Source organism: Leclercia adecarboxylata, assembly GCF_006171285.1.
Taxonomy (GTDB): domain Bacteria; phylum Pseudomonadota; class Gammaproteobacteria; order Enterobacterales; family Enterobacteriaceae; genus Enterobacter; species Enterobacter barmai.
On record NZ_CP040889.1, the window covers coordinates 169,722 to 400,407 of the forward strand.

At 56.2% G+C, this 230,686-nt stretch carries 204 protein-coding genes, 4 tRNA genes, 5 pseudogenes, 1 riboswitch and 1 other annotated feature (2 of these 215 only partly in view); of the genes and pseudogenes, 83 read left to right on the top strand and 130 right to left on the bottom strand.

Going from position 1 to position 230,686, the window contains the following annotated elements:
* Together uvrC and uvrY are read right to left on the bottom strand one after the other, a co-directional pair.
* Window positions 1-152, bottom strand: partial view of an excinuclease ABC subunit UvrC gene (gene uvrC / locus FHN83_RS02685; RefSeq protein ID WP_039030888.1) — the beginning only. The gene continues 1,681 nt to the left of window position 1, outside the view; 152 of the gene's 1,833 nt are visible here — the first part of the coding sequence; its start codon is at window positions 150-152; the stop codon falls past the left edge of the window.
* A complete protein-coding gene (gene uvrY, locus FHN83_RS02690; RefSeq protein WP_039030889.1) occupies window positions 149-805 on the bottom strand; it encodes a UvrY/SirA/GacA family response regulator transcription factor in 657 nt (218 codons plus the stop codon). Before uvrY ends, uvrC begins: the two co-directional genes overlap by 4 nt.
* A 472-nt stretch (window positions 806-1,277) precedes the next feature.
* On the opposite strand from uvrY, the gene FHN83_RS02695 reads away from it, so the two are divergent.
* Window positions 1,278-1,502, top strand: coding sequence for a DUF2594 family protein (locus FHN83_RS02695; protein WP_039030890.1), 225 nt, complete (start codon window positions 1,278-1,280; stop codon window positions 1,500-1,502).
* Between the two features lie 66 nt (window positions 1,503-1,568).
* Here FHN83_RS02695 and sdiA read toward each other — a convergent pair whose 3' ends face one another.
* The 15 genes and pseudogenes from sdiA to FHN83_RS02770 all read right to left on the bottom strand — a co-directional run bounded on the left by sdiA (window position 1,569) and on the right by FHN83_RS02770 (window position 20,280).
* A complete protein-coding gene (sdiA, locus tag FHN83_RS02700; protein ID WP_039030891.1) occupies window positions 1,569-2,291 on the bottom strand; it encodes a transcriptional regulator SdiA in 723 nt (240 codons plus the stop codon).
* A gap of 221 nt (window positions 2,292-2,512) precedes the next feature.
* A complete protein-coding gene (gene tcyN, locus FHN83_RS02705; RefSeq protein ID WP_139563177.1) occupies window positions 2,513-3,265 on the bottom strand; it encodes an L-cystine ABC transporter ATP-binding protein TcyN in 753 nt (250 codons plus the stop codon).
* Window positions 3,262-3,930, bottom strand: coding sequence for a cystine ABC transporter permease (gene tcyL, locus FHN83_RS02710; RefSeq protein WP_139563178.1), 669 nt, complete (start codon window positions 3,928-3,930; stop codon window positions 3,262-3,264). The genes tcyN and tcyL overlap by 4 nt, the downstream gene beginning before the upstream one ends.
* Window positions 3,931-3,951: 21 nt before the next feature.
* Entirely contained in the window at window positions 3,952-4,938 is a 987-nt protein-coding gene (dcyD, locus tag FHN83_RS02715) for a D-cysteine desulfhydrase (protein ID WP_039030894.1), read from the bottom strand.
* 106 nt (window positions 4,939-5,044) lie between these two features.
* Window positions 5,045-5,845: a cystine ABC transporter substrate-binding protein gene (tcyJ, locus tag FHN83_RS02720; protein WP_138369390.1), complete on the bottom strand. Its 801-nt coding sequence runs from the start codon at window positions 5,843-5,845 to the stop codon at window positions 5,045-5,047.
* A gap of 88 nt (window positions 5,846-5,933) precedes the next feature.
* Entirely contained in the window at window positions 5,934-6,485 is a 552-nt protein-coding gene (gene fliZ, locus FHN83_RS02725) for a flagella biosynthesis regulatory protein FliZ (protein WP_138369391.1), read from the bottom strand.
* Between the two features lie 55 nt (window positions 6,486-6,540).
* Entirely contained in the window at window positions 6,541-7,260 is a 720-nt protein-coding gene (gene fliA, locus FHN83_RS02730) for an RNA polymerase sigma factor FliA (protein ID WP_039030897.1), read from the bottom strand.
* 190 nt (window positions 7,261-7,450) lie between these two features.
* Window positions 7,451-7,885, bottom strand: a complete 435-nt coding sequence (locus tag FHN83_RS02735; RefSeq protein WP_139563179.1) for a GNAT family N-acetyltransferase — start codon at window positions 7,883-7,885, stop codon at window positions 7,451-7,453.
* Between the two features lie 15 nt (window positions 7,886-7,900).
* The gene (locus FHN83_RS02740; protein WP_255296497.1) at window positions 7,901-8,599 is read right to left on the bottom strand and encodes a WbqC family protein; all 699 of its coding nucleotides are present in this window, start codon (window positions 8,597-8,599) and stop codon (window positions 7,901-7,903) included.
* A 12-nt stretch (window positions 8,600-8,611) separates the two neighbouring features.
* Window positions 8,612-9,772, bottom strand: coding sequence for a DegT/DnrJ/EryC1/StrS family aminotransferase (locus tag FHN83_RS02745; RefSeq protein WP_139563180.1), 1,161 nt, complete (start codon window positions 9,770-9,772; stop codon window positions 8,612-8,614).
* A gap of 143 nt (window positions 9,773-9,915) precedes the next feature.
* The gene (locus tag FHN83_RS02750; RefSeq protein ID WP_139563181.1) at window positions 9,916-13,308 is read right to left on the bottom strand and encodes a glycosyltransferase; all 3,393 of its coding nucleotides are present in this window, start codon (window positions 13,306-13,308) and stop codon (window positions 9,916-9,918) included.
* Window positions 13,309-13,326: 18 nt separating this feature from the next.
* Entirely contained in the window at window positions 13,327-16,965 is a 3,639-nt protein-coding gene (locus FHN83_RS02755) for a glycosyltransferase (protein WP_139563182.1), read from the bottom strand.
* 174 nt (window positions 16,966-17,139) lie between these two features.
* Window positions 17,140-18,044: pseudogene (locus FHN83_RS28810) on the bottom strand (flagellin).
* A gap of 182 nt (window positions 18,045-18,226) precedes the next feature.
* Window positions 18,227-19,129: a flagellin gene (locus FHN83_RS02765; protein ID WP_139563183.1), complete on the bottom strand. Its 903-nt coding sequence runs from the start codon at window positions 19,127-19,129 to the stop codon at window positions 18,227-18,229.
* A 218-nt stretch (window positions 19,130-19,347) separates the two neighbouring features.
* Window positions 19,348-20,280 (bottom strand): flagellin, encoded by a 933-nt coding sequence (locus FHN83_RS02770; RefSeq protein ID WP_139563184.1) that lies wholly within the window; start codon window positions 20,278-20,280, stop codon window positions 19,348-19,350.
* A 235-nt stretch (window positions 20,281-20,515) separates the two neighbouring features.
* Between FHN83_RS02770 and fliD the strand changes: the two genes are divergently transcribed.
* The 4 genes from fliD (at window position 20,516) to amyA (ending at window position 24,303) form a co-directional block, all read left to right on the top strand.
* On the top strand, window positions 20,516-21,919 hold the full coding sequence (fliD, locus tag FHN83_RS02775; RefSeq protein WP_039032567.1) for a flagellar filament capping protein FliD: 1,404 nt from the start codon (window positions 20,516-20,518) through the stop codon (window positions 21,917-21,919).
* A gap of 24 nt (window positions 21,920-21,943) precedes the next feature.
* Window positions 21,944-22,354, top strand: a complete 411-nt coding sequence (gene fliS / locus FHN83_RS02780) for a flagellar export chaperone FliS (RefSeq protein ID WP_039032566.1) — start codon at window positions 21,944-21,946, stop codon at window positions 22,352-22,354.
* Window positions 22,354-22,713 (top strand): flagella biosynthesis regulatory protein FliT, encoded by a 360-nt coding sequence (gene fliT / locus FHN83_RS02785; RefSeq protein ID WP_039032565.1) that lies wholly within the window; start codon window positions 22,354-22,356, stop codon window positions 22,711-22,713. Before fliS ends, fliT begins: the two co-directional genes overlap by 1 nt.
* Before the next feature lie 102 nt (window positions 22,714-22,815).
* Window positions 22,816-24,303, top strand: coding sequence for an alpha-amylase (gene amyA / locus FHN83_RS02790; RefSeq protein WP_139563185.1), 1,488 nt, complete (start codon window positions 22,816-22,818; stop codon window positions 24,301-24,303).
* A gap of 44 nt (window positions 24,304-24,347) precedes the next feature.
* On the opposite strand, the gene yedD is transcribed toward amyA, so the two are convergent.
* Both yedD and fliE read right to left on the bottom strand, forming a co-directional pair.
* A complete protein-coding gene (yedD, locus tag FHN83_RS02795) occupies window positions 24,348-24,761 on the bottom strand; it encodes a lipoprotein YedD (RefSeq protein ID WP_039032563.1) in 414 nt (137 codons plus the stop codon).
* Window positions 24,762-24,829: 68 nt separating this feature from the next.
* Window positions 24,830-25,144, bottom strand: coding sequence for a flagellar hook-basal body complex protein FliE (gene fliE / locus FHN83_RS02800; protein ID WP_039032562.1), 315 nt, complete (start codon window positions 25,142-25,144; stop codon window positions 24,830-24,832).
* 227 nt (window positions 25,145-25,371) lie between these two features.
* Here fliE and fliF point away from each other — a divergent pair, with 227 nt between their 5' ends.
* The 14 genes and pseudogenes from fliF (at window position 25,372) to rcsA (ending at window position 36,870) form a co-directional block, all read left to right on the top strand.
* Window positions 25,372-27,057, top strand: a complete 1,686-nt coding sequence (gene fliF, locus FHN83_RS02805) for a flagellar basal-body MS-ring/collar protein FliF (RefSeq protein ID WP_039032561.1) — start codon at window positions 25,372-25,374, stop codon at window positions 27,055-27,057.
* Window positions 27,050-28,045 (top strand): flagellar motor switch protein FliG, encoded by a 996-nt coding sequence (gene fliG, locus FHN83_RS02810; RefSeq protein WP_039032560.1) that lies wholly within the window; start codon window positions 27,050-27,052, stop codon window positions 28,043-28,045. Before fliF ends, fliG begins: the two co-directional genes overlap by 8 nt.
* Window positions 28,038-28,745: a flagellar assembly protein FliH gene (fliH, locus tag FHN83_RS02815; RefSeq protein ID WP_139563186.1), complete on the top strand. Its 708-nt coding sequence runs from the start codon at window positions 28,038-28,040 to the stop codon at window positions 28,743-28,745. The genes fliG and fliH overlap by 8 nt, the downstream gene beginning before the upstream one ends.
* On the top strand, window positions 28,745-30,115 hold the full coding sequence (fliI, locus tag FHN83_RS02820; RefSeq protein ID WP_139563187.1) for a flagellar protein export ATPase FliI: 1,371 nt from the start codon (window positions 28,745-28,747) through the stop codon (window positions 30,113-30,115). The genes fliH and fliI overlap by 1 nt, the downstream gene beginning before the upstream one ends.
* Window positions 30,116-30,135: 20 nt before the next feature.
* Window positions 30,136-30,579: a flagellar export protein FliJ gene (gene fliJ, locus FHN83_RS02825; protein WP_039032557.1), complete on the top strand. Its 444-nt coding sequence runs from the start codon at window positions 30,136-30,138 to the stop codon at window positions 30,577-30,579.
* Complete coding sequence (gene fliK, locus FHN83_RS02830) at window positions 30,576-31,772, top strand: flagellar hook length control protein FliK (RefSeq protein ID WP_139563188.1); 1,197 nt, start codon at window positions 30,576-30,578, stop codon at window positions 31,770-31,772. Before fliJ ends, fliK begins: the two co-directional genes overlap by 4 nt.
* A gap of 111 nt (window positions 31,773-31,883) precedes the next feature.
* Window positions 31,884-32,351: a flagellar basal body-associated protein FliL gene (gene fliL / locus FHN83_RS02835; RefSeq protein ID WP_039032555.1), complete on the top strand. Its 468-nt coding sequence runs from the start codon at window positions 31,884-31,886 to the stop codon at window positions 32,349-32,351.
* Window positions 32,352-32,355: 4 nt separating this feature from the next.
* Window positions 32,356-33,360, top strand: coding sequence for a flagellar motor switch protein FliM (gene fliM / locus FHN83_RS02840; RefSeq protein ID WP_039032554.1), 1,005 nt, complete (start codon window positions 32,356-32,358; stop codon window positions 33,358-33,360).
* Entirely contained in the window at window positions 33,357-33,770 is a 414-nt protein-coding gene (fliN, locus tag FHN83_RS02845) for a flagellar motor switch protein FliN (protein ID WP_039032553.1), read from the top strand. Before fliM ends, fliN begins: the two co-directional genes overlap by 4 nt.
* Window positions 33,771-33,772: 2 nt before the next feature.
* Window positions 33,773-34,147, top strand: a complete 375-nt coding sequence (gene fliO / locus FHN83_RS02850) for a flagellar biosynthetic protein FliO (protein ID WP_039032552.1) — start codon at window positions 33,773-33,775, stop codon at window positions 34,145-34,147.
* On the top strand, window positions 34,147-34,884 hold the full coding sequence (fliP, locus tag FHN83_RS02855; protein ID WP_039032551.1) for a flagellar type III secretion system pore protein FliP: 738 nt from the start codon (window positions 34,147-34,149) through the stop codon (window positions 34,882-34,884). The genes fliO and fliP overlap by 1 nt, the downstream gene beginning before the upstream one ends.
* A gap of 10 nt (window positions 34,885-34,894) precedes the next feature.
* The gene (gene fliQ / locus FHN83_RS02860) at window positions 34,895-35,164 is read left to right on the top strand and encodes a flagellar biosynthesis protein FliQ (protein WP_039032550.1); all 270 of its coding nucleotides are present in this window, start codon (window positions 34,895-34,897) and stop codon (window positions 35,162-35,164) included.
* A gap of 2 nt (window positions 35,165-35,166) precedes the next feature.
* Window positions 35,167-35,943, top strand: a pseudogene (gene fliR / locus FHN83_RS02865) (flagellar biosynthetic protein FliR); the annotation flags it as partial.
* A 303-nt stretch (window positions 35,944-36,246) separates the two neighbouring features.
* Window positions 36,247-36,870, top strand: a complete 624-nt coding sequence (gene rcsA, locus FHN83_RS02870; RefSeq protein WP_039032548.1) for a transcriptional regulator RcsA — start codon at window positions 36,247-36,249, stop codon at window positions 36,868-36,870.
* Window positions 36,871-36,962: 92 nt separating this feature from the next.
* Here the strand turns inward: rcsA and dsrB are convergent, their stop codons facing one another.
* Window positions 36,963-37,151 carry a protein DsrB gene (gene dsrB, locus FHN83_RS02875; protein ID WP_039032547.1) on the bottom strand — a complete coding sequence of 63 codons (189 nt, stop codon included), beginning with the start codon at window positions 37,149-37,151 and terminating at the stop codon, window positions 36,963-36,965.
* Between the two features lie 128 nt (window positions 37,152-37,279).
* Here dsrB and yodD point away from each other — a divergent pair, with 128 nt between their 5' ends.
* Window positions 37,280-37,507, top strand: coding sequence for a YodD family peroxide/acid resistance protein (gene yodD, locus FHN83_RS02880; protein WP_039032546.1), 228 nt, complete (start codon window positions 37,280-37,282; stop codon window positions 37,505-37,507).
* Window positions 37,508-37,806: 299 nt separating this feature from the next.
* A complete protein-coding gene (locus FHN83_RS02885; protein WP_139563189.1) occupies window positions 37,807-38,619 on the top strand; it encodes a mannosyl-3-phosphoglycerate phosphatase-related protein in 813 nt (270 codons plus the stop codon).
* Here FHN83_RS02885 and dgcQ read toward each other — a convergent pair.
* From dgcQ to FHN83_RS02900, 3 genes are all read right to left on the bottom strand, one after another.
* A complete protein-coding gene (dgcQ, locus tag FHN83_RS02890) occupies window positions 38,601-40,274 on the bottom strand; it encodes a cellulose biosynthesis regulator diguanylate cyclase DgcQ (protein WP_139563190.1) in 1,674 nt (557 codons plus the stop codon). The two genes, FHN83_RS02885 and dgcQ, sit on opposite strands and share 19 nt — an antisense overlap.
* A 123-nt stretch (window positions 40,275-40,397) precedes the next feature.
* A complete protein-coding gene (locus FHN83_RS02895; protein WP_039032543.1) occupies window positions 40,398-40,580 on the bottom strand; it encodes a YodC family protein in 183 nt (60 codons plus the stop codon).
* A 78-nt stretch (window positions 40,581-40,658) separates the two neighbouring features.
* Complete coding sequence (locus tag FHN83_RS02900; RefSeq protein WP_139563191.1) at window positions 40,659-41,576, bottom strand: DUF808 domain-containing protein; 918 nt, start codon at window positions 41,574-41,576, stop codon at window positions 40,659-40,661.
* A gap of 177 nt (window positions 41,577-41,753) precedes the next feature.
* On the opposite strand from FHN83_RS02900, the gene yedA reads away from it, so the two are divergent.
* Window positions 41,754-42,668, top strand: a complete 915-nt coding sequence (yedA, locus tag FHN83_RS02905) for a drug/metabolite exporter YedA (RefSeq protein WP_039032541.1) — start codon at window positions 41,754-41,756, stop codon at window positions 42,666-42,668.
* On the opposite strand, the gene FHN83_RS02910 is transcribed toward yedA, so the two are convergent.
* Genes FHN83_RS02910 through drpB form a run of 4 tightly spaced genes read right to left on the bottom strand, consistent with a single transcriptional unit; the run spans window position 42,640 to window position 45,604 of the window.
* Window positions 42,640-43,131: a very short patch repair endonuclease gene (locus FHN83_RS02910; protein WP_139563192.1), complete on the bottom strand. Its 492-nt coding sequence runs from the start codon at window positions 43,129-43,131 to the stop codon at window positions 42,640-42,642. The two genes, yedA and FHN83_RS02910, sit on opposite strands and share 29 nt — an antisense overlap.
* The gene (locus FHN83_RS02915; protein WP_171029957.1) at window positions 43,112-44,545 is read right to left on the bottom strand and encodes a DNA cytosine methyltransferase; all 1,434 of its coding nucleotides are present in this window, start codon (window positions 44,543-44,545) and stop codon (window positions 43,112-43,114) included. Before FHN83_RS02915 ends, FHN83_RS02910 begins: the two co-directional genes overlap by 20 nt.
* Before the next feature lie 49 nt (window positions 44,546-44,594).
* On the bottom strand, window positions 44,595-45,290 hold the full coding sequence (locus FHN83_RS02920; protein ID WP_139563193.1) for a phosphohydrolase: 696 nt from the start codon (window positions 45,288-45,290) through the stop codon (window positions 44,595-44,597).
* 41 nt (window positions 45,291-45,331) lie between these two features.
* Window positions 45,332-45,604 carry a cell division protein DrpB gene (gene drpB / locus FHN83_RS02925; RefSeq protein WP_039032537.1) on the bottom strand — a complete coding sequence of 91 codons (273 nt, stop codon included), beginning with the start codon at window positions 45,602-45,604 and terminating at the stop codon, window positions 45,332-45,334.
* Between the two features lie 646 nt (window positions 45,605-46,250).
* On the opposite strand from drpB, the gene FHN83_RS02930 reads away from it, so the two are divergent.
* From FHN83_RS02930 to FHN83_RS02950, 5 genes are all read left to right on the top strand, one after another.
* Complete coding sequence (locus FHN83_RS02930) at window positions 46,251-47,312, top strand: porin (RefSeq protein ID WP_139563194.1); 1,062 nt, start codon at window positions 46,251-46,253, stop codon at window positions 47,310-47,312.
* A gap of 133 nt (window positions 47,313-47,445) precedes the next feature.
* On the top strand, window positions 47,446-49,059 hold the full coding sequence (locus tag FHN83_RS02935; RefSeq protein ID WP_139563195.1) for a sensor histidine kinase: 1,614 nt from the start codon (window positions 47,446-47,448) through the stop codon (window positions 49,057-49,059).
* Window positions 49,056-49,781, top strand: a complete 726-nt coding sequence (gene dcuR / locus FHN83_RS02940; protein WP_139563196.1) for a two-component system response regulator DcuR — start codon at window positions 49,056-49,058, stop codon at window positions 49,779-49,781. The genes FHN83_RS02935 and dcuR overlap by 4 nt, the downstream gene beginning before the upstream one ends.
* A gap of 219 nt (window positions 49,782-50,000) precedes the next feature.
* Window positions 50,001-50,798, top strand: coding sequence for a DgsA anti-repressor MtfA (gene mtfA / locus FHN83_RS02945; protein WP_139563197.1), 798 nt, complete (start codon window positions 50,001-50,003; stop codon window positions 50,796-50,798).
* Between the two features lie 100 nt (window positions 50,799-50,898).
* A tRNA-Asn gene (locus tag FHN83_RS02950) sits at window positions 50,899-50,974 on the top strand.
* A 73-nt stretch (window positions 50,975-51,047) separates the two neighbouring features.
* Here the strand turns inward: FHN83_RS02950 and FHN83_RS02955 are convergent.
* The 3 genes from FHN83_RS02955 to nac form a co-directional block, all read right to left on the bottom strand.
* On the bottom strand, window positions 51,048-51,350 hold the full coding sequence (locus FHN83_RS02955; RefSeq protein WP_039030217.1) for a helix-turn-helix domain-containing protein: 303 nt from the start codon (window positions 51,348-51,350) through the stop codon (window positions 51,048-51,050).
* Between the two features lie 282 nt (window positions 51,351-51,632).
* The gene (gene cbl / locus FHN83_RS02960) at window positions 51,633-52,583 is read right to left on the bottom strand and encodes an HTH-type transcriptional regulator Cbl (protein WP_139563198.1); all 951 of its coding nucleotides are present in this window, start codon (window positions 52,581-52,583) and stop codon (window positions 51,633-51,635) included.
* 96 nt (window positions 52,584-52,679) lie between these two features.
* Entirely contained in the window at window positions 52,680-53,597 is a 918-nt protein-coding gene (gene nac, locus FHN83_RS02965) for a nitrogen assimilation transcriptional regulator NAC (RefSeq protein WP_039030219.1), read from the bottom strand.
* 319 nt (window positions 53,598-53,916) lie between these two features.
* Between nac and FHN83_RS02970 the strand changes: the two genes are divergently transcribed.
* Window positions 53,917-53,992 (top strand) — tRNA-Asn (locus FHN83_RS02970).
* A 74-nt stretch (window positions 53,993-54,066) separates the two neighbouring features.
* Here the strand turns inward: FHN83_RS02970 and FHN83_RS02975 are convergent.
* From FHN83_RS02975 to ldtA, 5 genes are all read right to left on the bottom strand, one after another.
* On the bottom strand, window positions 54,067-54,594 hold the full coding sequence (locus FHN83_RS02975) for a fimbrial protein (RefSeq protein ID WP_039030220.1): 528 nt from the start codon (window positions 54,592-54,594) through the stop codon (window positions 54,067-54,069).
* A gap of 39 nt (window positions 54,595-54,633) precedes the next feature.
* Window positions 54,634-55,590 (bottom strand): fimbrial protein, encoded by a 957-nt coding sequence (locus FHN83_RS02980; RefSeq protein ID WP_139563199.1) that lies wholly within the window; start codon window positions 55,588-55,590, stop codon window positions 54,634-54,636.
* Window positions 55,574-58,108 carry a fimbria/pilus outer membrane usher protein gene (locus FHN83_RS02985; RefSeq protein ID WP_139563200.1) on the bottom strand — a complete coding sequence of 845 codons (2,535 nt, stop codon included), beginning with the start codon at window positions 58,106-58,108 and terminating at the stop codon, window positions 55,574-55,576. The genes FHN83_RS02980 and FHN83_RS02985 overlap by 17 nt, the downstream gene beginning before the upstream one ends.
* A gap of 39 nt (window positions 58,109-58,147) precedes the next feature.
* The gene (locus FHN83_RS02990) at window positions 58,148-58,825 is read right to left on the bottom strand and encodes a molecular chaperone (RefSeq protein ID WP_139563201.1); all 678 of its coding nucleotides are present in this window, start codon (window positions 58,823-58,825) and stop codon (window positions 58,148-58,150) included.
* Between the two features lie 201 nt (window positions 58,826-59,026).
* Complete coding sequence (gene ldtA, locus FHN83_RS02995; protein WP_139565410.1) at window positions 59,027-59,980, bottom strand: L,D-transpeptidase; 954 nt, start codon at window positions 59,978-59,980, stop codon at window positions 59,027-59,029.
* 237 nt (window positions 59,981-60,217) lie between these two features.
* Between ldtA and shiA the strand changes: the two genes are divergently transcribed.
* The 3 genes from shiA to FHN83_RS03010 all read left to right on the top strand — a co-directional run bounded on the left by shiA (window position 60,218) and on the right by FHN83_RS03010 (window position 64,841).
* Window positions 60,218-61,528, top strand: coding sequence for a shikimate transporter (gene shiA / locus FHN83_RS03000; protein ID WP_139563202.1), 1,311 nt, complete (start codon window positions 60,218-60,220; stop codon window positions 61,526-61,528).
* A 73-nt stretch (window positions 61,529-61,601) separates the two neighbouring features.
* Complete coding sequence (locus tag FHN83_RS03005) at window positions 61,602-63,056, top strand: AMP nucleosidase (RefSeq protein WP_039030225.1); 1,455 nt, start codon at window positions 61,602-61,604, stop codon at window positions 63,054-63,056.
* An 18-nt stretch (window positions 63,057-63,074) separates the two neighbouring features.
* Window positions 63,075-64,841 (top strand): aminopeptidase P family protein, encoded by a 1,767-nt coding sequence (locus FHN83_RS03010; protein ID WP_139563203.1) that lies wholly within the window; start codon window positions 63,075-63,077, stop codon window positions 64,839-64,841.
* Window positions 64,842-64,926: 85 nt separating this feature from the next.
* Here FHN83_RS03010 and FHN83_RS03015 read toward each other — a convergent pair.
* Window positions 64,927-65,002: transfer RNA gene (locus FHN83_RS03015), tRNA-Asn, on the bottom strand.
* An 80-nt stretch (window positions 65,003-65,082) separates the two neighbouring features.
* Window positions 65,083-66,558 (bottom strand): EmmdR/YeeO family multidrug/toxin efflux MATE transporter, encoded by a 1,476-nt coding sequence (locus FHN83_RS03020; RefSeq protein ID WP_039030227.1) that lies wholly within the window; start codon window positions 66,556-66,558, stop codon window positions 65,083-65,085.
* Window positions 66,559-66,751: 193 nt separating this feature from the next.
* Here FHN83_RS03020 and FHN83_RS03025 point away from each other — a divergent pair.
* Window positions 66,752-66,827: transfer RNA gene (locus FHN83_RS03025), tRNA-Asn, on the top strand.
* A 110-nt stretch (window positions 66,828-66,937) separates the two neighbouring features.
* Here FHN83_RS03025 and FHN83_RS03030 read toward each other — a convergent pair.
* From FHN83_RS03030 to dacD, 4 genes are all read right to left on the bottom strand, one after another.
* A complete protein-coding gene (locus FHN83_RS03030) occupies window positions 66,938-67,273 on the bottom strand; it encodes a DUF496 family protein (protein ID WP_039030228.1) in 336 nt (111 codons plus the stop codon).
* Between the two features lie 166 nt (window positions 67,274-67,439).
* Complete coding sequence (locus FHN83_RS03035) at window positions 67,440-68,498, bottom strand: FUSC family protein (protein ID WP_139563204.1); 1,059 nt, start codon at window positions 68,496-68,498, stop codon at window positions 67,440-67,442.
* Window positions 68,499-68,600: 102 nt separating this feature from the next.
* Complete coding sequence (gene sbmC, locus FHN83_RS03040; RefSeq protein WP_139563205.1) at window positions 68,601-69,074, bottom strand: DNA gyrase inhibitor SbmC; 474 nt, start codon at window positions 69,072-69,074, stop codon at window positions 68,601-68,603.
* A gap of 121 nt (window positions 69,075-69,195) precedes the next feature.
* Window positions 69,196-70,362: a serine-type D-Ala-D-Ala carboxypeptidase DacD gene (dacD, locus tag FHN83_RS03045; protein ID WP_039030231.1), complete on the bottom strand. Its 1,167-nt coding sequence runs from the start codon at window positions 70,360-70,362 to the stop codon at window positions 69,196-69,198.
* 210 nt (window positions 70,363-70,572) lie between these two features.
* Between dacD and sbcB the strand changes: the two genes are divergently transcribed.
* Window positions 70,573-71,997, top strand: a complete 1,425-nt coding sequence (gene sbcB / locus FHN83_RS03050) for an exodeoxyribonuclease I (RefSeq protein ID WP_139563206.1) — start codon at window positions 70,573-70,575, stop codon at window positions 71,995-71,997.
* A gap of 87 nt (window positions 71,998-72,084) precedes the next feature.
* Here the strand turns inward: sbcB and FHN83_RS03055 are convergent, their stop codons facing one another.
* The 4 genes from FHN83_RS03055 to FHN83_RS03070 form a co-directional block, all read right to left on the bottom strand.
* Window positions 72,085-73,443, bottom strand: a complete 1,359-nt coding sequence (locus FHN83_RS03055) for an APC family permease (protein WP_039030232.1) — start codon at window positions 73,441-73,443, stop codon at window positions 72,085-72,087.
* Entirely contained in the window at window positions 73,433-73,495 is a 63-nt protein-coding gene (yoeI, locus tag FHN83_RS28925; RefSeq protein WP_138370007.1) for a membrane protein YoeI, read from the bottom strand. Before yoeI ends, FHN83_RS03055 begins: the two co-directional genes overlap by 11 nt.
* Window positions 73,496-73,713: 218 nt before the next feature.
* The gene (locus FHN83_RS03065) at window positions 73,714-74,634 is read right to left on the bottom strand and encodes a LysR family transcriptional regulator (protein ID WP_039030233.1); all 921 of its coding nucleotides are present in this window, start codon (window positions 74,632-74,634) and stop codon (window positions 73,714-73,716) included.
* A gap of 40 nt (window positions 74,635-74,674) precedes the next feature.
* Window positions 74,675-75,499: an SDR family oxidoreductase gene (locus FHN83_RS03070; RefSeq protein WP_138369976.1), complete on the bottom strand. Its 825-nt coding sequence runs from the start codon at window positions 75,497-75,499 to the stop codon at window positions 74,675-74,677.
* 174 nt (window positions 75,500-75,673) lie between these two features.
* Between FHN83_RS03070 and hisL the strand changes: the two genes are divergently transcribed.
* From hisL to hisIE, 9 genes are all read left to right on the top strand, one after another.
* Entirely contained in the window at window positions 75,674-75,724 is a 51-nt protein-coding gene (hisL, locus tag FHN83_RS03075) for a his operon leader peptide (RefSeq protein ID WP_001364200.1), read from the top strand.
* Window positions 75,700-75,823 (top strand) — a sequence feature (His leader region). It overlaps the preceding gene by 25 nt.
* Before the next feature lie 45 nt (window positions 75,824-75,868).
* Window positions 75,869-76,768 carry an ATP phosphoribosyltransferase gene (gene hisG / locus FHN83_RS03080; protein ID WP_039030235.1) on the top strand — a complete coding sequence of 300 codons (900 nt, stop codon included), beginning with the start codon at window positions 75,869-75,871 and terminating at the stop codon, window positions 76,766-76,768.
* Between the two features lie 94 nt (window positions 76,769-76,862).
* Window positions 76,863-78,167: a histidinol dehydrogenase gene (gene hisD, locus FHN83_RS03085; RefSeq protein WP_139563207.1), complete on the top strand. Its 1,305-nt coding sequence runs from the start codon at window positions 76,863-76,865 to the stop codon at window positions 78,165-78,167.
* Window positions 78,164-79,225 carry a histidinol-phosphate transaminase gene (gene hisC / locus FHN83_RS03090; protein WP_139563208.1) on the top strand — a complete coding sequence of 354 codons (1,062 nt, stop codon included), beginning with the start codon at window positions 78,164-78,166 and terminating at the stop codon, window positions 79,223-79,225. The genes hisD and hisC overlap by 4 nt, the downstream gene beginning before the upstream one ends.
* On the top strand, window positions 79,222-80,289 hold the full coding sequence (gene hisB, locus FHN83_RS03095) for a bifunctional histidinol-phosphatase/imidazoleglycerol-phosphate dehydratase HisB (protein ID WP_039030238.1): 1,068 nt from the start codon (window positions 79,222-79,224) through the stop codon (window positions 80,287-80,289). Before hisC ends, hisB begins: the two co-directional genes overlap by 4 nt.
* Entirely contained in the window at window positions 80,289-80,879 is a 591-nt protein-coding gene (gene hisH, locus FHN83_RS03100; RefSeq protein ID WP_138369973.1) for an imidazole glycerol phosphate synthase subunit HisH, read from the top strand. Before hisB ends, hisH begins: the two co-directional genes overlap by 1 nt.
* Entirely contained in the window at window positions 80,879-81,616 is a 738-nt protein-coding gene (gene hisA / locus FHN83_RS03105) for a 1-(5-phosphoribosyl)-5-[(5-phosphoribosylamino)methylideneamino]imidazole-4-carboxamide isomerase (protein WP_139563209.1), read from the top strand. The genes hisH and hisA overlap by 1 nt, the downstream gene beginning before the upstream one ends.
* Window positions 81,598-82,374 (top strand): imidazole glycerol phosphate synthase subunit HisF, encoded by a 777-nt coding sequence (gene hisF / locus FHN83_RS03110; RefSeq protein ID WP_139563210.1) that lies wholly within the window; start codon window positions 81,598-81,600, stop codon window positions 82,372-82,374. Before hisA ends, hisF begins: the two co-directional genes overlap by 19 nt.
* A complete protein-coding gene (hisIE, locus tag FHN83_RS03115) occupies window positions 82,368-82,979 on the top strand; it encodes a bifunctional phosphoribosyl-AMP cyclohydrolase/phosphoribosyl-ATP diphosphatase HisIE (RefSeq protein ID WP_139563211.1) in 612 nt (203 codons plus the stop codon). Before hisF ends, hisIE begins: the two co-directional genes overlap by 7 nt.
* A 45-nt stretch (window positions 82,980-83,024) precedes the next feature.
* Here hisIE and wzzB read toward each other — a convergent pair whose 3' ends face one another.
* Window positions 83,025-84,005 (bottom strand): LPS O-antigen chain length determinant protein WzzB, encoded by a 981-nt coding sequence (gene wzzB, locus FHN83_RS03120; RefSeq protein WP_138369971.1) that lies wholly within the window; start codon window positions 84,003-84,005, stop codon window positions 83,025-83,027.
* Window positions 84,006-84,199: 194 nt separating this feature from the next.
* On the opposite strand from wzzB, the gene FHN83_RS03125 reads away from it, so the two are divergent.
* On the top strand, window positions 84,200-85,204 hold the full coding sequence (locus FHN83_RS03125) for an NAD-dependent epimerase (protein ID WP_138369970.1): 1,005 nt from the start codon (window positions 84,200-84,202) through the stop codon (window positions 85,202-85,204).
* Window positions 85,205-85,250: 46 nt separating this feature from the next.
* On the opposite strand, the gene ugd is transcribed toward FHN83_RS03125, so the two are convergent.
* From ugd to FHN83_RS03280, 31 genes are all read right to left on the bottom strand, one after another.
* Window positions 85,251-86,417: a UDP-glucose 6-dehydrogenase gene (gene ugd / locus FHN83_RS03130; RefSeq protein ID WP_039030245.1), complete on the bottom strand. Its 1,167-nt coding sequence runs from the start codon at window positions 86,415-86,417 to the stop codon at window positions 85,251-85,253.
* Between the two features lie 252 nt (window positions 86,418-86,669).
* The gene (gene gndA, locus FHN83_RS03135; protein WP_039030246.1) at window positions 86,670-88,076 is read right to left on the bottom strand and encodes an NADP-dependent phosphogluconate dehydrogenase; all 1,407 of its coding nucleotides are present in this window, start codon (window positions 88,074-88,076) and stop codon (window positions 86,670-86,672) included.
* A 149-nt stretch (window positions 88,077-88,225) separates the two neighbouring features.
* The gene (locus tag FHN83_RS03140) at window positions 88,226-89,338 is read right to left on the bottom strand and encodes a hypothetical protein (RefSeq protein ID WP_052246191.1); all 1,113 of its coding nucleotides are present in this window, start codon (window positions 89,336-89,338) and stop codon (window positions 88,226-88,228) included.
* Window positions 89,339-89,380: 42 nt separating this feature from the next.
* A complete protein-coding gene (locus FHN83_RS03145; protein WP_138369969.1) occupies window positions 89,381-90,271 on the bottom strand; it encodes a glycosyltransferase in 891 nt (296 codons plus the stop codon).
* A gap of 15 nt (window positions 90,272-90,286) precedes the next feature.
* Window positions 90,287-91,189, bottom strand: coding sequence for a rhamnosyltransferase (locus FHN83_RS03150; RefSeq protein ID WP_138369968.1), 903 nt, complete (start codon window positions 91,187-91,189; stop codon window positions 90,287-90,289).
* A 39-nt stretch (window positions 91,190-91,228) separates the two neighbouring features.
* The gene (locus FHN83_RS03155) at window positions 91,229-92,200 is read right to left on the bottom strand and encodes a glycosyltransferase family 2 protein (RefSeq protein WP_138369967.1); all 972 of its coding nucleotides are present in this window, start codon (window positions 92,198-92,200) and stop codon (window positions 91,229-91,231) included.
* Window positions 92,197-93,459 (bottom strand): flippase, encoded by a 1,263-nt coding sequence (locus tag FHN83_RS03160; protein WP_039030249.1) that lies wholly within the window; start codon window positions 93,457-93,459, stop codon window positions 92,197-92,199. Before FHN83_RS03160 ends, FHN83_RS03155 begins: the two co-directional genes overlap by 4 nt.
* 138 nt (window positions 93,460-93,597) lie before the next feature.
* Window positions 93,598-94,476, bottom strand: coding sequence for a glucose-1-phosphate thymidylyltransferase RfbA (gene rfbA, locus FHN83_RS03165; RefSeq protein ID WP_139563212.1), 879 nt, complete (start codon window positions 94,474-94,476; stop codon window positions 93,598-93,600).
* Window positions 94,477-94,529: 53 nt separating this feature from the next.
* Window positions 94,530-95,429, bottom strand: coding sequence for a dTDP-4-dehydrorhamnose reductase (gene rfbD, locus FHN83_RS03170; protein WP_139563213.1), 900 nt, complete (start codon window positions 95,427-95,429; stop codon window positions 94,530-94,532).
* Window positions 95,429-96,514, bottom strand: coding sequence for a dTDP-glucose 4,6-dehydratase (gene rfbB, locus FHN83_RS03175; RefSeq protein ID WP_039030252.1), 1,086 nt, complete (start codon window positions 96,512-96,514; stop codon window positions 95,429-95,431). The genes rfbD and rfbB overlap by 1 nt, the downstream gene beginning before the upstream one ends.
* Before the next feature lie 370 nt (window positions 96,515-96,884).
* Entirely contained in the window at window positions 96,885-97,781 is an 897-nt protein-coding gene (galF, locus tag FHN83_RS03180; protein WP_039030253.1) for a UTP--glucose-1-phosphate uridylyltransferase GalF, read from the bottom strand.
* Window positions 97,782-97,959: 178 nt separating this feature from the next.
* Window positions 97,960-99,345, bottom strand: coding sequence for a colanic acid biosynthesis protein WcaM (gene wcaM / locus FHN83_RS03185; protein ID WP_139563214.1), 1,386 nt, complete (start codon window positions 99,343-99,345; stop codon window positions 97,960-97,962).
* An 11-nt stretch (window positions 99,346-99,356) separates the two neighbouring features.
* Window positions 99,357-100,577, bottom strand: coding sequence for a colanic acid biosynthesis glycosyltransferase WcaL (wcaL, locus tag FHN83_RS03190; protein WP_039030255.1), 1,221 nt, complete (start codon window positions 100,575-100,577; stop codon window positions 99,357-99,359).
* Window positions 100,574-101,854, bottom strand: a complete 1,281-nt coding sequence (gene wcaK, locus FHN83_RS03195) for a colanic acid biosynthesis pyruvyl transferase WcaK (protein WP_039030256.1) — start codon at window positions 101,852-101,854, stop codon at window positions 100,574-100,576. The genes wcaL and wcaK overlap by 4 nt, the downstream gene beginning before the upstream one ends.
* A gap of 51 nt (window positions 101,855-101,905) precedes the next feature.
* Window positions 101,906-103,384, bottom strand: coding sequence for a colanic acid undecaprenyl disphosphate flippase WzxC (gene wzxC / locus FHN83_RS03200; RefSeq protein ID WP_139563215.1), 1,479 nt, complete (start codon window positions 103,382-103,384; stop codon window positions 101,906-101,908).
* A 1-nt stretch (window position 103,385) separates the two neighbouring features.
* Window positions 103,386-104,780, bottom strand: a complete 1,395-nt coding sequence (gene wcaJ / locus FHN83_RS03205; protein WP_039030258.1) for an undecaprenyl-phosphate glucose phosphotransferase — start codon at window positions 104,778-104,780, stop codon at window positions 103,386-103,388.
* An 81-nt stretch (window positions 104,781-104,861) separates the two neighbouring features.
* Window positions 104,862-106,232, bottom strand: coding sequence for a colanic acid biosynthesis phosphomannomutase CpsG (gene cpsG / locus FHN83_RS03210; protein ID WP_139563216.1), 1,371 nt, complete (start codon window positions 106,230-106,232; stop codon window positions 104,862-104,864).
* A gap of 109 nt (window positions 106,233-106,341) precedes the next feature.
* The gene (cpsB, locus tag FHN83_RS03215; protein ID WP_039030259.1) at window positions 106,342-107,778 is read right to left on the bottom strand and encodes a mannose-1-phosphate guanyltransferase; all 1,437 of its coding nucleotides are present in this window, start codon (window positions 107,776-107,778) and stop codon (window positions 106,342-106,344) included.
* Window positions 107,779-107,781: 3 nt separating this feature from the next.
* A complete protein-coding gene (wcaI, locus tag FHN83_RS03220; RefSeq protein ID WP_139563217.1) occupies window positions 107,782-109,005 on the bottom strand; it encodes a colanic acid biosynthesis fucosyltransferase WcaI in 1,224 nt (407 codons plus the stop codon).
* Window positions 109,002-109,475: a GDP-mannose mannosyl hydrolase gene (locus FHN83_RS03225; protein WP_138369962.1), complete on the bottom strand. Its 474-nt coding sequence runs from the start codon at window positions 109,473-109,475 to the stop codon at window positions 109,002-109,004. Before FHN83_RS03225 ends, wcaI begins: the two co-directional genes overlap by 4 nt.
* A gap of 2 nt (window positions 109,476-109,477) precedes the next feature.
* Window positions 109,478-110,443: a GDP-L-fucose synthase gene (gene fcl / locus FHN83_RS03230; protein ID WP_039030262.1), complete on the bottom strand. Its 966-nt coding sequence runs from the start codon at window positions 110,441-110,443 to the stop codon at window positions 109,478-109,480.
* A gap of 2 nt (window positions 110,444-110,445) precedes the next feature.
* Window positions 110,446-111,567 (bottom strand): GDP-mannose 4,6-dehydratase, encoded by a 1,122-nt coding sequence (gmd, locus tag FHN83_RS03235; RefSeq protein ID WP_139563218.1) that lies wholly within the window; start codon window positions 111,565-111,567, stop codon window positions 110,446-110,448.
* Between the two features lie 27 nt (window positions 111,568-111,594).
* Window positions 111,595-112,143: a colanic acid biosynthesis acetyltransferase WcaF gene (gene wcaF, locus FHN83_RS03240; protein WP_138369959.1), complete on the bottom strand. Its 549-nt coding sequence runs from the start codon at window positions 112,141-112,143 to the stop codon at window positions 111,595-111,597.
* 15 nt (window positions 112,144-112,158) lie between these two features.
* Window positions 112,159-112,905, bottom strand: coding sequence for a colanic acid biosynthesis glycosyltransferase WcaE (gene wcaE, locus FHN83_RS03245; protein ID WP_138369958.1), 747 nt, complete (start codon window positions 112,903-112,905; stop codon window positions 112,159-112,161).
* An 11-nt stretch (window positions 112,906-112,916) separates the two neighbouring features.
* On the bottom strand, window positions 112,917-114,137 hold the full coding sequence (wcaD, locus tag FHN83_RS03250) for a colanic acid polymerase WcaD (RefSeq protein WP_139563219.1): 1,221 nt from the start codon (window positions 114,135-114,137) through the stop codon (window positions 112,917-112,919).
* The gene (wcaC, locus tag FHN83_RS03255; protein WP_139563220.1) at window positions 114,112-115,329 is read right to left on the bottom strand and encodes a colanic acid biosynthesis glycosyltransferase WcaC; all 1,218 of its coding nucleotides are present in this window, start codon (window positions 115,327-115,329) and stop codon (window positions 114,112-114,114) included. Before wcaC ends, wcaD begins: the two co-directional genes overlap by 26 nt.
* Window positions 115,326-115,814, bottom strand: a complete 489-nt coding sequence (gene wcaB / locus FHN83_RS03260) for a colanic acid biosynthesis acetyltransferase WcaB (protein ID WP_103792230.1) — start codon at window positions 115,812-115,814, stop codon at window positions 115,326-115,328. The genes wcaC and wcaB overlap by 4 nt, the downstream gene beginning before the upstream one ends.
* A gap of 2 nt (window positions 115,815-115,816) precedes the next feature.
* On the bottom strand, window positions 115,817-116,656 hold the full coding sequence (gene wcaA / locus FHN83_RS03265) for a colanic acid biosynthesis glycosyltransferase WcaA (RefSeq protein WP_039030281.1): 840 nt from the start codon (window positions 116,654-116,656) through the stop codon (window positions 115,817-115,819).
* Between the two features lie 20 nt (window positions 116,657-116,676).
* Window positions 116,677-118,839 (bottom strand): tyrosine-protein kinase Wzc, encoded by a 2,163-nt coding sequence (wzc, locus tag FHN83_RS03270; RefSeq protein WP_039030269.1) that lies wholly within the window; start codon window positions 118,837-118,839, stop codon window positions 116,677-116,679.
* Between the two features lie 2 nt (window positions 118,840-118,841).
* Window positions 118,842-119,285, bottom strand: coding sequence for a low molecular weight protein-tyrosine-phosphatase Wzb (wzb, locus tag FHN83_RS03275; RefSeq protein ID WP_039030270.1), 444 nt, complete (start codon window positions 119,283-119,285; stop codon window positions 118,842-118,844).
* Between the two features lie 5 nt (window positions 119,286-119,290).
* Window positions 119,291-120,427 carry a polysaccharide export protein gene (locus FHN83_RS03280; protein ID WP_039030271.1) on the bottom strand — a complete coding sequence of 379 codons (1,137 nt, stop codon included), beginning with the start codon at window positions 120,425-120,427 and terminating at the stop codon, window positions 119,291-119,293.
* 689 nt (window positions 120,428-121,116) lie between these two features.
* Here FHN83_RS03280 and FHN83_RS03285 point away from each other — a divergent pair.
* On the top strand, window positions 121,117-122,700 hold the full coding sequence (locus FHN83_RS03285; protein ID WP_039030272.1) for a TerC family protein: 1,584 nt from the start codon (window positions 121,117-121,119) through the stop codon (window positions 122,698-122,700).
* 146 nt (window positions 122,701-122,846) lie between these two features.
* Here the strand turns inward: FHN83_RS03285 and asmA are convergent, their stop codons facing one another.
* The 3 genes from asmA to udk form a co-directional block, all read right to left on the bottom strand.
* Window positions 122,847-124,700: an outer membrane assembly protein AsmA gene (gene asmA / locus FHN83_RS03290; RefSeq protein WP_138369954.1), complete on the bottom strand. Its 1,854-nt coding sequence runs from the start codon at window positions 124,698-124,700 to the stop codon at window positions 122,847-122,849.
* A 26-nt stretch (window positions 124,701-124,726) separates the two neighbouring features.
* Window positions 124,727-125,308, bottom strand: coding sequence for a dCTP deaminase (gene dcd, locus FHN83_RS03295; protein ID WP_039030274.1), 582 nt, complete (start codon window positions 125,306-125,308; stop codon window positions 124,727-124,729).
* Window positions 125,309-125,397: 89 nt separating this feature from the next.
* Window positions 125,398-126,039: a uridine kinase gene (gene udk, locus FHN83_RS03300; protein ID WP_032612454.1), complete on the bottom strand. Its 642-nt coding sequence runs from the start codon at window positions 126,037-126,039 to the stop codon at window positions 125,398-125,400.
* Window positions 126,040-126,383: 344 nt separating this feature from the next.
* Here udk and FHN83_RS03305 point away from each other — a divergent pair.
* A pseudogene (locus tag FHN83_RS03305) lies at window positions 126,384-129,713 on the top strand (diguanylate cyclase).
* On the opposite strand, the gene alkA reads toward FHN83_RS03305, so the two are convergent.
* Window positions 129,681-130,547 carry a DNA-3-methyladenine glycosylase 2 gene (gene alkA, locus FHN83_RS03310; protein WP_139563221.1) on the bottom strand — a complete coding sequence of 289 codons (867 nt, stop codon included), beginning with the start codon at window positions 130,545-130,547 and terminating at the stop codon, window positions 129,681-129,683. The pseudogene FHN83_RS03305 and the gene alkA sit on opposite strands and share 33 nt — an antisense overlap.
* Before the next feature lie 133 nt (window positions 130,548-130,680).
* Between alkA and yegD the strand changes: the two genes are divergently transcribed.
* The 7 genes from yegD (at window position 130,681) to baeR (ending at window position 143,250) form a co-directional block, all read left to right on the top strand.
* The gene (gene yegD, locus FHN83_RS03315) at window positions 130,681-132,033 is read left to right on the top strand and encodes a molecular chaperone (protein ID WP_139563222.1); all 1,353 of its coding nucleotides are present in this window, start codon (window positions 130,681-130,683) and stop codon (window positions 132,031-132,033) included.
* Window positions 132,034-132,277: 244 nt separating this feature from the next.
* A complete protein-coding gene (locus tag FHN83_RS03320; RefSeq protein ID WP_139563223.1) occupies window positions 132,278-133,510 on the top strand; it encodes an MdtA/MuxA family multidrug efflux RND transporter periplasmic adaptor subunit in 1,233 nt (410 codons plus the stop codon).
* A complete protein-coding gene (locus FHN83_RS03325) occupies window positions 133,510-136,635 on the top strand; it encodes an MdtB/MuxB family multidrug efflux RND transporter permease subunit (protein ID WP_139563224.1) in 3,126 nt (1,041 codons plus the stop codon). Before FHN83_RS03320 ends, FHN83_RS03325 begins: the two co-directional genes overlap by 1 nt.
* Window positions 136,636-139,716 (top strand): multidrug efflux RND transporter permease subunit MdtC, encoded by a 3,081-nt coding sequence (gene mdtC, locus FHN83_RS03330; protein WP_139563225.1) that lies wholly within the window; start codon window positions 136,636-136,638, stop codon window positions 139,714-139,716.
* On the top strand, window positions 139,713-141,128 hold the full coding sequence (locus tag FHN83_RS03335) for an MFS transporter (protein WP_139563226.1): 1,416 nt from the start codon (window positions 139,713-139,715) through the stop codon (window positions 141,126-141,128). Before mdtC ends, FHN83_RS03335 begins: the two co-directional genes overlap by 4 nt.
* Window positions 141,125-142,528 carry a two-component system sensor histidine kinase BaeS gene (baeS, locus tag FHN83_RS03340; RefSeq protein WP_039031111.1) on the top strand — a complete coding sequence of 468 codons (1,404 nt, stop codon included), beginning with the start codon at window positions 141,125-141,127 and terminating at the stop codon, window positions 142,526-142,528. Before FHN83_RS03335 ends, baeS begins: the two co-directional genes overlap by 4 nt.
* On the top strand, window positions 142,525-143,250 hold the full coding sequence (gene baeR, locus FHN83_RS03345; RefSeq protein ID WP_039031110.1) for a two-component system response regulator BaeR: 726 nt from the start codon (window positions 142,525-142,527) through the stop codon (window positions 143,248-143,250). The genes baeS and baeR overlap by 4 nt, the downstream gene beginning before the upstream one ends.
* A gap of 36 nt (window positions 143,251-143,286) precedes the next feature.
* On the opposite strand, the gene FHN83_RS03350 is transcribed toward baeR, so the two are convergent.
* On the bottom strand, window positions 143,287-144,030 hold the full coding sequence (locus tag FHN83_RS03350) for a MerR family transcriptional regulator (protein ID WP_138369945.1): 744 nt from the start codon (window positions 144,028-144,030) through the stop codon (window positions 143,287-143,289).
* A 108-nt stretch (window positions 144,031-144,138) separates the two neighbouring features.
* Window positions 144,139-145,365 carry a diguanylate phosphodiesterase gene (locus FHN83_RS03355; protein WP_139563227.1) on the bottom strand — a complete coding sequence of 409 codons (1,227 nt, stop codon included), beginning with the start codon at window positions 145,363-145,365 and terminating at the stop codon, window positions 144,139-144,141.
* 303 nt (window positions 145,366-145,668) lie between these two features.
* Here FHN83_RS03355 and ycgZ point away from each other — a divergent pair, with 303 nt between their 5' ends.
* From ycgZ to yegS, 6 genes are all read left to right on the top strand, one after another.
* A complete protein-coding gene (ycgZ, locus tag FHN83_RS03360; RefSeq protein ID WP_039031107.1) occupies window positions 145,669-145,908 on the top strand; it encodes a regulatory protein YcgZ in 240 nt (79 codons plus the stop codon).
* A gap of 137 nt (window positions 145,909-146,045) precedes the next feature.
* Complete coding sequence (locus FHN83_RS03365; protein ID WP_039031106.1) at window positions 146,046-146,363, top strand: hypothetical protein; 318 nt, start codon at window positions 146,046-146,048, stop codon at window positions 146,361-146,363.
* Window positions 146,364-146,401: 38 nt separating this feature from the next.
* Complete coding sequence (locus FHN83_RS03370) at window positions 146,402-146,680, top strand: biofilm development regulator YmgB/AriR family protein (protein WP_072036700.1); 279 nt, start codon at window positions 146,402-146,404, stop codon at window positions 146,678-146,680.
* A gap of 173 nt (window positions 146,681-146,853) precedes the next feature.
* A complete protein-coding gene (gene yegQ / locus FHN83_RS03375) occupies window positions 146,854-148,215 on the top strand; it encodes a tRNA 5-hydroxyuridine modification protein YegQ (protein WP_139563228.1) in 1,362 nt (453 codons plus the stop codon).
* Window positions 148,216-148,577: 362 nt separating this feature from the next.
* Complete coding sequence (locus tag FHN83_RS28130) at window positions 148,578-148,916, top strand: hypothetical protein (protein ID WP_072036699.1); 339 nt, start codon at window positions 148,578-148,580, stop codon at window positions 148,914-148,916.
* A gap of 128 nt (window positions 148,917-149,044) precedes the next feature.
* Window positions 149,045-149,944 (top strand): lipid kinase YegS, encoded by a 900-nt coding sequence (gene yegS / locus FHN83_RS03380; RefSeq protein ID WP_138369942.1) that lies wholly within the window; start codon window positions 149,045-149,047, stop codon window positions 149,942-149,944.
* A gap of 114 nt (window positions 149,945-150,058) precedes the next feature.
* On the opposite strand, the gene FHN83_RS03385 is transcribed toward yegS, so the two are convergent.
* The 9 genes from FHN83_RS03385 to thiM form a co-directional block, all read right to left on the bottom strand.
* Window positions 150,059-150,832: an ABC transporter ATP-binding protein gene (locus tag FHN83_RS03385; protein ID WP_039031103.1), complete on the bottom strand. Its 774-nt coding sequence runs from the start codon at window positions 150,830-150,832 to the stop codon at window positions 150,059-150,061.
* A 9-nt stretch (window positions 150,833-150,841) separates the two neighbouring features.
* On the bottom strand, window positions 150,842-151,705 hold the full coding sequence (locus FHN83_RS03390; RefSeq protein ID WP_139565411.1) for an ABC transporter ATP-binding protein: 864 nt from the start codon (window positions 151,703-151,705) through the stop codon (window positions 150,842-150,844).
* Window positions 151,677-152,582 (bottom strand): ABC transporter permease, encoded by a 906-nt coding sequence (locus FHN83_RS03395; RefSeq protein ID WP_039031102.1) that lies wholly within the window; start codon window positions 152,580-152,582, stop codon window positions 151,677-151,679. The genes FHN83_RS03390 and FHN83_RS03395 overlap by 29 nt, the downstream gene beginning before the upstream one ends.
* Window positions 152,579-153,616 (bottom strand): ABC transporter permease, encoded by a 1,038-nt coding sequence (locus tag FHN83_RS03400; RefSeq protein ID WP_139563229.1) that lies wholly within the window; start codon window positions 153,614-153,616, stop codon window positions 152,579-152,581. Before FHN83_RS03400 ends, FHN83_RS03395 begins: the two co-directional genes overlap by 4 nt.
* Entirely contained in the window at window positions 153,613-155,229 is a 1,617-nt protein-coding gene (locus FHN83_RS03405; RefSeq protein ID WP_139563230.1) for an ABC transporter substrate-binding protein, read from the bottom strand. The genes FHN83_RS03400 and FHN83_RS03405 overlap by 4 nt, the downstream gene beginning before the upstream one ends.
* A gap of 36 nt (window positions 155,230-155,265) precedes the next feature.
* Window positions 155,266-156,420 carry a mandelate racemase family protein gene (locus tag FHN83_RS03410; protein WP_138369938.1) on the bottom strand — a complete coding sequence of 385 codons (1,155 nt, stop codon included), beginning with the start codon at window positions 156,418-156,420 and terminating at the stop codon, window positions 155,266-155,268.
* 403 nt (window positions 156,421-156,823) lie between these two features.
* The gene (fbaB, locus tag FHN83_RS03415) at window positions 156,824-157,876 is read right to left on the bottom strand and encodes a class I fructose-bisphosphate aldolase (protein WP_039031098.1); all 1,053 of its coding nucleotides are present in this window, start codon (window positions 157,874-157,876) and stop codon (window positions 156,824-156,826) included.
* 118 nt (window positions 157,877-157,994) lie between these two features.
* Complete coding sequence (thiD, locus tag FHN83_RS03420; RefSeq protein WP_039031097.1) at window positions 157,995-158,795, bottom strand: bifunctional hydroxymethylpyrimidine kinase/phosphomethylpyrimidine kinase; 801 nt, start codon at window positions 158,793-158,795, stop codon at window positions 157,995-157,997.
* Window positions 158,792-159,562, bottom strand: a complete 771-nt coding sequence (gene thiM / locus FHN83_RS03425) for a hydroxyethylthiazole kinase (protein WP_139563231.1) — start codon at window positions 159,560-159,562, stop codon at window positions 158,792-158,794. Before thiM ends, thiD begins: the two co-directional genes overlap by 4 nt.
* A gap of 35 nt (window positions 159,563-159,597) precedes the next feature.
* A riboswitch (TPP riboswitch) is annotated at window positions 159,598-159,694 on the bottom strand.
* Between the two features lie 322 nt (window positions 159,695-160,016).
* On the opposite strand from thiM, the gene FHN83_RS03430 reads away from it, so the two are divergent.
* The 3 genes from FHN83_RS03430 to FHN83_RS03440 all read left to right on the top strand — a co-directional run bounded on the left by FHN83_RS03430 (window position 160,017) and on the right by FHN83_RS03440 (window position 163,588).
* Window positions 160,017-160,478, top strand: coding sequence for a membrane lipoprotein lipid attachment site-containing protein (locus tag FHN83_RS03430; protein WP_139563232.1), 462 nt, complete (start codon window positions 160,017-160,019; stop codon window positions 160,476-160,478).
* A 242-nt stretch (window positions 160,479-160,720) separates the two neighbouring features.
* Window positions 160,721-162,103: a diaminobutyrate--2-oxoglutarate transaminase gene (locus FHN83_RS03435; protein ID WP_138369935.1), complete on the top strand. Its 1,383-nt coding sequence runs from the start codon at window positions 160,721-160,723 to the stop codon at window positions 162,101-162,103.
* An 18-nt stretch (window positions 162,104-162,121) separates the two neighbouring features.
* Entirely contained in the window at window positions 162,122-163,588 is a 1,467-nt protein-coding gene (locus FHN83_RS03440; protein WP_039031093.1) for a pyridoxal phosphate-dependent decarboxylase family protein, read from the top strand.
* 61 nt (window positions 163,589-163,649) lie between these two features.
* Here the strand turns inward: FHN83_RS03440 and FHN83_RS03445 are convergent, their stop codons facing one another.
* The 3 genes from FHN83_RS03445 to FHN83_RS03455 are packed head-to-tail and all read right to left on the bottom strand — an operon-like array spanning window position 163,650 to window position 167,424.
* On the bottom strand, window positions 163,650-165,839 hold the full coding sequence (locus tag FHN83_RS03445; protein ID WP_139563233.1) for a polysaccharide biosynthesis tyrosine autokinase: 2,190 nt from the start codon (window positions 165,837-165,839) through the stop codon (window positions 163,650-163,652).
* Window positions 165,821-166,285, bottom strand: coding sequence for a protein-tyrosine-phosphatase (locus FHN83_RS03450; protein ID WP_039031091.1), 465 nt, complete (start codon window positions 166,283-166,285; stop codon window positions 165,821-165,823). Before FHN83_RS03450 ends, FHN83_RS03445 begins: the two co-directional genes overlap by 19 nt.
* Complete coding sequence (locus FHN83_RS03455; protein WP_139563234.1) at window positions 166,285-167,424, bottom strand: polysaccharide export protein; 1,140 nt, start codon at window positions 167,422-167,424, stop codon at window positions 166,285-166,287. Before FHN83_RS03455 ends, FHN83_RS03450 begins: the two co-directional genes overlap by 1 nt.
* Before the next feature lie 497 nt (window positions 167,425-167,921).
* On the opposite strand from FHN83_RS03455, the gene FHN83_RS03460 reads away from it, so the two are divergent.
* Complete coding sequence (locus tag FHN83_RS03460) at window positions 167,922-168,254, top strand: RcnB family protein (protein ID WP_039031090.1); 333 nt, start codon at window positions 167,922-167,924, stop codon at window positions 168,252-168,254.
* Window positions 168,255-168,337: 83 nt separating this feature from the next.
* On the opposite strand, the gene apbC is transcribed toward FHN83_RS03460, so the two are convergent.
* Complete coding sequence (gene apbC / locus FHN83_RS03465; protein WP_139563235.1) at window positions 168,338-169,447, bottom strand: iron-sulfur cluster carrier protein ApbC; 1,110 nt, start codon at window positions 169,445-169,447, stop codon at window positions 168,338-168,340.
* A 136-nt stretch (window positions 169,448-169,583) separates the two neighbouring features.
* On the opposite strand from apbC, the gene metG reads away from it, so the two are divergent.
* A complete protein-coding gene (gene metG / locus FHN83_RS03470; protein WP_039031088.1) occupies window positions 169,584-171,617 on the top strand; it encodes a methionine--tRNA ligase in 2,034 nt (677 codons plus the stop codon).
* 119 nt (window positions 171,618-171,736) lie between these two features.
* Here the strand turns inward: metG and FHN83_RS03475 are convergent, their stop codons facing one another.
* Genes FHN83_RS03475 through FHN83_RS03485 form a run of 3 tightly spaced genes read right to left on the bottom strand, consistent with a single transcriptional unit; the run spans window position 171,737 to window position 174,655 of the window.
* Entirely contained in the window at window positions 171,737-172,207 is a 471-nt protein-coding gene (locus FHN83_RS03475; protein WP_139563236.1) for a DUF1456 family protein, read from the bottom strand.
* Window positions 172,208-172,253: 46 nt separating this feature from the next.
* Window positions 172,254-172,973, bottom strand: coding sequence for a two-component system response regulator BtsR (gene btsR / locus FHN83_RS03480; RefSeq protein ID WP_039031086.1), 720 nt, complete (start codon window positions 172,971-172,973; stop codon window positions 172,254-172,256).
* Window positions 172,967-174,655, bottom strand: a complete 1,689-nt coding sequence (locus FHN83_RS03485; RefSeq protein WP_039031120.1) for a sensor histidine kinase — start codon at window positions 174,653-174,655, stop codon at window positions 172,967-172,969. The genes btsR and FHN83_RS03485 overlap by 7 nt, the downstream gene beginning before the upstream one ends.
* Window positions 174,656-174,873: 218 nt before the next feature.
* Between FHN83_RS03485 and mlrA the strand changes: the two genes are divergently transcribed.
* Together mlrA and FHN83_RS03495 are read left to right on the top strand one after the other, a co-directional pair.
* Window positions 174,874-175,608 (top strand): HTH-type transcriptional regulator MlrA, encoded by a 735-nt coding sequence (mlrA, locus tag FHN83_RS03490; RefSeq protein ID WP_138369931.1) that lies wholly within the window; start codon window positions 174,874-174,876, stop codon window positions 175,606-175,608.
* Between the two features lie 59 nt (window positions 175,609-175,667).
* Complete coding sequence (locus FHN83_RS03495) at window positions 175,668-175,781, top strand: protein YohO (RefSeq protein ID WP_072036698.1); 114 nt, start codon at window positions 175,668-175,670, stop codon at window positions 175,779-175,781.
* Here FHN83_RS03495 and FHN83_RS03500 read toward each other — a convergent pair.
* From FHN83_RS03500 to bglX, 5 genes are all read right to left on the bottom strand, one after another.
* Window positions 175,756-176,493 carry an ABC transporter permease gene (locus FHN83_RS03500; protein ID WP_039031084.1) on the bottom strand — a complete coding sequence of 246 codons (738 nt, stop codon included), beginning with the start codon at window positions 176,491-176,493 and terminating at the stop codon, window positions 175,756-175,758. The two genes, FHN83_RS03495 and FHN83_RS03500, sit on opposite strands and share 26 nt — an antisense overlap.
* Window positions 176,490-177,422, bottom strand: a complete 933-nt coding sequence (locus FHN83_RS03505; protein WP_139563237.1) for an ABC transporter ATP-binding protein — start codon at window positions 177,420-177,422, stop codon at window positions 176,490-176,492. The genes FHN83_RS03500 and FHN83_RS03505 overlap by 4 nt, the downstream gene beginning before the upstream one ends.
* Window positions 177,415-178,572 (bottom strand): ABC transporter permease, encoded by a 1,158-nt coding sequence (locus FHN83_RS03510; RefSeq protein ID WP_309241903.1) that lies wholly within the window; start codon window positions 178,570-178,572, stop codon window positions 177,415-177,417. The genes FHN83_RS03505 and FHN83_RS03510 overlap by 8 nt, the downstream gene beginning before the upstream one ends.
* A gap of 19 nt (window positions 178,573-178,591) precedes the next feature.
* Window positions 178,592-179,509 (bottom strand): ABC transporter substrate-binding protein, encoded by a 918-nt coding sequence (locus FHN83_RS03515; protein ID WP_039031081.1) that lies wholly within the window; start codon window positions 179,507-179,509, stop codon window positions 178,592-178,594.
* A gap of 128 nt (window positions 179,510-179,637) precedes the next feature.
* The gene (bglX, locus tag FHN83_RS03520) at window positions 179,638-181,935 is read right to left on the bottom strand and encodes a beta-glucosidase BglX (RefSeq protein ID WP_139563238.1); all 2,298 of its coding nucleotides are present in this window, start codon (window positions 181,933-181,935) and stop codon (window positions 179,638-179,640) included.
* Between the two features lie 189 nt (window positions 181,936-182,124).
* On the opposite strand from bglX, the gene dld reads away from it, so the two are divergent.
* Together dld and FHN83_RS03530 are read left to right on the top strand one after the other, a co-directional pair.
* Entirely contained in the window at window positions 182,125-183,882 is a 1,758-nt protein-coding gene (dld, locus tag FHN83_RS03525; protein ID WP_139563239.1) for a D-lactate dehydrogenase, read from the top strand.
* Window positions 183,883-183,985: 103 nt separating this feature from the next.
* Window positions 183,986-184,540, top strand: coding sequence for a GNAT family N-acetyltransferase (locus FHN83_RS03530; protein ID WP_039031078.1), 555 nt, complete (start codon window positions 183,986-183,988; stop codon window positions 184,538-184,540).
* Window positions 184,541-184,626: 86 nt separating this feature from the next.
* Here FHN83_RS03530 and pbpG read toward each other — a convergent pair whose 3' ends face one another.
* Complete coding sequence (pbpG, locus tag FHN83_RS03535; protein ID WP_139563240.1) at window positions 184,627-185,547, bottom strand: D-alanyl-D-alanine endopeptidase; 921 nt, start codon at window positions 185,545-185,547, stop codon at window positions 184,627-184,629.
* A gap of 167 nt (window positions 185,548-185,714) precedes the next feature.
* A complete protein-coding gene (locus FHN83_RS03540) occupies window positions 185,715-186,302 on the bottom strand; it encodes a Yip1 family protein (RefSeq protein WP_039031076.1) in 588 nt (195 codons plus the stop codon).
* Between the two features lie 150 nt (window positions 186,303-186,452).
* Between FHN83_RS03540 and FHN83_RS03545 the strand changes: the two genes are divergently transcribed.
* Window positions 186,453-186,719 carry a hypothetical protein gene (locus FHN83_RS03545; protein WP_139563241.1) on the top strand — a complete coding sequence of 89 codons (267 nt, stop codon included), beginning with the start codon at window positions 186,453-186,455 and terminating at the stop codon, window positions 186,717-186,719.
* Between the two features lie 24 nt (window positions 186,720-186,743).
* A complete protein-coding gene (locus FHN83_RS03550; RefSeq protein WP_039031074.1) occupies window positions 186,744-187,304 on the top strand; it encodes a DedA family protein in 561 nt (186 codons plus the stop codon).
* A 3-nt stretch (window positions 187,305-187,307) separates the two neighbouring features.
* On the opposite strand, the gene FHN83_RS03555 is transcribed toward FHN83_RS03550, so the two are convergent.
* From FHN83_RS03555 to dusC, 6 genes and pseudogenes are all read right to left on the bottom strand, one after another.
* Window positions 187,308-188,081 (bottom strand): SDR family oxidoreductase, encoded by a 774-nt coding sequence (locus FHN83_RS03555; protein WP_138369924.1) that lies wholly within the window; start codon window positions 188,079-188,081, stop codon window positions 187,308-187,310.
* Between the two features lie 55 nt (window positions 188,082-188,136).
* Window positions 188,137-189,555 (bottom strand): annotated as a pseudogene (gene mdtQ, locus FHN83_RS03560) (multidrug resistance outer membrane protein MdtQ).
* A gap of 140 nt (window positions 189,556-189,695) precedes the next feature.
* Window positions 189,696-191,090, bottom strand: a complete 1,395-nt coding sequence (locus FHN83_RS03565; protein WP_139563242.1) for a glycoside hydrolase family 1 protein — start codon at window positions 191,088-191,090, stop codon at window positions 189,696-189,698.
* 12 nt (window positions 191,091-191,102) lie between these two features.
* Window positions 191,103-193,073 (bottom strand): annotated as a pseudogene (bglF, locus tag FHN83_RS03570) (PTS beta-glucoside transporter subunit IIABC).
* Window positions 193,074-193,098: 25 nt separating this feature from the next.
* Window positions 193,099-193,932 (bottom strand): BglG family transcription antiterminator LicT, encoded by an 834-nt coding sequence (gene licT / locus FHN83_RS03575; RefSeq protein WP_139563244.1) that lies wholly within the window; start codon window positions 193,930-193,932, stop codon window positions 193,099-193,101.
* A 154-nt stretch (window positions 193,933-194,086) separates the two neighbouring features.
* Window positions 194,087-195,019 (bottom strand): tRNA dihydrouridine(16) synthase DusC, encoded by a 933-nt coding sequence (gene dusC / locus FHN83_RS03580; RefSeq protein WP_139563245.1) that lies wholly within the window; start codon window positions 195,017-195,019, stop codon window positions 194,087-194,089.
* A 233-nt stretch (window positions 195,020-195,252) separates the two neighbouring features.
* Between dusC and FHN83_RS03585 the strand changes: the two genes are divergently transcribed.
* The 6 genes from FHN83_RS03585 (at window position 195,253) to FHN83_RS03610 (ending at window position 200,141) form a co-directional block, all read left to right on the top strand.
* Complete coding sequence (locus tag FHN83_RS03585) at window positions 195,253-195,651, top strand: CidA/LrgA family protein (RefSeq protein WP_139563246.1); 399 nt, start codon at window positions 195,253-195,255, stop codon at window positions 195,649-195,651.
* Entirely contained in the window at window positions 195,648-196,343 is a 696-nt protein-coding gene (locus tag FHN83_RS03590) for a CidB/LrgB family autolysis modulator (RefSeq protein ID WP_138369920.1), read from the top strand. Before FHN83_RS03585 ends, FHN83_RS03590 begins: the two co-directional genes overlap by 4 nt.
* Before the next feature lie 128 nt (window positions 196,344-196,471).
* Window positions 196,472-197,356, top strand: coding sequence for a cytidine deaminase (gene cdd / locus FHN83_RS03595; RefSeq protein ID WP_139563247.1), 885 nt, complete (start codon window positions 196,472-196,474; stop codon window positions 197,354-197,356).
* Between the two features lie 128 nt (window positions 197,357-197,484).
* Window positions 197,485-198,198 (top strand): outer membrane permeability protein SanA, encoded by a 714-nt coding sequence (sanA, locus tag FHN83_RS03600; protein WP_039031064.1) that lies wholly within the window; start codon window positions 197,485-197,487, stop codon window positions 198,196-198,198.
* Between the two features lie 135 nt (window positions 198,199-198,333).
* The gene (locus tag FHN83_RS03605) at window positions 198,334-199,683 is read left to right on the top strand and encodes a type II toxin-antitoxin system HipA family toxin (RefSeq protein WP_139563248.1); all 1,350 of its coding nucleotides are present in this window, start codon (window positions 198,334-198,336) and stop codon (window positions 199,681-199,683) included.
* Entirely contained in the window at window positions 199,680-200,141 is a 462-nt protein-coding gene (locus FHN83_RS03610) for a helix-turn-helix domain-containing protein (RefSeq protein ID WP_139563249.1), read from the top strand. The genes FHN83_RS03605 and FHN83_RS03610 overlap by 4 nt, the downstream gene beginning before the upstream one ends.
* Window positions 200,142-200,181: 40 nt before the next feature.
* Here FHN83_RS03610 and mglC read toward each other — a convergent pair whose 3' ends face one another.
* From mglC to FHN83_RS03645, 7 genes are all read right to left on the bottom strand, one after another.
* A complete protein-coding gene (gene mglC / locus FHN83_RS03615) occupies window positions 200,182-201,192 on the bottom strand; it encodes a galactose/methyl galactoside ABC transporter permease MglC (RefSeq protein ID WP_039031063.1) in 1,011 nt (336 codons plus the stop codon).
* Window positions 201,193-201,207: 15 nt separating this feature from the next.
* Window positions 201,208-202,728 carry a galactose/methyl galactoside ABC transporter ATP-binding protein MglA gene (mglA, locus tag FHN83_RS03620; protein WP_139563250.1) on the bottom strand — a complete coding sequence of 507 codons (1,521 nt, stop codon included), beginning with the start codon at window positions 202,726-202,728 and terminating at the stop codon, window positions 201,208-201,210.
* A 71-nt stretch (window positions 202,729-202,799) separates the two neighbouring features.
* Window positions 202,800-203,798: a galactose/glucose ABC transporter substrate-binding protein MglB gene (mglB, locus tag FHN83_RS03625; protein WP_139563251.1), complete on the bottom strand. Its 999-nt coding sequence runs from the start codon at window positions 203,796-203,798 to the stop codon at window positions 202,800-202,802.
* Window positions 203,799-204,089: 291 nt separating this feature from the next.
* On the bottom strand, window positions 204,090-205,112 hold the full coding sequence (gene galS / locus FHN83_RS03630; protein ID WP_039031060.1) for an HTH-type transcriptional regulator GalS: 1,023 nt from the start codon (window positions 205,110-205,112) through the stop codon (window positions 204,090-204,092).
* 155 nt (window positions 205,113-205,267) lie between these two features.
* Window positions 205,268-206,425: a DUF418 domain-containing protein YeiB gene (yeiB, locus tag FHN83_RS03635; protein WP_139563252.1), complete on the bottom strand. Its 1,158-nt coding sequence runs from the start codon at window positions 206,423-206,425 to the stop codon at window positions 205,268-205,270.
* Between the two features lie 17 nt (window positions 206,426-206,442).
* A complete protein-coding gene (folE, locus tag FHN83_RS03640; protein WP_039031058.1) occupies window positions 206,443-207,111 on the bottom strand; it encodes a GTP cyclohydrolase I FolE in 669 nt (222 codons plus the stop codon).
* Window positions 207,112-207,228: 117 nt separating this feature from the next.
* Window positions 207,229-208,362, bottom strand: coding sequence for a YbfB/YjiJ family MFS transporter (locus FHN83_RS03645; protein WP_139563253.1), 1,134 nt, complete (start codon window positions 208,360-208,362; stop codon window positions 207,229-207,231).
* 140 nt (window positions 208,363-208,502) lie between these two features.
* Here FHN83_RS03645 and fghA point away from each other — a divergent pair, with 140 nt between their 5' ends.
* The gene (gene fghA / locus FHN83_RS03650) at window positions 208,503-209,339 is read left to right on the top strand and encodes an S-formylglutathione hydrolase (protein ID WP_139563254.1); all 837 of its coding nucleotides are present in this window, start codon (window positions 208,503-208,505) and stop codon (window positions 209,337-209,339) included.
* A gap of 101 nt (window positions 209,340-209,440) precedes the next feature.
* On the opposite strand, the gene cirA is transcribed toward fghA, so the two are convergent.
* The 3 genes from cirA to yieE form a co-directional block, all read right to left on the bottom strand.
* The gene (gene cirA / locus FHN83_RS03655; RefSeq protein WP_139563255.1) at window positions 209,441-211,411 is read right to left on the bottom strand and encodes a catecholate siderophore receptor CirA; all 1,971 of its coding nucleotides are present in this window, start codon (window positions 211,409-211,411) and stop codon (window positions 209,441-209,443) included.
* Window positions 211,412-211,624: 213 nt separating this feature from the next.
* Complete coding sequence (locus FHN83_RS03660; protein ID WP_039031054.1) at window positions 211,625-213,094, bottom strand: amino acid permease; 1,470 nt, start codon at window positions 213,092-213,094, stop codon at window positions 211,625-211,627.
* Between the two features lie 177 nt (window positions 213,095-213,271).
* Window positions 213,272-214,141 (bottom strand): DNA-binding transcriptional regulator YeiE, encoded by an 870-nt coding sequence (gene yieE / locus FHN83_RS03665; RefSeq protein WP_139563256.1) that lies wholly within the window; start codon window positions 214,139-214,141, stop codon window positions 213,272-213,274.
* Window positions 214,142-214,264: 123 nt separating this feature from the next.
* On the opposite strand from yieE, the gene FHN83_RS03670 reads away from it, so the two are divergent.
* The 3 genes from FHN83_RS03670 (at window position 214,265) to FHN83_RS03680 (ending at window position 217,313) form a co-directional block, all read left to right on the top strand.
* Window positions 214,265-215,311, top strand: a complete 1,047-nt coding sequence (locus tag FHN83_RS03670) for a YeiH family protein (RefSeq protein WP_039031052.1) — start codon at window positions 214,265-214,267, stop codon at window positions 215,309-215,311.
* Between the two features lie 65 nt (window positions 215,312-215,376).
* Complete coding sequence (gene nfo / locus FHN83_RS03675) at window positions 215,377-216,234, top strand: deoxyribonuclease IV (protein ID WP_139563257.1); 858 nt, start codon at window positions 215,377-215,379, stop codon at window positions 216,232-216,234.
* Between the two features lie 2 nt (window positions 216,235-216,236).
* A complete protein-coding gene (locus tag FHN83_RS03680; protein ID WP_139565413.1) occupies window positions 216,237-217,313 on the top strand; it encodes a sugar kinase in 1,077 nt (358 codons plus the stop codon).
* Between the two features lie 33 nt (window positions 217,314-217,346).
* On the opposite strand, the gene FHN83_RS03685 is transcribed toward FHN83_RS03680, so the two are convergent.
* The 6 genes from FHN83_RS03685 to fruB form a co-directional block, all read right to left on the bottom strand.
* Window positions 217,347-218,600: a NupC/NupG family nucleoside CNT transporter gene (locus FHN83_RS03685; protein WP_139563258.1), complete on the bottom strand. Its 1,254-nt coding sequence runs from the start codon at window positions 218,598-218,600 to the stop codon at window positions 217,347-217,349.
* A gap of 89 nt (window positions 218,601-218,689) precedes the next feature.
* The gene (locus FHN83_RS03690; protein WP_139563259.1) at window positions 218,690-219,625 is read right to left on the bottom strand and encodes a pseudouridine-5'-phosphate glycosidase; all 936 of its coding nucleotides are present in this window, start codon (window positions 219,623-219,625) and stop codon (window positions 218,690-218,692) included.
* Entirely contained in the window at window positions 219,618-220,553 is a 936-nt protein-coding gene (locus tag FHN83_RS03695; RefSeq protein ID WP_139563260.1) for a pseudouridine kinase, read from the bottom strand. Before FHN83_RS03695 ends, FHN83_RS03690 begins: the two co-directional genes overlap by 8 nt.
* Before the next feature lie 278 nt (window positions 220,554-220,831).
* The gene (fruA, locus tag FHN83_RS03700; protein WP_138369906.1) at window positions 220,832-222,526 is read right to left on the bottom strand and encodes a PTS fructose transporter subunit IIBC; all 1,695 of its coding nucleotides are present in this window, start codon (window positions 222,524-222,526) and stop codon (window positions 220,832-220,834) included.
* A gap of 16 nt (window positions 222,527-222,542) precedes the next feature.
* Window positions 222,543-223,481 (bottom strand): 1-phosphofructokinase, encoded by a 939-nt coding sequence (fruK, locus tag FHN83_RS03705; RefSeq protein ID WP_039031046.1) that lies wholly within the window; start codon window positions 223,479-223,481, stop codon window positions 222,543-222,545.
* Window positions 223,481-224,611, bottom strand: coding sequence for a fused PTS fructose transporter subunit IIA/HPr protein (gene fruB, locus FHN83_RS03710; RefSeq protein ID WP_138369905.1), 1,131 nt, complete (start codon window positions 224,609-224,611; stop codon window positions 223,481-223,483). The genes fruK and fruB overlap by 1 nt, the downstream gene beginning before the upstream one ends.
* Before the next feature lie 347 nt (window positions 224,612-224,958).
* On the opposite strand from fruB, the gene setB reads away from it, so the two are divergent.
* Complete coding sequence (gene setB / locus FHN83_RS03715; RefSeq protein WP_039031044.1) at window positions 224,959-226,140, top strand: sugar efflux transporter SetB; 1,182 nt, start codon at window positions 224,959-224,961, stop codon at window positions 226,138-226,140.
* Here setB and FHN83_RS03720 read toward each other — a convergent pair.
* A complete protein-coding gene (locus FHN83_RS03720) occupies window positions 226,137-226,391 on the bottom strand; it encodes a YkgJ family cysteine cluster protein (protein ID WP_139565414.1) in 255 nt (84 codons plus the stop codon). The two genes, setB and FHN83_RS03720, sit on opposite strands and share 4 nt — an antisense overlap.
* Before the next feature lie 162 nt (window positions 226,392-226,553).
* Between FHN83_RS03720 and yeiP the strand changes: the two genes are divergently transcribed.
* Complete coding sequence (yeiP, locus tag FHN83_RS03725; protein WP_008500940.1) at window positions 226,554-227,126, top strand: elongation factor P-like protein YeiP; 573 nt, start codon at window positions 226,554-226,556, stop codon at window positions 227,124-227,126.
* Window positions 227,127-227,250: 124 nt separating this feature from the next.
* Here yeiP and uxuA read toward each other — a convergent pair whose 3' ends face one another.
* Window positions 227,251-228,441, bottom strand: coding sequence for a mannonate dehydratase (gene uxuA / locus FHN83_RS03730; RefSeq protein ID WP_039031042.1), 1,191 nt, complete (start codon window positions 228,439-228,441; stop codon window positions 227,251-227,253).
* Between the two features lie 205 nt (window positions 228,442-228,646).
* On the opposite strand from uxuA, the gene FHN83_RS03735 reads away from it, so the two are divergent.
* Both FHN83_RS03735 and FHN83_RS03740 read left to right on the top strand, forming a co-directional pair.
* On the top strand, window positions 228,647-230,113 hold the full coding sequence (locus FHN83_RS03735) for a mannitol dehydrogenase family protein (protein WP_139563261.1): 1,467 nt from the start codon (window positions 228,647-228,649) through the stop codon (window positions 230,111-230,113).
* A gap of 123 nt (window positions 230,114-230,236) precedes the next feature.
* Window positions 230,237-230,686: the 5' end (the start) of a CobW family GTP-binding protein gene (locus FHN83_RS03740; RefSeq protein ID WP_138369900.1), read on the top strand. It continues 537 nt past the right edge of the window; only the first 450 of its 987 coding nucleotides appear in the window; its start codon is at window positions 230,237-230,239; its stop codon lies off the right edge, out of view.

A 230,686-nucleotide genomic window follows, 5' to 3' on the forward strand; every position in this document is an offset into this window, starting at 1 on the left:
AGATTGCTGCGGAAGTAGCTGGAAAGACGCTTTTTAAGATCTTTCGCTTTTCCGACATAGATAACCGTCCCGCCTGCGTCGTACATCCGGTAGACGCCTGGCTGGCTGGTGACGGTTTTCAGGAAAGCACTGGATTCAAACACTTCACTCACTGACTAATTAGGGTCTCGGCATTGCACAGACCATGACGGATGGCCAGGTGAGTGAGTTCGACATCGCCATGGATGTTCAGTTTACTGAACATTCGGTAGCGGTAGCTGTTCACCGTTTTCGGGCTGAGATTAAGCTGCTCAGAGATCTCATTCACCTTCTGGCCTTTGGTAATCATCAGCATAATCTGCAATTCGCGCTCAGACAAACTGGCAAACGGTGATTCGGTCTTTTCTGGCTCAATCTGGCTGAGTGCCATTTGCTGCGCGATATCGGAAGCAATATAGCGCTGTCCGGAATAGACAGACCGGATAGCGTTGACAACTTCCTGCGGAGCGGCACCTTTGCTCAGATAGCCCGCGGCGCCCGCCTGCATGACTTTTGCAGGAAGGGGGTTTTCAGTGTGAACCGTCAGCATGATCACTTTGGTATCAACCCAGGCGCGCGCAATTTTACGCGTTGCTTCCAGGCCACCGATACCGGGCATGTTCATGTCCATCAGGACGACATCAGCAGTATTCGTCCGGCACCATTTTACGGCATCTTCACCGCAGCAGGCCTCGCCAGCAACTTTTATACCTTTAATATCTTCAAGAATGCGTCGTATCCCTGCGCGCACCAGTTCGTGGTCATCAACAAGAAGGACGTTGATCAAAGGAAATTCTCCAGAATAGGGATAACGCTACAGACAGTTAATTCGGCTCATATTAACGTTTTTTATCGCAAACTGAAAACGTTAAAAAATGCATGCCTTCGATAAGGCTCTCTTTTTTGGAAATTAACTTGTACATCAACTGGAAACAGAAGCCTTGCTCAGTATGGCTCAACCCTCTTTCTTAAGTCAGATGTTTTCAAAAATTGACGAAATTTAAAGGCTATTTTTCCGCTGTAAAAATACCCCATATAATTTTGTAACAATAATTAACGTTTGCATTACCTTAGCCAAACAATAATCACGGTCGACACTCTCAAAAAGTTTAGTCGGGGCTAAGGTTTAATTAAATAAACAAGACGGGTAAAAGTACAAAAAACAACCACTGCATTTTTTTTTACGGCTTGTGGTATACTCCGCCGCCTTGAACTTTGATCTCTGCGCTTAAGCGCCGTTTTTATGATGAGGAAAATAAATGAGCACACCTGATTTTGCCACTGCTGAGAATAATCAAGAACTGGCACAGGAAGTCTCCTGCCTAAAATCTCTGCTGACCCTGATGCTCCAGGCAATGGGCCAGGCCGACGCGGGTCGTGTGATCCTTAAGATGGAACGCCAGATTGCACAGATGGAAGATTCATCTCAAGCTGAAGTATTTTCCAGCACCGTTAAGCAAATCAAGCAAGCTTACCGTCAATAAAACAAAAACGGCTGAAAGCAATGCATTCAGCCGTTTACTCGTCTGCCACGCAGAACAGAATTGTAGTCAGATAATCCCCGTCGCCGCCGCATAGCAGGCAATCTGTGTCTTGTTTGGCGCATTGAATTTCTTCTGCATATTCTTCTGATGGAAGTTCACCGTATTTTCAGAAATAGAAAGAATGATGGCTATTTCTGCTGAGGTCTTCCCTTCCGCCGTCCATTTCAGAATTTCTTTCTCGCGCTTGCTGAATTTCATTTCAGGTGGCATCACCATTTCATGCTCCAGCCGCAGCAGCGTCGTCAATGCCATTTGCACCAGCATTTGCAGACGCATTTCAACCACTTCCCCCATCATCACGTTTATTGACAGGCTGGTACTGGAAACCGACAGGAATCCCATCGCATGATTTGGCAGCATCAGACACTGGGTGATCCCTTTACGCAGGCCATGATCGCGCGCACCGTCCCATAAGGATTGCGCATCCGCGAACAGAGCATCGTTCCAGGGTAAGTGTCCGTGAACGAAATTTTCGGGTTTCAGTACCGGATCGATAGCGAAATAATTTTCCGCCTGATACTGCGCCATCCACTGTTGCGGATAGGTGGAATGCACCGAAACTTTGGGTCGGGTGAACGGTACCGGATGACGAACGCAGAGGGCAAAGAAATCGTAGCCCAGGCTCTGAGTTTGTCGCTGAAGTTCGGGATATACCTCGTCGGCTGATGTCATCTCCTGAAAACGGAGATAGCATTCCCGTCGCCATGTGAAAAAGTCTAAATCCTTCATACCAGCTGAATGAAGCCCCTGTAAAAGATAATCATTATTATGATTTCTTAAATTAACACATAAATCTTATTTATATGTATAAAATATCGACCCCGGAGTATTTATCTACACATTTTATGCACTTAGGGTGGTTATGACGGGATAAAATCACGGCAGCATACATTTCGGGGGTGAATATTTTGCTCCGGAGATTAATTCCGGAGCAATTAAAAACAAATATGCTATTGCATCAGGAATTTTTCCAGAAATTGCCGGGTGCGAGGCTGCTGGGGATTAGCGAACAGCGCTTTCGCCGGTCCCTGCTCAACGATACGCCCCTGATCCATAAATATCGCCCTGTCCGCGACATCACGGGCAAAACTCATCTCATGGGTCACGATCACCAGGGTGCGCTTCTCCTGCGCCAGCTGGCGAATGGCATTCAGTACCTCCCCCACCAGCTCCGGATCCAGCGCGGAGGTAGGTTCATCAAACAGGATCACGTCAGGACGCATCGCCAGCGCGCGGGCAATTGCCACACGCTGCTGCTGCCCACCGGAGAGACGACGCGGGTAGCTGGTCTCTTTACCGGAAAGCCCGACTTTTGCCAGCAGCTCGCGGGCGCGGGCGGTGGCTTCCTCTTTGGGTTCGCCTTTGACAATCACCGGCCCTTCAATGATGTTTTCCAGCACCGTACGATGGGGAAACAGATTAAAACTCTGGAAAACGAAGCCGATGTGCTGACGCAGACGACGAATCAGCCCCTTTTGCTGACTCAGCGATTTGCCTGTATCAATGGTGATATCACCCACCCGAATAGTGCCGCCTTCCGGGTGTTCCAGCAGGTTGATGCTGCGCAGCAGCGTGGTTTTACCGGAACCGCTGGGCCCGATAATCGCCACCACTTCGCCCTCCTGCACTTCCAGATCGATGCCGTGCAGCACCGTCTGGCCGTGAAACTTCTTCACCAGGTTTTTAACGTCGATAGCACTCATTTCGGATCACGCTCCTGGGGGTTAAGCTGGTTTTCAAAATAGTTTTGCAGCGCCGACAGCACCGTCGCCATGATCCAGTAGATCAGCGAGGCGGCCAGATACATGGTGAAGACCTCCAGGGTGCGCGAGGTGATCAGCTGCGCCTGGCGGAACAGCTCCGGCACCTGAATGGTGGCCGCCAGCGAGGTGTCCTTCACCAGGCTGATAAAGCTGTTGCTGAGCGGCGGCAGCGCCACGCGCGCGGCCTGCGGCAGAATGGCCCGGCGCAGGGTTTGCCACGGCGTCATACCGATACTGTCCGCGGCTTCCCACTGGCCTTTATCAATTGAGGAGATCGCCGCACGCAGGGTTTCTGCGGCATAGGCGGCGGTGTTGAGCGACAGACCAATCATCGCCGCCGGGATCGGATCAAGCTCGATACCAAACTGCGGCAGGCCGTAGTAGATCATAAAAAGCTGGGCAATCAGCGGCGTGCCGCGGAATATTGAAATATAAAAACGCGCCAGCCAGCGTATGGGCAGCAGAGGCGACAGGCGCATCAAGGCCAGCAAAAAGCCCAGCACCAGGCCAAAAAACATCCCGCCAATACTCAGCTGCAGCGTAAACACTGCGCCTTTCAGCAGGAACGGCAATGAATCAATCACCAGTTGAATACTTTCTTGCATTATGATTTTTCTGCCTGTGATTTAGACATGAGGATGGTAGGCAAAGAGAGCGGGCGCCCCGCCGGTATGAATAAACAGAATCGGGCCTTCATCTTTGAAGCGCTTCTGCTCGATCCCGTCGATAAGCCCGGCCATGGCTTTGCCGGTATAGACCGGATCGAGCAGGATCCCTTCCAGGCGCGCCAGCAGTTTGACCGCTTCCGTGCCTTCATCGTTTGGCGTGCCATAGCCCGGTGCGAAGTAGTCATCCCACAGGATGATATCCGCCTTCGCGCTCACCTCCAGCTGCTGCGCCACCGCCTGCTGAAGCGTCACCACCTTCGGTTTTTGATCGGCAATACTGCGTGATACGGTGACGCCAATCAGTTCAACCTCGGGCATGAGCTGCTCCAGCCCTACCGCCAGACCGGCATGGGTGCCTGCGCTGCCGGAGGCCACCACTACCGAGGAGATGCCAACCGCGCCTTCACACTGCTGGGCGATCTCCAGTGCGCTTTCAACATAGCCCAGCGCACCCAGCGCGTTCGAGCCGCCGACCGGGATCACATACGGACGAAAACCCTGAGCTTCAACGCGGGTCGCCAGCTCGTTCAGCTGTGCCACAGGATCGGTCAGCGCGTCGCACATCTCCACCTGCACGTTGAACAGATCCAGCAGCAGACGGTTGCCGTTGCCGAGGTAGTTTTCTGCTTTGGTGCCGATCGGGTTTTCCAGCAGGGCGATACAGTGCAGCCCCAGTTTTGCCGCCACGGCCGCGGTCTGGCGCACGTGGTTGGACTGGATAGCCCCTGCGGTGATCAGCGTGTCGGCGCCTTCACGCAGCGCATCCGCCGCCAGGAACTCCAGCTTGCGCAGCTTGTTGCCACCCATGGCCATGGGCGTCACGTCATCACGTTTAATAAGGATGTCGCGCCCGAGATAGTCCGATAAGCGCGGTAAGTACTCCAGCGGCGTCGGCGCGCCGATAAATTCGAGGCGCGGAAAACGCGTCAGATTCTGTAATGACATGAAAACCTCCATAACCCTGTCTAAGTCTGATTTTTTTATTATGCACGCTGACGGCGAGGAAATAAAAAAGGCGCTTATCAAAGCGCCTTTTTTTTCAGTCAACTGCTTACTTTGTGACGTCTGCCCCGAACCATTTTTCGGACAGCGCCTTCAGGCTGCCGTCTTTCTGCATTTCTGCAATGGCGCCGTCAACGGCTTTCACCAGATCTTCGTTATCCTTGCGGATCGCCACGCCAGCTTCCTGACGGGAGAAGGCATCACCGGCTACGGCCAGGGTATCTTTGGTTTTCTTCACCAGATCCAGCGCCGCCAGACGGTCAACCAGAATGGCATCGATACGGCCTACGCGCAGATCCTGGTATTTAGTCGGGTCATCATCATAGGTACGAATATCCACGCCCTGCACGTTCTGGCGCAGCCACTCTTCGTAGTTGGTACCCAGACCGACACCGACTTTTTTGCCCTTCAGATCGGCGGCAGATTTAATCGAGTCTTCGTTGCCTTTTTTCACCAGCGCCTGGATACCGGAGACGGTATATGGGGTGGAGAAGTCATATTTTTTCTTACGTTCATCAGAGATGGTGACCTGGTTAATCACCACATCGATACGTTTTGAGTCCAGCGACGCCAGCATGCCGTCCCACTTGGTCGGCTTCAGAGACGCTTTAACGCCGAGGTGTTTTGCCAGCTCTTCGGCGAACTCTACTTCAAAACCGGTCAGTTTACCGTCGTCACCCTGGAAGCTGAACGGAGGATAGGTCCCTTCCAGCCCAACCAGCAGCGTGCCGCGCTCTTTAACTTTATTTAAAAGACCTTCTGCTGCGAAGGTCTTGACGCTCATACCCGCAACCAGCGCAACGGCCATTACACCCATCAGCGCCTGACGACCCAGAAGTGCAAATTTCATACGTACCCCGATATCATTGGAATTTTGAGTGTAGTGTAAGGTGTTCGGCCGTAAGGTCAAACACGACTGCGCTACATGTTATTCATTTTTAATATATATCAGAAGTTGTTTCGCGGTGGACTTTCTGCTTCACCGCCACCGGCATTTGCGATTTGTATTGCGCATATTTGCGCAGCGCAATCCGGTAGTTATTGGTGCTGGTCGCAGGCAGCCACGGCTCCAGATTTTCGTCCAGATAACCGTTGGTCAAAAGCTCGCGTGAGATATTTTGCGAGGTCAGATGCTGGCCAAGGCGACGCAGACGGACAACATATTCCCGCACCGTTCCATGGCTCATCTCTGTCTGTTCAAACAGGAACTGCTTGAAGCCGATAATGTCGAAAAAGTCGCTCTGCTCTTTACAGTGCAGATCGCCACAAAAACGACATAACGCCACCCACTCTTTTTGCTCCTCCAGCCATCCGGCTTCATCCAGCAGGGTATCGAGACGGGAGATCGCAATTTTATTGACGATCTCTCCACGACGGACCAGCGTGATGCGGTCGAGCAATTTATGGCAATGGGCGCAATGCGTCTGGCTGTGTTTAAAGTCTTTCAGGTAGCGGCTTAGTGGCCGTCTTTTAGATTGCTGCACCGTCATGATAACTCCTGGTTGTCAATACGTTGTGCGGCACTTAACGGGTGACAGGGATCACCTATAACTTACCCAGCTTGGTACGTAAGCGTTTAATGGCCTGACTATGCAGCTGGCTAACCCGCGACTCCCCGACTTCCAGCACGGCACCAATCTCCTTGAGATTGAGTTCTTCCTGGTAATAAAGGGTCAGCACCAGTTGTTCGCGTTCCGGTAAAGCCTCAATGGCTTCCATCACGCGCTGGCGAACGTTGCCTTCCATTAGCTGGTGCAACGGGTTTTCCTGCTGATGATCGTCCGTCACCAGTTCGATGCTATCGCCATGCTCTTCGCGCCACTCGTCGTAAGAGAAGAGTTGGCTATTATTGGTATCGAGCAACATCTGACGGTAGTCGGCAGTGGTGATCCCCAGACGATCCGCAACTTCGGTTTCCGTCGCGTTACGTCCGAGCTCTTGCTCCAGCTGCCCCATCGCCTGCGCCACTTCGCGTGCATTGCGGCGAACACTGCGCGGCACCCAATCCCGGCTGCGCAGTTCATCCAGCATCGCACCACGAATACGCTGTACTGCGTAAGTCGTAAATGCCGTTCCTTGCAGAGCGTCGTATCGGTCAACTGCATTCAATAACCCGATACCGCCCGCTTGTAGCAGATCGTCCAGTTCCACACTCGCCGGCAGACGTACCTGAAGCCGCAATGCTTCATGGCGCACCAGCGGAACATAACGCTGCCACAGCGAGTGTTTATCCATTACACCTTCAGCGGTATAGAGTGAATTCACGATAAACAGCCCTGCGTTAGTTGAGTTATCGGCATGATTATCCGATTCTGGAGGGGTTTTAATCGTGTGAATAGGGGGGGGAATGGGGGGTTATTTACGCCTTACTACACTTACCTCGAAATTTCATACCCTTACAAAATGTCTAAATAGATTTTTGACAGAGTCTGTACTGGTACTGAAACTTTGACGGCTACGGACAATAACGCACCATCTCAAATGTTCCGTCTCGTTCGTCATAAATTTCAAACCCATGTTTTAAATACAATTTTTGAGCACGCGTACTGTTTATAGCAACTTCAAGCCTTATTTCTTTGACGTCAGCCTTTTCTAATTGATTGATGCACTCCCGCAGCAGCTGGCTGGCAATACCGCAGGATTGCCAGCTAGGTAAGACAGTAACGTTAGTAATATATCCACGTTTAGCTTCTGTGTTCAGATAGGCAGCAACCAAGCCAATCAAACGAGTCATTTCCCATGCTTCAAAACAGTACGCGAATCTATGAATTTTTAGTGCATATGTATCCAAATCAACACGAGTGAGAAGGTGATCGAGATAAGCATATTCAACGCCACGCAAATGCAAAGCAATATTTTGGCTAGTTGCCGTATTAAATTTTATCTGCAATCTATTATTCCTTATTTAACTTATTACCCAGCTTTCTCGACAAAAACGTGAAACATTTTCTAAATTATTAAACATCATTACGTCAATAATCGAAAGCCAAGGAACAAACTCAGCACCGAATTGTGGATAATGCACATCACCAGGTTGTATAAATTGCAAACTTACTCGTTGTTGTTGAAACCGCTCCCTTTCATAAAGTTCTCGCCCACCAGGCGCATTGATATAAGTATTTGCGTTCTGCTCCTTACAAATAGCTAAAATTTTTTCCTGCGACCGCAAGCTATGGTCAATATTCAATTCCGAACATACAACAATCTCGCATTCCAGCGAAAATGTGTTACGAAGTATGATTAAGGAGTGTAAAAGATAGTCAAATAAATTATTGCCATCGCAGGAAATTATCTTTTCCAGCAACGGAAAAACGCTATCATAATAGGGTGCATATCGATATGCATCTTGCAGTTGATTAAGTATTTTTGTTTTCGAGAAAACTTCAGAAACATATCTCTCATTGATATTAAGGAAACGAGAATCCTTTTTCAGCGGCAATGTTATAATGCTTGACTGACCATTTCTCAAAATCCGATTACGATTGATCCACCCTTGCCTCACATACTGAACATTGTCAAATAAAACAAAGCGGTCAACTGAAGCCATTAATTGAAAATAACCAATATAAGGTAAAAAATAAGGTTGCATCACTGCAATTTTCACTGTTTATATTCCTTAATTGTAACTTAAGGCCTGCAACGCAGGAGATAGCATTTTACGGGAAAAAATTTCATTGCGTATAATTTTTATAATGCGTTCCTGCGTTTCTAGCGCAAGTCCAGGATATATTGGGAGACAGAGAATAGCCCTGGAAGTTTGCCACGCCATAGGCAGTTTATCCATATCAGATGAAGGAAGTTTTTTATACATTGTAAATTCACTGATAAGAGGATAAAAATAGCGACGCGCAAAAATCCCTTTATCACGCAAGGCATGATATAGATCATCTCGTATTGTTGACATATCACCACGAAAGAGCACGGGAAAATAGGAATAATTCCATTCAATAGACTCATCGGGTTTTATGTATTCTAAAACAGGCAAAAGCTCATTCAGCAATTGAGTATATTGTAAATAAAGAGTTTTACGCTCTTTAATAGCCTTATCAATATGCTGAAGTTGAAGTAACCCCATAGCTGCCTGGAGTTCATTCATCTTACCATTAATACCCGATGCCATGATCGTCGTTTCATTAGCAAAACCAAAATTTTTCAGATAATCAATGCGCTGCTTGGTCGCGGCATCATGGCAAACAATGGCGCCGCCTTCGAAAGTATTAAACACTTTTGTTGCATGGAAACTCAGAACAGAGAGATCCCCTTGATTGAGAATGCTGACGCCGTCCTGGCGCACGCCAAACGCATGGGCCGCGTCATAGATCACCTTCAGACCGTAGGCGTCAGCAATCTGCTGAATTTTGTCCATTTCACTCGGGATACCGTAACAGTGGACCGGCATAATGGCCGTAGTATTGGGGGTGATGAGCTCTTCTATACAACGGGGATCGATATTAAAGGTATCGGGATCGATGTCCGCAAAGACCGGCGTCAGGCCATTCCATAACAACGTGTGCGAGGTGGCAACGAAGGAGTACGGCGTGGTAATCACCTCACCCGTCACGCGCAGCGCCTGCAGGGCGGTTAAAAGAGCAAGCGTACCGTTGGCAAACAGGCAAATGTGTTTCACTCCAAGGTAGTCCGCCAGCGCCGCTTCCAGCTGCTGATGAAATTCCCCACCGTTGGTCAGCACTTTGTTTTGCCAGATTTGCTCCAGGTAAGGGATAAACTCCTCCAGAGGGGGGAGCAACGGACTGGTGACATACACGTTATCACTCATAAGAGAACCTGTGGAATGAGGGGATTATCACCAATCATAACGAGATCATCTGCTGAGCTATCGGTAAAACAAGGCGTCTTTCGAGGTGTAATTATACGGAACGACGCAAAAAGAATGACAGGCGCTCCGAAGAGCGCCTTTTTTTACATGAACAACGTACGAATTGCAGTCGGTATGTTTTGCGGATCCCAGATGTAAGGGCGAAGTTCGTCGGCGCTAACAGGGTTTCGTTCAGTATTGATCAGTGCCTGCTGCCACTGTTGCGGATCGGCTTTCAGACGCAGGATCGGCAGAGCATTGCGTAGCGAAGGCACGTCACTGACGATCACCCGGCAGCCCCCTGCAGCAAGCTGAACGGCGAGATAGTCATCCTTAAAACGATTATGGTCGCTGTTCTGCCTGAACAGAACGGCTGAGTGAATGCGGAGTCGTTGCAGTTGTTCACCAGAGAGCCTTTCCCCCTGCCAGCGAACCGTTTCCGCCACCAGCGGGATCCAGGCTTTTGGCCAGTTTCCCAGCAGCACCCAGTCCAGGTGTTCTCGTGTTGCCGCAATTATCCGCCCCACAAACTCCCGCTCTTTGTCTGATAACGAGCCAGGAATACACAAGACGCGTCGACGGGCTGAGGGTTCGCGGTCAGGCATTGCAATATCTTCACGCGACAGCAGTACCGGCAGACGTACCGCGGCCATTTTACGTTTAGCGAGCAGAATTTCACGTTCACCCGACCAGGTAAGCCACTGGTTGACCGCAGCATCAGGTGCCGGAACATTATTTACCGGGCCTCCGCTGTCGGCCAGGGCGAGAACGCGCAGCGGAGCGACTGCGTTCGCTGCCACGAGCCGCGCGGATAATGCCGCGTTCGGGGCATCTGTCAGCACCACGGTGCCAGGAGCCGCGCGCAGGATATCGGGAACGGTCAGAGACGGGCTGCCCTGTTTCAGAACGATCTCTCCCTCTGCCGCCATCATTTGAAACAGATGAGTGATACGTTGCACGTACTCAGCCGTTCCGCCATTGTTTATCAGCAGCACGCAGGAGTGCGCCGGAGATAAACTTGTCAGCCAGTTCGCGGGGGCGATGTCAGTAACAAAGAGCGGATCCTGGAGCGCACAATTGCGGTTATAGGCCGGATCGTCGGTGAAATAACGCGGAGCTGACGCCATCAGGAGCTGACGCTGCGGATTTTCGCTCACGCAGACCGCTTCACAAAGGAGGGCATTATCGGAGGCCACCACGCTATATGGCGTCCAGACCGCGATATAGCCTGACGCACTCAGAGTCAGTGAAGCCACAATATCGATGGCATGTTCATCGTCATAACCGGTGGGCAGGCCCTCAATACGTTGCCAGGCATCGCGTCGGATAAGCAGGCAGTTGCCGCTTAACGCCGAATAGTTTTGATCGCACTGGTAGCGGGACATATACCCTTCTGACTGCCACGGCTCGCCCTGCCCTGCGTGCCCTGCCCATCCCCTGGCCCCCACAATCACCCCAGCGCTTAACAGACGCTGATCGGTGGTGATGATTTTAGGCCCGACGCAGCCCACTTCGGCTCGTACCGCATGGCTCAGCAGCGTCTTAAGCCAGTTTTTAAGGACAAACAGCGTATGAAGATCCAGCAATAACAGATAGTCACCGGTCGCATTTTTTTCGAGATGATTTATCCGGCTGGGGTAATTTTGCTGCGCCTCGCACACCAGAACCTTAAGCGGCATTACGGCCTGTATCTGACGGATGACGTCACGCATCGGCTCGCTGGCGTTTTCACTCACCGCCAGCAGAACCTCTTTGTGCGGCCAGTCGGTGTTATTCATCAGGCTTTCAATACAGCGCACCAGCAGCGCGGGATCGTCTCCGGCATCCAGTAAAATACTGACAGTTTCGTTCTGTGGCGGATGATAAATCAGACGCCAGGCGGCGTTGTTTTGCCTTTCCAGCTGCGCCTCAGGATAGCCACGCCGTTGCAGGTAAGCGCTGAGGATCTGCTGTTCTTCTTCCTGACTGTGCCGGGAGAAGATCGCTTCTGGCGTAAGCGTCACCACATCGGCGATATGGCCGATAGTCCCGGTGCCCCACTCCAGCAGATAGTGGATGACCAGCTCTGATTCGAACGCATGACGAAGGTCAGGATTAAACCCGCCCGCCGCCAGCCAGCCCTCGCGCCGGAACCAGACCCGACGCAGATAGCGGTGCGGCGAAGCGAGGAACAGATCCAGATTGAAATCGGGCTTACGTAGCGGGGTGACTTCACCGTTCACATGACGAATGGCTTCGTCGGAAAATATCGCCTGACACGCCCCCGCCTCTGCCAGCATCTGGCGCATCAGCCCGATGCTCGCGGGCGTATATTCAGCCCCGGCGTCAATGCAGTGCAGCCAGTCAAACGCCTGAGCTTCGGCAAGCCGGGTGATGCACGTTATCCACTCACTCACCCCAACAGAGCAGGCGTTAAAGCGGCTGACGTCGATATGTGACGCGGGGGCAACCAGCAACACGGACTGCGTATCAACACCCTGCTGCGCGAGAGAGGCGAGCGAAGCGGCAATCTCATTCTCCTGCGCATCCTGGCAGAGGATCACGTGCAGTAGCACCGTCTGCGCCGTCAACGCCTGCGGGAGCGTGCGATGCGCTAGCCAGCCCCCGAAAGAGGCCCGGTGCTGCTCCTCATGTTGCTGCTGCGCTTTCGCCTGGGTCAGCGCGAGGAAGTTATCGAGTTGTGTCTCCATTGCTCGCCGTTTTTTCAGCAGAAATTCACGTGCGATATGCAGGCTGGCACGTATGTTCTCCAGGGACTCCGGTGAATCCGAGTATCCAAATCCAGCCCCGCCGATATCCTTTAGCGTCTGCTCATTCAGTGCATACTGCTCATAACCAGGGGCGCTAAACGCCACCACTGGGCAGCCACAGAGGTTTGCCAGTAAACAGGTGCCTGACGATTCATACGTATAAAGCACCCTTCCCCGCTTCAATAGCGAGGCCAGGTCACGTAGCGACAAGGGGTTTTGCATTGAAAGGATGGTGATGTTTTCAGGTAACAATGAAAAATCTATTACTGATTGCGGAATACGGTTCAGATAAAGAAAATCTTTATCTTTTACCGGATTGTCATCTTCGAAAAGCGACAGGTCATAACTCTCAATCCCCAGGATAATGGGATCAGGCTCTTTATCCGCAAATTCGGCCCGGTACCAGAAAAAGAGATCCTCCGGTCCCGCCTCGATCCCATTCCCCATGATCACCCCTTCCCTGTTCAACATATAGCGAACAACAACGGGAGCAGAAAATGGGTTACCGGTTGTCACCTCCGGATAGACGGCAATCCAGGGAGTCCCGCCGGACATCACCTGGCTATAGGCCTCTTCCGTCAGCGCCGGAGCATTCCATTCATCATTAACTTTACAACCCACCATCCAGGCATTACCGCCCCGTTCGTTAATGAGATGACAAAGGCGATGTAGTACCTGAATACCCAGTGATGATTCCCGGTAATCCGGGGCTGCAATCAGGTAGGGATAATGTGCCGTAAACATCATGAGTAATCCTGTTTCATATCAAAAATCCAGCCAGCCGTGGCGCCAGTCATCAAGCCCGCCGTCGCGCAAATACCAGTCGCGTTGAACCGCTTCACGCAGCGCATCACCCTGTTGGGTGCGGTATTCAGCATCATTTAAATGAAGCTGAACGGCGTTCATCCAGTCTTTGTATCGGTTCTCTACCAGCGTCACCGGCAGGCCACAGCGGTAAGGTGCAATATCCGTCGCGATGATCGGCACGCCGCAGGTGCCAATCTCCAGCAGACGCAAATTACTTTTGCACTCGTTAAACTGATTAATATCTAACGGTACCAGCGCCAGATCGAGGTTCAGGCTCGCCAGCTTCTCGGGATACATTTCAAAAGGCACGCCAGGGTGGAATTCGCACTGGACGTTGCGCGGCTTCATCCCCATGAACACCCACTCAACCTGGTGTTCCAGCGCTTTGATGAGCGGCTCGATGATCTGCAAATCACCGGTGTGCGTACTCCCCCCCGCCCAGCCCACGCGCAGCTTTTTACCGCTGCCGCGTTGGCTTTGCAGATGCCCCCATAGATCGGGCGCCAGGCGGTTCTGCGCGATACGGATGTCCTGATGAAAACGACTGTAAGCCTCAGCAAGCGGCGCGGTGGAGACCACGACCCGATCGACGCTCTCAAGAATTTTGCGGAAGCTTTTCACGATGTGTTGCGGATAATGACTGCGGTTGCCGTTTTTCAACGGCACGTTAAGCAGGAAATCATCGTATTCAACAATAATTTTGGCGTCACAAACATTGCGCAGTTGAGTAATAATGTCAGGGAAGCGGCTCCCGGTGAGCGACTCCAGCACGATGACATCTGGCTGCTGCAATGCGGCTTCCATTACACCGGGTATAGAATTGATCAGCCCGCCTTCCATCATCAGATGGCTTTCCATCGCCCTGAATGGCTGCATGACGCGGTAGTTGCCACACCCGTTCCAGTCTACGTGATGCGCCAGCACCACCGGCAGAGGACGACCGGGCAACGGGGCATGAAGTCGCGCGCTGTTTTCGCTCAGTGTGAACGGGGACCCCGTTTTTTGCATTAATGGATGGTACGACGGATCGTTCAGCAGACCGCTTTTCCACTCATTGCGAAGTTGCACGTAATGTTCCAGCATCGGACGTTCTGGCACCTGGTATTTCCCCGCCAGCAGGCGCGTTGCGCCGCCCATATGCTTTACGCGGGCGAATGGCGTCCAGACGTTGATATAGCCCTGCTGCTGCAGTCGTAACCCCAGATCCACATCGGCGAAATAGATCGGGTAACGCTCCTGGGTAAAGCCGTTAATCGCGAAGAAGGTCTCTTTACGGATCGTCAGACAGGATCCGCTGACAGCAGCCACGTTGTGCGGCGTTTTCAAATAGTACTGGAAACCATTGCTCAGGGGATCCGCGCCATCAAAAGCCACTTCCACGCCATTCTGTACGCCCAGCAGATAGCCGCCATGCTGGATCCGGCCATCCTGGTACTCCAGTCGTGCCCCAACCACCCCGACTTCCGGACGCAGTGCCTGCTCCAGCAAAGCCTCAAGCCAGTCGCCGTCAATAATTTCGCAGTCATTGTCTAAAAAGACCAGCACATCGCCGCGGGCCTGTTGTGCCGCCGCATTCCCCATTTCAGCAAAGTTAAAGGGGGCATCGTAATGCAGGACACGAATCTGCTCGAGCCCCAGTCCGGCAAGATCGTTCAGAAAGCGACAGGCATCGTCGTCAACTGACTGGTTATCGACAATCAACAGCTCATAACGCGTGTAGCGCGTTTTTTCCATCAGGCTTTCAATACAGCGCTGGATCAGCGCAAAGCGATCGCGGGTCGGGATCACGATCGAAACCAGTGGCGTAGCGTTCAATGGGTAGCGCAAACGAGGAAGATGCTCTGCCAGCCCCGCTTCTAAGGAGGCCGAGATACCCAGTCGCGCCAGATGCCCAAGCACGCTCGCCTGACACTGCGCTACAACCTCAGGTGCCTCACTCCAGGCCGTCGCGGGTTGCGGATTTTCCACCAGCACTTCAGGAACATGCGCCAGCGCCGGCACGCCCTGTCTCTCAATCAACCGCCAGATCAGATCGATTGTTGCGGCATCGGGATAGCGCATGTCAATGCCACCCGCTTCTTTCGCATGTTCCCGGTTAAATAGTATCACCTGGCCGATGTAAGGCTGGCCTCGCAGCAGGTCAATATTGACTCCCGGACGCAGCACCACCAGCGGCTCGCTGCTCTCCTGGTGTGTCATTTCATCACAATAAAATGCACTGGCATCAGGCTTATTGATGGCCTGCTCCATAAAGCGCAGCAGCGCATCATCCAACAGGGTGAATCCCTCAGGGATAAGCAGCAACATACGAGCATCACGATGCTCAAGCAGTAAATTGACGTCGGCGTATGACGGAACCACATCAAGCGACTGCACCGCAAGTGTCTGAGCAGCAAGGGACGCCAGCGTGCGCTGGCACGCTTCGCTCTGCTCGTCTCGAGCAATCACCACCGCACCTATGCTGGCCTGCCCGGGCAGAGCCTGAGCAAAGGATTGCAGCGCTTCGCGGCGCGCAGAGGTGATTTTACGATCGGCAAGCCAGCGAGGAATGGAGTACTGCCTGTCCTGCTGAGCCAGCAACGCCTTACTCTGGAAAGAAAAGGCGTAGCGCTCCTTTTCCGTCAGCCTGTGCTCTGTCGCCTCGGGCAGATCGGTGAGCAGTCGTGAGAGGTGTAGATCGAGAGCCCAACGATTTAAAAATGTCTGACGGTGGCTTTGCGCCCACTCCGCTGCCCGCTCATAACCCGTGGTTAATAGCTCAATCCACTCTTCCGCACCCGGGCAAAAACGCAGCGAAGCCCCGGAAAATGCATTGCGTTCGTAGCGAGGCAGATTGTCATCATTCAGATAGCCTTCAACGTAACCATTCAGTGCCAGAAACACCGGTATGCCGAGCGTCAGCGCCCTGGCCGCATGTTGGTCCGTGGCGATAACCACGTCATACCCCGCGAGCCAATCAGGTTCAATACGCCGCGACTGCTGAGACATATCAAGCCATTCAAACTGAATATTTGCCCGGGCTGCGTGCTGCTGGACTTCATACATCTCCGCAGACATCGTTTCGGCAATATAGAGCATTTTTTGCAGGGGACGTGCAGGCGTGGCTCGCGCAACCTCCGCAAAATGAGACGGGATCATCCAGGGTACGATCCGCAGCTTACTCTCCTCAATGCCGGTTTGCACAAGCACAGGATGGCTCAGTTCGCACAGTCCCAGTACCTCGCTCGCCAGCCTGTTTTCAAGCTCTGCACCCCAGGGGATATAAACGTCGTTGTAATCGGTGTAGTGACGGAAAATAAACGCCCCGGTCGTGCGTTGCGTCGTGAGCGCGGTCAGTAATTTTTCACTGAAAAAGCCTTTCACGATCCAGATCAGATCGTAACGGGATCCTGGTTCGCCGCTGGCGTCCGTGATCGCCTGAAAATGCGGATCGCCCGCTAACCGATCCAGTTCGGGCTGCAGCAGTTTGCCGGCTGAGGAGGTGCATAACGTAACGTGCCACTCTTTTGCAAGCAGCGCGTCGGTAATGTCGATGATTTCCGTGGTAGCGGGGGACCAGGCGTCAAACTTGTCAACGCTAATCAAAATTCCAGGCATTTTTTGTCCTCAACGTCAGGGGAGAGACGCTTCCAGGCCTATTTTCGGTAATACGATATTTTGCGCTGAAACGAAAAAATTGAGAGGAAAAGGAGGGGAACGAAACGGGGTTAAATCTGACGATTGGGCATAAAAAAAGGCATCCGAAGATGCCTTTTGTGCGCGTTTTGAAAATTAACGCAGCAGGGACAGCATGGTCTGCGGAACCTGGTTGGCCTGGGCCAGAACAGAAGAGCCAGCCTGCTGCAGGATCTGCGCGCGGGACATGTTCGACACTTCGGTTGCGTAGTCAGAGTCCTGAATACGGCTGCGGGCAGCAGACAGGTTATTCACGGTGTTGTTCAGGTTGGTGATGGTGGACTCGAAACGGTTCTGAGACGCACCCAGCAGGCTACGCTGAGTATCTACTGCTTTAATTGCTGCATCGATATCGGCCAGAGGAGAACCATCAGTGGTACCGCCGGAAGTCACAGTCCCGCTCAGAACGTCAAAACCTTCTGCGGAGGTGGCACGCGCAGTACCGTTTACCAGACCGCCAGTTGCACCGGTTGCTGACGTTGCGTTAAACAGGTTGTAATCGTTAGATTTACTCAGAGTAATAGAGATAGTTTCAGTATCTTTAGAACCGACGACTGGAATTTGTAGCTGCTGGAACCAGTACCAGTGTCGAGCACCTTGATGCCGTTGAAGTCGGTCTGCTTGGTCACACGGTTAATCTCTTCCATACGCTGGTTTACTTCAGCCTGGATGGAGTCGATGTCGGACGCAGAGTTGGAGCTGTTCTGCGCCTGAACGGTCAGGTCACGTACACGCTGCAGGTTGTTGTTGATTTCGCTCAGCGCGCCTTCAGCGGTCTGGGCCATGGAAATACCGTCGTTAGCATTACGTGCAGCAACGTTCAGACCGTTGATGTTGGAGGTGAAGCGGTTAGCAATCGCCTGGCCCGCAGCGTCATCTTTGGCGCTGTTGATACGCAGACCGGAAGACAGACGCTCAATCGCAGTACCCAGAGTTGACTGAGATTTGCTCAGGTTGTTCTGAGTCATCAGAGACAGGGTGTTGGTATTAATTACTGCCATGATAAGTATCCTTCAAATTAGTCATGAGTTTCGGCATGCGCCAGTGGCTTCATCGCCTTCTCCTGGATTATCGACAGGACACTTTCAAACTTTAGTAATTTTAGTGTTAATTTTTTATTTGGCTTTGATTTGAAAAGAAAAAAAGCGCTGACCGGCAGCGCTTTTTAATGACGAACTGACGATTAACGCAGCAGGGACAGCATGGTCTGCGGAACCTGGTTGGCCTGGGCCAGAACAGAAGAGCCAGCCTGCTGCAGGATCTGCGCGCGGGACATGTTGGATACTTCGGTTGCGTAGTCAGAGTCCTGAATACGGCTGCGGGCAGCAGACAGGTTATTCACGGTGTTGTTCAGGTTGGTGATGGTGGACTCGAAACGGTTCTGAGACGCACCCAGCAGGCTACGCTGAGTATCTACTGCTTTAATTGCTGCATCGATATCGGCCAGAGGAGAACCATCAGTGGTACCGCCGGAAGTCACAGTCCCGCTCAGAACGTCAAAACCTTCTGCGGAGGTGGCACGCGCAGTACCGTTTACCAGACCGCCAGTTGCACCGGTTGCTGACGTTGCGTTAAACAGGTTGTAATCGTTAGATTTACTCAGAGTAATAGAGATAGTTTCAGTATCTTTAGAACCGACCTGGAATTTGTAGCTGCTGGAACCAGTACCAGTGTCGAGCACCTTGATGCCGTTGAAGTCGGTCTGCTTGGTCACACGGTTAATCTCTTCCATACGCTGGTTTACTTCAGCCTGGATGGAGTCGATGTCGGACGCAGAGTTGGAGCTGTTCTGCGCCTGAACGGTCAGGTCACGTACACGCTGCAGGTTGTTGTTGATTTCGCTCAGCGCGCCTTCAGCGGTCTGGGCCATGGAAATACCGTCGTTAGCATTACGTGCAGCAACGTTCAGACCGTTGATGTTGGAGGTGAAGCGGTTAGCAATCGCCTGGCCCGCAGCGTCATCTTTGGCGCTGTTGATACGCAGGCCGGAAGACAGACGCTCGATCGCGGTACCCAGCGTGGACTGAGATTTGCTCAGGTTGTTCTGAGTCATCAGAGACAGGGTGTTGGTATTAATTACTGCCATGATAAGTATCCTTCAAATAAATTATGAATCACGCTGTGCAAATTCATACAAGTTATCGTCCAGATATTGCCAAACTTTAGCGAACCCTTAAAAAATTCTCCTGAACAAACTGAGCCATCTTAAATCATTAGAATCTGTAATAATTGTTCCCGATTTCATTCAGTTCTACAAATGAAAAAGCGCCGACAAGCGGCGCTTTTGATGGCGTTAAAACGTAATTAACGCAGCAGGGACAGCATGGTCTGTGGAACCTGGTTGGCCTGAGCCAGAACAGAAGAGCCAGCCTGCTGCAGGATCTGCGCGCGGGACATGTTGGATACTTCGGTTGCGTAGTCAGAGTCCTGAATACGGCTGCGGGCAGCAGACAGGTTGTTCACGGTGTTGTTCAGGTTGGTGATGGTGGACTCAAAACGGTTCTGAGACGCACCCAGCAGGCTACGCTGGTCATCAACCGCTTTGATTGCCGCATCAATATCTTTCAGCGGAGTAGTTCCTGCAGCAGTACCACCAGTACCACCAGTTACTTTACCTTTCAGAACGTCAAAACCTTCTGCAGCAGTAGTACGCTGCACGTTATTAACAAGATCCGTAGCAGTCATTGCTTTGGTGTTCAACGTAGAACCGGACTGGCCTGCTGCCGCCAGGTTGAAGCTGTCGCTGGAGCTGAGTTTGATAGCAATGGTTTCGGTATCTTTAGAACCAACCTGGAAACTGTAGCTGGTGCTACCGGAACCGGTGTTCAGTACCTTGATACCGTTGAAGTCGGTCTGCTTGGTCACACGGTCGATCTCTTCCATACGCTGGTTAACTTCAGCCTGGATGGAGTCGATGTCGGACGCGGAGTTGGAGCTGTTCTGCGCCTGAACGGTCAGGTCACGAACGCGCTGCAGGTTGTTGTTGATTTCGCTCAGCGCGCCTTCAGCGGTCTGTGCCAGGGAGATACCGTCGTTGGCGTTACGTGCAGCAACGTTCAGACCGTTGATATTGGAGGTGAAGCGGTTAGCAATCGCCTGGCCCGCTGCGTCATCTTTTGCGCTGTTGATACGAAGGCCGGAGGACAGACGCTCGATTGCGGTACCCAGAGTTGACTGAGATTTGCTCAGGTTGTTCTGAGTCATCAGAGACAAGGTGTTAGTATTAATAACAGCCATGATGTATTCCTTTAAAAGTTTTAGATTCAGGCATCTGCCTACGGCTTTCTCGCCGCTAAACTGATTATCGACCTCCCTTTCCTAACCTTTAGAAAAAAGATCATTTTTTTAAAAGGACAAACTGCCCGCTATTTTTCCGCTTAATTTCCGCATTGAAAACGATAAAAAAACGCTAATCTTTTTGCAATTTCTGCCGATAGAGCATCCAGCGATTGTCTCAATAAAGGATGAAAAAATGGCAAGTATTAGCTCACTCGGCGCAGGTACCAGTCTGGATCTCAATACGTTGTATGACAATTTACAGACAGCCGAGCAGACCAAACTCACGCCGATTACGCAGCAGCAGACCTCTTATAAAGCGAAGTTGACCGCATGGGGCGTAGTTCAGACTGCACTGACCAAGTTACAAACTGCTTCAGACGCGCTGAAAAATACCTCTGCTATCGCGCAGTCCAAAGTGACCAGCACCAATACCGCATTCAGTGCGACGCTGGCGAGTAGTGCCTCAGCCGGTTCTTACTCGGTAGAAGTGACGCAGCTGGCAGCCGCGCAGACGCTGCTGAGCCCGAAAGTGGCCAGCAAAGATACCGATCTGGGCGACAGCAGCATGAGCTCGCGCACCATCACCATCACGCAGCCGGGTCAGAAAGATCCGCTGACGGTAACGCTGGCCAGCGACAAGACCAGCCTTGCGGATGTGCGTGACGCGATTAACGCCAAGCAGGGAAGCGTCACCGCCAGCATCATTAAAGCGGATGACAACAGTTACTATCTGTCACTGACCTCACGTGACAGCGGTGTCGCCAATGAAATGACGATCACCACCGATGACAGTGAACTGGCGAAATATATCAGCCACGATCCGCTCGATTCATCAACGGGAATGAAGGTTCAGGTCGCGGCCGCCGATGCCATCGTCAATATCAATGGCATCAAGATCACCCGTAGCAGCAACGCCATTACCGATGCCCCAGAAGGCGTGACGCTCAACCTGACCAAAACTAACGTCGGCAGCCCGGAAACCTTGTCGATAGTGAAAGACAACCAGCCGATGACCGATGCGATCCAGGCATTTGTCGATGCGTATAACTCGTTGCAGACCACCATCGGCAACCAGACCAAATATACCGCGGTTAAACAGGGCGATGGTTCTCAGGACACGAGCAACGGCGATCTGCTGGGCGATGGCACACTGCGTAATATTCAGACGCGCCTGCGTTCTGCGGTCTCGGCTACACAAGGTTCCGGTTCTCTGTCTTCGCTGTCGCAGTTGGGTATTACCCAGGATGTAAACGGCAAGCTGACCGTGGACAGCACCAAGTTAGGGAAAGCCCTGACGGAAAAATCTACCGACGTGCTTGCATTGCTGTCCGGTGACGGTAAAACCACCGGCTTAGCGACCCAGACCAGCAACCTGCTGAAAGACATGTTAGGGACAGAGGGTTCGGTCAAGAGTGCCACCGATGGTATCAATAAGACGCTGAAAAACCTGTCCGATCAGTACGACCGTGTTAACGCACAGATTACCGCCACCATGGCGCGCTACAAAACGCAGTTCACCAGTTTGAGTCAGCTGGTCTCTTCCATGGATCAAACCGGGAGCTATCTGACCCAACAGTTCAACGCCATGAACAGTTAATGAATGATGAGTTGAGGTTTTACGATGTATACAAAATCGGGAATTCAGGCCTATGCGCAGGTTAGCGTAGAGAGTGCCGTCCTGAGTGCCAGCCCGCATCAACTGGTGGTATTACTTTTTGATGGCGCGTTAAGCGCCATGAAAAAAGCCATTATTTTGATTGAGCAAGGTGATATTCCCGGTAAAGGGCAGGCGCTGGGCAAAGCCATCAATATTATCAGTAATGGTCTGCAGTCAGGGCTGAATCACGAGGTTGGTGGTGAGTTAACCACCAATCTGGACAGCCTCTACGACTACATGACCCGACGTCTTTTACAGGCCAATATTCATAATGACATTGATGCCATTAATGAAGTGGCGGGGTTACTCAATAACATCGCTGATGCCTGGAAAGAGATAGGCCCCAATTCTCAACATATCCGGGACAATTACTAATGGAAGCCAATCTGGGATTGCTCCAACACTATCAGCAACTGCTAACCACCAGCGCCTCGATGCTGGCCCTGTCAAAATCAGGGCGCTGGGATGAGCTGATTACTTTTGAAGTGAAATATCTGACCGCCGTTGAAAAGCTAACACAGTTTCAGGATGCGAATGAAATTGCGCCGCACATACAGGCGCAAATACGCCCGATGCTGCGTCAGATCCTCGACAATGAAATTGAGCTTAAAGCCTTGCTGCAACAGCGTATGGACGAGCTGAGAACTTTGGTTGGGCACTCTTCCCGACAACATAATCTGAATGCAACTTATGGACGTCTCTCTGGCAATATTCTTTTCCCCGCGGATATCTGAACGGGGGTTGATTACAGGCGGGTGAATATATTTCACTATTTCACCCGCTAACTTCTTCCGTCTCGCTCATACTCTCTGTGTTCTTAAACTGGAGCACGGAAGATGAAAAACCCCACCCTTTTGCAGTTCTTCCATTGGTATTACCCTGAAGGCAGTAAACTCTGGCCGGAAGTGGCCGAGCGTGCCGACGGCTTAAACGAGATCGGTATCAACATGGTCTGGCTGCCCCCGGCCTATAAAGGCGCTACCGGCGGCTACTCTGTGGGTTACGACTGTTACGATCTTTTCGATCTCGGCGAGTTCGATCAAAAAGGATCTATCCCCACCAAATACGGTGACAAAAACCAGCTGCTGGCCGCTATCGACGCGCTGAAACGCAACGACATCGCAGTGCTGTTGGACGTGGTGGTGAACCACAAAATGGGCGCCGATGAGAAAGAGTCCATCCGCGTTCAGCGCGTCAACGCCGACGATCGCAATCAGATCGATGACGAGATTATTGAATGCGAAGCCTGGACCCGCTACACCTTCCCCGTTCGCGCCGGAAAGTACTCAGAGTTTATCTCGGATTACAAATGCTTCAGCGGCATCGACCACATCGAAAATCCTGAGGAAAATGGCGTCTTTAAGATCGTCAATGATTACACCGGCGACGGCTGGAACGATCAGGTCGATAACGAGATGGGGAATTTTGACTACCTGATGGGCGAAAACATCGATTTTCGTAACCGTGCGGTAACCGAGGAGATCAAATACTGGGCGCGCTGGGCGATGGAACAGACCCAGTGCGACGGCTTCCGTCTGGATGCGGTGAAACATATTCCGGCCTGGTTCTATAAAGAGTGGATCGAACATGTGCAGGAGGTCGCGCCGAAGCCGCTGTTTATCGTGGCGGAATACTGGTCGCATGATGTCGATAAACTGCAGCAGTATATCGATCAGGTTGAAGGCAAAACCATGCTCTTCGACGCCCCGCTGCACATGAAGTTTCACGAAGCCTCGCGACAGGGTCGGGATTACGACATGAGCCAGATCTTCACCGGCACGCTGGTGGAGGCCGATCCGTTCCATGCGGTGACGCTGGTTGCAAACCACGACACCCAGCCGCTACAGGCGCTGGAAGCCCCGGTCGAAGCCTGGTTTAAGCCGCTGGCTTATGCTCTGATTTTGCTGCGTGAAAACGGCGTTCCCAGCGTCTTTTACCCCGACCTGTATGGTGCGAGCTATGACGACACCGGCGGTGACGGCGAGACGTACCACATCGACATGCCGGTGATCGAGCAGCTCGACCAGCTGATCCTCGCCCGCCAGCGCTTTGCACACGGCATCCAGACCCTGTGGTTCGATCACCCCAACTGTATCGCCTTTAGCCGCAGCGGCACCGACGACGATCCCGGCTGCGTGGTGGTGCTCTCTAACGGTGACGAGGGCGAAAAAACGATCGCGCTTGGGGAGAACTACGGCAACAAGAGCTGGAAAGATTTTCTCGGCAACCGGGAGGAGATCGTGACCACTGACGAAACCGGCACCGGCGTCTTTACCTGCAACGGTGGCAGCGTCAGCGTGTGGGTGATGGAAGAGGTGTTATAAGCTGTAAAACCGGGCGGCGCTGCGCCTGCCCGGTCTGCAGATCGTTACGGCAACTTGCTTTCGAGCGGATTTTTACTGAGGTAAGCGGCGCACTCGACGGTAGGACGATCGACGCGCTGCAGGATCATCCCGTCATACTCGATGGCCGAGCCTTCACGCTCCAGCGGATAAATATCCAGCTTGCGGGTGACGTTATAAAAATCGTCAGAACGCAGCATGATTTTCCCCGGTACGGCCACTACCCGCTGCCACTGACGGCAATCCAGGGTATCCCCTTCTTGCGTCACCACCAGCGTCGCCATCGCTTCCGGGCTGACCAGGCTGCTTTGCGGCCCTTTCGACTGCCAGTACCCCGCCAGTTCCGCCGGGACAGGATGCTTGATCACGTCCTGATATTTATCGACCTGCACACAGCCGGTTAACGCCAGCAGCCCCGCCATAATTGCTATTTTTTTCATCATGATTCCATGTACGGAGAAAAAAATAGTGTGGCATTAAAGCCGTCGCGTCGCCAGCACCAGAAGGACTAAACCTGCATACTCATCACGTCCTGGTACGCCTGCATCAGCTTGTTACGCACCTGGATGCCCATCTGCATCGACACCGACGCTTTTTGTAAATCGGTCATCACATCGTTCAGCCCGATGCCCGGCGCGCCCATAGTGAATTTTTCGCCCTGCACGCGCGCCGCGGTTTGCGTGTCGCTGATCCGGTCCAGCGCCGCATGCAGCTGGCCCGCGAAGCTGACGGTTGACTGCACGTCAGCCACGTTCTGATTCCGGGCGGTCATTGCCGTTGCCTGAAGCTGGCTGATGACGCCTTCAATCCCCTGTATTGCCATGACTTTCCCCTGATGGATTTTTACGCGCTCAAGAGTAGCAGTCTGTCAATGAGATAAAGGCGCTAAATAGCGATAAAAAACCAGGTTATTTGACGCATAGAAATTCCCGATTCATCAAATAATGGCACGGCCATGATTATGGAATTTTTGTTGTGTTTGCCGACCCGGGAGTCTGTTTTGTTTCTCCACACCAATAATGAAATCCACGATGAGTCACGAGGTGCGCTATGACTGCGTCAGCAACATCAGGCCCTCAAACTAAATCTCTCGAATGGATGAGCCGCCTGCGCGCGAACCCTAAAGTGCCATTGATCGTGGCAGGTGCTGCCGCCATCGCTATTGTGGTCGCTATGGTCTTATGGGCCAAACAACCTGACTACCGCACCCTGTTCAGCAACCTCTCTGACCAGGATGGCGGCGCTATCGTCACCCAGTTAACCCAGATGAACGTCCCTTACCGCTTCGCGGATAATGGCGGCGCGCTGGAAGTCCCTGCCGATAAAGTTCATGAACTCCGCTTACGTCTTGCCCAGCAAGGGCTGCCGAAAGGCGGCGCGGTAGGCTTTGAGCTGCTGGATCAGGAAAAATTCGGTATCAGCCAGTTCAGCGAGCAGGTTAACTACCAGCGCGCGCTGGAAGGCGAACTGGCCCGCACCATCGAAACGCTGGGCCCGCTGAAGAGCGCCCGTGTTCACCTGGCCATGCCAAAACCGACGCTGTTTGTGCGTGAACAAAAAGCCCCGTCGGCTTCCGTCACCGTTAATCTGCAGCCTGGCCGCGCGCTTGATGAAGGGCAGATTAGCGCGGTGGTGCATCTGGTCTCCAGCGCCGTGGCGGGTTTACCGCCGGGTAACGTGACCCTGGTGGATCAGATGGGCCGCCTGTTAACCAAATCCAATAACGGCGATCGCGATCTGAATGACGCGCAGCTGAAATATGCCACTGACGTGGAAAATCGCGTTCAGAGCCGCATCGAAGCGATTCTGGGCCCGATTGTCGGGACAGCTAACGTGCATGCCCAGGTCACCGCGCAGATCGATTTCTCCGATAAAGAGCAGACCGAAGAGCAATATCGTCCGAACGGCGATGCCGCCCAGGCGGTCATGCGCTCGCGTCAGGTGAATGAAAACCTGCAGGTCGGCGGGCCAAATCCTGGCGGCGTGCCGGGCGCGCTCTCTAACCAGCCTGCCCCGGCCAACACCGCGCCCATTAACGCCCCGGCACAGAACCAGCAGAACGGCCAACAGGCGAACCAACAGCAGCAGCAAACGGCGTCGGCCGCGAACTCCGGTCCGCGCACCAGCAGCCGCAACGAAACCACTAACTACGAAGTCGATCGCACCATTCGCCACACCAAAATGAACACCGGTGATGTGCAGCGTCTCTCCGTGGCGGTGGTCGTTAACTACAAAACCCTGCCGGACGGTAAGCCGCTGCCGCTGACCGCCGAGCAGATGAAACAGATCGAAAACCTGACCCGTGAAGCCATGGGTTACTCCGAGAAGCGTGGCGATACCTTAAACGTCGTGAACTCGCCGTTCAGCGCGGTTGACGATACCAGCGGCGAGCTGCCGTTCTGGAAAACCCAGTCGTTTATCGAGCAGATGCTGGAAGCCGGTCGCTGGCTGCTGGTGGTGATTGTCGCCTGGCTGCTGTGGCGTAAAGCGGTACGTCCGCAGATCGTCCGTCGCGCAGAGGAAGCGAAAGCGCTGAAAGAGCAGACCATGCTGCGTCAGGAAACAGAAGAAGCGGTGGAAGTCCGCCTCAGCAAAGACGAACAGATGCAGCAGCGCCGTGCTAACCAGCGCATGGGCGCTGAAGTGATGAGCCAGCGTATTCGCGAAATGTCAGATAACGATCCGCGCGTCGTGGCGCTGGTCATTCGCCAGTGGATGAGTACAGAAAATGAGTAACCTTACCGGAACGGATAAAAGCGTCATCCTGCTGATGACCATTGGCGAGGACCGGGCGGCAGAGGTGTTCAAACACCTCTCCCAGCGCGAAGTACAGGTTCTCAGCGCGGCGATGGCCAACGTGCGCCAGATCTCCAACAAACAGCTGACCGAGGTGCTGGCAGAGTTTGAGCAGGAAGCGGAACAGTTCGCGGCGCTCAACGTCAACGCCAACGAATACCTGCGTTCGGTACTGGTCAAAGCGCTCGGCGAAGAGCGCGCGGCCAGCCTGCTGGAAGATATTCTCGAGACCCGCGACACCGCCAGCGGCATCGAAACGCTCAACTTTATGGAGCCGCAAACCGCTGCCGATCTTATTCGCGACGAGCATCCGCAGATCATCGCCACCATCCTGGTTCACCTCAAGCGGGGTCAGGCGGCCGATATTCTGGCGCTGTTCGACGAACGCCTGCGTCACGATGTGATGCTGCGTATCGCCACCTTCGGCGGCGTCCAGCCGGCGGCGCTGGCGGAGCTGACCGAGGTGCTGAACGGCCTGCTCGACGGCCAGAACCTCAAGCGCAGCAAAATGGGCGGCGTGAGAACGGCGGCCGAAATTATCAACCTGATGAAAACGCAGCAGGAAGAGGCGGTTATTACTGCAGTCCGCGAATTCGACGGCGAACTGGCGCAGAAAATTATCGACGAGATGTTCCTGTTCGAAAACCTGGTCGACGTGGACGATCGCAGTATCCAGCGCCTGCTGCAGGAAGTGGACTCCGAATCGCTGCTAATCGCCCTCAAAGGTGCCGAACAGCCGCTGCGCGAGAAGTTCCTGCGCAACATGTCCCAGCGTGCGGCGGATATCCTGCGCGACGACCTTGCCAACCGTGGTCCGGTGCGTCTGTCTCAGGTGGAAAACGAACAGAAAGCAATCCTGCTTATTGTGCGTCGTCTGGCCGAAACCGGCGAGATGGTGGTAGGCAGCGGCGAGGATACCTATGTCTGATGAACTGCCGTGGAAGGTCTGGACGCCGGATGACCTCTCCCCTCCCCGCGCGGAATTTGTGCCCGCGAGCGTCGCCCCTGCCGAACCCGGCGAGGACGCCGACGCGCCCGAATTAAGCGAAGAGGAGCAGCGCGCGCAGCAGCTGGCACAGATCCAGATGCAGGCGCACGATCAGGGCTATACCGCCGGCCTGAACGAAGGCCGGCAGAAAGGTCAGGATCAGGGCTATCAGGAAGGTCTGGCTCAGGGCCTGGCGCAGGGGTTAGAGCAGGCGCGCTCGCAGCAGGCGCCGATCCATGCCCGCATGCAGCAGCTGGTGAGCGAGTTCCAGAACACGCTTGATGCGCTGGACAGCGTTATCGCCTCGCGTCTGATGCAGATGGCGCTGGAGGCGGCACGCCAGGTGATCGGCCACACGCCGCCGGTAGATAATTCGTCGCTCATCAAACAGATTCAGGGGCTGTTGCAACAGGAGCCGCTGTTCAGCGGCAAACCGCAGCTGCGCGTTCACCCGGACGATCTTCAGCGCGTGGAAGAGATGCTCGGCGCGACCCTGAACCTGCACGGCTGGCGTCTGCGCGGCGATCCGACCCTGCATCACGGCGGATGTAAAGTCTCCGCCGATGAAGGGGATCTGGATGCCAGCGTAGCCACCCGCTGGCAGGAACTGTGCCGCCTGGCGGCACCGGGAGTCATCTGATGACCGCACGCCTCACCCGCTGGCTCAACACCCTCGACAACTTTGAAACGAAGATGGCGCAGCTGCCCGCCGTGCGTCGCTATGGCCGCTTAACCCGCGCCACCGGCCTGGTGCTGGAAGCCACGGGCCTTCAGCTGCCGTTGGGGGCCACCTGCATTATTGAGCGGCCAGACGGGAACGAGATCCGCGAAGTCGAGAGTGAAGTGGTCGGCTTTAACGGCCAGCGCCTGTTCCTGATGCCGCTGGAAGAGGTCGAAGGGGTTCTGCCCGGCGCGCGGGTGTATGCCAAAAATTTATCCGGCGACGGACTGCACAGCGGCAAACAACTGCCGCTCGGCCCGGCGCTGCTCGGACGCGTGCTGGACGGCGGCGGTAAGCCGCTGGACGGCCTGCCCGCGCCCGATACCACCGAAACCGGCGCGCTGGTAACCCAGCCCTTCAACCCGTTACAACGAACGCCGATCGAGCATGTGCTGGATACCGGCGTGCGCCCGATCAACGCCCTGCTGACCGTCGGTCGCGGCCAGCGTATGGGCCTGTTTGCCGGTTCCGGCGTCGGTAAATCGGTGCTGCTCGGGATGATGGCTCGCTATACCCAGGCCGACGTTATCGTGGTGGGGCTGATTGGCGAGCGTGGCCGTGAAGTGAAAGATTTTATCGAGAACATCCTCGGCCCCGAAGGGCGTGCCCGCTCGGTAGTGATTGCCGCCCCGGCGGACGTCTCTCCCCTGCTGCGTATGCAGGGTGCCGCCTATGCCACCCGCATCGCCGAAGATTTCCGCGACCGGGGTCAGCACGTGCTGCTGATCATGGACTCCCTGACCCGTTATGCGATGGCCCAGCGTGAGATCGCCCTGGCGATCGGCGAACCGCCGGCCACCAAAGGTTATCCGCCGTCGGTGTTTGCCAAATTACCGGCGCTGGTCGAGCGCGCGGGTAACGGCATCAGCGGCGGGGGCTCGATTACCGCGTTTTACACGGTTCTGACCGAAGGCGATGACCAGCAGGATCCGATTGCCGACTCGGCGCGTGCGATCCTCGACGGCCATATCGTTCTGTCGCGCCGCCTGGCCGAAGCGGGCCACTACCCGGCGATTGATATTGAAGCCTCGATCAGCCGTGCGATGACGGCTCTGATCTCCGAGAAGCATTACGCCCGGGTGCGTAACTTCAAGCAGCTGCTCTCCAGCTTCCAGCGCAACCGCGATCTGGTCAGCGTCGGGGCCTATGCCAAAGGCAGCGACCCGATGCTCGACAAGGCGATTGCCCTGTGGCCGCACCTGGAGGCGTATCTGCAGCAGGGTATTTTTGAAAAAGCCGACTGGGAAAGCTCAATCCAGGCTCTGGAGATGATCTTCCCGCAGGCGTAACCAGGTAGAGGGCGAATGTCATGGCACAACACGGCGCATTAACCACGCTGAAAGATCTGGCCGAAAAAGACGTTGATACTGCCGCACAGCAGCTGGGCGCGATGCGCCGCGGTTACCAGCAGGCGGAAGAGCAGCTGAAGATGTTGATCGACTACCAGCATGAGTATCGCAATAACCTCAATACCGATATGACGCAGGGCATCGGCAGCCAGCGCTGGATCAACTACCAACAGTTCATTCAGACGCTGGAAAAAGCGATCGAACAGCATCGCCAGCAGGTACTTCAGTGGACCGAAAAGGTTGACCGGGCGTTGAACGTCTGGCGCGAAAAGAAACAGCGTCTACAGGCCTGGCAGACGCTGCAGGATCGCCAGCTTGCCGCCGCTATGCTGGCGGAAAACCGTCTCGATCAGAAAAAAATGGATGAATTTGCCCAGCGGGCAACAATGAGGACCCCGGAATGATCACCCTTCAACAACTGCTTTCGAGCGACAGCGAACTTACTGCTGGCGTCCGGGGCGGAAAAGCGGCCGATGGCGCGCAGGATTTTCTTGCCCTGCTGGCGGGCGCGTTAAGCGATGCAAAAGGCCAGGGCAAAGAAGCTGGCCTGACGCTGAGCGATCTGCAGGCATCGGGCGGCAAGCTCGCGAAAGCGGCACTGCAGGCCGGTGCGGCTGACGCCGACGTTGACGCCGATGCCGGTAAGCTGGCCGAACTGCTGGCGCGTCAGGACCTGACGTTCACCGACGAAAAAGCCACCCAGCCGGGGCTGACGCAGGGCCTGCTGCCCGCAGCCAAAAGCGACGTGCTGAAGAGCCTGACCCAGGCGGCGAAAGAGGCGGACAGTAAAACCGAGCTCAGCGAAGAGGAGCTGGCGGGCTTAAGCGCCTTAATGGCAATGCTGCCCCACCAGCAGACCGCAACCGCTGCGGCCCCTCAGCCGGTCAGCGCCACCAGTCTTGACGTGAAGGCGGCAGCCACCAGCGAGCGCGGACGCCAGCCAGCCCTGGATACCAATGCCCTGGGCAGCACGAAAACCGTCGCTCAGGATAAAGATGCGTTGGTTGCCGACAACCAACTGACGCCAGCCGTCGCCGCGACCATCAACAAACAGGCGGCAGAGAGCACTCCGTCCCCGACCGGGCCAACCGCCACGATGGGGCCGATTGTCAGTACTCATACCTCCGTCCAGGGGACCTTTGCCGCCGCACAGGTGGTCAGCGCCCAGCTGGGCAGCAACGAGTGGCAGCAGACCATCAGCCAGCACATCACGCTGTTTACCCGTCAGGGCCAGCAGAGCGCCGAACTGCGTCTGCATCCGGAAGATCTTGGCCAGGTGCAGATCACCCTCAAGCTGGATGATAATCAGGCGCAGCTGCAGATGGTGTCAGGCCATAGCCACGTTCGCGCGGCGCTGGAAGCGGCGCTGCCGGTTCTGCGCACCCAGCTGGCGGAGAACGGCATTCAGCTGACCCAAAGCAGCATCAGCAGTGAAAACTTTAACGGTCAACAGCAGGCCTCTTCTCAGCATCATCAGCAGGCATCCCGCTCCGGCAATGCCGGCGGATTTGATGAAGAGAACGATGAGCTGCTGGCGGTACCTGCCTCCCTGCAGTCTGCCGCGCGTGGAAACAGCGCTGTCGATATCTTCGCCTAAACCTAAACGCCAGAGGTAGCGTGATTATCCCCGTCTTTTCGACCCTTTGACGGCGACGGGACACGGGATAATCACCACATTAGCAGTTCCGAAACAGGAAGCACGCAACAGATGACTGACTCCGCCATCACCAAAAAAAGTAAGCGTTCCATCTGGATCCCGCTGCTGGTGTTAATTACGCTCGCCGCCTGCGCCACCGCAGGTTACAGCTACTGGCGTATGAATAAAGCCCCTTCAGCCGAAGCCAAGGTAGAGCCACCACCACCGGCTGCACCGGTCTTTTTCGCGCTGGATACGTTCACCGTTAACCTGGGCGACGCCGATCACGTATTTTACGTGGGCGTTACGCTGCGCCTGAAAGACGAAGCCACCCGCGCGCGTCTGAGTGAGTACCTGCCGGAAGTGCGCAGCCGTCTGCTGCTGCTGTTTTCCCGTCAGGATCCTGCCCAGCTCTCTACCGATGAAGGTAAACAGAAGCTGGTAGAAGCCATCAAGCAAACGCTGGCCGCGCCTCTGATCAGCGGTCAACCTAAGCAGGAAGTCACCGACGTTCTGTATACAGCTTTCATTCTGCGGTAACGACATGGGCGACAGTATTCTTTCTCAGGCGGAAATCGATGCGCTGCTCAACGGCGACAGCGATAAGGCCGACGAACCAAAAGCGGGCCAGGCGGGCGAAAGCGACATTCGCCCCTACGATCCTAATACCCAGCGTCGCGTGGTGCGCGAGCGTCTGCAGGCGCTGGAGATCATTAACGAACGTTTCGCGCGTCAGTTCCGTATGGGGCTGTTTAACCTGCTGCGCCGTAGCCCGGATATCACCGTCGGCGCGATCCGCATTCAGCCGTATCATGAGTTCGCGCGTAACCTGCCGGTGCCGACGAACCTCAACCTGATCCACCTGAAGCCGCTGCGCGGCACGGGCCTGTTCGTCTTCTCGCCAAGCCTGGTGTTTATCGCCGTGGATAACCTGTTTGGCGGCGACGGACGTTTCCCGACCAAAGTGGAAGGGCGCGAGTTCACCCACACCGAACAGCGCGTCATCAACCGCATGCTGAAGCTGGCCCTTGAGGGCTATAGCGACGCATGGAAGGCGATCCACCCGCTGGACGTGGAGTATGTGCGTTCCGAGATGCAGGTGAAGTTCACCAACATCACCACCTCGCCAAACGACATCGTGGTCAACACCCCGTTCCACGTGGAGATCGGCAACCTGACCGGTGAGTTCAACATCTGCCTGCCGTTCAGCATGATTGAGCCGCTGCGCGAAGTGCTGGTGAACCCGCCGCTGGAAAACTCCCGCCATGAAGATCAGAACTGGCGTGAGAACCTGGTCCGCCAGGTTCAGCACTCCCAGCTGGAGCTGGTGGCGAACTTTGCCGACGTGCCGCTGCGTTTGTCGCAAATTTTAAAATTAAAACCCGGCGATGTTCTGCCGATAGAAAAACCCGACCGCATCATTGCGCATGTGGATGGCGTGCCCGTGCTGACCAGCCAGTATGGCACCGTTAACAATCAGTACGCGTTACGCGTTGAGCACCTGATCAACCCGATTTTGAATTCTCTGAATGAGGAACAGCCCAAATGAGTGATATGAACAATCCGTCCGATGACAACACCGGAGCACTGGACGATCTGTGGGCTGAGGCGTTAAACGAACAACAGGCACCGGCCAGCAAAAGCGTTGCCGATGCGGTATTCCAGCAGCTGGGCGGCGGTGACGTCAGCGGTACGCTGCAGGATATCGATCTGATCATGGATATCCCGGTCAAGCTGACCGTGGAGCTGGGCCGTACCCGTATGACCATCAAAGAGCTGCTGCGCCTGACGCAGGGTTCAGTGGTGGCGCTGGACGGTCTGGCCGGTGAGCCGCTGGATATTCTGATCAACGGCTACCTGATTGCCCAGGGTGAAGTGGTGGTTGTCGCCGACAAGTACGGCGTGCGCATCACCGACATCATCACCCCGTCTGAACGTATGCGTCGTCTGAGCCGTTAAGTATGAAAACCCAGGCAATCGTCTCACAACCCTCTGCCGTTCCAGGCTCGCCGCTGCTTCAGGTTAGCGGCGCGCTGCTGGGGATCATTGCCTTTATTCTGATTGTCGCGTGGCTTGCAAAACGCGTGGGTCTGGCGGGCAAAACCGCCGGAGCCCGCGGGTTGAAGCTCGCCGCCAGCACCTCGCTGGGCCCGCGTGAGCGGGTGGTGATCGTGGAAGTGGAAGACGCCCGGCTGGTGCTGGGTGTCACCGCCTCACAAATTACTATTCTGCATACATTGCCGCCTGCGCCGGTCTCTGAGGAGAGTCGCGCAGAGGTTCAACCGGATTTTCAGTCCGTGATGAAGAGTTTGCTTAAGCGTTCCGGGAGATCGTGATGCGCCGTTTGTTGTCCCTTACGCTGGCAGGCCTTGGCCTGTTTGCTCCCGCCGTGTATGCCCAGCTGCCAGGCCTTATCTCCACGCCGATGGCCAACGGTGGCCAGAGCTGGTCTCTGCCGGTGCAGACGCTGGTGTTTATCACCTCCCTGACCTTTATCCCGGCAATCCTGCTGATGATGACCAGCTTCACCCGTATCATCATCGTCTTCGGCCTGCTGCGAAACGCGCTGGGTACGCCCTCCGCGCCGCCTAACCAGGTGCTGCTCGGTCTGTCGCTGTTTTTGACCTTTTTTATTATGTCCCCGGTGATCGACAAGATTTATGTCGACGCCTATCAGCCGTTTAGCGAAGAGAAGATCTCGATGCAGGAGGCGCTGGAAAAAGGGGCGCAGCCGCTGCGTGAATTTATGCTGCGTCAGACCCGTGAAGCCGACCTGGCGCTGTTTGCCCGTCTGGCTAACGCCGGGCCGATTCAGGGGCCGGAAGCGGTGCCGATGCGCATTCTGCTGCCCGCCTACGTCACCAGCGAGCTGAAAACCGCGTTCCAGATTGGCTTTACGATCTTCATTCCGTTTTTGATTATCGACCTGGTGATTGCCAGCGTCCTGATGGCGCTCGGGATGATGATGGTGCCACCGGCCACCATCGCCCTGCCCTTCAAGCTGATGCTGTTTGTTCTGGTGGACGGCTGGCAGCTGCTGGTGGGTTCGCTGGCGCAAAGTTTCTACAGTTGAGGAGCGCGCAATGACGCCAGAATCGGTCATGATGATGGGCACGGAAGCGATGAAGGTCGCCATTTCCGTTGCCGCTCCCCTGCTGCTGGTGGCGCTGGTCACCGGTCTTGTCATCAGTATCCTGCAGGCCGCCACGCAGATTAACGAGATGACGCTGTCGTTTATCCCGAAAATCATCGCCGTATTTGTGGCGATCATTATCGCCGGGCCCTGGATGCTGAACCTGCTGCTGGATTACATGCGCAATCTGTTCACCAACCTGCCTTACATCATCGGCTAGTCATGCTGCAAGTTACCAGCGTTCAATGGCTTGAGTGGCTCGGCCTCTACTTCTGGCCGCTGCTGCGCATTCTGGCGCTGATTTCCACTGCGCCCATTCTGAGCGAACGGGCCATTCCCAAGCGGGTGAAGGTCGGTCTGGCGATCCTGATCACCATTATCGTCGCCCCGACGCTGCCGCCGGTAAACGTGCCTATCTTTTCTGCCCCGGCGCTGTGGGTCGGATTACAGCAGATCCTGATCGGCGTCGCCATCGGCTTTACGATGCAGTTCGCATTTGCCGCCGTACGTACGGCCGGGGAGCTGATTGGCCTGCAGATGGGGCTGTCGTTCGCCACCTTCTTTGACCCGGGCAGCCGGCTGAACATGCCGATCCTCGCCCGTATCATCGACCTGCTGGCGATGCTGCTGTTTATGGCCTTTGACGGCCATCTGTGGCTGATTTCGATGCTGGTGGATACCTTCCACACGCTGCCCATTGGCGGCAATCCGGTTAACAGCAACGCTTTCATGGCGCTGGTCAGCGCGGCCGGGCTGATTTTCCTCAACGGGCTGATGCTGGCGCTGCCGCTCATTACTCTGCTGCTGGCCGTCAACCTGTCGCTGGGTTTACTTAACCGTATGGCGCCGCAGCTGTCGGTGTTTGTCATTGGTTTCCCGATTACCCTGACCATCGGTATTCTGCTTATCTCCCTCCTCATGCCGCTTATTGCACCTTTCTGCGAACATTTATTCAGTGAAGTATTTAATTTGCTGGCCGATATCGTGCGCGAACTTCCGACGAAATAATAACCCCTGTGTTTTATATTGTTTCTTTGAGGATATTCCTAAAATAAAGATCGCGAAACATCTGCCAGGATATATCTGATGCGGGTTGAATGTTTTAATGCTACTCACATAATTCAACATTTACTTTACTTTAAGATGTTTCCTGGCAAATTATACGTAACTTTACGGGATAGTGAGTTCGCCTGAAAGTCCTTGTAATGCTCACAGGTAATTTATTTTTTCCATCCCGTTTGGCTGTTATAGAGCTCTCAGGCAGGTGGTTAATTATCGTTATGCATTGAGTGAGGGTATGCCATGTCAACGATCATTATGGATTTATGCAGTTACACCCGGCTAGGGTTAACCGGGTATCTGGCCAGCAGAGGGGTAAAGAAAAAGGACATCAACGATGTACATACCGTTGACGAACTTGCCGCCGCATGCGAGGCCTTTACGCCAGGTGTGGTGTTTATTAATGAGGACTGTTTCATTCACGACCCCGCCAACAGTCAGCAAATAAAGCACATCATTAATCAACATCCCGGCACACTGTTTATTGTTTTTATGGCGATAGCCAATATCCATTTCGATGAATATTTGCGGGTTCGTCAGAATCTTCTGATTAGTTCAAAATCTATTAAACCAGAATCACTGGATGAACTGGTGGGGGATTATTTAAGCAAAGAGATAAAGAGTGTAGCGGAATTTAATTTTCCGACTTTATCATTAAGCCGAACTGAATCCAGCATGCTGCGAATGTGGATGGCTGGACAGGGAACGATTCAGATTTCCGACCAGATGAATATCAAGGCGAAAACCGTATCGTCACATAAGGGAAATATTAAAAGGAAGATAAAAACGCATAATAAGCAAGTGATCTATCATGTCGTTCGTCTGACAGATAATGTGACCAACGGAATTTACGTTAACCTGCGATAACCCCTTCTCCTTTCTTACACGCAATCCGATCTCTGGCTATGCCAGAGATTTTTCATTCCGGTCAGGCCAGCCCGCGCCACCCGACATCCACGCTACTCCTGGCTCTCAACGAAGATACCGTCAGGGTGGCCCAGCTCGTTAAAGAACCAGATCCCGAGCGGGTAGTCTTCCAGCGAGACCAGATACATCGTGCCTTCATTAAACTGTTCAACCGCCAGTACAACACCCGGGCGACGCGGCCCGCCATCGGTTTTAACTGTGACCCGATCGTTGACGTTCATAAAATCCTCCTCTGGTTTTGAGCCAGTGTAGAACAAAACGTGAAAACTGGCAGCGTGTTGCCGCGCGATTGCCGCTTTTATCGGCGGTCTATACTTACAGATGAGTTCGGTTAAATGAGGAGTAAGGAATGAAGACCGCAAAAGAGTACAGCGAGACCGCAAAACGGGAAGTGAATGTTGACGTTGACGCCCTGCTCGCCGCAATCAATGAAATCAGCGAGAGCGAGGTCAAGCGGATCGAGGATGACCCTACCCGGGTCAGAGTGAACGACAGGGATTACCATACCTGGCGCGAGCTGGCGGAGGCCTTCGAGCTGGATATTCATGATTTTAGCGTGACGGAAGTGAACCGCTGAGGCGAAAAAAATCCCGGTCATGGGGTGACCGGGATCAAACTTGCTTATGCAAGAAGCACTTGTAAATTCGTTACACCAGGAAATCTGATGTCGGGTAAACATTATCTGCAAAATTTTTGCAAGACAAGGAAATATTCTTCACATTTATAGTTACCGGGCGAAATTAAAATATTAGTTATGGTTCCACAACACGCGTGGGGCGCGGGGTGCGCGGGATCGGTTCCAGACGTAAACCGTTTTAGCGAATTTGCTTTTAAGAAAAATCCTATAAAAGGCCTTTATCAGTTACGGGAGATGCTATGCCTTCACTTGACGATCCGCTGCTCATTTATAGCGATCTGGACGGCACATTGCTGGACATTCACACCTATGACTGGCAGCCCGCGCTTGGCTGGCTGGAGAAGTTACGGGACAACCAGATCCCGGTGATCCTCTGCAGCAGTAAAACCGCGGCGGAGATGCTGGAGATCCAGAGCGACCTGGGCCTGGATGGCCTGCCCTTTATTGCGGAAAACGGCGCGGTGATCCAGCTGGACGTGCGCTGGAACGACCATCCCGACGCCCCACGGTTAATCACCGGCGCTGCCCATACCGACATCGTTAACGTCATTAACCAGCTGCGCGACCGGGAGGGTTATAAATTCACCACCTTTGATGATGTGGATGAGCGGGTGATTAGTGAATGGACCGGGCTTAACCGCGAGCGCGCGGCGCTGGCGAAGCTGCATGAAGCCTCGGTGACCCTTATCTGGCGCGACAGCGACGAGAGAATGGCCGCCTTTGACGATGCGCTGGCCGGGCTGGGGCTGAAGTTTGTGCAGGGCGCGCGGTTCTGGCATGTTCTGGATGAGCGCGGCGGCAAAGACCAGGCGATTAACTGGCTTAACGAGCAGTACCTGCAGCGCGAAGGCGCGCTCCCCACTACCCTCGGCCTGGGGGACGGCCCCAACGACGCCCCGCTGCTGGATAGCGTCGATTACGCCGTGGTGGTCAAAGGCATTAATCGCCAGGGCGTGGCGCTAAAAAACGACGACCCGGCGCGGGTCTACCATACCCACCAGCCCGGCCCTGCCGGATGGCGTGAAGGGCTGGATCACTTCTTCTCGTCCTGACCCACTACCTGGTTGCGTCCTCGCTGCTTCGCCTCGTAGAGACGGGCGTCGGCGATGGACTGCAGCTGTTCAAAATCGTAATTCCCGCTTTCCTGCGCGCTGCTGACGCCAATCGACACGCTGACGCGGGTCGTCTGGCTCTTTTTCACCAGGATCTCCCGGCGATTGATGCGCTCGCGAATGCGCTGGGCAATCACCATCGCCTGTACCGGGCCGGTGTCCGGCAGCACCACGCAGAACCCCTCTCCCCCAACCCGACCGGCGACATCGCGCTCCCGTATCGTACGGGTGATCAATCCGGCCGCATGGGTCAGCACTTTATCCCCCACCTGGTGACCAAACCGGTCGTTGACGCTTTTGAAGTGATCAAGATCCATCTGCAATACCGAGTAAGGCTGCTTATGCTGTTCACAACGCTTCGCCAGCGCTTTCGCGCGCTCAAACAGCGCACCACGGTTATTGATGCGCGTCAGGGGGTCGTGCCAGGCCTGCCACTGGAGCGAGTGCTGCAGGCGGTACATATTGCTGACCATCCGGCGGATCACAATCCAGGAAACGACCAGCATGCCGGTGAACAGCAGCCACAGCAGCGCCAGGGCGATAGTAATACTGCCAAAATCGCCGTTGGCCCCTTCCCTCAGGGTATGGATGCGCAACACCACGCCATCGAAGTGATCCAGATGCTGCCAGTTGACGTAGCGGCTCCCCAGACGGAGATCCCCTTCGGTATCTTTTTCCAGCGCAGCGGCGATTTGCGCCCGCTCACGCTCGTCAAAATGGTTCACATCGTCGGCATTGCTCTCTGAGGTGACGAGCAGGTTAAAACCGTTGTCGTAAAGCTGGAACTCCCCTTCACCGTTGCCGTCTACCGCATCCTGCAGCAATTTTTTGAGCCCGGTAAGGGTAAAGTCTATTCCCAGCGCGCCGTACCAGTAGTGCTGATAATCGACCGGTACGCTGACGGTAACGGTGCCCTCCTCCGCCCCCTGGGTAAACCAGCGCACGCTGCGGGTCCGGTTCTCACGTTCCGACTGGCCGGTGTACCACGGGCGTGTTACCAGCTGGTAATAGCGGGAGATAATGTCATTGCCCCAGTCTGCAGGTTCCGTCGAGACGTAAAACCCGGCGCGGGAGACATAGACCACGCGCTTTGCGTGTGCCGCAGGCGCGTCGATTCGCAGCAAATAGCCCATTTCGAAGGCGGCGCTCAGCTCTCTTTCTAGCCGTTCTTCGTCGCGTATCAGGCTGGTGGTTTGCCGCACAAAGGCATCAGAAACGCCGTTTAGCGGTAAGGTGCGCCGCACGTCAAACGTCAGCTGCCAGAAGGGTTTTCCCTGCAGATCTCTAAAATGGGAGACAGTATTGTGTAGCACCGTGGAGGCCAGCGGGGTTTCAAGGGCGTCGCGCATGCCGTTGCGAAAAAACAGCAGTTTTTCAACGCTGAATTCAAGCTGGCGATCCAGTGAATTGACCACTGTCTCCAGATGATTTTTCTGGCTGGCGGCGTAGGCATCCTCCAGCACCACAGCCTCACGCCAGGTCAGCAGCGTGGAGAAGATGAGGACGGCAATAAAGCATATATTAACAACCCGGCCCGGATGAAAACGGTGTCGCGCCGAAAAAGCGTCTTTTCCTGAAACGTTATCGTGCTCCACACACTCTCCATGAAAGCCAACTCTGCCATCCGCATGACATTAACGCCTGGCGGGTTTGCAATGCTACTGCTGTTGGCGATTATAGCGAACAAAAACGCCCGGCAGTGCCGGGCGTAGCGTGACTTAAGCCATATCCTGTCGCCGGGTGCCGTCACCATGCTGAAGCTCATCTTCACGAAACGCTTCCTGCTTGATGCCGTAACCGTCGTACCAGCGACACTCCACCATTCCGCTTGCATAGCCGGTGACGACCATACGTGGACCGCCGTTTTTAGGCTTAACTTCATCGCTGACCAGAAAGACCATAACCGCCTCCTTTATCAGTGTGAAACTGTATCAATTTAGTCGAGGAATAGAAGTTATGCCTGGTATAGACGCAGCCTATTAATGTGAGCGACCTCGCATTTTTTCGACAACTTTCACTACCGCTACGACGATCAGACCAATGATAAAGCCCAGCACCAGATTCAGTAACGTCGGTAAAATGGCCGCGATAACAGCGCCTTGCGCCCCGGCGAAGTGCTCAATGGCATGATGCAGCGGGGCGATACCGTGTACCACAATCCCGCCGCCGACCAGGAACATCGCCAGGGTGCCAATCACCGATAATGACTTCATCAGCCAGGGGGCAATTACCAGCAGTGCCTTGCCGATCCCCTGTGCCAGCGCGCTGGTTTTCTCGCTCAGCCAGTAGCCGATATCGTCCAGTTTGACGATCAGCCCCACCAGTCCGTAAACCCCGATGGTAACCAAAATGGCGATGCCGGAGAGCACCAGCACCTGATTCAGCAGCGGCGCGTCCGCCACGATCCCGAGGGTAATAGCGACAATTTCCGCCGACAGAATAAAGTCGGTACGGATAGCCCCCTTCACTTTATCGCGCTCGAAAGCGACAGGATCTTTGGCGGCCAGCGCTTCCAGACGCTGTTGCCGCGCGGCCGGGCTCTCCTTCTCCTTGTCTTTACGCGATGCGATAGTGTGGAGGATCTTCTCTGCCCCTTCAAAACAGAGAAACGCCCCGCCAATCATCAACAGGGGCGTAATGGCCCAGGGGATAAAGGCGCTGATCAGCAGCGCCAGCGGCACCAGGATCACCTTATTGATAAAGGATCCCTTCGCCACGGCCCAGACCACCGGCAGCTCGCGGTTGGCGCGCACGCCCGTGACCTGTTGAGCGTTGAGGGATAAGTCATCCCCCAGCACGCCCGCGGTCTTTTTCGCCGCCAGTTTTCCCATCAGTGAAATATCATCCAGCAGCGTGGCGATATCATCGAGCAGTGTTAATAAGCTACTTCCCGCCAAAATAACGTTCCTTTTTTTTGTTAATTACCACAACAGTATGGAGTAAAACCGCGAACCCCGAAACCATCCCGATTAAGTCAACAAATTATTCACATCTGCGACACAATTAAAGGACTCGCCAGCGTGATAGTTTTCACGTTAACTATATGCGACCTTTTTATTACGCCGTGAGGGAGTATGCGTTTCAGGCAAGTATTACCATTAGCGGGCGCGCTGTTCGCGCTCTATATCATCTGGGGTTCTACCTACTTCGTGATCCGCATCGGGGTGGAGAGCTGGCCGCCACTTATGATGGCGGGGGTGCGCTTTCTCTCTGCGGGCGCGCTGCTGCTGGCGTTTCTGTTCCTGCGTGGCCATAAGCTGCCGCCCCTGCGTCCGTTGCTCAATGCTGCCCTGATTGGCGTCCTGCTGCTGGCGGTGGGTAACGGCTTTGTCACCGTCGCCGAACATCAGAACGTGCCGTCCGGGATCGCCGCGGTCGTCGTGGCGACCGTGCCGCTGTTCACTCTCTGCTTTAGTCGTCTGTTTGGCATCAAAACGCGCAAGCTGGAGTGGCTGGGGATCGCCATCGGCATGGCGGGCATTATTCTGCTCAACAGCGGCGGCAACCTGAGCGGTAATCCGTGGGGCGCGGTGCTAATCCTGATTGGCTCGATGAGCTGGGCGTTTGGTTCGGTCTACGGCTCGCGTATTGCGTTGCCGACCGGGATGATGGCCGGGGCCATTGAGATGGTAACCGCCGGGATCGTACTGCTGACGGCGTCCGTGCTGTCGGGAGAGAAAATGACCGCCCTGCCCGACCTGTCGGGATGGCTGGCGGTGGGCTATCTGGCGATTTTCGGCTCGGTGATCGCGATTAACGCCTACATGTTCCTGATCCGCAACGTCTCACCGGCGGTCGCCACCAGCTATGCCTATGTGAACCCGGTGGTGGCTGTCCTGCTGGGCACGGGCCTCGGCGGGGAATCGCTTTCGAGCATAGAGTGGCTGGCGCTGGGGATTATCATAATGGCCGTGGTGCTGGTGACCCTCGGCAAGTATCTGCTCCCGGCCAAACCGGTGGTTACGCCGTGTCAGGCGGAGAAACCCTGAGCGGGCGAATGCCCTGAGTGTCGATCTGCGCGGTTTTGCCGCCGCTGCAGATCCACTCCTCCAGCCGCTCTATAAGCGCCCTGTCATCCAGCTTCATTCTTCCGCGCAGCGCGCACTCCCACACCACCAGTACCCGCCAGCCCTGCTCCTGCAACAACGTGATATCCCGCGCGTCGCGCGCCACGTTTTTGCCAATTTTATCCAGCCAGAAATCGGTGCGGGTCGCGGGCACTTTAAACAGGTAGCAGTCGTGGCGATGCCAGAAACAGCCGTGGGTGAAGATCACGCATTGGCCGCTATCGATAACAAAATCAGGTCGTCCGGGAAGCGCGGCGTCCTGCACGCGAAACTCAAACCCGACCTCCGTGAGCAGACCCGCCAGCCGTTTCTCGATAGCGGTGTCCCGCGTACCGATGGCACGCATGTTTTTACTGCGCGTGGCCTTATTGTGAACGTCCGCCATTCGCGGCCCCGGTTTTGCGTTGTTCTACTGCCTGCAGAATACGCGACTCCAGCAAGCGTGCCACGGCGGCAAACGCCGGAACCACCACCGAGTTACCAAACTGGCGATAGGCCTGGGTGTCCGATACCGGAATGCGGAAGCTGTAGCCCTGCGGAGTTTCAAAGCCCATCAGGCGCGCGCATTCGCGTGGCGTCAGGCGGCGCGGACGGTGGCGCTGATTTTCGGCATCATCAAAATCGCGCTCGCCCAGGGCTTTATCCCAGCCACGGTCGATAAGGATCTCGGCGCCATCTTTGTAATAGCGTGCTGACAGGGTGCGGGCCACGCTGTGCGGATTGGTGGGATCGACCATCCCGAAGCCAAAGCCGTTGCCCTTGGCCTGATGCTTTTTGGCATAGCGATAAAGATACTTCCACAGCACCGGGGTGAGAATGAATTTGGCGTCCACCACCGGCTCGAGCAGATCGGCAATCGTCGTGCGGCGGGTCGGCCACAGTCCAGGGAGATCGCGCAGCGTAAAGTTGCCCCGCAGGTTGAGATCGCGACGAAAGCCCACCAGCACGATGCGCTCCCGGTGCTGGGGCAGGAAATGTTTGCCATCGACAATCTTCGGATCGTCCGGGCCGCTGTCCGCCGCATCCGCCACGTCATACCCCAGCTCATCCAGGGTCTGCATGATGATGCGGAACGTTTTGCCTCCGTCATGGCTCTTCAGGTTTTTGACATTTTCCAGCACGAAGATCGCCGGGCGGCGAGCGTCAATAATGCGGACCACGTCGAAGAACAGCGTCCCCTGAGTGTCGCAGGCAAACCCGTGCGCACGGCCCAGCGCGTTTTTCTTTGACACGCCCGCCAGGGAAAACGGCTGACATGGAAAGCCCGCCAGCAGCACGTCATGCTCGGGGATGTTGTCCCGAATGTGCTGCGCCGCTTCTTCGTCAGTGACGCCGCTCTGGTGGCTGAGCGTCACTTCGCGAATATCTTCGTTGAACTGATGCGCGTCAGGATCGCAATACCAGTTGGCCTTGTAGGTACGCACCGCGTGTTTGTTCCATTCGCTGGTAAACACGCACTGCCCGCCAATCGCCTCGAAGCCATGGCGGATACCACCGATCCCGGCAAACAGATCGACAAAGCGGAAAGCATAGTGAGGGTGACAGGCAGGAGGACGCGGGAGCAGGTTTTGCAGCATGCCAAATTCGCCGTCGCTGAGACGATGCCCTGCCCGCTCACTGGTCACCAGCCGCTTGAGGATCGCCGGGCTCCAGTGGCTCTCACCCTGAGCATTCAGAAGATGGGCCAGGGTTCTGGCATCGTAAATTTCCAGCAGTTGGCACAATAACGCCTGAACGGACGCCGTTGATTTTACTGCCAGCAAAGGCGCGGATTCCGTCACTGATACATTTTCCTGCATACATTTAACCGGACCAAAAAGGATGTAAACAGAGTAACACAGAAAGGCCTTACAGACCCTCCCGGAAGCGCTGTAATACCCCGCTGTCGGTGCCTTCGTAATCCCCGCGCAGCTCGGCGCTGAGACGGGCCATAAACTGGATCAGAAAATCGGCGCTCTGGCGCGCCAGTTCGCGTCCGGCCGCGGTCTGCATCGTCCGGGGCAGGCGCAGCAGTTTGGTCTGGAAATGGTCCAGCGCAAACGCGCGGTCGTTCAACTCGCGCCCATCGGCAAAGGGATCGTCCGGATCGAAGAGGGGCACGCCCAGCGCGCCGGAGACGGCAAACACGCGCGCCAGACCAATGGCGCCAAGGGCTTCCAGCCTGTCGGCATCCTGCACGATTTTCGCTTCCAGGGTGTGAGGCGGGATCCCGGCGCTGAAGCTGTGCGCCTCAATCGCATGCTGAACGGCAGCGTAAAGCCGGTTGGGGAAATCCGCAAAGTATTCGCCCAGAATAGCGATCGTCTTTTCAGCGGCCAGTTGCGACGAGCGGCCCCGCTGCGGATGGTTTTTCGGCAGGCTGACAATATCGTGAAAATAACAGGCCGTCAGAATGACCAGAGCGTCAACCTGCTGGTCTTTCATCAGCCGCTGTGAGGTATTCCAGACCCGGCGAAAATGAGAAATATCATGCGCGGTATCATCGCTGGCATGATGCGCCATCAGCCAGTTTTCAAAACGTTGCTGCCACTGCACGAGTTCCATAGCGCTTTCCCTATAGTGAAAAGCCGTACAATAGCAATTATTTACTGGTCTGGCACATCACGCGGACGGGTGTACCAGGCAATACTGGCAAGGATTGCCCCCACTGCGCTTAACGCCATAAAACGTAACATCACCCCCAACAATTTACTGGATATTACACAGGGATCGTCTCCCGCCAGCGAGTCCAGAAAAGTAGTGACTTTGCCTATCACCCACAAATAGTGCATCACTGTCCAGATGAAATAGCCGCAAAATGCATAAAAGACCCACAAGGCCAGTATTCCGCCAGGGCTACGTTCGCGTTTGTTTTGCATATTCCCTTCTCCTTTTATGCGATGCCGGGGCAACATTCACATCACCAATCCATATTAATAAATCAATTACATTTTATTATAAAATACACTCCCCCGTTACAGAATCCTCCTTAAAAAAAATAATTAAGTTGATCCAGCGCAATTTTATATTGATGATAATTATTAATTAATTAAAATCATTCATAAAACAAATGATTTCCACAGAAAGGCAAATAGCTAATTTCCTGCCGCCCCTGAGCCCAAGGAAATATATTCAACAAAGCGGATAAGTGTGTCATGATGCATGAGTTATGTGTTTTTTTTCGCTTCACCATAACCACCCTCAAATTACCCTTTATTTTTCCCGATATTCTTATCGGGATTTTTTTCCTTTTTTGCAGACTATTTCATCTCGCAAATACACCTCTCGGCTTCTATTCAAAATTCAAATAGATATTAATTCACAGCAGTCATGATTTCTAATAAATGATTCAACAGATATATAAATACTCATCAATTAACATTTAGAAATAATCTAAATAACTTAGTTACATTTATTTTTAAACAGTAAAAACCCGCTCTGAAATAGTATTGACCCGGTAACCCGGAGGGGGGTTGCGTATATTCATAAAGAAAATACATGAAAGGGAATATATAATGAAAAGTACTGGCAGTTCTGGTCCCCGTTTTATTGAGCGCAGGCGTGGCTAACGCGGCGGAAATTTACAATAAAAACGGCAATAAATTCGATCTGTACGGAAAGATGGTCGGTGAGCGTGTCTGGGACAAGACCGATGATAGCAACAGTGAAAACGCCGATACCTCCTATGCCCGTTTCGGCATCAAAGGCGAAACGCAAATCAGCGACCAACTGACCGGTTTCGGTCAGTTTGAGTACAACATGCCCGCCAACGCCCCGGAAGGCCAGCAGGAGCAGAGCACCCGTCTGGCGTTTGCAGGCCTGAAATTCGGCGAGTACGGCTCATTCGACTATGGCCGTAACTATGGCGTAGCCTACGACGCCGGTGCTTACACCGATATGCTCGTAGAATGGGGCGGTGATTCCTGGGTTCACACCGATAACTTTATGACCGGCCGTACCACCGGCGTGGCGACCTATCGCAACTCGGACTTCTTCGGCGCGGTTGAAGGTCTGGATTTTGCGCTGCAGTACCAGGGCAAAAACCATGATAACCAGGTGGAGAAAGCCAACGGCGACGGTTACAGCTCATCAGTTAGCTACAACTTCGATGGCTTCGGCTTTGTAGGTGTATACGGCAAATCTGACCGTACTGACAAGCAGTCTGCTGACGGCTATGGCGAGAACGCTGAAGTCTGGTCCCTGGCAGCGAAGTATGATGCAAACAACCTTTACGCAGCGGTAATGTACGGTGAAACCCGTAACATGACCTGGACCGGTGGCGATGTCGGATTTGCCAACAAAACCCAGAACGTCGAAGCCGTGGTGCAGTACCAGTTTGATTTCGGCCTGCGTCCTTCCCTGGGCTACGTCTATTCCTCAGGCAAAGATCTGGGTGAGAAGAACGGCCGTGGCGGTTTCAACGCCGATCTCGTGAACTATGTTGAACTGGGTACCTGGTACTACTTCAACAAGAACATGAACGTCTACACCGCATACAAATTTAACCTGCTGGACGAAGACGACGCGGCCCGTACCGGCGGTCACTCTGACGACCAGTTCGCGCTGGGTATCGTTTACCAGTTCTGATAGGCCGACAACAATCTGTTAAGCCCGCTGCGAAGCGGGCTTTTTGCTTTCTGCCGCCCTCCGTTTTACATCCCTTTTACAATTTAGCGCCATCAGCGATAATGCCCTCCTTTCTGTATTTACCGGAGTTTCAATGCGCGATTTGCCGCCCCTTCCCTCCACGCACAAGCGCCCAATGAAACTCAACACGCTGGTCACATTGATGGTGTACAGCGTGACGGGCGCGGTGCTGCTGGTCATTTTTGTCCTCTATTTCGCGCAAATTACCCGGGCCACCCGCGATGGCGTGCGGGATACCGCCCTGGCGGTCGCCAGGACACTGGCCGACAGCCCGGAGGTTATCCGCGGCTTGTCGCTCCCGCCGGAGAGCAACATTATTCAGCCCGTCGCCCTGGCCGTAATGCAGCGCAACAACCTGCTGTTTGCGGTTGTCACCGATATGCAAGGGATCCGCTATTCGCATCCCAACAGCACCCTGCTCGGCAAAGCTTTTATTGGCGACGATCTCCGCCCCGCGCTGGAGGATAAAGAAAATGTCGCCATCAATCACGGGGTGCTCGACGAGGCGCTGCGCGTGTTCACGCCGGTCTACAACGCACAGCATCAGCAGATTGGAGTGGTTGCGGTGGGGATCTCGCTCAATAAAGTCGAACAGCAGATAGCCCGCAACCGCTGGGATGCCATCTGGCTGGTACTGTTCAGCGCGCTACTGGGGGCGCTCGGCGCCTGGGGGCTGGTGAAAATGCTGAAGCGCGTTCTGTTCGGACTGGAACCCTGGCAAATCTCAGCCCTACTGGAACAGCGCCAGGCGATGCTGCAATCCCTGCGCGAGGGCGTCATTGCCGTGGATCAGCAGGGGCATGTGACGATGGTCAACCATGCCGCACGGCAGATCCTGAATATCAACGCCAGCAGCAATACCCTGCATGAAGCCCCGCTGCTGGCGAACCTTCGCGAGGTATTACGTAGCGGACATCCTCTTGAGGATCAGGAGATTAACTGCCACGGTCGATTGTTGCTCTGTAATACTCTGCCCGTCAAAAGCGATAATCAGCTGATGGGTGCCATCACCACTTTTCGCGATAAGACCGAAATCAGCGAACTTCTGCAGCGGCTGGACGGCATGGTGAACTATCTCGATGCCCTGCGCAGCCACTCCCACGAGTTTATGAATAAGCTGCATGTGATCCTCGGGCTGCTGCATATGAAGCAATATGCCAGACTTGAAGAGTACGTCCTGCTGACCGCCAATGCCTGGCAGAGCGATGTCGGCACGCTGCAGCGCAACGTCAAATCGCCGGTGGTCGCCGGATTTTTGCTGAGCAAAATCAACCGTGCCAGAGAACTGGGGGTTAGCCTCACACTCTCTGATGCCAGTCAGGTTCCCGATAACCCGAACGCGCAGCAGGTCGCAGGCCTGGTTACCGTGCTCGGTAATCTGATTGAAAATGCGCTTGATGCCATGGCAACGCAGTCGGAAGGGGAAATCAGTCTGCTGCTGCATTATCAGCAGGGCTGGCTGAGTGCCGAGGTGAGTGACGATGGCCCGGGTATCGCCCCTGAACATCTGCAGACCATTTTTAGCAAAGGGTTTTCCACCAAAGGTGAGAACCGGGGGGTGGGACTATTCCTCGCCCGTCAGCAAATCGAAAATCTGGGCGGGGAGATCGCCGTGGAATCTGAGCCGGGCGTGTTTACCCAGTTTTTTGTGCAACTCCCCTGGGACAGTGAAAGGAATAACGCGTGATACATGTTTTGATTGTTGATGACGATGCCATGGTGGCCGATCTTAACCGCCAGTACGTAGACCGGGTCGAGGGATTTTGCTGCTGCGGCATTGCCACTTCCGTTGCAGAGGCTGAAGCCGTACTGCACTCCCCTGCCCGACAGGTGGATCTGATCCTGCTGGATGTCTATATGCAGCGCGACAGTGGCCTGAGCCTGCTGCCGACGATCCGCGCATCCGGGCGTAAAACGGACGTCATTATGATCACCTCGGCCTCGGACGCCACCACCCTTCAAACCGCCATGCATTACGGCGTGGTGGATTACCTGATCAAACCGTTTCAGTTTCCGCGTTTTGCCGAGGCGTTGAACGGCTGGTGCAAGAAAAAACAGCTGATGGAATCGCACCAGTATTATGAGCAGGCAGACGTTGACCGACTGCTACGCGGTGGTGCGCCGGAGCTGGCGGACAGTCGTCGCCTGCCGAAAGGGTTAACCCCTCAGACACTGCGTACATTGTGCTTATGGATTGATGCCCATCCGGGGACAGAGTTCTCGACCGACTATCTGGCGAACGCAGTCAATATCTCGCGGGTATCCTGTCGCAAATACCTGATCTGGCTGGCGCAGGTCAACATTCTGCACACCAGCATTCACTATGGCGCAACCGGCCGGCCCGTCTATCGTTATCGCCTGCGTCCAGAGCAGATTGCCCTGCTCAGACAGTATTGCCACCAGGAGTAATGTCCGTAAAACAGCCTCTTCAGGCAAACATCCTGATTTAGCTCACATATATTGTTATGAGGCGGTAAAGGGCTGTTACTTCTCGTAAGCGGAATGATAAGGTAACCAGCGCACAGGAAGTCTGGTGAGAAGCGAGCAGAAATTCTGACGAGTAATCTGGCATTTTAACAGACCATAACCGTTCAATTTTGTTCAAGTAACGAGTTTGCGAGCAAAGCGATGATTAAGTGGCCCTGGAAATCGAATGAATCCGCCCGAAGCGCGGCGCTGCCGTGGGAAGAGGCGCTGGCGATCCCCGTTCTGTCCACTTTATCGGATGAGGATAAATCGCGTCTGGTACAGCTTGCCATGCGGTTCTTACAGCAGAAACGCCTGGTGCCGCTCCAGGGTTTTGAACTCGACGATCGCAAGAGCACCCGTATTGCCCTGCTCTTTTGCCTGCCGGTACTGCAGTTGGGTATCGAGTGGCTGGACGGATTCCATGAAGTGCTGATCTACCCGGCGCCGTTTGTGGTGGACGACGAGTGGGAGGATGACATCGGGCTGGTTCACAGTCAGCGAATGGTACAGTCCGGTCAAAGCTGGCAGCAGGGGCCGATTATCCTCAACTGGCTGGACATTCAGGACTCCTTCGACGCATCCGGTTTCAACCTTATCATTCATGAAGTGGCCCATAAACTGGATACCCGCAACGGCGATCGCGCCAGCGGCGTACCGTTTATCCCGTTGCGTGAAGTGGCAGGCTGGGAACACGACCTGCACGCGGCGATGAACAACATTCAGGATGAGATCGATCTGGTGGGCGAAAGCGCGGCCAGCATTGACGCCTATGCCGCCACCGATCCAGCCGAATGCTTTGCGGTGCTATCGGAATATTTCTTCAGCGCCCCCGAGCTTTTCGCCCCCCGCTTCCCGGCGCTGTGGCAGCGTTTTTGCCAGTTTTACCAGCAGGACCCGCTGCAGCGTTTGCGTGAAAATGAAGGTCCCGGCGAGGATCCCGCCACGCAAGTACACTAAATCAGCAGCCTGAGTCATAATTAATCAATTGAATCAGGGCGTTGAATTTAGTGTTGACACAAAATAGCGAGGCCATTAATATGCGCCTCGTTCACACGATTCCTCTGTAGTTCAGTCGGTAGAACGGCGGACTGTTAATCCGTATGTCACTGGTTCGAGTCCAGTCAGAGGAGCCATATTTGAGAAGCCCGCTTAAGGAAACTTAAGCGGGCTTTTTGCTTTTGCACATTTTTATCAATAAAACTCATCTCAAAGCGCAAAGCCGTAATGGGAGCCATCCGGCAGATCGACCTCCACACGCAGTTTGCCCCCTGCCGCCTCAACATAGCGTTTCAGGGTAGAAAGTTTTATATCACGCCCGGCCTTTTCCATACCCGCCACCGTCGGCTGCTTCAGGCCCAGCGCCTGAGCCATTTCGTTCTGCGTTTTATTCACTTTCTCGCGCAGTTCAGCCAGATGAATATTGAGAAGCATCTCTTCCGCCAGAACAGTGGCGGCGCTAACAACCTCTGGTTTTTCCTCTGCAAGCAGCTGCTCCAGCGTTCTGCCCATATTTTACTCCTTTCATTTACTGTTCAGATAAGCCGTTAATTCGCGATCGGCCAGCACGTTCAACCAACGATCAAACGTATCCGTCGTTTCAATCTTCCACACGAGTCCTCCCTGATAATATAGGTTAAAGCCTATATTGAAACTATCTTTTTTTACCGGGAAGGAGGAAGTGTGGCTGAGGGAAAATGGATGAGATTTCGCAAGAAACATCTTCATGCAATGTAACTGTGTTCATTGCTGGAAGCGACATAGAAAAAACCCCGCATGGCGGGGTCGTTCAGGCTATATCTGGTAGTCAATCGCCGCTTCTTCCGGCTCCATCACCTGACGTTTAATCTCATCCACCGACAGCCCGGCGTTGCAAAGTTCGATAAAGCGCCAGACATAGTTGCGCTGCAGCTGCCCCCGCTTAAGCCCAAGCCAGACGGTGTTGGCATCAAACAGGTGGCGAGTATCGAGACGTAGCAAATTCCCCTGCTCGCGCTCGCCGCCGGACTGTTCCGCCACCAGCCCGATCCCCAGCCCCAGCTCGACGTAGGTTCGGATCACGTCGGAGTCCTGGGCGCTGAGCACCACATCCGGCGTCAGCCCTTTGCGGTTAAAGGCTTCATCGATGCGGGAGCGCCCGGTGATGCCCTGGCGATAGGTGATTAATGGCCATTTGGCGATAGCCTCCAGCGTCAGCGGGGAGACCTGCGTCAGCGGATGGTCGACCGGCAGCAGCAGGCTGTGATGCCAGCGAAACCACGGGAACGCCGCCAGCAGCGGATCGTTGCTTAAGCGCTCGCTGGCGATGCCGATATCTGCCCCGCCGTTTTGCAGCAGCACTTCTATCTCCTGCGGCGTGCCCTGGATCAGCTCCAGACGCACATCCGGGAACAGCTCCCGGAAGGCCTTGATCACCGGCGGCAGGCTGTAGCGGGCCTGAGTGTGGGTGGTGGCGATGGTCAACACGCCGGAGGCATCGTTGGTGAAGAGATCAGCCAGACGGCGCACGTTGCTCGCTTCGTTCAGAATGCGTTCTGCTATGGTCAATAGCGCCTTGCCGGGCTCGGTCATCCCCAGCAGGCGTTTGCCGCGGCGAATGAAAATCTCAATGCCCAGCTCCTCTTCCAGCTCGCGGATATGGCGGCTGACCCCCGACTGGGAGGTGTAGAGCATGTTGGCGACCTCGGTCAGGTTGTAATCCCGACGGGCCGCCTCACGGATAATTTTAAGTTGCTGGAAATTCACGGTTCACTCCGGCGAATCTGACATGACGCTATTGTTAGAGTGTGCCCGTCGTGAGAACAAATAATAAAAACCCGCAACTTATACCTTTATGGAATATCAGCTCACCAGCTGTAGCTCGCGATTCTCCAGTGACGGGCGGCTCACCAGCGACATGAGAATCTCTTTTACCGCCTGTGCCTGAGGTGACAGAGAGCCGCGAGCCGAGACGTTAAGCGACAACGGCAGGCTCATCGACGGCGAGGAGATTCTCGCCATCCAGCCGTTGGCAGCACTGGAAAGCGAGCGCGCGGCGGATTCAGGCAGGACCGTTACGCCCATCCCGCTGGCAATGGCGGCGGTCAGGGTAGATATTGAGTCGATTTCACCGATGATTTTTGCCGTCAGGCGGCGCAGAGAGAATGCCTCATCGACGCGCAAACGCACGGCGCTGTAATCGCGGGGTAAGAACAGATTCATCTCTGCTACGGCGTTTAAATCCACGCTCTGTCCCGGACAATCCCGCGTGCCTACCAGAAAGAGATCTTCTTTCAATACCGGCTGGCTGGTGATCCCCGCCACAGGGGAACGATCGTATAGCACCGCCATATCCAGCTGCCCGCTGAGTAATTTATCGTTCAGCGCCGCGCCGCTGTTTTCGTGCAGGTAGACCAGCACCTCCGGTAGCTCTGCGCGCACTGCCTGTAATAACGGCATGGTCACAGACGAGGCCGCCGTGCCCGGCGCCAGCCCAATCGAGACCTGCCCGGTCAGCGTCTGGCCGACATTGCACACCGCAAGCTGCGCCTGCTCACACTGGCGCAAAATAGTGCGTGCATGTGTGTAGAGGATCTTGCCGGCTTCAGTTGGTGTTACGCCGCGTTTCGTGCGGATCAACAGCTGCTGATCGAGTTCACCTTCCAGAGTGGCCACTTGCTGGCTCAGTGCCGGCTGTGCGATATGCAACACTTCAGCAGCCTGGGTCAGGCTACCGATATCGACGATTTTTACGAAGTATTTCAGTCGTCTTAAGTTCATTTTGCCCCCTGTACGAAATGCGTTGCCGGTTCCGGCGCGAATGTACAGAAGGTTTTGCAAGATGCTTGCCAGTTTTTAAAAGAGGTCCGATATGTCCGCTAAGCGGCTGAAAATAAGGAAATCCAATTGCTGTCGCGGCTTTTGGAAGTGAAACAGCGGTTTATGATCTGCCCCATTCGGGGTATATCCGCACCAAAAACGTGCAAACCGCTGTGGAAAACGCCACTTTGCTGATTTTGTCAGCAAACGATACCAACAGGCGGGATCACCCTTTGACAAGTGCACCTGACGTCGATAATATGCGCCCCGTTCACACGATTCCTCTGTAGTTCAGTCGGTAGAACGGCGGACTGTTAATCCGTATGTCACTGGTTCGAGTCCAGTCAGAGGAGCCATATTTAAGAAGCCCGCTTAAGGAAACTTAAGCGGGCTTTTTGCTTTGGTATCGACAGCGCCGACACCATCGGTTTCACTGATACTCGAAAGAGGCCACAATCGCTGAGGAGACATCGCCAGGCATAACTTTACCTGCCTTCGAATAGACACGCGCCTGAAGCTTAAAGGTTGTATTCCCCTCTTCAACGGCACCAATTAATGAGCTGTTATTGCTCAAAATGGCTCCCGTAGATTGCTGGGATAACTCAACTGCGGTATTGGCAGCAGCTTGAGCCGCGTTGTTTGCCCACAGCGTCGCATCTGTGCCGTCCGGGTTGCCAGTAAACGTCACTTTTACGTTAGTGGTACTAGCCGGACAACCGGTCACCGGTAAATCAAAGGTCTTCATTGCTGAACCCGAGCCTGCCCCTTCAAAAGAGGAAGCCTGGAGGGATTGGCCCAGGTCAACGTTTAACGCATCGGAACCACCATTTAATGTAGTACAAGGAGAAGCAATTACTCTCCCGGTAATGTTGATATTAACGCTATCTGCCGCATAAATATTACCCGCAAAAAGTACAGCAGAAATAGATGCGGTCAGATAACATAAACTTTTTTTCATTTTAGCCCACCTTGGCATGATGTTGAGACATTGAACATTTCATTGGTATGTCAGTGTCAACGTTGCGGAAGTATTAGCTTCGCCGACGGTGACGGTTTTTCTGGTTTGGTAATAACGGGCAGTAAGAGGAAAGGCTTCTTTTCCGCCGCTGGATGTTTTTAATGCAAGCCTGGAATTAATAACGAGTGGTTTACCGTCATATAATAATTGCACTCCAACGCCTTGCGCGATATTCGTACCTCCTTGATTATTTAAGGCCATTACGCTGGCATCGCTGACATCCGGATTCTGTTGCCCGTTCAGCGTGACATTTATATTGGCGGAACCATCACAATCTAATCCGAGATTCTGGGTACTGGTTTTTGCCGGAGTAAATCCTGTAGTTGTACCAAAATCTGCTTTTGAAACATTGCCTATCGGAAACGTTAAATTAGGCGTAGTCACTGAACATGCAACCTGGGTTATACTCCCACCCGTCATGTTTATTCTCACTACCGTAATGTCTGATACCGTCCAGGTGCCAATGAGTCCGGTACTTAACTGACCAGACTGAATATCACCCGTTTTTATCAACTTATAGATAATCGGGGGGAGTCTTACAGATGCCAATGGCGTATTATCAGTGGACGCTGGATTGTCAAGATATCCCCATGCAAGATCGACAGATATCGCTACGCCAGGAATATTGGTCGCATAAGCATGATTAATTGATGTTGGTACGCCACCAAGATAAAGCATCTTATAATAATTAGTGTTGATATCGCCATTACAGCCCAGCAACATTGAACCCGCCGCCGTTGAGTCTGAATATATTACTGTTCCAACGGGCACATCTCTTTGCACGGTAACGTTATCAGGTGAAAAGCTCAGATTTTGCGTTCCCTGCCCGGAAACAAATGAACAATCAGCAAAAGCATTAAAACTGAAGCACCAAAATATCATTATCATTAAGGCACCAACGCGTTTATAGCCGATAAATTTATTTGCATATTTCATTGATTAAAACCACTCCAGAATCCGCTTCAGATCCCTGAAGCAAATAATTAACTCGACATTCTTCATTCGCTTCCATACCCCAGCGTGCAATTAACTCACCGCGGTTTTCCAGGCCGGTCAGGTAGACCTGGCCCTGATCCCCCACAATAAATCCGGCTGAATTTTTATCGGTGGCAACAGTGACTGTGGCCCCGAACGGAACGGGTTGCCCCGTTGCCCTGGTCAGAGTCATTAATACGCGAGTGCCCACATTGGCTTTATATACAGCTCTCACCACCGCGCCCCGCGTGGGAATGACGGTCTGGGTAGTTAATTCCAGCTCAACGTCATCCGGCAGTGTTTCAGTGTCCAGACTCAGGCTGTTCTTACGATACAGCGAGACATTGCTGGCGATGGTATAACCCCGGTAATCGGTATTCACGCCGGTCTGGCCTGTTACGCCCACCCCCGACGCGCCCGGGGCTTTAATCAGTGCAAGGGTTTCACCAAAAGGCTGCGCCAGCGTCACACCGTCGGCATGCACTATAACGCCTCCATTCAGGCCATAGTTAACCCGCTGCATATTATCGTCAGTGCTATACCCGCCGGTGACTTCGCCATAGGTTCCGTGATAGTCAGCGCTAAGGTTACCGCTATGACCAGTTCCGTCATTGCCATACCCTTGCTGTACACCCCAGCTCAGGGCATTTTCCTGCAACGCCGTGCCGCTCAGACCAACCGTATGGGTTGTATCCCCTTTCTTACTGCTATTCAGGCTGTAGCTGGCCCAGGTATTACTCAGGAAACGATCTAAAGGAACACTTATATTTAAAGCCAGGATCTGGTCTTTATCATAGGTTTTCTCCCCGTCGCTACCCTCTGCGCTCGCGTTATTGCTATAGGTATAACTCAGTCCCCAGGTGATACCGTTCCACGCGTTGTTATAGCTGACGCTGTATGAACTCATCGTCTTGTCAGCGTTCCAGTAATCTTCACGGATTGCGCTGCCGGTGATCGAGCCGAAGGCAGGGCCGAGCGTTTGACTCAGCGTCAATTCAGCGCGGTTACGCCGATGATCCTGCAACGACTGACTGTTGCTATCGGCGTCAAGCACGTCCTGCATCCCGTAATATCCCGCGGTGGAATAGCGATAGCTGGTCGCCGAGAAATTGGTTCCGGTATCGGTAAAGTTTTTGCTATAGCGCACGCGCCAGGCTTGCCCGCTTGTTTTATCCTGCGTCTCAGGGCTCGACCAAGCCTGGGTAACGTCCACAGACAACGCCCCGATCTCACCCATATTTTTACCAACGCCGATAGCGTAGGACTGATAGGGGCTGGACGCCTGTATACCGCCATAAAGGGTTAAGCCCTTCGGTAGACCATACATAGCGGTTCCCTGCATCAGCGGGCGCTTTTCTGCCTGGCTATCACTGGGACGATATTGCCCCCCCGTCAGGCTGTACTTCAGTCGCCCCTCTCGCTGCAGAACAGGCACAGAGGCATAGGGCACGACAAAATCCTGTTCGCTGCCGTCCGCTTCTTTCACCGAAACACTTAAATCACCCGCACCGCCGGTAGGGTACATATCGGTAATTTCAAAGGCGCCGGGGGCAACATAGCTCTGGTAGATGGTGTAGCCATTCTGGCGGATAACCACCTGAGCGTTGGTACGCGCAATACCGCGAACCACAGGGGCATAGCCTTTCTGGCTGTCGGATAGCATCTCATCGTCGGAGGCCAGCTGCCCACCGCGAAAAGGAATACTGTCAAATACGTCGGAAGGCGATGAACTGTCGCCGAGCGTCAGCTGGCTTTTCAAAGGAACGATATTGCGCTGGGCATACGTATAAACCGTATCCCACTGCGCTTTACCATCAGAATCGCGGCGCCATGTCATATAATTACGCAGACGCCAGGGGCCAATATTCACGCCCGGACGCAGATTCGCGTACTGACTCTGGCTGTTACTGGAGGTGCTATTTCTGCCCCAGGTGTTATCACCGCTGATGCTGTAATTCAGCAGCAAGGCGTTAATGCCTTCGTCCCACATTTCTGGCGCAACATAGCCGCGCGCCTGGGATGTAAGTGCCGCCTGAGGAAAACTCAACAATAGTTTTTGCGCACCAAAGATGAAATCGGCAGTCGCCTTTGGGATCGCCGCAAGATTTGCGCATTCAGGATCTTTATCGAGTCCGGGAAAGAGATCGGTTTTGACACCATAACTTTGCAGCAATCCTATCGACAGACACGGCTGGAGGCTTTGATCGCCTTCGGCCTTTGCCACCGATTTAAAATCAATCTCGCGGGTATCCACCGTCTGATCGTTTACCACGACCTCAACGCGATATTTACCTGGCACCTGCGCTCCACGTGCAAAAGAGGAGAGATCAATACCTCTCATCGAGGGGTTACCCACTTCGAGCAGTGCCGGATTAAAATACTCTTCGGCACTGGCGCTCTGCATAATACCCGGCAACGCCAGCGCAATTAAACAGGCCAGACGAGTCGGTGTAAACCAGGAGTATAATATCTTGCGCATAAAAATTCTTATCCCATGCCCCTGCAGAGTTTCCCCTCTTTAAATAGCGGCGTGATGAGTCTTTCCTACCCCACCAAAATCATTGATCAGTTTGAATGTTACAGGCCCTGAGCTTACGCCAGCCGGTAATGAAAACGTTGCAGACGCCCCCGGTGCAACATAGGTGGGTTCAGGTACTTTTTTTCCCGCAACGGTAATCTCATTAAAATTCATATAATAATTCCCGGGATTACTCACCGAAATATTGTTAGAGGAACGTGTCCATTTCAGCTGGTCAGCAAAATCTTCCGGGTTTTTTCTTTTTAACGAAGCCGGGCGGTATATTAATTTGATGCGGGTTTTCACCGCAATCTGCAACGAGTTTGCTTTTCTTTCCGCCGCTGGAATGGCTTTAATATTTAGCCAGAACATTGATTCTTTATTGTCCGGTACACTCCCCGCGCGGACAATCCTCATGGTATTTTCCTGTCCACGATCCAGTCGATACAGGGGAGGTGTAATGACAAAGGGAATTTTCCCGCTGCTATTATCCGGGTTATCGAACCATGACTGAATAAGATAAGGAACGCTATCTGGATTTGAAACGCCGATTGCCGCTTCCTTTTTCCCGCCGTCGTAAATTACGCGCGTTCCGCCAATATTAACGCCCGCACACACTGACGAGGCGCAAAATAGCGCCAGCAAACCTGTCAAAAGGTTATTTCTGATATGTTGCATAATTAACCAGTGGATTTTAGCTGAAAAAGATACCTGCGCTGTCGTTACAGGGTGATAAATAGTTCGGCAGAGTATTTAGCTTTTTAGCAAATCCAACAATCAAAGCGCAGCGTAATTTTATGCTAAGAGATGCTTTACCCTATTTATAAAGCAAAAACCCGCGCAGAGAAGCTTGCGCGGGTTTTGACTGATGTTGTCAGCTCATTGGCCGAGCGTTGCCACCAGCGGCGTCTCGCGCGCGCCATAGCCGATATTTACCGGCATACCCGACCGGCGCTCCAGTGCTCCGTCAACCTTCACCGCATCCACAGTCCCATCGGTGAGCTGCGCGCGCAGCCCTGCCGTCATCGGCAACGGCACTTTATTGCTGGATTCAAATTCCGCGCGATTGCGCGACAGCGGTTCGTGAACTTCGACCCACCGGCTGCCGTCCGGCTCGGTGGTGACTTTAACCGGCTGATCGATAAGCTGCACCCGGGTTCCGACCGGGACATTGTCGAACAGGTATTTAATATCGGCGTTACGCAGACGAATGCAGCCCTGGCTCACGCGCAGCCCGATGCCAAAGTTTGAATTGGTACCATGAATAGCATACAGCCTGCCGATATACAGGGCATATAGCCCCATCGGGTTGTCCGGCCCTGCAGGCACGAAGGCTGGCAGCGTTTTGCCCTCTTTGGCGTAGGCCCGACGGGTGTTTGGCGTTGGTGACCAGGTTGGCCCGTCCTGCTTGCGCTCAACGGCGGTGACCCAGTTGCGCGGCGTCTCGCGCCCGGCTTCACCGATACCGATTGGGAAGATCTCAACGGTGTTGCTCCCTTTCGGATAATAATAGAGACGCATCTCCGCCACGTTGACCACAATGCCCTCGCGCACCGTCGGCGGCAGGATCAGCTGCTGCGGCACAACCAGCTGTGTACCGGCTTTGGGTAAAAACGGATCGACACCCGGGTTGGCCTCCAGCATATTGCTGAGCCCCTGCCCGTGCTGCGCCGCAAACGCCTCCAGCGGCAATTTATTATCATGCGGAACGACGATCGTCTGCGCGCTTCCTACCAGGCGGCTCCCTTCAGGCGGCAACGGATAGCTCACCGCCAGTACATTCTGGCTCACCAGTAAAGCAGTAATAAAACCCAACTTCTTAATACGACCCATCATTCCCTTCCTCTGTCGCTCCACGTGTCTGACAAGCATAGTCTTGTTGCTGCGTTTATAGCCAGCCAACAAATCATCATTACGATGAATATCACCCGTTTAGCTCATGCCGGGATAAAAACGTTTTCAGCTGTCCGCTGTCGCGGTAGTCTCTTACCCGCCGCTGTTTAAAGGCAACGGTAATGTGAGCGATCTTCTTCCTATACCTATAAGAAAATAACCTCAGACAGGATCACTATGGATACCACCCTCGCTTCCTCGTCCCCCGACGGGGCAACACCATCGCTTCAGCGCGCACGCCGCGCGGCCCTTGGCAGTTTTGCCGGTGCGGTAGTCGACTGGTACGATTTTCTGCTGTACGGCATTACCGCCGCGCTGGTTTTTAACCGCGAATTTTTCCCGCAAATAAGCCCGGCAATGGGCACCCTCGCCGCCTTTGCCACCTTTGGTGTCGGCTTTCTCTTTCGCCCGCTGGGCGGAGTGATCTTCGGCCATTTCGGCGACAGGCTGGGCCGCAAACGGATGCTGATGCTGACGGTGTGGATGATGGGGATCGCCACGGCGCTGATTGGTATTCTTCCCTCTTTTGCCGCTATTGGCTGGTGGGCACCGGTTCTGCTGGTCACCCTGCGCGCCGTTCAGGGTTTTGCCGTCGGCGGCGAATGGGGCGGCGCGGCGCTGCTGTCGGTTGAAAGCGCCCCGGCACGTAAAAAAGCCTTTTACAGCAGCGGCGTACAGGTGGGTTATGGTGTGGGTCTGCTGCTCTCCACCGGACTGGTGTCGCTGATAAGTACCCTCACCACAGACGAACAGTTCCTGAGCTGGGGCTGGCGCATCCCGTTCCTGTTCAGCATTGTACTGGTGCTGGGGGCGCTGTGGGTACGTAAGGGGATGGATGAGTCTGCCGAGTTCGAACAGCAGCGACAGCAACCCGCAGAGCAGCGCCGCCTGCCGGTGATGGACGCGCTGATCCGCCATCCCGGCGCGTTTTTGAAAATTATCGCCCTGCGCCTGTGTGAACTGCTGACCATGTATATCGTCACCGCCTTCGCGCTAAGCTACTCGACCCAGAACCTGGGCCTGCCTCGCGAGCTGTTTTTGAATATTGGCCTGCTGGTGGGCGGCATCAGTTGCCTCACTATCCCCTGCTTTGCCTGGCTGGCGGACAGGTTTGGCCGCCGCCGGATCTATATCACCGGTGCGCTAACAGGTGCCCTGAGTACCTTCCCCTTCTTTATGGCCCTCGAAGCCCAGTCTGTTTTCTGGATTGTAGTCTTCGCCATTATGCTGGCGAATATTGCTCATGACATGGTGGTGTGCGTCCAGCAGCCGATGTTCACCGAACTGTTTGGTGCCAGCTACCGCTACAGCGGCGCAGGGGTTGGCTATCAGGTGGCGAGCGTGGTGGGAGGCGGATTCACGCCGTTTATCGCCGCCGCGCTGGTGACCTTCTCCGGCGGCGACTGGCAAAGCGTGGCTATCTATCTGCTGGCCGGGTGCCTGCTCTCTGCTGCGACCTGCCTGCTGATGAAACGCGCCGACGCCTGATCTCACTTTTGTTTCACATACAGGTGACATACTATCGGGTAACGCCGTACACCTGTGGAACAAGGAGACAGAGATGAATAATAAGGGCTCCAGCCTGACCCCGGCTCAGGCACTGGAAACGCTGGATGCGCTGTACGACCAGGCGGTCAACGCCCTGCGCAGCGCCATCAGCAACTATATCAAAGACGGAACGCTCCCCGATCCAGAGGCCAGAATGAATGGCCTCTTTGTTTATCCGTCACTTTCCGTGACCTGGGATGGTAGCGCCACCAATCCACCAAAAACCCGCGCCTATGGCCGTTTTACCCATGCCGGATGCTACTCCACCACCGTCACCCGTCCGACGCTTTTCCGTCCTTATCTGGAAGAGCAGCTGACGCTGCTGTATCAGGATTATGGCGCCCATATCACCGTAGAGCCATCGCGCCATGAGATCCCCTATCCGTACGTTATCGACGGCTCAGAGCTGACCCTGGACCGCTCCATGAGCGCGGGCCTGACGCGCCACTTCCCGACTACCGAGCTGTCGCAGATCGGCGATGAGACGGCGGACGGGATCTACCATCCCGCGGAATTTTCCCCGCTGTCGCACTTTGACGCCCGCCGCGTCGATTTCTCACTGGCGCGCCTGCGCCACTACACCGGCACGCCCGCAGAACACTTCCAGCCGTTCGTGCTGTTTACCAACTACACCCGCTATGTGGATGAATTTGTGCGCTGGGGCTGCAGTCAGATCCTCGATCCCGACAGCCCGTACATCGCCCTCTCCTGCGCGGGTGGGATCTGGATCACCGCCGAAACCGAAGCCCCGGAACAGGCCATCTCCGATCTGGCGTGGAAAAAGCACCAGATGCCCGCCTGGCACCTGGTCACCGCCGATGGGCAGGGCATCACCCTGATTAACATCGGCGTAGGTCCGTCTAACGCCAAAACCATCTGCGATCACCTCGCGGTACTGCGCCCGGACGTCTGGCTGATGATTGGTCACTGCGGCGGGCTGCGTGAAAGCCAGCTGATTGGCGATTACGTGCTGGCCCACGCCTACCTGCGTGACGACCACGTGCTGGATGCGGTGCTGCCGCCGGATATCCCTATCCCGAGCATCGCCGAGGTGCAGCGGGCGCTGTACGACGCCACTAAAGAGGTGAGCGGCATGCCGGGCGAAGAGGTTAAGCAGCGTCTGCGTACCGGAACGGTTGTCACCACCGACGACCGTAACTGGGAGCTGCGCTACTCGGCGTCGGCGCTGCGCTTTAACTTAAGCCGCGCGGTGGCGATCGATATGGAGAGCGCCACCATCGCCGCCCAGGGTTACCGCTTCCGCGTGCCCTACGGCACCCTGCTGTGCGTCTCCGATAAGCCGCTGCACGGCGAAATTAAGCTCCCCGGCCAGGCCAACCGTTTCTACGAGGGGGCCATCTCCGAGCATCTGCAGATTGGCATTCGCGCCATCGATCGGCTGCGCGCCGAGGGCGATAAATTACACTCGCGTAAACTGCGTACCTTTAACGAGCCGCCGTTCCGCTAATCATAAAAAAGGAAAGTTATGCAAACCCCATCACCGCTCTCCGCCCTGCGCCAGTGGCTGGAAACCCAGGCGCTGGATGGCATTATCGTGCCGCGCGCCGATGCCTTTCAGAGTGAATATTGCCACCCGCACGACGATATTCTCGCCTGGCTGACCGGCTTCGACGGCTCGGCGGGCCACGCCCTGATCCTGCGCGATCGCGCCCTGCTGTTTGTCGACGGACGTTATCAGGTTCAGGCCCGTGAACAGGTTAATCTGGCCGAGATTGAGATCCTGCACCTGCACAACGATCCGCTGGCGGAATGGTTGCAGCAGAACGTGGCGGCAGATACCCGAATCGCTTTTGAAGCGATGCTGATGACCAACGTCCAGTACGAAGCGCTGAACGCCAGCCACTGCGAGTTGGTCGCCCTGAATGACTCCCCGTTCGATCTGCTCTGGCAGGATCGTCCGGCCCCGCCTGTGGGTGCCATCCGCGAAATGCCGTTGGCGATCAGCGGCGAGAGCAGCGCCGATAAACGCCAGCGCGTGGCCGCTATTCTGGCAAAACAGAACGCCGATTATCTGGCCATCACTCAGCCGGACAACATCGCCTGGCTGCTCAACGTGCGCGGCAGCGATATCCCGATGAGCCCGGTGCCAAACTCGTTTGCCCTGCTGAGCCACGAGGGTGCGGTGGAGTGGTTTGTCGCGCCAGAGAAAACCCGCGGACTTCCGTCCGCGCTGCTGGAGAGCCTGACGTTATCGCCTGAAGCGGATTTCCTGACGCGCAGCCAGCAACTCTGTGTGGGTAAACGACTTATGATTGATGCCGATACAGCGCCTGTCGCCCTGCGCTTTGCCGTTGAATCGCAGGGCGAGATCGTCTGGCACGCCGATCCGATCACCGCGATGAAAGCACACAAAAACCCTGTCGAGCTGGCGGGCTACCGCGACAGTCACCATCAGGATGGCGTGGCATGGGTCAACTTCCTTGCCTGGCTGGCGCACGAGGTGCCGCGTCGCGAAGCCGCTGACAACCCGATTACCGAACTGGAGGCCCAGGCGCAGCAGCTTATCTTCCGCCAGCAGCGGCCGGGCTTTATCGAACAGAGTTTTGCCACCATATCCGCCTCCGCCGGCAACGCGGCGATGTGCCACTACCACTCCAGCGAGCAGACCAATACCGCCATCACCCGCGCGCATTTTTACCTCAACGATTCCGGCGGGCAGTATCACAACGGTACCACCGACGCCACGCGCACTCTGGCTTTTGGTCCGCTGAGCGAGCAGTGTCGACTGCATTACACTGCGGTGTTGAAAGGCTTTTTATCGCTCATTTCCCTGCAATTCCCGACCGGGACATGCGGGCATCAGATTGATGCTTTTGCGCGGTCTGCGCTGTGGGAGCTGGGGCTCGATTTTGATCATGGCACCGGACATGGCGTCGGCCACCAGTTGCTGATCCATGAAAATCCGCAGCGGATCGCGAAGAAGGTCAACCCCTGGCCGCTGGTGGCAGGCAATATCATGACTATTGAGCCGGGCTATTATCTGGCCGATGCGTACGGTATCCGCATTGAAAACCAGGTGGAGGTGGTAGAAAGCGTGCCGGGCTTCTGCCGCTTCGCGTCGCTGACGCTGGCCCCGATTGATCTGAGCCAGGTGCAGCTGGCGCTGCTCAGCGATAAAGAGATTAAGTGGCTGAATGATTACCACCACCGGGTACGCGAGGCGCTCTCGCCGCACGTTAGCAGTGAGGCCCGTCCGTGGCTGATCGCGGCAACGGCGCGCGTGCACCGGTAGCCTGTACTCGCCCTCTCCTGGCGGAGAGGGCAATCAGAAAAAGCAAAAAGCCCGCTTAAGTTTCCTTAAGCGGGCTTCTTAAATATGGCTCCTCTGACTGGACTCGAACCAGTGACATACGGATTAACAGTCCGCCGTTCTACCGACTGAACTACAGAGGAATCGTGTGAACGGGGCGAATATTAGCGATGCCACCTGGCGATGTCAAAGGCAGAATGCAGTTTTTGCATCGTTTGCCGATTTATTCCCCAGTTTGCACATTCGCTATCCGTTCCTCGGGGATTACCGCCGCATTTTCACGCGCAGGTCGCGGATATTTCCACAGCCAGCGTCCGCTGACCATGCGCCAGTAGAACAACGCGCCGCGTACCGCCCAGTCGAGGAACATCCCCAGCCAGACACCCACCACGCCCATACCCAGCATGATCCCCAGGGTATAACCGGCCACCACGCGACAGCCCCACATCCCGAGCATAGAGACCCACATGGCAAAGCGGGCATCGCGCGCCCCTTTCAGCCCGGCAGGCAGCACCCAGGACGCCGCCCAGATCGGCATAAAGGCGGCGTTAAGCCAGATGAGGATCACCACCACGTCCTTAACGTCCTGCTCATGGGTATAGAACGACGCCAGCAGGCTGGCGAACGGCGCAGTGCCCCAGGCAATGGCGGTAAGCCCGATCGTCGAGAGCCAGAAGACGTGGCGCAACTGGCGCTCCGCCTGGCCGATCTGCCCTTTCCCGAGCCGTTTACCGGTGATGATGGTGGAAGCGGAACCCAGGGCGTTACCCGGCAGGTTGATCAATGCGGCGATGGAAAAGGCGATAAAGTTACCGGCGATGACGTCGGTCCCCATCCCGGCCACAAACATCTGGGTCAACAGTTTGCCGCCGTTGAACAGCACCGACTCAATACTGGCGGGCACGCCGATGCCCATCACTTCCCAGATAATGGCGAAATTGAGCGGCTTGAAATAGCTTTTGAGGCTGATACGCAGCGCCGGATTAAAACCAACCGCCAGCACCACAATAATCGCGATGGCACCGATATAGCGGGAGATCGTCAGCCCCAGACCGGCCCCGACAAACCCGAGCCCGTCCCAGGAGAAAATCCCGTAGATCAGCACGCTGCTGATCATGATGTTGAGGATGTTCATCCCGCCGTTAATCAGCAGCGGAATTTTGGTATTCCCTGCCCCACGCAGCGCCCCGCTGCCAATCAGCGCAATGGCCGCTGCCGGGTAGCTGAGCACCGTCATTTCAAGATACGACAGCGCCAGGGCTTTCACCTCGCCGGTGGCCTCACCGGCAACCACATTGATGATCTCTTCGCCGAAATAGTGGATCACCGCCGCCAGCACAATGGAGAACAGGGTCATGATCACCAGCGACTGTCTGGCAGCCGCCCGGGCCCGGCGCGGATCGCGCTTACCGAGGCTAAATGCCACCACCACCGTGGTACCCAGATCGATGGCCGCAAAGAAGGAGATGATGACCATATTGAAACTGTCGGCCAGCCCCACGCCCGCCATCGCCTCTTTACCGAGCCAGCTCACCAGGAAGGTGCTGAGCACGCCCATCAGCAGAACGCAGGTATTTTCCAGAAAAATAGGCACGGCCAGGGGGGTGATTTCGCGCCAGAAGAGAACTTTGTAGCTCTTACGTTTGCTATACCAGCGCGTGCGCATCACGGCCTGGCGTAAAGCGGAGGTGACGTTCAAAATGGACCTTAGAGAGAGAGTTGAAACTACATTTCAAATAATGAGGGAGAAATGCAGATCCTGCAAAGTATTTCCCACAAAAATATGTTGGTAATTACGACAAACTGATGACAGAATCGGCAGTTGAACAATCCTGGCTAAGATCAGGTTTGACAAAAGTTTTTTCGCCGCTAAGATAACGCTCCACAACGATTCCTCTGTAGTTCAGTCGGTAGAACGGCGGACTGTTAATCCGTATGTCACTGGTTCGAGTCCAGTCAGAGGAGCCACATTTAAGAAGCCTGCTTTCGAGCAGGCTTTTTGCTTTTCCGGGGCGGATAAACGGCGGCCAAAAAAAAGCCCCCCGACAGGTCGGAGGGCTTAGTCTGTTCAGCGGCGATTATTCGCCTTTGACTTCAGCGTGCTTCATCTCGCCCATCACTTTCAGCTTTTTCGAGATTTCACGACGTTCTTTAGAGATCTCAGCGTTTTTGATGATGTAATCATCTACGCGGTCTTCGTAGTCGCTTTTCATGCTGGCAATGATGCCCTGGATTGCTTCAACGCTCATGCCTGGTTTGATGTAATCGCTCAGGTTGTCCAGCAGCAGAACTCGCTTCTGGTTGTCACGGATCTTCTTCTCAACGTCCTGGATTTCACGTTGCAGTTTGTTCTTGCGGCGGAACAGGCGGACGAATTCCAGAACATCCTGGAACGAAGGCTTAGTAGTTTCCATTTTTACACCCCTGATAATGTGAGATTCGGATTCGTTTAAACAACCGCTATGGCATTAACTTACTGATAGCGATTGCTGATGACAATAATTTTTCCTTTGTCCCTATCATAACCTCAATTTCTGCTGAATCGAAGCAGCAGACAACGCAACCGCGCATAGCCGCTTTTTATTTGCGCAGTGCCCGGCAGATAAGATGTGACAGTAATTCCAGCTGGCGGGCAAGTTCCATGCTCAACCATACATAGCCGTGAATGGGCGTTTCCGCCACGTTTTCACTGCGGTGATCGTTCATCAGCTGACGCAGCTCGGCAACAATTTCATTCCGCCGCTCGGTGTTGGCCAGTATGGGCTGCGGATTGCCTTCGTAAAGCGCATGGGCGATGGTGAGCAGCGTTTGCTGAGTCATCTGTTGCGTCTCTTTGAGGGTCCTGGCATTCAGCATCACAAAATGGCTGGCCCGGGAGGACCAGTGCGCGTTGATCTGCAGTTCGAGCATGCAGACCAGGTTGCGGCTGACGGTCTGGATCGCCTCGAAGATGGCTCGCTGAATATGGGTCTCTTTGCTGGCCGGGGTAATCAGGCCACGCATTTTTACCACGTCGTTGAGGATGGTTTGCAGGTGCTTTTCCAGCCGCGGACGCTCAACCAGGTTGGGTGAAAAGCCCGCCTGATAGACCCGGTTAAAGGCGGTGACGTAGTTCGCCATCTGGATACGCCAGTGTAAAAACGCCCGCTGCGGCCAGATGCCGGTAAACAGCATCGCCAGCAGGGAACCGAGGATCACGTCGCCGCTTCGCCACAGCGCGGTCTGCATGTCCCCGGTCGGCGCGCCAATAACCACCGCGAGGGTGATGCCGATAAGCAGCGCCTGGTAGGGGCGTTTACCGAGCGCCAGCCAGCCGCAGAGGAACATGGCCGCCGCGCACCACAGCAGCATCAGCGGTAGAGAGATAAGCTCCAGCTTCAGGGCAATTAACCCCAGCGCCGAGCCCAGAATGGTGCCGCCAATACGCTCGTACGCGCGCGGAACCACGTTCCCCCAGAAAGAGATGGGCCCCATGATGACCACCAGGGTGATCAGCGGCCATGTTCCTTCCGGCACGTCCAGCAGACGCACCAGTAAGAAGGTGAGGATAAACGCCAGCGCGATACGGCAGCCGTGTACGGTGCGGTAATGACGATACAGTCGAATTTCAAAAGGTGTCAGAGACTTGTCGGGGCGCACAGGCTCTCCAGCTTTACGGCAAACCCTGATTGTACTGCGTTTTCTGCCGGAGTTGTGCCCCCCGGCAGAAAAACCCTGGAAAGAGTAAGAATTAGTGGCCTCTTACGCGATACGGTTCTGGACCGGAATAAACATCTCAATATCCCAGTAACCGTCGGCGTTGCCGTCATTCAGATAGCGTTCAAAGCAGGCTTTTGGCGCGATCTGGTAATCGACATCTTCAAGCAGGCTATCGAAAAACAGGTTCCACGGGGTGGCGAAATCGTGGTTCTCGACGCGGGCTTTCGCCACCGCGTAGTCGCCCTCTGCCACTTCGGTGAGGATCACCCCTTCGCTGTTAGGTGGGATAACAAAATCGTCCGGCACGGTGACAACCGTGTCGCAGCGCAGCTTTTCAGCAGGAACTTCATCGGGATTATCGTAGTAAACCGCCACCCACTCCAGGGGTTGGATCTGACGCCCTTCCACCCACATCATCAGTTGCTCAAAACCCTGCTTAACGGTTTGTTCCCATGGGCCAACCATATGAAAACCGGCAATTTTGCGTTTATTCTGGTGCGTGATCCTGTAGTCCATGCTGCCTCCGATTGTTTACTGTATATACATACACTGTAATGCAGAGAAAAGCGGTTTAACAATAATGAACTGTTTATTATGCGAGCAGGCTCGCACAGTCGCCAGCCTGCTCCTTCATACGTTATGCCTTATGGTGCAGATAATCGCTCAGACGCGAGAACATCCCGCCTTTACCGACGCTTTCCAGCGTCACCAGCGGCCAGTGGGCCACGACTTTATCGCGATCGTATAGCTCGATCTCCCCTACACGCTGATGGGCGGCAATCGGCGCTTCCAGCTCTTTCTTGTCCAGCACGTATTTGGCCTTAATGTTCGGCACCTCCGCCTTCGGCAGCGCCAGCCAGAAATCCTGATCGGTGCCGAGTGAAATACGCTCCTTATCGCCGTACCAGATGCGCTCGTTGCCCACCTGCTTGCCGTTACGCAGGATCTGCACGGTATCGAAATTCTGCTGTCCCCAGTGGAGAAGTTTGCGCGCCTGATCCTCGCGACCTTTCGGGCTTTCGGCTCCCATCACGACGGCAATCAGACGGCGCTCACCGTCAACGGCGGAGGCGATCAGGTTAAAGCCGGCGCCGGAGGTGTGCCCGGTTTTCAGGCCATCCACGCTGAGCGACTTATCCCACAGCAGGCCGTTACGGTTCTGCTGGGTGATGCCGTTCCAGGTCAGGCTCTTTTCGCTGTACATGTGATAAAACGCCGGCTCGCCGTGGATGATGGCGCGGGAGAGCACCGCCAGGTCGAAGGCGGAGCTGTGCTGGCCCGGCGCATCGAGACCGTGGACCGTTTCAAAATGGGTATCGCGCAGATTCAGCTTTTTGACGTAATCATTCATCATCGTAACGAACTGCGGCTGCCCGCCCGCCACATAGTCGGCCAGCGCCACGCAGGCGTCGTTGCCGGAGTCAACAATCAGGCCGCGGCTAAGGTCGCGCACAGAAACGCGCTCGCCTGCTTTCAGGAACATCAGCGAGGAGCCGTCAAAGACCGGATTGCCCTTTGCCCAGGCGTCCTGCCCCACGGTGACCATGTCTTCCGGCGTGATACGGTGGCTGTCGATAGCGCGATCGACCACATACCCCGTCATCAGCTTGGTCAGGCTCGCCGGATTGCGCTGCTGGTGTTCATTGCCCGCCGTTAAAATTTGCCCCGTCGTATAGTCCATCAGCACCCAGGATCCCGCCTGGATAGCCGGCGGCTGCGGCGCATAGTTAATTGGGTCGGCAGCCAGCGCGGATGAAATGCTCAAAGTGAGTAAAGAAACAGCAATAAACAGACGGCGTTTCAACGGTGTATCCTCAGGTCGTTTAAAATCGTTGACCTTTTTACGGAACTTTTCAGGTTGATTCCTGGATTAATTGCAAAAAAATGTGACAGTACGCATAGTTTTCCCGGACGATGCTTCGCAAATTTGCACGGTTACAGCGCATTTCCTTCGGCGTGCCAGGCCGGATGGTTTACCATAGTGAGGTCACTCATAAACAGGATGGTATTACTGGTGTCTGACTCCGCCGCGCGCCCTACATTTTTATTTCACGATTACGAGACCTTTGGCACCAGCCCGTCGCTGGATCGCCCCGCTCAGTTTGCCGCAATCCGCACCGATGAAGATTTCAACGTTATCGGCGAGCCGGAGGTGTTTTACTGCAAACCGGCCGATGACTATTTACCCCAGCCCGGCGCGGTGATGGTGACCGGCATCACGCCGCAGGAAGCCCGCGAGAAAGGGGTGAATGAGGCAGAGTTCGCCCGTCGTATTCACGACCTGTTCACCGTGCCCAACACCTGCGTGGTGGGCTACAACAACGTGCGCTTCGATGACGAAGTGACCCGCCATATCTTCTACCGTAACTTCTACGATCCCTATGCCTGGAGCTGGCAAAACCGTAATTCTCGCTGGGATCTGCTCGACGTAATGCGCGCCTGCTACGCCCTGCGCCCGGAGGGGATCAACTGGCCTGAGAACGACGACGGGCTGCCCAGCTTCCGCCTGGAGCATCTGACCCGCGCAAATGGCATTGAACACAGCAACGCCCACGACGCCATGGCGGATGTGTATGCCACCATTGCGATGGCGAAGCTGGTGAAGACCCGGCAGCCGAAGCTGTTCGAGTACCTGCTCAGCCATCGCAGCAAGCAAAAATTAACCACCCTGATTGACGTACCGCAGATGAAGCCGCTGATGCATATCTCCGGCATGTTTGGTGCCTGGCGCGGCAATACTAGCTGGGTCGCCCCTCTGGCCTGGCATCCGGAAAACCGCAACGCGGTGATTATGGTGGATCTGGCGGGTGATATCTCCCCACTGCTGACCCTCGACAGCGACCAGCTTCGTGAGCGGCTGTACACGCCGAAAGAGGCGCTGGGCGAGGATGCCGCCGTCCCGGTGAAGCTGGTGCATATTAACAAGTGTCCGGTGCTGGCGCCTGCCAACACCCTGCGCCCGGAAGATGCTGAGAGGCTGGGAATCGACAGGCAGCGCTGCCTGGCTAACCTGAAATTGCTGCGGGATAATCCGCAGGTGCGCGAAAAAGCGGTGGCGATTTTTTCCGAAGCGGAGCCGTTCATCCCCTCAGAGAACGTCGATGCCCAGCTCTACAACGGCTTTTTCAGCGATGCGGACCGCAATGCCATGAACATCGTGTTAAAGACCGATCCCCGCAACCTGCCCGCGCTGGATATCACCTTTGTGGATGAGCGCATCAGGAAGCTGATGTTTAACTACCGCGCCCGTAATTTCCCCGGCACGCTGGATGAGGCCGAGCAGGAGCGCTGGTTACAGCATCGCCGCAACGTCTTTACGCCGGAGTATTTGCAGGCTTACGCGCAAGAGCTGGAGATGCTCTACGGTGAGTATGAAGGCAACGCGGAGAAGCAGGCGCTGTTGAAGGCGCTGTATCAGTATGTGCAGGAAATTGTGTAAGTTCAGGGCATAAAAAAACCGGAGGCGATGTTCTCCGGTTTTTTTTGCTTTGCCCGGCGGCGCTACGCTTGCCGGGCTCAGGATTTGTTATGCAACGTCTTCGTACTGAGGAACCGGGTTGCGGAAGCTTTTGGTCACGCAGGCCAGGTAAATCAGGCCGATACCACCCCAGATCAGACCCAGAACCATGGAGCTCTCTTCCAGGTTGACCCACAGTGCGCCAACGGTCAGCGCGCCACAGACTGGCAGTACCAGATAGTTGAAGTGGTCTTTCAGCGTTTTGTTGCGCTTCTCACGGATCCAGAACTGAGAGATCACGGAGAGGTTAACAAAGGTAAAGGCAACCAGCGCACCGAAGTTAATCAGGGCAGTCGCGGTAACCAGGTCGAAGTTGATGGCCAGCAGCGCAATCGCACCGACCAGCAGCACGTTCCATGCCGGGGTACGCCATTTCGGATGAACATAACCGAAGAAGCGAGTCGGGAACACGCCATCGCGACCCATTACATACATCAGACGAGAAACGCCTGCGTGCGCCGCCATACCGGATGCCAGAACGGTAACGCTGGAGAAGATCAGCACGCCCCACTGGAAGGTTTTACCGGCAACATACAGCATGATTTCTGGCTGTGACGCGTCCGGATCTTTGAAGCGAGAGATATCCGGGAAGTACAGCTGCAGGAAGTAAGACGCGCCAATAAAGATCACGCCGCCCAGCAGCGCCGTCAGGAAGATGGCACGCGGGATCACACGCTCAGCGTCTTTGGTCTCTTCAGACAGAGAAGAGATACCGTCAAAGCCCAGGAACGAGAAGCACAGGATTGTCGCACCGGTGATCATTGGCACAACGTGCGCGCCTTCAGACCAGAACGGACGTGAGCTTACCAGCGTACCTGCACCTTCACCGTGGGAAACACCGTAGATGATCAGACCGACAATCACCGCCACGATACCCATCTGCAGGATAACGATCAGGGTGTTGAAGTTAGCAACGGTCTTGATGCTGCGCAGGTTAGAGATGGTCATAAAGGCCACCAGCGCCACAACGAAGATCCACGACGGTACGGAAGGCACCAGCGCTTCGAAGTAAATTTTTGCCAGCAGAATATTGATCATCGGCATGAACAGGTAGTCCAGCAGGGATGACCAGCCCACCATGAAGCCAACAGCCGGGCTAATGGATTTCTGAGCATAGGTGTACGCAGAGCCTGCGGACGGGAAGCGGCGAACCAGCTTGCCGTAGCTCAGCGCAGTAAACAGAATAGCGACCAGCGCAAAGGCATACGCCGTTGCAACGTGACCGTCAGTGAGGCCTGATACAATACCGAATGTATCAAACAGCGTCATCGGCTGCATATAGGCAAGGCCCATCATAACAACCGGAATCAACGTAAGCGTTTTACGTAATTCCACGCGAGAGGTTTTTGGAGTTGCGTTATGCGACATAGTTATTCTCCTTTACGGTGAATACCGCCACGTAAGCGAATGATTGCCCCATTTCTTTCTTCCTCAGCGACAACAACTGTCGGATTTTAGTAAATATCTATCCGGTACGAAGCCCGGCCTCTTGGATTTAAATGATTTTCTTACATGCAAAAAAAAATAACCGACGCCTTTTATATCGTCGATTATTTATATGTTTGCAGCGGCGCATTTTGCCCTGGTTTGGGACGAAAAGGCAAGAGTGCATAGGCCCCGTGCAACAAAAAATTCATACTAATCGCTTGATTTATCGGCTTCGCTTTGCCCATAAACCGCAGCAATAGCACTATTTGCTAAAATTTCCTGCCGCCACCATGCACTCGCCAGCCCGGCGGTCTGCTCATTCCAGCCGATCCATACGGAATCATAGCTGGATTGCGTCATCACCTGCTTCTCAATTAAAGCCCCGCTCTCAATAAAGCGCTGAGCTAAATAACGGGGCAGATAACCGCAGCCCAGGCCGCTTATTTGCAGTTCCAGTTTGGTTTTAAAATCGAAGACGGTGATGGCCTCCTGATCGTCAAGCAGCTGTGATGAGGCTGTGAGTGAGTTATCGCCCACCACAATGGCGCGGTAGCTTTTAATGACCCGACGGTTAACCGGCTCCGGCTCCTGGGCCAGAGGGTGGTGCGGCGCGATGACAAATACCTGTTCCAGCTGTCCCAGGCAGGCAAAACCAAAATCGCTGATCCGGGGCGGCTCATGTAACGCGCCAACGACGATATCCGCCCGCCCCTGCACCAGCGCTTCCCACGATCCCGCCAGCACGCCGTTGATAAACTTAAGCCGGGTGACGCTGTGATGCTGATAGAAGGCTTCAATTAACGGAGCCAGCAGTGAAAAAGGGAAAGTGTCGTCTACGCCGATAATCAGCTCGTTTTCCCAGCCCTGATGCAGCTTAACGGCCTGTTTTTCCAGCTCGCGCACGGAATGCAGCACTTCCCGCCCTTTTTCCAGCAGCATCTGTCCGGTGCGGGTAAACCGCGCCCGATGGCCGGTACGGTCGAGGATCTGAATATTGAGGTCGCTTTCGAGCTTATGGACGGTGTAGCTGAGGGCGGAGGGCGTTTTGAAGAGCTTCGCCGACGCCGCAGCAAAGCTCCCCTCTTTTTCCAGTGCATCAAGGATTATAAGGACATCCAGCAGCGGTTTCATGCTCACCCCCTTGTGGTGCGCCTACGCTCCGCCAGCGGCATTACTCCATTGGCATAACCAGCGGATCGGGAAAGAGATACTCAAATCCCAGTTCATGACAGATGCGGTTCCCATCAATCAATTTGCCCTTCCCCTCTCCGGGGGCATCGTGGAAGTGCGGTGGCTCCAGACCAAGCTGACGGGCCATCACCGGATAGAATGTACTGCGTGTTGGATGAGAGGGCGCACATATATTATAGATGTGCCCGCCCTTTGGAGCCTGCAATAGCAGAGTAATCGCGTTAATTACATCCTCCAGATGGACCAGATTGACGCCATGCTGTCCATCAGGCGCTGATTTTCCGGCAAAAAAACGTCCCGGATGACGGCCCGGGCCTACCAGCCCTGCCAGACGTAATATATCCACCTGTGTGCCGGGTAAATTATGCAGCCAGTCCTCCAGCTCTTTTAAAACACGCCCGCTGGCCGTTACCGGCTGGCGCGGCATATTCTCTTTGACGGCGCCTTCGACATCGCCATATACCGAGGTTGAGCTGGTGAAAATAATGCGCGGAATATGATGGGCCAGGGCGCTGTCGACAATTTCCTGCACGGCCTGCAGGTAATAGTTCTCCCCGGGACCGGTGCGACGCGCCGGTAAGGTAATGACCAGCGCATCGACATTCATCAGGGCATCCAGGTCATCGGCGTCGCACACCAGTTCCGGCTCCAGGCGCAACTCCACGCTCTCAATGCCGCACATTCGCGCCGCTTCGACGCCATCTGCAGTGGTTTTACTGCCGGTAACGTGCCAGCCCCGCGCCTGTAACGACATGGCCAGCGGCATTCCAAGCCATCCCAGACCGACAATTGCGACCTTTTTCATGCGTTTTCTCCTGACTTTTACGCCTCTGCTGTAAGGCTACGCCAGCCACGCGGAACTGACAATTGATAGCGCCAATATGAAATCATTTAATGATAAAAAAAAGCCCTTGCTTTATGTAGCGCAAGTGGTTTAGGTTAAACGACATCACATGAATAAGCATTCATCGAGAATTTTATGACACGCGTTCAATTTAAACACCACCATCATCACCATCATCCTGACTAGTCTTTCAGGCGATGTGTGCTGGAAGACATTCAGATCTTCCAGTGGTGCATGAGCGCAAGAAAAAGCCCCCGGAAGATCATCTTCCGGGGGCTTTTTTTTGGACCGTATTCAGGCAAGTTACAACAGGATCATGAGGAACCGACAATGTTAGATAATTCACGTTTACGCATAGCTATGCAGAAATCAGGTCGTCTTAGCGACGATTCCCGCGAACTGCTGGCGCGCTGCGGCATAAAAATCAACCTGCACACCCAGCGCCTGATTGCGCTGGCAGAGAATATGCCGATTGATATTCTGCGCGTGCGTGACGACGACATTCCGGGCCTGGTCATGGACGGCGTGGTGGATCTGGGCATCATCGGCGAAAACGTGCTGGAAGAAGAGCTCCTGACCCGCCGCGCGCAGGGCGAAGACCCGCGTTACTTCACGCTGCGTCGTCTGGACTTTGGCGGCTGCCGCCTGTCGCTGGCCACCCCGGCTGACGAAGCCTGGGACGGCCCGGCCGGGCTGAACGGTAAACGTATCGCCACCTCCTACCCTCACCTGCTGAAGCGTTACCTCGATCAAAAAGGCGTGCAGTTTAAATCCTGCCTGCTGAATGGTTCTGTTGAAGTCGCGCCGCGTGCCGGTCTGGCTGACGCGATTTGCGATCTGGTCTCCACCGGCGCAACGCTGGAAGCTAACGGCCTGCGCGAAGTGGAAGTGATTTACCGCTCCAAGGCCTGCCTGATCCAGCGCGACGGCGACATGCCGGAAGCCAAACAGCAGCTGATTGACCGCCTGCTGACCCGTATCCAGGGCGTGATCCAGGCGCGCGAATCCAAGTACATCATGATGCACGCGCCAACCGAACGTCTGGATGAAGTGATTGCCCTGCTGCCGGGCGCCGAACGCCCAACCATTCTGCCGCTGGCAGGGGATCAGCAGCGTGTGGCGATGCATATGGTCAGCAGCGAAACTCTGTTCTGGGAAACCATGGAAAAACTGAAAGCGCTGGGCGCCAGCTCTATCCTGGTGCTGCCGATCGAGAAGATGATGGAGTAATTCCACTTTTGCTGCCCGGTGGCGCTGACGCTTACCGGGCCTACGGGTCTAGTAGGCCGGATAAGCAATGCGCATCCGGTAAAAGGAAAATGATATGAGCTTTAATACCCTCATCGACTGGAACACCTGCGACGCAGAGCAACAACGCGCGCTGCTGATGCGCCCGGCTATCTCCGCCTCGGAGAGCATCACCCGCACCGTGGCGGAGATCCTGGACAATGTGAAAGCCCGCGGCGACGATGCCCTGCGGGAGTACAGCGCGAAATTCGACAAAACCGAGGTTAGCGCGCTGAAGGTGAGCGAGCAGGAGATCGCCCTGGCTGCGGCACGTCTGAGCGATGAATTAAAGCAGGCGATGGCCGTTGCGGTGCAGAACATTGATACCTTCCACACCGCCCAGCAACTGCCCGCCGTCGACGTGGAAACGCTGCCCGGCGTGCGCTGCCAGCAGGTGACCCGTCCGGTCGACTCGGTGGGCTTGTATATTCCGGGTGGCTCCGCCCCGCTCTTCTCTACCGTGCTGATGCTGGCGACGCCTGCCCGTATCGCCGGCTGTCGGAAAGTGGTGCTCTGCTCGCCGCCGCCGATTGCCGATGAGATTCTGTATGCCGCTCAGCTGTGCGGCGTGCAGGAGGTCTACAAGGTTGGCGGGGCACAGGCCATCGCGGCGCTGGCGCTGGGTACCGAATCCGTTCCGCGCGTGGATAAAATTTTTGGCCCGGGCAACGCCTTCGTCACCGAAGCCAAGCGCCAGGTCAGCCAGCGGCTGGACGGTGCAGCCATCGACATGCCGGCCGGTCCGTCGGAAGTGCTGGTCATCGCCGACAGCGGTGCAACGCCGGATTTCGTGGCCTCTGACCTGCTCTCTCAGGCCGAGCATGGCCCGGATTCACAGGTGATCCTGCTGACGCCGGATGCGGATATGGCAAAACGGGTCGGCGAAGCCGTGGAACGCCAGCTTGCGGATCTGCCCCGGGCAGAAACTGCCCGTCAGGCGCTCTCTGCCAGCCGCCTGATTGTGGCCCGGGATCTTGACCAGTGCATCGCCATTTCTAACCTGTATGGCCCGGAACACCTGATCATTCAGACCCGCAACGCCCGTGAACTGGTCGACAGCATCACCAGCGCCGGTTCGGTATTCCTCGGCGACTGGTCCCCGGAATCCGCAGGGGATTACGCCTCCGGCACCAACCACGTGCTGCCTACTTACGGTTATACCGCGACCTGCTCCAGCCTGGGACTGGCGGATTTCCAGAAGCGCATGACCGTGCAGGAACTCTCCCGCGAGGGCTTTGCCAGCCTGGCGGCAACCATTGAAACGCTGGCCGCCGCCGAACGTCTCACCGCCCACAAAAATGCCGTGACGCTGCGCGTTGCCGCCCTGAAGGAGCAAGCATGAATATTGAAGAGTTAGCCCGCGAGAACGTTCGCGCCCTGACCCCGTATCAGTCTGCCCGCCGCCTGGGGGGCAATGGCGATGTCTGGCTGAACGCCAATGAATTTCCGACGCCTGTCGCCTTTGAGCTGACCCAGCAGACGCTGAACCGCTACCCGGAGTGCCAGCCGAAAGCGGTGATCGAAAACTACGCCGCCTATGCTGGCGTGCAACCGGAGCAGGTGCTGGTAAGTCGCGGCGCAGATGAGGGTATCGAACTGCTGATCCGTGCCTTCTGCGAGCCGGGCCAGGACGCGGTGCTCTACTGCCCGCCGACCTACGGGATGTACACCGTGAGCGCCGAAACCTTCAACGTTGAGCTGCGCAAGGTGCCCTCTCTTGAAAACTGGCAGCTCGATTTGCAGGGTATCGCCAATAATCTCGACGGCGTGAAGGTGGTGTTTGTCTGCAGCCCGAACAACCCCACCGGCCAGCTGATTAACCCCCAGGACATTCGCACCCTGCTGGAGATGACCCGCGGCAAAGCCCTGGTGGTCGCCGATGAAGCCTATATTGAGTTCTGCCCGCAGGCGGCGCTGGCCGGGTGGCTGGCTGAGTATCCGCACCTGGTGATCCTGCGTACCCTGTCAAAAGCCTTTGCCCTTGCCGGGCTGCGCTGCGGCTTTACGCTGGCGAATAAAGAGGTGATCGATCTGCTGATGAAGGTGATTGCGCCCTATCCGCTCTCGACCCCGGTGGCGGATATCGCTGCTCAGGCCCTTGCGCCAGCGGGAATTACTGCCATGCGCGCTCGGGTGGCGCAGATCGTTGCCGAGCGCGAGTATCTCGTCAGCGCGCTGAAAAACATCGCCTGCGTTGAGCAGGTTTTCGAGTCAGAAACCAACTATATTCTGGCGCGCTTCACCGCCTCGAGTGCAGTATTTAAATCTTTGTGGGATCAGGGCATTATCCTTAGAGACCAGAACAAACAACCCTCTTTGAGTGGCTGCTTACGTATCTCCGTGGGCACCCGGGAAGAGAGCCAGCGCGTTATCGACGCCCTGAATGCGGAGAAAGTATGAGCCAGAAGTACCTCTTTATCGATCGTGACGGCACCATCATTTCAGAACCACCCACGGACTTTCAGGTCGATCGTTTCGACAAGCTGGCGTTTGAAGCCGACGTTATTCCTGTGCTGCTTAAGCTGCAGAAGGCCGGTTTTAAGCTGGTGATGATCACCAATCAGGACGGTCTGGGCACCGACAGCTTCCCCCAGGCCGATTTTGACGGTCCGCACGATCTGATGATGCAGATCCTCTCTTCACAGGGCGTGGCGTTTGATGAAGTGCTGATCTGCCCGCACTTACCCGCAGACAACTGTGACTGCCGTAAGCCGAAGGTGAAGCTGGTAGAGCAGTACCTCGCCGAAGCGGCACTGGATAAAGCCAACAGCTACGTGATTGGCGATCGCGCCACCGACATTGAGCTGGCCACCAACATGGGCATCGCGGGCCTGCGCTACAACCGCGATACCCTCAACTGGGCGATGATTGGCGAGCAGCTGACCAGACGCGACCGTTTCTCCCACGTTGAGCGCAACACCAAAGAGACGCAGATTGACGTGAAGGTGTGGCTGGATCGCGAAGGCGGCAGCAAGATCCACACCGGCGTCGGCTTCTTCGATCATATGCTGGATCAGATCGCCACCCACGGCGGATTCCGCATGGAGATCGGCGTAAAAGGCGATCTCTACATTGACGATCACCACACCGTGGAAGATACCGGCCTGGCGCTGGGCGAAGCGCTGAAGCTGGCGCTGGGCGACAAGCGCGGGATCAACCGCTTTGGCTTTGTGCTGCCGATGGACGAGTGCCTGGCCCGCTGCGCGCTGGATATCTCTGGCCGTCCGCACCTCGAATACAAAGCCGACTTTACCTACCAGCGCGTGGGCGACCTCAGCACCGAGATGGTTGAGCACTTCTTCCGCTCCCTCTCCTATACCATGGGCCTGACGCTGCACCTGAAAACCAAAGGCAAGAACGATCACCACCGCGTGGAGAGCCTGTTTAAGGCCTTTGGCCGCACCCTGCGCCAGGCCATTCGCGTGGAAGGCGATACCCTGCCGTCGTCGAAAGGAGTGCTGTAATGAACGTGGTGATCCTCGATACCGGCTGCGCCAACCTTAACTCTGTAAAATCCGCCATCGCCCGTCACGGCTACGACCCGCTGGTCAGCCGCGATCCGGATGTGGTCCTGCGCGCCAGCAAACTCTTTTTACCGGGCGTCGGTACGGCGCAGGCGGCGATGGATCAGATCCACCAGCGTGAGCTGGTCGAACTGATTAAAGCCTGTACCCAGCCGGTGCTGGGGATTTGTCTGGGGATGCAGCTGCTGGGCCGTCGCAGTGAAGAGTCTAACGGCGTGGATCTGCTGGGCATTATCGATGAAGACGTGCCAAAGATGACCGATCACGGTTTGCCGCTGCCGCACATGGGCTGGAACCGCGTCTATCCGAAGGCGGGCGATCGCCTGTTCCGCGGGATCGAGGACGGGGCGTACTTCTATTTCGTGCACAGCTATGCGATGCCGGTTAACGCCCACACCATCGCCCAGTGCCACTACGGTGAACCTTTCACCGCCGCAGTGCAGAAAGATAACTTCTACGGCGTGCAGTTCCACCCGGAGCGTTCCGGTGCCGCAGGGGCGCAGCTGCTGAAAAACTTCCTGGAGATGTAATGATTATTCCCGCTTTAGATTTAATTGACGGCACGGTTGTCCGTCTTCACCAGGGCGACTACGGCCAGCAACGCGACTATGGCAACGATCCGCTGCCACGGCTGCAGGACTATGCCGCTCAGGGTGCAGAAGTGCTGCACCTGGTTGACCTGACCGGCGCGAAAGATCCTGCCAGACGGCAGATCCCATTGCTGAAAAAACTGGTCGCGGGCGTGAACGTCCCGGTCCAGGTTGGCGGCGGCGTGCGTACAGAAGAGGACGTGGCGGCGCTGCTCGACGCGGGCGTGGCGCGCGTGGTGGTAGGCTCTACGGCAGTAAAAGATCCGGAGACGGTAAAAGGCTGGTTCAGACGCTTCGGTGCCGACGCGCTGGTGCTGGCGCTGGACGTGCGTATCGATGACCAGGGACAAAAACAGGTTGCGGTCAGCGGCTGGCAGGAGAACTCCGGCGTGACGCTGGAAGCGCTGGTGGAGCTCTATCTGCCGGAGGGGCTGAAGCATGTCCTCTGCACCGATATATCCCGTGACGGCACGCTGGCGGGCTCTAACGTGTCGCTGTACGAAGAGGTTTGCGCCCGTTATCCGCAGGTGGCGTTCCAGTCCTCAGGCGGCATTGGTGATTTAAATGATATCGCGGCCCTGCGTGGTACGGGCGTTCGTGGGGTTATCGTTGGTCGCGCCCTGCTGGAAGAAAAATTTACTGTGACGGAGGCGATTCAATGCTGGCAAAACGGATAATTCCTTGTCTCGACGTGCGTGATGGACAGGTCGTGAAAGGCGTGCAGTTCCGCAACCACGAAATCATCGGTGATATCGTTCCCCTGGCTAAACGCTATGCGGAAGAAGGGGCTGACGAACTGGTCTTCTATGACATCACTGCCTCCAGCGATGGACGCGTGGTGGATAAAAGCTGGGTCGCGCGCGTCGCGGAAGTGATCGACATTCCTTTCTGCGTGGCGGGCGGGATTAAATCGGCGGAAGATGCGGCCAAAATTCTCTCCTTCGGCGCGGATAAGATCTCCATTAACTCCCCTGCCCTGGCCGACCCCGAGCTGATCACCCGCCTGGCGGACCGCTTCGGCGTGCAGTGCATTGTGGTCGGGATCGATACCTGGTTTGACGAGACTACCGGCAAGTATCACGTCAATCAGTATACCGGCGACGAGAGCCGCACCCGCGTGACCCAATGGGAGACGCTGGACTGGGTGCAGGAAGTGCAGAAGCGCGGTGCGGGAGAGATCGTGCTGAACATGATGAACCAGGATGGCGTGCGTAACGGCTATGACCTGGCGCAGCTGAAAAAAGTGCGCGAAGTATGCCACGTGCCGCTGATTGCCTCGGGTGGTGCAGGCACGATGGAGCACTTCCTGGAAGCCTTCCGCGATGCCGACGTTGACGGCGCGCTGGCGGCCTCGGTGTTCCACAAGCAAATTATTAATATTGGTGAGTTAAAAACGTTCCTGGCGAATCAGGGCGTGGAGATCAGGGTATGTTAACAGAGCAACAACGTGCGCAGCTGGACTGGGAAAAAACCGACGGCCTGATGCCGGTGGTGGTGCAGCACGCGGTGTCCGGTGAAGTGCTGATGCTGGGCTATATGAATCAGGACGCCCTGGCGAAGACCCTCGACAGCGGCAAAGTGACCTTCTTCTCACGCACCAAACAGCGTCTGTGGACCAAAGGCGAGACCTCCGGCCATTTTCTGAATGTGGTGAGCATCACCCCGGACTGCGATAACGATACCCTGCTGGTGCTGGTTAACCCTATCGGACCAACCTGCCATCTCGGCACCAGCAGCTGCTTTGGCGACGCCAGCCACCAGTGGCTGTTCCTGTATCAGCTGGAGCAACTGCTGGCGGAACGCAAAACCGCTGACCCGCAGAGCTCCTACACTGCGAAGCTCTATGCCAGCGGCACCAAGCGCATCGCGCAGAAGGTCGGTGAGGAAGGTGTTGAGACAGCCCTGGCCGCCACCGTGAACGACCGGGACGAGCTGACGAATGAAGCCTCTGACCTGATGTATCACCTGCTGGTGCTGCTGCAGGATCAGGAGCTGGATTTAACAACGGTGATTGAGAATCTGCGCCAACGGCATAAATAAAAAAAACCGGGGAAACCCGGTTTTTTTTCAGCGGTTGAACCTGTATCAGGCTTTGGCGTTGTAGTTTCGCAGCGCGTTGCGGCCTAACACCACACCGGAGCCGATGATGCCGCCGAGCAGTACCGCGAGGATCAGCACGATTGAACGTTTCGGGCTGTCACGGCGGATCGGCAGATCTGGCTTCATCACGTAGCGATAGGCATGGATAGAGGTCGGATCGATTTTCAGCTTCTGAATATCCAGCAGCTTCTGTTTATTCTGGTAGTAGCTATCGGACAGCGTCAGAGGACGCGAAGACTCGTGGGCAATCATGGATTGCAACGCTTCGGTACCTAACAGGAACATCGTCTCCTGCGTTACATCCTGGGTCTGCTGAATTTTAGGCGTCGTAATGTTTGCCGCCTCGGCGTACTTCAGCGCTTCGGTAATCTGTCTGATACGCAGGTCTTTCTGCTCCTGAGCAATGGTCTCCTGGTTACCCAGAACGTCCTTCAGGGTCAGAACCTGCTGCTTGATGTTGTCGTTGAGATCAACTTCAAGCTCTTTTTGAATTTGCTCATCTACCTGCTGAATGTATTTCGCCACCTGCTTTTGCGCCGCTTCAGCCGAACCATTTACGTAGCTGATGCTCAACGGCAAAGGCTGGCCTTTCACTGATTGTTCAATGATCAGCTTTTCAGGAATGTCCTGGTTTTCCAGCGTCTGGGACAATGCGGAGAAAGAGGCGTTATAACGGGTAATCACGCTCTCCTGAATATCCGTTAATTTCGGCGCATTAGCACCGTAGAGAATGTTCAGCGCGTTGCTATAACCACCAATCTGGGCTGCATCGGGCTGGGTAATAATTGCGGTAGACGTCCACTTCTCTTTGGCAAAAGCCAGGTACACTCCAGCAAGAATCAGTGCGAGGGCGATAAACGCAGCAACGATCCATTTTCCCCGCCACAGCTGGACAACAAGATCAATCAAATCAATCTGCTCAGGGTCACTGCTTCGCGTGACCACGTTATTGTTGTTGTGAGTCATATAGTCCTTAGAATGCAAATAAGCGCAAAGAATAAAGTTTGAGATATAGTTTATCGATTGTTTTCGGATTATCTATAGGAATCCGATGAGCGATATCGAAAATATGATGTTTGGTAACCCTGCGCATCGCGTTATCATACCCCAAATCCGGTACTTAACGCACCGGACATGATAAGTAACAGATGAGGACAGTTATGAAATTTCTGGTCACTGGCGCAGCGGGCTTTATCGGCGCACATGTAAGCAAGCGGCTCCTGGATGCCGGGCATCAGGTTGTAGGTATCGACAACCTCAATGACTATTACGATGTGAACCTGAAGCAGGCGCGTCTTGATCTTTTGACATCCGCGAACTTTACCTTCCATAAGCTCGATCTGGCTGACCGTGAAGGCATGGCCACGCTCTTCGCCGATGAAAAATTCGATCGCGTCATTCATCTCGCCGCCCAGGCAGGCGTGCGCTACTCCCTGGATAATCCTCACGCTTACGCAGAAGCCAACCTGGTTGGTCATCTGAACGTGCTGGAAGGCTGTCGCCACAATAAGGTGCAGCACCTGCTGTACGCCTCTTCAAGTTCGGTTTACGGCCTGAACCGTAAAATGCCTTTCTCGACCGATGATTCCGTTGACCACCCGGTATCGCTCTACGCCGCGACCAAAAAAGCCAACGAGCTGATGTCGCACACCTACTCCCATCTGTACGGCCTGCCGACCACCGGCCTGCGCTTCTTTACCGTATACGGTCCGTGGGGCCGTCCGGATATGGCGCTGTTTAAATTCACCAAAGCCATGGTTGAAGGCAAGAGCATTGATGTTTATAACTTCGGTAAGATGAAGCGCGACTTCACCTACATCGATGATATCGCCGAGGCAATTGTTCGCCTGCAGGATGTGATCCCACAGGCTGACAGCCAGTGGACGGTGGAGTCAGGTTCCCCGGCCACCAGTTCAGCGCCTTATCGCGTCTATAACATCGGTAACAGCTCACCCGTTGAGCTGATGGACTACATCACGGCGCTGGAAGAGGCCTTAGGCATCGAAGCGGACAAAAACCTGATGCCGATCCAGCCAGGCGACGTCCTGGAGACCAGTGCGGATACGACTGCGCTGTATGAGGTCATCGGCTTTAAGCCGCAGACATCAGTGAAAGACGGCGTGAAGAACTTCGTTGACTGGTATCGCGACTTCTATAAGGTTTAAAAAAAAGCCCGGCATTATCGCCGGGCTTTTTTCTTTTACAGCATAATCAGTCGCTGCCAAACAGATCGCGGGTATAGACCTTATCCGCCACGTCAGACAACTCTTCCGCCATCCGGTTGGAGATAATCACATCCGCTTCTTTTTTGAAGGCATCCAGATCGCGAACCACACGTGAATGGAAGAATTCATCTTCCTTCATCACCGGTTCATAAATAATAACCTGGACGCCCTTCGCCTTAATACGCTTCATAATCCCCTGAATGGAGGACGCACGGAAGTTATCCGAGCCGCTCTTCATGATCAGACGGTACACACCCACTACTTTCGGCTGACGCGCCAGAATGGAGTCGGAGATAAAGTCTTTACGCGTGCGGTTCGCATCTACAATCGCAGAGATTAAGTTATTCGGTACCGCCTGATAGTTTGCCAGCAGCTGCTTGGTGTCTTTCGGCAGGCAATAGCCACCGTAACCGAAGGATGGGTTGTTATAGTGATTACCGATACGCGGATCGAGGCAGACGCCTTCGATGATCTGACGAGTGTTCAGCCCCAGGCTCTCTGCATAGCTGTCCAGTTCGTTAAAGTAGGCGACACGCATTGCCAGATAGGTGTTAGCAAAGAGTTTGATGGCTTCCGCTTCCGTCGCATCGGTAAACAGCACATCAATGTTCTGTTTGATAGCGCCTTCCTGCAGCAGCGCAGCAAAGCGTTCCGCACGCTCTGAGCGCTCACCAATGACGATACGGGATGGGTGCAGGTTATCGTACAATGCCCTGCCCTCACGCAAAAATTCTGGTGAGAAAATGACATTATCGATACCCAGCTCTTCTTTGATCGACTGAGTGAAGCCAACAGGAATGGTTGATTTGATGATCATCACGGCATTTGGGTTAATCGCCGTTACGTCTTTGATCACCGCTTCTACACTGGAAGTATTGAAGTAGTTGGTTTTAGGATCGTAATCAGTTGGCGTCGCAATGATGACAAAATCCGCACCACTGTAGGCATCAACTTTGTCCGTCGTGGCGCGGAAGTTCAGTGGCTTGTTGCTCAGGTAATCCTGGATCTCTTTATCTACAATTGGGGAGATCTTCTGGTTAAGCATATCAACCTTGGCCTGCACGATATCCAGTGCGACCACTTCGTGGTGCTGTGCAATCAGGATCCCGTTGGAGAGACCCACATAACCTGTTCCGGAGATTGTTATTTTCATTGAGTTAACTTCTTTAGATTGAGTGTCCGGGAGCGACGACCGCCCCACCGCAATAAGCAACTTTTGGGGTTTTTACCTCGTATGCTGAGTTGATGTCAAGGCGAATGGCTGGCTGCAGAAAGGCGTGATTACAGTGATTTATGCTGCAGTATAACCTGTCGGATGAATCAGGCGAGGTAATGCAGGGGATTACGCATAAAAAAAGCCCGGTGATGTTCACCGGGCTTCGCTACATGACTGAGTTAAATCAGATTAATCCAGCCACTCAGTGTGGAACACACCTTCTTTATCAGTACGCTTATAGGTGTGCGCGCCGAAGTAGTCACGCTGCGCCTGGATCAGATTGGCAGGCAGTACGGCCGCACGGTAGCTATCGTAATAAGCAACGGCTGCGGAGAAGGTTGGAACCGGAATACCGTTCTGTACCGCATACGCCACGACGTCACGCAGCGCCTGCTGGTAATCGTCAGCGATTTGCTTGAAGTACGGAGCCAGAAGCAGGTTAGCGATGTCCGCATTTTCAGCGTAAGCATCGGTGATTTTCTGCAGGAACTGAGCACGGATGATGCAACCGGCACGGAAGATCTTCGCGATCTCGCCGTAGTTCAGGTCCCAGTTGTTCTCGTCAGACGCAGCGCGCAGCTGTGAGAAGCCCTGAGCGTAAGAGACGATTTTGCCCAGATACAGCGCACGGCGCACTTTCTCGATGAATTCAGCTTTATCACCTGCCACTTTCGGCTGCGGTCCGGTTAGCACTTTAGAAGCCGCCACACGCTGCTCTTTCAGGGAAGAGATATAACGCGCGAAGACGGATTCAGTGATCAGTGACAGTGGCTCGCCCAGATCCAGGGAGCTCTGGCTGGTCCATTTACCGGTACCTTTGTTTGCCGCTTCATCAAGGATCACATCGACCAGATATTTACCGTCTTCATCTTTCTTGGTGAAGATGTCTTTGGTGATGTCGATCAGGTAGCTGCTCAACTCGCCGTTGTTCCAGTCGGTGAAGGTCTGCGCCAGCTCTTCGTTAGTGAGGTTCAGGCCGCCTTTCAGCAGAGAATAGGCCTCTGCGATCAGCTGCATATCACCGTATTCGATACCGTTATGAACCATCTTCACATAGTGACCCGCACCATCTGGACCGATATAGGTCACGCACGGCTCACCGTCTTCAGCAACGGCAGCAATTTTGGTCAGGATAGGCGCAACCAGCTCATAAGCGTCTTTCTGACCGCCAGGCATAATAGATGGCCCCTTCAGCGCGCCCTCTTCACCACCGGACACGCCGGTACCGATGAAGTTGAAGCCTTCAGCAGAAAGTTCGCGGTTACGACGGATGGTGTCGTGGAAGAAGGTGTTGCCGCCATCAATGATGATGTCGCCTTTTTCCAGGTACGGCTTCAGAGAGTCGATGGCAGCATCGGTGCCGGCGCCTGCTTTCACCATTAACAGGATACGACGAGGCGTTTCCAGGGATTCAACAAACTCCTGAACCGTATAGAAAGGAACGAGTTTTTTGCCTGGATTCTCGGCAATCACTTCTTCAGTTTTATCACGGGAGCGGTTGAAAACGGAGACGGTATAACCACGGCTTTCGATGTTCAGCGCCAGGTTGCGCCCCATCACTGCCATACCGACAACGCCGATCTGTTGTTTGGACATTACATACTCCTGTCAGGTGTGTTTAAGACAATTCTACATCGCGAATCACAATAACAAAATCGTCTTTTTTTTAACAAATAAAAATTAGCGATAAGAGTGATTACAGCCACTTTGGCTACAAGCACAAAATCAGCATGTTAAATGAGCAGTTATGCAGAAGTGTTTTTATTTGAATTAATTGCCATTGCCATTACGAATATCCCCATAGGGGTATAAAGGAAGGGATTTGTAATGGAAACGCCTGCTGAAAAAATAAGCGCGCAAACGATCTGTAGCTTGCGGAGGGTAAATGATTTCAAAATAGTCCCTATCGACAATATAAAAATAGGGAGCACAGATAAAATCACGCCTAACGCTCCTGTTTTATAAAAGAGTTCCAGTGGAACAACTTCAATTCTTCCTCTGTCCAGAATCTGCGCGCCAAAACCATGGCCGAAGACTGAAACCAGACCATTCATCGAGTTCATTATATAGGTGAAGTCCTGAAGTCGTACGGAGTCAGAGTCGCCTGCCCGTCCGCCAACGATAACCATCAAACCCAGCCCTGCCACAACGGCTAACGCAATATAAATTAGATTTTTCATTGCGCCGTTGATTCTGAAACTTGCGATCATCATCGCGATCCCAGCAAACAGGAATACGCCTCGGGTTTCAGTTAAAAATAGTGCAATAACGGTAAGGATAAAGAAAAGATATCGTTTTTCGATAAAGAAGAAAATCGCACCGATGCCGAGGAAGAAAAATGATTTTGCAAAAAAGGCGCCACTCGGCCTGAAGAAAAATTCTGATGTCAGTGAAAGAGCGTTGTAAATAGCGACGGAATTGAGTAGTCCGCCCTTTAGCATAACAATATAAAGGATGTAAATCGAAGAGGCGATAACGCAAAAAAACTTTACTACTTTAACAAATATGGCTAACGAGTATTCTGTCAACGACTCATTTAATGTACAAAGATATAACAGTATTAACATGTAGATGTAAGGCTGAAAATCAAAGGCCATTTCAGACACATCATTTCCGTTAATCGCGCCCGCAAGACAACCGTAGACCGGAAGAGCAATTATTGCAAATATGGTTAGCAGCGTTTTACTGTTTGATCTGGCAGTTAATGTAATTGCGTTTAAAATAAACAGTACGATCGCCAAACCGAAGAAGACATAACGCAACGGCGGTACACCAAGAGGGTCTAACAATCTACCGCCGCCGCCAAAGACAATTTCCATGGTGAGAAGCAGGATAAAAATCCTGTTTAACTTATTCATCGTTTTTTCTCAAAAATTATCATGAGTTTAATTTACAATTATTCAAAAGAAGTTGAGCAGCAAAAGCATACGTAAAATGATTTTATCCCGACCACGTCGTCTCAATTTAGACACAAAAGGCATGAGCATAATGTTATTGCTGTAATTACGCGCATTTGTTATGCGCTTAATCGGGCTAAAGTTGGTTACAAACAGACTTTTTAATTTATAGACTTCAGTTCGGTACCAACCTGAATTGACCAACTTCACCCTTTTCACCCACATTTTAAATGATATGTTGGCGCCGACCTGATTTGAAGAATGCTGGCGATACTTCATTCCGGGGACTGAATCAATATACCAGGTATAGTTGTGTGAACGCGCGTAGGCATAAATCAACCAGTCATGCAAAGATACATCCTGGGCTAATTCATTTGATAACAGGAACTCACGAAATGCGGTTCCTAATTTATTGGTAAAAACATACGTACAGCCCGGGCCTGCTGCTTCAAAGTAATAGTCAAATGCAGCCTGGGGTTGCGCTTTGTCGATCAGACATGTCCTGCCATCTTCCCAGAAAGCAAGGACATTACTTGAATAGGCGTCAACATGTTTACTCGCAATGGTTTCAATTGCGCGCTGGAGTTTATCTGCATACCAGATATCGTCCTGATCGGCGAAAGAGATATAATCATAGCCGTCAAAATTCACATCCATTACCAGGCGGTAAAAGTTCTTTCCGGCAGAACCATATTTATCACCGTAGGGCAAAAAATGAACATTCTTGAAATGAGTGTATTTCTCTGTCAGATATTCCCACGAACCATCGCTTGAAAGATCTATACTGATAAACACATCAACGTTAACTTCAGTTTGCGCTAAGATAGACTCTAATTGTTCATCAATCCAGTTCCGGCCATTATAAACCGCAAGTAAAACTGCCACTTTATTCATTATAAAATCTCAAAATTACTTATGTGCTGTATTAGACGTGCGAGGATTCTCACCTGCTACATTTCGGATACCATCCCAAACGCCAGAGACAAAGGATTTGAAGTAGTTTTTCTTGTCATTTTCATGAAAAATGAGAATGACACTGTGCACTACACAAAATGTAATTTCGCGAAGTGCCAGCAATTTAGGCACATGAGGATAGCGTAGCAAACGAAATGCATTTCTTACACGGTAATATCGTCTTGCAGCCGAGTGGACAGGTACAGTAAAGCCAAACACTGAAAAAGATGAGTTTCCAATAGAATGAATCATGACTGCATTCGGATTTATATATACCAGATGGTCTTTATCGAAACAGCGAAGACACCACTCGGTATCAACATAATCGATAAATAATGAGGCATCCATCATGCCAACCTGGTCGAAGAGAGCGGTTTTAACCAGTGAGCCCGATGAAATAACTACCGATGAAGTGAAGGTCTTTTTCTCGCCACGAGAATAAAGTTTTTCACGAAAGCCATTCTTTTTTATGTGCGTTATGGCATATTCAAAGCCGCGAGCCTCGTCATAAAAAACGGGTGCTGCTATCAGCGCATTATTTTCTGCGGAAAACTGAAGCATGTTTGTGATGAAAGTATCAGGAATTTTGCTATCCTGATCAAAGAAAATAACATTTTCATATCCACTTTCAATACAATACTCAATACCGATGTTCTGCGCTAAGGCGATTCCCTTATTACCTTTCAACCAGCGGTACTCGATCCCTGTTCCTTTCAACTCTTCAGTTTCAGAAGGGCTGTTATCCACGACTACAACATCACATCCCTGGATTTTCAATGATGTTATGGTTTGTGTTAAATCAGAGAGTACCGGGTTATAGGCTACTATAATGGCGCAAATTTCTTTTGTATTATTCATTTAAATTTTCTCAAATAGCATCCTGAGCTCAACATAGCATTATGAAAAATTCAATCTAATGAATAATCCATCAAGCAAATCCCTAATGATTGATTTTTTAGTTGAGTATTTCGTATAACTGGAATTGAATACTGCTGACAGCAGGTTTTTCCTTTTTCCACCATCAAATATTCCGCCACGATAAACAGTATTAACACAATCCAGATAGTTAAGGATGCTTTCAGACGTTTGATTAATTTGTGAAGTCTGCTGTGATTTACGGATCGCATGAACTAAATCATAGATTTCCCGATAATGGGCGATTCGTTTATTTCTTTTTTTACTATCAAACGCAGCTTTCAATTTACCGGCAAAAGTACTTTTTTTTGCACCAATTTGATTATTTTCATGCTGCCTGTACAGAATCAATTTGTCTTCGACGGGGACCAACGATCCCAGAGCACATGCATTGCTGGCGAGCCAATAGTCATGCGGAATTTTTGCCGGGAACGGCATAACGGTATCAAGAAAGCCTTTACGTACAGCCATAGTGGCACCCGTCACGACATTATTGATGAGAATTTTGTCTAACCTTATATCGCCGTTGGCTGGCGTGAAATTCACGTGCTGCCAGAGCGTCCCCAACCTCTCCATAGTATTGTTTATCAGCCAGGCATCAGAAAAAACAACGTTGGCATGACTTTGATTTGAAAAAACCGCCAGTAATGTTTCTGCTTTGTTTTCTACCCAAATATCATCCTGATCTGAAAAGAATACAAAGTCAGAGGTAACATGCTCAGTAAGTTTCTCAAAGTTTTTGATATAGCCTAAATTGAGTCCATCATGAATGATATCAATATCAATTTGCGACTCTGCTTTTAAGGCTTGAAGAACAGTGAGGGTATCATCCGTTGATCCATCATCTCGTATGATGATTCGGGATGGCTTAACTGACTGAGCAAGAATACTTTCGACTTGCTCGCGAACATAGCGCTCACCATTGTAAGTCGCAAGAATAACTTCGTAACTCATATTTTCCCTCTATGTTTCGTTATACATTCCCGGGAAACGATAATGAGTAAAACGCAATCCACAAATACCCGAATAGTCCATGCATACGCAGCGCCAAGTACGCCATAAGAGTTAACAAGAAAATACAGCAGGGCCAGATAAGGTATGACCTCAATGCAGTGTAAAAAGGCGGTATATTTCGCTTTTCCCAGAGACTGTATGACGGTAAAAGGGATCTGGGCGATAGAGTTAAAGAAAAAGCCCACTAATAAAATCTGGAAAATAGCCTGTGAATGGATGGCATACTGTTCGCCAAGCCATAGCTGCATAATCAGTTTTGCCAGGAAAATCAGGATGACGACTAAGGGTAAACACCCAAGCCCCATTATCAGATAGGCGAATCTGATATTTTTCTTTAACTCATCATAGGTTTTTGCTGCGCTGAGTTTAGGGAAAACAGCTCTCGAAAGCGCACCGGGAAGAAGACCTAAACGCGATACGATTTCAGACGGGGCGGTATAATAACCGACTTTATCAGCACCTAATGAGCCTGAGATAACGAACCGATCAAAGTATACCATCACAGGGCTAATGATGTTGCTAACAGTGATCCAGCCTCCGAAGAAAATCATTCGTCGGAACGTTTCTCTGTAAAAAATAAAACCGGCATTAATGATTTCATTTCTGACAATCACGAATGCAATGATTAATGACAATAGTCTGCCAACGGCTAAGCCAAGTATTGCAGAAAACAGGGATGGAGAAAACAATACAAACAAGGCCGGTAAGCCTGCGATAATAGAACTACCGAAACTTCTCTGTATATTTAATATTGCGAAACGTTCATCGCCCTCAAGTATGGACATCCATAATTGGTTAAGCAGGAAAGCAGGTATTGTCCAGACGAGGACACGAATAGAGTTTTGAACATCAGTATGATTGGATGCTGTAATATTCAAAAGCGAAATAATATTTGGCGTAAAGACGGAAATGAGGATTGCGCCAAAAACGCTGAACAAAAATAGAAATATAGTTGCTGTAGAAATTATTTTTTTGCGTTCATCATTATTGCCCCGGTAAACGGCAATTTCTCTAACAATTGCACGAGTCAAACCGATATCAAATATGCCTGCATAACCAACAATAGCAATTGCTAAAGTGTAAACGCCAAAAAGTTCAACCCCTAATACCCTAGCAAGATAACCCATTGCCGGGATAGCGATAGCAGTAGGTATAACATAGCCTGCTAAATTCCAGACACTATTCTTAATTAATCCCATTCCGTTTACATTATCTCATCTTAATAAATAAAGGGGCCGTTAGCCCCTTTTAATAACTTTAAGCAAAATATGATGCATTATTCCCCTCCTGGATTTTCATCATTCGGGGTCGGTGCGAAATCATCTGGCCTTTAAATATCAGTAACCTTTGAGCATCTTCAACAAATACTGACCATAAGCATTCTTGGCCAGTGGTTTTGCCAGCGTTCTGACCTGCTCCGCATCAATAAACCCTTTGCGATAAGCAATCTCTTCCGGGCACGCCACTTTCAGTCCCTGACGCTCTTCAATGGTCGCAATAAAGTTGCTGGCTTCAATCAGGCTCTGATGTGTACCGGTATCGAGCCAGGCAAAACCGCGTCCCATCATGGCAACGGACAGACGGCCCTGCTCCATGTACAGACGGTTGAGGTCAGTGATTTCCAGCTCGCCACGTGGTGACGGCTTCAGGCTTTTCGCCATTTCTACGACACTATTGTCATAGAAATAAAGACCGGTAACAGCGTAGTTACTCTTCGGTTCTAATGGCTTTTCTTCGAGACTGACAGCGGTGCCCTGTTTATCAAACTCAACGACGCCATAACGCTCTGGATCGTTAACATGGTAAGCAAAGACGGTGGCACCGCTCTCTTTATTTACAGCGGAGTCCATCAGCTTCGGCAGGTCATGGCCATAGAAGATGTTGTCGCCCAGTACCAGCGCACAATCATCATCACCAATGAACTCTTCGCCAAGGATAAACGCCTGGGCCAGACCGTCTGGACTCGGCTGGACTTTATATTGCAGGTTAAGGCCCCACTGGCTACCGTCACCGAGCAGCTGCTCGAAACGTGGCGTGTCCTGCGGAGTACTGATAATCAGGATGTCACGAATACCCGCCAGCATCAGCGTGGTCAACGGGTAGTAAATCATTGGTTTGTCGTAGATTGGCAGAAGCTGCTTGCTGACCGCCATCGTCACCGGGTACAGACGGGTTCCTGAGCCACCGGCTAAAATAATCCCTTTACGCGTTTTCATTTCATCATCTCTTTAATGTGCAAAATGCCCGTAAACGGGCATTTAATTAAAAGTCAGACCGCAGTGGTCGTAAATAGCTCAGCCAGCATCCGTTTAACACCGGTTTCCCATTCAGGTAATACCAGGTCGAAGTTCTGCTGGAATTTCTCAGTATTCAGACGGGAGTTATTCGGACGACGCGCAGGAGTAGGATAAGCGCTGGTAGGAACAGCATTAAGCTTCTTGATCGCCAGTTCAATGCCAGCCTTACGTGCTTCGTCGAACACCAGCGCAGCGTAGTCGTGCCAGGTGGTCACGCCACCCGCAACCAGATGGTAGAGTCCAGCCACTTCCGGCTGCTTCATTGCCACACGAATTGCATGCGCTGTACAGTCAGCCAGCAACTCAGCGCCCGTTGGTGCACCAAACTGATCGTTAATAACCTCCATCTCTTCGCGTTCTTTTGCAAAACGCAGCATGGTTTTCGCAAAGTTATTGCCTTTGCCCGCATAAACCCAACTGGTGCGGAAAATTAAGTGCCGGGCACAATTTTCCTGCAGTGCTTTTTCACCTGCCAGTTTGGTCTCGCCGTATACGTTTAGCGGCGCGGTCGCATCCGTTTCCAGCCAGGGCTTCTCCCCGTTGCCAGGGAAAACGTAATCGGTGGAGTAGTGAACAACCCATGCGCCAATTGTTTCCGCCTCTTTCGCAATGGCTTCAACGCTCGTGGCATTGAGCAACTGTGCGAATTCCGGCTCTGACTCCGCTTTATCCACGGCGGTATGCGCCGCCGCGTTGACAATAACGTCCGGCTTAATGCGACGTACAGTTTCCGCCACGCCTTCGGGATTGCTGAAATCACCGCAATACTCGCTGGAGTGCACATCGACGGCAATCAGGTTACCTAACGGGGCGAGCGCGCGCTGCAACTCCCAACCCACCTGCCCTGTTTTGCCGAACAGAAGGATATTCATTACTGACGTTCCCCGTAGTTCTGTTCAATCCATGATTGATAGTTACCGCTTTTCACGTTCTCAACCCACTGGGTGTTCGCCAGGTACCACTGCACCGTTTTACGGATACCGCTTTCAAACGTTTCCTGCGGTTTCCAGCCTAAGGTCTGGCTAATCTTATCGGCATCGATGGCATAACGACGGTCATGGCCCGGGCGGTCAGTCACATAGGTGATCTGGTCGCGATATGAACCCTCTTTCGGCACGATCTCATCCAGCAGATCGCAGATGGTATGCACCACATCCAGGTTCTGCTTCTCGTTATGGCCGCCGATATTGTAGGTCTCGCCAGGCTTACCCTGGGTCACAACGGTGTAGAGCGCACGGGCGTGATCTTCAACATACAGCCAGTCGCGGATCTGATCGCCTTTGCCATAAATCGGCAGCGCTTTCCCGTCCAGCGCGTTGAGGATTACCAGCGGGATCAGTTTTTCCGGGAAGTGATAAGGGCCGTAATTATTGGAGCAGTTAGTCACAATCGTCGGGAACCCGTAGGTACGTAACCATGCGCGAACGAGGTGATCGCTCGAGGCCTTCGAAGCAGAGTACGGACTGCTTGGCGCATATGCTGTCGTTTCAGTGAACAGCGGCAAATCAGTAGAGGCAGGATGTTCGTCCGGGTGCGGCAGATCGCCGTACACTTCATCGGTAGAGATGTGGTGGAAACGGAAGGCTTTTTTCGCAGTTTCATCCAGCGTTGACCAGTACGCGCGAGCCGCTTCAAGCAGGACGTAGGTGCCGACGATGTTGGTTTCAATAAACGCCGCCGGACCGGTAATAGAGCGGTCAACGTGGCTTTCTGCCGCCAGATGCATCACTGCATCAGGCTTATGCTCGGCAAAAATACGGTCCATCGCCGCTTTATCGCAAATATCCGCATGTTCAAAAATATAACGCTGGCTGTCGCTCACTTCAGCCAGAGATTCCAGGTTACCGGCGTAGGTCAATTTATCGACATTAACCACTGTATCCTGGGTGTTTTGAATAATATGTCGTACAACCGCAGAGCCGATAAAACCCGCACCGCCAGTAACAAGAATTTTCACGCGTTATTTTCCGTTAAATGAATACATCGGGATGGTGGCATTCTGAATAATAAATGAACTAAATATCCAGAAACCGGACACGCTACCGCCCCTGGCTTAACAGCTACCAGTGCACTGAACGTGATCGTAATAGAGGTATTTTGCCGTCTATTCCCGTCAACATGGCGACAGGATAGCGCGCAAATCAATTAATAATTGTCGTCTTAAATGCCAGCAGAAACAAGGGAAAAATCTGACTAACGAGACAAAAAGCAAGCAATTAACTTACTGATATTTAAGAATATATTAAAAAAAGAAAACGGCAGCGTCATTCTCATGGCCCTGATAGCCCGGAATGATCCACTGCCGTTAGACAACGACGAACCAATCGTTAATCGTTGGTTAAGAGCTTCGTCATGCTTTCGCGGAACTTCTGCCCTTCTTTATGGTTACGCAGGCCATACTGTACGAACGCCTGCATATACCCCAGTTTCTTACCACAGTCGTAGCTGTCACCGGTCATCAGCATTGCATCAACGGACTGCTTCTTCGCCAGTTGCGCAATGGCATCCGTCAGCTGAATACGATCCCACGCGCCTGGCTCGGTACGTTCCAGCTCGGCCCAGATCTCTGCATTCAGCACATAGCGGCCGACGGCCATCAGATCGGAATCCAGCGTCTGCGGCTGATCCGGTTTCTCGATAAACTCAACGATACGGCTGACCTTACCTTCTGAATCCAGCGGCTCTTTGGTCTGAATAACGGAGTACTCAGAGAGATCGCCCTTCATGCGCTTCGCCAGCACCTGGCTCCGGCCCGTCTCGTTAAAACGCGCCACCATGGCTGCCAGGTTATAGCGCAGCGGATCGGCAGAGGCGTTATCCAGAATGATATCCGGCAGGACAACCACAAATGGGTTATCGCCGACCACAGGACGCGCGCACAGAATAGAGTGGCCCAGCCCCAGCGGCTGCGCCTGACGCACGTTCATAATGGTCACGCCCGGCGGGCAGATGGACTGCACTTCCGCCAGCAGCTGACGCTTAACGCGCTGCTCCAGAAGGGCTTCAAGTTCGTAGGAGGTGTCGAAGTGGTTTTCCACCGCATTCTTGGAGGAATGGGTAACCAGAACGATTTCTTTGATCCCTGCAGCAACAATCTCGTCGACGATGTACTGAATCATCGGCTTGTCAACGATCGGCAGCATCTCTTTAGGAATGGCTTTTGTGGCCGGGAGCAAATGCATGCCCAGACCGGCTACCGGAATGACCGCTTTCAAATTAATCATATATCTTCCACCTTAAAATGGTTGCCGAATTATAGCCCTTTAGCCTGGTTTCGCCAGCACGAATTGCTACAAATCTGGAGATGATGTTACGCAATTACAGCGTAAATTCCAGTGGATGCAATCCGAATACCGGCGCTTTAATTCCAGGAATCCTCGCAAAATGCCGGCTGGCTAATATTTAGCGCTTCGGCAGTTTAAAATTCAGCCGTTCCGTGTTGATTGTATGATGGTCAATTCGGTCGATATCGACAGAACTTTGCCCCTTCTCATTAACCGCGTTAATGTTCGCAAGCGAGAGCAGCGTCTCGTCACGCGCCATAAATTTCCCGCGCACATCCTTACGCAGATCGAAATTCAGCTTCAGAGCTGGCCCTCGCTCTGCGTCCTGCATCACGTTGATATTGCGCATGAAAAGATGCTGAGGTTTATTGTGCAGTTCAAGCGTTGCCCGTTTCATGTCCATATTGGTGAGCGCCACGAAGGAAGTTTTATTGCCGGAGGAGATCTGTATTCCACGCAATTTCCGCGCAAGGTTCCGGTTGTCCATCTGGATATTGTTGAGGCGAAAATTCTGCGGTATCGACAAATAATCGCCTTTGATCACCCCGTAGCCAATTAACATCCCGGCGCTGTCGATCATCTCAACATTATCGATGACAAAGTTATCGCAGCCGTATATCGCTACCGTTGCGTTATCAATACCCGCTTTTTTGCTGAAGTCCGGGGTGATATTCCGGGCCTTAACATTACGAATGATAAAGTGTTTGCCGTTTTCAACATGTACCAGCTGGCGGCAGTTGCTGCCGGTAATGTTCGCCACCACGAAGTTCTTAACCGACTGGTCTTCGGGGTAATTATTATCGTACGTGCTGCCGGCCAGACCGATGCCGATCCCCCAGTTAATCTTGCCGTTGGTACAGTCGATATGGTCGATGACGTGGTCTGAAATCAGGATGTTCTTGTCGTTGATCGCCACGTTCCACTCGATGGCGTCGCCCTGCAGGTAGCTGAAATGACAGTTGGTGATCTTCACCCCGTCCAGCTGATTATGAAATCCCTGACGCAGGATCGCATAGTTGGCTTTGGTGACCCGCAGGTTGTCGATCAGCAGATTGCGCATCACCCGCTTCTGTTTGCCGCCGATATAAATCTGGGTCACCGGGCCATAGCCGCTCATCGCCAGGCCCTGGATCACGCAGTCGGAGCCGCGCACGTCGAGGGTGATATTTTCGCTGCGCCCCTCCCCTTCGCCAATCACCTTGCTGCCATCCTGCAGCACCAGGCGGCCCCGGCCGTTGCCGGTCAGCGCCCCGCGAATGCGCAGGGTTTTGCCTTCGGGGATAAAAATGGCGGCGTTGATATTTTCACAGGTGAGCCCAGCGGGCACCACCACGGTATCACCCTCAGCAAAGGCCTTTTTGAAAGCGGCGATCCCGTCACGAAGGTCATACCGGCTGATGTCTACCGTGGCGCTGTTCGTGGCGGCCCGTACCCCTACCAGCGGCGCGGCCGCCAGTACGGTACAGGTGGTGACAAACGCGCGTCGCGTCATCTCTTTCGGCATATCGCCTCCGTTTAAAGCGTGTGTAGCAGAGTGGCTAACTGTCGATTGATAAGATGCTGGTTGAAATCGGTCTCCACCTTTTTGCGCGCGTTATGCAGCACGGGGGAGAGCTCCTGATGGGCGATGGCGGCAAACCGTTCCAGCTGGTTGGCCAGCGCCTCCGGGTTGTTCTCTTCCACCAGCCAGCCGGAATGGCCGGGCTCGATGAGCTCAGGAATGCCGCTGTGTACCGTGGAGACCACCGGAATGCCCACCGCCATCGCCTCCATCAGGGCAACCGGAATGCCTTCCATATCGCCGTCCGTACCGGTGACAGACGGGAGTAAAAAGACGTCGGCAGCATCAAGCATCGCCTTAACTTCATGGCTGGGCTTGAAGCCTGGCATCTCGACATAGGACTCCAGCTGATACTGCTCGATCAGGGTACGCAGGCGGCGCTCCCAGGGGCCGATGCCCAGAATGCGGTAGTGGAAATCCACCCCGCGCGCTTTCAGCTGGCGGCAGGCTTCGATCGCCACGTGGAGCCCTTTTTTCTCGGTCAGGCGCGCAACAGAGATAATTTGCAGTGGACTACCGGGCGCTTTAACCGGCCGTTGGGTAAAACGTTGCATGTCCACGCCCATGCGCGAAACGGTGATTTTCTCCGGCGGACAGCCCATGGTTTTGAGTCGCCCGGCCCACAGGTCGCTTATTGGCAACATCATGTCGCCGCGCTGAAAGAGCCGCTGGTATTCAGGCGTATAGTGGTTCAGCACCTCGCGGCTGGAGATATCAATCCCGTGAAACACCGTCGCGATTTTCCCCTCAATGACACCCAGTTCGCGCAGCTTGGCCGCCGTCACCCCGGCCGGTCCAAAGTGGGCGATAAATACATCCGCACGCCAGGGGCGCTGCGTCTGGCCACAAATGGCGGAGAGGATCAGATTGCGCGATTCGGCGCCGTAGCGGGAGACATTCAGCGCTTTCCATGTGCCGGGGCGATGCAGCCCGCGCAGGGTCTGGCGGGCGCGGTAGCGCAGTTTCGCCAGCTTGCCCTGGGGCTCATCCTGCAGCCAGCGGGTCTTGCTGGCCAGGTCATACTGGGTCCAGGCGGCGTGGGTGTTCTGGGTATCGCCCTTTTGCAGGGCGATAATCTCCACGTCATATCCCATATCAATAAAGGCGGTGATCTGGTTAAGCACAAAGGTCTCAGACGAGAGCGGGAATTTCAGTAAGAAGAAACCAACCTTCATTTGCCCTCCCCGACCCGATCCAGCACCGATTTCACCATGTTGATGCCGTTTTCACGTTCGGCCTTCACCGCCACCGCCAGGCGTTCGTTGATAGCCGGAAGCTGGCCGAGCGTGTCCCCAACCATCGCCCCCAGGGAGCCGTCCAGCAGATGGCGAATATCCACCGCCATCTCCGGCATACCCAGCTGCTGCATGATCCCGGCAGACTTGTGCTCGTAGTTAATGGCAATCGCTGGGGTGCCGAAGTTCATGGAGATAATGGCCGAATGCAGGCGGGTGCCCACGGTCAGGTCGCAGGCGCCCAGCAATTTGCCCATCTCCAGGTCGTTAAGTTCGTCCATCACCACGTGATAGCGCGACGGATCGCTGACGTGCTGGCGCAGGTTCAGCGCCACCATGCGGTCATCTTTGTTGTAGCTGTCGATCCCGGTACAGGTGGAGAGCGCCAGCACCTGGTAGCCGCTGTCCAGCACCCGGTTGACCACCTCGGCAAAGGCCTTTTCGTAGGCCGCCTGGGTGGTGCCCAGACGCTTATCAAACGGCGCCAGCTCGCGCAGGGTGATGGCAACGGTCTTCTGCTGCGCGGCCACGTTCAGCCAGTGCTGCACGGCATAGCTCGGGGTAAAGTTCGCTTCCTGATGATCCACCAGCCAGGCGGTATCCACCCCCTGCTCCACTTTGGTGGTGTCGATTTCGCTGCGCTGCATCAGATTCAGGCTCACCGACTCGCGCAGGATCAGCGCGTCACAGTGGCCAAACACATAGTTTGCCAGCTGGTTGAACTGTGGATCCTGGAATGGCCCGACGCTGTGGCCGACCATATACAGCGGCTTTTTCGCCATAAAGGTGCAGAGCGCATGCTCGAACTGCGGCACGCCGTAGAGGTCGACAAAAAACGATCCGCCCACCTGAATGATGGCGTCGTAGCCGGAGAGCAGACGGACAAAATCGGTAAAACCCTGGGCGATGGCGATATTGCGCAGCTTGCCGGTGTCGGTCACGCGGGACAGCAGCACCTGATGCTGATAGCGGCGGCGCAGCACCTTCTTCACGCGGCCCATCATGCCGGCGGCGCTGTTATGCTGCTTCATCTGGCTGTAGAGCGGATCGCCCATCACCGGGCGGTTCAGCAGCCAGGAGGAGCTCACCGGGTAGCGGCTCATCACATCCACTTCTGTCTCAGGCGACAGGGCGTAAATAGCATCCAGCAGGCCGCGCAGGATGGCGCTGTCACCACGGTTACCACAGGTATGGTTGCCCAGAATCAATAATTTCATAATAACCTCTTAAAAGATTCCCCTCCCCAAAGGGTGAGGGGGAGGAAATAATTAACCTGCGCGAAGCAGCGTTTTCATCTTTTCGTTGCGGCAGAACTGGCGTTTGATCTCCACCACCAGCGCGTTGCGCGACAGCACAATCATTACCGCGAAGGCCAGCGCCCCGGCGGCGACCTGCACCGCCAGCAGCGCGGCCAGCGGCAGATGGCCGTTAAGGGCAATCCCTAAGCCATAGCTCACCGCCAGCGTCGGCAGCGAGAGGTAAAACGGCAGCCACAGGCTAAGAATGTACTGGCGGTAGCTGGAGCCCAGCACCGGCTTAATCATCACGAAGTAGCTCAGGACGGTATTGATAATCTGCACCAGCAGGAAGCCCAGCGTGACGCCCATCGCGCCCGCCAGGTGGCCGCCGATAACGATCGCCGGAATAAACAGGAACGTTTTGAATACGTTGAACTTAAAGCTGATATCGACGCGGGCTTTGGCCATCAGCAGCGAACCAATGGGGTTACCGACGGAGCGCAACAGCCCCACGATGCACAGCAGCTGCAGGATCGGCACAATGCTTAACCACTTCTCGCCAAACACCAGCGGCACCAGATTGCCGGAAACCACCATCAGCCCCAGCAGGGTCGGGAAGTTAATGATCCCTACCACCGACAGCAGCTTGTAGAAGTTGATGCGCAGCTTGTCGGTATCGTCCTGAATTTTGGCGAACGCCGGGAACAGCACGCGGGTGATGATCGGGTTGAGCTTCATCGGCGGTACCACCGCCACGTTGTACGCCAGGTTATAGCCCCCGGCGACGCTGGCACCCAGAATACGGGCCAGCACCAGGGTGGAGAGGTTGGTATTCACGTAGTTGATGATGCTGTCGGCGGTCAGCCACGCGCCGAAGCGCAGGTTAGAGGCCACCGACGCCAGCGAGAAGTGGAACCCCGGACGGTAGATTTTGCGGCCGAAGTAGCCGAACAGCAGGGTGCGCACGGCAGAGTTCACCAGATAACCGAGGATGGCGGTCATGGCCAGCGGCCAGAAGTGGGCGCTGACCACGGTGAAGGTAAACCCGGCCAGCACCGAGCTGGTTTCAATCATGCCGATTTTGCTGAACTCCAGCTCCTTTTGCATCAGCGCGCGGAACTGCTGGCCGTGGGGGATCACCACAAACGCGAACGACAGCGCACGCATCAGGGGGCCAAGTTCAGGGTTGTTCAGGGCGTCAGCAATAAGATCGCTCAGCAGAAACAGCACCACGAACACCAGGATACCCAGGCCGACGTTTAACCAGTAGAGGGTGGTCAGCTCCAGCTGGCTAATCTCTTTGCGCTGAATAATCGAGTTGGCGATGCCAAAGTCCGACAGCGTATCGGCCAGGGCGATGATCACCAGCGAGACGGTCAACAGGCCAAACTGGTGGCTATCGATAATGCGCGCCAGCACCGTCATCTGCACCAGCCCAAGGCCGATGATGATCACCGTGGCGATAGCCGACCACTTTGCCCCGCTGAGGGTTTTTTCACGTAAGCTCATGTTAGTACGCCGCTTTGTTCACAAAGCCCTTAAAGACGGTGAGAAAAACGATTTTGATATCAAACCAGAGGCTCCACTCGCGGATGTACTCCAGGTCAAACTCAATGCGTTTCTCCATCTTTTCCAGGGTGTCGGTCTCGCCGCGCCAGCCGTTGATCTGCGCCCAGCCGGTGATCCCCGGTTTCACTTTGTGGCGCAGCATGTAGCCTTCGATCAGCTGACGATACTGTTCGTTATGCGCCACCGCGTGCGGGCGTGGACCAACGATGGACATGCCCCCGGTAAACACGTTGATAAACTGCGGGAGTTCATCCAGCGAGGTGCGGCGCAGGAAGTTACCGACGCGGGTTACGCGCGGGTCGTTTTGCGTCGCCTGGGTCACCACCGCGTCGTTCTCCATCACCTTCATGGAGCGGAATTTCCACACCATGATCGGCTTACCGTCCATGCCGTAGCGGGTCTGGCGGAAGATCACCGGCCCCTTCGAGGTGAGCTTCACCGCCAGGGCAATGGCGCACAGCACCGGGGAGATCAGCAGCAGGATCAGAGAGGAGAGGACGATGTCCTCCACGCGCTTCAGCACCCGGTTGAGGCCGGAGAGCGGCGTGTCATACAGCGGCACCACCGGCACGCCGTTCACCTCTTCGATACGGGAGTGCAGAATGTTAAAGGTGAACACATCCGGAATGAGGATCACCGAGCAGGTGGTGTCCGCCAGCTTGCGCATCAGGGTTTTAATTCGGGCCTCGTCGCTCATCGGCATGGCGATGTAGACGTTGTGGATCTTGCCCGCTTTGGCATCGTCCACCAGCTGGGAGTAATTACCGGCCCAGTCAGCAGGCACGCCGCCGGGCTGCGCGTCGTGATAGACCCCGACCACATCAAACCCCAGCCACGGCTCTTTGCGAAAACCGTCCAGCAGCGCCAGCCCGGCCGGCATGCTTCCGGCCACCGCCACCCGGCGGGTGTTGTAGCCACGGTTACGCAGCCAGCCCGCGCCAAAGCGGATAAGGGATCGGCAGACCAGCATGCCCACGCTGGTCAGCAGATACCAGGCAAAATAGGTGGCAAAGCGATTATCAAAGTCGTTATTAAAGGCCACCAGCCCGAAGCTGAAGACCAGGCTTAAGGTCCAGTTCTGCAGCAGCAGCTGCAGCTCGGTGGTGATTTTGACGCCGCGCCATGAGCGGTAAAAGTCGGTCATCCCGCCGATCATCTGGAAGACGACCAGGGCGATCAGCGCCATCAGCAGGTGCATGTAGAGGAACGGCAGCCCGCTGAGTTTACACACCATCCACAACCCACCGAACATGATGGTGATATCAGAAAAACGCTGCACCATAGAGATTAACGATGCATTCGTTTTGGCTCGCTCGCGCTTTTTTAGATTTGTCATCGTTGTTCCTGTTGTTTATCCCCTCACCCCGGCCCTCTCCCCTCTGGGGAGAGGGCCGGGGTGAGGGGAGAGGGGCAAGGATTACTGATTCAGCAGCGCCATAATGTCCTGCGTTCGCGCCGCCATCAGCGCCGCATCGGCGCGGGATTCCACGTTCAGGCGCACCACCGGCTCGGTGTTTGACGAGCGCAGGTTGAAGCGCCACTGCGGGAAGGTCATGCTGATGCCGTCGGTACGGTCGATCTCCAGCGCGTGCAGGGCAAAGTGATGCTCCACGCGGGCAATCGCCTCGGCAGGGGCCGCAAGGGTGCTGTTGATCTCCCCGCTCGCCGGGAAGGCCGCCATGCGGTCACGCACCAGCTCACCCAGCGACTGGCCCTTCAGGCACAGCAGCTCGGTCACCAACAGCCACGGGATCATCCCGCTGTCGCAGTAGGCAAAATCGCGGAAGTAGTGGTGGGCGCTCATCTCGCCGCCGTAAATGGCGTCTTCCTCACGCATGCGCTCTTTGATGAAGGCATGCCCGGTTTTGGACATCACCGGGGTGCCGCCCGCTGCGGCGACCACGTCCACCGTGTTCCAGGAGAGACGCGGGTCATGGATGATGCGCGAACCGGGGTTTTTCTCGAGGAATGCTTCCGCCAGCAGGCCGACAATGTAGTAGCCCTCGATAAACTGCCCTTTTTCGTCGAACAGGAAGCAGCGGTCAAAGTCGCCGTCAAAGGCGATGCCCATGTCGGCGCCGTGTTCGATAACGGCGTTGCGGGTATCGGCCCGGCACTCCGGCAGCAGCGGGTTCGGTATACCGTTCGGGAAGTTGCCGTCCGGGGTGTTGTGAACCTTCACGAAGGTGACCGGCACGTTGAGCGCTTTGAAGCGGGCTTCGAGAGCATCCACCACCGGGCCTGCCGCGCCATTCCCGGAGTTAATGACCAGCTTAAGCGGCTTGAGGTTTGCCAGGTTGATGTAACCCAGCAGGTGGTCAATGTAGGCCCCGCGCAGATCGATTTTTTGATAGCTGCCGCGTTTCGCCTCATTCACCGGCGGGAAGTCGTTGGCTTCCGCCAGACGCTGCACGTCGCGCAGGCCGGTATCGCCGCTGATCGGGCGAGCCCCCTCGCGCACCAGCTTCATGCCGTTGTAGTCCATCGGGTTATGGCTGGCGGTCACTTCGATCCCGCCGTCGACGCCCAGGTGGAAGGTGGCGAAGTAGATCTCTTCGGTGCCGGAAAGGCCGATATCCAGCACGTCGACGCCCGCGTCCTGCAGCCCTTTCGCCAGCGCCAGCTTCAGCGCTTCGCTGGTCAGGCGCACGTCGCCGCCCAGCACGATGGTTTTTGGTTTTAAGTATTCGCCGTACGCGCGGCCAATGCGCCACGCAATGTCTTCATTCAGCTCTTCACCGAGCTTGCCGCGAATGTCGTAGGCTTTAAAACAGGTTAATTTTTGCATCATTACCCCTTTTTCAGGCAACAGTTGGCCCGACCCGGACAGGGCCAATTTAATTTTGTTGTTTTGTAGGCCCGGTAAGCGCAGCGCCACCGGGCAAAATGCGTGAGCGCTAGACCCGCCCGTATCTGTCCTCAAAGCGGACGATATCGTCCTCTTCCAGGTACGAGCCGGAGCGCACTTCAATCAGATCGAGGGGGATTTTCCCCGGATTTTCCAGGCAGTGGGTCGCCCCCAGCGGGATGTAAATCGACTCGTTTTCACCGAGCAGGGTCTCGACATTGTCGATGGTGACTTTGGCGGTACCCGCCACCACCACCCAGTGCTCCGCGCGGTGGTGATGCATCTGCACCGACAGCCCCTCGCCCGGCTTAACGGTGATGCGTTTCACCTGGTAGCGGTCGCCCTCGTCGATGGAGTCGTATTTGCCCCACGGACGGTAAACTTCGCGGTGAATGTGGTGCTCATGACGGCCATCGGCCTTGATCTGCTCCACCACTTTTTTGACGTCCTGCACCGCGTTGCGATCGGCAATCAGCACCGCGTCTTTGGTCTGCACCACCACCAGGTCCTTCACCCCGACGGTAGTGACCAGGCCAGACTCGGCGTACACATAGCTGTTTTCGGTTTTATGGCTGATCACATCCCCGTGATGGACGTTACCTTCCGGTGACTGGGCGCTGATCTCCCACAGAGAGGACCAGGAGCCGACGTCGCTCCAGCCCGCATTCATCGGCACCACCACCGCATCGGCGGTTTTTTCCATCACCGCGTAATCCACCGACTCCTCGGGGCAGGCGAGGAACGCAGCTTCGTCCACGCGGATAAAGTCCAGATCCGGGTCGACGGTAGCCATTGCGCGTTCGCAGGCTTCGAGGATGTCCGGGCGATATTTTTGCAGCTCTTCCAGATAGCGTCCGGCGCGGAACAGGAACATGCCGCTGTTCCAGTAGTACTCGCCGCTGGCGACGTAGGCCTGAGCGGTTTCCATATTGGGTTTTTCGACGAACTGCGCCACGTCAAAGGCCAGGCTGTCGCCCTCGCCCGGCGTGACGTTGCCGCGACGGATATAGCCATAGCCGGTTTCGGGCAGATCCGGCACGATGCCGAAGGTCACCAGCTTGCCGCTGTCGGCATACGGGATCGCCGCCCGCACCGCTTCGCGGAACGCCTCTTCCTGCTGGATGACGTGGTCTGCCGCCAGCACCAGCATCAGCGGATCGCAATCCGGGCTGCTGCGCTGCGCTGCCAGTGCCGCCAGGGCGATGGCCGGGGCGGTGTTGCGTCCGGCCGGTTCAAGAATGATGTTTTCGGTGAGCTTGTTCAGCTGACGCAGCTGCTCGGCGACGATAAAGCGGTGCTGTTCGTTACAGATCACTACCGGGCTTTCGCAGTCCACGCCGTTAAGACGGTTCACCGTGGTCTGCAGCATGGTGAGCTCCCCTTTCAGGCAGAGGAACTGTTTTGGATAGAGCACGCGGGAGAGTGGCCATAACCGGCTACCTGAGCCACCCGCCATCACAACCGGGTACAACGTATTCTTATTCATGATTTATCCCCGAATATCTGCAATAAACTGGTTCAGCACGTTCTCTTTCTCGAGCGTGCGTTCGGCATAGTCACGCGCTATCGCGTTCTCTTTGGGCATAGATAAGGCTTGTTCGATCCCGCTTACCAGCGCGGGCACCGATTCAGGCTCGACGCACACCGCGATCCCCGGCAGGCTGTCGCACAGCTGGCCCAGCTCGGTGTGGGCCTCGGCGGTGATCACCGCGTTGCCGCCCACCGCCAGAATGTTGGTCAGCTTGGAGGGCAGAACGGCATCCGCCGCGCCGCGCTTTTGCACCACCAGATGGCAATCGGCCATCTTCAGCAGCGCCGGTAAAGCGTCGTAAGACTGTAGCGGCAGGAAGCTGACGTTCTGCAGGCTGCGCTCCTGGGCCATTTTTTCCAGCCTTGCCTTGCCGCCGCCCTGGCCGACAATCACAAACTGCCAGGGTTGGTCGCTGACCTGTTCGGCGGCCTCAATCACACTTTCGAGTCCTTGCTTCAGGTTGATGTTGCCCGAATAAAGAATGAGTTTTTTTGCTTCTGGCAGACCCAACTGCTCGCGCAGGGCTGCGGCATCCGTCGGTGTTACATCGCGAAAACGCGCCACTTCTGACCAGTTGGGAAAGAAGATCACTTTTTCCGCCGCCACACCCTTCTCCTGCGCCTTGTTCATCATTGAGCGCGAGATAGTGGAGACGTAGTCAACGTTACGCAGACCGTTGCGCTCGAAGGCGCTGGCCATTTTCGCCACCTTGCCGCCCTTGCCTTTCCCGGCCATTCCCAGGCCCAGCATGGCGTCCACTTCGTAATCCTGAATGTGCAGCAGGGTGCGCGCGCCCGAGAGTTTGCCCAGCAGGCGCATGCCCGGGGTGCAAAACAGGGTCGGCACCACGCCGATAATGCGATCCGGCTTCCAGCGACGTTGCGCCATCAGCGGGAAGAAACTGCTCAGGGCAAAGCTGCCCAGATGAATCAAACGTTTTAAGGTCGATGGCTGCTTCGGCACGTACAGCGGGCAGCGCCAGACGGTGGCGGCGCCCTCTTCACGACGGTAGCGCCAGCTGGAGTAGGACTCGCCCACCTGCCACTCCGGGTAGTAAGGCGGTGCGGTAATAACCCGCACCTCATGGCCCTGGCGGGCCATCCATTCGACCATCTCGCCGGTGTACTTACCGATACCGGTCAGTTCGGGGGAATAGTTAATTCCGTATACGAGGATCTTCATAGTCCCGGCACTCCGGCCTGCTGCAGAAAATAGGCCCGGCTGTTGTCATGCACGTTATCGCTTGCCAGCAGCTGTTCTGCCGTCTGCCAGCGGTAGTCGTCATGCTGTGCATCAGGCAGACGCAGGTCCGCCTGATGCACCTTCAGGCGAAAACCGAGCACCACGTAGTGGGTGGTGAAATCGGTGCCGGAAAAGTTGTCGTCATAGAAGTGCTGCCAGACACCGTAGAACTGCCCCGCCGTCATCGGCAGACGGAGCCCCAGCTCCGCCTCCGTCAGACGCGCAAAGGCATTTTCCAGCGTCTCGTCTTTCTGCACCCGCCCGCCCGGTACGAACCAGTAGCCCTGCGCCGGGCGGTTGGTACGCTGCCCGAGCAGGAACTCACCGCGCTCGTTCTCCACAATCAGATCGATGGAGATAAGCGGGGTGGAACGCACCACAGTGGCAAAATCTTCCTGACTCAAAAACATAGTTACCCCCGGAAGCGGTGCTGGTTTTCCAGGAACCACTGGTACGTGCTGGCCAGCCCCTGCGCCAGCGTCACCTCGTGGAACCAGCCCAGCTGGTGCAGACGGGTCACGTCCAGCAGCTTGCGCGGGGTGCCGTCAGGTTTGGTGGCATCGAACACCACGCGCCCCTTGTACCCCACCACCTGGCTGATGGTGAGCGCCAGCTCGCGGATGGTGCAGTCCACACCGGTGCCGACGTTGATGTGCGACAGCATCGGCTCGGTGTTCTCCTGCCACACCTCCTGAGCCAGCTCCATTACGTGAATGCTGGCAGCCGCCATATCGTCCACGTGCAGGAACTCGCGCATCGGCGTGCCGCTGCCCCAGACCACCACTTCCGGCGCGTTACCGGCCTTCGCCTCATGGAACCGGCGCAGCAGCGCCGGGATCACATGGGAGTTGCTCGGGTGGAAGTTATCGTTCGGGCCGTACAGGTTAGTCGGCATTACCGAGCGATAGTCGCGGCCATACTGGCGGTTATAGGATTCGCACAGCTTGATCCCGGCAATCTTGGCGATGGCGTACGGCTCGTTGGTGGCTTCAAGCGTGCCCTGCAGCAGCTCGCTCTCGGCAATCGGCTGCTTCGCCATCTTCGGATAGATACAGGATGAGCCGAGGAACAGCAGCTTGTTCACGTTGTGCAGGTGCGCCGCGTGAATGATGTTGCTCTCGATCATCATGTTCTCGTAGATGAAGTCCGCCGGGTAGGTATTGTTGGCAACAATACCCCCCACTTTTGCCGCCGCCAGATAGACCTGGTCGATGCGCTGTTCGGCAAAGAAGGCCTCTACCGCTTGCGCATCCAGCAGGTTAAGCTCGTCACGACCGCGCAGCACCAGTTCGACGTTGCCACGCTGTTCCAGCTGGCGGACGATCGCCGAACCCACCATCCCGCGATGTCCGGCAACAAAAATACGTTGTTTGGTCATTCTCAGGACTCCAGCGCGATGGCAACCTCGTAGCCGTGGGATTTGAGCAGGGAGTGTTTTTTCGCCGCTTCAAGATCTTTAGCCACCATTTCGGAGACCATCTCCTGCAGCGTGGTTTCTGGTTTCCAGCCCAGTTTTTCGTGCGCTTTGGTCGGGTCGCCCAGCAGGGTTTCAACCTCGGCAGGACGGAAGTAGCGCGGATCAACTTCCACAATCACGTCGCCCGGCTGTACGCCCGGTGCGTCGTGGCCGGTCACGGAAACCACAATGCCCTTCTCTTCCACGCCGGTGCCTTCGAAGCGCAGTTTGATGCCCAGCTGAGCCGCTGCCATCTCAACGAACTGACGCACGGAATACTGCACGCCGGTGGCGATAACGAAGTCTTCCGGTTTTTCCTGCTGCAGCATCATCCACTGCATCTTGACGTAGTCTTTGGCATGGCCCCAGTCACGCAGGGAGTCCATATTGCCGAGGTGCAGCTTCTTCTCGAGGCCCTGAGCGATATTGGCGATAGCGCGGGTGATTTTGCGGGTCACGAAGGTCTCGCCGCGGCGCGGGGATTCGTGGTTGAACAGAATGCCGTTACAGGCGTACATGCCGTAGGATTCACGGTAGTTCACGGTGATCCAGTAGGCGTACATTTTTGCCACCGCATACGGGGAGCGCGGGTAGAACGGGGTGGTCTCTTTCTGCGGGATCTCCTGCACCAGGCCGTACAGCTCGGAGGTAGAAGCCTGATAGAAACGGGTCTTCTTCTCAAGGCCGAGGAAACGAATCGCTTCCAGCAGGCGCAGGGTACCGATGGCGTCTACGTCAGCGGTGTATTCCGGGGACTCGAAGGAGACCGCAACGTGGCTCATGGCGCCCAGGTTATAGACTTCGTCCGGCTGCACTTCCTGCAGAATACGGGTCAGGTTGGAGGTATCGGTCAGATCGCCGTAGTGCAGGTGGAATTTCGGGTTCGTTGCGTGTGGATCCTGGTAGATATGATCCACGCGCTCGGTATTGAAAGAGGAGGCACGACGTTTGATTCCGTGCACTTCGTAGCCTTTTTCCAGCAGGAGTTCCGCCAGATAAGAACCATCCTGTCCGGTTACGCCGGTGATGAGAGCGACTTTAGACATGTTTATTTTCTCCAGACTTATCAGAAGTTATTCAGTTTCAACGCGTTCGCGTATCACCACTGCGGGATTGCCACGGCAAAGCCTGTTTGCCGGTAGCGACTTAAAAACACTGCTGCGCGCGCCAATAACGGTACCGTTACCAATTGAGACGCCGGGGGCGACAAATACGTCGGTCGCCAGCCAGCATTTCTCGCCAATGGTTATTGGCTGCGCGTTTATATCAAAATGTTGACTCATATAATCGTGGCTGCCGGTGCACAGATAGCATTTCTGTGATACCACCGCATTCGCACCAATCGAAATATCGCCGAGGGTGTATAACACCGCGTCATCGCCAACCCAGGCGTTATCCCCCAAGGTTAATTTCCACGGGTAAGTAATTTTTACCGAGGGGCGAATCACTACGTTTTTTCCGATTTTTGCGCCGAAGCAGCGTAATAAAAATGCGCGCCAGCGATACATAATTTGCGGTGACCAGGCAAATAACGTTGCCTGAACGGCCCACCATAACTGCACCTTAATGCCGCCTGCGCCGCGAAACCCTTTTGGCACAGAGAAGCCGCTTAATTCCTGCATACTCTTTCCTTATATTCAGACTTTGTTATATAAGGCTTTGGTTTTACCCGTCGTTTTCAGACGTAATAAATAAGATAATTCCGCGAGCGCCCCCGGCATACGCAATATTTCGCGCTGAACTTTTTTGGCGTCCTGACATAATTCCAGATTATTCGAAGTTGACACCCCGCCCATCGAAAATTCAGATACCAGACCCGGCAGGCGTTTAAACGGATAACCGGCTTTATACAGTCGCGCGGTCAGGGCGTAATCCGATGAGACGCGATATTGCAGATCGTACGGGTAGGTTTTTAAACCACTCAGCGGAAAGAAAATCGCCTGATGGCTGGCCGGCAGGCTGTGATAAATATACCAGCCCGGTTTCGCCGCACGGCGCACTTTATTTCCGTCACCAAAATCGAGTAAGGCGTCGCCCATGTACATGGCATTGTCGTTCGCCCGGCTGAGCTGACGCACAAACTGCGCCACGTCGTCATGAAAAATATCGCCGGAGTTCAGGAAAATGGCGTAACGCCCCTGCGCCATATCGATGCCCTTATTCATGGCATCATAGATACCGCGATCCTTCTCGCTGATATAACGTAAGTTATACTCACCGTTGAGTTTTTCGAGAAACTCTGCGGTGCCGTCGTTCGAACCGCCATCCACCACAATCCATTCAAAGCTGAGGCTGGGATCGCCTGCCAGATTGCGCAGCGACCGCCAGGTTTTTACCACACCCTCGTAGTTACGAAAGGCAACAGTAATAACGCTGAGTAACATAAACCACCTCGTTATGAATGCGTAATATTCAGCGCCTTGCGCAAAATAAACGGGCAAACAATTAAGAATGCGTACTCCGGGCTAAATATTGACCCGGTAAAAAACAGCGACACCGGCGTAAAAAGATAAAGCTGTACGCGAAAATTCTGATTATCACCAAAGGCGCTGATCGTCATTTTGAAAACTTTAAACAGATACCACGCCGTTAATAATACTGCGAACCATGAGAAATAAATAATCAGCAGATACAAGCCATTGTCTATTGTTTTTCCGACGTCCGCACCGTTAAAGATTCCGAATGATGCGACATATTCATAAAGTGAGCCGAATCTGACAACGCCGTCAATATGGGTTAAAGAGTACCCAACCATCACCAGCGGACCGATAATACGATAATAAGATGACGACCCTTCGGTACCTAAATCACCCAGACGTTCGGAAATATACGGGAAGGCAAAGACCACCCCGACTAAAAACACCGACAATGAAATGATCGCTAACGGTAACTTTTTCTTGATCGCCTCTTTATTCAGGTACTGAAACGCCCACTCAAGGAGGTAAAACAGAATAAAGGTCATTACCCCGGAGAACGAACCTGACAGAACAATTCCTGCAAGAATCATAGCATCGCTCTTGGGCGTTTTGATACCAAACTGTTTGATGCTGAGCCAAATTGAGATTAACGCCAGAGCGAAGAATGCCGGTTCGAAATAGAGTGCCGTGGTGCGCTTTCCGCCAAATTTAATGAAATTCAGTACATAGCTATTACTGTAAATAAGATATTTCGAAATTATTTCCATCAGGCTACTGCCACCGGTGAGAATAATTTGCGCCATCTCCAGGGCAGCAATAGAAACGATGATGCCAATGACCAGATAAAAGAACCTGAGGATCTTCCGATAATTGTGCGGCGATATCGTTTTAAAGCGAATACTCCACACCATGCCGATGATGATCACGATATAGACAAACAGCATGGTGGAGGTGATATATTTGCTGGCATCCAGCGACTGACCAAAGATGTAGTTGAAGGCCGTCAGCCCCACGCCCAATCCCAGGGCTATCATCAGCTTCTTCACGCTGATTTTGTCGACAAACAGCAACAGCAGCAGCGGTAAGAAGGTGACGATGGTGATGGGGAAACTTTCCCCCAGCTGGGCAATTTTGACGTTGACCAACAGGTAGACCAGCGGCAGCAGCAGATAGCTACAGATTCTGATAGAACGAGACATACTCCTCCAGCATCTGTTGTCCACTGTAGGCCTGGCGGCTGCGGGCGCGGAAAGCCTCAAGGGTGGTGCCAAATACTGCCTGGGCGATCTCCGCCTTCGCCAGCTGCACCAGAGGCAGCACTTCGTTTTCGCTGAAGGTTTTGCCCCCGGATTTTTCCAGCACTTCCCGCGCGGCGTCGCTGTGGGTGGCGATCACCGGCACCCCAATCGAGAGCGCTTCGCACAGGATCAGCGGGTAGTTATCGACCCGGGAGCTGAACACCAGCGCATCCATGCCGTTAAGGGCGCTCATCAGCTTGCGCTTGTCGGTTTCGAAGCCGTGGTTCACCACGTTCGGCCCCTCAAACGGCGAGAATTTACCGAAGGTGTGCAGTTCGATTTTGTCGCCGAGCGCCATCATGTCACGCACCAGCTGCTGGTTAGTTTTGCCGTCGTAGCGCAGATCGTGGGCGACCACGGCGATTTTCGGCTTGCCGGCGGTCACCGCGACCGGGGTCAGCTCGGCCAGAATGGCCTCCGTCGCCACGTCGATGCCGTTGTTGATGATCCGGCAGCGCCCTGCCCCGTACAGGCTGTTAAAAGCATCAGCCACGTGCTGGCTGGGAGAGATAAACTGGCAGCCCAGCGCCAGCATGTCGCGGAACAGCTGACGTTTGCCGTCCACCAGCTGATGGGCGCGATCCACCTTCACCGGCGGGTAGTTGCTGAGGGTCGGGCATTTCTGGCAGTTGTCTTTCCACCCTTCGCAGCCGTCGGTAAAGGCACAGCGGCCGGTCACGCTCCAGTGATCGTGCAGGGTCCAGACGAACGTGGTGTCCGGCTTATGGGCCTGAACGTTCTCGCAGAATGCCACCACCTCTGCAAGCCGAAGCCAGTAGCTGTGCAGCACGTGGAAATGCAGCACCACCGGGCCCGGCGTGCGGGTGACGGTGCGATACAGGCTGTTGAGATTGCCGAACAGGTCGCGGTTAAACAGGCGGAACAGCGCGATGTTGGCCACCGAGGTCAGCCGCGGAGTGTGTTTCACCACATTAGGATAGCGATCGTGGCTGACGCTTTTCTTGCCGCCCTTGCCGTAACCGTAGACAAAGCGCGACTGAAGTCCTTTTTGCAGCGCGCGCTGGTGCAGATCCAGCGCCACCCCTGCCGCCCCGCCCTCGGCGAGACGCACGTTAAATTGCAGAATGTTCATTTGATCACCTTCACGCGGGCCTTCTCGCCCACCACCAGCGCGTTGTCCGGGATGCTGTCGAGCACCACGCTTCCCGCCCCAATAGTGACGTTATTGCCGACGGTGATATCACCGATCATCACCACGTTGGCGCCCAGCTCAACGTTATTGCCGATCACCGGACAGGCCAGGCTGTCCGGGCCGCGGTTGCCAAGGGTCACCCCGTGGCGAATGGTGAAATCATCCCCGGCGACCACGAATTTATTGATCACCACGGCATAGCCGTGATGAATGGTGAAGCGACGACCGATGGTGGCCGCGGCCTGGATCTCGTAGCCGAAGAAGCACTCGGTGATGATGCGATAAAGCACCAGCACCGGCGCCGCCCACAGATTGTTAAGGACGTTCTTTTTGCGCCACACCGAGCAAAAATGGGCCACCCGGTAGGCCAGCACCATGCAGCAGGGGCGCAGGCTCCAGCTGTTTGCGCGACAATCTTCCAGCACCATTATTTCCCCCGCAGTCCATCAGCCAGACGCTTACCGTTACGCACTGAAATCAGGGTCAGCAGCGTGCGCCAGTTCATGCGCTTGTTGCGGATCTGATAGAGCGTAAACAGCTGATATTTGCGGCTGGCGCGGTCGAACTTGTCCCGATGCTTGCGATAGAAGTGGAAGTAGCCGGAGAACTTTTTCGGCGACGAGGTGATCTGCATTTCGCCATGATTGATGTGCAGGATCTGCGTGGCTTCTTCCACCTTCCACGGCTCGCCGTACTCCACTACCATCCGCAGGAAGATGTCGTAATCCTGGGCGGCGGCAAGGGTCGTATCGAACAGGCACTCCTTGAAGCGCCATGCCCAGGTAAAGACCTGATTGCCGATGATATTGCGCTTGTAGAACAGGTGGCGCGAGTACGGCGATTTTGGGTACAACGGCAGGCTGGCGGGCTGGGAGTAGACCTCCCCCTCGCAGACGTAGTCGTTGGCGTATAAAAACGCGTGGGTCACCAGGTGATGCTGATGGGACAGGAAGGTCGACAGCCGGTTCGGCGTCCACTCATCGTCATCGTCGATGCCGGTCAGGTACTGGCCTTTGGCCTGCAAAATGGCCTGGTTGCGGACCGCACAGGCACCGGAGTTGATGGCGTTGTGGGTGTAGATCACCCGCGGATCGTTCAGGTCAGCGACAAACTTTTGCAGCTGCTCGTACGAGGAGGAGCAATCATCAACGATGATCAATTCCCAGTGGTCATAATCCTGGCGCAATACCGATTTTATCGCACGGATCGCCAGCTGCTGACGGTTCCATGTCGGCATATAAATGGAAATCAAAGGACGTGGTGTCATGGTATTCCCCGAATGGCTCATTACTTGCTGTCCGATTTATATTCGTACTCGTAATACCCGTAATCCTGATACCCGCTGGCGCGGCGGAAGATGGAGTTGAGGATCACCCCTTTCACCGCGATGCCGTTCTGCTCGAAGCGGCTGAGGCTGGTTTCCACCTCTTTCAGGGTGTTCACCGCATAGCGCGCCACCATAAGTGTGGTGCCCGCATGGCGGCCGACAACCGCTGCATCTGTTACCGCGAGGATTGGCGGGGTGTCGATCAGCACCAGGTCATAGTTTTTGCTCGCCCACTCCACCAGCTGGGTAAAGCGCTCGCTCATCAGCAGCTCCGACGGGTTCGGCGGCACCTGCCCGCGCGTGACCAGGTCAAAATTAGGGATCGAGGTCGGCTTCGCGCACTGGCTGATATCGCCCTTGCCCAGCAGAATGTCCGACAGACCGTTCTCGTTGTTGGTGCCGAGCAGCTCGTGGGTGTAGCCCTTACGCATATCGCAGTCGATCAGCAGCACGCGCTTGTTGGTCTGGCTGACCACCGCCGCGAGGTTGGCACAGACGAAGGTTTTCCCGATGGAGGGGCTGACACCGGTGAGCATCAGTACGTTGTTGCTGGCCTGCATCATGGCGAAGTGCAGGCTGGTGCGCAGGCTGCGGATGGCTTCGATAGCCAGATCCGTCGGGTTGCCCACTGCCAGCAGCTGGCTCTGTTTGTAGCGTTTGACGCCGTTGGTGGTTTTGACGCTGTCACGCGACTTCTGCCACTCCGACAGCGGGATGCTGGCGTAGACGTTGATGCCGTGCTCTTCAAGCACCTGCGGGCTTTCGATCCCGCGGTTAAACAGGGAGCGCAGCAGCACGCCAACGATGGAGAGCATCAGGCCGAGAATAATGCTGCCGAGAATAATCAGCGCTTTCTTCGGCTTCAGCACGCCAGGCTGGGTGATGGCCGGGTCGACAATGCGCACGTCGCCCACGGTGCTCGCCTCGGTGATCTTCAGCTCCTGCTGTTTATTCAGCAGCTGCATATAGACCTGCTGGCCCGATTCAACGTCGCGGGTCAAACGCAGGATCTCCTGCTGGGTTTTTGGCATCGCGGTGACGCGATTATTCAGCTTCGCCTTTTCCTCTTCCAGGGTCTGGCGTTTTTCCAGCAGCGTGCGGTAGGCCGGGTGACGTTTGGTGTAGAGCTTGGAGATTTCCGCCTCTTTAAAGGTCAGCTCGTTCAGCTGGGCGTCGATGTTGACCATCGAATCCAGCACCGACTTCGCCTCCAGCGGCAGGTCAACGGAGTCTTTATCCTGACGGAACGCGTTGAGCTTGTTCTCGGCCTGATCCAGATGTCCGCGCACTTCCGGGAGCTGTTTCGCAAGGAACTCGAGGCTTTTTGACGCCTCTTCCGACTTGCGCTTCACGTTCTGCGCCTGGTAGTTGCGGGTAATGCTGTTGAGGATGTCGCGGATCTTATCCTTGTCTTCCCCGGTAAAGTTCAGTCTCAGCACCCCGGTATCTTTTCCGGTTTCAGTGACGGTCAGGTTGCCCTGCAGGTTATTGATCATCCCCAGCATCGAGAATTTGCTGACGGTAAACTCGCTGCCGGTCTGGGCATGAATGGCGCTGACCATCATGCTCACGCCGTCTTTTGTCAGCATCTCCCCCACCTTGCCCTCGGCGCTAAACCCGGCGTCGCTGGTGAGCTGATAGCGATCTTTTCCCAGCACCTCAAGGGTAAAGACCTGGCTGGCCCCCCCGGCAGGAAGCGTGAAGGTGGTCACTTTGACGGTGTCGTTCTGACGCCCCATCAACCGATCCCAGCCCGCGCCAAACACCGGGAAGCTGTTTTTGCTGACGCCGATATCGAGATCCAGATCGTCCACGGTTTTGCCCAACACCAGGCGGGACTGGATCAGCTCAATTTCCGCCTGCGAGGCGGGCGGCTTGTTCGCCAGCGCCGAACCAATGTCCTGCACCAGGGAACTGCCGCTGTTCTGCTCAATTTGTACCAGCGCATCGGCGCTGTAGATCGGCGTGGCGAAGAGGGTATAGATCACCGCCGCAACGGCGAACACGGCGGTAATGCCAATCACCCACCAGCGCGCCTCGACCACGGTGCCGATCAGGCGACCAATATCAATTTCATCACCGCCCGCACTCGGGGCGGCAGAAGGTTTTACGTTTGCTGTCATTATTATCCCTGCTGAACGTTCAGTGCCTGTGCCCACTGGCGGGCAGACTGGTCGAGTAAGGTGTAAACCGCCTCAAACGCTTCGTGGCTTTTGCGATAGGGGTCGGGGATCTCACGTTCGTTATCCCAGTGACCAAACAGCATCACCTTGCCGCGCATTTCCGGTGCGATATCGCACAGGGCGTGGATATGGCGTTTTTCCATCGCCAGGATCAGGTCATAATCGCGGCACAGGCTGGCCGACACCTGACGGGCGCAGTGCCCGTCGAGTGAAAGCTGATGCTCTGCGGCAACCTGACGCGCACGCTCGTCGGCACCTTTGCCAACCAGCGCGCCCAGCCCGGCTGACGCCACGGTGAGCTGCGGTTGATACTGTTTCAAAAGCCGTTCAGCGGTAGGGGAACGGCAGATGTTCCCCACACACACCACCAGAATCTTGTTAAACATCGCTATCACCAGTTGTGGTACTGATGCACCGTATCGGACATCGTGTGGATATTGTTGATGGTCGGCATCAGCTGGTTCATCACACGGTTCCAGCGCGTTATCGGCGCGGTAGTGACATAGACCACGTCATACGGCTGGAGGCGGAAGCTGGTCGCCATCACCAGCGAGGTGGCATCAGACATATCCAGCTGGTAAACGTTGGCAATCTTGCCCTTCGCACCGTTTCCAGTAATCGGACGGATGACGAAGATGCCGCTGGCGTCGGAGGTGCTCATATCCAGTCCTTCCGCGTTGCCCAGCGCTTCGGTCAGGGTCATGCCGCTGAAGTCCATCTTGAGGGTGCTCTGTTTCTTCACTTCACCCATCACAAACACTTTCAGGTCGTCATTGCGCGGCACGAACAGAATGTCACTCGGATAGAGCAGACGGTTCTGACTCAGATCGCCGTTCTGCATCAGGGCCTGCAGGGAGATACGCTCCTCTTTGCCTTTATGCGTCAGCACCGCGTTGCGCCAGTCGGCGCCATCGGTGAGGCCGCCCGCGGCGTTGATGGCATCAAGCACCGTCAACGGTACGTTGGTGATTGGCTGCTGGCCGGATTTATTCACCTGGCCGGAGACGTAGGCTTTTTGCGAGCGGAATGCGGCGATATTAACGTCCACCTGCGGGTCAGCGATATACTGCGCTAAACGGCCGGTAATATCACTGCGGATCTGGCTAAGGGTTTTGCCTGCAACACGGATCTTGCCGACATAGGGATAGAACATGGTGCCGTCCGACTGGACCCAGTTACCGGCATCGCTGGAGCTACGGTACTGCCCGGCGGGAGTGGTCAGTTCGGGGTGATCCCAGACGGTGACGTTAATCACATCGCCAGGCCCGACGCGGTACTGGTAGTTGGCGATCTCTTCATCAAGGCTGACGTTAGGTCGCGCGACAACCGGGCGGGGGCGTAATTGTTCAACCAGCTGCGGGGTCATGGGATAAACATTCACCATGCGGTTAATATCAAAGTCAGCGTCCTGCTGTTTAATCACATCCTTGCCCGAGGTTGACATATTGCTGCCGGGAAAGACCGTACAACCACTCATCAAGGTCACAGACACCAATAATGGCATCAATTTCATTTTGGATTTCATCATTGATTATTTATCACTATGGCAGAGTAATTATCCTGTGCATTTAAATAAGTGCGAAGGCGTATTACTTTTAGCATGCAGTCAATAAAAGAGAAATATAACTGGCATCAGTCCTAAAAGAAGCTTATTCGCTCTCAGGCTATTGACAGAATAATCGAGGCTGATTAACACGCTTTCAGGCACGCTACCGCCCTTGGCTTTCAGTTACCAATTCACTGCTTAAACAGCAAGTTAGGGATAAACACCCTCTTTGATAGCGTTTAATGAAAAATATAAAGGACAGGATAATTCCGAACCCAATATAGATTTATCACGTCATTAAACCGACACAGAAATAGCATCAAAAATGACCGCTATTTGATGCTGAAAGAATTGTTGCAGCTATCTGAAAAGCAGGCAAGGAAACATCACCAAAGGCGTGGCTTTTAAGATTAATATTAACGGTCGCATTTCTGTGTTTTTAGGAATAGCTTGATATTGACATTATTAAATACACTTATCGACCTGCGATATTTCTTATTTTACTTTATTCGGATTTATTCCACTATTAGCCCACAGAGTGAGGGGTTTATTTCATACGCGTTAAGGAAAATCTGTGCAGATAAATGCCCGGCTGGCATTGCATTTTTCTGGCGCAGTATCCATGATCGAAATGTGACAATTGTCATATAACGAAAGGTATTACTCTCACTATGGAATGGATAGCAGATCCATCAATATGGGCCGGCCTGGTCACCCTGGTGGTGCTGGAGCTTGTGCTCGGTATCGATAACCTGGTCTTTATCGCTATTCTCGCCGAAAAACTGCCCCCTGCTCAGCGCGACCGCGCCCGCATTACCGGTCTGTTAATGGCGATGATCATGCGCCTGCTGCTGTTGGCCTCTATCTCCTGGCTGGTGACCCTCACCCGCCCGCTGTTTACCGTCCACGGTTTTGGCTTCAGCGCTCGCGATCTGATTATGCTGTTTGGTGGTTTTTTCCTGATCTTCAAAGCCACTGTCGAACTCAACGAAAGGCTGGAAGGTAAGGACAGCGAAAACCCCACCCAACGCCGCGGCGCGAAATTCTGGGCGGTGGTGGCGCAAATTGTGGTGCTGGACGCCGTCTTCTCACTGGATTCGGTGATCACCGCCGTGGGCATGGTCGATCACCTGCCCGTCATGATGGCCGCCGTGATTATCGCCATCGCGCTGATGGTGATGGCCAGCAAGGCGCTGACGCGCTTCGTCAATGATCACCCGACGATTGTCATTTTATGCCTGAGCTTCCTGCTGATGATTGGCTTTAGCCTGGTGGCAGACGGTTTTGGCTTCCATATTCCGAAAGGGTATCTCTACGCCGCAATTGGCTTCTCGGTGATTATCGAGGCGCTGAACCAGCTGGCGATCTTTAACCGCCGCCGTTTTCTCTCCGCCAACCAGACCCTGCGCCAGCGCACCGCCGATACGGTGATCCGCCTGCTGAGCGGGAAAAAGGAGGATGCCGAACTGGACGCGCAGTCTGCCTCGCTGCTGGCCGACCATGACGACAGCCCGATCTTTGCCCCCCAGGAGCGGCGGATGATTGAGCGGGTGCTGCATCTTAACCAGCGCTCCGTCAGCAGCATTATGACCTCGCGCCACGATATCGAGCATATTGACCTTAACGCGCCGGAAGAACACATCCGCGCCCTGCTGGATAAAAACCAGCACACTCGCATCGTGGTCACCGGCAGCGATCGGGAAGAGGAGCTGCTGGGTGTGGTGCATGTGATCGACCTGCTTAATCAGCAGCTGCGCGGCGAGCCGTTAAACCTGCGCGTACTGATCCGCCAGCCGCTGGTGTTCCCGGAGGTGCTGCCGCTGCTGCAGGCCCTGGAGCAGTTCCGCAACGCGCGTACCCATTTTGCGTTTGTGGTGGATGAGTTTGGTTCCGTGGAGGGGATCGTGACGCTCAGCGACGTGATGGAGACCATTGCGGGCAATCTGCCGAACGAAGTGGAAGAGATCGACGCCCGGCATGATATCCAGAAGAACGCCGACGGCAGCTGGACCGCCAACGGCCATATGCCGCTGGAGGATCTGGTGCAGTATGTGCCCCTGCCGCTGGACGACAAGCGCGAATACCACACCATCGCGGGCCTGCTGATGGAGTACCTGCAGCGGATACCGCAGCCGGGCGAAGAGGTACAGGTGGGAGATTACGCCCTGAAAACGCTGGAGGTGGAGAACCACCGGGTGCAGAAAGTGCAGCTGATTCCGCTGATCACGCAGGAGGATGTGGATTACGAGGTTTGATGCTGTTCCCCTCACCCTAACCCTCTCCCCATAGGGGAGAGGGAACAGTCAGGTTCGGTCTTTGAGCATGAGCTCGATCGGCTTTTCCCCCTCTCCCCTATGGGGAGAGGGCAGGGGTGAGGGGTGGGGTGTGAAGGTGTTTAAATCTACTGGATCTTCTCCAGCAGCTTCTTCACATCTTTACCGTTCTTCGACTCTTTATTCTTCTCGGCCCAGTCACTTAACCGGCGTTTCGCTTCATCCTGCAGATGCTTACGCATCAGCTGATCCACCTGCAGGCTGTAGTTCAGCGCCTGCCAGTTGCCGTATACGTTCAGCGGGATCGGCGTGGTTTTCAGGAAATCGATCAGCTTGCCTTCGCCAAGCCATCCTTCCAGCACGCGGACTTTAAAGCGGGTATCCGCCGTCTCTTTAACCAGATCCAGCGTGCCGTTTCCTTCAAGGGTCAGCATCGGCGACTCGCCCTGCATATCCTCCAGCGTCACCTGCCCTCTGTCGAGCGTCAGGTCGGTAACGAAGCTGTCCAGACGGGTGGCGTTGTCAAAGTTCTCTTTGACCTTCACGTTACTGCTGCGCTCTACCGCCTGCTGCACCAGCTGCTGGAAGTTAAGCCCTTCCATGCGGGTATTGTGCATTTCCAGATGCGCCTCGCCCTGCCAGTTGCGGCGGAAGGCTTCGGCGTCAATCTTGCTGCCGGAGAAGTCACCGGCCATGGTCAGGCTGCCGGTAAGGGCAATCGGATAGTTAAACGCTTTCAGGATGGTGCCGATCTCAATGTTATCAAGACGCGGCTGGAAGGCGGTCTGGGCAGCGGCTTTCCGCACATCGAGTGTACCGGGTAAAGACAGGCTCCCCTCCCCCAGTTTACCGCTCAGCTCCGCAATGGTCAGAAGCCCGTTCTTGTTGCTCAGCTGGCTGCTGACCTGGGTGAAGTCCATCCCGCGCCAGCGCACGCTGTTCGCTTTCAGCTGGACATCGGCGCTAAAGCCGCGCAGGCCGTTATAATCCGGTTCGTCCAGATTAGAGGCGATCACCGGACGTTGCGACCTGGCCTGGGTTTGTCCCTGCTGTACCGCCTCGCTGTTTGTCGCCGCGGCAGCCTGCGCCGGGAGCAGATTTTCCAGATTGAGCTTGTCGAACTGCAGGTTGATGTTCCACTGCGGGTCGGTGCCCAGCAGCACGCTGGCCTCACCGGTCAGGGCGCTGTCATTGGCCTGCAAATTAAGCTGATTGAGTTCGAGCTGCTTCTGCTCCTCATGCCACAGCGCCTGCAGCGTGCCCTGCCCGCTGATGCCCTGCGTCGGCAGATCGACGCCGGTCAGCTGCCAGCTGAGCTGCTGAATGTCGGCGCTCAGCAGGTGCGGATAGTCGGAGGCGTTGACGTTGGCGGAGAAGGACAGGGTCAGATCGCGCTGATTGCGGTTCACCCGGGCGCTAAAGTCGATCTTGCCCTTATGATGCTCATCCTGGTCCATCTGCAGGTTGAGATTGCGCACCGTGACCTGCTCATCCCCTTCGTGCTGGAACACCAGCACGCTGTCGGCCACCTTCAGGCGGCCAATATCAAATGACCAGCCAGCGTCATCCGCTTTATCAGGCAGGGTATTTTCGCGCGGCGCCACGGGGGCTTCGGCATTACGAACGGCTTCGGTTTGCGGGGTGAGCTGGATCACCGCCCCTTTGAGCATCACCTGATTGACCTGGAGCTGATGCGAAAGCAGCGGCATCAACGCCACGTCGAGGCGCATATTGTCAGCAGACACCAGCGGCGCGGAGGCCCCCGGCGCGGTGAGCGACATGCGCCCGGAAAGGATGCTGAGCTGCGGCCAGACGTGCCAGCGCAGCGGGCCATCCAGCTTCAGAGCATAACCGCTGCGCGCCTCAACCTGACGCACCATGTAGGCGCGAAAGTCATTGGGATTGACCAGCAGAACCAACGCTGACAGGCCAGCAACCAGCACCACCAGCAAAATCATCAGCGTGGTCAGAACTCTTCTCATGGCTTCCTCAATGGACCGGTTCGGACTTAGTCTTTATCAATACGACTGGCGACAGCACCCTGCTGGTCGCGATATTTGGCATCCTGGCGGGCGTTATACGGACGTGCCGCCGGGCCGGTTAACGGCTCAAAGCTCAACGCGCCAATCATCATGCCCGGGCGCAGCGCCAGCGGCAGTTTGCCGGCGTTGAAAAACTCCAGCACGATACGCCCGGACCAGCCTGGATCGATACGGTGGGCGGTGACGTGCACCATCAGCCCCAGACGCGCCAGAGAAGATCGTCCGTCGAGCCAGCCGACCAGATCCGCAGGCAGGGTGATGGATTCAAAGGTTACGGCCAGCGCCAGCTCACCCGGATGCAGGTAGAACGCCTCGCCGTCGTCGAGCACGATTTCGTCGCTCATCACCCGGTCGAGTGCGGCGCTGACTTCATCTTTCGGCCCGCTCAGGTCGATAAATGGTGCGGTATGACCGCTAAAGGTACGAAACTTATTCCCCAGACGGACATCCACAGTCACGCCGTTAATGCGCTCGACGGGCGGGCGCGGGGTGATGCTCAGACGGCCTTCGTCCAGCCAGGCTTCAATATCACGGTCACAAAGACGCATCACTTTCTCCTTTCGTGCAGCGCGCCCTCCGGCCTTGCGAGCCGGAGGGCGAACCCGGTTATCTTTGAACGGTACACAATTCGCGCGTGTTATTCAAAAAACTGGCTGATTTTCGCTTTCAGAATATCAATGGCGATGCGGTTTTTACCCCCGCGCGGCACGATAATATCGGCGTACTGTTTGGATGGTTCAATAAACTGCAGGAACATTGGGCGTACCGTTTTCTGGTACTGCGCCATCACGGAATCCATCGAGCGGCCGCGTTCGTTGACGTCGCGTTTGATGCGGCGCATCAGGCAGATATCCAGCGGGGTATCAACAAAAATGGAGAAGTTCATGGATTCGCGCAGACGGGCGTCGGTGAGCAGCAGGATGCCTTCGAGGATAATGACCTTTTTCGGCGCAATGCGAACGGTTTCCTGCAGGCGGGTATGTTCAACGTAGCTATAGACAGGCAGCTCAATGGCGGTGCCGTTTTTCAGAGCCTGAAGATGCTGGAATAACAGGCTGTGATCCATCGCGCTTGGATGGTCATAGTTGGTCTTAACACGCTCTTCCATCGACAGATGGCTTTGATCTTTGTAATAGCTGTCTTCTGGAATAACGCCGATGTGCTCATCACCGACCTGTTCACGTAATTCACGGTAAAGCGTACTGGCAATGAGACTTTTACCTGAAGCCGATGCGCCGGCGATGCCTATAATGACGCACTGATGAGACTTATCAGTCATAAATTTTTGCGACCTGAGTAACCTGGATGTAAGGAAGGACGACGCCTGAGCGTCAAACGCGGCAATTATAGGGATTTCGTCGGTATGATACCAGCCGAATAGAAATGTTCTGCGAGAGACGTTCAAAGTCCATGCAGAATAATCCTGGCCACCATTAATCCGGTTACTTTTCCAGCACCTGAGATGAAATTATTGCAGGATAACTGTTTAATAACTCTGTGATGTCAATTTATGAGCGCATACCATATAAATTGTAAATTGTTTGTACTAGCATGAACCAAATTAAATAATCAACGCGTCCGGAGATGACTCCTGGCGGCATGGCGTCTTCGGATAAAGCGGTAATGAATAAAAAATACCAGCGCGTTTTGGTAACTACGCCACATCCTTTACTACGGCTTGTCAGTCTTGGACTGGTTACCTTCATATTCACTCTTTTCTCGCTCGAATTAACGCGTTTCGGAACTTTTTTGGCGCCCTTATGGTTCCCGACCTCCATTATGATGGTGGCGTTTTACCGTCACGCCGGGAAGATGTGGCCCGGCATCGCCCTCGCCTGCAGCCTTGGTAACCTCTCTGCTTCCTGTCTGATCTACTCCTGGGATTCCATTAACCTCTGGTACACGGGTGTCAACGTCGTGGAGGCGTTTGTCGGCGCCCTGCTGCTGCGTAAACTGCTCCCCGGCTACAACCCGTTGCAGAATCTCGGGGACTGGATCCGTCTGGCGATCGGCAGCGCCCTGATCCCTCCTCTGCTGGGCGGGGTGCTGGTCTGGCTGGCGGTGCCGAGCGACTAGCCGCTGCGCAGTTTCATGGTCTGGGTGCTGTCGGAGTCCATCGGCTCGCTGGCGCTGGTGCCGTTAGGCCTGCTGTTTAAGCCGCACTACCTGCTGCGCCACCGCAACCCGCGCCTGCTGTTTGAAACCCTGCTGACCATGGCGGTAACGCTGCTGCTCAGCTGGATCTCCCTGCACTATTTGCCCTGGCCATTTACGGCCATCATTGTCCTGCTGATGTGGAGCGCCGTGCGCCTGCCGCGTCTGGAAGCCTTCCTGGTCTTCCTGGTGACGGTGATGATGGTATCGCTGATGATTGCCAGGGATCCCGACCCGCTGACCATGCAGAATTTCGGCGCGCTGATCAACGCCCCCTGGCTGCCGTTCCTGATGATGCTCCTGCCCGCTAACGTGATGACCATGGTGATGTACGCGTTTCGCGCCGAGCGTAAGCACATTACCGAGAGCGAAGAGCGTTTTCGCAATGCGATGGAGTATTCCGTTATCGGTATGGCGCTGGTCAGCACCGACGGTCAGTGGCTGCAGGCGAACAAGGCGCTGTGCCAGTTCCTCGGCTACTCCCAGTCCGAGCTGCGCTCCCTTAATTTCCAGCAGCTCACCTGGCCGGAAGATTTAGAGAACGATCTGGAGCAGCTGGACCAGCTCCTGCAGGGCAAAATCAACAGCTACTCGCTGGAGAAGCGCTATTACACCCGCAGCGGCGAGGTGGTCTGGGCGCTGCTGGCGGTATCGCTGGTGCGTCACGCCGACGGTACCCCGCTCTACTTTATCGCCCAGGTCGAAGACATTAACGATCTCAAGCATACCGAATGGGTGAACAAGCGCCTGATGGAGCGTATTACCCTGGCGAACGAAGCGGGCGGCATCGGCATCTGGGAGTGGGATCTCAAACCCAACGTCATCAGCTGGGATAAGCGCATGTTCGAACTGTACGAAGTGCCTGCCCACGTCAAACCCACCTGGCAGCTCTGGCACGAGTGCATGCTGCCGGAAGATCGCGCCCAGGCTGAGCAGGTGGTGCGCGATTCTCTCGCAGCCCGCGTGCCGTTCAAGCTGGAGTTCCGCATCCGGGTGAAAGACGGGATTCGCCATATCCGCGCCCTCGCGAACCGGGTGCTGAATAAACAGGGCGAAGTGGAGCGCCTGCTCGGCATCAATATGGACATGACCGAGGTGAAAGAGCTGAACGAGGCACTGTTCCAGGAAAAAGAGCGTCTGCACATTACCCTCGACTCCATCGGCGAAGCGGTGCTTTGTACCGATATCAATATGAACGTCACCTTTATGAACCCGGTGGCGGAGAAGATGAGCGGCTGGCTGCAGCAGGAAGCGCTGGGGCAACCGATCCTCTCGGTCCTGCACATCACCTTCGGCGATAACGGCCCGCTGATGGAGAATATCCACAGCGGGGATATGTCCCGCAGCGACATCGAGCAGGATGTGGTGCTGCACAGCCGTAACGGCGGCAGCTACGATATTCACTACAGCATCACCCCGCTGAGCACCCTTGACGGGCAGAATATCGGCTCGGTGCTGGTTATTCAGGACGTTACCGAGTCGCGCAAAATGCTGCGCGAGCTGAGCTATAACGCCTCGCACGACGCCCTCACCCACCTGGCGAACCGCGTCAGCTTTGAGGCCTGCCTCAAGCGGATGCTGCATACCGTGCAGGAGACGCGCCAGCGTCATGCCCTGGTATTTATCGATCTGGACCGCTTCAAAGCCGTCAACGACACCGCAGGCCACGCGGCGGGGGATGCGCTGCTGCGGGAGCTCTCATCCTTGATGCTGAGCATGCTGCGCTCCACCGATATGCTGGCCCGCCTTGGCGGGGATGAGTTTGGCCTGCTGCTGCCGGACTGCAACACCGAAAGCGCGCGCTACATTGCCGGTCGCATTATCGACGCCATCAACGACTATCACTTTATGTGGGAAGGCCGCCTGCACCGCATCGGGGCCAGCGCCGGGATCACCCAGATCGACGAGCGCAATAACCAGGCCTCCGAGGTGATGTCGCAGGCCGATATCGCCTGCTACTCCTCGAAGAACAACGGCCGTGGCGTGGTGACGGTGTATGAACCGCAGCAGGAGCGGATGCTCAAGGCGCCGGGCACCATCTCGCTGGACGAGCAGTGGCATATGATTAAAGACAATCATCTGCTGATGATCGCCCGCAGCGTCGCTTCACCGCGCATCCCGGAAAGCAGCACCTTCTGGATGCTGGCCCTGCGCCTGTGGACCAACGACGGCGAGATGCTGGAAGAGCACGCCTTCCGGGCCGGACTGGCGGAGCCGGAGCTGATTCACGCCCTCGACAGACGCATTTTGCAGGAGTTTTTCCGCAATTTTGCCACGCCGCTGACCAACAAAGGCACCGGGGTCGCCCTGCCGCTCTCCACCGCCGGTCTTGCCAGCGCCACCCTGGTGGATGAACTGCTGGAGATGCTGCGCGCCTGTCCGCTGCAGCCGCGTCTGCTGCATCTGATCGTCCACGTCAGCGTCCTGACGCAGGAAGATGACGTTACCCACGCCAACCTGCAGAAGCTGCGCGAGGCCGGGTGCCGTATCATCCTGAGCCATGTAGGGCGCGATATGGAGGTGTTTAACCACCTGAGCGCGCAGATGGCCGACTACCTGCTGCTCGATCCTGAGCTGGTGGCAAACGTCTACGGGAATCTGATGGATGAGATGCTGGTGACCATTGTTCAGGGCCATGCCCAGCGTCTGGGGATCAAGACCATCGCCGGGCCGAGCAATCAGCCGATCATGATGGATACGCTCTCCGGCATTGGCATCGACTACATCTACGGCAACACCATTGGCGAGCCGCAGCCGCTGGAGCTGCTACTCAATGCCAGCTACTTCGCCATCAACTGACGGCGTCCAGCCGTCGGTGTACCAGATGTGCAGCAGGGCGTACGAGCGCCAGGGCTGCCAGCGTTCAGCATAGCGGCGTATTTGCGCCGGAGTCATTCCGGCAAAGCGCTGCTTGATCAGATAGTCATCCGCTAAAAAGACATCCTTTGCCTGCCAGCCTCGCAGGGCGAAGTAGTTCGCCGTCCAGCGGCCGATCCCGGGCCGGGTCTGCAGCGCTTTGATGGCGCTGTCGATATCATCCGGGGCCTCGGTCGGGAAATCTCCTGCCACCACCGACTGCGCCAGATGGATCAGCGATTCCGCGCGTTTCAACGGTATGCCCAGCGCCTTCAGCGCCAGCGGATCGGCCTGTGCCACCGCGTCAGGCGTTGGGAAACAGCGGTATTCCGGCGCTTCCGCCAGGGGCTCGCCACAGAGCGCCACCAGCTTAGCGGTCAGCTTCGCGGCCATCGCCACGCTCACCAGCTGTCCGAGAATGGCGCGCACGCCCTGCTCCCAGGTATCCATCGAACCCGGCAGACGCAGGCCGGGGCGCGCGGCACCAAGCGAACCCAGTGTCTGTTCAATTTGCTGCGGATCGCAGTGGAGATCGAACAGGCGGGTGATGCGCGCCAGGCAGAGATCGGCGATGGGCAGCAGCCCGTCGCTGAGTGCCACCTCCAGCGTGCCGTTGGGCTGCGGCGTCACGTGGATCAGCCCCCGATGCCCCTGGCAGGCGAAGCTGCGGGTGTAGTCGGTGGCGGTCACGGTTTCAATCCCGGCGACCGCACGATCGCCAAGAAATTTCAACATCCAGTGCCAGTCGTAGGGCGGCTGCCAGGTCAGGGTAAACATCGTCGCTCCTTATTTTGTCCTGTCACAGCATAAACGCAGATGGCTCCTTACGCCTTGCTTTCATATTCCTGTTGTCGCCAGCCGGACATTTCGCTAAAGTCTCGCCCCTTCTCAATGGCATGGGGACGCTGACGTGTTTATCGGATTTGACTATGGCACCGCCAACTGTTCAGTAGCGGTGATGCAAAACGGGCAGCCGCAGCTGCTGAAAATGGAAAACAACAGCACGCTGCTGCCGTCGATGCTCTGCGCGCCGACCCGCGAGGCGGTGAGCGAGTGGCTGTACCGCCACCATCAGGTTCCGGCTAACGGCACGGAAACCCAGGCGCTGCTGCGCCGGGCGGTCAGCTTTAACCGCGAAGAAGATATTGATGTGACGCCAGCCAGCGTGCAGTTTGGTCTGTCGTCGCTGGGTCACTACATTGAGGATCCGGAGGAGGTGTACTTCGTTAAGTCGCCGAAATCCTTCCTGGGTGCCAGCGGCCTGAAGCCGCAGCAGGTAGCGCTGTTTGAAGATCTGGTCTGCGCCATGATGCTGCATATTCGCCAGCAGGCCCAGACTCAGCTGACGGAGGAGATCACCCAGGCGGTGATTGGTCGCCCGATCAACTTCCAGGGGCTGGGCGGCGATGAGGCTAACCAGCAGGCGCAGGGGATTCTGGAGCGCGCCGCGCAGCGTGCCGGATTCCGCGACGTGGTGTTCCAGTATGAGCCGGTTGCCGCCGGTCTGGATTTTGAAGCGACGCTTGAGCGCGAAAAACGGGTGCTGGTGGTGGATATCGGCGGCGGGACCACCGACTGTTCGCTGCTGCTGATGGGGCCACAGTGGCATCAGCGCCGGGATCGCGAGAGCAGCCTGCTGGGACACAGCGGCTGTCGTATCGGCGGTAACGACCTGGACATCGCCCTGGCCTTCAGAAGCCTGATGCCGCTGCTCGGCATGGGCGGGCAGACAGAAAAAGGCACCGCCCTGCCGATCCTGCCGTGGTGGAACGCCGTGGCGATCAACGATGTCCCGGCGCAAAGCGATTTCTACAGCGTTGCCAACGGGCGTTTTCTTAACGATCTGGTGCGCGACGCCCAGGACGGCGATAAGGTGGCGCTGCTGCATAAAGTGTGGCGTCAGCGTCTGAGCTACCGGGTGGTACGCAGCGCGGAAGAGAGCAAAATTGCGCTTTCGGATGCCGCAGAACACGCCGTGACCCTGCCGTTCATCAGCGATGAGCTGGCGACGGCCATCAGCCAGCAGGGGCTGGAGGCGGCGCTGGCGCAGCCGTTACAGCGGATCCTTGAGCAGGTGCAGCTGGCGCTGGATAACGGCAACGAGAAGCCGGACGTCATCTACCTGACCGGCGGCAGCGCCCGCTCACCGCTGATCAAAAAAGCGCTGGCGCAGCAGCTGCCGGGCATCCCAATTGCCGGGGGCGATGATTTTGGTTCCGTCACCGCCGGGTTAGCACGTTGGGCGCAGGTGGTGTTCAGCTAAGGTGGCATTGCCGGGGGCGCTTCGCTTGCCCGGCCTAGTCTGGTGCGGTCTGTTGCCCTCACCCCGCCCTCTCCCACGGGGAGAGGGAGAACACCCTAAAAACGACAACTGGCGTTGCCGTTTTGCTTTTACCTCCATTCAGACAAATCCAGACAGTCTTTCATATTTCCTCCATTTTTCCGCTCAATTGCCTCACTAAACTAGTATTATTTTCCGCACTGTTTCAGGACGAGAACATATAACGATGAAAGGCCGCAATAAATCCCGCTGGGTAATCGCCGCTGGCATCATTGTGGTGGCCCTTGCCGCCGCGTGGTACTGGCACCAAAAGAGTCCTGCACCTGCCGGTGCGTCGAGCCAGACGCAGCGCCCGGCGGGCGGTGGACGCCACGGGATGCGCAGCGGCCCGCTGGCGCCGGTACAGGCCGCGACCGCAGTCAGTAAATCCGTGCCGCGCTATCTCTCCGGCCTCGGCACCATTACCGCCGCCAACACCGTCACCGTGCGCAGCCGCGTCGACGGACAGCTGATCGCCCTGCACTTCCAGGAAGGGCAACAGGTGAAAGCCGGCGATCTGCTGGCCGAAGTCGATCCCAGCCAGTTCAAGGTTGCGCTGGCCCAGGCTCAGGGACAGCTGGCCAAAGATCAGGCCACCCTCGCCAATGCCCGCCGCGATCTGGCCCGTTTCCAGCAGCTGGTAAAAACCAACCTCGTCTCCCGTCAGGAGCTTGACGCCCAGCAGGCGCTGGTCAGCGAAAGCCTCGGCACCATCAAAGCCGATCAGGCCGCCGTCGCCAGCGCACAGCTGCAGCTCGACTGGAGCCGCATCACCGCCCCGATTGACGGGCGCGTGGGCTTAAAACAGGTGGATATTGGCAACCAGATCTCCAGCGGAGATACCACCGGGATTGTGGTGCTGACCCAGACCCACCCTATCGATTTAGTGTTTACCCTGCCGGAAAGCGATATCGCGACCGTCATCCAGGCGCAGAAAGCGGGCCAGACCTTAACCGTTGAAGCCTGGGATCGCGCCAACAAGCAGAAGCTCAGCGACGGTACCCTGCTGAGCCTCGATAACCAGATCGACACCACCACCGGCACCATCAAGCTGAAAGCGCGCTTCAGCAATCAGGACGACGCCCTGTTCCCGAACCAGTTCGTTAACGCCCGCATGCTGGTGGCGACCGAGGAGAACGCGGTGGTGATCCCGACCGCGGCGCTGCAGATGGGTAACGAAGGCAACTTCGTCTGGGTGCTGAACAGCGACAACAAGGTCAGCAAACATCTGGTGAAACCGGGTATTCAGGACAGCCAGAACGTGGTGATTGCCGCCGGACTGTCGGCAGGCGACCGGGTGGTGACCGACGGTATTGACCGTCTGACCGAAGGGGCAAAAGTGGAAGTGGTGGAAGCCCACACCGACACCCCTGCTGAGCCTGCGAAACGCGAACATAAAAAACAGGGAGCGGACGCCTGATGCAGGTAATGCCTCCGAGCGCCACGGGCGGCCCGTCGCGCCTGTTTATCCTGCGCCCCGTCGCCACCACGCTGTTGATGGTGGCGATCCTGCTGGCGGGGATCATCGGCTACCGCTTCCTGCCGGTCTCTGCCCTGCCGGAAGTGGATTACCCCACCATTCAGGTGGTGACGCTCTACCCGGGCGCCAGCCCGGACGTGGTGACCTCGGCCATTACCGCCCCGCTGGAGCGCCAGTTCGGGCAGATGTCGGGCCTGAAGCAGATGTCCTCCCAGAGCTCCGGCGGCGCGTCGGTGGTGACGCTGCAGTTCCAGCTGAGCCTCTCCCTGGACGTCGCCGAGCAGGAGGTTCAGGCCGCGATCAATGCCGCCACCAACCTGCTGCCCTCTGACCTGCCTAACCCGCCGGTCTACAGCAAGGTTAACCCGGCGGATCCGCCGATCATGACCCTCGCCGTCACCTCCTCCGCCATGCCGATGACCCAGGTTGAAGACATGGTGGAAACCCGCGTGGCGCAGAAGATCTCCCAGGTCTCCGGCGTCGGGCTGGTGACCCTCTCCGGCGGCCAGCGCCCGGCGGTTCGCGTGAAGCTCAACGCCCAGGCCATTGCCTCTCTCGGGCTGACCAGCGAAACCATCCGCACCGCCATCAGCAACGCCAACGTTAACTCGGCGAAAGGCTCTCTTGATGGCCCGACCCGGGCAGTAACGCTTTCCGCCAACGATCAGATGCAGTCTGCCGATGAGTATCGCCAGCTGATTGTCGCGTACCAGAACGGCGCGCCGATCCGCCTCGGCGATGTGGCAACCGTCGAGCAAGGGGCAGAAAACAGCTGGCTGGGAGCATGGGCTAACAAGCAGCAGGCGATCGTGATGAACGTCCAGCGTCAGCCGGGGGCGAACATCATTGATACCGCTGACAGCATCCGCACCATGCTGCCCACGCTCATCGACAGCCTGCCGAAATCGGTCAGCGTCAAGGTGCTGTCGGATCGCACCACCAATATTCGCGCCTCGGTCAGCGACACCCAGTTTGAGCTGATGCTGGCGATTGCGCTGGTGGTGATGATCATCTACCTGTTCCTGCGTAACGTCCCGGCGACCATTATCCCGGCGGTGGCGGTGCCCTTGTCGCTGGTCGGCACCTTCGCGGTAATGGTGTTTCTCGACTTCTCGATCAACAACCTGACGCTGATGGCCCTGACCATCGCCACCGGCTTCGTGGTGGATGACGCCATTGTGGTGATCGAGAATATCTCCCGCTATATCGAAAAAGGCGAAAAACCGCTGGCGGCGGCGCTGAAGGGGGCCGGTGAGATCGGCTTTACCATCATCTCCCTCACCTTCTCGCTGATTGCGGTGCTGATCCCGCTGCTGTTTATGGGTGATATCGTCGGGCGTCTGTTCCGCGAGTTTGCGGTGACGCTGGCGGTGGCAATTCTGATCTCGGCGGTGGTCTCCCTGACCCTGACGCCGATGATGTGCGCCCGGATGCTGAGCCATGAATCCCTGCGCAAGCAGAACCGTTTCTCCCGCGCCTCGGAGCGGATGTTTGATCGCATCATCGCCGCCTACGGACGCATGCTTGCAAAAGTGCTCAACCATCCATGGGCGACCCTCGGCGTGGCGCTGGGCACCCTCGCCCTGAGCGTGCTGCTGTGGGTGATGATCCCGAAAGGCTTCTTCCCGATCCAGGATAACGGCATTATTCAGGGCACCCTGCAGGCACCGCAGTCGGTGTCGTTTGCCAGCATGGCCCAGCGCCAGCAGGCGGTGTCCGGGGTGATCATGAAAGATCCGGCGGTAGAGAGCCTGACCGCCTTTGTCGGCGTGGATGGTACTAATCCGTCCCTGAACAGCGCCCGCCTGCAGATCAACCTCAAGCCGCTGGACGATCGCGACGACAGGGTTAACACGGTGATTGAGCGACTGCAAAGCGCGGTGGCGAAAGTCCCTGGCGTGGAGTTGTACCTGCAGCCGACCCAGGATCTGACCATCGACACCACCGTGAGCCGCACCCAGTATCAGTTTACGCTGCAGGCCACCAGCCTCGATGCCCTCAGCACCTGGGTGCCGCAGCTGGTGGACGAGCTGCAACAGCTGCCGCAGCTCTCCGACGTCAGCAGCGACTGGCAGGATAAAGGTCTGGCGGCGTACATCAACGTCGATCGTGACAGCGCCAGCCGCCTCGGCATTACCATGGCGGACGTCGATAACGCGCTCTACAACGCTTTCGGCCAGCGTCTGATCTCCACCATCTACACCCAGGCCAACCAGTACCGGGTGGTACTGGAGCACGACACCCGGCAGACGCCGGGGCTGGCAGGGCTAGATACCGTTCGCCTGACCAGCAGCAGCGGCGGGATTGTGCCGCTGAGCGCCATTGCCAAAGTGGAAGAGCGCTATACGCCGCTGGCGGTGAACCATCTGGATCAGTTCCCGTCCACCACCATTTCGTTTAACGTGCCGGACGACTACTCCCTTGGCGAGGCGGTGCAGGCGATTACCGATGCGGAGAAAAACCTCAGCTTCCCGACCGACATCCAGACCAAATTCCAGGGCAGCACCCTGGCGTTCCAGGCCGCGCTCGGGAGCACCATCTGGCTGATCGTCGCCGCGGTGGTGGCGATGTACATCGTGCTGGGCGTGCTGTATGAGAGCTTTATCCACCCGATCACCATTCTCTCCACCCTGCCCACCGCAGGCGTGGGGGCGCTTCTGGCGCTGATGCTGGCGGGCAGCGAGCTGGATGTGATTGCCATCATCGGGATTATTCTGCTGATCGGTATCGTCAAGAAAAACGCCATCATGATGATCGACTTTGCTCTCGCCGCCGAGCGTGAGCAGGGGATGTCGCCGCGTGACGCGATTTTCCAGGCCTGTCTGCTGCGTTTCCGCCCGATCCTGATGACGACGCTTGCTGCCCTGTTAGGCGCGTTGCCGCTGATGCTCAGCACCGGCGTCGGCGCCGAACTGCGTCGTCCGTTAGGGATCGGCATGGTGGGCGGCCTGCTGGTGAGCCAGGTGTTAACCCTGTTCACCACGCCGGTGATCTATCTGCTGTTTGACCGCCTGGCCCTGTGGAGTAAAAGCCGCTTCCCGAAACGTGAAGAAGAGGAGGCGTAAGTGAAGTTTTTCGCCCTCTTCATTTACCGCCCGGTGGCGACGATTTTAATCTCGCTTGCCATTACGCTCTGCGGCGTGCTCGGCTTCCGGCTGTTGCCGGTGGCCCCGCTGCCGCAGGTGGATTTCCCGGTGATCATGATCAGCGCCTCCCTGCCGGGCGCGTCGCCGGAGACCATGGCCTCGTCGGTGGCTACGCCGCTGGAGCGCTCCCTCGGGCGCATCGCCGGGGTCAACGAGATGACCTCCAGCAGCTCGCTCGGCAGCACCCGCATCATCCTTGAGTTTAACTTTAACCGCGACATCAACGGCGCGGCGCGGGACGTGCAGGCAGCCATCAACGCCGCGCAGAGCCTGCTGCCAAGCGGCATGCCGAGCCGTCCGACCTACCGCAAAGCCAACCCGTCCGATGCGCCGATCATGATCCTGACGCTTACCTCGGACACTTACTCTCAGGGGCAGCTGTACGACTTCGCCTCCACCCAGCTGGCGCAGAGCATCGCCCAGATCGACGGCGTGGGCGACGTGGACGTTGGCGGCAGCTCCCTGCCCGCGGTGCGCGTGGGGCTGAATCCGCAGGCGCTGTTTAATCAGGGCGTGTCGCTGGATGACGTGCGCAGCGCCATCAGCAATGCCAACGTGCGCAGGCCGCAGGGGTCAGTGGAGGATGGCAGCCGCCGCTGGCAGATCCAGACCAACGACGAGCTGAAAACCGCGGCCGAGTACCAGCCGCTAATCATTCACTACAACAACGGCGCGGCGGTGCGCCTGAGCGACGTGGCGAGCGTTACCGACTCGGTGCAGGACGTGCGTAACGCCGGGATGACCAACGCTAAGCCGGCCATTCTGCTGATGATCCGCAAGCTGCCGGAAGCCAATATCATTGAGACGGTGAACAGCATCCGCGCCCGTCTGCCGGAGTTACAGGAGACTATTCCGGCGGCCATCGATCTGCAGATTGCCCAGGATCGCTCCCCCACCATTCGCGCCTCGCTGGAGGAGGTGGAGCAGTCGCTGATCATCTCGGTAGCGCTGGTGATCCTGGTGGTGTTCCTGTTCCTGCGCTCCGGGCGCGCGACGCTGATCCCGGCAGTGGCCGTGCCGGTGTCGCTGATTGGTACCTTCGCCGCCATGTACCTGTGCGGCTTTAGCCTCAACAACCTGTCGCTGATGGCCCTGACCATCGCCACCGGCTTTGTGGTGGATGACGCCATCGTGGTGCTGGAGAACATCTCGCGCCATCTCGAAGCGGGGATGAAGCCGCTGCAGGCGGCGTTACAGGGCTCACGGGAAGTGGGCTTTACGGTGCTCTCCATGAGCCTGTCGCTGGTGGCGGTGTTCCTGCCCCTGCTGCTGATGGACGGCTTGCCGGGGCGTCTGCTGCGGGAATTTGCGGTGACGCTGTCGGTGGCGATTGGCATCTCGCTGTTGGTGTCCCTGACCCTGACGCCGATGATGTGCGGCTGGATGCTCAAACGCAGCCCCCCGCAGTCGCAGCCGCGCAAAAAAGGCTTTGGCCGGATGCTGATGGCCCTGCAGACGGGCTACGGGAAATCGCTGAAATGGGTGCTGAACCACACCCGGGTCGTCGGCCTGGTGCTGGTGGGCACCATCGCTCTCAACGTCTGGATGTACATCTCCATCCCGAAAACCTTCTTCCCGGAGCAGGACACCGGGGTGCTGATGGGCGGGATCCAGGCTGACCAGAGCATCTCCTTCCAGGCGATGCGCGGCAAGCTGCAGGACTTTATGAAGATCATCCGCGAAGACCCGGCGGTGGATAACGTTACCGGCTTCACCGGCGGCTCGCGGGTAAACAGCGGGATGATGTTTATCACCCTGAAGTCCCGCGACGCGCGTAACGAAACCGCGCAGCAGGTGATCGACCGCCTGCGGGTGAAACTGTCCAAAGAGCCGGGGGCGAATATGTTCCTGGTGGCGGTGCAGGATATCCGCGTCGGCGGGCGACAGTCGAACGCCAGCTATCAGTACACCCTGCTGTCGGACGATCTCGCCGCGCTGCGCGAGTGGGAGCCGAAGATCCGCAAGGCGCTGGCGGCATTACCGCAGCTGGCGGACGTGAACTCCGACAGCCAGAACAACGGCGCGGAGATGGCCTTAACCTACGATCGTGAAACCATGTCGCGGCTGGGCATTGACGTCAGCGCCGCCAACAGCCTGCTGAATAACGCCTTCGGTCAGCGGCAGATCTCCACCATCTACCAGCCGATGAACCAGTACAAGGTGGTGATGGAGGTCGATCCGCGCTATACCCAGGACATCAGCGCGCTGGATAAGATGTTTGTGATTAATAACGACGGCAAGGCGATCCCCCTCTCCTACTTCGCCCACTGGCAGCCCGCTAACGCGCCGCTGTCGGTGAACCACCAGGGGCTGTCGGCGGCGTCGACGGTGTCGTTTAACCTGCCGACCGGCTCGTCGTTGTCGGAGGCCAGCGAGGCCATCACCCGCACCATGACCCAGCTTGGCGTACCGTCCTCGGTGCGCGGCAGCTTCGCCGGTACCGCCCAGGTGTTCCAGGAGACCATGAAATCGCAGGTGATCCTGATCCTGGCGGCTATTGCCACGGTCTATATCGTGCTCGGGGTGCTGTATGAGAGCTATATTCATCCTCTGACCATTCTCTCCACCCTGCCGTCGGCGGGGGTGGGCGCGCTGCTGGCGCTGGAGCTGTTTGGCGCGCCGTTCAGCCTGATTGCGCTGATCGGCATTATGCTGTTAATCGGCATCGTGAAGAAAAACGCCATCATGATGGTCGACTTTGCCCTGGAGGCCCAGCGCAACGGCAACATGACGCCGCAGGACGCCATTTTCCAGGCCTGCCTGCTGCGTTTTCGCCCGATCATGATGACCACCCTGGCGGCGCTGTTTGGCGCCCTGCCGCTGGTGATCTCCAGCGGTGATGGCGCGGAGCTGCGCCAGCCGCTCGGGATCACTATTGTCGGCGGGCTGGTGATGAGCCAGCTGCTGACGCTGTACACCACCCCGGTGGTCTATCTGTTCTTCGACCGCCTGCGGGTGCGTTTTTCCCGTAAACCCAACGAGACGGTACCTGGCCCATGACCGATCTTCCCGCTAACGTTCGCTGGCAGCTGTGGATTGTCGCCTTCGGCTTCTTTATGCAGTCGCTGGATACGACCATCGTCAATACCGCCCTCCCCTCCATGGCGAAAAGCCTCGGGGAGAGCCCGCTGCATATGCACATGGTGATTGTCGCCTACGTGCTGACGGTGGCGGTGATGCTGCCCGCCAGCGGCTGGCTGGCGGACAAAGTGGGGGTGCGCAATATCTTCTTTACCGCCATCGTGCTGTTTACCGCCGGGTCGCTGTTCTGCGCCAGGGCGGAGACACTGAACGAGCTGGTCATGGCCCGGGTGCTGCAGGGCGTCGGCGGGGCGATGATGGTGCCGGTGGGCAGGCTGACGGTGATGAAGATCGTGCCGCGCGAGCAGTATATGGCGGCGATGACCTTCGTCACCCTGCCCGGCCAGGTGGGGCCGCTGCTGGGCCCGGCCCTTGGCGGCGTGCTGGCGGAGTATGCCTCCTGGCACTGGATCTTCCTGATTAACCTGCCGGTGGGCATCATCGGGGCCATCGCCACGTTATGCCTGATGCCGAACTACAAAATGCAGACCCGGCGCTTTGACCTGGTGGGCTTTTTCCTGCTCGCGGCGGGGATGGCGACTCTGACCCTGGCGCTGGACGGGCAAAAGGGGCTCGGGATCTCTCCGCTGGCGCTGGCCGGGCTGGTGGCTATCGGGGTGGTGTCGATTCTGTGGTATCTGTGGCACGCCAGGGGCAACGACCGGGCGCTGTTCAGCCTGACGCTGTTCCAGAACACCACCTACCGCCTGGGGCTGCTCGGCAGCCTGGCCGGACGCATCGGCAGCGGCATGCTGCCGTTTATGACTCCGGTCTTTTTGCAGATTGGCCTCGGCTTTTCGCCGTTCCACGCCGGGCTGATGATGATCCCGATGGTGCTCGGCAGCATGGGGATGAAGCGCATTGTGGTGCAGGTGGTGAACTACTTTGGCTATCGCCGGGTGCTGGTATCCGCCACGCTGGGACTGGCGCTGGTAAGCCTGCTGTTCATGGCCGTCGCGCTGCTGGGCTGGTACTACGTCCTGCCGCTGGTGCTCTTCTGCCAGGGGATGATCAACTCCATCCGCTTCTCCTCCATGAACACCCTGACGCTGAAAGATCTGCCCGATGAGCAGGCAAGCAGCGGCAACAGCCTGCTGTCGATGATCATGCAGCTGTCGATGAGCGTCGGGGTCACCATCGCCGGGCTGCTGCTGGGCATGTACGGGCAGCACCAGCTCACCGCCGACAGCGCCGTCGTCCATCAGGTGTTCCTCTACACCTACCTGAGCATGGCGCTGATCATCGCCCTGCCGGCCTTTATTTTCGCTCGGGTTCCGGATGATACCAGCAAAAATGTCGTCATCAGGCGGCGCAAAAGGAGTGAACCATGAAGTTCTGGCGACCGGGCATTACCGGCAAGCTGTTTCTGGCCATTTTCGCCACCTGTATTGTCCTGCTGATCACCATGCACTGGGCGGTGCGGGTCAGCTTTGAGCGCGGCTTTATCGACTACATCAAACACGGCAACGAGCAGCGGCTGCAGGGGTTGAGCGATGCCCTCGCCGAGCAGTACGCCCTGCACGGCAACTGGCGCTTTTTACGCAATAACGATCGCTTTGTCTTTCAGATCCTGCGCTCGCTGGAGCACGACACCGACGACGATCGCCCCGGCCCCGGCATGCCGCCACACGGCTGGCGCACCCAGTTCTGGGTGATCGACCAGGATATGCGGGTGCTGGTCGGCCCGCGCGCCCCGGTGCCGCCGGACGGTACCAGACGAGCCATCACGGTGAACGGCAATGCCGTCGGCTGGGTGATCGCCTCCCCCGTGGAACGGCTGACGCGCAATACCGACATCAACTTTGACCGCCAGCAGCGCCAGACCAGCTGGCTGATTGTGGCCCTGTCCACCCTGCTGGCGGCGCTGGCCACCTTCCCGCTGGCGCGCGGCCTGCTGGCGCCGGTCAAGCGGCTGGTGGACGGCACCCACCGGCTGGCGGCGGGGGATTTTTCCACCCGCGTCGATACCCGCAGCCAGGACGAACTGGGCAAGCTGGCGCAGGACTTTAACCAGCTCGCCAGCACCCTTGAGAAGAATCAGCAGATGCGCCGGGACTTTATGGCCGATATCTCCCACGAGCTGCGCACCCCGCTGGCGGTGCTGCGCGGCGAGCTGGAGGCGATCCAGGACGGGGTGCGTAAGTTTACGCCGGAATCGGTGACCTCATTGCAGGCGGAAGTGGGCACCCTCACCAAGCTGGTGGACGATCTGCATCAGCTGTCGATGTCCGACGAGGGCGCGCTGGCCTACCAGAAAGCACCGGTGGATGTGATTAATATTCTGGAGATGGCCAGCGGTGTCTTCCGGGAGCGCTTTGCCAGCCGGGATCTGCGCATTGAGCTGTCGCTGCCGGAACACGCGGTGGTGTTTGGCGATCGCGACCGGCTGATGCAGCTGTTCAACAACCTGCTGGAAAACTGCCTGCGCTACACCGACGCGGGCGGCGCGCTGCGCATCTCCGGCAAATGTGAAGAGCAACGCTTCGCCCTGACCTTCGCCGACACCGCGCCCGGCGTCTCTGACGAGCAGCTCAACAAGCTGTTTGAGCGCTTTTACCGCACCGAAGGGTCCCGCAACCGCGCCAGCGGCGGCTCCGGGCTGGGGCTGGCGATCTGCGTGAACATCGTTGAAGCCCACGGCGGCACCCTCCGTGCCGCCCATTCGCCTTTTGGCGGGGTTAGCATTACAGTAGAGCTACCGCTGGAACGCGATTTATCGAGAGAAGCATGACTGAGTTACCCATTGACGAAAACACACCCCGCATCCTGATTGTGGAGGACGAGCCTAAGCTTGGGCAGTTATTAATCGACTATCTGCGGGCGGCGAGCTATGCCCCGTCGCTTATCAGCCATGGCGATCAGGTGCTCTCTTACGTGCGCCAGACCCCGCCGGATCTGATCCTGCTCGACCTGATGCTGCCTGGCACCGACGGCCTGACCCTGTGCCGGGAGATCCGCCGCTTCTCCGAGGTGCCGATTGTGATGGTGACCGCCAAAATCGAAGAGATCGACCGCCTGCTGGGGCTGGAGATCGGCGCCGATGATTACATCTGCAAACCCTACAGCCCGCGCGAAGTGGTGGCCCGGGTGAAGACCATTCTGCGCCGCTGCAAGCCGCACCGTGAGCTACAGGCGCTGGATGCGGAAAGTCCGCTTATTATCGACGAAGGCCGTTTCCAGGCGAGCTGGCGCAGCAAGCTGCTGGACCTGACGCCAGCGGAATTCCGCCTGCTGAAAACCTTGTCCAGCGAGCCGGGGAAAGTGTTCTCCCGCGAGCAGCTGCTGAACCATCTGTATGATGATTACCGGGTGGTGACGGATCGCACCATCGACAGCCATATCAAAAATCTGCGCCGCAAGCTGGAAGCGCTGGATGCCGAGCAGTCGTTTATTCGCGCGGTATACGGTGTGGGGTATCGCTGGGAAGCGGATGCGTGCCGGATCGGCGGGTGAAGAAAGAAAAATTACCCGCTACGGCGGGTAATGGCATCAGAGGACGTCAGCCGCCCCGTGCGCCGTAATGACATAACCCTGCTTTTGCCAGTGCTCCAGCTGCTGGCGCTGTTCATCCGACAGGGTTTTACCTGCCCAGACGAGAATATGCTGGCCCGGGAAAAACTCCGGATGGGGTAACTCCAGCGGTTCAGCAAAGACGTTGATGCGCCACCCCCGGTGCGACAGACGCCACGCCTCCATCCACAGGCGGGTACGATCCTCAACCCCCCAGCCAATGAGCAACGCATCCCTGCCCGCTTTGGTACGCGAATCGGTCAGGCTGGTGATGGCCTGTTCGATCAGAATGCCGTCCAGCATGCTGCCCATAATGCGCGCGGTAGCGTGGTCAAGGCTTAAGGTCTCCCGCACGGGAATAAACACGTTGTCGATCAGGACGTCCACAGGATGGTGCTGACAGAAAATCGCGATCTGCGCCCGCGATTTAGCCGGGTTCACCTGGCGCAGCGTGCCCATCATCTCTTCCTGCAGCACACCCCAGTTCCCTGGCTCAGGGGCTTTGTCCCCATCCAGCAGGGCTTTTACCTTACCCACCGGTACGCCACGCTCAATCCAGCGCTTGATCTCTTCAATGCGCTGTAGATCGTCGTCATCAAATTGCCGATGTCCGCCTTCACTACGCTGCGGCTTTAGCAGGCCATACCGGCGCTGCCACGCACGCAGAGTGACGGGGTTGATGCCGCAACGTTCTGCCACATCGCCAATACTGTAAAAGGCCATCAATTCCTCATGGCTGATCAATATATTCATCGTTCAAGGTAACGAATCTCACCGGGCTGTACAACTCGTTATATTGTACAACAGAATTGTATCACTGCCCGGTGAAGGTTAAAGAAGAACCTCCTCGCGCGGCTCAGGCCACGAAACTGGCGGGATCCCGGCCAGTTCAGGGTGGGCAAACAGGTGCCCCTGGAACTGAGAAACGCCTGCAGATTCGAGCCACATCCACTCTTCCGGCTGCTCGATACCCACTGCGGAGATCAGAATTTCTAAAGCTGTACAACATTTTATGATCGCGAGCACAATTGCCTGCCGCGGTCCGCTCTTGTGAACGTCGCGAATCAGATCGCGATTAATCTTAATTCTGTCTGGCTGGAACTGCGCCAGCAACAGCAGACCGGCAAAACCACCGCCAAAGTGGTCAATCGCCACGCCAATACCTGCGGCTTTTAACTCGCGTACCGCACCGGTGAATTCATCCAGACGGGAGATCACTTCGTGCTCGGTAAACTCCACCACAATCTGCTCTGCCACCAGTCCGTTGGCCTCTATCTCACGAATCAGATAGTCGACCGCGTTGGGAATATTGACCAGCGTCATCGGTAAAAGGTTCACTGACAGGCTCTGTTCACCCAGCCCCAACTCCTTTGCCATCGCAAAGGCAACGCTCTTGCTTTTAAGGTCGGCTTCATAAACAGCATCCCCTTCCAGCCCCTCAAACCAGCGCTGGGCAGGCTCCCCTTCCGGGGTGCGGATCAGGGCTTCGAGAGAGACAACTTCGCGGGCCAGCGGGTCGATAATCGGCTGGAACGCGAAGCTGCACGACTCGCTGTAACGCCCCGGCAGGGTGCGTACGCTGGGATCGTCGCTGTCAGGAACAAATACCCAGTGGTCCCCTGACGGCAGCTCAAAGTAGTTCTCTTTTTCACTCTCCTCGACGAAGGTTCTGAAGAAGTGCAGCGCCCTGTCGTTATAAAACATCTGGTACTTTGTGGTGCCCTTGTCCAGCACGTTTTGCAGTACTTCGTGACGGTCATAGTGGCGTAAATCAAACAGTTCCATGCCGTACTTGCCGAAGCGCCGGGCGCGGGAATAATCGCACAACAGTTCCACCACGTTGTGGTGACGCGGGTCTTCACAGATCGCGCGGTAAATGGCTCTTACATTCTCCTCAGGTCCTTCGAGCAGCTGAAAAAAGAGCTTGCCAGTAAACAGAAGAATGCCGCTAACCCCGGCTTCTTTGTTTTTTTCATTTGCTGCAACAACCATGTCTTCCAGCACGGTAACCGGTACGTCGTCACGAAAATGACTACGGTAAATGATGGTAGTGAGCATAGGGTTTCCAATAGAGGAGGTGAATGAAAGTCCACAGTATCAGATGGTTCGCTTAACTTCTTATAAGCTTCCCCGGACGAAGTAAATTCCGTCACCTGTACCCGCCATAACGACAAAAATCGTCGACAATGTACAATCTTTTTAGCTTGTTTTACAAATTTTATCTATTTTAACTTGCTGAATAATATGGATTAGCACGTAATGGTAAAAATATATTTGTTAACTTGTACAATTGGTGTGTACAGTATTTACAAGTTAACAAGATATTAACCTTCTAAATACAGCGGATTTCAGGAGTGACATATGCGCGAGAACGGGTACTCACCGAACACAGCCAATGCCATTGCCCAGTACTTTAACAAAGCAAACCAACCCTCCCAGCAGGAGACGCTGGGTCAAATTGTGGTTGAAATTCTACGGGAAGGAAAAATCCTCAATCGAAAAGCCATTTGTACCCGTCTGCTTTACCGGATGGACCAGGCTTCGGATCGGGAAGAGGAGAGCCGTTATCAGACGCTGGTTGGCCTGCTGTTTGATCGATAAACGATACGCCACAGCATATGATTACCTTGTTTTTTGAGTCAGTTTTTTCTTTGCGACAGATTTTTTATACTGTCACGACAGACTGACTTTATGCCGCATCTCTTCCTGCAGGAAGATGCGGCGACAGAGACGTAGTTATGAACAGAAGTGACCATGAACGATTAACTGACGAACTTATTGGCGAAGCTACTCTTTCTTTGCTCAAAGATAACGGCCCCATAAGCATGAAGCTGTTGCTGGAGAGGCTGCAACAGATGTTATCGATTGAGCGGGACGGGCAGCGGCGGAACGTGCTATCCCAAATTATTCTGGAAATTTCCAACGATGGTAAGGGTGGCGCCCGGCGTAATACCAAAAGTGAGCAGCAGGAGTGGGACACGGATGGTCGACACAGCAGCAGCAATGTGTATCCCCTGTTTGGCAATAGCCCGCAAGCCAACAGGAATAAGCATTAACTGCACCATTAATTTATTAACTGAACCGGTGTGACACTATGAGCCAGGCTATGCTCCAGAAAAATGACTTTTACGATGAACTGCCCAATGCTGCATTGTCCAACTACTTTCGTAGTGCCGGTGGTTTGCTGGCCGAAGAGTGGGCGCTGCTTCAAACTGTGACAGGCGCCATTCTGGATGCGAAGGAACCGCTGACTAATAAAGCGATTATTTTACGTTTGATCCATGAGATCGAGTCTACGCGCGACGTTGTCCGCGCCGATATCATTCGTAAGACCCTGGAAATTATTGTCGATCATACCCAGGACGACCTCTGATTGCCCGACCCCTGAGCTAAACGCCGACGGTACTGTCCTGCCGTCGGCCTTTACTCACTCAATGGTTTACCTCCCCTTCCCGCAGCGCTACAATGCCCGCCCTTAATGTATGGGATCTCCTCCCGGCGCCCACCCGTGTGCGCATCTGACCTGTCATCAGAACGAGAACAAACATGTTTAAACCGGAACTTCTCTCCCCGGCGGGAACGCTGAAAAATATGCGTTACGCTTTCGCCTACGGCGCCGATGCCGTTTATGCGGGCCAGCCGCGCTACTCCCTGCGCGTTCGTAATAACGAATTCAACCACGAGAATCTGCAGCTCGGCATCAACGAAGCCCACGCGCAGGGTAAAAAATTCTACGTGGTGGTGAATATCGCCCCGCATAACGCCAAGCTGAAAACCTTTATCCGCGACCTGAAACCGGTGGTAGAGATGGGCCCGGACGCGCTGATTATGTCGGACCCGGGTTTGATCATGCTGGTGCGGGAGCATTTCCCGGAGATGGACATTCACCTCTCGGTGCAGGCTAATGCCGTGAACTGGGCGACGGTAAAATTCTGGAAACAGATGGGGCTGACCCGCGTGATTTTGTCCCGCGAACTGTCACTGGAAGAGATCGAAGAGATCCGCACCCAGGTGCCGGACATGGAGCTGGAAATTTTCGTCCACGGCGCACTGTGCATGGCCTACTCCGGCCGCTGCCTGCTCTCCGGCTACATCAACAAGCGTGACCCGAACCAGGGCACCTGTACCAACGCCTGCCGCTGGGAATATAACGTCCAGGAAGGCAAGCAGGATGAGGTGGGCAATATCGTGCACAAGCACGAGCCTATTCCGGTGCAGAACATTGAGCCGACGCTGGGCATCGGGGCGCCTACCGACAGCGTGTTTATGATTGAAGAGGCCCAGCGCCCGGGTGAATACATGACCGCGTTCGAAGACGAGCACGGCACCTACATCATGAACTCCAAAGATCTGCGCGCCATCGCCCACGTAGAGCGCCTGACCCAGATGGGCGTGCACTCCCTGAAGATCGAAGGCCGCACCAAGTCCTACTACTATTGCGCGCGTACCGCCCAGGTCTATCGCCAGGCGATTGACGACGCGGCGGCGGGCAAACCTTTCGACAGCACCCTGCTGCAAACTCTGGAAGGGCTGGCGCACCGCGGCTACACCGAGGGCTTCCTGCGTCGCCACACCCATGACGACTACCAGAACTACGAATACGGCCACTCCGTTTCCGATCGCCAGCAGTTTGTCGGCGAGTTCACCGGCGAGCGCAAGGGCAACCTCGCGGCGGTGGCGGTTAAAAACAAGTTTCTCGTGGGCAACAGCCTGGAGTTGATGACCCCACAGGGCAACATCAACTTCACCCTGGAGCATATGGTGAACGGCAAAGGCGAGTCAGTCTCCGTCGCGCCGGGCGACGGTCATACCGTCTGGCTGCCAGTACCGGAAGAGATCAACCTGGAATACGCGCTGCTGATGCGTAACTTTGACGGCGAAAACACCCAGGCGCCGCACGCTAAGTAGTGAAAAGGGGTTATTTTTTGGTATGAGATGATTCTTAGAATTCGATCACATACCGCTGCGTTTGATGCGGGTATTATTGCAGGCGCTGAAAAACATAACCCATAAATGCTAGCTGTACCAGGAACCACCTCCTTAGCCTGAGTAATCTCCCTTACGCAGGCTAATTTTTTTGTCTGAAATTCCCCCTCTCCTCTCTTTCTGCGCATCTGAAGTACTATTTCCCCCCCTTAACGTAAATTTGTTTCTATTTACGACGAGAAGCCCCTTTAATTATCAATTTATTAAAGGCAGGGTATTCATACACATATCAGATGCTATTCTTCTTACGAATGAAATTTCACTTAAGGAGAAGGAGGAGATATATGTACTGGGTGGTTGAAAACAGGATGGTTTGCCCTCGTACTGGAACAATTTTTATACACGTACTCACCGTTAAAAATCTCAGGCTGATAATCTGGTATAAAGGAGATTACTTTATCAGCACCGGATCGGTTCTTGTCACCAGCCCCTTCGGAATTGCTATAGATGGCAAAATCAGAGCGTTACACATCCTTCGAACATTCCCGTATACATCAAAACTTTGGTCATCATTTGTTGAAAGCTCAGGCTGCCCCGGCAACGAGGGTGGGCTGATTATCCGCTGTCCATATCGCCAGCACTGTATGTTCGCGTTATGTCCTTATGGCGCACTACCGACCTAAACCGTCTGGACCGAGTGGCGTAAACCCGAGCTCGCCACTCATTTAATTTCTCGCCTTTCATCCTCTTCTTACCCGCTTTTTCCCGCGCTGCGATACACTTCTTGAAGATCAGCACAGGAGCAACGTGGATGGCGACCTATCCGGCAAGTTTATTAATTCTCAATGGTAAAAGCGCGGGCAACGATCTGTTGCGCGAGGCGGTGACACTGTTACGCGACGAAGGCGTTCATATCCACGTGCGCGTGACCTGGGAAAAAGGCGACGCGGCGCGCTATATCGACGAAGCCCGCACCCTCGGCGTCGAGACGGTGATTGCAGGCGGCGGCGATGGCACCATCAACGAGGTAGCGACCGCATTGATTAATCTGCAGGGCGACCACCGTCCTGCGCTGGGCATTCTGCCGCTCGGCACCGCCAACGATTTTGCCACCAGCGCCGGGATCCCGGAGGCGCTCGATAAGGCTCTACAGTTGGCGATTGCCGGTAAAGCCACGGCGGTGGATATTGCCCGGGTGAACGATGAAACCTGCTTTATTAATATGGCGACCGGCGGGTTTGGCACCCGCATTACCAGTGAAACGCCTGAAAAGCTGAAAGCGGCGCTGGGCGGCGTTTCGTACCTGATTCACGGCCTGTCTCGACTGGATACCCTGAAACCGGATCTGTGTGAAATCCGCGGCGAGAACTTCCACTGGCAGGGTAACGCGCTGGTGATTGGTATCGGCAATGGCCGTCAGGCGGGCGGCGGGCAGCAGTTGTGCCCGGACGCGCTGATCAACGACGGGCTGCTCGGGGTACGTATCATTACCGGCGATGAACTGCTCCCGGCGCTGTTCACCACCCTGACCAAAGCGGAGGACAGCCCGCATCTGGTGGATGGACAGTCGGCGTGGTTTGAAATCCAGGCTCCGCACGGGATGACCTTTAATCTCGATGGCGAACCGCTGAGCGGCGACCGTTTCCGCATCGCGCTCCTGCCAGGGGCGATCCAGTGCCGGCTGCCGCCGGATTGTCCGCTTCTGCGCTGATAAGTGCGGCCTGATGCCCTCACCCCGACCCTCTCCCACCGGGAGAGGGTGCAAACACTAAAAACGGTAACATGCGTTACCGTTTTGCTTTTACCTCCGCCGCCGGGCAAAAAACTAATATACCGCCACCTCCCTCGCCATCTCGCGGGAATACTGCTGGCTGGCGTTGACCAGCATCCGGGTGTAATCGGTTCTGGCCTGCCCTGCCACCAGATCGTCCACCGTCAGGGTTTCGAGGATCTTGCCGTACTGCATCACCGCCACCTTCTGGCACAGATGGGCAATCACCCCGAGATCGTGGGTCACCATCAGATAGGTGAGTTTCGACTCGCGCTGCAGCTCCGCCAGCAGGTTTAAGATCTCCGCCTGTACCGACACATCCAGCGCCGAGGTGGGTTCATCGAGCAGCAGCACCTGCGGCTCCAGGATCAGCGCCCGGGCAATCGCCACGCGCTGGCGCTGGCCGCCGGAAAGCTGATGCGGATAGCGATCGCGGAAGGCACGATTGAGGCCCACCTTATCCAGCAGGGCGTGAATGCGCCGATCCCGGTCGTTGATGCCGTGAATTTGCAGCGGCTCTTCCAGAATATCGCCGATGGTGTGCCGGGGGTGCAGCGAACCGTAGGGGTCCTGAAACACCATCTGCACCAGACGGCAGCGCTGGGGGCTGATGCGCCGCTCCAGCGGCTGGCCGTTAATCGCCAGCGCCCCTTCCCAGTGGGTGAACAGCCCCGCCAGGCATTTCAGCACCGTGGTTTTACCGGAACCCGACTCCCCCACCAGGCCGTAAATCTCCCCCGGCTGGACGTTGATATTGACGTCGTACAGAACCTGGCTGCGTTTTTCCCCTTCACCGAAGGCCAGATTCAGGTTTTTTACCTCGATCATCGTTGCTCCTTATTCGGTCAGCCAGCTGGCCTGACGTTGCAGTACCGGCAGCACCGGGCGGCGGCGGTTCATCTCTGGCAGGGCGTTAATCAGCCCCTGCGTATAGGGGTGCTGCGCATTGTGCAGATCGCAGGCGGCGATGGACTCCACCACCCGCCCGGCGTACATCACCAGCACCCGGTCGCAGAAGCTGCGCACCAGGTTGATGTCGTGGCTGATAAAAATCAGCCCCAGCCCGCGGGACTGGACCAGGTCGTCCAGCAATCCCAGCACCTGCAGCCGCACCGAGACGTCCAGCGCCGAGGTAGGCTCATCGGCGATCACCAGCTCCGGGTCGGTAATTAGCATCATGGCGATCATGATGCGCTGCCCCTGCCCGCCGGAGATCTCGTGCGGGTAAAGGTGATAAACCCGATCCGGCTGGCGAATGCGCACCACGTCCAGCATCTCCAGCACTTTGGCTTTAGCCTCCGCCTTGCGCCCCGGATGATGCGTCAGCCAGGCTTCGGCGATCTGATCCCCGACGCACACCACCGGGTTAAGGGAGTATTTCGGATCCTGCATGATCATCGAGATGCGCTTGCCGCGAATGCCGCGCATCTGCGCCTCGCTGACGGTGCGTAAATCGACGTCGCCAAACTGCATCCGCGTGGCGGCGATCTGCGCCTTCGCCGGATGCAGACGCAGCAGCGCCCGCCCGACGGTGGATTTCCCGGAGCCCGACTCGCCGACTATCGCCAGCTTCTCGCGGCCCAGCTGAAAGGAGACGCCGCGCACCACGTTGGTGACCGCGCGTCCGTTGATAAAGTCGACGTGCAGATCGCGCACGTCGAGCAGCGGCACATCAGTTGCTGCGAGGATCGAGGATGTCACGTAAGCCATCTCCTAAGAAGTTGAACGCCAGGCTGTTAATCAGGATCGCCAGCCCCGGAATAGTCACTACCCACCAGCACTCCATCATGTAGGTGCGCCCGCTGGAGATCATCGCCCCCCACTCCGGCTCCGGCGGCTGTGCGCCAAGGCCAAGGAAGCCAAGCCCGGCGGCGGTCAGGATGATCCCCGCCATGTTCATGGTGATACGAATAATCACCGACGGCAGGCACAGCGGCACGATGTGACGCCACAGCACCCGTACCGGAGACGCCCCTTGTAAACGCACGGCGGAGATAAAATCGGCCTGGCGCAGGGAGAGGGTTTCGGCACGCGCCAGACGGGCAATCGGCGGCCAGGCGGTGATCGTAATGGCGATCACCACGTGTTCCAGCCCCGGGCCGAGCGCTGCGACAAACGCCAGCGCCAGCACCAGGCTCGGGAAGGAGATAAAGATATCGGTGACGCGCATCAGGACCGCATCCACCTTGCCGCCAAAGTACCCGGCGGTGACGCCCAGCAGCAGCCCCAGCGGGCCGACGGTGACCGACACCAGCAGCACGATATAGAGCGTGATGCGCGAGCCGTACACCAGGCGGCTGAAGATATCCCGGCCAAACTCGTCGGTGCCGAACCAGTGCTGCGCGTTCGGCGACACCAGGGCGTTATTCAGATCCTGCACCAGCGGGTTATAAGGGGCTATCCACGGCGCGAAGGCGGCGACGATCAGCAGCAGCAGGATGATGCCGCCGCCGATGGCCGTCAGCGGGTTGCGCGCCATCTGCCCGGCAAAGCCGAAGCCGCGGCGGGCCATGCGCGCCAGGCGCTGGCGTCCTTCGCTGCGAACGCCTTGCAGCGGTGTATCCAGAGAAACGGTCATGATTTCGTCCTCGGGTCGAAGAGTTGATACAGCATGTCGGAGAGCAGGTTGAGCATCACGAAGATCATCCCCACCAGCAGGACGCAGCCCATCACCGCGTTCATATCGCCCAGCAGCAGGCTGCCGGTGAGATAGGAGCCAAAGCCCGGCCAGGAGAAAACGGTTTCAATCAGCACCGCCCCTTCCAGCAGCGAGCCGTAGGCCAGGGCCACCACCGTCAGCAGCTGCACGAGGATGTTGCGAAACGCGTGGTTCCAGATCACCTGGCGCTCGGTTAAGCCTTTCACCCGGGCGGTGATGATGAACTCCTGGGACAGCTGGGCCAGCATAAAGCTGCGGGTCATACGGCTGATGTAGGCCAGGGAGTGGAAGCCCAGCAGAGAGGCGGGCAGCACCAGGTGGTTAATGGCGTTCCAGAACACCGCGCTGTTGCCTGCCAGCAGGGCATCGACGGTCATCAGCCCGGTGCGGCGCGGCACAATGCCATCCAGCCCTAAATCCAGCCGTCCGGCGCCGCCCACCCAGCCGAGCCAGGCGTAGAACAGCAACAGCCCCATCATCCCTACCCAGAAGATCGGCGTGGAGTAACCGGCGAGGCTGATGATGCGCACCACGTAATCCGAGACGCTGTTACGACGCGCCGCCGCCAGCACCCCCAGCGGGACCCCTAAACCGGCCCCGACGATAATCGCCATGGTGGCCAGCTCAAGGGTCGCCGGGAAGACGCGCAGAATGTCGTCCAGCACCGGTTTGCCGGTCAGCAGGGCGTTGCCAAAATCGCCGTGCAGCAGGTTGTTGAGGTAGATCCCAAACTGGGTCAGGAGGGATTTATCAAAACCGAGCTGCTGGTAGACCTGCTGATAGGTGCTGTGGTCGGCATCCGGGCCAACAATCGCCAGCACCGGATCCACCGGCATCACGCGGCCAATGAAAAAGGTCAGCACCAGCAGGCCGAACAGCGTCACCAGCACCTGGGTTAAGCGCTTTGAGAAACGCCGGGTGCGGGAGCCTGGGGCGAGTATCGCTACACTCATTTTTCACCTCCGGTTTTGTACACTTCCCGCAGGAAGGTGGTGGCGGACGGATGCGACTGGAAGTTTTTCACCTCGTTACGCACCACCACCGAATCAACCATCTGCGACAGCGGGATCAGCGCCGGGATCAGCTGGTCATAGCGCACCTGGATCTGCTGGTAGTCGGCGATTTGCTTTTGCGGATCGCGCTCCAGCAGGGCCTTGTCGATCATCTCGTTCAGCGGCTTGTCGTAAAAACTGGTACGCCAGCCCTGGAAGTTGGTCAGCCGGGCCTCGTCGCTGTTGTCGGGGTTGTAGACCAGCGCCCGCAGGCTGGAGTGCGGATGCGGCTCCACGCCGCTGCCGCCGCGCCCGACCAGCATGTCGAACTTACGCTCGCGCATCGCGCCGTAGATCTGGTTCCCGGTGCCGGTGATGATTTTGGCGTTGATCCCCGCCTGCATCAGGGTGGACTGCACGGCGATGGCGATATTGAGGAACGGCTGATCCGCCAGCACCCGCAGGGTAGTGTCGAAGCCTTCCGGGTAGCCCGCTTCCGCCAGCAGCTTTTTGGCGCGCGGGATATCGAGTTTGTAGCCCGGGTCCGGCAGCGTGGAGGGCATCCCCGCCTTGATCGGCCGCTGGTGCAGCACGCCGTAGCCCGGCATCAGCGCCTTGTTGATCCCCTGATAGTCGATGAGATAGCGCACCGCTTCGCGCACCTTCGGATTGGCGAAGTGCGCCTCCTTCATGCTCATCGCCACGTAGTAGACCGTGCCCTTCTGCACGGCTTCCACCGTCAGCTGCGGATCCTTACGCAGGGCGTTAATGTCGGCCACCGCCATATTGCTGGCGATATCCAGATCGCCCTTCTCCACCATCAGGCGCAGGGTCTGCGACTCCTGGAAGTGGCGCAGCACCACGCGGTTCATCTTCGGCTCTTCGCGCCAGTATTTCGGGTTCCGCTTCATGCGCAGCACGTCTTTTGCCTGCCAGGTCTCCAGCATAAACGGCCCGGAACCGGCTTCGTTGGTGGTCAGCCAGCGGTTGCCCCAGTCGCTGTTGACCTCGTGGCTGAGCACCGTTTTGCGATCCAGTACGCCAAGGTTGCCCAGCGCGCCGAGGGAGTAGATCACCAGCTGCGGATCGTTGGCCTTCGGCAGGGTGAGCTGCACGGTGTAGTCATCCAGGGCTTTCACCTGCTGGTCGATGTTCTTCTTTGAAAACCCGTAAGATTTCCACACCGACGCCTGGGCAAGATTCAGATGCAGCAGGCGACGCATGGACCACGCCACGTCTTCGGCGGTAAGCGGGTTGCCGGAGTGGAAGGTCACGTTATCGCGCAGGTGGAAGGTCAGGGTTTTGCCGTCCGGCGAGATGTCCCAGGATTTCGCCAGCGCCGGTTTGACGTTGGTGAGCGTGTTGGGATCGAGTTCCACCAGCGAATCGTAGAGATTGACCACAATGCCGACCACCTCGTTGCCGGTCATCGCGGCCGGATCGAGGGTCAGCAGGTTGTTCATGTTCATACCGATGATGAGCTGATCGGGCGGCGTTTTTGCATACGCCGCGCCGCTCCCCATCATCAGCGAGAGCGCGAGTAAACACGCCCCGGTGAGGGAGTTTTTCTTCATCTGTGTATACCGTTTGTAGGGTAGAAGTTTTATTTATCAGTCGTGGCTGAGGGTATTGGCTTCGATATACGCAAAATTAATGTCTTCGCCCAGTCCCGGGCGATCCGGCAGGCTGACCATGCCGTTTTCATCCATCGGGTCGATGAGGCTGTGCAGATATGCCGCGGGCTCGTCGTAGTCGAGGAACGGATGCAGCAGGCCGCGTTCGTACCAGCGGCAGTTTTTGATAGCCCCGATCACCGCCAGGCTGGCCGCGCCGTTGCCGTGCACTTCGCAGTCCATGCCGAACGACTCGGCGAGGTTGGCTACTTTCAGGGTTGGCGAGATGCCGCCTACGCCATTGGCGCCCGCACGCAGGATGTCGCACGCTCCGGCTCTTACCCAGTCGGCGCGGCTGTGGTGCTTGCCGCCCAGGCTCTCCGGCCCGACGATGGGAATGGAGAGGTTTTCAGCCAGCCAGGCGTAGGAGGCCATGCTCTCCTCTTCCATCGGCTCTTCAAACCAGGCGAAGTTGAGTTTTTCCAGCTCTTTACCGATCCACAGTGCTTCCGCACGGCTGTACCAGTGATAGCCGTCGATCATCAGGTCGATATCCGGCCCGACCGCCTCACGCACCGCGGCGCAGGCTTTGATATCCATCTTCGGATTCGGTGCGAAAGAGACCGGCGGCATCCAGGTGTGGAGCTTGATGGCCTTGTAGCCGCGGGCGACCAGGGTTTCTGCGAAGCTGGCGTACTCTTCCGGGGTGGAGAGGCCACCCGGCAGGTCGTCGCCGCACATGGTGCTGCCGTAGGCAGGCACTTTGTCGCGGTAGCCGCCCAGCAGCTTCCAGACCGGCATATTGAGCTTGCGGCCAATCAGATCCCACAGCGCCTGCTCAACGAAGCCCAGCGCGCGTTCGGTCAGCTGATGGGCGCTGCCGCGCTGCCAGTGGGCCAGCTCCTGCCAGATCTTTTCGCGGTTAAAGGCGTCCTGGCCGATCAGCACCTTACGGAAGAAGGTGTTGACCACAAAAGGGCGCACCACTTCCGGCGGTGCAAAAGAGTACCCTTTGGTGCCATCGTCTGCGGTAATGGTCAGCATCGCCATTTTCGCCAGGCTTTCCGGCCCCGGATGAGAGTGCCCGGCGCTGTCGGAAACCCGGCGGGTGGGATACTGAAAGACGGTGACGTTTACGGATTCGATTTTCATTTTTTGTCCTTAAAACTGCGTAGGTTCAGCGTGTTCTTTCATTTTGAAAAGCTGTTTCGAATCTAACTTTAAGCGCAAAATTCATCCACTGCCTTAGACAAATTCCGCTAAGCGTCGACCGTTTTTTGTGCATCTGCACGGGGGCGAGTGATACTTTTCACAAAAGAGAGGGGAAATGTGAGGTAGATCGGGATGGATGTTTGAATGAAATGAAATGGGGTTCCGATCATGTCCGGAGGGGGACAAATCCCCTCACCCCGGCCCTCTCCCCAAAGGGGCGAGGGAGAAAAGACGGCTCCGGAGAGTCCCCTCTCCCCAAAGTGGCGAGAGGGAAAAGACGCCACCGGACAGTCCCCTCTCCCCTATGGGGAGAGGGTTAGGGTGAGGGGAGAGGGGTTAGGGATTACGCGATAGTCACCTTCTTATCCAGATAGACGTCCTGCACCGCATTTATCAGCTTCACGCCGTCCGCCATCGATTTTTTAAACGCCTTACGACCGAGGATCAGCCCCATCCCGCCCGCGCGTTTATTAATAACGGCCGTGCGTACCGCATCGGTGAGATCGGTTTCGCCCCCCGCTGCACCGCCGGAGTTGATGAGCCCCGCGCGGCCCATATAGCAGTTCGCCAGCTGGTAGCGCACCAGGTCGATAGGGTTGTCGCTGGTCAGTTTGCTGTAGACCCGATCGTCGGTATAGCCAAACTTGACCGCCTTATAACCGCCGTTATTTTCGGCCATTTTCTGCTTCACAATATCCGCCCCGATGGTGGCCGCCAGATGGTTGGCCTGTCCGGTTAAATCGGCGGAAACGTGGTAATCCGTGCCGTCTTTATTAAAGGCCGGGTTACGCAGATAGGCCCACAGCACCGTCACCATTCCTAACTCATGGGCGCGCTCAAAGGCGGCGGAGATCTCTTCAATCTGACGGCGCGACTGCTCTGAGCCGAAATAGATGGTCGCCCCGACCGCCACCGCGCCCATGTTGAACGCCTGCTCGACGCTGGCATAGAGGGTCTGGTCATATTCGGTTGGATAGCTCAGGGTTTCATTGTGGTTGAGCTTGACCAGGAACGGAATGCGGTGCGCATAGCGCCGGGAAACCGACGCCAGCACGCCGTAGGTAGAGGCGACGCAGTTGCAGCCAGCTTCAATCGCCAGTTCAACGATGTTCTTCGGATCAAAATAGAGCGGGTTGGCGGCAAACGACGCACCGGCCGAGTGCTCCACCCCCTGGTCCACCGGCAGGATCGACAGATAGCCGGTTCCGCCCAGACGCCCGGTGTTATACAGCGTCTGCATATTTCGCAAAACCGCTGGCGGGCGGTTGTTGTCGATCATCACGCGGTCGACGTAGTCGTGGCCAGGCAGATAGAGCTGGTCGGCTGGAATAGTCATACAACGATGCTGTAACAGGCTGTCGGCGTCTTTGCCAAGCAACTGCGCAATATCAGTCATAGTTTTGCTCCCCTTAGTGCCGACAGGCTGTCGGCATGTTTTCTCCAGGCTCACAGGATTGCGAGCCCCCTAAGCCTGGTCTGTGGGTAGCGAATTTTCCAGCTATGGGCGGTAACCTTTACCACCACGCATGGAAATGGTGGACCGGACCCATGCCCTGCCCCACCTCCAGCGTGTCCGCCTGCGCCAGCGCGCAGGAGAGCCAGGTTTTGGCCTCGCGCACCGTATCCGCCCAGCTATCGTGACGCGGGCGCAGCGCAGCCAGAGCGGCCGAGAGGGTGCAGCCGGTGCCGTGGGTGTTTTTGGTCTTCACGCGCGGGGCGGTAAAGCGCACCGTTCCGTCGCGGGTGAACAGCCAGTCGGGGCTTTCGGGATCGTCAAGATGACCGCCCTTCATCAGCACCGCTTCACACCCCATCGCCAGCAGGGCATAACCCTGCTCTTTCATCTCCTGCTCGCTGCGGGCGTGAGGGGCATCCAGTAGCGCTGCGGCTTCGGGCAGGTTTGGCGTGATAAGCGCCACCTGCGGCAACAACTTTTTACGCAGCGTTTCGACGGCAGAAGGTGAAAGCAGCGGGTCGCCGCTTTTCGCCAGCATCACCGTGTCCAGCACTACGTTTTTAACCTGATGACGCAGCAGCTGCTCCGCCACGGCCTCGACGATATCGGTTTCGGCCAGCATGCCGATCTTGGTGGTGTCGATGCGCACATCGCTGAACACCGATTCCAGCTGCGCCGCCACAAAATCGGGTTCAATACGATAGACCGACTGCACTCCGCGGGTATTCTGCGCCACCAGGGCGGTGATCACCGAGCAGCCATACGCCCCCAGCGCCGAGAAGGTTTTCAGGTCGGCCTGGATCCCGGCACCGCCGCTTGGGTCTGTGCCGGCAATAGTCAGGGCATTAATGCGTTTCATTGTTGTGCCCCCAGTTCCCACAGGGCATCCAGAAAGGCCGCGGCAAAACTGCCCGGTCCGCGGCTTTGGGCTGCCGCAAGGGTTCCGGCCCGTTTCATCCAGCCGCAGGCCGCCGCGATGTTTTCCAGCCGGTCGCCCGGCAGTGAACAGCTGGCCGCCACTACCGCCGACAGCGCGCAGCCGGTGCCCACCACACGGGTCATCATCGGATCGCCCCCGGTAACCGTCTGGGTACGCAGCCCGTCGGTGACGTAATCCACTTCCCCCGTCACCACCACGATGGCATTGGTTTGCCGCGCCAGCGCCTGGGCCGCAGGCAGCGCGCTGGCCGCTGTATCGGTGGTGTCCACACCGCGTCCGCCCGCGCTCATCCCGGCAAGGGCGAGGATTTCCGAGGCATTGCCGCGAATGGCCGCCGGTTTGAGGACGAGGATCTGCTGACAGAACCGGGTGCGGTATCCCAGCGCGCCGACGGCTACCGGGTCCAGCACCCAGGGTTTACCGGCGGTAACCGCGCTCTCAATGGCCCGGCGCATCGCCTGGGCGCGCGACGCGGTTAACGTCCCGACGTTAATCAGCAGCGCATCAGCGATAGCAGAGAATTGTTCCGCCTCTTCGGCTTCAATCACCATCGCCGGTGACGCGCCGAGCGCCAGCAACACGTTGGCGGTAAAGGTCTGCACGACGTCGTTGGTCATACAGTGGGTGAGCGGAGAACGGGTTCGGAAGTGGTGTAAGGCATGTAAATTGAGCAGGTCAGGCTGCATGGTATCGCTCCTGCCTTGCGCGAAGAAGCGATAGCCCGGAGGGCATCTGACTTCCCTACGCTGGCATTATCCAGATCAGGTGGTACGGGTATTTCTCAGCCTTCACAAAGAAGGGCACCCCGAGTCAAATTACATAATGTAACGGTGGCAGCGTAGAGGATGCGTCTGGCAATAGCAAGGGGCTTTCTGGCGCTTCGCCACTCCTCCTGCTTACATCTCTGACACCCTTTTCTAACCCAGCAATAACCAGCTGCCAGGATAACTCTCAAGAAATTAGCTATTCGTGCTAAATGTGATCTTCGTCAACCTGAGACAACGCCCCTTGCGTGATATTCAGCGCGCGCCACTGGTGCGTCTCTAATATAGACACCAGCAAAAAGTGGCCAGGCCAATAATAATTATCGAATCAACAACCGGGGAACAGACGATTTCCCCTTTCCTTTAAGGTTAATGTATGAAAAAGATTCTGTTGGTGGGTGTGATTGCCGCTTTGCTGGCGGGCTGTGTCTCTGAAGAGCAGCGCTTAGCGCAGTGTGAGGCCAAAGGCGTAAGCCGTGACGCCTGCTACATTGCCGACCAGAACCGTCAGGCCACCATCAATGCCGCAGCGGAAAAACAGGCGCTCGAGAATGCGCATGAAGCCGTACAGCATGGCCAGGCGGCGCACGTTGCCGATCCGCTGCGTGAAGCCTCCTTCAGCGCCAACGGTATTAAAGCCAGCATCAATAACGGCTTCACCCAGGCCACCATCAACGGCAAGAAAGCCGTGGTGAAACGCTCAAATGCGAATTTCTACGAGGTGAAAGGCGCGGGTTACGTGCTGTCGATCTCACTGGATGCGAACGGCGTGACCGACGCTTCATGGAATAAAACCCATGGCCGCGATCACGGTATTCTGAACGTCGTCCAAAAGTAGTTCTAAAGCGTTCTAAAACGCCCCGCTTTTATACCCGAAGCCTCCCCCTGGAAACCTCAGGTGCCATGCGGGGTTACGCCCTACGCGCGTTGATTCAACGCGCGTAACAAAACGATAAACAATTAACCATTGAGCCCCGGGCAAAAAGGCTCTATATTGGCCGCGATTTTTGATGCCCTTCTCATTTTCTTAATTAATTATTCAATCGGAGCCACGTGCTGAGCTGCGGTTGTAGGAGTGATATGATGACGGATAAAGTCCGTATTGATACTTTGAATGCCTCTTCTTTCAAAACCAACGAAACCTATCTGGCCCGTCAGGCCGAAATGGAATCCAATGTCAGGAGTTATCCGCGCAAGCTGCCTTTAGCCATTACTAAGGCGGACGGGGTGTGGATCACCGACGCGGATAACAAAGAGTATCTTGATTGCCTGGCCGGTGCGGGAACGCTGGCGCTGGGTCATAACCATCCTGATGTGCTGAAAAGCATTCAAAGTGTCATTACCAGCGGCTTGCCGTTACATACCCTGGATCTGACCACGCCGTTGAAAGACGCGTTTTCAGAATACCTGCTCTCTATGCTGCCAGGCCAGGGCAAAGAGTACTGCCTGCAGTTCACCGGCCCGTCCGGCGCGGATGCTGTAGAAGCTGCGCTGAAGCTGGCGAAAAAAGTGACCGGCCGCAGCGGCATCATCAGCTTCTCTGGTGCATACCACGGCATGACCCACGGCGCACTGTCCGTGACCGGCAACCTGTCTCCGAAAGAAGCGGTTGACGGCATGATGCCAGAAGTCCAGTTCATGCCTTACCCGCACCAGTACCGCTGTCCGCTGGGTATCGGTGGTGAAGCCGGTGTTAAAGCCCTGACCTACTACTTCGAAAACCTGATCAACGACGTTGAAAGCGGCGTGCGTAAACCTGCTGCCGTGATCCTGGAAGCAGTCCAGGGCGAAGGCGGCGTGAACCCGGCACCGGTTGAGTGGCTGCAGCGCATCCGTAAAGTGACCGAAGAGCACGGCATTCTGCTGATCCTCGACGAAGTTCAGGCTGGCTTTGCCCGTACCGGTAAATTCTTCGCCTTCGAACACGCGGGTATTCAGCCAGACATCGTTGTGATGTCCAAAGCTGTGGGTGGCGGTCTGCCGCTGGCCGTTCTCGGTATCAAAAAGCAGTTCGACGCCTGGTCTCCTGGCCACCACACCGGTACCTTCCGTGGTAACCAACTGGCAATGGCCACCGGCCTCACCACCCTGCAGATCCTCAAAGAGCAGAACATCGCTGATAAAGTTGCCGCCCAGGGCGAGTGGCTGAAAGCGAAGCTGGTTGAGCTGCAGAAACGCTATCCGGTTATTGGTCACGTGCGCGGTCTGGGCATGATGATCGGGATTGAGATCGTTAAGCCGCACGAAGCTGCCGACCACATGGGCTGCTTCCCGGGCGACGGCGAGCTGTCTGCATTGATCCAGAAGAAGTGCTTCGAAGCGGGCCTGATTCTGGAGCGTGGCGGTCGTAACGGTAACGTCGTGCGTCTGCTGCCTTCCCTGCTGATCAGCGATCAGGAGCTGAATGTGTTCCTGGATAAATTTGAGCAGGCGCTGCTTGCTGCGGGCGTTCGCCCAGTCTAACCGGAGACAATGGATACAATGTCAGATTTAAACCCGATTTTGTCGTCCTCGGCGCAAAGCATCGAAGCCTATCAGCAGGCCATCGAGCAGAGCACCCAGGCGGTCATGCAGTGGCTGAAACAGCCGGAAATGTACCAGGGTAAAACGGTCGCCGAGCTGCGCGAACGTATTAACCTGGACTTCAGCCCGGAAGGGCTGGGCAACGAAACCGCTATCGAGCGCGCCGTTGAATATTTCCTGAAAGACAGCCTGGCGGTGCATCATCCGCAGTGTGTGGCGCATCTTCACTGCCCGAGCCTGGTGGTAAGCCAGGCGGCGGAAGTGATGATCAACGCCACTAACCAGAGCATGGACTCCTGGGATCAGAGCCCGTCTGCGACCATTATCGAGATAAAACTGATCGAGTGGCTGCGTACCCGCCTGGGTTATCAGGCGGGCGACGCGGGCGTTTTCACCAGCGGCGGCACCCAGAGCAACATGATGGGTCTGATGCTGGCGCGCGATGCCTTCTTCGCGCGTCAGGGCCACTCCGTCCAGCAGGATGGTCTGGTGGGCGATCTGCGTAAGATCCGTGTTCTCTGCTCCGACAGCGCACACTTCTCCGTACAGAAGAATATGGCGCTGATGGGTCTGGGCTACCAGTCCGTTATCCAGGTTAAAACTGACGAATGTTCGCGTATGGATCTGAACGATCTGGCCGCGAAAATTGAGCAGTGCAATGCCAACGGCGAACAGATTCTGGCGATCGTTGCCACTGCAGGTACCACGGACGCGGGCGCTATCGATCCGCTGCGTGCGATTGCAGAGCTGGCGGCAAAGCAGAATATCTGGGTTCACGTCGATGCGGCATGGGGCGGCGCGCTGCTGATGTCCGAGAAGTATCGCGATTACCTCGATGGTATCGAGCTGGTGGATTCCGTGACTCTGGACTTCCACAAGCAGTTCTTCCAGACCATCAGCTGCGGCGCGTTCCTGCTGAAAGAGGCGCGTCACTATGAGCTGATGCGCTATCAGGCGGCGTACCTGAACTCTGAGTTTGACGAAGAGGCTGGCGTGCCAAACCTGGTATCCAAATCCCTGCAGACCACCCGTCGTTTCGACGCGCTGAAGCTGTGGATGAGTCTGGAAGCGCTGGGCGAGAAGAAATACGCGGAGATCATCGATCACGGTGTCACCATGGCGCAGCAGGTTGCCGCGTATGTAACCGAACAGCCGCTGCTGGAGCTGGTCATGCCGCCACAGCTGGCGAGCGTTCTGTTCCGCTTCCGTCCTGAGCATCAGCTGGATGACGCGGCCATCGCGCTGCTCAACCAGAAAATTGGCGATGCCCTGCTGGAATCCGGCCGCGCTAACGTCGGGGTTACCGAGCATAACGGTATCACCTGCCTGAAGCTGACCCTGCTGAACCCGGTTGTGACCCTGGAGGATGTTAAAGTCCTGCTGTCACTGGTGGAACGCACGGCGCGCGAGCTGCTGGCTAAGTAAGTTGTTCTATCCGGCGGCGCCCTGCCGCCGGATTTCTTTCCCTTCTTCACTGCTCTTAGCCCTATTTTTTCTCTGCGTCGTGTTGCGAGACGTAGCTGTAGGTGCCGTAACTCTCGCTGTAATAGTTGGCTGCAGACTTCACAACGTCATTCAGAATGGCACCTTTGATATTCACCCCCATCTGCTGCAAACGCCGTTGACTGATCAGCATCTCCCGCACGGTCGTGATGTTGTGGCGGGCGACCAGCAGCGTAGATGCCGCAATACTCCCCACTAATGCCGCGTCAGTCACCGCCAGGATCGGCGGCGTATCGACAATCACGATATCGTAATGCTCACTCGCCCAGGCCATAAATTCTCGGAAACGGCTGTGCATCAGCAGTTCAGACGGATTCGGCGGGTACTGACCGCAGGTCACCACGTCGAAATTGCCGCTGGTAAAGGTCTGGGCGGCCTGGGTGAAGGACACTTTGCCTGACAGGACGTCAGATAACCCCTTATCATTATTAAGCCCCAGAATGTTGTGCACGTAGCCTTTACGCATATCCGCATCAACGAATAGCACCCGCTGATCCACCTGTGCCACCAGCGCCGCCAGCGACGTACTGACCAGGGTTTTACCGCAGTCCTGGCCCGGGCCGCTGAACATGAGAATGTTGTTCCCGGCATCCATCATGGCGAAATGCAGGCTGGTGCGTAATCCGCGCACCGCCTCGACAAAAATATCCAGCGGTTGGTCGACGGGCAAAAAGGGCACGCCTGAGGTTTTATGCCTGAAGCAGTAGCGGAAGAAATATCTCCCGCCTAAACGGGTTTTACTGTTTAACCATTCCGAGCGCGGTAAGGTGGCATAGACATTAATCCCTTCGCTTTCGAGCTGCTCCGGCGAGTTAATCCCCCGTCTCAGAGCGGATTTCGCCAGCACCAGGCCCACAGAAAGGAACGCGCCAAAAATTGTCATGAGCATGACAACAAGCGCCTTACGCGGCTTTATTGGAACCGGGTGGGTGGCCGCCTGGTCAATGATACGCACGTTGCCAATGGCGCTGGAGCGGGAGATGTTCAGCTCCTGCTGGCGCGTCAGCAGCTGAAGATAGACGGCGCGACCAGAATCCACGTCGCGGCTGAGGCGTACGATCTGCTGCTGGGTCGACGGCATTGCACTGACCCGTTTGTTCAGCCGCACCCTTTCCTGCTCTAACGTCTGACGCTTCTCGCGCAGTGCGCGATAGGTCGGGTGATCTTTTTTATAGTGCTGCGACACTTCCGCTTCGCGGAAGGTTAATTCATTGAGCTGATTATCGACGTTAACGATCTGCTCCAGCACAGCTTTTGCCTCGAGCGATAGATCCACCGAGTCGCGCTGTTTACGGTAGGTGTTCAGCCGCTCTTCTGCCAGCTCCAGTTCGCTGCGCACCTGCGGCAGCTGGCGCTGCAGAAAATCAAGGCTTTGCGAATCCTGCGCCGCCTGGCGGGCAATGTTTTGTCTCAGATAGCTCTCGGCAATGTGGTTCAGAATGTTGGCGATCTGGTCGGGATTCGACCCCGTCATGCTCAGCGTGAGGATCCCACTCTCCTTACCCTGCTCCGTCACGGTAAACTGGCGGCTCAGGGCGTTGATGGCTTCAAGCTGCGAACGCTGACTCACCCGAAAACGGGTTCCTGGCGGTGCCGACAACTCACGAACCTTAATCGTCACGCCCGCCTGTTGCACCAACGCCCCGACGCTCCCCTGCAGGTTAATCCCTTCCCCTTCAAGACGATATTTACCGTTGCTTTCAGCAGTGAGGGTCAGCGACATCGCTTTACCCGGCGTGGCGGGGAGCGTCAGACTGTCGAGCATCAGGGAGACGGCTGGCTGGCCGCTCAACCTCGCCCAGCCCTCTCCTGCCAGAGGGAAGCGGATCGGGGTTATCTCATCACGCAGGCGCAACGCGTCCACGGTTTCGCCAAGGATCATGCGGGATTTCAGCAGCTGAATTTCAGCAGATGAGTCCTGAGTGAAAGTGGGCGATAGCTGATTTAACGATTTGAGCAGGCTGTTCTGCTGCTTCTCTTCAATTTGCACCAGGGCATCTGCAATATATACCGGCGATGCAAATAACGCATAGAGCACGCCGCTGAGCGCAAACAGTAGCGTACAAATAAAAACAGACACGCGATGATCAATTAATTCTCCCAGAAGCCGCGCCAGATCCAGCTCATGATTATCAACAGAATAAGCCTGCGCATTTACGATTTTCGACGACATGTACGTAATCCCTTAACTGTAAGTCGGTTGGCCCATTCCTGACTTGCTTCGCCAAGCAGGCGAAAAACATACTCAAATGCTTCCATGCTTTTACCGTACGGATCGGGGATCTCCTGTTGCCTGAGCCATTGGCCGAACAGCAGGGTTTTGCCACGCATTTCCGGCGCAATAAGCGAAATACGGTTTATTTGCGCGGATTCCATAGCAAGGATCAGATCGTATTCCCGCATCATTACCGCCGTCAGTGGACGCGCAGCGTGATCCTCCAGCGAGATTCCATAGGTGCTGGCTATTTTCTGCGCATGACTGTCCGCCGGACGTCCGGCCAGACCGCAGATACCCGCCGAGGCGATGGTAAATGTGGGCAACTTTTGTTGCAAAAGCCGCTCGCCAATCGGAGAGCGACAAATGTTTCCCGTGCATACCACCAGAATTGACTGGATCATTATTCAGGCCACGACCTGATAAAGCGCACGGTTTCGGTCAGGTCATGCACGCCGCTGATGGTAGGCACCAGCTGCGTAATTACCCGGTTCCAGCGTGAGACAGGGGCTGTGGTGACGTAGACGATATCGTAGGGCTGGAGCTGAAACTCAGTGCCGAGCACCATAGCCGACGCATCGCGGGCATTCAGCTGATAAATGTTCGCGATTTTACCGTCCTTACTGTTTTTGCCGGTGGAGCGGATGATGAAGATGCCGCTCGCATCAGCCATGTCCTGATTCATACCACCGGCATTTGCCAGGGCTTCTGCCAGCGTCATGCCGCTGCGATCCATCTTCAGGGTGCTCTGTTTCACCACTTCGCCCATCACAAAGACTTTCAGGGCGTCATTGCGCGGTACAAACAGGATATCGCCCGGCCACAGCAATCTGTTTTGCGTCAGATCGCCGTGCTGCATCAGGGCGTGCAGCGAAATTCGCGTGTCCTGGCCGTCATGGGTCAGCACCACGTTTCGCCAGTCTGCATCCGTCGAAAGGCCCCCCGCCGCGTTAATCGCATCCATGATGGTCAGGGGAATATTGGTAATTGGCTGCTGCCCGGATTTCACCACTTCGCCAGTGACATAGGCCTTTTGTGAACGAAACGCCGCAATGCTGACGTCGACCTGCGGGCTTTCAATGACTATGTCCAGCCGGACCGTGATCTCTTCGCGCACCTGGGCGAGGGTCTTTCCGGCGACATGGAGTTTGCCGACGTAGGGATAGAAGATCGTTCCGTCTGCGCCCACCCAGTTGCCGGTGTCGCTGGCGCTGCGATACTGACCGGCAGGCGTGGTGAGCTCGGGGTGATCCCAGACGGTGATCATTAGCACGTCCCCGGGGCCGATCCGGTATTCCCAACGTTTTAGCTGTTCATCGAGATTCGGATTTGCCTGAGATTTTACCTGGTTGGTGCGAAGCTGCTCAATCACTGAAGGCGTCAAAGGCCAGACGTCCACTTTCTTATCCAAATCAAGCGGGTTGTCTTTAACAGCAACGTTATTTTTTCCAGATATATTTATATGTTGGCCGGGCATAAGGGTGCAGCCCGATAATAATATTGCGCAAATAAAAGCTGCACTGTTGCGGAGTGGGATTGTCATTAATAATGGATGCTCTATTATATTCCGTTAATAGCCCTATAACTTCCTTGTAGCTCACATTAAATTAGCCACATCATTAAAAATAAAATATCAATTACAATTAATCACTTACAAAAAAACCCGATAAAAGAAAAGCACCAACCATGTTGATAACTGTCTGGTATTATCTTTAAATAAGAGGAAAACCAAAAAACGCAAATTAACTAACACACATCATAAGCATTTCAGGGAAAGAATTATACAGTACAATAACGGCTATTATGCCCCTAAAGCGTCACTTTCAGATTTTATAAAATTAATAATACATTACACAAATTCGATTTAATGAAAAATTTGCGTCACAAATAATTAATTCGGCCCTGTTGGTGGCAAGGATGTGTTGATTTGTTACATTTTTTACCAGCTTAGCCAAACGGCAAAACATAAAATAGACTCTCTGTTGCTCAGCCACGAAACGGCAAAACAAGAGTAATGGCCACGGTAAATCTGGAGAAAAAATGACTAAAGGTAAAATTCTACTTCTGGGCGTATTGATGTCACTGGCGAGTGCAGCCTTTGCTGCCCCACAAGCCACAGCGGCGCCCTCTGGCATCCAGGCCTATGAGGAACAGGAGTTTGTAGCCGATTTTACGAAATATAAGATTGGTGATTTCGCCCCGGCGCAGTACCTGACACCTGAGTACACCATCAAGCAATATAACCTGCGTAATCTTCCTGCACCGGACGCAGGCACGCACTGGACCTACATGGGCGAGAACTACGTGCTGGTGGGCGATACTGACGGCAAGATCTACAAAGCCTATAACGGCGATATTTTCTATCACCGTTAATCGTTTGTTGTGCCGGGTGGCGAGGTAAAAGCAAAACGGTCACCTGAGGTGACCGTTTTTGTGTTAGCACCCGCGCAAAAGCGTTACACCGCGCGGAATGAGATATCCGCTGGGATCACCTCACCCTGCCAGTAAAGCTGGGCGGCAACGCGATTTGCCAGCTGGCGATACATCTCCGTAAATTCACTTTCAGGATGGTTGACCACGGTCGGCTTACCGCTATCGAGATCTTCACGCAGCGTAATGTGCAGCGGCATCTGACCCAGCAGCTGGGTGTGACACTGCGCGGCCAGTTTTTCTGCCCCGCCGGTACCGAAGATGGCCTCATGATGACCGCAGTTGCTGCAGATATGCATGCTCATGTTTTCAACGATGCCCAGCACCGGCACGTCGACCTTCTCGAACATCACGATCCCTTTTTTGGCGTCGATCAGCGCGATATCCTGTGGCGTAGTCACGACCACCGCCCCGGTAACCGGGATGTTCTGCGCCAGCGTCAGCTGAATGTCACCAGTGCCCGGCGGCATATCCAGCACCAGATAATCGAGATCCGGCCACATCGTCTCCTGCAGCATCTGCATTAGCGCTTTGCTGGCCATCGGCCCGCGCCACACCATGGCATTATCGTCAGTGACCAGATAGCCAATGGAGTTAGTCGCCAGTCCGTACGCCATAATCGGCGCCATATGGGTGCCATCCGGCGAGGTCGGGCGCTGATTTTCCGCGCCCAGCATGTTAGGAATTGACGGGCCATAGATATCGGCATCGAGAATACCGACTTTCGCCCCTTCAGCGGCCAGCGCCAGCGCCAGGTTCACGGCGGTAGAGGACTTCCCTACCCCGCCCTTGCCGGAGCTGATCGCGATGATATTTTTCACGCCATTGATGCCCGGATGGTTTTTCACCCGTTTCAGCGTGGCGATGGTATGGGTCAATTTCCAGTCAATAGCCTTCGCCCCGGTGATACGCAGCAGCTCGGCGCTGGTTTGCTCTTTCAGCGTCTCGAACGCATGGTTCCAGACGAAAGGCATATGCAGCTCGACATGCAGAGTGTCATCCAGCCACGCCACGTGATGTAACGCTTTCAGCGTGGTGAGATTGTGCTTCAGGGTGGGGTGCTGAAAATTAGCCAGCGTCCCGGCGACCATTGCGCGCAAGGCTTCCGGTGATTTGGCCTGGGATTGAGAACTCATCCCGACTCCTTTTGTTTTTGTGGATAAGACCTTTGTTGAACAAGTTTACCTGAAAGGCCATGGTTTGTGCTTACTTAATAATGCCCCTTTTGGTACTATCAAAACCCTTTTCACTACCAAAGAAGTAATGCTTACTATGACTCAAGTCGCGAAAAAAATTCTGGTGACGTGCGCTCTGCCGTACGCTAACGGCTCAATCCACCTCGGCCACATGCTGGAGCATATCCAGGCTGATGTCTGGGTCCGTTACCAGCGAATGCGCGGCCATCAGGTAAACTTCATCTGTGCAGACGACGCACACGGCACCCCAATCATGCTGAAAGCCCAGCAGCTTGGTATCAGCCCTGAGCAGATGATTGCTGAAATGAGTCAGGAGCATCAGACCGATTTTGCTGGCTTCGACATCAGCTATGACAACTATCACTCCACGCACAGCGACGAAAACCGCGAACTGTCGGAGCTGATCTACACCCGTCTGAAAGAGAACGGTTTTATCAAAAACCGCACCATCTCTCAGCTCTACGATCCTGAAAAAGGCATGTTCCTGCCGGACCGTTTCGTGAAGGGCACCTGCCCGAAATGTAAGTCACCGGATCAGTATGGCGACAACTGCGAAGTGTGCGGCGCAACCTACAGCCCGACCGAGCTGATTGAGCCGAAATCCGTGGTTTCCGGCGCAACGCCTGTGATGCGTGACTCCGAACACTTCTTCTTCGACCTGCCGTCATTCAGCGAAATGCTGCAGGCCTGGACCCGCAGCGGCGCGCTGCAGGAGCAGGTGGCGAACAAAATGCAGGAGTGGTTTGAATCCGGCCTGCAGCAGTGGGATATCTCCCGCGATGCGCCGTACTTCGGTTTCGAAATCCCGAACGCACCGGGCAAATATTTCTACGTCTGGCTGGATGCGCCAATCGGCTACATGGGCTCCTTCAAGAACCTGTGCGACAAGCGTGGCGACACCACCAGCTTCGACGAATACTGGAAGAAAGATTCCGACGCCGAGCTGTATCACTTCATCGGCAAAGACATCGTTTACTTCCACAGCCTGTTCTGGCCGGCAATGCTTGAAGGCAGCGGTTTCCGCAAGCCAACCAACCTGTTCGTCCACGGCTATGTGACGGTGAACGGCGCGAAGATGTCCAAATCCCGCGGCACCTTTATCAAAGCCAGCACCTGGCTGAACCACTTCGATGCCGACAGCCTGCGCTACTACTACGCGGCGAAGCTCTCTTCCCGTATCGACGATATCGACCTGAACCTGGAAGATTTCGTTCAGCGCGTGAACGCCGACATCGTCAACAAAGTGGTGAATCTGGCCTCCCGTAACGCGGGCTTTATCGCCAAGCGTTTCGACGGCGTGATGGCGGCTGAGCTGGCGGATCCTGAGCTGTACAAAACCTTCACCGACGCGGCTGCCGTGATTGGTGAAGCCTGGGAAAGCCGCGAGTTCGGCAAAGCCGTGCGTGAAATCATGGCCCTGGCCGACCTGGCAAACCGCTACGTTGACGAGCAGGCGCCGTGGGTTGTCGCCAAACAGGAAGGCCGCGATGCCGACCTGCAGGCGATCTGCTCCATGGGTATCAACCTGTTCCGCGTGCTGATGTCTTATCTGAAGCCGGTTCTGCCGCAGCTGGCCGCGCGTACTGAAGCCTTCCTGAACACCGAACTGAGCTGGGACAGCATTAATCAGCCGCTGCTCGGCCACAAGCTGAACGCGTTCAAGGCGCTCTACAACCGTATCGAGATGAAGCAGGTTGAAGCCCTGGTTGATGCCTCTAAAGAAGAGGTGAAAGCCGCTGCCGCACCGGTTACCGGCCCGCTGGCGGACGATCCGATTCAGGAGACCATCACGTTTGACGATTTCGCTAAAGTCGATATGCGCGTGGCGCTGATCGAGAACGCGGAATTTGTTGAAGGCTCCGACAAGCTGCTGCGCCTGACCCTCGATCTGGGCGGCGAGAAGCGCAACGTCTTCTCCGGCATTCGCTCCGCCTATCCGGACCCGCAGGTGCTGATCGGTCGCCACACCGTAATGGTCGCCAACCTCGCGCCGCGTAAAATGCGCTTCGGTATCTCGGAAGGGATGGTGATGGCCGCAGGGCCTGGCGGGAAAGATATCTTCCTGTTAAGCCCGGACAGCGGTGCGCTGCCTGGTCATCAGGTGAAATAAACGAAAAAGCCGGAGATTATCTCCGGCTTTTTTTATCGCTTTTTTGCCGGGTGGCGGCTTTGCCTTACCCGGCCTACCAACCCGCAGGCCCGCGCAAGCGCAGCGCCGCCGGGCAAAAATCACGGTTTCGGGTGGTGCACCCGATGGGTCAGGCCGCGCAGGAAATTACGCAGGAACTGATCCCCGCACTCGCGGTAATTTTTATGATCCGGGGCGCGCATCATGGCGGTAATTTCCGGCATCGAGACGCGGTATTTCTGCTCGGTCATAATCGCCAGAATGTCGTCGGTTTTCAACGAGAAGGCGATACGCAGCTTTTTCAGCACCGTGTTGTTGTTCACCCGACGCTCCAGCGCAAGCTCAGGCGCAGATTCATCTTTGCCGCGCTTGTCATAAATCAGGCCATTCAAAAAACCGGAAAGGATGATGTCAGGGCAGCGAACAAAACCGTCCTCCTCCTCTTTGGTCATCCAGGTGTCGAACCCGGCCGAGGTGGATTCCATGTCGGCAAGCGCAAGAATGCGCACCATGTCGTTGTTATTGGCTTTCAGGGTGTAGCGCAGGCTACGAAGAATATCATTACTGAGCATAGAGCCTTCGAGTGTCGATGATGCAATGGCGCGCAGTGTAGCAGTTTTACAGCCCTATCGCCTCTTTCAAACTCTTCAGATAGCGACGGCTGACCGGCACCGTCTGCCCGGCGCGCAGGACCAGTTCCGCCTGTCCGTTCTCCTCAAGGCGGATCTCTTTCAGATGCGCCATGTTCACCAGGTACTGACGATGGCAGCGCAGCAGCGGGGTACGGCTCTCCAGGGTGCGCAGCGTCAGTTCGGTAAAGCCCTCTTTGCCTTCATGGCTGGTCACATACACCCCGCTCATCCGGCTGCTGACAAACGCCACATCCTCCATCTGCAGCAGCCAGATTCGGCTGTGGCCGGTGCAGGGAATAAACTTCAGCGGCTGCTGGTGTTCCGCCAGCAGGGACACATCCTGCACGCTGCGCTCCTGGCGCAGGCGATTGAGCGTTTTCTCCAGCCGCGGCTCTTCGATGGGTTTCAGCAGATAGTCGAAGGCGTGCTCTTCGAACGCCTTAACCGCGTACTCATCAAAGGCGGTGAGAAACACAATATAGGGGCGATGCTCCGGGTCGAGCATGCCCACCATCTCCAGGCCGCTGATGCGCGGCATCTGGATATCCAGAAACAGCACGTCGGGGCGCAGCTTATGCACCGCGCCAATCGCTTCGATGGCGTTGGCGCACTCGCCGACAATCTCAATATCGCTGTGCTCCTGCAGCAAAAACCGCAGGTTTTCTCGCGCTAAAGGCTCATCATCGACAATCAGCACATTCAACATGCGTGTTCCTCCAGGGGCAGTCTTAAGGTTATGCGGGTAAAGCTGTCGGGCTCGCAGGTGACGGTAATGCCGCAATCCTCACCGAAATGGGCGCGCAGGCGTTTATCCACCAGCCCCATTCCCAGGCCGCCCCCCTCTTTTGCCGTAGCGTAGAGCCCGGCATTGTCTTCAATATCCAGCACCAGATAGCGATTAAAGCGGCTGGCGGTGATGGCAATCTCTCCGATACCCAACAGCTGGGAGGTGCCATGCTTAATCGCATTCTCAACGATCGGCTGCAGGGTGAAGGCCGGCAGCTGCTGCCAGGCCAGTTCATCCGGCACCGACAATGTGACCTGCAGGCGCGACTGGAACCGGGCCTGCTCAATTTGCAGATAGGCGTTCACATGCTCAATTTCATCCGCAAGGGTGACGATTTCCGAAGGCCGCTTCAGGTTTTTGCGGAAAAAGGTCGAAAGAAACTGCACCAGCTGCGTCGCCTGCTCGCTGTCCCGGCGGATCACCGCCTTCAGGGTATTGAGGGCGTTAAACAGAAAATGCGGGTTCACCTGCGCGTGCAGGAGCTTGATCTCCGACTGGGTGAGCAGCGCCTTCTGCCGCTCATACTGTCCGGCCAGGATCTGCGCCGAGAGCAGCTGGGCGATCCCCTCCCCAAGGGTACGGTTGATGGAGCTGAACAGGCGGTTTTTCGCCTCGTAGAGCTTGATGGTGCCCATCACCCGCTGATTTTCGCCGCGCAGCGGGATCACCAGCGTCGAACCCAGCTTGCACTGCGGATGCAGGGAGCAGCGGTACGGCACTTCGTTACCGTCGGCGTAGACTACCTCACCGGTCTCAATTGCACGAAGCGTATACGCGGACGAAATCGGTCTGCCCGGCAGGTGGTGATCGTCCCCGGTGCCGGTAAAGGCCAGCAGCTTTTCGCGATCGGTGATGGCGACCGCGCTGATATCCAGCTCCTGGTGCAGGACCTGCGCCACCTTCATGCTGTTCTCTTCGTTAAAGCCCTGACGCAGGATCCCCTCCGTCGAGGCCGCGACCTTCAGCGCCGTCGCTGAAAACGCCGAGGTATACTTCTCAAACATCGCCCGCTTATCGAGGAGAATGCGCATGAACAGCGCGGCGCCGACCGTGTTGGTGACCATCATCGGCGCGGCAATGCTGCCCACCAGATGCAGGGCATCCTCGAACGGGCGGGCGATCAGCAAAATGATCAGCATCTGCACCAGCTCGGCCACCAGGGTGATAGCCCCTGCGGTGAGGGGGCTAAAGACCTTATCCGGGCGACCGCGGCGGATCATCACGCTGTGAACCAGGCCGCCAAGCAGACCTTCGACAATGGTCGAAATCATACAGCTCAACGCCGTCATCCCGCCCATCGAGTAGCGGTGTAAACCGCCGGTCAGCCCCACCAGCCCGCCGACCACCGGGCCGCCGAGCAGGCCGCCCATCACCGCGCCAATGGCACGGGTGTTGGCAATGGAGTCTTCAATGTGCAGGCCCAGATAGGTGCCGAGAATGCAGAAGATGGAGAAGGTAACGTAGCAGAGCAGCTTGTGCGGCAGTCGGACGGTGACCTGCATCAGGGGGATGAACAGGCGTGTTTTACTCATCAGCCACGCGATGACCAGAAACACACACATCTGCTGAAGCAGCAGCAACACCAGATTAAATTCGTACATGCCCACAAACCGGAAATTCTAAAAGCGCGTAACATACACCGAAGCGCATTAACTTTCTTTGCAGTAAAAGCATGAAAATGTGTTTTCGTGCCACCCATCACACCTTTTGCCGAACATAATCTGATATTCGCATTATTTGTGCAAAAAAAGAGCAATCCTTCCTGGTTCAGCATTCTGCGTCTACAGTTAATCTGGGTATGTGCAAGCCGGGGGATAACATGGCGCTCTACACGATAGGGGAAGTGGCACTCCTGTGTGATATCAATCCAGTGACGTTACGCGCATGGCAGCGTCGTTACGGGTTGCTTAAACCACAGCGAACCGACGGCGGACACCGGCTGTTTACGGATGCGGATATCGACCGGATCCGCGAGATCAAAGGCTGGATCGATAACGGCGTGCAGGTCGGGAAGGTCAAAACGTTGTTGAGCCCGGAAGGTCAGGACGAACTGGACATCTGGCGCGAACAGCAGGAGGTGCTGCTGCGTTATCTGCAGTCCGGCCATCTGCATCGCCTGCGCGTGTGGATCAAGGAGCGAGGCAGCGAATACCCTGCGCAAACCTTAATTACCCAACTCTTTATTCCGTTACGAAGGCGGTTGCAGTCGCAGCAGCCCACGCTGCAGGCGCTGCTGAGCGCGCTGGACGGGGTGCTGATCAACTACATCTGTATCTGTCTGGCGGCAGCGCGAAAGAAGAACAGCAAGGATGCGCTGGTGGTTGGCTGGAACGTGCACGACACCACACGCCTGTGGCTGGAAGCGTGGATTGCCGCCCAGCAGGGCTGGCGCGTCGACGTGCTGGCGCACTCCCTTGTGCAGCTGCGCCCGGAGCTGTTCGACGGACAGACGCTGCTGGTGTGGTGCGGTGAATCACCGACGGCGGCACAGGAGCTGCAGCTGACCCAGTGGCAGGAGCACGGTTACCCGGTCTTCCCGCTGAAAGGCAATTAATGGTTCATTAACACCCGCGCTTCACCGTATAATCGCCCTGTTAACATCAGGAGCACATTATGAAGGCAACCAAAGTCGCGGTTATCACCCTGTTCTTTCTCATGGCCGTCAGCGGTATTGGTGGCGTGATGCTGGCAGGTTATTCGTTTATTGTCCGTGGCGGTGTCGGCTGAGGCTTCTCGCCAGCCGCTCAAAAGCGCGATCCACCACAATCGCCGCCAGCGCCACCAGCAGCGCGCCCTGGATAATATAGGCGGTATTAAAGCCGCTTAAGCCGATAATGATCGGCGTTCCCAGCGTATTCGCCCCCACCGTTGAAGCAATGGCCGCCGTGCCAATATTGACGATCACCGAGGTGCGGATCCCGGCCAGCATCACCGGCGCGGCGAGCGGCAGCTCGACGTTACGCAGACGCTGCCAGCCACTCATCCCCATCCCTTCTGCCACGCTGATTGCCGCTGCGGGTACTGCCGCCAGCCCGGCAAGCGTCGCCTGCAAAATCGGCAGGACGCCATAGAGGATCAGCGCGATTATCGCCGGCTGCTGACCAAAGCCCATCACCGGCACCGCAATCGCCAGCACCGCCACCGGCGGAAAGGTCTGGCCGACGGCGGCGATAGTCTCCACCAGCGGGCGAAACTCGCGCCCTGCCGGTCGCGTGACCGCAATTCCGGCCCCAACCCCCAGCACGATGGCAAAGACGCTTGAGGCGCCCACCAGCCAGAAGTGGGCGAGCGTCAGGGTAACGAAGCTCTCCTGCTGATAGACCGGACGCGGCAGCTCCGGGAACAGCGTGCTGAAGAGCGGCGCGCTGTAGGGCATCAGCAGCAGGAGTGCGACAAACAGCGCCACCAGCCACAGGAGCGGATCGCGTAGCCACCTCATGTTGCCTCCCGGATCAGCAGATCGCGAAAGTACAACGTGCCGCACGCTCTTTCCTCTTCGTCCACCACCGGCAGGCTTTCGCATCCCTGGCTGACAAACGCCGAGAGCGCATCGCGCAGGCTCATGGAGGCCCGCAGCGGACTTTCGCCTGGGGTGATGTCCGGGCGCATCGATTCGCCCACCGTGCGCAGCGACAGCAGGCGTACGCCCAGCTCGCTGCGGCCAAAAAACTCGCGCACGAAGCTGTTCGCGGGCCGGGTAAGCAGCTCCAGCGGCGTGCCCTGCTGCACCACCCTGCCGCTGTCCATCAGCACCAGGTAATCCGCCAGGCGCAGCGCCTCGTCGATATCGTGGGTCACCAGAACGATGGTACGGCCCAGAATGCGGTGAATACGGGTCATCTCCAGCTGCAGCGCGCTGCGGGTCACCGGGTCGAGCGCGCCAAAGGGTTCATCCATCAGCAGCACTTCCGGATTAGCGGCCAGCGCTCGCGCCACCCCAACCCGCTGCTGCTGGCCGCCTGAGAGCTGGTGCGGGAAGCGCTCGCGCAGCCCCGGATCCAGCCCCAGCAGCGCCATCAGCTCATCCACCCGATCGTCAATTTTTTGCCGCGACCACTTTTGCAGCTGCGGCACGGTGGCGATATTACGCGCCACCGTCCAGTGCGGAAACAGGCCGATGGACTGAATGGCGTACCCCATCCGGCGACGCAGCTCCAGCACCGGCAGGCTACGGATCTCCTGCCCGGCAAAGCGGATCAGGCCGCTGTCGTGCTCCACCAGCCGGTTGATCATCTTCAGGGTGGTCGATTTACCCGAGCCCGAGGTGCCCACCAGCACCGAAAAAGCGCCTTCGGCAAAGGTCAGATCCAGATTGCTGACCGCGGGCTCCCCGGCAAAGGTTTTACTTACATCATGAAATTCAATCATTGGTTCTCCTTCGCAGCAGGGCTATCCACAGCGCAAACAGCGCATCCACCACCACCGCCAGCACGATGGTGGGTATGACGCCCAGCAGCACCAGATCCAGGGCGCTGCTCAGCAGCCCCTGGAACACCAGCGCCCCGAATCCTCCGGCACCGATTAACGCCGCGATCACCGCCATCCCCACGGTTTGTACCGCCACCACCCTCAGTCCGCGCAGCAGCACCGGCAGCGCCAGCGGAAGCTGGATCTGCCAGAAGCGCTGGCGGCTGTTCATCCCCATGGCGTCGGCGCTCTCCAGCACCTCGGCAGGCACCTGGCTGAGCCCCGCCAGCACCCCGCGCGCCAGCGGCAGTAGGGCATAAAGCACCAGGGCGATCAGCGCCGGGGTCATGCCGGTCCCGGCAATACCCAGCGACGAAAGCCACGGCCAGGCGCGGGTCAGCCCGGCGAGCGGAGCAATCAGCAGGCCGAACAGCGCCACGGAGGGAACAGTCTGAATGACGTTCAGCACCGCGAATACCGGCCCCTGAGAGGCCGGGCGGCGATAACAGAGGAGCCCCAGCGGCACGCCAATCAGCAGCGCCGGAACCAGAGTACCCAGCAGCAGGGTGAGATGCTGCTGCCCGGCATCGTTAAAGACATCCTGTCGGTTGGCGTACTCTTTCATCAGCGAGAGGGCGTTGAGTTCGCCGCTGAACAGCAGCAGCAAGGGCAGGATCCAGATTTGCGCCTGCAGCAGCCAGCGCCAGAGCGGCTGCGGGCTGAGCCTGCGAATAGCATCGCTACAGGCCAGCAGGCAAAGCGCCATCCAGAGCCACAGGCCGCTGCCCACGGCGGTACGCGCCAGCGGGCTCTCGCTGCTGGCAAGATGCGAGGCGGCAAGCCCCGCGCTCCAGACCAGCCCGGCAAACAGCAGTTCGCAGACCACCAGCGTCGACGCTAAAGCCCAGCGCCCGCGAACCAGCGTCAGCCCCAGCAACAGGCAGAACGGGATGAGCAGCAGCGCAGGGGAAAACGTCCAGACCTGCCAGACGGCGCGCCCTTCCCCGGACACCAGCCGGTTCGGGGCAAAATTCACAAAGGGTAACGCGGCTGCTGCAAGGGCAATAAGCGCCATCAGCAGCAGCACGCGGTTATGACATTTTATCGGCACAGCGCAGTCCTGCGGCGGGTTATTTCACCAGCCCTTTTTGCTTCAGGTAATCTGCCGCCACTTTTTTGGCATCCAGCCCTTCCACTGCAATGCTGGCATTGAGCTGCTGCAGCGTTTTTTCATCCAGCGTTTCAAATACCGGCTTCAGCCAGGCGTCCAGCTCCGGGTATGCCTTCAGCACCGCCTCGCGCACGACCGGCGTCGGGGCGTAAATAGGCTGAACGCCTTTCGGATCGGTGAGGGTTTGCAGGCCCAGTGCCGCGACCGGGCCGTCGGTGCCGTAGGCCATCGCCGCGTTGACGCCCGAAGTTTGCTGGGCCGCCGCTTTAATGGTCACCGCCGTATCGCCCCCCGCCAGGGAGAGGAGCTGGCTCTGATCGAGCTTGAAGTCGTAGGCTTTTTCAAAGGCAGGGAGAGCGTCCGGGCGCTCGATAAATTCGGCTGAAGCTGCGAGTTTGAAATCGCCCTTCTCTTTCAGGTAGCGGCTGAGATCCTCAAGCGAGGTGAGCTTGCCTTTCTCCGCCACGTCCTTGCGAACCGCGATGGTCCAGGTGTTGTTGGCCGGGGCCGGAGTCAGCCAGATCAGCTTGTTCTGCTCGGCATCGAGTTTTTTGACTTTCTCGTAGCCGTTCTTCGCGTTTTTCCACGCCGGGTCATTTTCATCTTTGAAGAAGAAGGCCCCGTTGCCGGTGTATTCCGGGTAGATATCCAGCTCGCCCGAGGTGATGGCCCCGCGTACCACCGGGGTGGTGCCCAGCTGCACTTTATTGACGGTTTTAACGCCGTGACTCTCCAGCACCTGCAAAATGATGTTGCCCAGCAGCGCGCCTTCCGTATCAATTTTCGACCCGACCTTAACCGGCTCCGCCGCCTGTAATGGCAGGCTCAACGCCGCCAGCAGCGCCGTTGAACCAACAATCCCCTTAAAGATAGTCATTCCGCTTTCCTCATGATTTTGCCGCCTTTTTCAGACGCTTGAGAGAAAAGCGTAGTCGATAACCAGGGTTTTAGCGCGCCATTCACAAATTGTGTATGGCGGCCTGGTTTAGCTATTGCCCGGCGATTTTACAGCAGCTCGAACTCGCCCTTATTCACGCGGGCTGAATCCGTACCGATAAAGACGTTGAATTTGCCTGGCTCAGCGTCGTATTTCATCTGCTGGTTCCAGAACTTCAGCGCATCCACGTCAATCGGGAAGCTGATGGTTTTGGTTTCGCCCGGTTTCAGGTTCACCTTCTCAAAGCCTCGCAGCTGTTTCACCGGACGGCTCATGGAGGCGGTCACATCCTGAACGTACATCTGGACAACCGTCTCCCCTTCGCGTTTACCGGTGTTGGTAACCTCGACGCTGGCGGTCACCGTGCCGTCCGCCTTCATGGTCGGAGCAGACATTTTCACCTCAGAAACGGTAAAGGTGGTGTAGCTCAGGCCGTAACCAAACGGATAGAGCGGACCGTTAGCTTCGTCGAAGTAGCGCGAGGTGTACTTGTTCGGTTTGTCGGCGTTATACGGGCGACCGGTGTTCAGGTGGCTGTAGTACACAGGGATCTGCCCGACGGAGCGCGGGAAGGACATCGGCAGTTTGCCCGACGGGTTGTAGTCACCAAACAGCACGTCGGCAATGGCGTTACCGCCCTCGGTACCGGCGAACCAGGTTTCCAGAATCGCGTCTGCCTGCTGATCTTCTTTCACCAGCGCCAGCGGACGGCCGTTCATCAGCACCAGCACCAGCGGCTTACCGGTGGCTTTCAGGGCGGCGATCAGATCGCGCTGGCTCTGCGGCAGGGTGATATCGGTCCGGCTCGACGCTTCATGCGCCATCCCCTGGGCTTCACCCACCACGGCCACCACCACATCGGACTGCTTCGCGGCGTTAACCGCCTCGTCAATCATCTCCTGGGCGGAGTGCGGATCGACCTTCACCGCCTCTTCATACTGGTTGAGGAAGGTGACGATGTCGTTATCGCTGGTGACGTTGGCCCCTTTGGCGTAAATCACTTTGCCCTTGTCACCCAACGCGTCTTTGATGCCGGTCAGCACGGTAACGGACTGATCCGCCACGCCTGCGGCAGACCAGCTGCCCATCACGTCGCGCTTGCTGTCGGCCAGCGGGCCGACCACTGCCACGGTGCCGGATTTCGCCAGCGGCAGCGTGTCGAGACGGTTTTTCAGCAGCACCAGGCTTTCACGCGCGACCTCACGCGCCTCTTTGCGGTGCAATCGGCTTTCGGCGTTGGTATCCACCGGATCGGACTCTTTCGGCCCCAGGTGGCTGTACGGATCGTTAAACAGCCCCATGTCATATTTGACGTTCAGAACATGGCGCGTGGCGTCGTCCAGCTCCGCCATAGTGACCTTACCGCTCTTCACCAGACCCGGCAGGTACTTGCTGTAGTACTCGTCGCTCATGCTCATGTTGATGCCGGACTTCAGCGCCACGCGCACCGCATCTTCCGGATCGGCGGCGGTGCCGTGCTTGATAAGCTCTTTGATCGCCCCGTGATCGGAGACGGTGATGCCCTTAAAGCCCCACTTATCGCGCAGGATATCTTTCAGCAGCCAGCTGTCGGAGGTCGCCGGCGTGCCGTTCAGGGAGTTCAGCGCCACCATCACCGCGCCGCTTCCGGCATCAAGACCGGCTTTGTACGGCGGCATATAGTCGTTGAACAGGCGCTGCGGGCTCATGTCGACGGTGTTGTACTCTTTTCCGCCTTCGACGGCGCCATAGGCGGCGAAGTGTTTGACGCTGGTCATGACCGAGTAGCGATCCGCCGGGCTTTTGCCCTGCATCGCTTCCACCATGGTTTTGCCCATCGTCGCGGTCAGGTAAGTGTCTTCCCCGAACCCTTCCGAGGCGCGGCCCCAGCGCGGATCGCGGGAGACGTCCACCATTGGCGCCCAGGTCATGTTCAGGCCATCGTCCGCCGCCTCGTAGGCCGACACGCGGCCGACGGTTTTCACCGCCTCGAGGTTAAAGGAGGAGGCCAGGCCCAGGCTGATCGGGAAGACGGTACGCTGGCCGTGGACCACGTCATAGGCGAAGAATAACGGGATTTTCAGGTGGCTAAGTTCCATCACCTGATCCTGCATTTTGCGGATATCCTGGCGGGTGACGGTGTTGAAGATCGCCCCTACCTGCCCGTTTTTGATCATCTCGCGAATGGCTTCTTTTGGATTATCCGGTCCGACGCTGATCAGGCGCAGCTGGCCGATTTTCTCGTCTACCGACATCTTTGTGAGCAGATCGGTCACAAAGGCGTCCCGGGCTTCCGGCGTTAGCGGATGATTGCCAAACAGGTCGTCAGCCAGCGCGGGTTGCAGCGCCAGACTTACAGCTACCCCTACAGAACAAAGCCATTTCATCTCGTTTACTCTCTCATCAATAACCGCCGGATAGTCGCGGCCAGACCGTACGAAAAGCGCAGTGTGCCATAAACCCTGTTAACGTTGCAGGGTTTATTCTCTGATTTTTCTGGCGAATAGTCGTTCGCATAAACATTAATCGCGCTATGATTTTCGACGACGCATTTGAATAACCACAAGGGGTGGACGATGTCTTCTGAACGACTGCACGATAACACCAACTTTATAAACGACCTGGCACGTCTGGTAGGTCATGCGCACCTGCTTACCGACGCCGCGAAAACTGCCCGCTACCGCAAGGGCTTTCGCTCCGGGCAAGGGGACGCGCTGGCGGTGGTGTTCCCGGGCACGCTGCTGGAACTGTGGCGGGTGCTCAGCGCCTGCGTCGAGGCTGACAAAATTATTCTGATGCAGGCGGCCAACACCGGCCTGACCGAAGGCTCCACGCCGAACGGCAACGATTACGATCGCGACATTGTGATTATCAGCACCCTGCGCCTCGACAAGCTGCATCTGCTGGATAAGGGCGAGCAGGTGCTGGCTTATCCAGGCACCACGCTCTATTCGCTGGAGAAGGCGCTGAAGCCGCTGGGCCGCGAGCCGCACTCGGTGATTGGCTCCTCCTGTATTGGCGCCTCGGTGATCGGCGGGATCTGCAACAACTCCGGCGGCTCGCTGGTGCAGCGCGGCCCGGCCTATACCGAAATGTCGCTCTTCGCCCGCATTGACGAACAGGGCAAGCTGACGCTGGTGAACCATCTGGGCATCGACCTGGGGGTGACGCCGGAGCAGATCCTCAGCAAGCTGGATGACGACCGCGTGAAAGAGAGCGACGTGCTGCACGACGGACGTCACGCCCACGATCATGATTACATCACCCGGGTGCGCGAGATTGATGCCGACACCCCGGCGCGCTACAACGCCGACCCGGATCGTCTGTTTGAATCCTCCGGCTGTGCCGGCAAGCTGGCGGTCTTCGCCGTGCGCCTGGACACCTTCCCGGCGGAGAAACGCCAGCAGGTGTTCTATATCGGCACCAACCAGCCGGACGTGCTGACCACCATCCGCCGCCATATTCTCGGGGAGTTCACCCATCTGCCGGTCGCCGGGGAATATATGCACCGGGATATCTACGACATTGCCGAGCGCTACGGCAAAGATACTTTCCTGATGATCGACAAGCTCGGCACCGACAAGATGCCCTTCTTCTTTACCATGAAGGGACGCACCGATGCGATGCTGGAGAAGGTGTCGCTGTTTAAACCTAACTTTACCGACCGCTTTATGCAGAAGCTGGGCAACGCCTTCCCGGCGCATCTGCCGCCGCGCATGAAGAGCTGGCGCGATAAGTACGAGCATCACCTGCTGCTGAAAATGGCGGGCGACGGCATTGCCGAAGCGCAGAGCTGGCTGGCGGAGTTCTTCAAAACCGCCGAGGGCGACTTCTTTGCCTGCACGCCGGAAGAAGGCAGCAAGGCCTTTTTACACCGCTTCGCCGCCGCCGGGGCCGCGATCCGCTATCAGGCGGTTCACGCCGACGAGGTGGAGGATATTCTGGCCCTGGATATCGCCCTGCGCCGCAACGATACCGAATGGTTTGAGCACTTGCCGCCGGAGATCGACAGCCAGCTGGTGCATAAGCTCTATTACGGCCACTTTATGTGCTACGTCTTCCATCAGGATTACATCGTCAAAAAAGGGGTCGATGCGCACGCCCTGAAGGCGCAGATGCTGGAGCTGCTGCAGGCGCGCGGGGCGCAATATCCGGCGGAACATAATGTGGGTCACATTTACGAAGCGCCGGAGGCATTAAAACAGTTTTATCGCGCTAACGACCCAACAAACAGCATGAACCCCGGCATCGGTAAAACAACCAAGCATAAAAACTGGGCAGGCGAACCGGAAACAGCGCGTGATGGCGCGCAAGCCACTGATCAAACCAGTTAGCCCTCGCGTGGGCGCTGTTATGCCCACATAAATAGGACTAGAGTAGCCTTACGTCGCCAGAGAAACATTTCTCTGGCTTTTTTTAACGAGGAGCGGGCAGACCATGTCGGCTGTTGAAACATTATCCGAAACTGACGTTGTGATACGCGATGCCGGGGCCGAGGATGCGCATGCCATTGCTGCCATCTACGCCTGGCATGTCCTTAACGGGCGCGCATCCTTTGAAGAAGTTCCCCCTACCGTCGACGAGATGCGGGATCGCATTAACGCGGTGACCAGCCAGGGTCTGCCGTGGCTGGTGGCGCTCTATCGCGGGATCGTGGTGGGTTACTGCTATGCCACCCACTATCGCGCTCGCCCCGCCTACCGCTATACCCTTGAAGAGTCGATTTACGTCGAGGCCAGCACCCCCGGGCGCGGTTTTGGCAGCGCGCTGCTGAGCGCCCTGATCGCCCGCAGCGAAGAGGGCCCGTGGCGGCAGATGATCGCCGTGGTGGGCGATGGGCCAAACAACGCCGGCTCGTTACGCCTGCATAAAAAGCACGGCTTTGAAGTGGCGGGACAGCTCAGAAGCGTGGGTTACAAGAAAGGTGACTGGCGCGATACGCTGATTTTGCAGCGTCCCCTCAACGACGGTGACTGGACGCTGCCGGAGTAGTTTTTGCCCGGCGGCGCTTCGCTTGCGCGGGCCTACGGGCTTTGTAGGCCGGGTAAGCGCAGCGCCACCCGGCAATTACAGACAGCTCAATCGTTCTGCGCGGTGGCCATTTGCGCGGCTTTCTGCTTTTTGTAGCTCAGGGCCGCGGCCGGAACCGGGGTGACTTTTCCGGTTTCAATCCAGGTACGCAGACGGCTGGCGTCGGCAAAGTGGGTATATTTGCCAAACGCATCCATCACCACCAGCGCGACCGGCTTGCCGTTAAAGACCGTCCGCATCACCAGACAGTGGCCCGCGGCGTTGGTAAAGCCGGTTTTGGTCAGCTGGATATTCCAGTTATCGCGGTAGACCAGGTGGTTGGTGTTACGAAACGGCAGGGTATAGGCCGGGTTCGAGAAGGTCGCCATCTCTTCACGGGTGGTGCTGAGCTGGCCGATCAGCGGATACTGCTTGCTGGCGATCAGCATCTTCGTCAGATCCTGCGCCGTCGAGACGTTATGGATCGACAGGCCGGTTGGCTCCACAAAGCGCGTCTGGGTCATCCCCAGTGCCTTCGCTTTGTCGTTCATGGCGCGGATAAAGGCGTCATAGCCGCCCGGATAGTGGTGCGCCAGGCTTGCGGCGGCGCGGTTTTCCGAGGACATCAGCGCCAGCAGCAGCATGTTTTTGCGGCTGATTTCGCTGTTCAGACGCACACGGGAGTAAATCCCTTTCATTTCCGGCGTCTGGCTGATGTCGACGCGCAGTTTTTCATCCAGCGGCAGCCGTGCATCCAGCACCACCATCGCCGTCATTAATTTGGTAATAGAAGCAATCGGGCGCACCAGATTCGGGTGGCTGGAGTAGATCACCTTGTTGGTTTCCAGATCGACGATCATGGCGCTACCGGAGGCAATCTCCGGCTGGGCCGCCGCAGCCACAGCGGCAGGTTTGGCGATCGCGGGGGTCGCCACTGGCACAGCCAGCAACAGTGCAAGACTCAGTAAAGAAACGCGGAATTTCAGCATGGTGAGATTTCGGATAATTATTCATGCACGTAATAACGTACGCCGCCCGGGCCGAAGCGAGAACACGGGCTGGCTAAGGCATCATAGCCGTCCGGATGCCTTGCTACCAGTAGTTAATCGTGAACAGATGCTGCATTGCTGGCATTTACGCCAGCAATGCAGTGACCTCAGAAGAGACGATATCCATAACCCCAAAGAATAACCGTCAGCGCCAGCAGCACTTCCAGCAGCAGCACGCCGATGGCGAGGGTCGAGCCGGAAAAACTGCGCCCCTCTTCTTTGTTGATACTCAGGAAGGTCGGAATGCCGATATAGAGCAAATAGCCGGTGTAACAGAGCGCAAGCGTCCCCACCAGCGCACACAGCCAGACGATCGGGTAGAGCGCCACAATCCCACTCAGAAACAGCGGGGTTGCCACGTAACCAGCGAATACCATGCAGTGTGTCAGCGATGGCCGTTGCGGATACCGGCGCGCCATCCAGTAAATCACCCGCCCCATTGCCGCCACGCCCGCCAGCATCAGGGCGTAAAACACCACGGCCAGCGCCAGGCCGGTCATCCACGAGAGTTTTACTACATTGCCGTCGTCAAAATCCCAGCCGATTTGCGTGGTACCAATAAACGCGCAAATCACCGGTACGGCGGCCATCAGCAGCACATGGTGGGTATAGTGATGACTGACCGTTTCGTTTTCGCTTCTGATCACGTGCATTTCACGATCGGGATGGGAAAAGAGTCCCCAGACATGGTTCATAACGCCCCCTTGTTGTCGGCCCGCTAGCGATAACTCAAGTATAATGCAGGCCTGAGATTATTTTTTATACAGCCTAAAAATGCAGCGACGGGTTCAGCGCTCTGGTATATTCATCCCTGCTAAACAGCAGCTTACGGGAGGGAATCTCAGATGGCGGAATTCATTTTTTTCAAAAAGGGAAATAGCGTCGCGGCGCTGGATAAAGCCGACGCGCAGGGCGCCAGGATGTTGATTGAACAGGGGTATATCAGGCAGTTTGAAGAGATTACCGCCCCTGATGGCCAGCACGCGCTGGCGCGCTTTGACGATATCAAAAAAGAAGAAGAGTTAGGCCCGTTTGTCTGGGCGACAGGCGCCCTGTTTTGCGGGCTCATCGTCCCCGTTATTGGTTTAATCGGCTGGTTGTTATTACGTTAACGTTTCCTGCGCTACGCTTAACGTATGGATATCAATACTCTCATTGCACAGTATGGCTATGCCGCGCTGGTTATCGGCAGCATAGCGGAAGGCGAAACCATCACCCTGCTGGGTGGCGTGGCGGCGCATCAGGGATTGCTTCGCTTTCCTCTGGTGGTAGCCGCGGTGGCACTGGGCGGCATGATCGGCGACCAGCTTCTTTACCTGATTGGGGTGCGGTTTGGTCCGACGATCCTGCGACGCTTTTCCCGCCATCAGAAGAAAATCGACCGCGCTCAGCAGTTGATTCAGCGCCACCCCTATCTTTTCGTCATCGGCACCCGCTTTATGTACGGCTTTCGCATCATCGGCCCGCTGCTGATCGGTGCCAGCCGCCTGCCGCCGAAAATCTTCCTGCCGCTGAACATTGTAGGGGCCATCGTCTGGGCGCTGATTTTCACCACTCTGGGCTATGTGGGCGGTGAAGTGCTGGAGCCGTGGCTGCACGCCCTGGACCAGCACCTGCGCCACTGGATCTGGCTTATTGTGGTGCTGGTGCTGGTCTTCGCGGTGCGCTGGTGGCTGAAACGCCGGGATCGCCGCTAAAAATTACTGCTCCGGTTTAAACTGCGGATTGCCCAGCATAAAGCCGCCGTCGACGATAAACGACTGACCGGTGGCGTAGCTGGCATCAGAGTCACACAGCCAGGCGACCAGGCTGGCGATCTCTTTGGTATGTCCCGGCCTTGCCAGAGGAATGTTTGGCATGGAGCCAGGCTCGACCTCGCTGTCGTCCATGTTGTTCATCGGCGTGGCGATAGCCCCCGGCGCCACGGCGTTCACCAGAATATTGTGATGCACCAGCTCCATCGCCATCGACTTGGTCAGGCCGCCGAGGGCGTGTTTGGCTGAGGTGTAGGCGCTGGCCTCCGGCAGCGGGGTATGCTCATGCACCGAGGTGATGTTGACGATACGTCCGCCCTCCCCCTGCTTCACCATCTGACGGGCGGCGATCTGCGAGCAGAGAAACGCCCCGTCCACGTCGACGCTAAAAATCGACCGCCACTGGTCATACTCCATATCGAGAAACGCCGCTTTGGTCATCGCCCCGGCGTTATTGACCAGCACGTCGATACGCCCGAAGCGTTCAATCAGCGTCTCGATGGCTTTCGCTCCGTCCGGCAGCTGGCTGAGATCGAGCTGAATGGCCTCTGCCCGCTGCCCCCGGGCCTCGATCTCACGACAGGTTTTCATCGCCCCTTCTTCGTCCGAGTGCCAGGTCACGCCAATATCAAACCCACGCTCCGCCAGCATCAGCGCCGTGGTTTTGCCGATCCCCGAATCCGATGCCGTTACAATAGCTACACGATTGGTTGAACCCATACTCACCTCCGGAATAATAAAAGACAAAGAGATAAGTATAGTTACTTCTCATTTTCTACCCGTGGTGATAGCCGCCGCCCAGGGCGGAGGTGAGCTGCAGGGTGGCGTCAACGTACTGCCCCTGCAGGGTCAGCCCGGCCACCTGCTCCTGCAGGGCGGGAATTCTGGCTTCGCTGACCCGCGCGCCAGCGACGATCCCGGCGTTGAAACGCGCCTGCGCCAGGGCCACCATCCGCGCGGCATCGGCTTCCACGCGCTGCTGGTGTCTGTTTTTCGCCATCAGCGTTTCCACCTCGCTGGCGCTGCGGGCTACCTGATTGACCGCCTCCACCACCGCTTTGTTGTAGTTCGCGATCGACAGGTTGCTTTGCGCCTGGGCGATATCGAGGTTGGCGTTCAGGCGTCCGCTGTCGAAAATCGGCAGGGTCAGACCGGCGGTGACGCCCATCTGCTGCGCCGAGGAGCGGAACAGATCGCTTAAGTGCAGTGCGTCCTGTTGCAGAAACGCCATTAAATTTACGTCGGGATAAAACGCCGCTTTCGCCGCGTCCACCTCGCGCAGCGAGGCCTCGATGTACCAGTGCGCCTCCTGTAAATCAGGACGGCGGGCCAGTAATTCATAGCCCAGGGTGGAAGGCAGGTGGCTCTCTACCGCAGGCAAGGCATGCGGGGTCAGCTTCACCGTCGGGGCATTAGTGAGCGCCTCCAGACGCGCTTCGATGGCTTTCATCTTTCCGTTCACCTCCGCCAGCCGCTCATCGGTTTTGCTGGCGTTGATGTCGGTTTCGACCCCTTCCACGGAAGAGGTAATGCCATGCTGGTACAGCTCGCGGTCGGTGCCAACAATCGCCAGCTGTTCCTGCTTAATGGTGGTTAACACATGCCCGATGGCCGCCTCGGTCTGCCACTCCCAGTACAGGCGCGCCACGCTGCTGGCCAGCAGCTGGCGGGTCTGTTCCAGCTCCGCCTGTTGCGCGTTGACCTTGCCGATGCGGGATTCAACCTGAGCGCGGTTTTTGCCCCACAGATCCAGATCCCAGCCCGCGGTTAAGCCGAAGGTGCCGTTGGTGTACCAGGGGCCGGTGGTTCCGGCTGCCGGATCGGTTATCGCAAAGGGCCCCATCAGCCCTTCGGCGGACATTTTCTGCCGCTCGGCATCGGCGGAAAAATCCACTTCCGGACCATCGGCGGCCATCGCCATTCTGGCCTGGGCTTCGGCAAGGGCAATGCGCTGACGGGCAATATTCATATCCGGCGCATCGGCCAGCGCTCTGATGATAAGGCTGGTGAGTTCGGGATCGTGAAAATCTTCCCACCAGCTGTTTTATGGCCACTGACCGGCAGTGAGCCCGGTGTCAATTTTCGCGGCAGGGATCTGTTGAGGCAGCGACGCCGCCGTATCGTGGCCGGGCGCACAGGCAACCAGAAGAAGAGAGAGAGGCAGGCAGCAGAAATAAAAACTCGAACGTTTCATCACGTTATTCACCCAAAAAAGAAGGCTGCAAAATACGCCCGCTTCGTCTCCTTTTTTTAGGAATGGGTGGCAATGCACAATTTGTCATACCTTTACATATCCGGCAAAGGTGCCCGGCATAGCGCCGGGCCCTTGCGTGATTACGCTTTCAGCGAAGCGCCGTTGGTCGCAATCACCTCCTGATACCAGTAAAAACTCTTCTTACGGCTGCGCGCCAGAGTACCTGCGCCGCTGTCGTCACGATCGACATAGATAAAACCGTAGCGTTTGGAGAGCTCGGCTTTGGAGGCGCTCACCAGGTCAATCGGCCCCCAGCTGGTGTAGCCCATCACCTCCACCCCGTCGTCGATGGCCTCACGCACCTGCACCAGGTGGTCGTTGAGGTAGCTGATGCGGTAATCATCCTGCACCACGCCGTCGGCGTCCGGCTTGTCTTTGGCGCCCAGACCGTTCTCGACAATAAACAGCGGCTTCTGATAGCGATCCCAGAGCACGTTCAGCAGGGTGCGCAGGCCGACCGGGTCAATCTGCCAGCCCCACTCAGAGCTTGCCAGGTGCGGGTTCGGCACCATATTCAGAATATTGGCGCGCGCCTGCTGGTTCAGCGCTTCATCGGTGGTCACACAGCCGGTCATGTAGTAGCTGAAGGAGATAAAGTCGATGGTCGATTTCAGCGCCTCGCGATCGGCGTCGGTAATGTCGAGCTCAATGCCGTTATCGCGGAAGAAACGCAGCATATAGCCCGGATACGCCCCGCGGCACTGCACGTCGCCGAAGAACTGCCAGGCACGGTTTTCCTGCAAAGCTTCCAGCACATCGTCCGGCTTGCAGGTCAGTGGATAGACCAGGCCACCCAGTAGCATGTTGCCGATTTTCGCGTCCGGAATGACCTCGTGGCAGGCCTTCACCGCGCTCGCGCTCGCCACCAGCTGATGGTGGATCGCCTGATACACTTCCGCCTTGCTGCTGGTTTCCGGCAGGCCAACGCCGGTCATCGGCGCGTGCAGAGACATGTTGATCTCGTTGAAGGTGAGCCACAGCTTCACCTTATCCTGATAGCGGGTGAAGACGGTGCGGGCATAATGTTCGAAGAAGCCAATCACCCGGCGGCTGCCCCAGCCGCCGTACTGTTTCACCAGCCCCCACGGCATCTCGTAGTGTGAGAGGGTCACCAGCGGCGTGATGTTGTGCGCCGCCAGCCCGTCAAACAGCTGATCGTAGAAGGCCAGCCCGGCTTCGTTGGGCTGCAGCTCGTCGCCGTTCGGGAAGATACGCGTCCAGGCAATGGAGACGCGCAGGCAGCTGAAGCCCATCTCGGCGAACAGCTGGATGTCCTCGGGGTAGCGATGATAAAAATCGATGGCCATATCCTTAATGCCGCTGTCGCCCGCCACGCGCTCCACCACCGGGCCAAAGACCCCCTGGGGCTGAACGTCAGAGGTAGAGAGACCTTTACCGTCCTCCAGATAAGCGCCTTCAACCTGATTCGCGGCAACCGCGCCGCCCCATAAGAAATTATCCGGGAACGTTTTCATTCTCTTCTCCTGTTATTGATGGCTGACGCACAGCAGCGGCGCACCGGCCTGGACAGCGGTTGCTGCCACGGTAACGACCTCGCTGTAGTCGTCGCTGTTACTGATAATAATGGGTGTCGCCAGATCGTATCCGGCATCGATAATGGCCTGGCGATCGAACTCCAGCAGCAGATCGCCCGGCTGCACTTTGTCCCCCACCTTCACGTGGGCGGTAAACGGCTTGCCGTCGAGCTTCACGGTGTCGATCCCGACGTGGATCAGCACTTCGATGCCGCTGTCGCTCAGCAGGCCGATGGCATGTTTAGTGGCAAACAGCGAGGCAACCTCCCCGGCAAAGGGGGCGATGACCTTGTTGTCGGCGGGAATAATCGCCGCGCCCTGTCCGAGCAGGCCGCTGGCGAAGGTGGCGTCCGGCACCTGGTCCAGCGCCAGCACGCTACCGTTCATCGGTGACAGGACATCGTTTTCACCCGCGGTGACGGCGACCGGCGTCGCTTCTGCCGCGCGGCGCGGCATCCCGGCGACCATCGTCAGCACGCAGCTCAGCACCAGCGCGACCAGTAATCCGAGAACGCCGCCCCACAGGGTGGCATTCACGCCGCCAGGCGGGATCATCTGCGCAATGGTGAAGATATTGCCAAAACCGAAGGAGTAGACGTGCGAATCGCTGAAGCCGACAATCGCCCCACCGATGGCCCCGGCGACGCAGCCAAAGATAAACGGACGGCGCAGCGGCAGGTTGACGCCATAGACCGCGGGTTCGGTAATGCCGAAGATCCCCGCCGTCACCGAAGAGCCCGCCAGCATCTTCTGCCGGGCATCACGGGTGCGCAGGAATACCCCCAGCGCCGCCCCGACCTGGCCGAATACGGCAGGCAGCAGCATCGGCAGCATGGAGTCGTGCCCCAGCACCGCCAGGTTGTTGATCATCAGCGGCACCAACCCCCAGTGCAGACCGAAGATAACGCAGACCTGCCACAGTGCACCCATCGCCGCGCCAGCCAGCCAGGGCGCCAGCGCGTAAACCCACTGATAGCCGTTGGCCAGCATCTGGCTCAGCAAGGTGGCCACCGGGCCAATCGCCAGGAAGGTAAGCGGCACCGTCACCCCCAGGCAGATCAGCGGCGTGAAGAAGTTTTTCATTGCCGACGGCAGGCGTTTTGCGCTCTGTTTTTCCAGCCAGCAGCTGACCCACGCCGCGAGAATGATCGGAATGACCGATGAGCTGTAATTAAACCAGGTCACCGGAATGGACAGGAAGGCGTCGCCAGCCGCCCCGGCCTGCTGGCTGGCCTCAAAGGCCTGAATCATCACCGGATGGACCAGCGCCCCACCAATCACCATCGTGATAAACGGGTTGCCGCCAAACTTTTTCCCGGCGGTGTAGCCCAGCACCAGCGGGAAGAAGAAGAACAGCGCATCGCTGGCGGCAAACCAGATTTTGTAAGTGCCGCTGTCGGTAGCCAGCCAGCCGCAGACCACCGCCAGCGCCAGCAGCCCTTTCAGGATACCGGAGGCAGCCAGGATGCCGATAAACGGGGTAAAAATGCCAGACACAATGTCGATCAGCTGGTTCAGGGGGTTGCCCTTCTCCCCTGAGCTATCCCCCACCGGCGTCTCGTCACTGAGGCCCGCTTCGCTGCGCACCGCCTGCCAGACATCGTGGACGTGGTTGCCGATCACCACCTGGAATTGCCCGCCGCTCTCCACCACCATGATCACGCCCGGGTTTTGCTTTAGCCCTTCGGCGTTCGCACGCAGTGGCTCTTTCAGTTTGAAACGCAGCCGGGTCGCGCAATGAACCAGGCTGACGATGTTCTCTTTGCCGCCCACGTGGGCGAGAATATCCTTCGCCAGTGCTTGATATTCCATCTCTTTATCCTTCTTCACTGCCCGCAGGCAGGGTTTGACAGAGTCCTGAAAATAAAAAAACCCGAGAACGACTCCCTTTCGGGAGCCGCGCTCAGGTTTTGCCTGCGTTATGCAGTAATAATCCAGTTGTGGGGACTTAGCGCCCCTCTTTTCTCACGCGCTCAATATGAATGGTGAGAAACATAATCTCTTCGGTGGTCAGCTCGCGCTGATAACTCTTTTGCAGATGCCGGGCTATTTTCTCGGCACAGCCCCACGCCTTCGCGTAGTTGTCCTTTACCGCCGAATGCAGCGACGCGTCGTCATCGGCCACCACCGTGCGGGTCAGCATCCGCTGGGCAAAAAACTTCAGATGGGTGACGAAGCGCTGATAGCTTAGCGACTCTTCGTCATACTCCAGCTGCAGGCTGTACTTCACCAGCTGCAGGATCTCCTGCATTACCCGGGTGACATGCATCACTTCCGGCATCTCGCTGTGCAGCTGGGCGGTGACCAGATGCAGGGCAATGAATCCGGCTTCATCTTCATCCAGCTGTACCTCCAGCCGTTTCGCGATGATCGCCCGGGCCTCCTGGCCCAGCTCAAACTCTTTCGGGTAGAGCCGCTTTATCTCCCACAGCAGGACGTTTTTGATCGCCAGTCCCTTTTTCTGCCGCTCAATGGCAAAGTAGCAGTGGTCGGTTAAGGTGATATACAGACTCTCCTGCAGTTTGCCCAGCCGCTGCGTCGCCAGCCCGATAATGCGGTCGCAGGTGGTCATCACCTCAAGCGGGATCTGGCTGAGTAACTCCCCCAGCCGATGCACCAGCTCGTCACTTTGCAGGGCAAACACTTTCTCGATGTTCTCTTTCGGGACCACGTCGCCGATGCGTTTCTGAAAGGCCAGCCCACGGCCCATCACCACCTGTTCGCGCCCCTGTTCATCCAGAACAACCACCACATTGTTATTCAGTATTTTGGCGATTTTCATTCCATGCCCCAGAAACAAAAAAACCTGACCTCCGGCAGAAGCCAGAAAATCAGGTTTTGCCTGCCGCAGCAGTAACAATCCAGTTAACGCACTTTATCAGTTTCGTTCTGAGCCACAATGCGCCCCGCTAAAAAACGTGACGCAGATCGAACTGTTACTTCGCCTGGATCACCCGGGCGATATCCGCCGAGGTTTGCAGGGTGCGAATCTCCTGGAACAGATCCAGGGCTTCGTCGTATTCTTTGCGCAGGTAGCTCAGCCACTGCTTGATGCGCGCCACGTGATACAGGCCGGTGTCGCCCTGCTTTTCGAGGCGGGAGTATTTCTTTAGCAGGGTTACAACGTCCGGCCACGGCATGCGCGGCTCGTCGTATTTAATCACCCGGCTGAGGTTAGGCACGTTCAGCGCCCCGCGCCCGATCATAATGGCATCGCAGCCGGTTGCCGCCATGCACGCCAGGGCGCTCTCGCGATCCCAGATTTCACCGTTCGCCACCACCGGGATGGTCAGACGTTTGCGGATCTCGCCGATGGCCTGCCAGTTGATGCGTTCAGCTTTGTAGCCATCTTCTTTGGTGCGCCCGTGCACCACCAACTCGGTGGCTCCCGCCTGCTGCACGGCGTCGGCAATTTCAAACTGCCTGTCGCCGCTGTCCCAGCCGAGGCGCACCTTCACCGTCACCGGCAGATGCGAGGGCACCGCTTCGCGCATCGCTTTTGCGCCACGGTAGATAAGCTCAGGATCTTTGAGCAGCGTGGCCCCACCGCCGCTGCCGTTAACCATTTTCGACGGGCAGCCGCAGTTGAGATCCACGCCCCAGGAGCCCAGCTCGACGGCGCGGGCGGCGTTTTCCGCCAGCCACTCGGGGTACTGGCCTAATAGCTGGACGCGCACCAGCGTACCGGAGGCGGTGCGGCTCTGGCGATGCAGCTCCGGGCAGAGTCTGTAAAACGATTTTACCGGCAACAACATATCCACCACCCGCAGGAACTCGGTGATGCAGAGATCATAATCGTTAACGTCGGTCAGCAGCTCGCGCACCAGCGAATCGAGCACGCCTTCCATCGGTGCCAGTAATACACGCATATCAGTACCCGTAAAAAAAGACGCGCTATGGTATCTGCTCTGTGTAACGGTGGAAAGCCCTGTTTCGGGGCTCGCGGAACCAGACTGATTTATAATGTTTTTACCCCTGTTCCCGGGGGAATGCCCAGGGTTCCGGATGGGAATGTCTGGTATGCTCAAAAGTCATGATGTGATCCGTAGCACGTTTCCGGTTTTAATTGTATGATGAATGCGTTTCATCAAGGGCTTTCACCATGAATAAATCTCTGATAGTCGTCTGGCAGTACCTGCGCGCGTTCGTCCTGATATATGCCTGCCTGTACGCAGGTATTTTTCTCGCCTCCCTGCTGCCAATCACCATCCCCGGCAGCATTATTGGCATGTTGATCCTGTTTGTGCTGCTTGCGCTGCAAATCCTCCCGGCAAACTGGGTTAAGCCCGGCTGTTCGGTGCTGATCCGCTATATGGCGCTGCTGTTCGTCCCCATCGGCGTGGGCGTGATGCAGTATTACGATCTGCTGAGCGCGCAGTTCGGTTCGATATTCGTCTCCTGCACTATCAGCACCCTGGTGGTGTTTTTAGTGGTCAGCTGGAGCACGCATCTTGCGCACGGAGAACGTAACGTGGTTGGGCAGAAAGGACAGAAAAAATGATGGCTAATATCTGGTGGTCCCTGCCGCTTACCATTGCGGTCTTCTTCGCCGCCCGCAAGCTGGCGGTGCGCCTGAAGTTCCCCCTTCTCAACCCGCTGCTGGTGGCGATGGTGGTGATCATTCCTTTCCTGCTGCTAACCGGCATTCCCTACGCGAAATATTTCCAGGGCAGCAAGGTGCTCAACGACCTGCTCCAGCCTGCGGTGGTGGCGCTGGCGTTTCCGCTGTACGAACAACTGCACCAGATCCGCGCCCGCTGGAAATCAATTATTACCATCTGCCTGGCCGGCAGCGTGGTGGCAATGATCACCGGCACCTCAGTGGCGCTGCTGATGGGCGCAACGCCGGAAATTGCGGCCTCCATTCTGCCGAAATCGGTCACCACCCCAATCGCGATGGCGGTGGGCGGCAGCCTCGGCGGCATTCCGGCGATCAGCGCCGTGTGCGTGATTTATGTCGGTATTCTGGGTGCGGTATTAGGCCATACGCTGCTGAATGCCATGCGCATTCGCACCAAATCGGCCCGCGGTCTGGCGATGGGCACCGCCTCACACGCCCTCGGCACCGCCCGCTGTGCGGAGCTGGATTATCAGGAAGGAGCGTTCAGTTCTCTGGCGCTGGTGATCTGCGGGATTTTGACCTCGCTGATCGCGCCGTTCCTGTTCCCGATTATTCTGGCGGTAGTGGGCTAAAATTTGCGACGTGTCGCGCATTTTTCATTTGAGTTTCATAAGTTGCACACATAATGAGATCTAAATCACATATAAAGCCCCAACGGCTCCGTACACTACCGATCCATTAACCTTTATGAGACATCGCCATGCATCCACGTTTTCAATCAGCTTTCGCTCAGCTTGCAGAGAATTTGCAGTCAGCCCTGGCCCCGATTCTGGCGGATGCACACTTCCCCGCCCTGCTGACGGCTACACAGGTCGCCGGGCTGAAACGTGCTACGGAGCTGGATGATGACGCGCTGGCCTTTGCTCTTCTGCCGCTGGCGGCGTCCTGCGCCCGTGCTGACCTTTCGCATTTCAACGTGGGTGCCATTGCCCGCGGCGTGAGCGGCACCTGGTACTTCGGCGGCAATATGGAGTTTCTCGGCGCCACCATGCAGCAGACCGTTCACGCTGAACAGAGCGCCATCAGCCACGCCTGGCTGCGCGGTGAAAAAGCCCTGCAGGCAATCACCGTCAACTACACCCCGTGCGGCCACTGCCGTCAGTTTATGAACGAACTCAACAGCGGTTTGGAGCTGCGTATCAACCTGCCGGGTCGCGCCCCGCATACGCTGGCGGATTACCTGCCGGATGCGTTCGGACCGAAAGATCTCGAGATTAAATCCCTGCTGATGGATGATCAGGACCACGGTTACGCCGTAAGCGGAGACGAACTGGCGCAGGCCGCCATTCTTGCCGCCAACAAGGCGCACGCGCCGTACAGTAACTCCCCGAGCGGCGTGGCGCTGGAGTGCCGTGACGGGCGTATCTTTACCGGCAGCTATGCGGAAAACGCCGCCTTTAACCCGACGCTGCCCCCGTTGCAGGGTGCGCTGAACCTGCTCAGCCTGAACGGTTACGACTACCCGGATATCCAGCGCGCCATTCTGGCGGAAAAAGCCGATGCGCCGCTGATCCAGTGGGATGCTACCGCAGCCACGCTGCGCGCCCTGGGTTGTACCAGTATCGATCGCGTACTGCTGGCGTAAGTCTCTGATGCGGGCAGCAATGCCCGCTCAACTGATGAAAATCCCCCCAATTAAACCGCCGTTTCTTGCGCTTACCAGACGGGTAAAGTAGCCTGAGTGAAATTTCACCTTTGGTAAGAGTCATCTGTATGTTAAAGCGCGTGTTTTACAGCCTGGTTGTCCTGATCGGCATCGTGCTGTTGACTGCGCTTGGCCTCGACCGCTGGATGAGCTGGAAAACGGCTCCTTATATCTTCGATGACCTTCAGGATCTGCCCTACCGTCAGGTCGGCGTGGTGCTCGGTACCGCCAAGTATTACCGCACCGGGGTGATCAACCAGTATTACCGGTACCGCATTCAGGGGGCGCTCAACGCTTATAACAGCGGCAAAGTTAATTATCTGCTGCTGAGCGGCGATAACGCGCTCCAGAGCTATAACGAGCCGGTCACCATGCGCAAGGATTTGATTGCCGCAGGCGTTGACCCGGCCGATATCGTGCTCGACTACGCCGGTTTCCGGACCCTCGATTCTATTGTCCGCACCCGTAAGGTCTTTGATACCAACGATTTCATCATCATCACCCAGCGTTTCCACTGCGAGCGTGCGCTGTTTATCGCCCTGCATATGGGCATTCAGGCGCAGTGCTATGCGGTTCCGTCACCGAAAGACATGCTCACCGTCCGGGTACGCGAATTTGGCGCTCGCCTGGGGGCGCTGGCGGATCTCTATGTCTTCAAACGTGAACCACGATTCCTGGGCCCGCTGGTGCCGATCCCGGCAATGACGGAAGTTCCGGCCGATGCCCAGGGCTATCCGGCGGTAACGCCTGACCAGCTGCTGGAAATGCAGAAGAAAAAATAACCCTCCACGTTTAATGTGTTACATAGCACACGTTAAATCTTCTCACCTTCACTCATGAGTAACTTAAGTTACATTAACTGGAAAATTGCTGGTTAATGCGTAATATTTTACTCATCCGTGAAAGTGGAGATGATTATGGAGTCATTAACAATACAGGCGTGGCTGGACAGTGAATGGCAAGATATTGCGATTGTCACTTTCCCTTATAGTGATAATGACGACTGGCGAACCACAGAGGAAAACTATCTCTCTGATTATGCTATAGATTTCCTCGACAACGACGATCGTCATGCCGTCTCCCTGAATTATCCTGTCTCCCTGTACTTTGACGATGGGGGTAAACCCGGCTGGCTGAGATTCCTGGATGACATCATCCCAAGCGGCGCAAGTCGTTGTTACTGGGTGAACTACCTCGACATTAACGATCTGCCCGTGGGCCAGCAAAATTTTATCCTGCTGAAATATGGCACGATGTCTCCTGTGGGTAACCTTCGCATCAAAGAATCCGTTCCCGATTACTATCCGCAGGCAGAGACGCACTATTTTACGGTAGAGGATGTGATTAACCGCGCCGCCGATTTTCTCGATTATGCTCAGGAAAGGGGTGCGGCTGCTGGTGGGGCAACGGGTGCTGGCGGAGAGGCGCCAAAATTATTGTTACGGTGCAGCCAGGAACAACGGATCTGGATAGATACCTGGCAAAACAGCCCTGATAATCAGGACAGTTATTATCTGGTTAAGTACCCCCGGGGTGCGAGAAATGAAATCGACTACAATATATTACGCGCTGAATTTCATTATTATCATGAACTGACCGCCATGGGGTTCAGCACCATCCCCATTGAAGGGATGAAGCTAGCAGAGGGTCGAAGCTACCCTTCTTTATGGTTGCCCCGATTTGATATCGCCAGAAGCGCGCAGGGAGAGCTCATCAAGCTGGGGATGGAGTCCGTCTATTCCATGTTGCAAAAGGGCCCGGGCGTTACGCTCGATCATGAAACGACGATTCGCACATTAATCGACAAAATTACCCGCAGTAATATGTGTCGCGTGCAGGGATATGATTTCGATATCCCCGCCTTTGTCATCGAATGGGTTCGCCGGGACCTGCTGAATATCGTGTTCGCCAACAGTGACAATCACGGTCGAAATACCGCTTTTATCAAAACGGAAAATGCCATTTATCTGGCTCCGATATACGATTTTGCCCCCTTGAAAGCAGACCCGGAAGGGATCCCACGCTCAACGAAATGGTCATTACCTTACGAATCAGGCGGTGAATACGATTTCACCGGCATCGCTCAGGCGTTGTCTGATTTAGTTCCTGCCCCGCAACTGATCGCGGCATTAAGAGAAACATCAGCGCAGCTTGTTGGACTTAAAGCCCGCCTGCAGGAAAGAGGTGTGCCAGAACAGATCCTCGAGATGTCCGCCACAGGCTTTAACTTTATTGCCGATAAACTGACGCGCTGGAAATTGCTATGAAACCTTCTGATAAGAAACAGTCAGACCTGAGTGCCACGCTGGCAAATCTTCGCAGCCGCAATCAGCGCCTCCCCTCTTCTACTATTCCTGAAGAGAGTGAAGCGAATTTAACAGGATCAGGCAGTCAACGATTTTCACCCACTAAACCCAGGGTCAACACGCTGGATCGTAAATCGGTGATGCATGCCATTATTCTGGATCTGTTGCTGGGGAAGATAACGCAAGGCCAGGCACTGAAGCGACTCAGGCTGGAGGTTCTGGGGCTGCGGCAGGATGATTATGCTCGTCTGGTAAAGGTGGCGCGTAAGACATTATCAGAAGTGGAAAATGATAAAGGCAATTTTTCTGTGGAGATGATTAATAAGGTTTTTAAACCGTTCGGACTGGAAACCGGGCTGGTACCCACCTCAAAATCACTTCTCGTGTCACTGTTAGGCAATGAACCACTGCAAGCATAAAAAAACCCGCTCGTGAGCGGGTTTTTCAGCGACAGGATAATTACTTCTTACGCGCGTACTTCAGGGAGTCCAGCGCAACGGCGAAGATAATGATCGCGCCTTTGATGATGTACTGCCAGTAAGGGTTCACGCCGATGTAGGTCAGGCCGTAGTTGATAACGGTGAAGATGATCACACCGGTTACCACACCCAGCACGGTACCCACACCACCGCTGAACGACACGCCACCTACCACGCAGGCGGCAATCGCATCCAGCTCATACATAAAGCCGAGGTTGTTGGTGGCGGAGCCGATACGACCCGCTTCCAGCAGACCACCGAAGGCGTAGAACACGCCGGACAGGGCATAGATAACCAGCAGGTTCAGCGCAACGTTAACACCGGAGACTTTCGCCGCTTCCGGGTTACCACCGATAGCGAAGATGTTCTTACCGAAGCGGGTTTTGTTCCACAGGATCCAGACGAACGCCACCGCAATCAGCGCGTAGAAGGTGATATAGGACAAGCGGAAGCTGCCCATCGCGATAAAGCCCTGCGTGAAGGTCGAGAAGCCGCTGTCGAAACCGGAAATCGGCGATGCGCCCACGAAGTCGTAATACAGGGAGTTGATGCCGTAAACGATGATCATCGTGCCGAGAGTCGTAATGAACGGCGTAACGTTCAGGTACGCGATGATGATGCCGTTAATCAGGCCAATGATGGCACCGATGGCGCAGACAATCAGGATCACCAGGAAAATTGGCATGGTTGCCATTTCCGGGAACACCTTGTTGGCGTTTTCCATCGACTGCAGGAGCGTTGCCGCGACCACCGCCGCCAGACCAACCTGACGACCGGCTGACAGGTCAGTACCCTGGGTGACGATCAGACCCGCCACGCCCAGGGCGATAATAATACGCACCGAAGACTGGGTCAGAATGTTACTTAAGTTCAGCAGACTTAAGAAGGTCGGGTCCTGGAAAATAATAATGGCCAGTAAAACTAAAAGAACAACGTAAATACCGCCTTCTTTCAGATAAGTAAGAAAACTTTTCTTATTTAACGCACTCATGAGGAGCCCCTGATCTTAAAGGTGCAAAGACGCAAGACGCAAAATTTCGTTTTGCGTTGTCGTTTTGGTGTCAACAATTCCGGCAACGAGACCATTGCTCATAACCAGAATACGATCTGTGATCCCTAACAATTCCGGCATTTCGGAAGAAATAATAATAATCCCTTTATCTTTCTTGGCTAATTCAGCAATCAGCTGATAGATTTCAAATTTTGCACCTACGTCGATACCGCGGGTAGGTTCATCCAGCATCAGAATTTCAGGCTGGGTTAACAACCAGCGTCCAATAATAACCTTCTGCTGGTTACCACCGGAGAGCGAGCCAATTTGCGTGCGATGTCCTGGGGTTTTTACGCGCATGGAGTCAATTACCCACTGGGTATCGCTCTTCATGCGGGAATTATCCAGCAGACCGATTTTGTTTTTGTAATTATGAATATTCGAAATTAAGGAGTTAAAGTTAATATCCAGATAGGCATAAATACCGGTCGAGCGGCGCTCTTCCGTTACCAGCGCAAAGCCGTGGTTAATGGCTTCGTTGGCGTTGTGGTTATTAATCTTTTTCCCGTGCAGGGTGATGGTCCCGCCCGATTTCTCGCGAATACCAAACAGCGTTTCGACGATATCGGTACGCTTGGCGCCCACCAGACCGGCAATCCCGAGGATCTCCCCTTTATGCAGATCGAAGGAGATATCGCGGATTGAAGGCTGGCGCAACGACGTGAGGTTGCGGACTTCCAGAATCACTTCGCCCGGCTTGTTCTCTTTGTTCGGGAAACGCTGGTTCAGGGAGCGGCCAACCATCATGGCGATGATCTTGTCCATGTCCAGCCCTTCCAGCGGCTGGGTGGCAATCCACTGGCCGTCGCGCAGGACCGTGATCTCATCGCACAGCTGGAAGATCTCTTCCATTTTGTGGGAGATATAAACGATGCCGCAACCGCGATCTTTCAGCTTACGGATAATGGTGAACAGATGGTTCACCTCTTTCTCCGTTAACGAAGAGGTTGGCTCATCCATAATAACGATTTTGGCGTTATAGGAGAAAGCCTTGGCGATTTCGATCATCTGCATCTGTGAAACAGATAAGGTACCGACGCGCGCGCGCGGATCGATATCAATATCCAGTTCATCAAAAATAGCTTTGGTGTCGCGATACATTTTGTCCTGATCGACAAATACGCCTTTGGTCGGATAACGACCCAGCCACATATTGTCCATAACAGAACGCTGAAGTACCAGGTTAAGCTCCTGGTGAACCATCGAAATACCGTTTTCCAGTGCCTCTTTGGCGGAATGGAAATCGATCTCTTTCCCCTGAAAAAGAATGCTGCCAGAATCTTTTTGATAGATCCCAAATAAGCATTTCAATAACGTTGATTTACCCGCACCGTTCTCCCCCATTAATGCATGAATGGAGTGAGGCCGTACTTTTAAATTAACATTATCCAGTGCTTTAACACCGGGAAAAGACTTGTTGATACCGCTCATTTCCAACAAGAATCCACCGGACGACTGAGTCGTTGTGCTGACCATAATTATACCTTCTCGGCCTCGCGTCGCGTGATAAAAGGGCGCAGAAACTGCGCCCAGTGGAATGCAATAACTTATTTACCGGTGAACTGCGCCAGGTTTTCCTGATCTACGCCAACGTACGGTACGCGAACAACTTTATTCTCGATTTTCCAGTTAGTACCGTCAGCAGCGCCTTTGCCTTCTGCCAGGTTTTTCGCCAGATCGAAGGTGGCTTTCGCCTGGTTGTTAGCATCGTTCAGCACGGTACCGGCCATTGCGCCAGATTTAACCAGAGCCAGCGCTTCAGGCAGGGCATCCACACCAAATACCGGGATAGAAGATTTGTTATGTGCTTTCAGTGCTTCTACCGCACCCATTGCCATCGCATCGTTGTTTGCGATAACCACTTCAATTTTGTTAGCGTTAGGACCGGACAGCCATGCGTCCATCTTGTCTTTCGCCTGAGCGGTATCCCACATTGCGGTATCTAATGCCAGCTGCTGGGTTTTCAGACCCTTCTCGTTCAGCTCTTTGATAACGTAGGTGGTACGTGCTTCAGCGTCCGGGTGGCCCGGTTCGCCTTTCAGCAGTACGAACTGAACCTGACCATCTTTGTTCAGATCCCAGTTCGGGTTAGCCGCCCAGTGTTTAGCAATCAGGTCGCCCTGAATAATGCCGGATTCTTTGGAGTCGGTACCGACGTAGAACGCTTTGTCGTAGCTATCCAGCGCTTTACGGGAAGGTTCTTTGTTGAAGAATACCACAGGCACGTTCTGACCACGTGCTTTCTCGATAACGGTACCTGCAGCAGCCGGGTCAACCAGGTTGATTGCCAGTGCTTTCACGCCTTTCGCCAGCAGAACGTCGATCTGGTCGTTCTGTTTGGACTGGTCATTCTGGGAGTCATTCATCAGCAGCTGAACGTCTGGCGCACCTTTGCCTTCTTTCTCGATTGCCTTACGCACAACAGACATAAAGTTGTCGTCATACTTATAGATAGTCACACCAATACGGCTATCTGCAGCGTGCGCGGCGGCACCGAAAAACATGCTTGCCATAAGAGCAGACAGAGTCAACACCTTCTTATTCATGATATCTCCGATTTTTATGCAGGGTAGTTCGTGTGAATAAGGCTCGGCGGGCACATGTTAAAGAAACGTTGCTGCCGGCCGAAGTCCACTTATAAAATTTCTATCTTCCTTGGTCGGTAACGCTCCAGAATGCGTTTTTTTGGTTGTTTAACGTACCTTGGCTATAGTCAAAGTGATTAATCACCGTTACATAGCGTTTCAGTTGCTAAAACGCTGACATCATAGACAGCGCATTGTTAAGTTACTGTGAATTTACTCACAAATTGAAAACGGTTACATCACGACGAATTATTAGTTAGTGATCGGCACCACAATTTGCCGTATGGCAACCGAGTGGCGACGCACTAAAGTCGGCATGAAACAGTGTGTTGCATTGATATCCAGCTTGCCGGCAGCCCCCTGTAACGCCAGCTCCGTGGCCAGGCGCGCCATAGAGGCGATCGGGTAGCGAACCGTCGTCAGCTGAGGGTCCGTGTAACGGGCAATCGGGATATCATCGAAACCAATCAATGACAGATGCTGTGGCACCGCAATGCCGTTATCTTTCAGCGCGGTGAGCGCCCCCGCGGCCATACTGTCGTTATAGGCAAAGACGGCGGTCAGCTGCAGGTTACGCCCGAGCAGTTCCACCATCGCCGCTTCCCCGCCCTGCATGTCCGGCGCGCCGGTACCGATCCAGCTTTCCGATGCCGTAATGCCCTGTTCCAGCATGGCTTTCTGCCAGCCTTCCCGGCGCATGTCGTCATCCTCAATGCGGTGGCTGGAGGCCAGATAGCCGATGCGCTGATGGCCGTTGTTCATCAGCATCCGCGTCGCCATCATCGCGCCGCTGACGTTATCAAGGCAGACGCAGCGATGGGCGTAGCCAGGGACGATTCGGTTAATCAGTACCATGCCGGGGATCTGCTCCATCAGCGCGGAAAGCTCTTCATCGCTTAACGCTTTTGAGTGCACAATCAGGGCGTTACAGCGCTGGCGAATCAACACCTCAATGGCGTTACGCTCTTTTTCCGCCTCGTGATAGCTGTTGCCGATCAGCACGTATTTATTGTGCTCCTGGGCGACCATATCCACGGCTTTCACCAGCGCGCCAAAGAATGCATCCGACACATCCATCACCACTACGCCGATGGTGTCGCTGACCTGCGTTGCCAGCGCCTGGGCGTTCGCGTTTGGCCGGTAGCCCAGCGCCGTGACGGCTTTCATCACGCACTCCCGTGTCTCCGGACTGACCAGCGCGCTATTGTTAAGAACCCGGGAAACGGTGGCGACAGAAACGCCCGCCTGACGCGCGACGTCACGAATGGTGATCATATTCACCACCCTTATTTAGATTGCAGCAACTCACAGACACCCCCTGTGTTTAGCAAGGTGACTATTCTGGCAGCGAGAAGAGGAGGACTACGTGAAGAAGGTCACAAGGATGAAAACGGTTACATCCGTTTTGTTAATGATTGTGATCCAGATCGTTATCCGGATGTATTACTTGATGAAACCCCTGACGCACGTGCTGTCAATTGTCGCCACAGCCACTCCAGCGGCCCCTGACGGAAATGACGCAGCCAGAGAACCGAGAAACTAATATTCACCAGCCAGATGGGCAGAACAAAGCCGAGCAGCTGCAGGCGATCGAATTTCATAAATAAGCCGAGGTGATAGAACAGCGTGGTGCAGATCAGCGTCTGTAAAATATAGTTGCTCAGCGCCATGCGACCGACGCAGGCCACCGCCCCCACCAGCCTGAAACGGCAGAGCTGCGGCCAGTAACCGTACATCAGCGCGGCATAGCCAATGGTCTGGAACGGGGCGCTCAGCTCGCGCGGCGCCTGCAGCAGGAAGGCGCACCAGCGATAATCCCAGCCCACAGACCACTGGGCGATCACCGCCGGAAGGTTGATAGCCAGCCCCACCAGCACCAGCCACATCCCGGTACGCCGGTAATGGCGCTGGCTGAACTCGCCCTTCAGCCAGCCGGTTCGCATCAGCGCAGCGCCGATCAGCATCATGCCTGCCAGCTGCCAGCCATACTGCGCCCCGAGGGCCAGCAGCGTATTTCCGATCATATCCGCCCGGTTGCTGATGGCCTCCATACCGCCGCCCACCTTCCAGTACTGCTCATACTGCAGATTGGCCGCATCCGGCACCCAGGAGCGATTGGTCGAGCCGCCGGAGATAACGCCCAGCAGCAGCAAAATGGCCACGCCGATAAGGAACAGCACAACGCCGGTATTGAAGAGATTTTTGACATCATGGGCGTCGCGGATGATGCGCCAGCAGATCAGCCCCACCAGTCCGTAGGCCAGCAGAATGTCGCCATCCCAGAACAGCAGCCCATGAATAAAGCCAAACAGCACCAGCAGGGAGAGCCGGGCCTGGATCCAGCGTTTACCACGTTTCAGTAATAGCTGAAGGCCTGCCCCGAACAGTAGCGCAAACAGGGTGAGGAATTTGACCTGAGCGAAGAGATCCAGCATAGCCCATGTCCAGGCGTCGCTGAGGGTGATATCGCCATACCAGGCGGGATTGAGGTAAGCGGCTTTCGGCAAACCGAAGCCGCTTATATTCAGCAGCAGGATACCCAGAATAGCGACGCCACGAACGAAATCCAGCGTGACATTTCTTTCCATGTACCCTGCCCTGACGATCAGTTGTGGTGACGTACGGCGCGCAGGAACTCCTGGCGGGTATTCTGGCTCGATTTGAACAGACCGCCCAGCGAGGTGGTGGTGGTGGCGCTGGTCGCATCACGAATACCGCGCGCTTTCACGCAGTAATGCACCGCATCAATCGATACCGCCACGTTGTTAGTGCCAAGCAGCGTTTGCAGCGCGATAAGGATCTGCTGGGTTAAACGCTCCTGCACCTGCGGACGCTGAGCAAAGAACTGCACGATACGGTTAATCTTCGACAGACCAATCACCGCATCTTTCGGGATGTAGGCCACGGTCGCTTTACCGTCGATAGTCACGAAATGGTGTTCACAGGTGCTGGTCAGGGTGATATCACGCACGGTCACCATCTCATCGACCTTCATCTTGTTTTCGATGACGGTGATTTTCGGGAAGTTAGCGTAATCCAGCCCGGAGAAAATCTCATCGACATACATTTTGGCGATGCGACGCGGGGTCTCCATCAGACTGTCATCACTCAAATCGAGATTGAGCAGCTGCATGATTTCGGTCATGTGTCCGGAAATAAGACGTTTACGCGTTTCGTTGTCCAGATCCTGAACCGGTGGACGCAGCGGGGTTTCGAGACCGTGTGCGACCAGCGCTTCGTGGACGAGTGCTGCTTCTTTACTCATTGATGACATTCTTTTCTCCTGCAGGTGCGGTGCTCTTCTGCCCTCCGTGGGGCAAAATGTGCACTCATTGTGCGTGAGGCGGCGAGCATAATCCAGTATTCACCGCGATAATTATTCCAATTGCCGTTACCTTTCAACCTGACGCTGCCAGACCAGTCCGCCCGCAATAAACAATGCGATACCGGCAAGGCCCAGCACGGGCTCAAGCTGATGGGTAAGCCAGCTCGACAGTGCCGAGGTCATCGGGCCAATCAGCTGCCCGACCGCATAGCCGGTGGTGAGTAAACCGGCCATGTAACGCGTATGATTCGGCGCCAGCTCGCGCCCGTAGAGTAACGAGAGCTGCACCGCACACAAAAATCCGCCACCGACCAGCAGTGCACCGGTCACCAGACCGGCCATACCCGGCATCAGCCAGGCGGCAATCACCCCCACCGCCTGCAACCAGAGCACCACCGCCAGCCGACGATGGCTGGTAGAGACGTGGCGCAGAGCGATACTCAGGGCAATCCCCAGCATCGAGGCAAACCCGAACACCGGCCAGACAAACTGGGCAAAGGCGCTACCGGGAAAGCGCAACGCCGCCATTTGCGACAGAAACGTCGCCGGGAGAATGTAACCAAACCCGGCGAGGCTGTAGCTCCAGACCAGACGACGCAAATCCCGGGTCAGGGTCAGCGGCTCCGGCGTGGTGCCCGGGCGATGCAGATGCCCGGTACGCGGCAGGTAACGCGCCACCAGCGCGACGAGCACCAGCGCCAGCAGGCCGTAAATTTGCCAGGCGGCGCTGGCCGACAGCGCCTGGGCCTGGATCCACACCGCCAGCAGACCGCTTATCGCAATGCCCGCCCCTGGCCCGGCAAACACCGCGGCACTCAGGCCCGGCTTGCCGAAATGGGCCAGCCGTTCGTTGGTCCAGGCGGCGATAAGCACCATCGACCAGCCGCTCATGCAGCCAATCACAAAGCGCAGCAGGCCATGAACAATGGCGTTATCCGCCACGGCGGAAAGCAACGTCAGCGCCACCGCCCCCGTTATGCCCAGCCATAAACGCCCTTCGACAAACCGGTGCGCGCGCATGGCATCCCACGCCCCCACCAGATAGCCGAGATAGTTCATCGCCGCCACCAGCCCGGCGCTGGTCAGGGTGAGCTCGCCTGCCGCAATCATCAGCGGCACCTGCGGGGTAAAGGCAAAGCGCCCTATTCCCATCGCCACCACCAGAACCACAAATCCGCTGAGCGCGATACGCAGCGCCATGACCACTCCAGTTGTTAAAGTTTCGTAAATTCATGATGCAGGATATGACGTCAATGCGGAAGTGAAAGTTACTCACACGTAACTGAATTATCTGTATTATGGCTTTCATACCCAATATCCTCTTCCTTAAGGAGCCCTGCATGGAACTGCTCGAAGAGCACCACTGTTTTGAAGGCCGACAGCAGCGCTGGCGTCATGACTCCAGGGTGCTGAACTGCGCGATGACGTTCAGCATTTTTCTTCCTCCGGTGAGCGGCAACGCAAAACCACCGGTGCTGTACTGGCTCTCCGGCCTGACCTGCAATGACGAAAATTTCACCACCAAAGCGGGTGCCCAGCGCGTGGCGGCGGAACTGGGGATCGCCCTGGTGATGCCGGACACCAGCCCGCGCGGTGACGACGTGGCGGACGATGCCGGATACGACCTCGGTAAAGGTGCCGGTTTCTACCTGAACGCCACCCAGGCGCCGTGGGCGCAGCATTACCGCATGTACGATTACCTGCGCGACGAGCTGCCGGCGCTGATTCAGGCGGAGTTTGCGGTATCGGATCGCAGTGCGATCAGCGGTCATTCGATGGGCGGTCACGGTGCGCTGGTGATGGCGCTCATAAACCCGGGTAAATATGTCAGCGTGTCGGCCTTTGCGCCGATCGTCAACCCGACCCAGGTGCCCTGGGGACAGAAAGCGTTCACGGCTTATCTGGGTGAAGATTCGGCGACCTGGCAGGCGTGGGACAGCTGCGCATTGATGCTGGCAAGCCAGCCGGAACAGGCGATCCCGACGCTTATCGATCAGGGTGATGCCGATCAGTTCCTCGCGACCCAGTTACAACCGGCAGTGCTGGCAGAAGCCGCGCGCCAGAAGGACTGGCCGCTGACGCTTCGCATCCAGCCGGGGTACGATCACAGCTATTATTTCATTGCGTCCTTTATTGAAGATCATCTGCGCTTCCATGCGCAGCAGTTGTTGAAGTAAGTGCCCGCCTCCTGCCCGGTGGCGCTACGCTTACCGGGCCTACAAAAGACCGCACCAGCCCGTAGGCCGGGCAAGCGCAGCGCCGCCCGGCGTTTCCATCATCAGAACTGGTAATCCACCGCCATAAAGTAACGACGTCCTTCTTCGGTGTAGCTGTAGTCGTCGCGGCTGAGATCTTTATCCAGCAGGTTCATGACGCCCGCACGCAGCTTAACGTTTTTGGTTGCCTGCCATGCGCCACCGGTGTTCCACACCACGTAACCGCCCGGTGTTGCTGCGCCGTCGGTCAGGGCGCGTTTCTCGCCGGTATAGTTCCCCTGCACGTAGAAGGACCATGCCTGCGTTGCCTGCCAGTCAAGGGTTCCGTTCGCGGTATGGAACGGCAGCTCGGAGAGCGGCTTGTTCTCGCCATTGCTGATATCACGCCCGTCGTTATAGGTGTAATTCAGCGTCATGCGCCAGTCTTCGGCAATCGGGAACTTCACCTCCGTCTCCACCCCGCGGATACGCGCTTTGTTGACGTTGTAATAGCGGAAAATCGGCTCACCGTCGGCATTCAGCCCGACATAGTTCGGGTAGCCCTGGGCCTGGTTGACGTTGGCGGTACGGCTGATACTGATCCGGTCATCCACGTCGTTCTGGAAGGTGGTGATGCTGGCCTGAACGCCTTCTAACCATCCTTCTTCGCCGCTGTAGTAGAGACCCAGCTCGACGCTTTCGCTGGTTTCCGGTTTCAGATCCGGGCTACCGACGATTTCACAGGCACCACGGCAGGAGCCGGTGGTCCAGTCCGGACTCAATTGCAGCAGGGATGGCGCTTTAAATGCCGTTGCCCAGCCGCCCTTCACCGTGACGGTATCGGTGGCGTTATAGACCAGATAAGCACGCGGGCTCCAGTGGTCGCCGTAGGTTTCGTGGTCATCCATACGCACGCCGGTGGTCAACGCCAGCGGCTCGAAGATCCGCCATTCGTCTTCCAGGAACAGCGCATACTGGCTGGCCGAGGTATTGCTGCTGGAGCCGCCGGTCAGGTTTACCGGATCCTTCAGCTTGTCGTGACGCCATTCGCCACCGAAGGTCAGGAGCTGGTTGATCTCGCCCAGCGGCAGGACATATTTGCCGTCAATGGAGTTGCTTTCGGACGTAATCGGGTTAGCGTTGCCCGGGTTCTTGTTATCCACTTTCTCGCCGTAGAATTTCAGTTCGCTGTTGCCCACGCCCCAGCGGCCATTATGGCTCAGGGAGTAGTTCTGGCGCTCCAGGCGGTTTTTGTCCAGCGAGTCGGAATCTCGATCCTGACGGTCGAAACCATACCCGGCGGTGAAATCGTGGTTTTCGTTCGGGGTCCAGGCAAACTCGACGTTGGCATCGCGACTGGTAAAGCCTTCGATACGTGGGGTTTCGCCGGTGGTGCTGGTAGAGGAGCTCTGCGGATCGTCTTTATCACGCTGGGATACGCTGCCGAAGGCTTTCAGGCCCAGGACGCCATCCACCAGCGGACCGCTGGTATAGAACTGGCCGCCGTAGGTGTCACCGCGATCGCGATGTTCCTGAATGGTGGTATCGGCGGTGAGGGTGCCGGTCCATTTCTGGCCAATTTTTTTGGTGATGATGTTAACCACGCCGCCCAGAGCATCGGAGCCGTACAGGGAGGACATTGGCCCGCGCACCACTTCGATGCGTTCGATGGCATCGACCGGAACCCAGTTAAGGTCGAAATCGTTATGGCGGAAAACGGCGTTGCGCGAGTTGACGCGTTTACCGTCAACGAGGATCAGCGTGTAACTGCTGTCCAGCCCGCGAATACTGACGCCCTTACGGTTGTCCCCTTCGTTAGTTAACTGCACGCCCGGCACGTCCTGTAACACATCTTTCAGGTTCTGCACTGGCTTACGCTGCAGATCCTGCTGGGTGATGACGCTGATACTGGCGGGGGCATCCTTCAGGTTTTGCTCGTTGGCCGAGGCGGTCACGACCATAGTGTCGCCAGATTCCGCCGCAACAACCGGCAGCGCCAGGGAAAGAGCAGACGCGCACAGCCCTCCCCGAACGAAGGGATTCAACCTAAACATTCCATTTCTCCATGAGGTAAACACAGCAAAATCAAATATGTACTGTTCACATTGCATATTTTTATTAATATGCTAATGATAAAGCAAACGATAACCATTATCAATTCAATTGTTAAAAGTTATGTCAAGACTGCATAATGTGGAGAACGGGCTGAACAGAAAACGACATAAAAAAACCCGCTCGACGGAGCGGGTTAAAGAGAGGCGTTGCGATTATTTTTTGAAGCTATTCGGGAAATCCATATCCTTATAGCTTACAAACTTCGTCCCTTTCGCCAGCTTGTAACCAAACCAGATAATCAGGAACAGCGGGATGCCGATATAGGTGGCAGCCACGCTGCCCCAGTCGATGGTGTCGGCCAGGAAGGCTTCGTAGTTCTGACCAAGAGTAATGATCAGACACAGCACAAAGGCGAAGATCGGACCCAGCGGGAAGAACCCGGAGCGGTACGGCAGGTTGTTAATATCGTAACCCTGCTTCACATAGCCGCGACGGAAACGGTAATGGCTGATGGCAATACCCAGCCAGGCGATGAAGCCTGTCATCCCGGAGGTGTTCAGCAGCCACAGATAGACCGTCTGGTTGCCGAACATCGAGGTCAGGAAGCACAGGCAGGCAATCACGGTGGTGGCATAGAGCGCGTTACGCGGCACGCCGCCACGGGACAGCTTAGAGAAGATGCGCGGCGCTTTGCCGTCACAGGCCAGGGAGTAGAGCATACGGGTAGAGGCATACATCCCGGAGTTACCCGCCGACAGTACCGCCGTCAGGATCACCGCATTCATCACCGCCGCCGCAGAGAGCAGACCGGCATGCTGGAAGACCAGCGTGAACGGGCTGACGCTGATGTCTTTCACATCGTTACGCAGCAGGCTCGGATCGGTATACGGAATGATCAGGCTGATAATCAGGATCGCAAACACATAGAACAGCAGGATACGCCAGAACACCTGCCGCACCGCGCGCGGAATGTTCTTCTCCGGGTTTTCGGATTCGCCTGCGGCAATACCGATAAGCTCGGTTCCCTGGAAGGAGAAGCCGACAATCATCGCCACGCCGATCATCGCCGAGAAGCCCCCGGCAAACGGCGCATCGCCAATGGTCCAGTTGCTCCACCCAGCCGGTTCGGTGCCTTTGAAGATGCCAACGATCATCGCGATGCCCACGATGATAAAGATGATTACCGTCGCCACTTTGATCAGCGAGAACCAGTATTCCGCTTCACCGAAGCCACGCACGGAGATGTAGTTCAGCAGGAAGATCACCGCGAGGAAGACCGCGCTCCAGATCCAGCCCGGCGTATCCGGGAACCACCAGGTCATCACCAGCTGTGCGGCGACGAGGTCCACGGCGATGGTCACCGCCCAGTTGTACCAGTAGTTCCAGCCCAGCGCGAAGCCGAAGCCTTCTTCTACATATTTCTGGCCGTAGGTAGAGAAAGAACCGGATACCGGCATGTACGCCGCCAGTTCGCCCAGGCTGGTCATCAGGAAGTAAACCATCAAACCGATCAGAATATAGGAAAAGAGCGCGCCGCCAGGACCCGCTGCAGAAATGGTCGCACCAGAGGCGACAAAGAGGCCTGTACCGATGGAGCCGCCAATGGCGATCATCGTCAGGTGACGCGCCTTGAGTTCGCGACGTAGCGCGGGCGCTTCTGTGGTTTTAGTTTCGGAAACCATGTGAAAATGCTGTCCATTCAAAAAATGAGGCGCGATTGTAGCAGACGATCGCCAGCTCTTCCGGCACAAATGCCCTGTTATAAGAGAGCTTCATGACCGGTCCAGGATTATAAGTAAAGCAGAGAATAGTATTGGTGCGAGGAATAGATCCCGGCGGGCAAAAACCGCCGGGCGGGCTTACATTTCGCAGTAACGCAGGAAACGTTGCAGGGAGTTAGAGAGGTGTTTCTGGCGGTGGTGGATGCGCCACAGGGTGCGCACCAGCTTGTTCGGCAGCGGAAGGGGGATCTCCACCAGCGTACCGCTCTCCAGCTGTTCGGCAATCACCCGGCGCGACAGGCAGCTGATGCCGAGGCCGTGACGCACCGCGTGTTTGATGGCCTCGGAGTTACCCAGCTCCATGCCCATATGAAACTGCGGCAGATGCGAAAGCAGCAGATAATCGACGATCTCGCGCGTGCCCGACCCCTGCTCGCGTAAAATCCACGGCGCCTGCGCCAGCCGCTCCAGCGTCACCTCCTGCTGTAATAAAGAAGAGGCGGGCGAGGCAAAGACCACCAGCTCATCCTCCAGCCAGGGCTCCGCAATGATGTCGGCGTTGTGGCATGGCCCTTCGATAAGGCCGATATCCACCCGAAAATCGATCACCGCGTTGATCACATCCTGGCTGTTGCCGACGCTCATCTCCAGCGGCAGACTCGGGAAATCCCGGCGGTAGCGGGCAATCACCTCAGGCAGGATATAGTTGCCGATGGTGCTGCTGGCGTAGACGCGAATGGCGCCGTTATCCTCGCGAAAAAGCTGTTCGATTTCGACGGTCTGCTCCAGCAGCGCCAGCGCGCGCGGGTAGAGCAGCCGCCCGTGCTCGTTCACCACCAGCCGCTTCCCTACCCTGTCAAAAAGCTGAACCCCCAGTTGGCCTTCGAGATCGGTCAGCGCGGCGCTGACCGCAGACTGGGAGAGCGCCAGCATCTGGGAAGCCTGGGTCGTGGACCCGCTTTTCAGCACTTCGGCGAAAACTTCAAGCTGGCGTAACGTAATGTGCATAGTGATCATCCACCAGGGTAAGCACCTTGCTTACCACTTATAAAGCTTAATTATAAATATATAATCAATTTTATTTTTAAGCCAGAGCGCCGTAACCTTTTAGCCAGAGAAAAGGAGAAGGTTATGACAACACTCACCCTACAGCATCATCGTACAGTGTGGCACTACATCCCGGGCCTTGCCCTCAGCGCGCTGGTCACCGGCGTGGCCCTTTGGGGCGGCAGTATTCCGGCGGTGGCGGGGGCGGGATTCAGCGCCCTGACCCTGGCTATCCTGCTGGGGATGGTGGTCGGGAATACGGTCTACCCGCAGATTTACAAGCCCTGCGACGGCGGGGTGATCTTCGCCAAACAGCATCTGCTGCGCCTCGGGATCATCCTGTACGGCTTTCGCCTCACCTTCGCGCAGATTGCCGACGTCGGGGTCAGCGGGATCGCCATTGACGTACTAACCCTGACCAGCACTTTCCTGTTGGCCTGCTTTATCGGCCAGAAGGTGTTCGGCCTCGACAAACAGACCAGTTGGCTGATTGGCGCGGGCAGCAGCATTTGCGGCGCGGCGGCGGTACTGGCGACGGAGCCGGTGGTGAAGGCCGAGTCCAGCAAGGTGACGGTTGCCGTGGCGACGGTGGTGATCTTCGGTACCCTGGCGATCTTCCTTTATCCGGCCATGTATCCGCTGGTGGCGCACTGGTTCAGCCCGGAAACCTACGGCATTTATATCGGCTCGACGATGCACGAAGTGGCCCAGGTGGTAGCGGCCGGTCACGCCATCAGCCCGGATGCGGAGAACGCGGCGGTGATCGCTAAAATGCTGCGCGTGATGATGCTGGCGCCGTTCCTGCTGATCCTCGCGGCACGGGTGAAACAGCTTGCACCGGCGGGGAACGGGGAGAAGAGCAAAATCACCATTCCGTGGTTTGCGATCCTGTTTATCGTGGTAGCCATCTTCAACTCGTTCCATCTGCTGCCAAAAGCCGTCGTGGATATGCTGGTAACGCTGGATACGGTGCTGCTGGCGATGGCGATGGCCGCACTGGGCTTAACCACCCACGTCAGCGCCCTGAAAAAGGCCGGGGCGAAACCGCTGCTGATGGCGCTGCTGCTCTTCGTCTGGCTGATTGTCGGCGGGGGCGCCATTAACCTGGTGGTTCACAGCCTGATGGCATAAACCGCTGTAGCCTTATCCTGTTAACCCGCTATCATAAGCGTTTGCGGGTTAACAGGAGTCCCTTTATGAAATATGTTGGAGCGCACGTCAGCGCTGCCGGCGGTCTGGCAAATGCCGCCATTCGCGCCGCCGAAATCGAGGCGACCGCTTTCGCCCTGTTCACCAAAAATCAACGCCAGTGGCGCGCCGCGCCGTTAACCACCCAGGTGATTGATGAGTTCAAAGCGGCCTGCGAAAAATATCGCTTCACTCCCGGTCAGATCCTGCCTCACGACAGCTACCTGATTAATCTCGGCCATCCGGTTCAGGAGGCGCTGGACAAATCCCGCGACGCTTTCCTGGATGAGATGCAGCGCTGCGAGCAGCTCGGCCTGACGCTGCTGAACTTCCACCCCGGTAGCCATCTTTCTCAAATTGATGAAGATGCGTGCCTGGCGCGGATCGCCGAGTCGATTAACATCGTCCTGGCGCAGACCGAAGGGGTCACGGCGGTGATCGAAAACACGGCGGGCCAGGGCAGCAACCTCGGGTTCCGCTTTGAACATCTGGCGGCCATCATCGACGGCGTGGAAGATAAAACCCGCGTCGGCGTCTGCATTGATACCTGTCACGCCTTTGCCGCCGGGTACGACCTGCGCAGCACGGAAGAGTGTGCAAAAACCTTCGCCGAATTTGAACGCATCGTCGGCTTTAAGTACCTGCGCGGTATGCACCTTAACGACGCGAAAAGCGCCTTCGGCAGCCGCGTTGACCGTCACCACAGCCTGGGCGAAGGTAACATCGGCCATGACGCGTTCCGCTTTATCATGCAGGACCCGCGATTCGACGGTATCCCGATGGTGCTGGAAACGATCAACCCGGATATCTGGGCCGAAGAGATCGCCTGGCTGAAAGCGCAACAGCATGCCGAGGCCACCGCATAATGATGAACGAAAGGGAAAAGCAGATCCTGAAGATCCTGCGGCGTAACCCTCTTATTCAACAGCATGAGATCGCCCAGATCCTCGATATCAGCCGCTCCCGCGTCGCCGCGCACATTATGGATTTAATGCGTAAAGGGGCGATCAAGGGCAAAGGCTATATCCTGACCGAACAGGATTACTGCGTGGCGCTGGGTGCCATCAATATGGATATTCGCGGGGTGGCGGACATTCGCTTCCCGGAACCCTCTTCCCATCCGGGGGCCATTCAGTGTGCGGCGGGCGGCGTGGCGCGTAACATTGCCCATAATCTGGCGCTGCTCGGGCGTGAGGTGCACCTGATCTCTGCCGTCGGCAGCGATTTTTATGGCGAAACCCTGCTGGAACAGACCCGTCAGGCGGGCGTTAACGTCCAGAGCACCATCCGCCTGCACGGACAGAGCACGGCGACCTATCTGTCGATTGCGAATCCGCAGGACGACACCGTTTTAGCGATCAACGATACCCATATCCTGCAGGGGCTGACGCCGCAGCTGCTGAACCAGTCCCGCGAGCTGCTGGCCCATGCGGGTGTGGTGCTGGCGGATTGCAACCTCACCGCAGAATCGCTGGAGTGGGTCTTTACCCTCGCCGGGGATGTGCCGGTGTTTGTCGACACGGTATCAGAATTCAAAGCCGGGAGAGTCAAACCCTGGCTGTCACGTATCCATACCCTGAAGCCAACCCTGAAGGAGCTGCAGATTCTGGCGGAGTGCGACGATCGTCAGGCCGCGCTCAACGCCCTGCATGAGAAAGGGGTGCAGCGGATTGTAGTGTGTCTGGAAGATGATTCGGTGCTGTGCAGCGAGCAAGGCGCGGAGCCGTTCCTGCTGACGCCGCCAGCCCACCCGGTAGTCGACTGCTTTGGTGCTGATGACGCCTTTATGGCGGGACTGATCTATGGCTTCCTCGACGGGAGCGATTTTGCGGACAGCGCCCGGTTTGCCGTTGCCTGCGCGGCGCTCTCCCGGGCCAGCGAAAGCATCAACAACCCGACGCTGTCGGTGGATAACACCCTGTCGCTGCTGGACAGCCAGCCGTAAACAGGCCGGGTAGATCCCCTACCCGGCCTGCGCCTAGCCCGCTAAACCAATAAAGAAGCCCGCGATGGTGGCGCTCATCAGGTTGGAGAGGGTTGCCGCCACCAGCGCCCGGACGCCAAGCTGGGCAATCTCCGGCGCGCGCTGAGGCGATACCGCAGAAAACGCCCCTACCACCACGCCAATCGAGCCGAAGTTAGCAAAACCGCACAGCGCAAAAGAGATGATGGCGATGGTTTTCACGTCCAGCTGCCCGGCGGTTTGCAGATAGGGCGAGAAGTTGAGATAGGCGACGAACTCGTTAATCGCCAGCTTCTGGCCAATCAGGCTGCCTGCCAGGGTAGCATCCTGCCACTCCACCCCCATGATCCACGCCAGCGGCGCCAGGGCGTAGCCAAACAGCCCTTCCAGGCTCAGGCTTTCAATGCCAAACCAGCCGCCGATGCCGCCCAGCATGCCGTTCAGCAGGGCGATGATCGCCACAAACGCCATCACCACCGTCGCCACCCCGGCGGCAATTTTTAACCCGGTCATCGCCCCGGTCGCCGCGGCTTCGATAATGCTTTTCGGCGGCGTATCGCTGAACGACAGGTTTTCAAAGGTGACCTGCGACTCTTCCGTCGCCGGGCTCAGCAGCCGGGCAAACAGGATGCCCCCGGGGATCGCCATCAGCGAGGCGGCGAGCAGATAATCAATCGGCACCCCCATCCCCGCATAGCCAATCAGCATTGACCCGGCAATCGACGCCATCCCGCTGCAGATGGCGGTAAACAGTTCGTTGCGGTTCAGCCTGTCGATGAAGGGTTTGACTATCGCCGGAATTTCGTTTTGCCCGAGGAAGATAGTGGTCACCGCCACGAAGGATTCAATTTTACTGATGCGCAGCGCTCTCTGGAAAATGCCGCCCAGAATACGGATCAGCAACCCCATCACGCCAATGTAGTAAAGCAGGCTGATCAGCGCGGTGACAAAGATAATGGCGGGCAGAACGCGGAACGCAAACACGAACCCGGCCCCGTCAAACAGGGTATCCATCTTCGGCCCGACCAGCGCGCCAAAGATAAAGGCGCTCCCGGCATCGCTGTAGGACATGACCTTACTGACCCCGATGGCGGCCTGTTCCACCAGCCATTTGCCGGGTGGGAAATAGAGCATGATGCCGCCGATCGCCACCTGCAATACGAATGCGGCGCCGACGGTGCGCAGGCTGATCCGGCGTTTGTTGACTGAAAGGAGGAAAGCTATTGCTAACAGTACCGCCATACCCAGCAGACTTCTCATTACGTCCATAATGATATCCTTACCTGAAAACCCGGCGACAGGCCGGGTATCCGTGATTCCACTGCGAAGACAGGCGACGGCAAACTGCCTGTGAAAGGTTACGCGAGGCGCTGGTACGACTTAGCGATATCGCAGGCCAGGCGGGCGTTGTTAAAGACCAGCTGAATATTGGATTTCAGGCTGTCGCCGCCGGTTAATTCCGCCACCCGGGCCAGCAGGAACGGGGTGCTGGCTTTGCCGGTCACGCCCTGCTCTTCCGCTTCCTTCACCGCCTGGTCGATAGCGGCGTTGATGGTCTCTTCCGGCATGGCAAACTGTTCCGGGATGGGGTTCGCCACCACCAGGCCGCCGTTGAGGCCGGTCTGCCATTTCACCGCCATTGCGCGGGCGATGGCCTCGGCGCTGTCGAGACGAATGCTGACCTCAAACGGGCTGGTGCGACAGAAGAAGGCAGGCAGGGACTGGGTCTGATAGCCGATTAACGGCACGCCATTGGTTTCGAGATATTCGGTGGTTAATCCGAGATCGAGAATAGATTTTGCCCCGGCGCACACCACGGCAACGTTGGTTTTCGCCAGCTCCTGCAAATCGGCGGAAATATCAAAAGTGTGTTCCGCCCCACGATGCACGCCGCCAATGCCGCCGGTGGCGAAGACCTTAATCCCGGCCATCGCGGCAATAATCATGGTTGAGGCCACCGTGGTGGCACCGTTTATTCCGGCTGCCACGACAAAAGGCAGATCCCGACGGCTGACTTTCGTTACGGCGTGACCTTCGCGGCCTAATAATTCAATCTCTTCTTTACTTAGCCCAACTTTCATTACGCCGTGAATAATAGCGATAGTGGCCGGAATAACGCCCTGCTGGCGGATCGCGTCTTCAACCTCCAGTGCCGTCTGGGCATTTTGTGGGAAAGGCATGCCGTGAGAAATAATGGTGGATTCAAGCGCCACAACCGGTTTGTTATTATTTAAGGCGTCCTGGACTTCAGGAGAAACTTGCAGGAACTCAGCAGACAATTTTAATTCAGACATGTTCTCTCTCCATTAATGCGTTAACATTTTCAGACGATAAATCAGGGTTATTGGTATAAATCGACGCCAGCGCCAGCGAAGAGCAGCCCTGGGCAAAACGAACGGAATGGGCGAAGGTGGCGCCTTCCAGCCAGCAGAATGCCAGCCCCGCCATCATGGCGTCGCCCGCGCCGGTCACGTTCACCAGCCGGGTTTTGAAGGGTGCTGACCAGCCGCTTTCTCCCCCTTTCTCACTGTAATAAACGCCGTCGCCACCCATGCTTAACACCAGCCGGAACAGGCCATGCTCGTGGAACCAGGCCGCGACTTTTGGCGCATCGGCGGCACAGCTCAGCGGGATGCCGCTCAGGGTTTCGGCTTCAATGCGGTTGGGTTTCAGGGTGTGGATATGGCCCAGCCAGTCGCGCACTTTGTTGCACTTCCAGGCGGAGACCGGGTCAACGAATACCGGCGCCTGGCCTGCGTTTTCAAAAATCCAGCCCAGCGCGGATTCACTGAGATTGCAGTCCACCACCACCGCTTTTGCTGCACGCAGAAAGGCCAGATGGTGGGCCAGATATTCCGGGTTAATGTAGTCAGAAATGGCCATGTCATTAATGGCCACCAGCATTTCGCCGGTGTTATCGAGTAACGATAAATAGCTGGAAGTGCCCTCACCCGCGATGACCTGGCATTTTTCTACCTGTACGCCGGCGGCCTGGGTTTGTGACAGCAGCGACTGACCGTAAAAATCATCGCCGACCGCGGAAAACAGCCAGACATGTTTCCCCAGCAACGCAAGGTTTTGCGCAATATTCCGGCCTACGCCGCCGGGGGTAAATTTTATTTTACCTGGGTTAGAGTCCGCATAATTCAGCGAGGCATGTGAATACCCCGCAACATCCATATTTGCAGAACCAATAACAACAATATAATCCTTTTCACGCATAGAACATCCTCTGGCACGCAGGCCATCGCAATGATAATTAAGCGAGGGAGTTACTTTAAATACTATTAGAGCATGTGTCTGTATGTGAACACATGTTCATAGTATGTGTAAGAAGGGGAAAGTAAATAGATCCAAAATGAGATCGTGAAATGTATATGAACAGAATCACAGTTTTTTGTAGATACACTTTTTCGCTCTACAAAAAACTGCGAACCGCTGCACGATTAAAGGCAAAAAAAAGGGCAGAGTTACCTCTGCCCTTTCTGAAGAACGTTAAATTATGCTGCTTTTGCTGCAACTACCTCAGCTTCCGGGCGCTTCAGCACCGCGTAAGAGAGACCTGCCACCAGAGTACCGGCGATAATCGCAAACAGGTAACCCAGCACCGGCGTGATTGCGCCAGGGATCAGCAGAACAAACAGACCGCCGTGCGGCGCCATCAGCTTCGCGCCAACCGCCATAGAGATGGCACCGGTCACGGCACCGCCGACGATACAGCACGGCAGAACACGCATCGGATCGCGGGCAGCGAACGGAATCGCCCCTTCGGTGATAAAGCACAGGCCGAGAACCAGCGCCGCTTTACCGCCTTCCTGCTGCGCCTTGTCGAACTTACGACGGGCAACGATAGTCGCCAGGCCCAGCGCCAGCGGTGGCACCATGCCCGCCGCCATAATCGCCGCCATTGGGGCATACGTCTGGGTACTCAGCAAGCCGACACCAAAGGCGTATGCCGCTTTGTTAACCGGGCCACCCATATCGGTACACATCATGGCACCGAGAATAGTTCCCAGCAGGACCGCGTTGGCAGTGCCCATGGTCTGCAGCCAGTGGGTCAGGCCTTCGAGAATGCCTGCAACCGGTTTGCCGATCAGGTAGATCATCGCCAGACCAACCACCAGGCTGGAGAACAGCGGAATAATCAGGATCGGTTTCAGCGCTTCCATGCTCTGCGGCAGTTTCAGCTTCGAGCTGATAAGTTTCGCCACGTAGCCTGCGAGGAAGCCCGCGATGATCCCGCCGATAAAGCCAGAGCCGGTGCTCACGGCGAGCATACCGCCGATAAGACCCGGGGTCAGACCCGGACGGTCAGCGATGGAGAACGCAATGTAACCCGCCAGTACCGGCACCATCAGCGCGAACGCCGAGCCGCCGCCAATCTGCATCAGCGCCGCCGCCAGGGTACCCGGCTCTTTAAAGGCCTCGATACCGAACGCGAAGGAGAGCGCGATACACAGACCGCCCGCTACCACCATCGGCAGCATGTAAGAAACGCCCGTCAGCAGGTGACGATAGGCTCCGGCAGACTCTTTCTTGCCTTCGGAAGCCGCAGCCGCGGTGTTGCCTGTAGGCTGGAAGAGTTTGGCTTCAGCCTGGGCTTTATCCAGCTCCTGCGCGGTTTTCTTCAGCGCCAGACCGGTTGAGGTGCGGTACATCGGCTTACCGGCAAACTTCGCCAGATCCACTTCGATATCTGCCGCCACGATAACCAGATCCGCAGCCGCCACCTCTTCCGGGGTGATGGCGTTGCCTGCGCCTACGGAACCGCGGGTTTCAACTTTCACCCACCAGCCGCGTTTTTTAGCTTCGGTTTCAATGGCTTCAGCCGCCATAAAGGTGTGCGCCACGCCGGTCGGACAGGCGGTGACCGCCACAACGCGCTTCGGCCCGCTGGCAGCAACAGGTTCAGCCGCTGCGACAGGCGCGGTATAGAGCGCTGCGTGGCCTTTCGCTTCGCTCAGGAACAGTTCCGGGTGAGCCACGGCGCGATTGATGTCGCCCAGCCACACTTTTTTGCCGTTCAGCGAGCTGTCGGCCGGAATTTTGTCGCCCAGCACGATAACCAGTTCGGCATCGCCCGGGTTGTCGATGAAATCAAGGTGTGCTTTATGTCCCGCCGAACCCAGCAGGGTCTTCGCCATGTAAGCGCGAGCCTGTCCGAGTGCAGAGTCAATAATCAGCAGCGTTTTCATTATGCCTCTCCTGCTGTCAGTTAAAGGGTTTCAAGTCAACGCGCGCCATCATCGCGGCCAACTGGGTACGATCGGTAATGCCGACATTGCTCTGGCTGACGGCCAGGGCAGCAACGGCGGTGGCAAGACGTAAAGTATGCTCGCTGGATTCACGCATCAGCAGGCCGTAGATCAGCCCGCCAACCATCGAATCGCCGGCACCGACGGTGCTGACCACTTCCATTGACGGCGGTTTTGCGATCCATTCGCCAGAGGCGTTAACCCACAGCGCCCCTTCGGCACCTAAGGAAATCACCACGTGCGCGATGCCCTGCTCACGCAGCGCGTGGGCGGCCTCAATCACGTCCTTTAATTCTGGCAGCTTACGGCCAGCCCAGATCTCAAGTTCGCGACGATTTGGTTTCACCAGCCACGGCGCGGCTTTCAGACCGGCCACCAGCGCATCGCGGCTGCTGTCAAAGATGATGCACGGGCACTGGCTGCGCAGGCGCGTCATCCAGTCGGTAAAGGCTTCCGGGCTGACGCCGGACGGCAGACTGCCGCTGACGCAGACCATGTCGAACTGGCCGAGCCAGGTCAGGGAGTCATTCACAAAACGCTCCCAGTCGGCCTGGGTGACTTCAAAACCGGAGAAGTTCAGGTCGGTGACTTCGCCATCTTTTTCGGTCATTTTCACGTTGATGCGGGTACGGCCCTGCACCACCTGAAAACGGTTGGCGATCCCCAGCTCGCTGAACAGCTGCTGGAAACCATCCTGGTTATCTTTGCCGAGGAAGCCGCCGACGGTGACGTCGATACCCAGATCCTTCAGCACTTTCGCAACGTTAATCCCTTTACCTGCTGCGTGCAGGCCAGTGGTACGCACGAGGTTAACTTCGCCGCGTTCAATTTCCGGGCAAAAGCCCACGAGATCGTAAGCCGGGTTCAGCGTAATAGTGGCAACACGTCTGCTCATTATGCGCCCTCCCCCAGACCAGCCGCGATGGCATCGCCAATCGCTTTCAGCGCCTGTTCAGCATCTGCACCCTGTGCGGTAAAGCGCAGGCGATGGCCTTTCTTCACGCCCAGCGCCACGACTTTCATCAGGCTGCGACCGTTGGCCGGTTTACCGCTGCCGTCGAGGTTGGTGACGGTAACGTCGCTGGAGAATTGCTTAATGGTGTTGACCAGCATGGTGCCCGGACGGGCGTGCAGGCCGTGCTCGTTACGCACCACAAACTCGGCGCTCAGCTGTTCATCGGTGTTCACGTCATCGCTGGTCAGCAGCGCCAGCAGGGTTGCAGCGTCTGCTTTCAGCAGCTGTTCAGCTTTTTTGTTCAGCAGCAGGTCGCCGAGGCGCTTCAGCACCTCTACCGGCTGTTCATCCGCCATGGCGACGGTAATCAGCATCGCCGCGGTTTCCCCGGCGGTATCGAATGCGGTGGCCGCACGGCTGACCGCGATGGCGCTGCGCAGGTTGCCTTCAGCACAGTCGTTCAGCCAGATGCCCTGGCCGAGGTTCAGCGGCTTGTCGTTAATGGCGTGCGCCACGAAAGCGGTATCCACCGCACCGGCTTCTTTCAGACGACCGGCGTTCAGCGCCTGCAGGGTCACCAGATCGGACGCGGCTACGTCCAGGGTCAGGGTCTCGTTATCCAGCTTCAGGGCTTCGCTCTGCTTTTCACCCATCAGCAGCGCGCGCAGCTCCTCTGCGGTGGTCGCGGATTTCAGCTGTTCAGCCACATTGTCATCGCTGAGAACGTGCGTCAGCTGACGCAGCAGGCCGAGGTGTTCATCGCTGCTGGCGGCAATCCCGATGGCGACATAGGCCACCTGGCCTTCGCCCCAGAGCACGCCCTGCGGGAACTGATAAACCTGAACGCCGGTTTTCAGCACCTGGTCGCGGGTATCGGTGGTGCCATGCGGAATGGCGATGCCATTGCCGAGGAAGGTTGAGGTCTGCAGCTCGCGCGCCAGCATGCCGTCAACGTAGCCGTCAGCCACATTGCCCGCCTGCACCAGCGCGGCAGCGATCTGCCGGATGGCCTCTTCTTTTGTACCGGCCTGTTCGCCCGGATGAATGTCCTGCACGGATAACTGGAACATGGTTCTCCACTCCTGCTGAATTTGAATCGATTCAGCTTAACTGTGAAAAAAGGCGCCAATCCGTTTGGGTTAGATAAACTAATTAGCGCTGAAACGTTTCAAGAAGTCTTGCGCTTTATGGGATAGCTTTCAAGTAAAGAGTCATTTAAGCGTGCAGAATTTAGAGTTACAGCACATTTTTGCTTCAGCCCCCTGCTGCCAGCCGCTCGGCTTCAGCAACTTCAGCAAGCGCAGCGGCAATCTGAAATGCCATTTTGATTTTTTGTGGGGTAATTGACGCGGACGGCTGTTTATTTTGTGACAAGCGGCGTAAAATCCGCGTCTCTTCATATCACTGATACAGAAACATGCACACCACTCCCGCGGCCGCCTCGCCAAAATCCTTTGATCTGACCTCATCGGCGTTTTTGATTGTTGCTTTCCTTACCGGCATTGCCGGCGCGCTACAGACGCCGACGCTGAGCCTGTTTCTCACCAACGAGGTGCATGCCCGTCCTGCCATGGTGGGTTTCTTCTTCACCGGCAGCGCCATTATCGGCATCCTGGTCAGCCAGTTTCTGGCCGGGCGTTCAGATAAGAAAGGCGATCGCAAATCCCTGATTGTTTTTTGCTGTCTGCTGGGGGTATTCGCCTGCCTGCTGTTCGCCTGGAACCGTAACTATTTTGTGCTGCTGTTTGTTGGCGTGTTTCTCAGCAGCTTTGGATCTACCGCCAACCCGCAACTGTTTGCCTTAGCCCGGGAGCATGCCGACCACACCGGCCGTGAGGCGGTAATGTTCAGCTCGATCCTGCGTGCCCAGGTGTCCCTGGCCTGGGTGGTGGGGCCGCCGCTGGCCTATGCGCTGGCGATGGGGTTTGGCTTCCCTACGATGTATCTCAGCGCCGCCGTGGCGTTTGTGGTCTGTGGCGCGATGGTGTGGTTTTTCCTGCCGACGATGCGCAAGGAGCCGAAGCTGGCCAGCAGCGTGCTGGAATCACCGCGCCGTAACCGTCGAGACGCCCTGCTGCTGTTTACCATCTGCACCTTAATGTGGGGCACTAACAGCCTGTACATCATCAACATGCCGCTGTTTATCATTAATGAGCTGCATTTGTCCGAGAAGCTGGCGGGGGTGATGATGGGAACCGCCGCCGGGCTGGAGATCCCAACGATGCTGATTGCAGGCTACTACGCCAGACGCTTTGGGAAACGCTTCCTGATGCGCCTTGCCGCCGTCGCCGGTTTGCTGTTTTACGTCGGGATGCTCACCGCACAAACGCCGGTAGTGCTGCTGGGCTTACAGCTGCTGAACGCTATCTATATTGGTATTCTCGCCGGGATCGGCATGCTCTATTTCCAGGATCTGATGCCGGGCCAGGCGGGTGCTGCTACCACGCTGTATACTAATACCACCCGCGTGGGCTGGATTATTGCGGGCTCTGTGGCCGGGATTGTGGCCGAGATCTGGAGTTATCACGCGGTATTCTGGATTGCGCTGGGGATGTGCGTTCTCACCACGATCTGCCTGAGCCGCATTAAGGATATTTAGGGCGCGGTGAGCACCTCGAGTTCCAGCAGCCAGGTCATGGCCTGCTGGCGCGTATCCTGGCACATCTCCCGCGAGGGCTGGAGTCCGGCGCACACTTTTGGGCGCAAAGGCGAGCCGAAGATTTTGCAGCGCTGCTGCGCGTCCAGCTGCACGCAAGGGGTATTGGCAGGCTTGCCGTTGGGCATCCCGGGAATGGGGCTGGTGATGGAGGGCGCGGTGCAGCATGCTCCACAGTCCGGACGGCAATCCATATACGTACTTTCCTGAAAGAAACCCTGGAGCACGGGCGTGGCGCGCACAGTAACACCTTTTGCGTATTGATAGCAAAAGCCGCGAAATCCGCTTGCCTGAAAAGCCGCGCGCGAGTACTTTGACGCGATATTTTTGACCTTCCCGTTAACAGGATTACTGCAATGCCAAGAGCGAACGAAATTAAGAAAGGTATGGTGCTGAATTACAACGGCAAACTGCTGATTGTGAAAGACATTGATATTCAGGCACCCAGCGCCCGTGGCGCAGCAACGCTGTACAAAATGCGTTTCGCCGATGTGCGTACCGGTCTGAAAGTTGAAGAGCGTTTCAAAGGCGACGATATCGTGGATACCGTTACCCTGACCCGTCGCTATGTCGACTTCTCCTACATTGACGGCAACGAGTACGTCTTTATGGACAAAGAAGACTACACGCCATACATCTTCACCAAAGATCAGATTGAAGAAGAGCTGCTGTTTATTCCTGAAGGCGGCATGCCGGACATGCAGGTCCTGACCTGGGATGGCGTTCTGCTGGCGCTGGAGCTGCCGCAGACCGTGGATCTGGAGATCGTGGAAACCGCACCAGGCATCAAAGGCGCATCAGCATCCGCGCGTAACAAACCTGCGACCCTGACCACCGGTCTGGTCGTGCAGGTGCCAGAGTACCTCTCCGCTGGCGAGAAAATCCGTATCCATATCGAAGAAAAACGCTATATGGGTCGTGCTGACTAAGTGCGGGCTGTTTTCCCGGTGGCGCTACGCTTACCGGGCCTACGAAAAACCGGCCAATGAGCCGGTTTTTTTATGGGTGCTTTTGTAGGCCGGGTAAGGCGAAGCCGCCACCCGGCAATACCGCTTAAAGAAGTTCCGGATATTTGGTCATCTTCAGCGCCAGTTCCACGCCGCGCACTTCCGCCATCCCTTTCAGACGGCCAATCGCCGAATAGCCTGGGTTGGTTTTCTTACGCAGATCGTCCAGCATCTGGTGTCCGTGATCCGGACGGAACGGGATAGGACGCAGATCGCCCGCCTGCTTACGGCGCTTCTCTTCGCCCAGAATCGCATCAACCACCGCGACCATGTTCACGTCACCGTTAAGGTGCGCCGCTTCGTGGAAGGTCTTCGGATTCTCTTCCCGGCAGGTTGCCCGCAGGTGGGTAAAGTGGATACGGTCGCCGAAGGTTTCAATCATCTTCACCAGATCGTTATCAGCGCGCACGCCGTAAGAGCCGGTACACATGGTGAAGCCGTTGTTGATGCTGTCGACCGTCTCTTTCAGCCACTGCATATCTTCAATGGTAGAGACAATGCGCGGCAGACCGAGGATAGGACGCGGTGGATCGTCCGGGTGAACCGCCAGACGCACGCCCGCCTCTTCCGCCACCGGTACAATCGCGCGCAGGAAGACGGCCATGTTCTCACGCAGCTGGTTTTTGTCGATGTTGCCATACTCTGCCAGGCGCGCGCGGAACTGATCAAGGGTATAACCCTCTTCCGCACCCGGCAGACCGGCGATGATGTTGCGGGTTAATTTTTCGATATCCCCTTCGCTTGCGGCCTCGAACCATGCCTTCGCCTGCTGCTGCTCTTCTGCGGTGTAATCTGCCGCCGCGCCGTCGCGCTTCAGGATATGCAGTTCGAACGCGGCAAAGGCGATCTGGTCAAAACGCAGCGCCTTTGAGCCGTCCGGCAAAGTATATTCGAGGTCGGTACGCGTCCAGTCGAGGATCGGCATAAAGTTGTAGCAGACGGTGTCAATGCCGCAGGCCGCGAGATTGCGGATGCTCTGCTGGTAGTTGGCAATCCAGGTCTGATAGTCGCCGGAGTGGGTTTTGATCTCTTCATGTACCGGAATGCTCTCGACGACCGACCAGGTGAGCCCTTTCTCGGCCAGCAGCGCCTGACGCGCTTTGATCTCCTCTACCGGCCACACCTGGCCGTTAGGAATATGGTGCAGCGCCGTGACAACGCCCGTCGCGCCAGCCTGACGCACATCATCAAGAGAAACAGGATCTTTCGGCCCGTACCAACGCCAGGTTTGTTCCATTGATTCACCCTCTAAAGTTGTTATACCAATATTTCGACATGTGATGACGACTACCATACATGCATGCTGCAACAGGTCAATACGCCTCGCTATATTGATTGATCCATCTCACAGTTCCCGGATATTTACGGCTCACCAATTCAGTTTGTTGTCATATAACTTTACACTGGGCTTGTTAATTAATGGTTAATCAGGTGTTTATTTCATGAAGACAATTGCCTCCACCGCGCTACCTGCCCACGTGTTACAGCCGCAGTACGATCGCCAGACGTTACGCTCCCGTATCGTGCATTTCGGCTTTGGCGCCTTCCATCGCGCCCATCAGGCGCTCCTGACCGATCGGGTGCTTAACGCCAGAGGCGGCGACTGGGGGATATGTGAGATTAGCCTGTTTAGCGGCGATACGCTGATGAGCCAGCTGCGCGCGCAGGATCATCTGTTTACGGTGCTGGAAAAAGGTGCCGACGGTAATCAGCCGATTATCGTGGGGGCGGTGCATGAATGCCTGAACGCTAAGCTCGATTCGCTGGCAGCCATTATTGAGAAGTTTTGCGAGCCACAGGTGGCGATTGTCTCCCTGACCATTACCGAAAAGGGCTACTGCATCGATCCGGCCACCGGCAAGCTGGATACCCGTAATGAACGCATCATTCACGATCTGGAGTATCCCGATGCGCCGCACTCGGCGCCGGGGATCCTGGTTGAGGCCCTGCATCGCCGTCGCGAGCGCGGCCTGCCGCCGTTCAGCGTGCTCTCCTGCGATAACATTCCCGATAACGGCCATGTGGTAAAAAATGCGGTGCTGGGGATGGCCCACAAGCGCTCGCCGGAGCTGGCAGAGTGGATTGCCGCTAACGTCAGCTTTCCGGGCACCATGGTGGACAGGATTGTGCCTGCCGCCACCGATGAATCCCTGGCGGAAATCGCCCGCGAAGTGGGCGTCGAGGATCCGTGCGCTATCAGCAGCGAACCGTTTATTCAGTGGGTTATCGAGGATAACTTTGTCGCCGGGCGTCCGGAGTGGGAAGTGGCCGGCGTGCAGATGGTGCAGGACGTATTGCCGTGGGAGCAGATGAAGCTGCGTATGCTCAATGGGAGTCACTCTTTCCTGGCGTATCTCGGCTATCTGGCCGGTTTCGCCCACATTAACGACTGCATGGCCGATAGCGCGCTGCGTGACGCCGCCCGTCGCCTGATGCTTAACGAACAGGCGCCGACCCTGCGTATTACGGGTGTGGACCTTATCGCCTATGCCGACAGCCTGATTGACCGCTTCGCCAACCCGGCGCTGCAGCACCGTACCTGGCAGATTGCGATGGACGGCAGCCAGAAGCTGCCGCAGCGTATGCTGGAGGGTATTCGCCACCATCTTCAGCGCGGCACCGCCTGGCCACTGCTGGCGCTCGGCGTCGCGGGCTGGATGCGCTACGTCAGCGGCGTGGATGACGCGGGAAATGCCATTGATGTGCGCGATCCGCTGAGGGATAAAATTCGCGCCATCGTCGAGACCAGCAGCGAGGAGGAGCGCGTCACTGCCCTGCTGGCTCTGAATGAAATTTTTGGCAACGACCTGCCGCAGGATCCGCAGTTCGTGGAGGCCGTTACCGGGGCCTGGCAGCGTATCCTCCAGTCGGGCGCACGTCAGGCGATTATCGATACCCTCGCGGTTTAACCTTTTTTGCGCTTAAGGCGAGCGGGGAACTCCCCGTTCGCCCTTCCCCTTCCCAATTCTGTTCTTTTCCGCCAGGATTACTGATAATTGTTATAGCATTACATTTATCACCCTGGAGCACCTGTGACTAAAACCAACCTCATTACTGGCTTTCTCGGTAGCGGGAAAACCACGTCGATACTGCACCTGCTGGCCAATAAAGATCCCGACGAAAAATGGGCGGTGCTGGTCAATGAATTTGGCGAAATAGGCATCGATGGCGCGCTGCTGGCCGACAACGGGGCGCTGGTAAAGGAGATCCCGGGTGGATGCATGTGCTGCGTGAACGGCCTGCCGATGCAGGTGGGGCTCAATACCCTGCTGCGCCAGGGCAAGCCAGACCGGCTGCTGATTGAACCCACCGGGCTCGGCCATCCTAAGCAGATCCTCGACCTGCTGACCGCGCCGGTCTATGAGCCGTGGATCGATTTGCGTGCCACCCTGTGCCTGCTCGATCCCCGTCAGCTGCTGGACGAAAAATTTGTCCACAACGAAAACTTCCGCGATCAGCTGGCCGCCGCCGACATCATCATT

Coding starts and splice junctions, on each gene's coding strand:
- FHN83_RS02695 (WP_039030890.1), top strand. CDS start 1,278: ATGAGCACACCTGATTTTGCCACTGCTGAGAATAATCAAGAACTGGCA.
- sdiA (WP_039030891.1), bottom strand. CDS start 2,291: ATGAAGGATTTAGACTTTTTCACATGGCGACGGGAATGCTATCTCCGT.
- tcyN (WP_139563177.1), bottom strand. CDS start 3,265: ATGAGTGCTATCGACGTTAAAAACCTGGTGAAGAAGTTTCACGGCCAG.
- tcyL (WP_139563178.1), bottom strand. CDS start 3,930: ATGCAAGAAAGTATTCAACTGGTGATTGATTCATTGCCGTTCCTGCTG.
- dcyD (WP_039030894.1), bottom strand. CDS start 4,938: ATGTCATTACAGAATCTGACGCGTTTTCCGCGCCTCGAATTTATCGGC.
- tcyJ (WP_138369390.1), bottom strand. CDS start 5,845: ATGAAATTTGCACTTCTGGGTCGTCAGGCGCTGATGGGTGTAATGGCC.
- fliZ (WP_138369391.1), bottom strand. CDS start 6,485: ATGACGGTGCAGCAATCTAAAAGACGGCCACTAAGCCGCTACCTGAAA.
- FHN83_RS02745 (WP_139563180.1), bottom strand. CDS start 9,772: ATGAGTGATAACGTGTATGTCACCAGTCCGTTGCTCCCCCCTCTGGAG.
- FHN83_RS02750 (WP_139563181.1), bottom strand. CDS start 13,308: ATGATGTTTACGGCACATTATCCCTACCTGATTGCAGCCCCGGATTAC.
- FHN83_RS02755 (WP_139563182.1), bottom strand. CDS start 16,965: ATGCCTGGAATTTTGATTAGCGTTGACAAGTTTGACGCCTGGTCCCCC.
- FHN83_RS02765 (WP_139563183.1), bottom strand. CDS start 19,129: ATGGCAGTAATTAATACCAACACCCTGTCTCTGATGACTCAGAACAAC.
- FHN83_RS02770 (WP_139563184.1), bottom strand. CDS start 20,280: ATGGCTGTTATTAATACTAACACCTTGTCTCTGATGACTCAGAACAAC.
- fliD (WP_039032567.1), top strand. CDS start 20,516: ATGGCAAGTATTAGCTCACTCGGCGCAGGTACCAGTCTGGATCTCAAT.
- fliS (WP_039032566.1), top strand. CDS start 21,944: ATGTATACAAAATCGGGAATTCAGGCCTATGCGCAGGTTAGCGTAGAG.
- fliT (WP_039032565.1), top strand. CDS start 22,354: ATGGAAGCCAATCTGGGATTGCTCCAACACTATCAGCAACTGCTAACC.
- amyA (WP_139563185.1), top strand. CDS start 22,816: ATGAAAAACCCCACCCTTTTGCAGTTCTTCCATTGGTATTACCCTGAA.
- yedD (WP_039032563.1), bottom strand. CDS start 24,761: ATGAAAAAAATAGCAATTATGGCGGGGCTGCTGGCGTTAACCGGCTGT.
- fliE (WP_039032562.1), bottom strand. CDS start 25,144: ATGGCAATACAGGGGATTGAAGGCGTCATCAGCCAGCTTCAGGCAACG.
- fliF (WP_039032561.1), top strand. CDS start 25,372: ATGACTGCGTCAGCAACATCAGGCCCTCAAACTAAATCTCTCGAATGG.
- fliG (WP_039032560.1), top strand. CDS start 27,050: ATGAGTAACCTTACCGGAACGGATAAAAGCGTCATCCTGCTGATGACC.
- fliH (WP_139563186.1), top strand. CDS start 28,038: ATGTCTGATGAACTGCCGTGGAAGGTCTGGACGCCGGATGACCTCTCC.
- fliI (WP_139563187.1), top strand. CDS start 28,745: ATGACCGCACGCCTCACCCGCTGGCTCAACACCCTCGACAACTTTGAA.
- fliJ (WP_039032557.1), top strand. CDS start 30,136: ATGGCACAACACGGCGCATTAACCACGCTGAAAGATCTGGCCGAAAAA.
- fliK (WP_139563188.1), top strand. CDS start 30,576: ATGATCACCCTTCAACAACTGCTTTCGAGCGACAGCGAACTTACTGCT.
- fliL (WP_039032555.1), top strand. CDS start 31,884: ATGACTGACTCCGCCATCACCAAAAAAAGTAAGCGTTCCATCTGGATC.
- fliM (WP_039032554.1), top strand. CDS start 32,356: ATGGGCGACAGTATTCTTTCTCAGGCGGAAATCGATGCGCTGCTCAAC.
- fliN (WP_039032553.1), top strand. CDS start 33,357: ATGAGTGATATGAACAATCCGTCCGATGACAACACCGGAGCACTGGAC.
- fliO (WP_039032552.1), top strand. CDS start 33,773: ATGAAAACCCAGGCAATCGTCTCACAACCCTCTGCCGTTCCAGGCTCG.
- fliP (WP_039032551.1), top strand. CDS start 34,147: ATGCGCCGTTTGTTGTCCCTTACGCTGGCAGGCCTTGGCCTGTTTGCT.
- fliQ (WP_039032550.1), top strand. CDS start 34,895: ATGACGCCAGAATCGGTCATGATGATGGGCACGGAAGCGATGAAGGTC.
- rcsA (WP_039032548.1), top strand. CDS start 36,247: ATGTCAACGATCATTATGGATTTATGCAGTTACACCCGGCTAGGGTTA.
- dsrB (WP_039032547.1), bottom strand. CDS start 37,151: ATGAACGTCAACGATCGGGTCACAGTTAAAACCGATGGCGGGCCGCGT.
- yodD (WP_039032546.1), top strand. CDS start 37,280: ATGAAGACCGCAAAAGAGTACAGCGAGACCGCAAAACGGGAAGTGAAT.
- FHN83_RS02885 (WP_139563189.1), top strand. CDS start 37,807: ATGCCTTCACTTGACGATCCGCTGCTCATTTATAGCGATCTGGACGGC.
- FHN83_RS02895 (WP_039032543.1), bottom strand. CDS start 40,580: ATGGTCTTTCTGGTCAGCGATGAAGTTAAGCCTAAAAACGGCGGTCCA.
- yedA (WP_039032541.1), top strand. CDS start 41,754: ATGCGTTTCAGGCAAGTATTACCATTAGCGGGCGCGCTGTTCGCGCTC.
- FHN83_RS02910 (WP_139563192.1), bottom strand. CDS start 43,131: ATGGCGGACGTTCACAATAAGGCCACGCGCAGTAAAAACATGCGTGCC.
- FHN83_RS02915 (WP_171029957.1), bottom strand. CDS start 44,545: ATGCAGGAAAATGTATCAGTGACGGAATCCGCGCCTTTGCTGGCAGTA.
- FHN83_RS02920 (WP_139563193.1), bottom strand. CDS start 45,290: ATGGAACTCGTGCAGTGGCAGCAACGTTTTGAAAACTGGCTGATGGCG.
- drpB (WP_039032537.1), bottom strand. CDS start 45,604: ATGCAAAACAAACGCGAACGTAGCCCTGGCGGAATACTGGCCTTGTGG.
- FHN83_RS02935 (WP_139563195.1), top strand. CDS start 47,446: ATGCGCGATTTGCCGCCCCTTCCCTCCACGCACAAGCGCCCAATGAAA.
- mtfA (WP_139563197.1), top strand. CDS start 50,001: ATGATTAAGTGGCCCTGGAAATCGAATGAATCCGCCCGAAGCGCGGCG.
- FHN83_RS02955 (WP_039030217.1), bottom strand. CDS start 51,350: ATGGGCAGAACGCTGGAGCAGCTGCTTGCAGAGGAAAAACCAGAGGTT.
- nac (WP_039030219.1), bottom strand. CDS start 53,597: ATGAACTTAAGACGACTGAAATACTTCGTAAAAATCGTCGATATCGGT.
- FHN83_RS02975 (WP_039030220.1), bottom strand. CDS start 54,594: ATGAAAAAAAGTTTATGTTATCTGACCGCATCTATTTCTGCTGTACTT.
- FHN83_RS02980 (WP_139563199.1), bottom strand. CDS start 55,590: ATGAAATATGCAAATAAATTTATCGGCTATAAACGCGTTGGTGCCTTA.
- FHN83_RS02985 (WP_139563200.1), bottom strand. CDS start 58,108: ATGCGCAAGATATTATACTCCTGGTTTACACCGACTCGTCTGGCCTGT.
- FHN83_RS02990 (WP_139563201.1), bottom strand. CDS start 58,825: ATGCAACATATCAGAAATAACCTTTTGACAGGTTTGCTGGCGCTATTT.
- ldtA (WP_139565410.1), bottom strand. CDS start 59,980: ATGGGTCGTATTAAGAAGTTGGGTTTTATTACTGCTTTACTGGTGAGC.
- shiA (WP_139563202.1), top strand. CDS start 60,218: ATGGATACCACCCTCGCTTCCTCGTCCCCCGACGGGGCAACACCATCG.
- FHN83_RS03005 (WP_039030225.1), top strand. CDS start 61,602: ATGAATAATAAGGGCTCCAGCCTGACCCCGGCTCAGGCACTGGAAACG.
- FHN83_RS03010 (WP_139563203.1), top strand. CDS start 63,075: ATGCAAACCCCATCACCGCTCTCCGCCCTGCGCCAGTGGCTGGAAACC.
- FHN83_RS03030 (WP_039030228.1), bottom strand. CDS start 67,273: ATGGAAACTACTAAGCCTTCGTTCCAGGATGTTCTGGAATTCGTCCGC.
- sbmC (WP_139563205.1), bottom strand. CDS start 69,074: ATGGACTACAGGATCACGCACCAGAATAAACGCAAAATTGCCGGTTTT.
- FHN83_RS03055 (WP_039030232.1), bottom strand. CDS start 73,443: ATGTCGCATAACGCAACTCCAAAAACCTCTCGCGTGGAATTACGTAAA.
- FHN83_RS03065 (WP_039030233.1), bottom strand. CDS start 74,634: ATGAAACCGCTGCTGGATGTCCTTATAATCCTTGATGCACTGGAAAAA.
- FHN83_RS03070 (WP_138369976.1), bottom strand. CDS start 75,499: ATGAAAAAGGTCGCAATTGTCGGTCTGGGATGGCTTGGAATGCCGCTG.
- hisG (WP_039030235.1), top strand. CDS start 75,869: ATGTTAGATAATTCACGTTTACGCATAGCTATGCAGAAATCAGGTCGT.
- hisD (WP_139563207.1), top strand. CDS start 76,863: ATGAGCTTTAATACCCTCATCGACTGGAACACCTGCGACGCAGAGCAA.
- hisC (WP_139563208.1), top strand. CDS start 78,164: ATGAATATTGAAGAGTTAGCCCGCGAGAACGTTCGCGCCCTGACCCCG.
- hisB (WP_039030238.1), top strand. CDS start 79,222: ATGAGCCAGAAGTACCTCTTTATCGATCGTGACGGCACCATCATTTCA.
- hisH (WP_138369973.1), top strand. CDS start 80,289: ATGAACGTGGTGATCCTCGATACCGGCTGCGCCAACCTTAACTCTGTA.
- hisA (WP_139563209.1), top strand. CDS start 80,879: ATGATTATTCCCGCTTTAGATTTAATTGACGGCACGGTTGTCCGTCTT.
- hisF (WP_139563210.1), top strand. CDS start 81,598: ATGCTGGCAAAACGGATAATTCCTTGTCTCGACGTGCGTGATGGACAG.
- hisIE (WP_139563211.1), top strand. CDS start 82,368: ATGTTAACAGAGCAACAACGTGCGCAGCTGGACTGGGAAAAAACCGAC.
- wzzB (WP_138369971.1), bottom strand. CDS start 84,005: ATGACTCACAACAACAATAACGTGGTCACGCGAAGCAGTGACCCTGAG.
- FHN83_RS03125 (WP_138369970.1), top strand. CDS start 84,200: ATGAAATTTCTGGTCACTGGCGCAGCGGGCTTTATCGGCGCACATGTA.
- ugd (WP_039030245.1), bottom strand. CDS start 86,417: ATGAAAATAACAATCTCCGGAACAGGTTATGTGGGTCTCTCCAACGGG.
- gndA (WP_039030246.1), bottom strand. CDS start 88,076: ATGTCCAAACAACAGATCGGCGTTGTCGGTATGGCAGTGATGGGGCGC.
- FHN83_RS03140 (WP_052246191.1), bottom strand. CDS start 89,338: ATGAATAAGTTAAACAGGATTTTTATCCTGCTTCTCACCATGGAAATT.
- FHN83_RS03145 (WP_138369969.1), bottom strand. CDS start 90,271: ATGAATAAAGTGGCAGTTTTACTTGCGGTTTATAATGGCCGGAACTGG.
- FHN83_RS03150 (WP_138369968.1), bottom strand. CDS start 91,189: ATGAATAATACAAAAGAAATTTGCGCCATTATAGTAGCCTATAACCCG.
- FHN83_RS03155 (WP_138369967.1), bottom strand. CDS start 92,200: ATGAGTTACGAAGTTATTCTTGCGACTTACAATGGTGAGCGCTATGTT.
- FHN83_RS03160 (WP_039030249.1), bottom strand. CDS start 93,459: ATGGGATTAATTAAGAATAGTGTCTGGAATTTAGCAGGCTATGTTATA.
- rfbA (WP_139563212.1), bottom strand. CDS start 94,476: ATGAAAACGCGTAAAGGGATTATTTTAGCCGGTGGCTCAGGAACCCGT.
- rfbD (WP_139563213.1), bottom strand. CDS start 95,429: ATGAATATCCTTCTGTTCGGCAAAACAGGGCAGGTGGGTTGGGAGTTG.
- galF (WP_039030253.1), bottom strand. CDS start 97,781: ATGATTAATTTGAAAGCGGTCATTCCGGTAGCCGGTCTGGGCATGCAT.
- wcaM (WP_139563214.1), bottom strand. CDS start 99,345: ATGCCGAAAGAGATGACGCGACGCGCGTTTGTCACCACCTGTACCGTA.
- wcaL (WP_039030255.1), bottom strand. CDS start 100,577: ATGAAGGTTGGTTTCTTCTTACTGAAATTCCCGCTCTCGTCTGAGACC.
- wcaK (WP_039030256.1), bottom strand. CDS start 101,854: ATGAAATTATTGATTCTGGGCAACCATACCTGTGGTAACCGTGGTGAC.
- wzxC (WP_139563215.1), bottom strand. CDS start 103,384: ATGAGCTTACGTGAAAAAACCCTCAGCGGGGCAAAGTGGTCGGCTATC.
- wcaJ (WP_039030258.1), bottom strand. CDS start 104,780: ATGACAAATCTAAAAAAGCGCGAGCGAGCCAAAACGAATGCATCGTTA.
- cpsG (WP_139563216.1), bottom strand. CDS start 106,232: ATGCAAAAATTAACCTGTTTTAAAGCCTACGACATTCGCGGCAAGCTC.
- cpsB (WP_039030259.1), bottom strand. CDS start 107,778: ATGAATAAGAATACGTTGTACCCGGTTGTGATGGCGGGTGGCTCAGGT.
- wcaI (WP_139563217.1), bottom strand. CDS start 109,005: ATGAAGATCCTCGTATACGGAATTAACTATTCCCCCGAACTGACCGGT.
- FHN83_RS03225 (WP_138369962.1), bottom strand. CDS start 109,475: ATGTTTTTGAGTCAGGAAGATTTTGCCACTGTGGTGCGTTCCACCCCG.
- fcl (WP_039030262.1), bottom strand. CDS start 110,443: ATGACCAAACAACGTATTTTTGTTGCCGGACATCGCGGGATGGTGGGT.
- gmd (WP_139563218.1), bottom strand. CDS start 111,567: ATGTCTAAAGTCGCTCTCATCACCGGCGTAACCGGACAGGATGGTTCT.
- wcaF (WP_138369959.1), bottom strand. CDS start 112,143: ATGCAGGAATTAAGCGGCTTCTCTGTGCCAAAAGGGTTTCGCGGCGCA.
- wcaE (WP_138369958.1), bottom strand. CDS start 112,905: ATGTTACTCAGCGTTATTACTGTTGCCTTTCGTAACTACGAGGGTGTG.
- wcaD (WP_139563219.1), bottom strand. CDS start 114,137: ATGTCTCGTTCTATCAGAATCTGTAGCTATCTGCTGCTGCCGCTGGTC.
- wcaC (WP_139563220.1), bottom strand. CDS start 115,329: ATGAACATTCTGCAATTTAACGTGCGTCTCGCCGAGGGCGGGGCGGCA.
- wcaA (WP_039030281.1), bottom strand. CDS start 116,656: ATGACACCACGTCCTTTGATTTCCATTTATATGCCGACATGGAACCGT.
- wzc (WP_039030269.1), bottom strand. CDS start 118,839: ATGACAGCAAACGTAAAACCTTCTGCCGCCCCGAGTGCGGGCGGTGAT.
- wzb (WP_039030270.1), bottom strand. CDS start 119,285: ATGTTTAACAAGATTCTGGTGGTGTGTGTGGGGAACATCTGCCGTTCC.
- FHN83_RS03280 (WP_039030271.1), bottom strand. CDS start 120,427: ATGATGAAATCCAAAATGAAATTGATGCCATTATTGGTGTCTGTGACC.
- FHN83_RS03285 (WP_039030272.1), top strand. CDS start 121,117: ATGGAATGGATAGCAGATCCATCAATATGGGCCGGCCTGGTCACCCTG.
- asmA (WP_138369954.1), bottom strand. CDS start 124,700: ATGAGAAGAGTTCTGACCACGCTGATGATTTTGCTGGTGGTGCTGGTT.
- dcd (WP_039030274.1), bottom strand. CDS start 125,308: ATGCGTCTTTGTGACCGTGATATTGAAGCCTGGCTGGACGAAGGCCGT.
- udk (WP_032612454.1), bottom strand. CDS start 126,039: ATGACTGATAAGTCTCATCAGTGCGTCATTATAGGCATCGCCGGCGCA.
- alkA (WP_139563221.1), bottom strand. CDS start 130,547: ATGTTTACCCTGACCTGGCAGCCGCCCTACGACTGGCACTGGATGTTG.
- FHN83_RS03320 (WP_139563223.1), top strand. CDS start 132,278: ATGAAAGGCCGCAATAAATCCCGCTGGGTAATCGCCGCTGGCATCATT.
- FHN83_RS03325 (WP_139563224.1), top strand. CDS start 133,510: ATGCAGGTAATGCCTCCGAGCGCCACGGGCGGCCCGTCGCGCCTGTTT.
- FHN83_RS03335 (WP_139563226.1), top strand. CDS start 139,713: ATGACCGATCTTCCCGCTAACGTTCGCTGGCAGCTGTGGATTGTCGCC.
- baeS (WP_039031111.1), top strand. CDS start 141,125: ATGAAGTTCTGGCGACCGGGCATTACCGGCAAGCTGTTTCTGGCCATT.
- baeR (WP_039031110.1), top strand. CDS start 142,525: ATGACTGAGTTACCCATTGACGAAAACACACCCCGCATCCTGATTGTG.
- FHN83_RS03350 (WP_138369945.1), bottom strand. CDS start 144,030: ATGGCCTTTTACAGTATTGGCGATGTGGCAGAACGTTGCGGCATCAAC.
- FHN83_RS03355 (WP_139563227.1), bottom strand. CDS start 145,365: ATGCTCACTACCATCATTTACCGTAGTCATTTTCGTGACGACGTACCG.
- ycgZ (WP_039031107.1), top strand. CDS start 145,669: ATGCGCGAGAACGGGTACTCACCGAACACAGCCAATGCCATTGCCCAG.
- FHN83_RS03365 (WP_039031106.1), top strand. CDS start 146,046: ATGAACAGAAGTGACCATGAACGATTAACTGACGAACTTATTGGCGAA.
- FHN83_RS03370 (WP_072036700.1), top strand. CDS start 146,402: ATGAGCCAGGCTATGCTCCAGAAAAATGACTTTTACGATGAACTGCCC.
- yegQ (WP_139563228.1), top strand. CDS start 146,854: ATGTTTAAACCGGAACTTCTCTCCCCGGCGGGAACGCTGAAAAATATG.
- FHN83_RS28130 (WP_072036699.1), top strand. CDS start 148,578: ATGTACTGGGTGGTTGAAAACAGGATGGTTTGCCCTCGTACTGGAACA.
- yegS (WP_138369942.1), top strand. CDS start 149,045: ATGGCGACCTATCCGGCAAGTTTATTAATTCTCAATGGTAAAAGCGCG.
- FHN83_RS03385 (WP_039031103.1), bottom strand. CDS start 150,832: ATGATCGAGGTAAAAAACCTGAATCTGGCCTTCGGTGAAGGGGAAAAA.
- FHN83_RS03395 (WP_039031102.1), bottom strand. CDS start 152,582: ATGACCGTTTCTCTGGATACACCGCTGCAAGGCGTTCGCAGCGAAGGA.
- FHN83_RS03400 (WP_139563229.1), bottom strand. CDS start 153,616: ATGAGTGTAGCGATACTCGCCCCAGGCTCCCGCACCCGGCGTTTCTCA.
- FHN83_RS03405 (WP_139563230.1), bottom strand. CDS start 155,229: ATGAAGAAAAACTCCCTCACCGGGGCGTGTTTACTCGCGCTCTCGCTG.
- FHN83_RS03410 (WP_138369938.1), bottom strand. CDS start 156,420: ATGAAAATCGAATCCGTAAACGTCACCGTCTTTCAGTATCCCACCCGC.
- fbaB (WP_039031098.1), bottom strand. CDS start 157,876: ATGACTGATATTGCGCAGTTGCTTGGCAAAGACGCCGACAGCCTGTTA.
- thiD (WP_039031097.1), bottom strand. CDS start 158,795: ATGAAACGCATTAATGCCCTGACTATTGCCGGCACAGACCCAAGCGGC.
- thiM (WP_139563231.1), bottom strand. CDS start 159,562: ATGCAGCCTGACCTGCTCAATTTACATGCCTTACACCACTTCCGAACC.
- FHN83_RS03430 (WP_139563232.1), top strand. CDS start 160,017: ATGAAAAAGATTCTGTTGGTGGGTGTGATTGCCGCTTTGCTGGCGGGC.
- FHN83_RS03435 (WP_138369935.1), top strand. CDS start 160,721: ATGATGACGGATAAAGTCCGTATTGATACTTTGAATGCCTCTTCTTTC.
- FHN83_RS03440 (WP_039031093.1), top strand. CDS start 162,122: ATGTCAGATTTAAACCCGATTTTGTCGTCCTCGGCGCAAAGCATCGAA.
- FHN83_RS03445 (WP_139563233.1), bottom strand. CDS start 165,839: ATGTCGTCGAAAATCGTAAATGCGCAGGCTTATTCTGTTGATAATCAT.
- FHN83_RS03450 (WP_039031091.1), bottom strand. CDS start 166,285: ATGATCCAGTCAATTCTGGTGGTATGCACGGGAAACATTTGTCGCTCT.
- FHN83_RS03455 (WP_139563234.1), bottom strand. CDS start 167,424: ATGACAATCCCACTCCGCAACAGTGCAGCTTTTATTTGCGCAATATTA.
- FHN83_RS03460 (WP_039031090.1), top strand. CDS start 167,922: ATGACTAAAGGTAAAATTCTACTTCTGGGCGTATTGATGTCACTGGCG.
- apbC (WP_139563235.1), bottom strand. CDS start 169,447: ATGAGTTCTCAATCCCAGGCCAAATCACCGGAAGCCTTGCGCGCAATG.
- metG (WP_039031088.1), top strand. CDS start 169,584: ATGACTCAAGTCGCGAAAAAAATTCTGGTGACGTGCGCTCTGCCGTAC.
- FHN83_RS03475 (WP_139563236.1), bottom strand. CDS start 172,207: ATGCTCAGTAATGATATTCTTCGTAGCCTGCGCTACACCCTGAAAGCC.
- btsR (WP_039031086.1), bottom strand. CDS start 172,973: ATGTTGAATGTGCTGATTGTCGATGATGAGCCTTTAGCGCGAGAAAAC.
- FHN83_RS03485 (WP_039031120.1), bottom strand. CDS start 174,655: ATGTACGAATTTAATCTGGTGTTGCTGCTGCTTCAGCAGATGTGTGTG.
- mlrA (WP_138369931.1), top strand. CDS start 174,874: ATGGCGCTCTACACGATAGGGGAAGTGGCACTCCTGTGTGATATCAAT.
- FHN83_RS03495 (WP_072036698.1), top strand. CDS start 175,668: ATGAAGGCAACCAAAGTCGCGGTTATCACCCTGTTCTTTCTCATGGCC.
- FHN83_RS03500 (WP_039031084.1), bottom strand. CDS start 176,493: ATGAGGTGGCTACGCGATCCGCTCCTGTGGCTGGTGGCGCTGTTTGTC.
- FHN83_RS03505 (WP_139563237.1), bottom strand. CDS start 177,422: ATGATTGAATTTCATGATGTAAGTAAAACCTTTGCCGGGGAGCCCGCG.
- FHN83_RS03515 (WP_039031081.1), bottom strand. CDS start 179,509: ATGACTATCTTTAAGGGGATTGTTGGTTCAACGGCGCTGCTGGCGGCG.
- bglX (WP_139563238.1), bottom strand. CDS start 181,935: ATGAAATGGCTTTGTTCTGTAGGGGTAGCTGTAAGTCTGGCGCTGCAA.
- dld (WP_139563239.1), top strand. CDS start 182,125: ATGTCTTCTGAACGACTGCACGATAACACCAACTTTATAAACGACCTG.
- FHN83_RS03530 (WP_039031078.1), top strand. CDS start 183,986: ATGTCGGCTGTTGAAACATTATCCGAAACTGACGTTGTGATACGCGAT.
- pbpG (WP_139563240.1), bottom strand. CDS start 185,547: ATGCTGAAATTCCGCGTTTCTTTACTGAGTCTTGCACTGTTGCTGGCT.
- FHN83_RS03540 (WP_039031076.1), bottom strand. CDS start 186,302: ATGAACCATGTCTGGGGACTCTTTTCCCATCCCGATCGTGAAATGCAC.
- FHN83_RS03545 (WP_139563241.1), top strand. CDS start 186,453: ATGGCGGAATTCATTTTTTTCAAAAAGGGAAATAGCGTCGCGGCGCTG.
- FHN83_RS03550 (WP_039031074.1), top strand. CDS start 186,744: ATGGATATCAATACTCTCATTGCACAGTATGGCTATGCCGCGCTGGTT.
- FHN83_RS03555 (WP_138369924.1), bottom strand. CDS start 188,081: ATGGGTTCAACCAATCGTGTAGCTATTGTAACGGCATCGGATTCGGGG.
- FHN83_RS03565 (WP_139563242.1), bottom strand. CDS start 191,090: ATGAAAACGTTCCCGGATAATTTCTTATGGGGCGGCGCGGTTGCCGCG.
- licT (WP_139563244.1), bottom strand. CDS start 193,932: ATGAAAATCGCCAAAATACTGAATAACAATGTGGTGGTTGTTCTGGAT.
- dusC (WP_139563245.1), bottom strand. CDS start 195,019: ATGCGTGTATTACTGGCACCGATGGAAGGCGTGCTCGATTCGCTGGTG.
- FHN83_RS03585 (WP_139563246.1), top strand. CDS start 195,253: ATGAATAAATCTCTGATAGTCGTCTGGCAGTACCTGCGCGCGTTCGTC.
- FHN83_RS03590 (WP_138369920.1), top strand. CDS start 195,648: ATGATGGCTAATATCTGGTGGTCCCTGCCGCTTACCATTGCGGTCTTC.
- cdd (WP_139563247.1), top strand. CDS start 196,472: ATGCATCCACGTTTTCAATCAGCTTTCGCTCAGCTTGCAGAGAATTTG.
- sanA (WP_039031064.1), top strand. CDS start 197,485: ATGTTAAAGCGCGTGTTTTACAGCCTGGTTGTCCTGATCGGCATCGTG.
- FHN83_RS03605 (WP_139563248.1), top strand. CDS start 198,334: ATGGAGTCATTAACAATACAGGCGTGGCTGGACAGTGAATGGCAAGAT.
- FHN83_RS03610 (WP_139563249.1), top strand. CDS start 199,680: ATGAAACCTTCTGATAAGAAACAGTCAGACCTGAGTGCCACGCTGGCA.
- mglC (WP_039031063.1), bottom strand. CDS start 201,192: ATGAGTGCGTTAAATAAGAAAAGTTTTCTTACTTATCTGAAAGAAGGC.
- mglA (WP_139563250.1), bottom strand. CDS start 202,728: ATGGTCAGCACAACGACTCAGTCGTCCGGTGGATTCTTGTTGGAAATG.
- mglB (WP_139563251.1), bottom strand. CDS start 203,798: ATGAATAAGAAGGTGTTGACTCTGTCTGCTCTTATGGCAAGCATGTTT.
- galS (WP_039031060.1), bottom strand. CDS start 205,112: ATGATCACCATTCGTGACGTCGCGCGTCAGGCGGGCGTTTCTGTCGCC.
- yeiB (WP_139563252.1), bottom strand. CDS start 206,425: ATGGAAAGAAATGTCACGCTGGATTTCGTTCGTGGCGTCGCTATTCTG.
- folE (WP_039031058.1), bottom strand. CDS start 207,111: ATGTCATCAATGAGTAAAGAAGCAGCACTCGTCCACGAAGCGCTGGTC.
- FHN83_RS03645 (WP_139563253.1), bottom strand. CDS start 208,362: ATGGCGCTGCGTATCGCGCTCAGCGGATTTGTGGTTCTGGTGGTGGCG.
- fghA (WP_139563254.1), top strand. CDS start 208,503: ATGGAACTGCTCGAAGAGCACCACTGTTTTGAAGGCCGACAGCAGCGC.
- cirA (WP_139563255.1), bottom strand. CDS start 211,411: ATGTTTAGGTTGAATCCCTTCGTTCGGGGAGGGCTGTGCGCGTCTGCT.
- FHN83_RS03660 (WP_039031054.1), bottom strand. CDS start 213,094: ATGGTTTCCGAAACTAAAACCACAGAAGCGCCCGCGCTACGTCGCGAA.
- yieE (WP_139563256.1), bottom strand. CDS start 214,141: ATGCACATTACGTTACGCCAGCTTGAAGTTTTCGCCGAAGTGCTGAAA.
- FHN83_RS03670 (WP_039031052.1), top strand. CDS start 214,265: ATGACAACACTCACCCTACAGCATCATCGTACAGTGTGGCACTACATC.
- nfo (WP_139563257.1), top strand. CDS start 215,377: ATGAAATATGTTGGAGCGCACGTCAGCGCTGCCGGCGGTCTGGCAAAT.
- FHN83_RS03680 (WP_139565413.1), top strand. CDS start 216,237: ATGAACGAAAGGGAAAAGCAGATCCTGAAGATCCTGCGGCGTAACCCT.
- FHN83_RS03685 (WP_139563258.1), bottom strand. CDS start 218,600: ATGGACGTAATGAGAAGTCTGCTGGGTATGGCGGTACTGTTAGCAATA.
- FHN83_RS03690 (WP_139563259.1), bottom strand. CDS start 219,625: ATGTCTGAATTAAAATTGTCTGCTGAGTTCCTGCAAGTTTCTCCTGAA.
- FHN83_RS03695 (WP_139563260.1), bottom strand. CDS start 220,553: ATGCGTGAAAAGGATTATATTGTTGTTATTGGTTCTGCAAATATGGAT.
- fruA (WP_138369906.1), bottom strand. CDS start 222,526: ATGAAAACGCTGCTGATTATTGACTCTGCACTCGGACAGGCTCGCGCT.
- fruK (WP_039031046.1), bottom strand. CDS start 223,481: ATGAGCAGACGTGTTGCCACTATTACGCTGAACCCGGCTTACGATCTC.
- fruB (WP_138369905.1), bottom strand. CDS start 224,611: ATGTTCCAGTTATCCGTGCAGGACATTCATCCGGGCGAACAGGCCGGT.
- setB (WP_039031044.1), top strand. CDS start 224,959: ATGCACACCACTCCCGCGGCCGCCTCGCCAAAATCCTTTGATCTGACC.
- FHN83_RS03720 (WP_139565414.1), bottom strand. CDS start 226,391: ATGGATTGCCGTCCGGACTGTGGAGCATGCTGCACCGCGCCCTCCATC.
- yeiP (WP_008500940.1), top strand. CDS start 226,554: ATGCCAAGAGCGAACGAAATTAAGAAAGGTATGGTGCTGAATTACAAC.
- uxuA (WP_039031042.1), bottom strand. CDS start 228,441: ATGGAACAAACCTGGCGTTGGTACGGGCCGAAAGATCCTGTTTCTCTT.
- FHN83_RS03735 (WP_139563261.1), top strand. CDS start 228,647: ATGAAGACAATTGCCTCCACCGCGCTACCTGCCCACGTGTTACAGCCG.